Origin of the sequence: Pseudomonas sp. V98_8 (assembly GCF_029967975.1) — a bacterium.
Taxonomy (GTDB): Bacteria; Pseudomonadota; Gammaproteobacteria; order Pseudomonadales; family Pseudomonadaceae; genus Aquipseudomonas; species Aquipseudomonas umsongensis.
The window spans coordinates 1-170,405 of the sequence record NZ_JASCAE010000084.1 but is presented as its reverse complement, the minus strand read 5'-3'; the positions used below and the strand labels follow the sequence as shown (position 1 = coordinate 170,405).

Genomic DNA, 170,405 nt, shown 5'->3' with positions numbered 1-170,405 from the left:
CTTTTGATGTTGCTTTTAAGGTCAAGATCAAAAGATCGCAGCCTGCGGCAGCTCCTACAGTGGAGTTAAGGCCATGCTACTCCATAGGTTTGGAGGATGGCGTCAAAAAGCCTTGTCGAAGGTGATTTTCGGTTCTTTCCACGGCCCCTTGACGGTGTACTTCACACTGGCGAAGCGCGCCACACGGTCACCGATCAACTTGTCGATCAGGAACAGCGCCCCACCGATCGCCGGTGCGCCGACGATCAGCGCGGCGATGGGCAGGTTGTTGGTCACTGGCAGGGTCACCAGCAGTTTCGCATCGATCTGATCGGCCACCATATTCAGGGTGCCGTCGAGCTCGATGGTGCTTGATGGACCGGTCAGGCGGATTGGCTCCCGGGTCACGTACACGCCGTTGGTCGCCACCAGCAGGCCCTTGACCCGGTCATAGCTCAGGCCCTTGCCGAACAGGTCGGAGAAGTCCAGGCGCAAGCGGCGACCAATGGAGTTGAAGTTAAGCAGGCCAAATACACGCAACGCCTGGGCACTGCCTTCGACCTCGACAAACTGGCCTTCCTTGAGCGACGCATCGAGGGTACCAGAGAGACGTTTGGTCCCCATCCACGCTGGCGAGCCCGGCCAGCGGGCGTCGACATCCATGTGAAATTCCTGGCTGGTGACGCTCGGCGCATAGCCCCAGCCCTTGAGGACATCCGCCAGGTTCTTGCCGCTGATCCGCCCCTTGTACCAACTGGTGCTGGCACCAGGCGGACCTTCCCATCCGCCGCTGCCTTGCAACAACATGCCCTTGAGGCCCATGTCCAGCGAGTTGAGCGCAATACCCCTGGCCGTCGGACGCACCTTCATCGACCAGGCGCCCACCAGGTCGTTACCCTGATACAACTGATTGATGGTGATATCCAGCGCCGGGATCTTGGTCGGGTCCACCGAGGCCAGGGGGTCCGGCGAGTTTTCGTCGGCCAGGACCTTTGGGTCCGGGGCGGGCAGGCGCACCGTTTGCAGGTTGATCACCATCGGCGCCGCCTTGGCATCAGGGATGCTGGCGCTGCCCTTGACCTGCTGGCTGTCGAGTTGCAGGGCCCACGAGGACGGTTTGCGCGTCAGCTGCACCACTGCCTGATCCAGGGTGGTACCGAAGGCGCTGAGCTTGCCGACCTTGATGTCCGCTCCGCTGAGCAACTGCTTGGCGTTGCCACCGGGGTCTTGGCCGGCATACTTGCTCACCAGATCCTGCCAGGGGCCGACATCCAGTTCCGAGAGCACGCCACGAATGCGCAAACCCTTGGCCCCGGGCAGCGCGGCCGTGCCATTGCCGAGGAACAATTCACCGCGGCCGCCGGCAAAATTGCCGGTGGGTGCAGCAAACGTGAAGCTCGCCAGCTCCCCGTAATTTGCCCAATAGCGCCGCTCCGCTCCTTGCAGGGTCATGCGAAACGAAGTGTCGCGCCCGACATCCGCCGCCAGGCCAAAGGGCGACGGCAGATCGACCGCCACACCCTTTAGACTGGAATTGACCATCAATTGGCTATCGGCACCATCGAGGGTCAGTTGCAGTTGGTATGGGATAACCCCACTCACTGGCAACGGCTGGGTCACGCCCAGCCAGTCCTTGAGTTTCTTGACTTCGACCTGCCCGGAAGCGGTGACCCGGGTGTTGAGCTTGCCTTCACGACCGTCGGCGAAAATTTGCGCAGTGACCGGTTTATCGAAGGCGCGCGCACTGATGTTCTGCCCACTCAAGCCTTTGGTGCTGTCGAAACGGAAGTCACCCTTGAGCTGGGTCAGCTCGAGGGGGGGCTCGGGCAGTTTCAAACGGGCCTTTGCCGTCTTGAAGTCAACCTGGATTTTCGGCTGTTCGCCCTTGGCCAGCGGAATATCCAGCTTCAGCTTGCCTTGCAGATCGCCCTCGCCTTCCCAACCCGCGAAAGTCTCGGCAGTGCCTATTGGCGCTTCCTTGAGGATTTTCAGGCCATCACCCAATCCACCGGCGAACGCGCCATCGAGAAACAGGTGACTGTTTTGTCCGGCGGGCACGTGGGGAATGTTGACGTAGATATCGCGGACCTGGGTGTCGAGCAATTGCCCCTTGCTGGCCAGAATCCGTACGCCGCTGTCTTCAACGAATACGTCACCCGTGACCTTGCTGACATGCGGCCAGCCAGGCTGGAACGCCAGCTCGGCATCGTGGACCTTGAAAAACAGACTGATGCTGCGTGCCGTTTCCTCCGCGCCGTGGTTCAACGAACCTTGGTACTGGAAGAATCCCTGATCCACCGCACCTTTGAGAATCGCCGTGCGCAGCCATTCGTCCAGCGCCGGGCTGAGGACGGTCGGCAGGTATTTGGCGGTGTAGCGACCGTCGCCATCCACCAGCCCCACCCGCAGGTCCATGTAGTCTTCCCGAGCCTCATCGAAAAACAGGCGGATCAGGAAGTCGCCAGCGATCTTGCCTTCCTCGCCCAGTACCTTCAGGTACGGCGCGATCAGCGTGAAACTTTCCTTGTCGAGCTTCCAGGTCAAGGTCGCGTTGGCCTGGATGTATTGCCATGGCTTGGCGAAAATCGGGTCCAGGTGCAGCATGAAATCCTTGCTGTCCATGCGCAACTCGCCATGGCCAAGGTCGCCGCTGATGCTGCCCGTTACATTTCGCGCCGCTGGGGCACCGTGATACGCATCAAAACCGACACGATCAAGGTTGGCTGCGAAGCTGAACCGGCTGTCATCGGTGGCATTGGGCTTCACGTCGATCAGCACGTTGCGCAACCCACCGGTGACCTTGAGCCGCTCGACCACCGTGGCGACCCCTTCCGGCAATGGCGCCAGGGCGTTGAGCACCGGCGTGAGTGGTGTCAGGTCGAGACGGTCGGCCTGCAGATGCCAGATGTTTTGCGTCTTGTCCGAGGACGTGGCCTGCTTCAATTGCAGTCGTGATTCCCAGCGGGTCTCGCCAAGGTTCATGGCCAGGGAGTCAACCGTTACCAGCATGCCCTCGGCGCTGCGCTGAAAATAACCGTTAAGCGCCAGATTGTTGATCTGGATCGGCTTGCGTTCGGCATAGGCCCCCTTGAATTGCGGCGCATTCAACCGCACGGCGCCGCTTTGCAAGGCGCCTTTGCCCCAGGTTGCCCACAGCTCGCCACCTGCCTTGAGTTCGGAGAAATTCCACTGCTGGGTCAGGGTTTCGGGCAACCATTTCGACCAGTCGCTTTGCGGCAAGCTCACATAGACTTGCGCCTCGCCGTCCTGCCACTGGCTGGCACGAATACGGGTACGCACACTCAAGGCCAATGGCTGGCCATCGGGCAGGGTCAAGCGGGCATCGAGTCGTTGGCGGGATGCGCCGGTTTTCAGCGTCGCGCCGACGTACGTCAGGGTCAGCGGCGATTCTCCCCAAGGCTGCAACGTGACCTGGCTGTCGAGCACCGACAGTTGCTGGATCATTTGCATGCGATTGAGTAACTGCTCCGGCTCGAGAGGCTGATCGTCCTTGACCGGCAAGCCTTCCAGCGCCCAGGCACCGTCATCGCCTTGCTTGAGGCTGATCTTCAGGCCATTGAGCTCCAGATTGGCGATGCGCACCTCGCGGGCCAGCAGACTCTCCCACAGGTCCGGGACAGCCCGCACGTTTTCCAGGTGCAGGGCGTTGGCACCCTCGCCTACGGTCACGTCGTGAGCCGACAGAATGGGCGCGAAGCCACTCCAGTTGCCTTTCAGCTCGCCGATTTGCAGGGGCATGCCCAAGGCTTCGCTGGCCTTGGTTTCGACTTCGCCACGGTACTCGGCCACCAACGGCGCCAGTTCCCGGCCCAGGCTGACGTACAACGCCATCACCACCAAAACCAACGCGCACAGGCCCAGACCCCAGCGGGTCAGTGCGGCCAATATGCGTGTCAGACGCTCCATGTCAGGTGGCTCCCATGGCAAAAGTTCTGCAGACAGCTGAGGCCAGCCATTCAGGAAAATTCAGGACGAAGCAGTTCAGAGCAGCACGACGTCGTATTGTTCCTGGGAATACATGGTTTCGACCTGGAACCGAATGGTGCGCCCGATAAATACTTCAAGTTCGGCGACGTTACCCGACTCCTCATCAAGCAGACGATCGACAACTCGCTGGTTCGCCAATACACGATAGCCTTCCGCCTGATAGGCGCGAGCCTCACGCAGGATTTCGCGGAAGATTTCGTAGCAAATGGTTTCCGGGGTTTTCAGCTTGCCACGCCCCTGGCAACTGGTGCACGGCTCGCACAGCACCTGTTCGAGGCTTTCGCGGGTGCGCTTGCGGGTCATCTGCACCAGGCCCAATTCGGTGATGCCGATGATGTTGGTCTTGGCGTGGTCGCGCTCCAGTTGCTTCTCGAGCGTGCGCAGGACCTGGCGCTGGTGTTCTTCATCCTCCATGTCGATGAAGTCGATGATGATGATCCCGCCCAGGTTGCGCAGCCTCAATTGTCGGGCAATGGCGGTTGCCGCTTCGAGGTTGGTCTTGAAGATGGTTTCTTCAAGATTGCGATGCCCGACGAACGCCCCGGTGTTGACGTCGATGGTGCTCATGGCTTCCGCCGGGTCGACCACCAGATAACCGCCGGACTTCAGCGGGACTTTGCGCTCAAGGGCCTTCTGGATTTCATCTTCGACACCGTACAGGTCGAAAATCGGTCGCTCGCCCGGGTAGTGTTCCAGACGATCTGCGATTTCTGGCATCAATTCGGCAACGAACTGCGTGGTTTTCTGGAAAGTTTCTCGGGAATCGATACGAATCTTCTCGATCTTCGGGCTCACCAGGTCGCGCAGCGTGCGCAGCGCCAAGCCGAGATCCTCGTAGATCACACTCGGCGCGCTGATGGTCTTGATCTGCTCGCTGATCTGGTCCCATAACCTGCGCAGGTAGCGGATGTCCATGAGGATTTCATCGGCACCGGCACCTTCGGCCGCCGTGCGCAGGATGAACCCGCCCGCTTCCTTGATGCCTTCCTTGGCCACGCAATCGGTGACCACTTGCTTGAGGCGCTCGCGCTCGGCTTCGTCTTCGATTTTCAGCGAAATACCGACGTGGGCGGTGCGCGGCATGTACACCAGGTAACGTGAAGGAATCGACAGCTGCGTGGTCAGGCGCGCACCTTTGGAGCCGATGGGATCCTTGGTGACTTGCACCACCAGGCTCTGGCCTTCGTGCACCAACGCGCTGATGCTCTCGACGGCCGGACCTTCACGCAAGGAGATTTCGGATGCATGAATGAACGCGGCGCGGTCCAGGCCGATATCGACGAACGCCGCCTGCATGCCGGGCAATACCCGCACGACCTTGCCTTTGTAGATGTTGCCGACGATCCCGCGCTTTTGCGTGCGCTCGACATGAACTTCTTGCAGGACACCGTTTTCGACCACCGCCACGCGCGATTCCATCGGCGTGATGTTGATCAGGATCTCTTCACTCATGGCAGGGTCTCGTTCAGGCATGTTCACAATAATGGCCGGGTACGACGCTTAGCGTGCGTTATTGGGTTGCCAACAGGGTATGCCGAAATGGCCGAGCAGTTGCGCGGTTTCGCACAACGGCAGTCCAACCACCGCCGAGTAACTCCCAGTGAGCCCGGCGACAAACACTGCGCCCAGCCCTTGAATGCCGTAGCCACCGGCCTTGTCCCGAGGTTCGCCGCTGGCCCAGTAGGCCGCCGCCTCATCAGGGCTGATCTCACGAAAACGTACGTGACTGGTGACCACCAACGACTCGCAACGATCAAAATCGAGCAGCGCAATCGCGGTCAGGACCTGATGCTCGCGCCCCGACAACATCTTCAGCATGGCGCATGCGTCGCCTTCATCAACCGGTTTGCCAAGAATTTTTCCATCAAGCACCACGGCGGTATCTGCACCGAGCACGCAGCAGGATGCATCAGACGCGACTGCGCCGCGTCCGGCCTCGGCCTTGCCACGCGCCAGGCGCTCGACATAGGCCGACGGGGATTCATGGGTCAAAGGGGTTTCATCGATATCCGCGCTGATGGCGGTGAACGGCACGCCGATCTGCGTGAGCAGTTCACGCCGACGCGGTGAGCCAGAGGCGAGGTACAACCGTTTCATCAAGACCTCTCCCTGTCTAATGCCCGAACGAATTAATTGATTTTGTAGCGTCGACGCAATCCGCGCAAACCGAAGCTGACCCAGGGCCAGAGCAACGCGCTGACCAGTGCCGGCAATACCAGGGCCAGGGTTGGCTGGCGATTGCCAGTCAGGGCGCTGAGCCATAGTTGCACCAACTGGGCAAGGCCGAAGATCACCAGGATCACCAGGCTCTGCTGCCACATCGGGAACATTCGCAGGCGTTGTTGCAGTGCCAGCACCAGGTAGGTGATGAGCGTCAGGATCAACGCATTCTGGCCCAGCAGCGTGCCGTACAACACGTCCTCGGCCAAGCCCAGGCACCAGGCAGTGACCATCCCGACTTTCTGCGGCAGCGCCAGCGCCCAGAACGCCAGCAGCAAGGCCAACCACAGGGGACGCAGGATCTCCATGAATTGCGGCAACGGCGATACGCTGAGCAACATGCCGACGGCAAATGTCAGCCAGACGATCCAGCCGTTTCGAGAAGCTGTGACACCGACCATTATTCTCGTCCCCCAGTGGTAGCCGGTGCGGAGACAGGCGGTTTGGCAGCAGGCTTGACAGCAGCGGGCTTGACGGCAGCGGGTTGTGCCGCCGGTGGCTTGGCGGGCGCAGTCGTAGTGGGTTTGGCGGCAGGCTTGGCGACAGGCTTGGCCGGGGTCGTGGCCGCCGGAGTAGCCGCTGGCGTCACCGGAACAGCCGGAGCCGCGACTGCTGCCGGTACAACCGCCGGTCTCGGCACGGTCGCCGGAATGATCGGCCCGCCACCCTGCGCATCCAGGCTTTCCTGGGCTTGGGCAGCGTCGTTGGCGCGCTCTTCGGCAGTGCGAGTGTCGCTGAACACCAGCAGCAAATAACGGCTGCGGTTCAAGGCGGCGGTCGGTACGGCGCGAACAATGGCGAACGGCTGGCCGGAGTCGTGGATCACTTCCTTGACCGTCGCCACCGGGTAACCTGCCGGGAAACGCTGACCCAGGCCGGAGCTGACCAACAGGTCGCCTTCCTTGATATCGGCGGTATCGGCCACGTGGCGCAATTCAAGGCGTTCCGGGTTGCCGGTGCCGCTGGCAATGGCGCGCAGGCCGTTGCGGTTGACCTGCACCGGAATGCTGTGGGTGGAATCGGTCAGCAGCAGGACGCGGGAGGTGTAGGGCATCAACTCGACCACCTGGCCCATCAGGCCACGGGCATCGAGCACGGGCTGCCCGAGCACCACGCCGTCGCGCTCACCCTTGTTGATGATGATGCGATGGGTGAACGGGTTGGGGTCCATGCCGATCAACTCAGCCACTTCGACCTTTTCGTTCACCAGTGCCGAAGAGTTGAGCAACTCGCGCAGCCGAACGTTCTGCTCGGTAAGGGAGGCAAGCTTTTGCATGCGCCCCTGCAACAGCAGGTTTTCGCTCTTGAGCTTTTCGTTTTCGGCGATCAGTTCGGTGCGGCTGCCAAACTGGCTGGCCACACCCTGCCATAGCCGCTGCGGCAGGTCGGTGATCCAGTAAGACTGCATCAACACCAGCGACATCTGGCTACGCACTGGCTTGAGCAGTGTGAAGCGGGCATCGACCACCATCAGCGCGACCGACAGCACGACCAGCACCAACAAGCGCACGCCCAGTGAGGGACCCTTGGTGAAAAGCGGTTTAATAAGCCGCTCCTCCCAGGCAAATGTTCTCTTTATTCATACGGCATCAAACCGGCCTGGATGCAGACGACAGAAGATAAACGCGAACAGGCAGCACTGCAAAGTGCCGCCTGCGCGCTCACAGCATAGAGGCGATCCGGCGACTTATTCGCTGGAGAGCAGGTCCATGGTGTGTTTATCCATCATTTCCAATGCACGGCCACCGCCGCGAGCAACGCAGGTCAACGGGTCTTCGGCAACGATCACCGGCAGGCCGGTTTCCTGTGCGAGCAGCTTGTCGAGGTCACGCAGCAAGGCGCCACCACCGGTCAGCACCAGGCCACGCTCGGCGATGTCGGAAGCCAGCTCCGGCGGCGACTGCTCCAGGGCGCTCTTCACGGCCTGAACGATGGTCGCCAGCGACTCTTGCAGCGCTTCGAGCACTTCGTTGGAGTTCAGGGTGAATGCGCGTGGAACGCCTTCGGCCAGGTTGCGGCCACGAACGTCGACTTCGCGAACTTCGCCACCCGGGTAAGCGGTACCGATTTCCTGCTTGATGCGCTCGGCAGTGGACTCACCGATCAGGCTGCCGTAATTGCGACGCACATACGTGATGATCGCTTCGTCGAAACGGTCGCCACCTACCCGTACGGATTCGGCATAGACCACGCCATTGAGCGAGATCAGCGCGATTTCGGTGGTACCGCCACCGATATCCACGACCATCGAACCGCGGGCTTCTTCAACCGGCAAGCCGGCACCGATCGCAGCAGCCATCGGCTCTTCGATCAGGAACACTTCACGGGCACCGGCACCGAGCGCCGATTCACGGATGGCGCGACGTTCAACCTGGGTGGACTTGCATGGAACGCAGATCAGCACACGAGGGCTAGGCTGCAGGAAGCTGTTTTCATGAACCTTGTTGATAAAATACTGCAGCATCTTTTCGCAGACGCTGAAGTCGGCGATCACGCCGTCTTTCATCGGACGAATGGCAGCAATATTGCCCGGCGTACGGCCCAACATGCGCTTCGCTTCGGTGCCGACAGCAACGACACTTTTCTGGTTACCGTGTGTCCGAATGGCCACAACCGATGGCTCATTCAGGACGATACCGCGCTCACGCACGTAAATAAGGGTGTTGGCAGTGCCCAGGTCAATGGAAAGATCGCTGGAAAACATGCCACGCAGTTTCTTGAACATGGGAAAGGGACCCTAGGCAACGCGTGGGTAAAAAAGTGCGGCAAACTCTAACAACGACAGGGATTTTGGGCAAGGCGCCAATATGTTAAATTGGCCGTTTTTCTGTGCACCAAACCCCACAATCGCGGCCATATGACCGTAGAAGTGCGGTAGTGTTCCGACAATCTAACACACGGACGCCGTCCGTCTTGTTTTCCACTGGAGAATCCCAATGGCGCTTGAACGCTCCGACGTGGAAAAAATCGCTCATCTGGCCTGCCTTGGCCTTAATGATGCCGATCTTCCACACATCACTTCGGCCCTCAACAGCATTCTCGGGTTGGTCGACGAAATGCAGGCGGTGAATACCGATGGTATCGAGCCGCTCGCCCACCCACTGGAAGCCAGCCAGCGCCTGCGTGCAGACGTCGTGACCGAGAGCAACAATCGCGAGGCCTACCAGTCCATCGCACCAGCGGTCGAAAACGGCCTGTACCTGGTTCCGAAAGTCATCGACTAAAGGGAAAGAGCCTGCAATGCATCAATTGACTCTGGCCGAGATCGCCCGCGGACTCGCCGATAAAAAGTTTTCCTCCGAAGAGCTGACCAAAGTCCTGCTGGCGCGCATCGCCCAGCTCGACCCACAGCTCAACAGTTTCATCAGCCTCACCGAAGACCTGGCGCTCACGCAGGCAAAAGCCGCCGACGCACGCCGGGCCAATGGTGAGAGCGGCGCCCTGCTGGGTGCGCCGATCGCCCACAAGGACCTGTTCTGCACCCAGGGCATCCGCACCAGTTGCGGCTCAAAGATGCTCGACAACTTCAAGGCACCGTACGACGCCACCGTCGTCGCCAAGCTGGCCACTGCCGGGGCCGTGACCCTGGGCAAGACCAACATGGACGAATTCGCCATGGGCTCGGCCAACGAGTCGAGCTACTACGGTGCGGTGAAAAACCCGTGGAACCTGGAATACGTGCCGGGCGGTTCCTCCGGCGGCTCCGCTGCTGCAGTGGCTGCTCGCCTGCTACCTGCCGCCACGGGCACCGACACCGGCGGTTCGATCCGCCAGCCAGCGGCGCTGACCAACCTCACTGGCCTGAAGCCGACGTACGGTCGCGTATCGCGTTGGGGCATGATCGCCTACGCCTCCAGCCTTGATCAGGGTGGCCCGTTGGCGCGCACTGCCGAAGACTGCGCAATTTTGTTGCAAGGTATGGCCGGCTTCGATCCGAACGACTCCACCAGCATCGACGAACCCGTGCCGGACTACAGCGCCAGCCTCAACGGCTCGCTGCAAGGCCTGCGCATCGGCGTGCCGAAAGAGTATTTCAGCGCCGGACTCGACCCGCGCATCGCCGATTTGGTGATGGCCAGCGTCGAAGAGCTGAAAAAACTCGGTGCCGTGATCAAGGAAATCAGCCTGCCAAACATGCAGCACGCGATTCCTGCGTACTACGTGATCGCCCCGGCGGAAGCCTCTTCCAACCTGTCGCGTTTCGATGGCGTGCGCTTCGGCTATCGCTGCGAAGACCCGAAAAACCTGGAAGACCTGTACAAGCGCTCCCGTGGCGAAGGTTTCGGCACAGAAGTGCAGCGCCGCATCATGGTCGGTGCCTATGCCCTGTCTGCCGGCTACTACGACGCCTACTACCTGAAGGCGCAGAAGATCCGTCGCCTGATCAAGAACGACTTCATGGCGGCCTTCAACGAGGTCGACATCATTCTCGGCCCAACCACGCCAAACCCGGCCTGGAAACTCGGCGCCAAGAACAGCGACCCGGTCGCTGCCTACCTGGAAGACGTCTACACCATCACCGCCAACCTCGCCGGCCTGCCAGGCCTGTCGATGCCGGCCGGTTTTGTCGATGGCCTGCCAGTGGGCGTGCAACTGCTCGCCCCGTATTTCCAGGAAGGTCGCCTGTTGAACGTTGCCCACCAGTATCAGTTGAACACTGACTGGCACACCCGCACCCCAACCGGCTTCTGAGGAGACACACATGCAATGGGAAGTCGTGATCGGGCTGGAGATTCACACCCAGCTCACCACCCGGTCGAAAATCTTTTCCGGTAGTTCCACCACCTTCGGTTCCGAGCCGAACACCCAGGCCAGCCTTATCGACCTGGGCATGCCTGGCGTACTGCCGGTGCTGAACCAGGAAGCGGTGCGCATGGCGGTGATGTTCGGCCTGGCGATTGACGCCGAGATCGGCCAGCACAACGTGTTCGCCCGCAAGAACTACTTCTACCCGGACCTGCCCAAGGGCTACCAGATCAGCCAGATGGAGTTGCCGATCGTCGGCAAGGGCCACCTGGACATCGCCCTGGAAGACGGCACGGTCAAACGTGTCGGCATCACCCGCGCGCACCTGGAAGAAGACGCCGGCAAGAGCCTGCACGAAGAGTTCAACGGTGCCACCGGCATCGACCTGAACCGCGCGGGCACGCCACTGTTGGAGATCGTCTCCGAGCCAGACATGCGCAGCGCCAAGGAAGCCGTGGCTTACGTCAAGGCGATCCACGCACTGGTGCGTTACCTGGGCATCTGCGACGGCAACATGGCCGAAGGCTCGCTGCGTTGCGACTGCAACGTATCGATCCGTCCAAAGGGCCAGGTCGAGTTCGGTACGCGCTGCGAGATCAAGAACGTCAACTCGTTCCGCTTCATCGAGAAGGCGATCAACAGCGAAATCCAGCGTCAGATCGAGCTGATCGAAGACGGCGGCAAGGTGATCCAGCAGACTCGCCTTTACGATCCGAACAAGGACGAAACCCGTCCGATGCGCAGCAAGGAGGAAGCCAACGACTACCGTTACTTCCCCGATCCGGACCTGCTGCCTGTCGTGATCGAGAACTCGTTCCTCGAAGACGTACGCGCCACCCTGCCCGAATTGCCACCGCAGAAACGCGAGCGCTTCCAGGAGCAATTCGGTCTGTCGGTCTATGACGCCAGCGTGCTGGCCACCAGCCGCGAACAAGCCGACTACTTCGAGAAGGTCGCGAGCATCGGCGGCGACGCCAAGCTGGCGGCCAACTGGGTCATGGTTGAACTGGGCAGCCTGCTCAACAAGCAAGGCCTGGATATCGAGCAGTCGCCGGTTTCGGCCGAGCAACTGGGCGGCATGCTGCTGCGCATCAAGGACAACACCATCTCCGGCAAGATCGCCAAGGTGGTGTTCGAAGCCATGGCCAACGGCGAAGGCAGCGCAGACGAGATCATCGAAAAGCGCGGCCTCAAGCAAGTGACCGACACCGGCGCGATCTCGGCGGTGCTGGACGAAATGCTCGCGGCCAATGCCGAGCAGGTCGAGCAATACCGCGCGGCAGACGAAGCCAAGCGCGGCAAGATGTTCGGCTTCTTCGTCGGCCAGGCCATGAAGGCATCCAAAGGCAAGGCCAACCCGCAACAGGTCAACGAACTGCTGAAAAGCAAGCTCGAAGGCTAACCGGAATGGAGCCAGCTCTAAAATCTGGCTCCATTTTACTGTGGGAGCGAGCCTGCTCGCGAATGGGGTTTGGCACTCAACACAAAGTTGACTGTCAGATTGGCATTCGCGAGCAGGTCGGATCGCCGCACCGTCGCTCCCACTTTTGTTTCGGGAAAACTTCTATGAAGCGCCTACTTGGACTTTGCGCCCTGCTCTCCCTGCTCGCTGGCTGCGCCAGCACCGACACCGTCGACCCGCACGGCTACGACAAAACCGGCGTTGCCTCCTATTACGGCGCCAAACACCAAGGCAAACGCACCGCCAGTGGCGAGCGTTTCGACAAGAATTCCCTGACCGCCGCCCATCGCCAGCTACCCTTCGGTACACGGGTGAAGGTCACCAACCTGAACAACAACAGATCCTGCGTAGTGCGCATCAATGATCGTGGACCGCACACCCGTGGCCGCCTGATTGATTTGTCCCATGAAGCCGCCGAACGACTGGGCATGCTCAAGAACGGCACCGCGCGGGTTCGCGTGCAAGCCCTCGACTGACCGACGGAGCCCCGACCATTTTCGGACTAGCCGATTTACCCCTGATCAGCGTGATTGAATTGCTCAGCGGGCTGGCGTTGCTGATCGCCGGCGCCGAAGTGATGGTGCGCGCTGCCGTGCGCCTGGCAGCACGCCTGCATGTACGCCCACTGATTATCGGCCTGACCATCGTCGCCCTCGGCAGCAGCGCACCGCAGATGGCGGTCAGCCTGCAAGCCACCCTGGCGCACAACGCCGACATTGCCGTGGGCAGTGTGATCGGCAGCAGCATTTTCAACATCCTCGTCACCCTCGGATTGTCGGCGCTGATCATCCCGTTGCGGGTGTCACGTCAACTGGTGCGCCTGGATATTCCCCTGATGATCGGCGCCAGCCTGCTGGTGTTCGTACTCGCCTGGAATGAAGAACTGACCCGTGCCGATGGCGTGATGCTGTTGACGGCCCTGGCGATGTACTTGGGCTTGTTGTTGCGCCAGTCACGGCATTCGGCGCGCCCGGTTTCGAGCCATGAGCACAACGGCCAGGCGCCATGGCTGAGTAGCCTGCTGATGATTATCGCCGGGCTGGCGATGCTGGTGTACGCCGGGCACCTGCTGTTGGGGGCTGCCGTTGCGGTCGCCACCGATCTTGGGCTGTCGGAGCGGATCATTGGCCTGACCATCGTCGCTGTCAGCACATCACTGCCTGAGCTCGCCACTTCGTTGATCGCCGCAATGCGCGGCGAGCGTGATATTGCCGTGGGCAACGTGATTGGCAGCAATTTGTTCAACCTCCTGGGCGTGCTGGGCCTGACCGCGCTAGTCGCGCCAGCGCCGCTGTCGGTATCGCCAAACGCCCTGGATTTCGACCTGCCGGTGATGCTTGGCGTCGCGGCGCTATGCCTGCCGGTGTTCTATTCCGGTTACCGCGTGACCCGCGCCGAAGGCCTGCTGTTCCTGGGCTTGTACCTGGCTTACGGACTGCACGTGGTGTCGTTCACCACCGGTATGCCGCTGGCTGGCAAGCTTGAACACCTGATGCTGTTTTTCGTCCTGCCAGCGCTGGTGGCGTTCTTGTTGTTCACGTCATTGCGCGCCTGGCGTCGCCAACACCATAAGAGGGAATTGCCATGACAGAGAACAAGAAAACCGGCGTTGAAGTACGTCGCCAAGTGATGGGCGACACCTTTGTCGACCGCGCACTGGGCAACGCTACCGAGTTCACCCAGCCGCTGCAGGATTTCGTCAACGAACATGCCTGGGGTGGAGTCTGGAATCGCGAAGGCCTGCCCTTGAAAACCCGCAGCCTGATCACGCTCGCAGCGCTGACGGCGCTGAAGTGCCCGCAGGAATTGAAAGGCCACGTGCGCGGCGCGCTGAACAACGGCTGCACCGTGGAAGAGATACGCGAAGCGCTACTGCATTGCGCGGTGTATGCCGGTGTGCCAGCGGCGATCGATGCGTTTCGGGCGGCGCAGGACGTTATCGATAGCTACCAGAAGCCGGAATAATTCCGCCGCATCTGTAGGAGCTGCCGCAGGCTGCGATCTTTTGATTTTCAGATCCACCCACCCCACTGCAACAAAAAGATCCCGACATTGGTGGTCACCGCCGCCATCAGCGTGGTGATCACGATGATCGCCGCCGCCAGTTCATGATTGCCATTCGCTGCCCGGGCCATGACGAAACTGGCGGCGGCGGTCGGGCTACCGAAGTACAGGAATAGAATCCCCAGCTCCGCACCGCGAAAGCCCCAGAGCCACGCGCCCAGCGTTGCCAGGATTGGCAGGCCAAGCATTTTCACCAGGCTCGAGCTGAGGGCCATCGAGCCACTTTTTCGCATCGCCGCCAGCGACAGCGTGCCGCCGATGCAAATCAACGCCAACGGCAAGGTGGTTTGCGCCAGATACTGGCCGGACGTCTCCAGCCATCCCGGCAAGCTGATCTTGAAGTAGGCAAAGGGCGCGGCCGCAATCACGCTGATGATCAGCGGATTGCTGAAAACGCTTTTGCAAATGCTCCACGGATCAGACTTGATCACCGGGCTGTACACCGCCAGCACAATGGTCGAGAGCGTGTTGTAGAACAGGATCACCAGCGCCGCCAGGATCGCCCCGAGGGAAATGCCGTAGTCGCCGTACATGCTCGCGGCCAGTGCCAGGCCAATCACCCCGTTGTTACCGCGAAAAGCGCCCTGGGTGTAGATCCCCCGGTCTTCGCGCGGGCACCTGAAAATGGCCCAGCCCCAGGCAATGGCAAAGCACACCAGGGTCGCGAGGGAGAAGTAGATCAGCAGCGCCGGTTGCAATGCGGCGTGCAAGTCGGCATGCAGGATGCCCAGAAACAGCAGCGCCGGCATGGTGACGTTGAACACCAGGGACGAGGCGGTGTGAATGAAGTTGTCGTTGATCCAGTCGATGCGCTTGAGCAACACTCCCAGAAACAGCATGGCGAACACCGGTGCGGTGATGTTCAGGGTTTCGAGGAAAATTGCCAGCATGCCGGGGAGGACCTTGAGGTGGGCGTCGTTAGGAGGCTAATGATAAGCCACTGAGGACTCCGGCGCCTGCTAGATCGCCTTCGCGAGCAGGCTCGCTCCCACTGGAATACATTCCACTGTGGGAGCGAGCCTGCTCGCGAAGAACGATAATGCGGTCTCAGGTAATCGGCGCCGGGTTGAACAACGTGATGTCGTTATGCAGCTTGTGTTTTTCAGCCCACGTCTGTTGCTTGCCGCTGGCCACATCCAGGTAGTAGTGGAACAACTCCCAGCCCAGTTCCTCGATGGAGGCACGTCCGGTGGCAATCCGCCCGGCGTCGATGTCGATCAGGTCCGGCCAGCGCTGCGCCAGTTCGGTCCGGGTCGATACCTTCACCACCGGCGCCATGGCCAGCCCGTAAGGCGTACCGCGCCCGGTGGTAAACACGTGCAGGTTCATCCCCGCCGCCAACTGCAACGTGCCGCAGACAAAGTCACTGGCCGGGGTCGCGCAGAAGATCAGGCCTTTTTCCTTGAACCGTTCGCCTGGGCCGAGCACACCGGTGATAGCACTGCTGCCGGACTTGACGATCGAACCCAGGGACTTCTCGACAATGTTCGACAAACCGCCCTTCTTGTTTCCCGGCGTGGTGTTGGCGCTACGGTCCGCTTCGCCCTTGGCCAGGTAACGGTCGTACCAGTCCATTTCCCGTACCAGTTCCTGAGCAACTTCTTTGGTTTGCGCACGGGAGGTCAGCAGGTAGATCGCATCGCGCACTTCGGTGACTTCGGAAAACATCACCGTCGCCCCCGCGCGCAACAACAGGTCCGAGGCATAGCCCAGCGCCGGGTTGGCGGTGATCCCGGAAAACGCATCACTGCCACCGCACTGCATGCCCAGTATCAGATCGGACGCGGGCACGGTTTCCCGGCGGCGTTGATCGAGCTTCTTCAAACGGGTTTCAGCCAGCTCCATGATCTGCTCGATCATCTCGGTAAAACCGTGACTGGAATCCTGCAGGCGATACAACCATGGCTCGCTCAGATCCACCGAGGCATCGCCCTCGTGCATCACCTGCCCGGCCTGCAATTTTTCACAACCCAGGCTGATCACCAGCGCTTCGCCACCCAGGTTCGGGTTGCGCGCCAGGTTACGCACAGTGCGAATCGGGATGTAGGCGTCGGTGGCGGTGATCGCCACGCCACAGCCATAGCTATGGGTCAGCGCCACCACGTCATCGACGTGCGGGTACTTGGGCAGCAGTTCTTCCTTGATGCGCTTGACTGCGTGATCCAGCACGCCGGTGACGCATTGCACCGTCGTGGTGATGCCCAGAATGTTGCGCGTGCCGACGGTGCCGTCGGCGTTGCGGTAACCCTCGAAGGTGAAGCCTTCAAGCGGTGCCTGCGCGGCCGGCACCTCGGTGGACAGCGGCAGGCTGTCCAGCGGCGGCGCGGTCGGCATGCGCAGTTGATCTTCCTTGACCCAACTGCCACGGGGAATCGGCTGCAGGGCGTAGCCGATGACCTGCCCGTAACGAATCACCTGGCCACCCTCGGGAATGTCTTCCAGGGTGACCTTGTGGCTCTGTGGCACGAAGTCGACGGTGACCAGGCCATCGGAAAACTCGGTGCCGGCCGGCACCCCCTGGTCATTGACCACGATCACCACGTTGTCCCGCTCGTGCAGGCGGATGTAGCGCGGCGAATCGGAATGTTCAATCAACTGCATGACGCCGCTCCTCAGGAATGCGCTTGAGACAATTTACCGGATGTTTCAGGACCGTTGACCGGCGGTTCCTTGAGCACCACACGCTTGATCGGACCGACGATCACCAGGTAGCTGAACACCGCGACCAGTGCGTTGCAACCGACAAACACCAGCGCCCATTTGAACGAACCGGTGGAACTGATGATGTAGCCAATGACGATCGGTGTGGTGATCGACGCCAGGTTGCCGAAGGTATTGAACAGGCCACCGCTAAGACCGGCGATCTGCTTCGGTGAAGTATCGGACACCACCGCCCAACCCAAGGCCCCCACGCCTTTGCCGAAGAATGCCAGCGCCATGAAGCCCACGACCATCCACTCAACGTCCACGTAGTTGCACGCGACGATGCTGCTGGAGACCAACAGGCCGGCGATGATCGGCGCCTTGCGGGCGAAGGTCAGGGAATGGCCCTTGCGCAGCAGGTAATCGGAAATCACCCCGCCGAGCACACCGCCGATGAAGCCGCAGATCGCCGGCAACGAGGCGATGAAACCGGCCTTGAGGATGGTCATGCCGCGCTCTTGAACCAGGTACACCGGGAACCAGGTCAGGAAGAAGTAAGTGATGCCGTTGATGCAGTATTGGCCGAGGTATACGCCCAACATCATGCGATTGGTCAGCAACTGGCGGATGTAGTCCCACTTCGGACCGTCGCCCTTCTTGCCCTTGCCTTTGTCCTGGTCCATGTCAACCATGCCGCCGTTGTCGGCGATGTGCTTGAACTCGGCGTCGTTGATCATCGGGTGCTGGCGCGGGCTGTGGATAACCTTCAGCCAGATGCCCGAGAAAATGATGCCGATCACGCCCATGACGATGAACACGTGCTGCCAGCCAAAGCTGTAGACGATCCAGCCCATCAGCGGTGCGAACAACACAGTGGCAAAGTATTGCGCCGAGTTGAAGATCGCTGAAGCGGTGCCACGTTCAGCAGTCGGGAACCAGGCCGCGACGATACGTGCGTTGCCGGGGAAGGACGGCGCTTCGGCCAGACCGACGAGAAAGCGAAGCATGAACAGCGCAACCACCGCCGTGGACATGCCGAACTCGCCGACATAACCCTGCAACACAGTGAACAGCGACCAGGTGAAAATGCTCAGCGCATAGATTTTTTTCGAACCGAAACGATCCAGCAGCCAGCCACCGGGAATTTGCCCGGCCACGTAGGCCCAACCGAATGCGGAGAAGATGTAGCCGAGGGTGACTGCGTCAATGCCCAGGTCTTTTTGCAGGCTGGAGCCGGCGATGGCAATGGTGGCGCGGTCGGCGTAGTTGATCGTGGTCACCAGGAACAGCATGAGCAGGATCAAATAGCGGACGTGAGTCGGCTTCTTGGTCGATTGCATGTAGATGTACTCCCACTGATTATTTTTATGCGGGTAATAACGTTGCTGTCTGCAGGAACGGCCGGTCGACGCTCGATTGCTGGCGATCGCGTCGCCGCGGTGTAAATGACACCCCGCGGTGCCTGCATCGCCAGCAAGCCGGCTCCTACAAGGTATTGCGCTGTATCAGGAGCCGACGTAGGCCGTTTTTACGACCGTGTAGAACTCTTGCGCATAGCGACCTTGCTCACGTGATCCATAGGATGAACCTTTACGCCCACCGAACGGAACGTGGTAATCCACGCCGGCGGTCGGCAGGTTGACCATCACCATCCCGGCCTGGGAGTGGCGCTTGAAGTGGTTGGCGTACTTCAGGGAAGTGGTGGCGATGCCCGCCGACAGACCGAATTCGGTGTCGTTGGCCATGGCCAGTGCGGCTTCGTAATCGGCTACGCGAACGATGTTGGCCACCGGGCCGAAGATCTCTTCGCGGCTGATGCGCATCGAGGCCTGGCTGTCGGCAAACAGCGTTGGCGCGAGAAAGTAGCCTTCGGTGTCGCAGGTCACCAGGCCGCCGCCACTGACCAGGCGCGCACCTTCGGACTGGCCGATGTCGATATATTTCATGTCCTGCTCAAGCTGCGCTTGCGACACCACCGGACCGATGTCGATGCCGGATTTCAATGCGTGCCCCACCTTGATCGATTTCATGCGCTCGGCCATGGCTTCGACGAACTGGTCGTGAATCCCGGCGGTGACGATGAAGCGACTCGATGCCGTGCAACGCTGGCCGGTGGAGTAGAACGCGCTCTGTACCGACAGCTCGACCGCTTGCTTGAGGTCGGCGTCGTCGAGAATGATCTGCGGGTTCTTGCCACCCATTTCCAGCTGTACCTTGGCCTGGCGCGACACGCAATTCACGGCGATCTGACGACCGACCCCCACAGAACCGGTGAAGCTGATGCCGTCGACTTTCGGGCTGTTGACGAGCGCATCGCCAACCACACGACCGCTGCCCATCACCAGGTTGAAAACACCGGACGGGAAGCCTGCGCGGGAGATAATTTCTGCAAGCGCCCAGGCGCAACCCGGTACCAGATCAGCCGGCTTCAACACCACACAGTTGCCGTAGGCCAGGGCCGGAGCGATTTTCCAGGCGGGGATCGCTATCGGGAAGTTCCACGGCGTGATCAGGCCGACCACACCCAGGGCTTCGCGGGTGACTTCAACATTGACGCCCGGACGCACCGACGGCAGGTAGTCGCCGGACAGGCGCAGGCATTCACCGGCGAAGAACTTGAAGATGTTGCCGGCCCGGGTCACTTCGCCGATGGCTTCGGGCAGGGTCTTGCCCTCTTCCCTGGCCAGCAGGGTGCCAAGTTCTTCGCGGCGGGCGAGGATCTCGGTCCCGACTTTATCCAGGGAATCGTGACGAGCCTGAATGCCCGAAACCGACCACGCCGGGAAGGCGGCACGGGCGGCGTCGATGGCGGCGTGGACCTGAGCCAGATCAGCCTTGGCATAATCGCCGATGGCGTCGCTCAGTTCGGACGGGTTGATGTTGACCGAGTAATCGGCACCGGCGACCCATTCACCGTTGATGTAGTTGTCGTAGCGCTTTGTCACGAGTCGTTCTCCTCACGCAAAAAACCGCTGATCGCTCAGCGGCTTCGGTTTGATCGTTGTTATTGCGCACCCTGCTTGTCGATCAGCGCGGCGAGCATTTCGTACTCTTCGCCGGTCAGATCGGTCAGCGGCGCACGCACAGGGCCCGCGTCATAACCGGCAATCTTGGCCCCGGCCTTGACGATGCTCACCGCGTAACCGGCTTTGCGGTTACGGATGTCCAGGTACGGCAGGAAGAAGTCGTCGATGATCTTGCCGACGGTGGCGTGATCTTCACGAGCGATGGCGTGGTAGAAATCCATCGCGGTTTTCGGGATGAAGTTGAATACCGCCGAGGAATACACCGGTACGCCCAGCGCCTTGTAGGCCGCGGCGTAGACTTCGGCGGTCGGCAGACCACCCAGGTAGCTGAAGCGATCACCGAGGCGGCGACGGATCGACACCATCAACTCGATATCACCCAGGCCATCCTTGTAGCCGATCAGGTTCGGGCAACGCTCGGCCAGACGTTCCAGCAGCGGTGCGTTCAGGCGGCAGACGTTACGGTTGTAGACCACCACGCCGATATTGACCGACTTGCACACGGCTTCAACGTGAGCGGCAACGCCGTCCTGGCTGGCTTCGGTCAGGTAATGCGGCAGCAACAACAGGCCTTTGGCGCCCAGGCGTTCGGCTTCCTGGGCATATTCGATGGCCTGGCGGGTCGAACCGCCGACACCGGCGAGGATCGGCACGCTGGTGGCGCAGGTGTCGACGGCCGTCTTGATGATTTCCGAGTATTCGCTGGCCGCCAGGGAGAAAAACTCACCGGTGCCGCCCGCGGCGAACAAAGCCGAGGCGCCGTACGGGGCCAGCCATTCCAGGCGCTTGATATAGCCAGCGCGGTTGAAATCGCCCTGGGCATTGAAATCGGTGACCGGGAAAGACAGCAGACCGGAAGAGAGGATGGACTTCAGTTCTTGTGGATTCATTATTCGAACACCCTGGATTGCGACGTGTGTGAGTTGAGACCGTTCAGCCCGACGCTGAAGTTGTAGGTCATCGTACAACTTAAAATACAACCGTCAACTGCATTTCATCGTCGAGGGGAAAATTTCTGGACAAAAAGAGGCGCAAGCCTAATGTTTAGTGGCCTTTCATAATGCGAGGCAGAGGTGAAGCAACGCGATCAACGGCTTGATAGAGATACGTTGTCGGAAGATTGTTTCTAGAGATAGAAGGTTTTGTGGATGGCTCATGGCCCCTTCGCGAGCAAGCCCGCTCCCACATTTGATCTCTGGCGTTCACAAATTTTGTGCTCACTGGAGATCAAATGTGGGAGCGGGCTTGCTCGCGAAGGCAATCTGAAAGGCAAAAAACTCTTGGATCAGCCCGCTTACCCCCGCTGCGCCTCAGCCTCTTCATGAGCATGTCGCAAGCGCTCGCGGCTGTTGGTCAGGTGCAAGCGCATGGCCGCGCGGGCCGCATCAGAGTCCTGGCGGGCGATCGCGTCGTAGATTTCTTCGTGCTCGCGGCTCAGGCGATTCATGTAGTGCTGCTGGTCGTCATGGGCCAGTCGCGCGGAGTTGAGGCGAGTGCGCGGGATAATGCTGGTGCCCAGGTGAGTCATGATGTCAGTGAAGTAGCGGTTGCCGGTCGCCAAGGCAATCTGCAGGTGGAACTGGAAGTCCGAGGCCACGGCATCACTGGCGTGGGAAACACTTTCGTTGAGGGCATCCAGCGCCGCGCGCATCAGCGCCAACTGCTCGGGGCTGCGACGTTGCGCAGCGAGGCCGGCGGACTCCACTTCGAGGCTGATGCGCAGTTCCAGGATGGCCAGCACATCACGCAGGGTGACCACGGTCGCCGGGTCGATGCGAAAACCACTCGGGCTCGGGGTATCAAGCACGAAGGTGCCGATGCCGTGACGGGTTTCCACCTGCCCGGCGGCCTGCAAACGGGAAATCGCCTCGCGCACCACCGTGCGGCTGACACCATGGGCATCCATGATCGCCGACTCGGTGGGCAACTTGTCGCCACGCTTGAGGTGACCATCGCGGATCTGCTCGGACAGCACCGTCACCAGTTCCTGAGCGAGGCTACGGCGCTTGCGAGGGAGGCGTGGTGAGGCGTTCGGGTTTTCCATAGTGAACATCTGTCTCGAAAAAATTCGGCTGCTGAAACCGCATCATAGCGCAACGCGGTTGTACGATCACCTACAGAGGGCGCGGTGTTTATGCGGTCACGGTCTGATCCACCAGATGGCCGTTCTCGATACGAACATGCCGTGGGTGGAAGCGCTTGAGGCTGCTGCGATGCCCGACGCTGACGATACTCAGCCCTGGCAACTCATCGATCAGCGCCTGATACAGCGACGCTTCGTCTTCTTCATCCATCGCCGAAGTCGCTTCGTCCATGTACAGCCATTGCGGGGCGTAAAGCAGCGCACGGGCAAAGGCCAGGCGTTGCTGCTCACCCGGCGACAACATGCGCTGCCAGTGATTGGCTTCGTCGAGGCGCGCCACCAGGTGCGGCAAGCGGCAGGTTTCCAGGACGTGCACGTAGCGCTCGTTCGGATAGGTATCGCCGGCCTGTGGATAACTCAGCGCCTCACGCAGTGTGCCGATCGGCAAGTAAGGTTTTTGCGGCAGGAACAGATAGCGCGCCGCTGGCAGGCGAATACTGCCGTGCCCCGCAGGCCACAGGTGCCCCATCGCCCGCAGCAAGGTCGACTTGCCGCTGCCTGAACGACCGCTGAGCATTACGCGCTCGCCCTCTTGCACGGTCATGTCGCCATTGGTCAACAGGTGGCGACCGTCAGCCAGGTCGAGGCCGAGGTTGTGCACCTTCAAGGCTGAGCCCGAGTTCTGCACGTCGATGGCCGGGGCGCGTTGCTCGTTATCCGTCATCGCCTGACGGAAGCTGAGCAGACGATCGCAAGTGGCGCGCCATGAGGCGAGGCTCTGGTAGGCGGTGATAAACCAGCTGAAGCTGTCCTGGACATTGCCGAACGCCGAACTGATCTGCATCAGCTCGCCCAGTTCGATCTTGCCCGCCAGATAGCGTGGCGCGGCAACCATGAAGGGAAAGATGATGGCCGCCTGCTCGTAACCGGACGTGAAGAAGGTCAGGCGCTTGGACACCTTCATGATGTCCCAGAAATTGTGCCAGACCATCGAGAAGCGATGGGTCAAGCGGCGGTTCTCGTTGGGCTCGCCGTTGTACAACGCGATGCTTTCAGCGTTCTCGCGAACCCGTACCATGGAAAAACGCAGGTCGGCTTCGAAGCGTTGCTGGCGGTTATTCAAGCCGATCAACCGGCGACCGATCAAATGCGTCAGCCAGCTACCTACCACCGCGTAGACCAGTACGCACCAGAACATGTAGCCGGGGATGGTCACACCGAACACTTCGATGCTCCCCGAAACCCCCCAGAGGATGATCGAGAAGGACACCAGGCTGACGATATTGCGCAGCAGCCCAACGCCCAGGTTCAAGGTGTCGGAGGTGAAATTGTTGAGGTCTTCGGAAATGCGCTGGTCCGGGTTATCGGTGTAACCACCCTGCTCCAGTTGGTAATAGTTCTTGTTGCTCAGCCAGCGAGCGAAATGTTTTTCGGTGAGCCACGCCCGCCAGCGAATCGTCAGCATCTGTGTCAGGTAGAGCCGGTACACCGCACCGACAATCGCCACCGCGGCAATCACGCAGAAATACAGGATCAGCCGCCAGAATGCCGCCTCGTCCTTCTGCTGCAAGGCGTTGTAGAAATCCTTGTACCAGGTGTTGAACCACACCGAGATCCCTACACTGATCAGCGACAGCGCAATCACAGCGATCAGCAACGTCCAGGCCTTGACCTTTTCTTCACTGCGCCAGTAAGGCGTGATCATCGCCCAGACTTTTCGGAAAAACTGCCCGCGCACAGCATCATTGACCGCGGAGTACTCAGCGTTCTGATTCATGGATAAGGCTCGATAAGAAAAAGTACGTGCACGAACCGATCATAGATGATCGGTTCGGTTTGTCGCGAGGAGTGGCCCGCATTCGTTCAGCGCTGGTTCAGCGACGAACCGGGCGCTTCTGCAGTTTGCGCTGCAGCGTGCGGCGGTGCATGCCCAGGGCGCGGGCAGTGGCGGAGATGTTGCCTTCGTGCTCGGTCAACACGCGCTGGATGTGTTCCCACTGCAGGCGGTCCACGGACATCGGGTTTTCCGGCACCAGGCTGTCGAGGTCGGCGTGTTCGGACAACAGCGCGGCCAGCACGTCGTCGGCGTCGGCCGGCTTGCACAGGTAGTTGCAGGCGCCACGCTTGATCGCCTCCACGGCGGTGGCGATGCTCGAATAACCGGTGAGGATCACCACGCGCATTTCCGGGTCCATTTCCAGCAGCTTGGGCAGCAATACCAGGCCGGAATCGCCATCCATTTTCAGGTCCAGGGCGGCATAGTCCGGCAGGTCGGCCTGGGCGATGGTCAGCCCCTCTTCGGCGGAACCGGCGGTGCTGACGCGAAAACCACGGCGGGCCATGGCGCGGGCCATCACCCGGGTAAAGGTCGCGTCGTCGTCGACCAGCAGCAAATGCGGCAGTTCTTCACCTTCGACTTGGATTTCGTCACTCATGTTGGTCTCCTCGGGCGCCGTGGGGCAGGCGCAGCTCGGTGAGCGTGCCGCCTTCCTCATGACTGTAGAGTTTCACTGAGCCGCCGGCGCGTGTCACGCTGGCCTTGCTCAAAAACAGGCCCAGGCCGAAACCTTTGCCCTTTGTGGTAAAAAATGGCTTGCCAATCTGCTCGGCGATGGCCAGCGGCACACCGGCACCGTGGTCGCGGATGCTGATGGTCAAATCCTCTGTATTCCAGTCCAGGGTAACTTGCAGCCCGTCGGGACAGGCATCCGCCGCGTTGTTGAGCAAATTGAGCAACGCCTGCGTCAGGTCCGGCGGCGGCGCCATGCGCGGCACCGTGCCCTGGCCCAGGCGCTGGAAGCGATAACTGGCTTCCGGGCGCATCAGGTGCCAGCGATTGAGCGCTTCGTCGAGCCAGTCGGTGACGTCCTGCATCTCCACCGCCAGCCGGCGATTGGCTTCCGCCGCCCGAACAAGCTGCTGCAACGTCTCCTTGCACAGCTTGACCTGGTCCTGCAGCACCTTCAGGTCATCCTGCAGCATCGGGTCAGGATGGTCCTGCTGCATCTCCTTGAGCAACACGCTCATGGTTGCCAGCGGCGTACCCAGCTCATGGGCGGCGCCCGCCGCCTGGGTGGCGACTGCCAGCAGTTGCTGGTCGCGCAGGCCTTCTTCCCGGCGGATGGCCCGCAACTCTTCCTGGCGACGCAGCTCTTCGGCCATGCGCGCGGCGAAGAACGTGATGACTGCCGCCGCCAGGGCGAAGCTCAACCACATCCCGTACACCTGCAGGTTTTCCCGGGCGATCGGGAAGGTTTGCAGCGGATAGAAGCGTGCGAGCAGCAAGGTATACAGGGTCAAGGCGATGCCCGACAGAATCACCGAGTAACGCCATGGCAAAGTCACTGCCGCGATGGTCAGCGGCACCAGGTAATAAGAGACGAAGGGGTTGGTCGACCCCCCCGAGAAATACAGTAATGCGCTGTGGATAAACAGATCGCAGGCCAGCTGCACCGCGTATTCAAGCTCGGTGACCGGCCAGGTGGTGCGCAGCCGAATGGCCGTGAAAGCACACAGCAGCATCGAACAGCCGAGCGTCGCGGCCAGTTGGAACCAGGGCAGTGGCAGCAGTTCGAGCCAGTAGGCCAGGCCTACGGAACCGGCTTGAGCGGCCAGGACCAAGGTGCGGATAAACGTCAACCGCCAGAGATTCTGGCGCGTGGCGGAAGTGATTTGGACGGGGGCGAGCATGAGCTCTCCTGATGAGCGCTCCAGGCGGATCGACGGGAGTATAACCAAGCGCGGGGGCTGACAGGCGAAAGTGCGGCAAACGGCCACATGTAGGAGCGAGCAGGCTCGCGATGGTCGTCAGCGATAACGCTGGGAACCTGGCACCCCGCGGCGCTCTCGGGTTCATCGCGAGCATGCTCGCTCCTACAGATGTACATCCTGCCCTTGCAGGAGCGAGCACGCTCGCGATGGTCGTCAACGATAACGCGGGGAACCTGGCACCCCGCGGTGCTCTCGGGTTCATCGCGAGCATGCTCGCTCCTACAGGGGGATGCACACCTGTATAGAAGTTGTAACTGTGCGAACCAGATCAGCAACGCTAGAGTCTGATGGGTTCACGCAGGGCCACAACCTGCGCACCCACCAAGGAGCCTTCATGCACACATTCCGCCGCAGCGCCGCCCTCCTCGCCCTGAGTGCCGGCACCCTCGTCGCCCTTCCGGCCCTGGCCGTCGACGAGCTTCATTACAACCAGGTTTCCCTGCGCGCCGAAGTCAGCCAGGAAGTGGCTCGCGACCTGATGATCGTGACCCTCTACACCGAAGAACAGAATACCGACCCGGCCAAACTCGCCGCGGACGTCAGCACCACCATGAACAAGGCCCTGGCTCAGGCCAAGCAGGTCAAGGACATCACCCTGCGTCAGGGCAGCCGTAATAGCTACCCGATCTACGACACCAAGGGTCAGAAAATCACTGGCTGGCGTGAACGCGCTGAACTGCGTCTGGAAAGCTCGGACTTCGCCGCATTGTCGAAGCTGACCGGCGAACTCCTCACCGACCTGAAAATGGGCGGCATGGACTTCGCCATTGCCACGCCAACCCGCAAAGCCAGCGAAGACGCCCTGCTCAAGGACGCCGTTAGCGCGTTCAAGGCCCGTGCCCAATTGGCCACCGACGCCCTGGGCGGCAAGGGCTACAAAATCGTCAACCTGAACCTCAACAGCAACGGTTATCCACAACCGTACATGCGCGGGCCGATGATGATGAAAGCCGCCAGCATGGATGCCGCTCCAGTGACGCCGGAAGTGGAAGCCGGTACCAGCCAGGTCAGCATGACGGCCGATGGCTCGATTGAAGTGCTGATGCCTTGATTCGATAAATCTGAAATACAAAAACGGCGATCACTGAACTGATCGCCGTTTTTTTGTGCCCCTGCAGGAGCTGACGCAGGCTCGGGGCGCCTTCGGGCGATCTTTTGATCTTGTTCTATGCTCTCAAAGACATTTCAGCGGCGACCCAACAGTTCGCAGCCTGCGGCAGCTCCTACGGAGATGTCGTACAAGCCGAAATGAAAAGTTGCACTTTGTATAACTCGCACCTCGCGATCACTACCCGTGCAACGATAACCACTTCGATTAACCGCCACACACCCCTCAAGGACGGGGTATAAATAGGTAACACCCTGCCCCAGCCACGGGCACCCCAAGGCTTCAACGCACCAAAAAAGTGCGCCAGTTGCACTACAAATAGGCCGCGCAAACGATCAAATGCGTCGAGTTTTATACAATTGCGACATTAAGGTACGTTCGTGCCACTGTTTAAGGCTTGTAGTCAGTCTGGATCTTGCATTGGGTATGGCCCCTGCATAAGTATCCGCAGGCACGACTCACGAGGTCGTCCTCAAAATCAAAAAATGACAACAAATCATGAGGCCACCATGCTTAAACACGCGGTCATTCCGTTTTTAGTCGGCGCCAGCCTTTTGGCTAGTGCGCCGTTCGCTCAAGCTGCGACTAACCTGGTGTTCTGCTCCGAAGGGAGCCCGGCCGGTTTCGATCCAGGTCAATACACCACCGGAACCGACTTCGACGCCTCTGCCGAAACCATGTTCAACCGCCTGACCCAGTTCGAGCGCGGCGGCACCGCCGTAATTCCTGGCCTGGCGACCAGCTGGGACGTCTCCGCTGACGGCCTGACGTACACCTTCCACCTGCGTGACGGTGTCAAGTTCCACACCACCCCGTATTTCAAGCCGACTCGTGAGTTCAACGCCGACGACGTGCTGTTCACCTTTAATCGCATGATTAACAAGGATGACCCGTTCCGCAAAGCGTACCCGACCGAATTCCCGTACTTCACCGACATGGGGATGGACACCAACATCACCAAGATCGATAAAGTCGACGACAAGACCGTCAAGTTCACCCTCAAGGACGTCGATGCCGCGTTCATCCAGAACATGGCCATGAGCTTCGCCTCGATCCAGTCCGCCGAATACGCCGCACAGCTACTGAAAGAAGGCAAGGCCGCCGACATCAACCAGAAGCCGGTCGGCACTGGTCCGTTCGTGTTCAAGAGCTACCAGAAAGACTCCAACATCCGCTACACCGGGAACAAGGACTACTGGAAGCCGGAAGACGTCAAGATCGACAACCTGATCTTCGCCATCACCACCGATCCGTCGGTACGTATCCAGAAGCTGAAGAAGAACGAGTGCCAGGTTACCCTGTTCCCTCGTCCGGCCGACCTGAAGGCGCTGCGCGAAGACAAGACTCTGAAGCTGCCTGACCAGGCCGGTTTCAACCTGGGCTACATCGCCTACAACGTGATGGACAAGGTCAAGGGCAGCAATGAGCCAAACCCGTTGGCCCAATTGAAAGTGCGCCAGGCACTGGACATGGCTGTCAACAAGCAACAGATCATCGATTCGGTATACCAGGGCGCTGGCCAACTGGCCGTCAACGCCATGCCTCCGACCCAGTGGTCCTACGACACCACCATCAAGGATGCGCCGTACAATCCTGAGAAAGCCAAAGAGCTGCTCAAGGAAGCCGGCGTCAAGGACGGCACCGAAATCGTTCTCTGGGCCATGCCGGTACAGCGTCCGTATAACCCTAACGCCAAGCTGATGGCAGAAATGCTGCAGTCCGACTGGGCGAAGATCGGTCTCAAGGTCAAGATCCAGAGCTACGAGTGGGGCGAGTACATCAAGCGCTCCAAAGGCGGCGAGAACCAGGCGATGCTGATTGGCTGGAGCGGCGACAATGGTGATCCGGACAACTGGCTGAACGTGCTGTTCGGTTGCGACTCGCTGGAAGGCAACAACTTCTCGAAATGGTGCTACAAGCCGTTTGACGACATCGTCAAGCAAGCCAAGCGCACTTCGGATCAAGGCAAGCGCACCGAACTGTACAAGCAGGCGCAACACATCCTTAAAGATCAGACGCCAATGACACCTATCGCTCACTCGACGGTGTTCCAACCCATGCGCGCCAATGTGCAGGACTTCAAGATCAGCCCGTTTGGCTTGAACTCCTTCTACGGCGTCAGCGTCAGCAAATAAGGTTTGGTAACGGCGACGTTCATGACGTCGCCGTTACTTCGCCTACCGAGAAAGCAGGAAATTACCTACATCCAAATCGCCCACTGACTACAGGCGGGTGCTAGGACGCGTCGTCTTTTCCCACAAGTCTTTCGGACTTTTCGTATTTACTGCCGGACCCACGGTGCCTACCGTCGGGATCTGACCAGCGAATGCGTGGGCCCTCGGTTTTTTTGCTGCACGACATGGCTGGAAACCAGTGACCCTCCCCGTCTGCGCACGGGACGAAGGTTCATTGACTCAACACTGAACAAGAGAGAGCGTCATGCGTCATACCTTGGTTTTATCCGCATTGCTGGGCACTGGCCTGTTGGCCGCCACGTCCATGAGCCAGGCTGCCTCCGACAGCCTGGTGTTCTGTTCCGAAGGCAGCCCCGCCGGTTTCGATACTGCGCAGTACACCACCGCAACCGACAACGACGCTGCCGAACCGCTGTACAACCGCCTGGTAGAGTTTGAAAAAGGCTCAACCAACGTCGTACCCGGCCTGGCCACCAGTTGGGATATTTCCGAAGACGGTCTCACGTACACCTTTCACCTGCGCCCAGGGGTGAAGTTTCATACAACCAAGTACTTCACACCGACCCGCGACTTCAACGCCGATGACGTGCTGTTCACGTTCAATCGCATGCTCGACCCGCAACAACCTTTCCGTAAGGCCTACCCGACAGAGTTTCCCTATTTCAACGGGATGAGCCTGAACAAGAACATCGCCAAGGTCGAAAAGACCGGGCCGCTGACCGTGGTCATGACGCTCAACAGCGTGGACGCCGCGTTCATCCAGAACATCGCCATGAGCTTCGCCGCGATCCTCTCCGCCGAGTACGCCGACAAGCTGCTCGCCGAAGGCAAGCCGAGCGACATCAACCAGAAGCCGATCGGCACCGGGCCGTTCGTATTCAAGAGTTACCAGAAAGACTCGAACATCCGCTACACCGGCAACAAGCATTACTGGGACCCGAGCCGGGTCAAGCTCGATAACCTGATTTTCGCCATCAACACCGACGCGTCGGTGCGCGTGCAGAAACTCAAGGCCAATGAGTGCCAGATCACCCTGCACCCGCGCCCTGCCGACGTCACCGCGCTGAAAAACGATCCCAAGCTGCAACTGATCGAAAAGCCCGGTTTCAACCTCGGCTACATCGCCTACAACGTGCGTCACAAGCCATTCGACCAGCTCGAAGTGCGCCAGGCGCTGGACATGGCGGTGAACAAGCAAGGCATTCTCAATGCCGTTTACCAAGGTGCAGGGCAACTGGCGGTCAACGCCATGCCGCCGACCCAATGGTCCTACGATGAGACGATCAAGGACGCCGCCTATAACCCGGAAAAAGCCAAGGAACTGCTCAAGGCTGCCGGCGTGAAGGAAGGCACCGAAATCACCCTGTGGGCCATGCCCGTACAGCGCCCCTACAACCCCAACGCCAAGCTGATGGCCGAAATGCTCCAGGCTGACTGGGCGAAGATCGGCCTCAAGGTCAAGATCGTCAGCTACGAATGGGGCGAGTACATCAAGCGCACCAAGAATGGCGAGCACGACATCAGCCTGATCGGCTGGACCGGTGACAACGGTGACCCGGACAATTGGCTCGGCACGCTGTACAGCTGCGATGCCATCGGCGGCAACAACTACTCCATGTGGTGTGATCCGGCTTACGACAAGCTGATCAAGCAGGCCAAGGTCGTGACCGACCGCGACCAACGCACCCTGCTCTACAAACAGGCGCAGCAGTACCTCAAGCAGCAGGTACCGATCACGCCGGTCGCCCACTCGACGGTCAATCAGCCGTTGAGCGCCAAAATCGAAGGGTTCAAGGTCAGCCCTTTCGGTCGCAACGTTTTCTCGGGTGTCAGCATCGAAAAATAAAACCGTGTAGCTGAAAACGCTTGGGGGCGCATTGCGCCCTCACGCAAGCGTATTGCCGTAATTCGCCAATTTGGCACCAGGCAAACGTTTGCAACGCGTCAATGAGTTCAAAAGCAAATAGCCGAACCACCAAAAAAGGCCGGCATTAATAATAGAAACCAAGGAGCTTCACCCATGAAACTGAGCAGCACCGCGCTACTGGCCCTGGCCATCAGCAGCATCACCGCCACGGCATACGCTGAAACCCAGAGTCAGGCGTACACCCCGGTAACCGTGAATGAGAAAAGTGCCCAGAGCGAAGCCACCGGCTTTCTCGAAGGCCAGTCGATCACCGGCACCACTCGCAACTGGTACGCTAACGAACAACTGAAGCGGGGCGCCAATTTCGCTTACAAGAAAAATGGTGTTTCAACGCCAACTGACCGCCGTATCAACTGGGTCCAGGGCACGATCCTCAAGTACAACTCGGGCTTCACCGAAGGCACCGTTGGTGTCAGCACTGAAGTGGCGGCCTACAACGCCATTGCCCTGGACCAGGACCGCAAGGACCTGGCGTCCAACAACGGCGGCGCACCGGGCACTCGCCCAGGCGCAGGCAACAACCGTACCCTGACCGAAGAAGGCGGCGACGCCGTTGGCCAGTGGAGCAAGTTGGGCCTGGCGAACGTCAAGGCACGTATTTCCAACACCACCCTGACCGCCGGTCGTCAGAACTTCAGCAGCCCGATGGTCGACGTCATCGGTAACCGTGCGCTGCCTTCGAGCTTCCAGGGTGTGGCGATCCACAGCGAAGAGCTGAACAACCTGGCATTCGACCTGGCCACTTTCGATCGCAATTCACCGCGTACCGAACAAAGCCAGCGCAAATTCCGCACCGAATACGCCAATGGCATCGTTGAAACCGACCACGTCTACACCGGCGGTATCACCTACACCCCGTTCGCCAGCCTGACCACCAGCCTCTGGGCCACCCAAGCTGAAGACATCTGGAACCAGTACTATTTCGGCGCCACCCACGTACTGGGCGACAGCCAGGTACTGAGCCTGACCACCGGCCTGAACTACTACAAGACCCAGGAAGAAGGTAAGGCGCTGATCGGCGACATCGACAACGATACCTATTCCCTGTCGTTCGGCCTGACCCACCAGGCTCACAGCCTGACCTTCTCGTACCAGGAAGTGAACGGTAACGAGTACTTCGACTACCTGCACGAAACCAACGGCATCTACCTGGCCAACTCCCTGCTGTCGGACTTCAACGGCCCGAACGAGAAGTCGTTCCAGGTTGCCTACGGCCTGAACATGGCCGAATACGGCGTACCGGGCCTGAAGTTCAACATCTACCAGGCGCGCGGCTGGGGCATCGACGGCACCCACTACACCGGCAACAAAGGTGTGGCCGACAAAGGCTACGACGGCATCCAGTCGCAAGACGGCGAACACCATTACGAATACGGCATCGGTGCCACCTACGCTGTGCAGAGCGGCCCGTTCAAGGCCACCACTATTCGTGGCACCTACACCGCGCACCGCGCCAGTGAAAACCAGGCTGATGGCAGCATCAACGAGTTCCGTCTGGTGACCACGGTTCCGTTCAACATCCTGTAATGCACCAACCGCACGGCTGGTTCAGTGACGAGTCAGCCGTCCGACCTTTGTCCTTTAACCGATTGCAGAGGGTTCTTGATGAAAATGCTTCCCCTACGTGCGGCCATCGCGGCCGCCTTGCTGAGTGTCGCGGTAGGTGTATCGGCCAAGCCACTGGTGGTCTGTACCGAAGCCAGTCCCGAAGGCTTCGACATGGTCCAGTACACGACTGCAGTCACAGCCGATGCGGTGGCCGAGACCATCTTCAATCGCCTGGCGGACTTCAAGCCCGGGACCACCGATGTGATTCCGGCACTGGCCGAATCCTGGGACATCAGTGAGGACGGCCTGACGTACACGTTCCACCTGCGCAAAGGTGTCAAGTTTCATACCACCGAATACTTCAAACCGACCCGTGACATGAATGCCGACGACGTGGTCTGGAGCTTCCAGCGTCAGCTGGACCCGAATCACCCGTGGCACAAGCTGTCGAGCGTGGGCTTCCCGTATTTTGAAAGCATGGGCTTCAAAGAGCTGCTCAAGAGTGTCGAGAAGGTCGACGACAACACGGTCAAGTTCACATTGACCCGCCGCGAAGCGCCGTTCCTGGCCGACATCGCCATGGCGTTCTCCTCGATCTATCCTGCCGAGTACGCCGACCAACTGCTCAAGGCCAACAAGACCGGCGACCTCAACAACAAGCCAATCGGCACCGGTCCGTTTGTCTTCCAGCGCTACAACAAGGACGCACAGGTCCGCTTCAAGGCCAACCCGGACTATTTCCGTGGCAAGCCGCCGGCCGATTCGCTGATCCTGGCCATCGCCACCGACAACAACGTGCGCCTGCAGAAGCTCAAGGCCAACGAATGCCAGGTCGCGCTGTATCCCAAGCCCGATGACATCCCGAGCATCAAGAAAGACTCGAACCTGAAGGTCGATGAACTCAACGCGATGACGGTTTCCTACGTCGCGATGAACACCCAGCACAAATACATGAGCGATGTGCGAGTGCGCAAAGCCATCGATATCGCCTTCGACAAGGAAGCCTATGTCAACGCGCTGTTCGGCAAGGGCAACGCCACCGTCGGGGTCAACCCGTTCCCGGACACCCTGCTGGGCTACAACCACGATCTGAAGAATCCACCCCGCGATCTGGACAAGGCCCGCGCCCTGCTCAAGGAAGCCGGCGTGCCGGAAGGCACCACCTTCACCCTGTTCACCCGCAACGGCGGCGGTCCGACCAACCCCAACCCGATGCTCGGCGCACAGATGATGCAGGCCGACCTGGCCAAGGTGGGGATCAAGATCGACATCCGCGTGATGGAATGGGGCGAAATGCTCAAACGCGCGAAAAATGGCGAGCACGATATGGTTTCCGCCGGATGGGCGGGCGATAACGGCGACCCGGATAACTTCCTGACGCCTATGCTCAGTTGCGAGGCGGCGAAGAACGGCGAAAACTACGCTCGCTGGTGCAATGAAAAATTCCAGGCCCTGCTCGACCAGGCCCGGGAAAAAACCGACCCGGCCGAGCGTGCAGCACTGTACGAACAGGCACAGGTTATCTTTAACCAGGACCAGCCATGGATCAGCATGGCGCACACAAGAATGTTCACTGCAATGCGCAACAACGTAGAGGGCTACCAAATTAGCCCGCTCACCACCAATAACTTCGCCACCACCCAGGTGAAGTAGATAAGAAACTCCCGGCATTCCTGACCCAGGCATGCCGGGCACGCCTAACCGGCTGATGAGGTACACCTTACGATGTTTAGTTTTATTGCCCGCCGACTGGGGTTACTGATCCCCACGTTCTTCGGCATCACCTTGCTGACTTTCGCGTTGATTCGCATGATCCCTGGCGACCCCGTGGAAGTCATGATGGGCGAACGCAGAGTCGACCCGGAAATGCACGCTCAGGCAATGGAACGCCTAGGTCTGAACAAACCCCTGTATGCCCAGTACCTGGATTACATCGGCAAACTGGCCCACGGCGATCTCGGGGAATCCCTGCGTACCCGTGAAAGCGTCTGGAACGAGTTCACCTCCCTATTTCCCGCGACCCTGGAACTGTCCATGGCCGCCCTGTTGTTCGCCGGTATCCTGGGCCTGCTGGCCGGGGTGATCGCGGCCCTCAAGCGAGGGTCCCTGTTCGACCATGGGGTGATGGGTGTCTCCCTGGCGGGATACTCGATGCCGATCTTCTGGTGGGGCCTGATCCTGATCATGTTCTTCTCGGTCTCCCTGGGCTGGACCCCGGTGTCCGGGCGGATCGACCTGCTCTATGACATCGAGCCGCGAACCGGCTTCATGCTGATCGACACGCTGCTGGCCGATGACGTCGGCGCGTTCTTCGATGCCCTGCACCACCTGATCCTGCCGGCCATCGTGCTCGGCACCATCCCGCTGGCTGTCATCGCGCGGATGACCCGTTCGTCGATGCTCGAAGTGCTGCGTGAAGACTACATCCGAACCGCCAAGGCCAAGGGCCTGTCGCCTTCGCGCGTGGTGTTCGTGCACGGTCTGCGTAACGCGTTGATTCCGGTGCTGACCGTGGTCGGCCTGCAAGTCGGCACCCTGCTGGCCGGCGCGGTCCTGACCGAGACCATCTTCTCCTGGCCGGGCATCGGCAAGTGGCTGATCGAAGCCATAGGCGCCCGGGACTACCCGGTCGTGCAAAACGGCATCCTGTTAATCGCCTGCCTGGTGATCCTGGTCAACTTCGTAGTGGACATCCTCTACGGCTTTGCCAACCCACGCATCCGTCATCAGCGCTGAGGTCAAAACCCATGAGCACTCCAACATCCTCAGTAGCCACCGCCACGTCCGCCGTGGATCAAAGCCTGCTGTATCCATCGCCGTACAAAGAGTTCTGGCAAGCATTTTCCAAGAACAAAGGTGCCGTTGCCGGCCTGATGTTCATGCTGCTGGTGATTTTCTGCGCCATCTTCGCCCCGTGGGTTGCACCCCATGACCCGAGCGAGCAATACCGCGACTTCCTGCTGACCCCGCCAGCCTGGCTGGAAGGTGGGCAGATCCAGTTCTTGCTGGGTACCGATGAACTGGGCCGCGACCTGCTGTCGCGCCTGATCCAGGGTTCGCGCCTGTCGCTGCTGATCGGTTTGTCGTCGGTGGTGATGTCGCTGATCCCGGGGATCCTGCTGGGCCTGTTTGCCGGCTTTTTCCCCAAAGCGGTCGGCCCGACCATCATGCGCCTGATGGACATCATGCTGGCCCTGCCGTCGCTGCTGCTGGCCGTGGCGATCGTCGCCATCCTCGGCCCTGGCCTGATCAACACCGTGATCGCCATCGCCGTGGTGTCCTTGCCGTCTTATGTTCGCCTGACCCGCGCCGCGGTCATGGGCGAGCTGAACCGCGACTACGTGACCGCCGCGCGCCTGGCCGGTGCCGGCCTGCCGCGCCTGATGTTCGTCACCGTGCTGCCCAACTGCATGGCGCCGCTGATCGTTCAGGCGACCTTGAGTTTTTCGTCGGCGATTCTCGATGCCGCCGCCCTGGGCTTCCTCGGCCTTGGCGTACAACCGCCAACCCCTGAGTGGGGCACCATGCTGGCCTCGGCCCGCGACTACATCGAACGCGCCTGGTGGGTCGTCAGCCTGCCAGGCTTGACCATTTTGCTCAGCGTGCTGGCAATCAACTTGATGGGTGACGGCCTGCGCGACGCGCTGGACCCGAAACTCAAGAACGCCGCCTGAGGAGATTCCAATGTCACTGCTAGAAATCAAGAATCTCAACGTTCGCTTCGGCGACAAGAACGCTACGCCCGTGGTCGATGGCCTCGACCTGAAAGTCGACAAGGGCGAAGTGCTGGCCATCGTCGGCGAGTCGGGATCGGGCAAATCCGTGACCATGATGGCGCTGATGGGCCTGATCGAGCATCCAGGTATCGTCACCGCCGACTCGCTCAGCTTTGACGGCAAGGACATGCTCAAGCTCAACAATCGCCAGCGTCGTCAAATCGTCGGCAAAGACCTGTCCATGGTCTTCCAGGACCCGATGACCGCGCTGAACCCGAGCTACACCGTCGGTTTCCAGATCGAAGAAGTGCTGCGCCTGCACCTGAAAATGTCCGGCAAGCAAGCGCGCAAACGCGCCATCGAACTGCTGGAAAAAGTGGAAATCCCGGGCGCCGCCAGCCGTATGGACGCCTACCCGCATCAACTGTCGGGTGGCATGAGCCAGCGCGTTGCAATCGCCATGGCGATTGCCGGCGAACCGAAACTGCTGATCGCCGACGAACCGACCACCGCACTGGACGTGACAATCCAGGCGCAGATCATGGACCTGCTGCTGGCGTTGCAGAAAGAGCAGAACATGGGCCTGGTGCTGATCACCCACGACCTCGCGGTCGTGGCTGAAACCGCCCAGCGCGTGTGCGTGATGTACGCCGGCCAAGCGGTCGAAGTCGGCCAGGTGCCGCAACTGTTCGACATCCCGGCCCACCCATACAGCGAAGCGCTGCTCAAGGCGATTCCGGAACACAGCCTGGGCGCCTCACGCCTGTCGACCCTGCCGGGCATCGTCCCCGGTCGCTACGACCGTCCGCAAGGCTGCCTGCTGTCGCCGCGCTGCCCGTACGTGCAGGACAACTGCCGCGTGCAGCGTCCAGCTCTTGACCCGAAAAGCAACAGCCTCGCCCGCTGCTTCTACCCGCTGAACCAGGAGGTGGCGTAATGGCCGTCGTTCTTACCGCCCGCGACCTGACCCGTCACTACGAAGTGTCCCGTGGCCTGTTCAAGGGTCACGCCACCGTACGCGCCCTCAACGGTGTGTCGTTCGAGCTGGAAGCCGGCAAGACCCTCGCCGTCGTCGGTGAGTCGGGCTGCGGCAAATCCACCCTGGCCCGTGCCCTGACCCTGATCGAGGAACCGTCCTCCGGCTCCCTGAAAATCGCCGGTCAGGAAGTCGCCGGCGCCGACAAGGCCCAGCGCAAGCAACTGCGCAAAGACGTGCAGATGGTGTTCCAGAGCCCCTACGCATCGTTGAACCCACGGCAGAAAATCGGTGATCAACTGGCCGAGCCGTTGCTGATCAACACCAACCTGTCGGCCACCGAACGTCGCGAGAAAGTCCAGGCGATGATGAAGCAGGTGGGCTTGCGTCCCGAGCACTACCAGCGTTATCCGCACATGTTCTCTGGCGGCCAGCGCCAGCGGATCGCCCTGGCTCGCGCGATGATGTTGCAGCCAAAAGTACTGGTGGCGGATGAGCCAACGTCGGCACTGGACGTGTCGATCCAGGCCCAGGTATTGAACCTGTTCATGGATTTGCAGCAAGAGTTCAACACCGCCTATGTGTTCATCTCCCACAACCTGGCGGTGGTGCAACACGTTGCCGATGACGTGATGGTGATGTACCTCGGTCGCCCGGTGGAAATCGGCCCGAAGAACGACATCTACGAGCGCCCGTTGCACCCGTACACCCAGGCGCTGCTGTCGGCCACCCCAACCATTCACCCAGACCCCAACAAGCCGAAAATCAAGATCGTCGGCGAATTGCCCAACCCGCTGAACCCGCCGCCTGGTTGCGCGTTCCACAAGCGCTGCCCGTATGCGACCGAGCGTTGCAAAACCGAAGAGCCAGCGTTGCGTCCTCTGGATAATCGGCAGGTGGCTTGCCATTACGCCGAGCAGTTCGTGCACGGCGCGGCATAAAATTGTGAGAGCGGGCTTGCTCGCGAAAGCGGTCAATCAGTCGACAACGAGAGTGACTGACACGACGACTTCGCGAGCAAGCCCGCTCCCACAGGGATTTTGCTCGTTCATCCAACCCCTTCTATTTCGATTGCACATTAATCGGGAGAGACGGGGTTTTCTTTTGTCTGCGATTTACGTCTGGCTGTCACCTTCTTCATCATCGGAGTCCGGCTCATCGGTGGTCGAGTCATCATCGTTGTCGGCACCACCCTGCCCCTTGTCCCCCGGTTCCGATTCGGACTTGGCGATCATCAGATCACCATGGGTCCCCTGCCCGCTAGACGCCTGGGTTTCGTGATTCTCACACTCGGCCCAGACCGCCGAACTGCCGAGGGCCAGCATCAGCAAAACCTTCAACAGCAACACAACGCGTAGCAACCTGTTCATAGTCGAATCCGTCCTTTTGCAGGTGAAACATCTGTGCCTGGCTGGCGCTCTCTGAAATCTAGTTCCGATCAGCCGGGTTCTCCAGATAGGACGCTAACGGCTGGGCGGAAATACCGTGGACAGGGAGAATGGTTGGCAATAAGCGTTATGCCGAAAAGATCAAACGATCGCAGCCTTCGGCAGCTCTCACACAGAGCGTGGGAACGATCGGGTTCGCCAACAAAAAACCCCGCAGCTTTCGCAACGGGGTTTTCGGTGTTTCAACTCAGCGCTTAGTGGTGCTCACGCGTTGCACGGAATTTCACGTCCGGCCAGCGTTCTTCCATCAGTGCCAGGTTGACCCGGGTCGGCGCGAGGTAGGTCAGGTGACCGCCGCCGTCCAGTGCCAGGTTTTCCACGGCCTTGTTGGAGAATTCCTCAAGTTTCTTCTTGTCGCTGCATTCGATCCAGCGCGCGGAGTACACGGTGATCGGCTCGTAGGAGCATTCGACCTTGTATTCCTCTTTCAAGCGGCTGGCGACCACGTCAAATTGCAGTACACCGACGGCGCCGAGGATGATGTCGTTGCTGCGCTCGGGGAAGAACACCTGGGTCGCACCTTCTTCGGCCAATTGTTGCAGGCCCTGGCGCAGTTGCTTGGACTTCAATGGATCACGCAGGCGTACGCGGCGGAACAGTTCCGGGGCGAAGTGCGGGATGCCAGTGAAACCCAGGACTTCGCCTTCGGTGAAGGTGTCGCCGATCTGGATGGTGCCGTGGTTGTGCAAACCGATGATGTCGCCGGCAAACGCTTCTTCCAGTTGCTCACGCTCGGAGGAGAAGAACGTCAGCGCATCGCCGATCCGCACGTCCTTGCCGGTGCGCACGTGGCGCATCTTCATGCCTTTTTCGTACTTGCCGGAGCAGATACGCATGAAGGCGATACGGTCGCGGTGTTTCGGGTCCATGTTCGCCTGGATCTTGAAGATGAAGCCCGAGAACTTCTCTTCCACCGGCTCCACGGTACGCTCGTTGGCCACCCGTGCCAGCGGACGCGGTGCCCAATCAACAACGGCGTCGAGAACGTGATCGACACCGAAGTTACCCAATGCAGTACCGAAGAACACCGGGGTCAGTTGACCGTCGAGGAACTCCTGCTGGTTGAACTCGTGGCAGGCGCCCTGTACCAGTTCCAGCTGTTCGATGAAGCGCTCGTACTCGTCACCCAGGTGGGCGCGGGCTTCAGCGGAATCGAGCTTCTCGATGATCTTGGTTTCGGTGCGTTCATGACCGTGACCGGCGGTGTAGACAATGATGTAGTCGTCGGCGAGATGGTATACGCCCTTGAAGTCACGGTAGCAGCCGATCGGCCAGGTGATCGGCGCCGCCTTGATCTTGAGGACCGCTTCGATTTCGTCGAGCAGTTCAATCGGGTCGCGAATGTCACGGTCGAGTTTGTTGATGAAGCTGACGATAGGCGTGTCGCGCAGACGACAGACGTCCATCAGGGCGATGGTCCGTGGCTCAACGCCCTTGCCGCCGTCGAGGACCATCAAGGCCGAGTCCACTGCCGTCAGGGTGCGGTAGGTGTCTTCGGAGAAGTCTTCGTGGCCCGGGGTGTCGAGCAGGTTGATCATGTGCTCGCGATACGGGAACTGCATGACCGACGTGGTAATGGAAATACCACGTTGCTTTTCCATTTCCATCCAGTCGGAGGTGGCATGGCGGTCGGACTTACGAGATTTCACCGTACCGGCTACCGCAATCGCCTTGCCCATCAGCAAGAGCTTCTCGGTGATGGTGGTCTTACCGGCATCGGGGTGGGAAATAATGGCGAAAGTGCGGCGTTTCGCGACTTCGGCGGCCTGTTTGGTCATGGGAAATCGCCTGGCAGGTGATTCAAAAAAGGGCGCAGATTATAGCCCAACTTGAGTCAATAACCGAACCGTTGAGCACATTAGGGGTGGCCAAATGCTGCTTCAGATGGGAACCTTTTAATACACGGAGACGTCCACTCCCCCGTAACGACCACTCGTCGGGGGCTTGAAACACCTGCAAAGCGGCCTGACGAGGCTGTGCTCATGGCTCAATAGCCGTACGCCTCCCCCGTAGGAACGAGCAAGCTCGCGATGGACGTTAACGATAACGCCGGGTACCTGAATGTACGCGTTGTCTGAGGGTTTTTCGCGAGCATGCTCCGCTCCTACAGGAGAACGCGCTCGGCGTGAGCTGCTTCTCGCGATCATTTTTTCGGCAGCCAGGAATGGCATTGCCACACGAGAAAGTGTTCGCCGACGGAAAAAAAAGGAGTCCGCCTGTGGCTATTCGCTATGGCAAAGGGCTGATAGGAGGTGCGGTTGTCGTCGCTCTCCTGGCCCTGCTGGTCCACTGGATTGGCATCAACACGATCGAACATTACCGCGACGATTTGTTGTTTTACCTGCAAGCTCATCTGATTCTCGTCCTCGCTTCCATGCTGGCCGCCCTCGTTGTGGGCATTCCTGCCGGCATCTTCCTCAGCCGCCCGACCATGGTTGGACGCGCCGAACGCTTCATGCAGGTGTTCAACATCGGCAACACCGTGCCACCTCTCGCCGTACTGGCCATTGCACTGGGCGTCCTTGGCATCGGCAGCGGCCCCGCGATATTCGCCCTGTTCCTCGCTTCATTGTTGCCGATCGTGCGTAACACCTACGAAGGCCTGAAAAACGTCCAGGGTTCGCTCAAGGAAGCGGCCGTCGGCATCGGCATGACCCCCTCCCAGGTGCTGTGGCGGGTCGAACTGCCCAATGCCGTGCCGATCATCATCGGCGGCGTGCGCGTCGCCTTGGCGATCAACGTCGGGACCGCACCGCTGGCGTTCCTGATCGGCGCCAACAGCCTGGGCAGCCTGATCTTCCCCGGCATCGCCCTGAACAACCAGCCGCAACTGCTGCTGGGAGCGGCCTGCACCGCCCTGCTGGCGTTGCTGCTCGACGGCCTGGTGACACTCGCCAGCCGTCTCTGGCTCGAACGCGGTTTGCGCCCGTCTTAAGCCCCGGCAAAGGAATCATCATGAAAACACCAAGCTTTTTACTAGGCTGCATGCTGCTGCTCGCAGGATTTGCCCAAGCCGCGGAGAAACCCGTGATCCGCATCGGCGCCCGGGTGTTCACCGAGCAAACCCTGCTCGCGGAAATTACCTCTCAATACCTGCGCACCAAGGGTTATGACACCCGGGTGACCGGTGGATTGGGCAGTAACCTGGCCCGCAGCGCCCAGGAAAGTGGCCAACTGGATCTGATGTGGGAATACACCGGCGTGTCGCTGGTGGCCTACAACCATGTCACCGAAAAACTCGACAGCGCCCAGTCCTACGCCAAGGTGAAAGAACTCGACGCGAAAAAAGGCCTCATCTGGCTCACTCCGTCGAAGTTCAGCAACACCTACGCGTTGGCGCTGCCGGAGAAAACCGCAAAGGCCTACCCGCAGATCAACTCCATCAGCGAACTGAACACCGTGATGCAGGCTGAGGCGAAAACCAATCACCTTGTCGCGCTGGACACTGAGTTCGCCAACCGTTCCGACGGTCTGGACGGCATGGTCGACCTCTACGGCATGAACCTGACCCGCAAAAACATCCGCCAGATGGATGCCGGGCTGGTCTACACCGCCCTGCGCAATGGCCAGGTGTTCGCCGGCCTGGTCTACACCACCGACGGTCGCCTGAACGCCTTCAAGCTCAAGTTGCTTGAAGACGACAAGCACTACTTCCCGGACTACACCGCTGCGCCAGTGGTGCGTCAGGATTACCTCGATGCCCATCCGCAACTGGCGCAAGAGATCAAGCCGCTGGCCGAACTGTTCGATGACGAAACCATGCGCCAGCTCAACGCGCGGGTCGATGTCGATCACGAAAGCCCTTCGTCCGTTGCCGCAGATTTCCTGCGCCAGCATCCAATCAAATAAGGAGGAAAAGCCATGGAATTTATCAACGCCTTTTCCCACCTCGACTGGGCACAGGTACTGCACCTGACCGGGCAACACATCACCCTGGTCGGCATCGCCGTGACCCTGGCGATCGTGGTCGGCGTGCCGCTGGGCGTCCTGATGACGCGTTTTCCGACGCTCGCCGGGCCGCTACAGGCCAGCGCCACCGTGCTGCTGACCGTGCCATCGATTGCCCTGTTCGGCCTGCTGCTGCCGTTCTACTCGAAATTCGGCCAGGGCCTGGGCCCGATGCCGGCCATCACCGCGGTGTTCCTGTATTCGCTGCTGCCCATCATGCGCAACACCTACCTGGCCCTGACCAACGTCGAACCGGGCATCCGCGAAGCCGCGCGCGGTATCGGCATGACCTTCGGCCAGCGCCTGCGCATGGTCGAATTGCCGATTGCCGTGCCGGTAATCCTTGCCGGCGTGCGCACCGCCGTGGTCATGAACATCGGCGTAATGACCATCGCCGCGACCATCGGCGCCGGTGGCCTGGGCGTGCTCATCCTCGCTTCCATCAGCCGCAGCGACATGTCGATGCTGATTGTCGGCGCCGTGCTGGTCAGCCTGCTGGCCATCTTCGCCGACCTGCTCCTGCAATGGCTGCAACGCTCGCTGACTCCTAAAGGACTGCTCAAATGATCGAACTTCAAAACCTCAGCAAGACCTTCCAAAGCAACGGCAAAGACGTGAAGGCCGTGGACTCGGTGAGCCTGACCGTCAATGAAGGCGAGATTTGCGTGTTCCTCGGGCCTTCGGGCTGCGGCAAAAGCACCACGCTCAAGATGATCAACCGCCTGATCACACCGACCTCGGGCAAGATCCTGATCAATGGCGAAGACACTACCGGTCTCGACGCAGTGACCCTGCGCCGTAACATCGGCTATGTGATCCAGCAGATCGGTCTGTTCCCGAACATGACCATCGAGGAGAACATCGTGGTGGTGCCGAAACTGCTCGGCTGGGACAAACAGAAATGCCACGACCGCGCCCGCGAGTTGATGAGCATGATCAAGCTCGAACCCAAGCAATATCTGCATCGCTATCCTCGGGAACTGTCTGGCGGCCAGCAACAGAGGATCGGCGTGATTCGCGCGCTGGCCGCTGATGCACCACTGTTGCTGATGGACGAACCGTTCGGCGCGGTCGACCCGATCAACCGCGAGATGATCCAGAACGAATTCTTCGAGATGCAGCGGGCGCTGAACAAGACCGTGATCATGGTCAGCCACGACATCGACGAAGCCATCAAGCTCGGCGACAAGATCGCGATTTTCCGCGCCGGCAAACTGCTGCAGATTGACCACCCCGACACCCTGCTGGCCCACCCGGCTGACGACTTTGTCAGTAACTTCGTCGGCCAGGACAGCACTCTCAAGCGCCTGTTGCTGGTCAAGGCTGAAGACGCGGCGGATAACGCACCTTCAGTCAGCCCGGAAACGCCGGTGGCCGATGCGCTGGAAATGATGGACGAGCATGACCGTCGCTACGTGGTGGTCACCTGCGCCGAGAACAAGGCTCTGGGTTACGTTCGCCGCCGCGATCTGCACCGTCAGAGCGGCACGTGCGGGCAGTACCTGCGCGAATTCAACGCTACCGCGGCCTACGACGAGCACTTGCGCATTCTGTTGTCGCGGATGTACGAGTTCAACCGGTCGTGGTTGCCGGTGATGGATGCCGAGCGGGTGTTCCTTGGGGAAGTGACCCAGGAATCGATTGCGGAGTATTTGAGCTCGGGCAAGTCTCGTGGGGGCAAGACCAGCATCGTTTCGCCAGCCGACGCTGCACTGGCCTGATCCCTCCTCACCGTCATTCAGGGGAACATCACACCGTCACACAGGTCCGTTACATCAGTAGCTGTAAGGGACCGCACGACGGATGCGTGCAAAAACGCGACATTTTTTGTTGATCTCAAGCCCCTCACGCCCTAAAGTTCGCGCCGAACGTCCATGCTGGAAACGATCCATCCGGCTCAAGTACTGACGACGAGACAGCAAGGCCAAGGGAAAGCAGCGCTTCCCATGGCCTTTTTGCTTTCGGCGACATGCCTTGGGAAGTAGGCGAACCAAAGTGGGGATACGGAGGACGTTCATTTGCACCCATTGATAATTTCAGTTTGCCAGTAGGAGTTCCCAGCATGTCGATCCAGGTCGAAGACTATTTCGCGCGTGAAACCTTTCAGAAAATGAAGGCATTCGCCGACAAGCAAGAAACCCCGTTCGTGGTAATCGACACCGCGATGATCAGCCAGGCCTACGATGACCTGCGCGCCGGTTTCGAATTCGCCAAGGTCTACTACGCGGTCAAGGCCAACCCGGCGGTGGAAATCATCGACTTGCTCAAAGAGAAAGGCTCGAGCTTCGACATCGCCTCGATCTACGAGCTGGACAAAGTGCTGAGCCGCGGCGTCAGCGCCGATCAGATCAGCTACGGCAACACCATCAAGAAATCCAAGGACATCCGCTACTTCTTTGAGAAGGGCGTGCGCCTCTATGCCACCGACTCCGAAGCCGACCTGCGCAACATCGCCAAGGCCGCACCGGGCTCGAAAGTCTACGTACGCATCCTGACCGAAGGCTCGACCACTGCCGACTGGCCTCTGTCGCGCAAATTCGGCTGCCAGACCGACATGGCCATGGACTTGCTGATCCTCGCCCGTGACCTGGGCCTGGTGCCATACGGCATCTCCTTCCACGTAGGCTCGCAGCAGCGCGATATCAGCGTCTGGGATGCCGCGATCGCCAAGGTCAAGGTGATCTTCGAACGCCTGAAGGAAGAAGACGGCATCGTACTGAAGCTGATCAACATGGGCGGTGGCTTCCCGGCCAACTACATCACCCGCACCAACAGCCTGGAAACCTACGCCGAAGAAATCATTCGCTTCCTCAAGGAAGACTTCGGCGACGACCTGCCGGAAATCATCCTGGAGCCGGGCCGTTCCCTGATCGCCAACGCCGGCATCCTGGTCAGCGAAGTGGTGTTGGTCGCCCGTAAATCCCGCACCGCCGTCGAGCGTTGGGTGTACACCGACGTGGGCAAGTTCTCCGGCCTGATCGAAACCATGGACGAAGCCATCAAGTTCCCGATCTGGACCGAAAAGAAAGGCGAGATGGAAGAAGTCGTCATCGCCGGCCCAACCTGTGACAGCGCCGACATCATGTACGAAAACTACAAGTACGGCCTGCCTCTGAACCTGGCGATCGGTGATCGCCTGTACTGGCTGTCGACCGGCGCCTACACCACCAGCTACAGCGCGGTTGAGTTCAATGGCTTCCCGCCGTTGAAATCTTTCTACGTGTAAGTACTGCACGCAGAAATCAAAAAGCCTATGACACGTCATGGGCTTTTTTGTGGGTGATCACAAAGAATCGACCCACCACATTCCTGTAGGAGCCGGCTTGCTGGCGATCAAGGCACCGCGGTTACCCAGACAAACGGGGTGACCGTTAATCGCCAGCAAGCCGGCTCCTACAGAGATATGAATACCTGTTCGAGTTCGGCGAAGCGCTTGGCGTACGCAGGTGCCAACGCGCGAATCTGCGGATCGGTTGCGCCCAACAAGGCTTCACTCGCGACCCGCAGGAAGTTCAGATTGCCGCCGCTCAGCGCCCTGCGCAGCCATTGCAATGCCTCGTCGATATTCCCTTGATCCGCCAACACTGCCGCAAAGCTGAACTGGCCACGAAAGTCCCCGCCCTCAGCCGAGCGCCGATACCAGCCGTGCGCCGCTTGCAGATCCTTCGGGCATACCTGCCCTTCTTCCAGGTAACGTCCCAGCAGATTCATCGATTTCGCGTGGCCCAGTTCTGCCGCGCAGCGATAGAGTTCGAGCGCTTGCAGCTGATCCTCAGCCACCCCACGCCCGGTCGCCAGCAGATTGGCGTAGTTGTACATCGCCCAATCCAGCCCCGCTTCTGCGGCGATTCGATAATGCCGAGCAGCCATTGCGGCATCGGCCACACACCCCCAGCCATGTTCATGACATCGCCCCAGCATGTTGCGCGCCATCATGTGCCCTTGTCGGGCGGCGATGTCGAACCAGCGCAACGCCAGCGGTTGATCCTGGGTGATTCCATTTCCATCCAGCAGAATCTGCCCAAGCAGCGCCTGGGCATCGACAAGCCCCTCGCGGGCTGCTGCTACGATCGCCTGGGCCGCACGGGCCGGGCTTTCGTCGAGCATGGCTTTGAGACGGTCTCCATCGAGCACCTCCTGGCGGCGCAATTGAAAACTCATACCTCGACCCAACGGCGCAACAGGTTGTGATAAGTACCGGTCAGGCGGATCAGCGAAGGATGGTCCGGCACGTCCTGGGTCAACTGCCGGATCGCCCCGTCCATCTCGAACAACAGCGCACGCTGGCTGTCTTCGCGCACCAGGCTCTGGGTCCAGAAAAACGAGGCGTAACGCGTTCCACGGGTGACGGCGTTGACCTTGTGCAGGCTGGTGCCGGGGTACAGCACCATGTCACCCGCCGGCAACTTCACCCGCTGGGTGCCGTAGGTGTCCTGGATTTCCAGCTCGCCGCCGTCGTAATCCTCGGGGTCGCTGAAGAACAGCGTGGCCGAGAGGTCGGTGCGCACCCGTTCGATACTGCCCTTGGGCTGACGCACCGCGTTGTCGATGTGGAAATCGAAACTGCCGCCAGCCGTGTAACAGTTCAGTAACGGAGGAAACACCTTGTGCGGTAACGCCGCTGACATGAACTGCGGGTTTTTCCACAGCCGCTCCAGCATGGCCGCGCCGATTTCCTTGGCCAGCGGGTGGCCTTCCGGCAACTGCAGATTGTGCTTGGCCTTGGCCGACTGGTAACCGGCCGTGATCTTGCCATCGGCCCAATCGGCCTGTTGCAGAGCCTCGCGAATGCGCTGCACTTCTTCTTTTTCGAACAAGCCGGGGATGTGCAGCAGCATGGGGCAAGCACCAGAAAGCAAAGGGTCGCCAATGGTATTGATTCTTATTGCCCTTGTAAAACCCGAGAGACGAACGAAACAGTAAAAACCGTAAGGTTAAATTGTAAAGATTGTAAATTCAGTGCGAATAGTAATTTTTCGCAATTGATACAAATACGTGTTTACACTATATTCCGCCGCCTCAAATCCTTGGGGAGGGGAATAAAAATGTCACGCCAACAACCACAACTACCGGTCAGTTCACCGCGTTTTCTCGCTTCTGCAATTGGCGTGGCGATCACTGCCGGCTCTGCGGGCCAAATGCTTTTCGCGGCGGAAAAAACCAACGAGCAGGCACCGAGCAACACGATTTCCCTCGGCGCAACCGCGATCACCGGCGAAGCCCAGGATGAGACCTCCTACAACGTCGAAAAGGCCTCCTCGCCCAAGTACACCGCGCCCCTCGTCGACACTCCGCGCTCGATCACTGTCATTCCGCAACAAGTCCTCAAGGACACTGGCGCCCTGAACATGCAGGACGCACTGCGTACCGTCCCGGGCATCACGTTCGGTGCCGGTGAAGGCGGCAACCCTCAGGGCGACCGTCCGTTCATCCGCGGCTTCGATGCCCAGGGCGATACCTACCTGGACGGCGTGCGCGATACCGGTTCGCAAAGCCGTGAGATCTTTGCCGTTGAGTCGATCGAAGTCAGCAAGGGCCCTAACTCGGCCATTGGCGGTCGCGGCGCTGCCGGTGGCAGCATCAACCTGGTGAGCAAGAAAGCGCATCTGGGCGACTCGTTCGACGGTGGCTTTACCTGGGGTTCAGACCAGACCCAGCGTTACACCATGGACGGCAACTACCAGTTCTCCGACACCGTTGCCGGCCGTTTGAACCTGATGAGCCACGAAAGCAATGTCGCCGGCCGCGAAAGCGTCGACTACGATCGCTGGGGCGTCGCGCCTTCCCTGGCCTTCGGCCTGGGCACCGACACCCGTGTCAACCTTGACTACTACCATCTGGAAAGCAACGACACACCGGATTCGGGTATTCCCTACACCATTCCGGCCGGTGGCTCGACTGCCCGCACCAAGTCCAATCCGGACAAGCCCTACGCTGGCGGCGACAGCAGCAACTTCTACGGCCTGACCGATCGTGACTTCCGCAAGGGTCGTACCGACACCGCGACCATCGCCATCGAGCACGACCTGAACGACGCGTTGACCGTCAAGAACACCCTGCGCCACGGCAGCAGCATGCAGGACTACATCCTGACCCAGCCGGACGACAGCAAGGGCAACGTCAACAACGGTACCGTTTGGCGCCGGGCCAACACCCGCGTCAGCAACACCGATACGACGACCAACCAGACCGACCTGTTTGGTGACGTCTACATCGCAGGCTTCAAGAACAGTTTCGCAACCGGTATCGAATTGAGCCGCGAGGAAAGCAAGAAGTCCTCGTATACCGTCAACACCGACACCACGCCTGGGACCACTCCAGTCACCACCACCTGCAACCCGGCGATCATCGGCGCACCCAGCGGCTACAACTGCACCTCGCTGTCGAACCCTAACCCGAACGATCCATGGAACGGTTCGATCACCCGTAACTACGCCGGCACCGACACCACGGGTAAAACCTACGCGCTCTACGTGTTCGACACCCTGACGTTGTCCGAACAGTGGCTGGTGAACATGGGCCTGCGCTACGACCATTTCGACACCGACTACAAGACCTTCAACGCCGCAGGCACCACGACCTCCAAGGGTGATGACGTCAGCGAGTTCGTAACCGGTCAGTTCGGTGTGGTCTACAAACCAGCGGAAAACGGCAGCATCTATGCGTCCTACGCAACGTCCGCGACACCTCCGGGCTCCACGCTTGGCGAAGGTCAGGACGGCAATCCGCTGGGCGGCACCCCGGATCGCAACGGCAACCTGCTGAAAAGCGACATGGAGCCGGAAACCACCAAGAACTACGAAATCGGTACCAAGTGGGACCTGCTCAACGATCGCTTGTCGCTGACTGCCGATATCTTCCGCACCGAAAAAGACAACGCCCGCGTCCAGGTCGATACCACCACGTACGAAAACGCTGGCAAGACCCGCGTCCAGGGTGTCGAGCTTTCGGCCACTGGCAAGATAACCGACAAATGGCAAGTCTTCGCCGGTTACGCCTACATGGACAGCGAGCAAGTCGACGGTGGTGACCTGCCGGCAAACAAAGCCAACGACGGTAACGAACTGCCTAACACGCCGAAAAACAGCGCCAGCCTGTGGACCACTTACCAGGTCACGCCGAAGCTGACCATCGGTGGCGGTGCGTTCTATGTCGACGACGTGTTCGGCAACGTGGCCAACACCACCATGGTCAATGACTATGTGCGCTACGACGCGATGGCCGCGTACAAGCTGACCAAGAACATCGACCTGCAGCTGAACGTGCAGAACCTGACCGACGTTACCTACTACGACAAGGCGTTCTCCACGCACTTCGCCAACCAGGCGGCGGGCCGGACTGCCTTGTTGAGCACCAACTTCCACTTCTGATAACAGAAGCGTGAACCTGTAGGAGCTGCCGCAGGCTGCGATCTTTTAAACTTCGGCGAATGCACCACCGCCAAAAATCAAGATCAAAAGATCGCAGCCTTCGGCAGCTCCTACAGGGGACAGGCCCCGTTCATCCAGGTGAACGGGGCTTTTGTGTGTCAAGGGAATGTTCCTCGATAACCCACGGCATAATGCGCGCCGTGATGACAATTTTTTAACGAACAAGGCGAGCGACGTGTTGAAGAAAACCCTGTTCCAGTTGCACTGGTTTTTTGGCATCAGCGCAGGGCTCGTCCTGGCCCTGATGGGCATTACCGGGGCGACGGTCTCGTTTCAGGATGAAATCCTGTACGCGCTGAACCCTTCCGTGTTGCAGGTGCAGAAACAAGTCGCCGGCGTGCTGCCCCCGGCTGACCTGGTGGAGAAGATCGAGGCGGCGACGCAGATGAAAGTGGCGATGCTCTCGGTCGGCATCGACAGCGACGTTGCCGCAAAAGTGTTCTTCACCCCGCCAGCGGGCGAGCGTCGCGGCCCCATGCGTTACTTCGACCCGTACACCGGCGAACTCCTGGGCGACGCCGCCGGCCAAGGCTTCTTCGGCCTGATGTTGCAACTGCACCGCTTCCTCGCCATGGGCGACACCGGTCGGCAAATCACTGGCGCCTGCACCCTGATCCTGGTGTTCTTCTGCCTGTCCGGCCTGTACCTGCGCTGGCCTCGCCAGTGGAAAAGCTGGCGCGCCTGGCTGACCCTCGACTGGAAGAAAAAAGGCCGCAGCTTCAATTGGGACTTGCACTCGGTTGCCGGCACCTGGTGCCTGGTGTTTTATCTCCTGGCCGCGCTGACCGGGTTGTCCTGGTCCTACGAGTGGTACAACAAGGGTTTGACTCGCCTGCTTTCCGATTCGCCACAGAATGAACGGGTTCGTGGTGGACGCGGCCCTGGGCCAAGCGGTCCGGCACCGGTGGTCGACTACTCGGCGGTGTGGAGCAGCATCTACAGCACTGCCGGTCCCGACCTGAGTTTCTACAACACCCGCATGCCGTCCGTGGCCGGGCAACCGGCAACTGTTTTCTACCTGTTGAAGAATTCGCCCCACGACCGCGCGCTGAACCAGATCACCCTCGACCCGGTGACAGGCGCGATCAAGCGGCATGACCGCTACAGCGACAAGAGCTTCAAGGCGCAGCTGTTGACCAGCCTCTACGCGCTGCACGTGGGCAGCTATTTCGGCATCGTCGGGCGCATCATCCTGACGCTCACGGCCCTGAGCATGCCGCTGTTCTTCGTCACCGGATGGCTGCTGTACCTGGATCGTCGACGCAAGAAACGCCAGATCAAGGACGCCCGCAAAGGCCTGGCGCAACCCGGCAGCGACGCCACGGCCTGGCTCATCGGTTTCGCCAGCCAGAGCGGCTTTGCCGAGCAACTGGCCTGGCAAACCGCTGGCCAGTTGCAGGCGGCGGGCCTGCCGGTGAAGGTGCAGCCACTGGCGGATGTCAGCGAGCAGGACCTGCATGCTTCGAACAACGCGCTGTTTGTGGTCAGCACCTTCGGTGACGGCGAAGCGCCGGACAGCGCCCGGGGTTTCGAGCGCAAGGTGCTGGGCCGGGCGTTAAGCCTCGATCGCCTGAACTATGCCGTGCTGGGACTCGGCGACCGCCAGTACCAACACTTCTGCGGGTTTGCCCAGCGCCTGCACAAGTGGCTGGGCGAGCACGGCGGCAAGACCTTGTTCGCGCCGGTGGAAGTCGACAGCGGCGATCCCTATGCCTTGCGTCACTGGCAGCAGCAACTGGGCCTGTTGACCGGCCAGGCGCCTGTGGGCACCTGGCAAGCACCGAGCTACGAAAACTGGACGCTGGTCCGCAGGGAATTGCTCAACCCGGACAGCAGCGGCTCACCGGTGTACTTGCTGGGCCTCAAGGCTCCAGGTACCAACAGCTGGCTGGCCGGTGACCTGGTGGAGGTGCTGCCGCGCAATTGCCCTTGGGCCATCGAGCACTTCCTCGAAGGATTGGGGATCGACGGCCGCGCGACGGTTACCCACGAAGGTTTGTCGCAACCGCTGGAACAAGCCCTCGCCAGCCGGCAGCTGCCCGAGAACCGCAGCCATCTGGTCGGCCTGCATGCGCAGTCCCTGGTGGATGCCCTCGTGCCGTTGGCCATGCGCGAATACTCCATCGCCTCGATAGCCGCCGACGGCATCCTGGAATTGATCGTACGCCAGGAGCTGCACCCGGATGGCACCCTTGGCGTCGGCTCCGGCTGGCTGACCGAACACGCCGCCGTGGGCGGCAGCATCAGCCTGCGCGTGCGGCGCAATAGCGGTTTCCACCTGCCCAATGAGCCGGTGCCGATGATCCTGCTGGGCAACGGCACGGGACTCGCTGGCTTGCGTAGCCTGCTCAAGGCGCGCATCGCCGATGGCCAGCAACGCCAGTGGTTGTTGTTCGGCGAGCGCAATCGCGAACACGATTACCTGTGCCGCGACGAGCTCGAGGAATGGTTGATTTCCGGCGACTTGCAGCGCCTGGACCTGGCATTCTCGCGTGATCAAGCCGAGAAGATCTACGTGCAGGATCGCTTGCGCGATTCGGCCGAAGAGCTGAAGAAATGGCTGGCGGAGGGTGCGGTGATCTACATCTGTGGCAGCCTTCAGGGGATGGCCTCGGGCGTCGATCAGGTGCTGAACGATGTGTTGGGCGCTGCCGAAGTCGAGCGCCTGATCGAACAAGGCCGCTACCGCCGCGACGTTTACTGACCCTACAGTGATCATTCCCACGCTTTGTGTGGGAATGCCTCAACGGACGCTCCGCGTTCGGCTCCGCAAGGGACGCGGAGCGTCCCGGGCTGCGTTCCCACGCAGAGCGTGGGAACGATCAATCTGATTTAACGCCCGGAGCCTGATAGCGCCTACAGGGGGCCAGTGTCAGGCGTTGACGGGTTCCACCGCCATCTCCACCACTTCCGGCCGCTTGACCAGCGCATACACCACCGCCGTCAACAAACTCCCCGCCACAATCGCCAGCAAGTACAGCAATGCATGGTTGATCGCATTCGGAATCGCCAACACAAACAACCCACCATGGGGCGCCATCAACTTGCAGCCGAAGTACATCGACAACGCACCGGTCAGCGCACCGCCGGCAATGCTCGCCGGGATCACCCGCAGCGGGTCTTTGGCGGCAAATGGAATCGCGCCTTCGGAGATAAAGCACAACCCCAGTACCAAGGCCGCTTTACCCGCCTCGCGCTCGGTCTGGGCGAACTTGCGCCTGGCAATGAACGTGGCGATGCCCAGGCCGATCGGCGGCACCATGCCGGCGGCCATGGTCGCCGCCATCGGTGCATAACTCTGCGACGCCAGCAGCCCGACCGAAAACGCATACGCGGCCTTGTTGATCGGCCCGCCAAGGTCGACACACATCATGCCGCCCAGCAGCACGCCGAGCAGAATCGCGTTGGTCGTGCCCATGCTGTCGAGGAAATGCGTGAGCCCGGCGAGCATGCCCGCCACCGGCTTGCCGACCACGTAGATCATCACCAGGCCAGTGAACAGGCTTGCCAGCAAGGGGATGATCAGGATCGGTTTCAGCGCCTCGAGACTCTGCGGCAACCGCGCATAACGATTGATCACCTGCGCCGCGTAGCCGGCGAGGAAACCGGCAATGATCCCGCCGATAAATCCGGCACCCAGGGTGCTGGCCAGCAGGCCGCCGATCATCCCCGGCGCCAGGCCCGGACGGTCGGCAATCGAATACGCGATGTAGCCTGCCAGCAGCGGCACCATGAGTTTGAATGCGGTATCGCCGCCGATCTGCATCAGCGCCGCCGCCAACGTCCCCTCTTCCTTGAAGGCGGTGATGCCGAATACGAACGACAAGGCAATCATCAAGCCGCCTGCCACCACCATCGGCAACATGTACGACACGCCGGTCAACAGGTGTTTGTAGACCCCGGTCTTCTCTTGTTTGACCGGCCCCTTGGCACCGGTCGAAGCGCTTTCCTGCTTGCCTTCAGCCAATGCTTTATTGAGTGTCGCTTCAGCCTGCTTGAGGGCAATGCCGGTGCCGCAACGGTAGATCTTCTTGCCGGCAAAACGCTCGGTGGCGACTTCGATGTCCGCCGCCAGCAGCACCACATCGGCATCGGCAATTGCGTCGCTGCTCAGCGGATTGCGTGCGCCGACCGAACCCTGGGTTTCCACCTGCAAGTCATAGCCCAAGCGCTTGGCCGCTTGCTGCAGGGCTTCGGCGGCCATGAAGGTGTGGGCGACACCGGTCGGACAGGCCGTCACGGCAACCAGTCGCGGCGCTTTCTCGACCGCGGCAACCGGCTCGACCACGGCTTTCGGTGCGGCATATACCCTGGCCTCTTCAGCTCCACGGCGCAGCACCGCTTCGACATCCTGCAGCGCTTGGGCAGGGGTGCTCTGGAACAATCGCTTGCCGACGAAACGCGACATATCCACAGGCCCGCTGGTCACCAGCAACACCCACTCGGCGGCCTCGATCGTGGCGGCCGACAGTTGCCGTTCGGGATGCCCCGCATCGCTGATCTCGACGCTGGTGCTCCAGCCTTGACGCTGCGCCGCTGCATCGAGCAACCGGGCGCACAGCACACTGGTGACCATGCCGTTCGGGCAGGCAGTAACAATGGCTAACTTCATGACCAACCCTCTTATTGTTCTGTCAGGGGGCGCACGCGCACACCCTGTTCGAGCTGCGCCAGTTGCGCCGCATCGCTGATGCCGAAGCCGATCTGGGTGACCGCCATCGCGGCAATCGCCGTGGCGGTGCGCAAGGTTTGTTCAGGCGTATCGGCACTGAGCAACCCGTGGAGCATGCCGGCCAACAACGAATCGCCCGCGCCTACCGTACTGGCGACGCTGACTTTCGGCGGCGTGGCATGCAGCGCCGAACCGACGCTGAACCAGTTCACACCCTCGGCACCGTGGGAAATCACCACATGCTCGATGCCTTGGGCGTGCAGGCGACTCGCGGCTTGCGCCTGGGCCAGGACCGACACCGTCTCGCCACCGAGCACTTCAGCCAACTCCTCGGCATTGGGCTTGATCAACCATGGAGCAGCCTTGAGCGCCGCCCGCAATGCTTGCCCACTGGTGTCCAGGGCGACCTTCAAGCCCAGATCATTCAATCGCCCGATCAATGCCTGCAACCACTGCGGGCTGATGCCTTGGGGCAGACTGCCGGCAACCACTACCGCATCATGCCCCGGCGCTATCTGGTCCAGACGCTCGAGCAATGCCTGCTGCGCCGCGGCGCTGACCAGCGGCCCTGGACCATTGAGGTCGGTGATGCGTCCATCGCTTTCCGCCAGCTTGATGTTGCTGCGCGTCTCACCGGGAACACGAATGAACGCATCGACAAAACCGCGTTTGGCGAACAGGCTTTCGAACGCTTGCTGATTGTCTTCACCGAGAAAACCGCTGACGGTCAATTGATGCCCGAGGTCCGCCAACACCTGCGCCACGTTCACCCCTTTGCCCGCGGCGTGGGTGTACATGATGTCGCTGCGGTTGACCTGACCGGGTTCCAGGCGCGCAAGCTGGACGGTGAGGTCCAGCGCCGGGTTGAGGGTCAGGGTTAAAATCCTGGCCATTACAAAGCCTCCACTAATGCGCGCACTTCATTCGCGCTGCCCACGGCAAGCGCCTGTTGGGCAAGGGTTTGAGCCTGGGTCAGGCTGAGTTCGCGAACCCGCGCCTTGACCTCGGCAATGCTGCGCGCGCCGACGCTGAGTTCATCCACGCCCAGGCCAACCAGCACCGGTACCGCCAACGGGTCGGCCGCCAACTCGCCGCACACACCGACCCATTTGCCATGGGCATGAGCCGCGCGCACGGTGATATCGATCAGTTGCAGCACCGCCGGATGCAAGCCATCGGCCTGGGCCGACAAGGTTGGATGACCACGGTCGATGGCCAGGGTGTATTGCGTCAGGTCATTGGTGCCAACGCTGAAAAAGTCGACTTCCCTGGCCAGCACCGGCGCCAGCAAGGCCGCCGATGGCACTTCGATCATGATGCCCAGTTGCAGGTCCGTCACTGGAATTTCCAGGCGCAGGCGTTCGGTCATGTCCCGCGCCTGGCGCCACTCGTCGACGCTGCCGACCATCGGGAACATGATCCGCAGCGGCCGGTTGTCGGCGGCGCGCAACAAGGCGCGCAACTGGGCTTCCATGATCTGCGGCCGTTGCAGGGTCAAGCGAATGCCGCGCACCCCGAGGAACGGGTTTTCTTCCTTGGCGATCGGCCAATACGGCAGCGGTTTATCGCCACCGACATCGAGGGTGCGCACCACCAGCGGACGACCGGCCAGGCCGTCGAGAACACGGCGGTATTCGGTTTCCTGGGTCGCCTCGTCCGGCGCTTGTGGGTGGGCCATGAAAATCAATTCGGTGCGCAACAGACCGATGCCTTCGGCGCCCTGCTCCACCGCACTGGTGACGCCGGCACTTTCACCGATATTGGCGAACACTTCGACAGCATGGCCATCGGTGGTCAACGCCGGTTGATGGCGTTGTTCGGCGGCGGCCTTCAAGCGTTGCTCGCGGGTGTCGCGCTCCTGGGTGGCGCGCTGCAAGGTCGCCGCGTCGGCGTTCACATGCAAACGTCCGCGTTGGCCATCGAGCAACAGGGGCGTGCCCGGTGCCAGCAGCAACACCGCCGCACCGGCACCGACCAGCGCCGGAATTCCCAAGGCCCGCGCAACAATCGCGCTGTGGGCGGTGGCGCCACCGCGGGCGGTTAGAATGCCGGCGACACGGGTCGGATCAAGGCGCGCCACATCGGACGGACCGACTTCGTCCATCACCAGAATGTAGGGCTGCTCAGGTTCATGCGGTGTTTCGACACCACTGAGCTGCGCCAGCACTCGACGGCCGATATCGCGCAGGTCGGCGGCGCGCTCGGCGAGCAAGGCGTCCTGCAACGACTCCTGTTGCCTGGCAGCGGCTTCGATCACCGACATCCACGCCGCTTCCGCGCTTTCGCCCTGCTTGAGACGGGTGTCGACCTCATCGGTCAATTCCGGGTCGTCGAGCATTTCCTGGTGGGTGATGAAAATCTCGCGGATGGCCTTGGCCTTGCTGCGTTCGATCAAGCTGTCGATGTCCTGGCGCACGTGCGCCAGCGCTTGCTTGAGGCGCTCTCGCTCGATGGCGGCGGACTCTGCGCGTAGCGGGTAATCGATGGTTTGCAGTACCTGGATATGCGCGGGGCCGATGGCGATTCCCGGCGCTGCGGCGATGGCCTGCACCAGACTGCCGGACGCCGGGGCGAGCAGTACTTGGGCCACCTCGACGATTTCTTCACGAGGCTGGCTCACCGCTGGCAACGGCTCGACTTCTTCACCGAGGCCCTCTTCAATCGCGGTCAACAGAGCGGGCAAGGCATCGGCAGCGATGCTCGGCTCGGCGATGATTTCCAGCACCTGCCCACGACGGGCGCCCAGGCTGAGCAGTTTGCTCAAGCTTTTCACCGACACCGCACTGTCCTGGCCATCGACGATGCGGATGCGAATTTCGCCTTCAAAGCTTTTCGCCAGTTGCGCGAGGATCTTCGCCGGACGGGCGTGCAGGCCGTGGGCGTTGGCCAGCGCAATGCGTGCGCTCGGCCAGTCTGCCGGCAACTCGCCGCCGAGCACTTCAAGCACCGCGCGACAACTGGTGGCACGGCCCAACTCATGGCCGCGACCTTCAATCAGCAACGCACACAGGCGTTCGAGCAACGCTTGATGGGCCTCGCCCAGGCTGGCCAGACAAAACAGGCCGCTCAGCGGTTGACCGAGGTAGCGCAGCGGTTTGTCAGGGGTAACGAACGCCAGGCCTGGACGCTTGACCGTTTGTTCACTGTGCAGCCACCACAGCCCATCGCCCAGCGGCAGCGCTTCGACTTGCTGCAACACGGCGGAGAAACCATTGCTGACGCAGTCGGCCTGACGCAGTAACCGCGCGCCACGCCAGACCAGCTCTTCGAAATCTTCGGCGGCGACGCCCAAGCCGATCATCTGCGCATCCAGCGCCAGCTCTTGCGGCGCGCCTTGCAGCAGTTTCAGCAAGGCCTCGGCGCTGCTGGCGCGACGCAAGGCTTGGCCAAGGTCGGTCTCGCCGAGCGCGCGGGTCAGCAGTTGCAGCAGGCGCAGGTGTTCGTCGGATTTGGCGGCAATCCCGATCGCCAGGTAGACGATCTGTCCGTCACCCCAGTCCACCCCCTCAGGGAATTGCATCAGGCGCACACCCGTGGAAAACACCTGGTCGCGGGTTTCTGGCGTACCGTGGGGGATGGCAATACCTTGGCCGAGAAAGGTCGAGCCCTGGGCTTCGCGGGCCTGCAAGCCAGCGAGGTAGCCCTCGTCAACCAGGCCATCGGCAACCAGGTGCCGGGCCAGCAGTTGCAGCGCGGCGGACTTATCCACAGCCGACTGGCCCATGGATATCTGCTCTATGGTGAGCTCGAGCATGCTTTCTCCTGTTGGCGCCCTTGGGGCGCCAGGTATTGTTTTTGAATGATTCAGCTTAGGCCTTTGTCTTAAAACAATCTTCGGCGGTTTCGCGGCAGAACCGGCCAAAGCAGCCATTAACGTAGAAAATACGCCTGCTGAATCGTTTAATCTAGAGTGATTGGCACGTTACTCGATAAAGTTGCATCGTTGAAGTCCAACTTGTCGGATGCGTTGTGACCAAGCTCGCCTGCCTGAATCGGGTAGGATTGGTGAAAATGTCGAGGCAAGCTCGAAAAAACAAGGAATAGCGGGTTGAAACTCAGTGATATAGCCCAGCTGGCCGGTGTGTCCGTCACCACCGCCAGCTACGTCATCAATGGCAAGGCCGAACAACAACGTATCAGCAGCGCCACCGTTGAGCGCGTGCGCGCGGTCGTCGAGGAACATGGCTTCACGCCTAATCCCCAGGCGGCCGGCCTGCGCAGTCGCCACACCCGGACCCTGGGGTTCATTCTGCCGGACCTGGAAAACCCCAGTTACGCACGGATCGCCAAGCTTCTCGAACAAGGTGCCCGGGCGCATGGCTACCAGCTGTTGATTGCCAGTTCCGACGATGCGCCCGACAGCGAGCGGCAATTGCTGCAACTGTTCCGCGCCCGTCGTTGTGATGCCCTGATCGTTGCCAGTTGCCTGCCGCGGGGTGACGACAGCTATCGCCAACTGCAAGCCAAAGGCATTCCGATCATCGCCATCGACCGGGTCATGGAACCTGAATATTTCTGCTCGGTGATCAGCGATGACCGCGAGGCCAGCCTGCACCTGACCCAAAGCCTGCTTGAGCCGTTGCCCAAGCAGATCGCCTTGATCGGCGCGCGTCCCGAATTGAGCATCAGCCAGGAACGGGCTGCTGGCTTCAAGCAGGCCCTGGTCGGGTACGACGGTGAGGTGCTCATCGAACACGCTGATTCGTTCAGCCGTGAGTGTGGCAAGCAGTTGATGGAAGAACTGATCCAGCGCGTAGGACATTTGCCCGAGGCCCTGGTGACGACGTCCTATGTACTGCTTCAGGGTGTGTTCGATGCGTTGCACGATTTTCCGTTGAAAACCCGCCCGCTGCGCCTCGGCACATTTGGAGACACCCAGTTGCTGGATTTCCTGCCGCTGCCGGTGAACGCGATGGCACAACAACACCAATTGATTGCCGACAAGGCCCTCGCACTCGCCCTGGCAGCCATCGAGCAGTCCGATTACCAACCCGGTGTGCTGGCCATCGCGCGGACGTTCAAACAACGTATTCGCCAGGACTGAGCCATGGACCTGATCGACACCCACACCCACCTGGACTTCCCCGATTTCGACGCGGATCGTCAGGCACTGATGGCCCGGAGCCGTGCTCTGGGGGTACGTAAAATGGTGGTGCTGGGGGTGTATCAGGCCAATTGGCAGCGCGTCTGGGAACTGGTGCAAAGCGATCCCGACCTGCATGCGGCGTTCGGCTTGCACCCGGTGTACCTGGAGGATCATCGCCCCGAACATCTCGCCGAACTGGCCGACTGGCTGGGGCGATTGGCCGGCCATCGCCAGCTGTGTGCGGTGGGCGAGATCGGCCTGGACTACTTCATCGAAACCCTGGACCGTGAACGACAGCAGGCGTTGTTCGACGCGCAGCTGCAACTGGCGGTGGATTTCCACCTGCCCGCGCTGATTCATGTGCGGCGCAGTCATGCGGCGGTGATTGCCACGCTCAAGCGTTTCAAATTGAAACGCGCCGGAATCATCCACGCCTTCGCGGGCAGTCAGGAAGAAGCGCGCGAATACATCAAGCTCGGTTTCAAGCTCGGCCTCGGCGGCGCTGCGACCTGGCCCCAGGCCCTGCGCATGCACCGCGTACTCGCCCGGTTGCCACTGGAATCGGTGGTGCTGGAAACCGACGCTCCGGACATGGCGCCGGCGATGTTCCCCGGCCAGCGCAACAGCCCGGCGCACTTGCCGGCGATCTGCACGGCGCTGGCGCAAATCATGTCGCTCGCCCCGGAACAACTGGCCGCCGCGAGCAGCGCCAATGCCCGTGAACTGTTCAACTGGTAATCAGTCGACGTGGGCCTTGGCAGCCTCGAGAATCAGCGTCATGTGCTGACGCTGGCGGGCGAATCGAAGCGCAACGAAGTAGACGAAAATCGCCAGCAGCGAAATGTTCAGTTGCTCCACGACGCTGAGTATGCCAATCCATTCCAATACCAACGCCACCAGCAATGTGCTGCAAATCATGATTAGCAGGCTGGCCTTTAACATGGCCAATGAGTCCAGGGACTTGAAGCGCCTGATCTGTTTCGGATCGTACAGTTGCAGGGCTTTCTGACAGTGGGTACAGGTGAATGCTTCGTTGATTGCAATGGCATTGAGTTGCCAGGGTTTGAGCAATAGCGTGCGCTGGCAATGTGCACAGCGCCCCTGGATACCAAGTGTTGCGACAGCCATAACCGTGCCTCCTCCATGCGGTCAGTAACGTTGATAATCCTTTATTGAAGACGAAAAAAGCAGTTCCGAAGAAAATAAGGACCTTTCCTACAAAAGAATAGGTCGAGGTACTACAGAAATTTCAGGCGTTCACCAATCTGTGGGTCTGCACTCCCACAGGTTGGTGAAATGTTTTCAGACCCGGAAGGCGCTGATCAGCTGCTTGAGCTGCACCACCTGCGCCGACAGCGCGCGACTGGCATTCTCCGTCTGGTGGGCACCTTCGGCAGTACGCTCTCCGGCACGATTGATCTCGACAATGTTCTGGTCAATGTCGTGGGCCACGGCGGTCTGCTGTTCCACAGCCGCGGCAATCTGCTGGTTCTGATCGACGATCATGCCGACAGCCCCCAGGATATTGTCCAGGGCTTGCTGGACCTTTTCCGATTGTCCCACCGTTCCATTGGCCATCTCATGGCTGACGCCCATCGCCTTGACCGCGGCCCCAACACCGCCATGCAGCTTGGCGATCATCTGTTCGATCTCTTCGGTCGATTGCTGGGTGCGCTTGGCCAGTGTGCGGACTTCATCCGCCACCACCGCAAATCCGCGCCCCTGCTCACCCGCCCTGGCTGCCTCAATGGCGGCATTGAGTGCCAGCAAGTTGGTCTGTTCGGCAATGCTCTTGATCACTTCCAGCACACGGCTGATGGACTGGCTGTCGCTGGCCAGCTGGTTGATCACCTGCACCGACTGGTCGATTTCGCTGGCCAGCGCAGCGATGCTGCCCTGCTGCGATTCCACCAGCCCACGACCGCTCGCCGTTTCGTCGTTGACACTGTGGGCGCTGCTGACGGCGGCGGCAGCGCTGCGCGCCACCTCAAGGGACGTGGCCGACATTTGATTCATCGCCGTGGCGACCTGCTCGATCTGCGAGCGCTGCCCGGCCACGGCCTGGTTGCTTTGCGCGGAGACACTCTCGACTTGCCCGGCCTGGCGCTCGACCTCGCCGACGGTCTGTCCGACACGCTCGATCAAGTCATGGATCTTTTTCACGGTGCCGTTGAACACCTCGCCCAACTCCCCCAGCTCATCACGACTGTGGGCGTTGAAAGTGACTGTCATGTCGCCGGCCGCCACTTTGTCCATGATCTCGCCAAGACGCTTGAGGGTGGTGCGGGTCGAGGCGTAGAAGGCACCGTAAAGATAAAAGATCAGCACAAACACCACCGACAGCGCCACGGCCTGCAGAATCATGTGCGTGCGGTTCTGGTCCAGGCGCTGTTGCAACTGGGTGCCGAGGAATTTCAAGGTGGCTTCATTGAGTTGATAGGTCTGGCCCATCAGCGCCGAGACCTGATCGTAAAAGGCCTGCCATGGTGCATCGAGCGTGTCGGCCATCACCACCTGCTCTTCGAACAGTTCGCTGGCCTTTTTCAACGACGCCTTGCTGCTGTCAGCCTGGGTCGCCAGGGTTTCGCGTGCGGCGTTGCTCGAGCCCGTTGCGTCCTGCAGCTTCAGACCGTACTCGGCATGGAGCTTGTCGAGCTGTACCAGCAGTTCATCGAAACGCGTGCTCGACGACGAATTGAGAAACCCCTGGCCCAAGGAAGCGGAGCCCAGTGCGCGACCTTCACCCAGCATCTGGGTAACGCGCGGAGTGATGTTGGTGACGAGCTCGCTCAGCTGACGCATGTCACTCTGGCTATCGTGGCTCAGGCCGGCCTGACTGGCGATGATCTGGCCGAAGACCTGCGCATTGCCGAGCAGCTTGCTGATCAGTGCACTTTTGCTTTGCAGGGACTTTTCCGTCTGCTGCGCTTTGAATGCGTTGATCATTTCATCGCGCTTGGCATCGAACAGCACGACCTGCTCCGGATCGGTGGCCATCGCCGTCAACCCCTGCAAACGTGCCAGGACACCTTGTTCAAGCGTACCGATCTGCGTCTCGACATTCCCCGCCTTGCCCGACTGGCCCAAGGCGACGTTGATCTGCACAAGATTGTTCAGGGTTTCCAGATCACGCCTTAACGCGAGACTGCTACCCAACAGATCCAGGCTCTGCAATTCGACCCGGGTGCCCTGGAATTCGCGATAGGAATCACGCACCAGGTAGAAGTTGGTTACCAGCATCGGCACCAGGAACAGTACGCTGATCAGGCTGAACTTCATGCCGAAGCTCAAGCGGTTCATCAGCGCGACGGCGGGATAGAGCAAGCTCTTCACTGGAAGTCTCCCTTCGATTTCTTATTTTTATTGGCGGGCGCAGCGAGACGGCAGATAGCCAGTATTCGGCGCTATCTCTGTATAGCGTAAATCAGGGGAGGTTTTTGTAACTTAAGGTTAACGGAAGACACATTTTATGGGTGACGGCATCCTCGCGAAGAACGATGACGCGGTGCGGCAGATGCACCGCAGCGCCTGGTTCGCCGGCAACCCAGCGCCTACGGCAGAACCGTCCACAACGCAAAACCCGCATACCAGAGCACTGCCGCCCGCAGCAGCAACTCCCAGATGCGATCGAGGCTGTTGACGCCTTCGGGCCCGACCACCGGAGCTGGAATTTCACCAGCTACCAGCCCGGCCTTTTCGATCAATTGGGCAGCGCTGATGTTCCAGTTCAACAGTTCGTGCAACATCACCCGGCTGACCGCGACAAAGTTGCCGACCAGGGCAAAGCTCGCTGCCAACAGACGCACCGGCACCCAGTCGAATGCATGGCGCAGTTGCGCCGCGCGCTCGACCACCGCAGGGTTTTGCCCATGTTCTTCGGCCAGCGCCAGCAATCGATAACTCAGCGCGGCCACCGGCCCGAGCAGGAAGTACCAGAAAATGATCGCGAAAAAGCTCTGGTAGGCCTCCCACAGCAAATGCCCTTCGACCCGCTCCAGCAGTTGCTCGGCATTGTCGGCGCAGATGTCCAGGTCACGCTTGGCCACATGAGCCGCCGCTTGCAGGTCTTCGCGACGCCAGGCATCGCGAAAGGATCCTAGCTCCCCCAGCAGATCACCACGCCCCAGGCTGTAGATCACCACCAGCAAATGCACCGGCAACGCCAACAGACCGTAGGCTACGGGGTCGAGCACCACCAGCAGCAAGCCCAGCACCGCCACTGGAAACAACACCAGCACGGCCAGGACCAGCCACGGCCGCTTTACCAGACGCGGGCTGAGCTCAAGCTTGTTCAGCTCACGAATCCAGCCAGCGTCGTGCTGAACCCGGTGGCGCAGGGCCGAAAACTTCTCGATCCATACCGCCAACAGCAACACCAGAAAACTCATTATCCTTCCTCTTGTGCCAAGGCCGCGCGATAGCGTGCCCAATCGAACGCGGGACCCGGATCGGTCTTGCGCCCAGGGGCGATATCGCTGTGCCCGCAGATACGCTGCGTGGTGATGGCCGCAAATGCCGATTGCAACTGCCGGGTCAGGGTCGTCAACGCTCGATATTGCGCATCGTCGAACGGCAGATCATCCGTACCTTCGAGTTCGATGCCTATGGAAAAATCGTTACAGGTTTCCCGCCCTTCAAAACTCGAAACGCCCGCATGCCAGGCACGCTCAAGGCAAGAGACAAACTGAGTGACGGTCCCGTCGCGCTCGATCAGAAAGTGCGCGGACACCCGCAGGTGTGCAATCCCTTCAAAGTAGGGATGCTCCGTGACATCCAGGCGGTTCTGGAAAAACTCCTGCACCTTTCCAGTCTTGAACTGCGCTGGCGGCAGGCTGATGTTGTGGATCACCAGCAGGGAAATTTCGCCCTCGGGGCGCGCATTGAAGTTGGGCGAGGGGCATAAATGCACGCCTTTGCACCAACCGCTGGCGGGGTCCAACTGCATACAGGTTCCTTCAACGACGACTGTGTTGGCGCCAGTATGCCGCGATAGGCCATCGGGGGCGATCATTTGACGCGATTGAGGCACTGCAATTTGCCCGGCACTGAAGCCAGGTCTGGTTCAAACAATACGTCATCGTCGAACACGCGTGCGGTATCGACCGGGCCTTCCTCAGCCGTAGGCAGGATGATTGGCTCCAATACCTCGACCATCGCTGTCGCATCGGCTCGCGAATGCCCTGGATGCTCGAACACTTGAACGTGCAAGCATTCCAGCTCGCTGAAAAACGCACGGGTCGCAAATGGATCGAACGCCGAGCCGCTCAGCCCTTCGCGCAATGCCTTTAACAGCCCCGGAACCAGCGTCAACAGATGCTCACGAGCATCGGGCTGTTCATGACGTTGGACGCTCCAGATCAATTGCATCATGGTCTGCACGTCAGCCTGCCACTGCGGTGACAGATGGCCACGCTTGAGGCAGGTCAGTAGCAATACCTTGCTCCAAGTGTCGAGCAAGAACGCCAGCACACTTTGCGGCAATGTCTTACCCAGCAGCGCCTGATTCAACGCTTGCTCTACTCGCTGGCGGGCCAAAGCGGTCTGGGCGTGACTTTCTTCGGCGTCACGAATCCGCTGCTCCAGCCGTTCGCTGCGTCGGCGTTCGTCACGGGTGAGCGCGTCAGCTTGCTCACTTTCCGGCATGGCAAGCTCAGAAGCCGTGTTGTTATCCATCGTGTCGCTTGCAGGGGCTGGTGTCAGGCCTGGCAGCACGCCGGTGGCGATCAACAGTTGGTTGGCCTGGGCGTAAAGCTGGCCGGCGCCACTGAGCACATAGCGATCAAACAGGGTGAGGATGATCAGCTTGACCTTGATGTCCACGCCCAGGTGACGCCCGGCCGCCAGGAAGCACTTGCAGAGCACCGTAGGACCCAGGGGATTGTGCTGTTCGATCAGCGTCCTTCGCAACAACGTACTCAGACGGGCGGTGAGTTGGTCAAGGGCGAAACCGTCGCGGTAGAGCACCTTGTTGACCAATGCTTGCACAGCCAGGTTGCGTTCGGGCTCGTCCTCAAGCGGTGCAACATTGGCATTGGGAGACAATGACCGAGGCAGCATCCTGTAGGCGAGGTCGCATTGGCCGAGGTTAATGAATGCCTTGAAGAGGTGCTCGAAAAACAGCCGCTCGATACTTTTGCGCTTCAAACGCAAATCGCGCATCGCCTCAAAGAAAAGATTCTGCTCGACATCGTCAGGTGCCCGGTCGGCCATTTCGAAGAGGGTATCGTCGGCATTATCGAACAGCGCCTGCAAGCCCTGCCGTAGCTGTTGCGTCGCCTTGTCGCGAACCTGCAGCACAATGACAGGCAGGCGGGCGAGTGGCAGTTGCGTCGCCTGGTCACTAGGGACCCTGCGCAATGGCACTACATTCCCGTCGATATGCATCCAGCCTCCTGAAATTCCAGACCGCCAAAGCCATGACGTCAAATCCAAGGCGAATTATCAGGTAAAGGGCGTCCTTGCGCCACCCCGGCGCGTACTTCGCAGGAAAAGGAGGCAACCCCAAGGGGCATCACACACGCAATCGACCAAATGCAGGCTTCAGAACGCCAGCAACCGTTCTGACGCCTTGGGTTGCTCAGTACCATGGCCCTATAATCGGGGCACTTTGTTTGTGGAGCGCCTTATGCCGAATCTACGTCTCGCCGACTTGAACGCCGAAATCGAAGCCAACGTGCGCCGCGCGTTGCTCGAAGACATCGGCAGCGGCGACATCACCGCACAGCTGATTCCCGCCGAACGCCTGGCCAAAGCCACCATCATCACCCGCGACGCTGCCGTCATCAGCGGCACCGCCTGGGTGGATACCGTGTTTCGCCAGCTCGACCCACGGGTTGCGGTGCACTGGCAGGTTGCCGATGGTGAGCGGGTCAAACCCAATCAGGTATTGTTCCACCTCGAAGGGCCAGCTCGCTCGCTGCTGACGGGCGAGCGCAGCGCGTTGAACTTCCTGCAAATGCTCTCTGGCGTTGCCACTCGCGCGCAGCAGTTGGCAGACTTCGTTGCCAATACCCAAGTCAAGCTGCTCGACACCCGCAAAACCCTGCCAGGGCTGCGTTTGGCGCAGAAGTACGCCGTAACCTGTGGCGGTTGCCACAACCATCGCATCGGCCTGTATGACGCCTTCCTGATCAAGGAAAACCATATCGCCGCCAGCGGTGGCATCCCGCAGGCCATTGCCGCCGCCCACAAGATTGCGCCGGGCAAGCCGGTAGAAGTCGAAGTGGAAAGCCTGGATGAACTCAAGGAAGCCTTGGAGGCCGGTGCCGACATCATCATGCTTGATGAGCTGAGCCTGGATGACATGCGCGAAGCCGTGCGCTTGAACAACGGCAAGGCAAAGCTGGAGGCCAGCGGCGGGATCAACGAAAGTACGTTGCTGCCGATTGCCGAAACCGGGGTGGATTACATTTCGATCGGGGCGATGACCAAGGATGTGAAGGCTGTGGACCTGTCGATGCGATTAAGCCTCTGATCGCGCGCCGCTGAATAAAAAACGCCGGCCTCCTGAAGGCCGGCGTTTTTGTCAGACCACCAGATTGTTCATCTCGCAGTACTCTTCCCATTCGACGCCCAAGACTTCGGCCGCTTCCCTGTGCAGTTTCAGGCGTTCGATCTCGTATTCTTCAGGGGTCGAGGTGTACTTGAGCGTCAACTCCCAAGGCTGCAAGCCCTGGGCTTCGGCTTCATCCTCGAACGCCCACTGGATCTGGTCCCTCTGATCATCGGGTGGCAAGTCCTTGATCTCTTCCAGCAAATGGGGCACGTCCAGCACGTATTTCTTGAGGGCTTCTTCGTGTCTGGCTTCTTGAGACAGTTCTTTAACGGTCATGGCGTTCTCTTTGATCGGGGGAATGGAAGATGGATCTGGATCATCAAGGATCTCTCTGACGCAAAAAAACCGCGTAAAGCCCGGCTTTTCTGGCCTTCAGAACCATTCGGGATCATCTGAAAACAACGTGTCGCTGGTGCCCGAGACAGGAATCGAACCTGCGACCTTCGCGTTACGAGTGCGCTGCTCTACCGACTGAGCTACACGGGCAGTGGGCTAAACCTAGCACTGACCATGGGGCCAGGCAACTTCGAACACTGTTAAAAATCAAAAGATCCCGGCCTGCTGCTGCGCCTGCATAAGGCTGCGATCCTTTGATTTTTCTGCACATGGCAAAACGCCCCGAACCAGTCGGGGCGTTTTGTTGTTCAGCGCTCAGATGCGGGAGTGATTAAACGCCCGAAGCCTTCGCCGCTGCTACGTCCTTGATGGACAGCTTGATACGGCCGCGGTTGTCCACGTCCAGTACCAGCACTTCCACTTCCTGACCTTCTTTCAGGATGTCGGTCACTTTCTCAACGCGAGCATCGCTCAGCATGGAAATGTGAACCAGACCGTCCTTGCCAGGCAGGATGTTGACGAATGCGCCGAAGTCGACGATGCGCTCAACCTTACCGACGTAGATCTTGCCGATTTCGGCTTCAGCGGTGATACCCAGGACGCGCTGACGTGCAGCTTCTGCAGCTTCCTTGGTTTCGCCGAAGATCTTGATCGAGCCATCGTCTTCGATGTCGATCGAAGCCTTGGTCTCTTCACAGATCGCACGAATGGTCGCGCCGCCTTTACCGATGACATCACGGATTTTGTCGGTGTCGATTTTCATCGCGATCATGGTCGGTGCGTTCTCCGACAGCTCGGTACGCGACTGGCCAATGATCTGGTTCATCTGGCCGAGGATGTTCAGGCGCGCTTCCAGGGCTTGGCCCAGAGCGATTTCCATGATCTCTTCGGTGATGCCCTTGATCTTGATGTCCATCTGCAGCGCGGTCACGCCTTTGGCGGTACCGGCTACCTTGAAGTCCATGTCGCCCAGGTGGTCTTCGTCACCCAGGATGTCGGTCAGGACGGCGAATTTCTCGCCTTCTTTAACCAGACCCATGGCGATACCGGCAACCGGTGCCTTCATTGGGACGCCAGCGTCCATCAGGGCCAGGGAAGCACCGCAAACGGAAGCCATGGAGCTCGAACCGTTGGATTCGGTGATTTCCGATACAACGCGGATGGTGTACGGGAACACGTCAGCGGCAGGCAGCATGGCCTGAACCGAACGACGGGCCAGGCGGCCGTGACCGATTTCACGACGACCAGCGCCACCCATGCGACCACACTCGCCCACCGAGAACGGAGGGAAGTTGTAGTGCAGCATGAACGGGTCTTTTTTCTCGCCTTCCAGGGTGTCCAGAAGTTGTGCGTCACGGGCAGTACCCAGCGTCGCAACTACCAGGGCCTGGGTTTCGCCACGGGTGAACAGGGCCGAACCGTGAGTCTTCGGCAGCACGCCGACTTCGATGTTCAGCGGACGTACGGTACGGGTGTCGCGACCGTCGATACGTGGCTTGCCGTTCACGATGTTTTCGCGAACGGTGCGGTATTCGATTTCACCGAAAGCCGCTTTGACTTCAGCGGCGGAAGGCTGGCCTTCTTCGCCGGACAGCTTGGCGACGACCTGGTCCTTCAGCTCACCCAGGCGAGCGTAACGGTCAGCCTTGATGGTGATGGTGTAAGCCTGGGAGATCGCCTCGCCGAACTCGGCGCGGATCGCACCCAGCAGTTCAGTCGCTTCGGCTTGCGGAGCCCAGGTCCAGGTTGGCTTGGCAGCTTCGGCAGCCAGCTCCTTGACGGCCTGGATCACGGCCTGGAATTCGTCGTGGGCGAACAATACTGCGCCCAGCATCTGGTCTTCGGTCAGCTCTTTGGCTTCCGATTCAACCATCAGGACGGCTTCCGAAGTACCGGCAACGACCATGTCCAGGCTCGAAGCTTTCAGTTGTTCGTAAGTCGGGTTCAGCAGGTAGCCGGTGCTTTCGTGGAAGGCAACGCGGGCAGCGCCGATCGGGCCATCGAAAGGAATGCCGGAGATGGCCAGGGCAGCCGAGGTACCGATCATCGCAGCGATGTCCGGATCGGTCTTCTTGCTGGTGGAAACCACGGTGCAGACAACCTGCACTTCGTTCATGAAGCCTTCAGGGAACAGCGGACGGATCGGACGGTCGATCAGTCGGGAAGTCAGGGTTTCTTTCTCGGAAGGACGGCCTTCGCGCTTGAAGAAACCGCCAGGGATCTTACCGGCAGCGTAAGTCTTTTCCTGGTAGTGAACAGACAGGGGGAAGAAACCCTTGCCTGGATCGGCTTGCTTGGCACCAACGACGGTCACCAATACGCTGACGTCGTCATCAACGGTGACCAATACTGCGCCGGAGGCCTGACGGGCGATACGGCCAGTCTCGAGGGTAACGGTCGACTGACCGAACTGGAATTTTTTGATTACCGGGTTCACGGTGTCCTACCTTCTTTTGTGGCTCTTGGGGAAACTGGGTTCTTGCGAAATTCTTGGGCAACGCCGGGAATCGGCCCGACAGGTTGTCCTGAGTGCTCTTGCACAGGCAAAACGAGTATCCAGATAAAACTTGAGGCTGGGAGCCTGCCGTGCACCGGCGGAAACCCGCTGACGCACGACAGACAACCAACCTCTAGCGCAATCGCTTATTAGCGACGCAGACCCAGGCGAGCGATCAGAGCGCTGTAACGGCTCACGTCCTTGCCTTTCAGGTAGTCCAGCAGCTTACGACGCTGGTTAACCATGCGGATCAGACCACGACGGGAGTGGTGATCTTTACCGTTGGCCTTGAAGTGACCTTGCAGTTTGTTGATGTTGGCGGTCAGCAGTGCAACTTGCACTTCTGGCGAACCAGTGTCACCAACAGCTTGCTGGTAGTCAGCTACGATTTGAGCTTTTTCTTGAACGTCGAGAGCCATGTGGCAATCCTTTTATCAGGAAACTGTTTCAATAACAGTTTCAACAGGCCAGGGACAAATCCCTGTATCTAAAAATGAGTAGTGACCATGCCTGCTAACAGCCACACTCGCCGACCTGCTGTTACACAGATCGGTTTCCGGTCATTCTGACCGAATCAGTCGACGCGGCGCGATGCGCCCGTCTTCGCTCACTTCACCGATACCGATGAAGCGACCATTGTGATCCTGTACCCGTACCATGCCGAACTTCGGGGCATCCGGGGCGCGTACCGGCTGGCCATTGAGCCAGTAGAACGCGCTCGCTTCCGAGAACTGCAACAGTGGCCAATCCAGCAGGCCGCTGTCCGATGGCATCAGGAAGCGGTCGACCGCCTCGTTGCCGCCTTCGGCATGTACCGCTTCCAGCTCTTCGAGGGTCACGGTCTGCGCCAGGGTGAATGGCCCGGCCTGGGTACGTCGCAGTTCTGCAACGTAAGCGCCACAACCGAGTTGCTCACCGATATCCTCCACCAGGGTGCGAATATAGGTGCCTTTGGTGCAATCCACCGCAAGCCGCGCAGTATCCCCTTCGAAGGCCAGCAATTCCAAGCGCGTAATAGTAACAGAACGCGGTTCGCGCTCCACTACTTCACCTGCACGAGCCAGCTTGTACAACGGTTGCCCATCACGCTTGAGAGCCGAGTACATCGGCGGTATCTGACTGATTTGCCCACGAAATTGCGGCAACACAGCTTCGATATCGGCGCGACCAACGGTCACCGGGCGCTCCTGCAAAACCTCGCCCTCGGCATCGGCCGTGGTGGTGGTCTTGCCCAGTTGCGCGAGGGTTTCGTAACCCTTGTCGGAATCGAGCAGGTACTGCGAGAACTTGGTGGCCTCACCGAAGCACAGCGGCAACACGCCAGTGGCCAGCGGATCGAGACTACCGGTGTGCCCGGCCTTCTCGGCGTTGAGCAACCAGCGGACCTTCTGCAAGGCCGCGTTGGAGGTGAACCCCAGCGGCTTGTCGAGCAGGATGATGCCGCTGACGTTACGACGGATACGTTTGACCTGAGCCACCGATTACTCCTTGGTGTCTTCGGCTTGTGCCGCAACCGAGTGCTGGTTGTCTTCAGCCACTGCGCGCTCGATCAAGGCCGACAGATGCGCACCGCGCACGACGCTTTCATCGTAGTGGAAGTGCAACTGTGGAACGCTGCGCAGCTTCATCTCGCGAGCCAGCTGCATGCGCAGGAAGCCAGCGGCGGAGTTGAGCACCTTGATGCTTTGCGCGATCTCTTCGTGACTGTCCTGGCCCATCACGGTGATGAAAATCTTGGCGTGACCGACGTCACGGCTGACTTCCACAGCGGTAATGGTGACCAGGCCGACGCGCGGGTCTTTGACTTCACGACGGATCAGTTGTGCCAGCTCACGCTGCATCTGATCGCCGATACGTTGGGTACGGCTGTATTCTTTTGCCATGTCTTGTTACCTGTTACTGCCCCACGGTGAAACCCGCAAGGTCTGAAAGCGGCAAACGCCCGGCCTGACAAAAGCCAGACCGGGCGTTGCGTTTAGAGTCCGGGCGATGCGCCGCGCAATTGCATGCGGCTGGCCATCACGGCTCTTGAAGTGCGCGAGTTAGAGGCTGCGAGCAACCTGGACCTTCTCGAAGACTTCGATCTTGTCACCGACCTTGACGTCGTTGTAGCTCTTCACGCCGATACCGCATTCCATGCCGGCACGTACTTCGGAAGCGTCATCCTTGAAGCGACGCAGGGATTCCAGCTCGCCTTCGAAGATAACGATGTCTTCACGCAGTACACGGATTGGACGGTTACGGTGAACAACGCCTTCGATCACCATGCAACCGGCGATCGCGCCAAACTTCGGCGAACGGAACACGTCACGCACTTCGGCGATGCCCAGGATGTTCTCGCGAACGTCGCTGCCGAGCATACCGGTCAAGGCTTTCTTGACGTCTTCGATGATGTCGTAGATCACGTTGTAGTAACGCATATCCAGACCTTCCTGCTCGACGATCTTGCGAGCGCCGGCATCGGCACGCACGTTGAAGCCGAACAGTACAGCGTTGGAAGCCAGTGCCAGGTTGGCGTCGGATTCGGTAATACCACCGACACCGCCACCGACCACGCGCACTTGCACTTCGTCGTTGCCCAGGCCGTTCAGGGCACCGTTCAACGCTTCCAACGAACCACGGACGTCGGATTTGAGGACGATGTTGAGCGTCTTCTTCTCTTCCTGACCCATGTTTTCGAAGATGTTTTCCAGCTTGCCGGCGTGAGCACGGGCCAGCTTGACTTCGCGGAACTTGCCTTGACGGAACAGAGCCACTTCACGGGCTTTCTTCTCGTCGGCAACCACGCTCATCTCGTCGCCAGCGTCCGGGGTACCGTCCAGGCCGAGAATCTCGACAGGGATGGCCGGACCGGCTTCCTTGATTGGCTTGCCGTTCTCGTCGAGCATGGCACGTACGCGGCCATAGTTCGAACCGACCAGCACCATGTCGCCCTGGCGCAGGGTACCGTCTTGAACCAGAACGGTTGCAACCGGGCCACGGCCCTTGTCGAGGCGGGATTCAACCACGACACCACGGCCAGGAGCCGATGGAGTAGCGGTCAGTTCCAGTACTTCGGCTTGCAACAGGACAGCTTCGAGCAGTTCGTCAACGCCGGTACCCATCTTCGCGGAGACCGGTACGAATGGAGTGTCGCCACCCCACTCTTCGGAGGTCACGCCGTGAACCGACAGTTCGCTACGGATGCGATCGAGATCGGCGCCCGGCTTGTCGATTTTGTTCACAGCAACCACCAAAGGAACGCCAGCCGCCTGAGCGTGCTGAACAGCCTCGATGGTCTGTGGCATCACGCCGTCGTCCGCTGCAACTACCAGGATCACGATGTCGGTCGCCTTGGCACCACGGGCACGCATTGCGGTAAACGCGGCGTGACCCGGGGTGTCGAGGAACGTCACCATGCCACGGTCGGTTTCAACGTGGTAGGCACCGATGTGCTGGGTGATACCGCCGGCTTCGCCAGCAGCTACCTTGGCACGACGGATGTAGTCGAGCAGGGAAGTCTTACCGTGGTCAACGTGGCCCATTACGGTCACGACCGGTGCACGGGAAACCGCCTCACCTTCAAACTTCAGGGACTCAGCCAGGGAATCTTCCAGGGCGGTGTCGCTGACCAGGGTCACTTTGTGGCCCAGCTCTTCGGCAACCAACTGGGCAGTTTCCTGGTCCAGTACCTGGTTGATGGTCGCTGGAGTACCCAGTTTGAACATGAACTTGATGATTTCAGCAGCCTTGACCGACATCTGCTGGGCCAGATCGCCCACAGTGATGGTCTCGCCGATCTTCACTTCGCGCACGACAGGGCCGGTTGGGCTCTGGAAACCGTGGGCGTTGCGCTTCTTCAGCTTGGCCTTGCCGCGACCACCACGACGGAAGCCATCGCTTTCTTCGTCGGTAGTACGTGGGGCAACGCGTGGCGCAGGCGCCTTCTCCTTGACCGAAGCACGATGCGGAGCGTTTTTGCGCTCACCATCGCCGCCACCGCGACGATTGTTGTCGTCGGCACGTGGTTTGTCCGGACGACGCTGCTCGTCGCGCTTGCGGGTATCGGCTGCAGGTGCCGGAGCGGCAGCCACGACCGGCGCGCTTTCGCGCACAGGCTCGGCCACCGCAGCTGGCGCTGCAGCAGGTTGGGCTTGGGCGGTCGGCGCAGCAGCTGGCTGGCGACGCGCTTCTTCTTCGGCGCGGCGCTTGGCTTCTTCTTCAGCCTTCTGACGTGCAGCATTTTCTACTGCGCGACGTTCATCCAGTTCACGCTTGCGCTCGGCTTCGATTTCTTCCGGGCTGCGCTGCACGAAGACTTTCTTCTTGCGTACTTCAACGCTGATGCTTTTGCTGCCAGCAACACGCAGGGTGCTGGTGGTTTTACGCTGCAGCGTAATCTTGCGTGGTTCTTCCACTTTCGCCTTGTGGCTGCTTTTCAAGTGAGTCAGCAACGATTGCTTCTCACTGTCAGTCACACTTTCTTCGGCGGCGGTGTGCGGCAGACCTGCCTCACGCATCTGCTGCAACAGGCGCTCTACCGGTGTTTTGACCTCATCGGCCAGTTGTTTCACCGTGACTTGCGTCATGCACTTCTCTCCTCAGGCCGCGCCTAATTACTCGAACCAGTGGGCTCGGGCGGCCATGATCAACTTGCCGGCACGATCATCGTCAATGCCGTCGATGTCGAGCAGGTCGTCAATAGACTGCTCGGCCAGGTCTTCGCGGGTAATTACGCCGCGCACCGCCAGTTCCATCGCCAAATCCTTGTCCATACCCTCAAGCGAGAGCAGGTCTTCGGCCGGATGGGCGTCTGCCAGCTTTTCCTCAGTAGCGATGGCTTTGGTCAACAAACGATCCTTGGCACGAGCGCGAAGCTCGTTGACGATATCTTCGTCAAAGCCGTCGATGTTGAGCATTTCTTCCAACGGTACGTAGGCAATCTCTTCCAGGCTGGTGAAGCCTTCATCAACCAGCACCTGCGCCAGCTCTTCGTCGACTTCCAGCTCGTCGATGAAGTTGCGCAGGATGTCGCCGGTTTCTGCTTGCTGTTTAGCCTGGATGTCCGATTCGGTCATCACGTTCAGGGTCCAGCCAGTCAACTGGCTGGCCAGACGCACGTTCTGACCACCGCGACCGATGGCCTGAGCCAGATTGTCTGCGCCAACGGCGATGTCCATTGCATGGGCATCTTCGTCAACGATAATTGCCGCCACTTCAGCCGGCGACATTGCATTGATTACGAACTGAGCCGGGTTGTCGTCCCACAGGACGATGTCCACACGCTCACCGCCCAACTCACCCGACACTGCCTGGACGCGCGAACCGCGCATACCGATGCAAGCGCCCTGCGGGTCGATGCGTTTGTCCTTGGAGCGGACGGCGATCTTGGCGCGCGAACCCGGATCACGGGACGCAGCCATTACTTCGATCAGCCCTTCAGCAATTTCCGGCACTTCGATGCGGAACAACTCGATCAGCATTTCCGGCGCGGTACGCGACAGGATCAACTGCGGGCCGCGGTTCTCGGTGCGGATTTCCTTGAGCAGCGCACGCAAGCGCACGCCAACCCGGAAAGTTTCGCGAGAAATGATGTCCTCACGGGCCAGCAACGCTTCGGCGTTGTTGCCCAGATCAACGATCACGTTGTCGCGGGTGACTTTTTTCACGGTGCCGGAGATGATTTCACCCAGGCGTTCGCGGTAAGCGTCGACAACCTGGGCGCGCTCAGCTTCGCGAACCTTCTGCACGATGACTTGCTTGGCAGTCTGTGCAGCGATACGGCCGAATTCGATGGACTCGATCTTCTCTTCGACAACGTCACCGACCTTGGCGCCAGGATGCGTCTCGGCAACCTTGCTTGGCCAGGTTTCAATAGCCGGATCGTCCAGGTCTGCTTCTTCGACGACCGTCCAGCGACGGAAAGTCTCATAAGCACCGGTGTGGCGGTTGATTTCCACACGCAGATCGACTTCGTCCTCGAAACGCTTTTTGGTAGCCGTGGCCAGAGCGAGCTCCAGCGCTTCAAAAATTACGTTAGCCGGTACGCCCTTTTCATTGGATACCGACTCAACAACCAGCAGTACTTCTTTGCTCATCGTACGCCTCGCCTTTCGCAAGCCATTGGATCCGCGGGATCCGCAGTATCTGGCACGCCTCAGTCAAAACTGGGAATAATGTTGGCCTTGTCGATCATATCGATCGGCAACAGGAACTCATGGTCTTCTACCTGCACCACGACGTCCTGCTCTTCTACACCGCGCAGAAGGCCCTGAAAGTTGCGTCGTCCTTCAAAAGGCGAGCGCAGCTTGATCTTCACTTGTTCACCGGCAAATTTTGCAAACTGCTCAAGAGTGAACAGCGGGCGTTCCATGCCTGGCGAGGAAACTTCGAGGGTGTATTCAACGGAGATTGGATCTTCAACATCCAGCACACCGCTGATCTGACGGCTGACGATGGCACAATCGTCCACCAGCACACCGCCCTCTTTATCAATATAAACGCGCAACATCGAGTGACGACCCTGAGCCGAAAACTCGATACCCCAGCATTCATAGCCTAGGGCCACGACCACCGGGGCCAGCAAGGCCTGCAACTCTTCTAGCTTGCTCGACACCTGAACCCCCTCGTGCATGTATGTGCATGCTATGCAAAATAAAAAAATGGGCGAAGCGCCCATCCTTGAAACGCCGTCGAACAGCGGCGTTGGAAGTGTCCAGCTAACAAAAAGCCCCTTAAAAGGGGCTCCTTAAACTGGTTGCGGGGGCCGGATTTGAACCGACGACCTTCGGGTTATGAGCCCGACGAGCTACCAGACTGCTCCACCCCGCGACAAAGCTGGGGCGGAAGTATACGACCGAACCCCGACGGGGTCAATGTAACCTTCCACCTGCAAGAAAGCCCGCAACAGCGGGCTCTCCTGACTAATTGGTACCGAGAAGGGGACTCGAACCCCTACACCCTATGGGCACAACCACCTCAAGGTTGCGTGTCTACCAATTCCACCACCTCGGCAATACTACGTTTGAAACCCTTCTTACTTCTGCTCTTGAGCTGGAGGCACGTCAGTCGCTGGAGTAGCCGACTTTTGCTCTTGAAGCACCGGGACATCATCAGAAGCCGGTTGTTGCTTTGGAACTTCCAACACTGCCGGGTTTGGCAAACCTACTTGAGTCAGCTGGTGAGCTTTCTCTTTAGCAAAGTAACCTAACCCTAAGCTGGTTATGAAGAAACCTGCGGCAAGTATAGCAGTAAACTTACTAAGAAAGGTAGAGGAACCTTGGCTTCCGAACACAGTATTTGAAGCACCTGCTCCGAAAGACGCGCCAGCGTCCGCACCTTTACCCTGCTGCAGCAAAACCAGAGCTACTACGCCCAATGCACCCAGCAGATGAAAAACGACTACGACTGTTTCCAGCATTTTTTCAGTTTCCCGCGGCGCGAATAATCGCACCGAACTCATCTGCATTCAGGGAAGCCCCACCAATGAGGCCCCCATCGATATCCGGCATGCCGAACAGTTCGACCGCATTGGCCGCCTTCACGCTGCCGCCGTATAGAAGCCGCACACCTTGTGCAACCTCAGAATTCTCTGCCGCCAACTGCGCGCGAATGGCTGCATGCACATCCTGCGCCTGTTGTGGCGAAGCAGTCAGCCCGGTGCCAATGGCCCAGACCGGCTCGTAAGCGATCACTGCCTTGGCAAACACACCGACACCCAACTCATCGATGATGCTGCCCAGTTGCTGCGAGACCACTTCAAGGGTTTTCCCGGCTTCACGCTGCTCAAGGGTTTCCCCTATGCACAACACCGGAACCAGACCACTTGCCTGTGCCGCTGCAAACTTGCGAATCAGCACTCCGTCCTGCTCACCCATCAACTGGCGGCGCTCGGAATGCCCGACAAGCACCAGGGAACAACCTGCATCCACCAACTGACTAGGCGAGACCTCACCGGTCAGTGCACCTTGTCCGGACTCCACCGCAGAATTCTGCGCGCCGACCGAAATCGACTTTCCTTTCAAGCCCTCAACCACTTGGCTGATATGCAACAAAGGCGGGAATACCGCTACTTCAACACCGCTCGGCAAGGCCAAGTCACGTAGGCCGTTGATCAGCTCAGCGACGCTGGCGCGGGTACCGTGCATCTTCCAGTTACCAGCTACCATAGGGCGACGCATGCTGTACCTCGTCGGTCAAAGTGGGCGCAGATGTTACCCAACACAATCGAGGCTGGCAAGCCGAATTCAGGCAGAAACTTCAGTAACCAGTTTTGCCAGCTCTTCGGCGTAGCCGCGAACCAGGGTTTCGTCTTCGCCTTCGACCATGACACGCACCAGCGGCTCGGTCCCGGACTTGCGCAACAGCACGCGTCCGCGACCCGCCATGGCCTGGGTGACACGCTCGCTGGCTTCCTTGACCGAGGCATGCTCGAGCGGGTTTGCACCACCACCGAAACGCACATTGATCAATACCTGAGGGCACTTGCGTAACGCCTGACGAGCCTCTGCCAACCCTTGCGAACGAGTCTTCAACGCCATCAACACCTGCAACGCGGCAATGATCGCATCACCGGTCGTGGTGTGATGGAAGCAAACGATATGCCCCGAGTTCTCGCCACCGACCAGCCAGTTGCGCTCCAGCAGGTCCGCGATCACATAACGGTCACCGACGTTGGCGCGCACAAAGGGAATCGCCAGGTCCGCGAGGGCGAGCTCCAACCCCAGGTTACTCATCAACGTACCGACTACACCGCCCTGCAGCTTGTCCTGTTCATGCAGATCGCGAGCGATGATAAACAGCAGCTCGTCGCCATCGACGATGGCACCGGTGTGATCAACCATCAACACCCGATCGCCGTCACCATCAAATGCGATACCCAGGTCGGCATGCTCGGCCAATACGGCAGCCTGCAATTGGTCCATGTGGGTTGAACCGCAGTTGTCGTTGATGTTCAGGCCATTGGGGTGCGCGGACAGAACCACGACCTCGGCACCCAGCTCGCGAAATACGCTTGGCGCCACCTTGTACGTCGCACCATGGGCGCAATCGATGACGATTTTCAGACCGGAGAAGCTGGTGCCGGTTGGCACGCTGCTCTTGCAGAATTCTATATAGCGACCAGAGGCATCGTTGATTCGCGAGACTTTGCCGATCTTGCTCGACTCAACCACGGTCATCGGGGTGTCGAGCAACTCTTCGATCATGTGCTCGATCTCATCGGGAAGCTTGGTGCCCTTCCCGGAGAAAAACTTGATGCCATTGTCGTCATGGGGATTGTGCGAAGCACTGATCACGATGCCGGCTTCGGCATGAAAGGTACGCGTCAGGTAGGCGATGGCCGGCGTCGGCATCGGGCCCAGGAGCATCACGTCAGCACCCGCCGACGTCAGCCCGGCCTCGAGCGCCGATTCGAACATGTACCCGGAAATCCGCGTGTCCTTGCCGACCAGCACCTTGCACGCCCCCATCTTGCGGAACGCCATGCCGGCAGCCCAGCCCAGCTTGAGCATGAAGTCAGGAGTGATCGGATAAACGCCGACCCGACCGCGAATGCCGTCGGTGCCAAAATATTTCTTTGTCATGAGTACTCCATAATTCTTATTCGGCTGATTGCACTGCAGTGATCATTTTCACCACATCAACTGTTTCAGCTACGTCATGGACACGCAATATACGCGCGCCCTTGTGCGTTGCCAGCGCCGCCAGGGCAAGACCGCCATACAGGCGCTCACCGACAGGGCGACTCAACGCTTGACCGATCATGCTCTTTCGCGACACCCCAACCAACAACGGGCGCCCCAAGGCATGCAAGGCTTCCATATGCTTGAACAAGCTTAGATTGTGCTGCAGATTTTTTGCGAACCCAAAACCTGGATCAAGAATGATCCGCTCAGCTGGAATCCCCACCGTCGCACATTGAGCCATGCGCTCGCCCAGAAACTCGCCCACCTCTTGGGTGACATCCTGGTAGTGCGGGTTGTCCTGCATGTCACCCGGCTCACCGAGCATATGCATCAGGCAAACGGGCAAGCCGGTCGCCGCCGCCGCATCCAGGGCACCCTCGCGGCGCAAGGAACGCACGTCATTGATCAGGCCGGCACCCAGCCGCGCCGATTCGCGCATGACCGCGGGCGTGGAGGTATCGACCGAGATGATTACATCCAGCTCACGGTTAATCATTTCGACGATTGGCGCCACGCGCTCGAGCTCTTCGAGCGGTGAAACCGCCCTGGCCCCCGGGCGAGTGGATTCGCCGCCGACATCGATCAAGGTGGCGCCCGCCGCGAACATGGCTTGCGCATGGCGCAACGCCGCATCGAGCTGGCTGAATTTGCCACCATCGGAGAACGAATCGGGAGTGACATTGAGAATGCCCATGACATGCGTCTGGGACAAATCAAGAACCCGGTTGCCGCAAGGCAACCGGGTCGAGGACTGAACAAAAGTCATTTCAAACCTTAAACGTCAGCAGCGGGACCGCCGATAGGTGTTTCTGGACGCTCGCCCTGCACCGCCGGAGGCGTACCGGAGGTACCCGTGCCACCCGACCAGTCGCGAGGCTCGCGAGGCGTGCGCCCCGCCATGATGTCGTCGATCTGCTCGGCATCGATGGTTTCATACTTCATCAGGGCATCGGCCATGGCGTCGAGCTTGTCACGGTTGTCCGTGAGGATCTGCTTGGCGGTGCCGTAGCACTGGTCGATGATACTGCGCACTTCCGAGTCGATCAGCTTGGCTGTCTCACCGGAGAAACTTGCATTCTGGCCACCGCCGCCGCGACCGAGGAACACTTCGCCTTCCTCTTCAGCGTACATCAGCGGACCGAGTTTTTCGGAAAGCCCCCACTTGGTCACCATGTTCCGTGCAATCTGGCTGGCACGCATGATGTCGTTGGACGCACCGGTGGTGACGCCATCGAAGCCCAGGGTCATTTCCTCAGCAATACGGCCACCGTACAGCGAGCAGATCTGGCTGATCAGCGCACGCTTGGACAGGCTGTAGCGATCTTCTTCCGGCAGGAACATGGTCACGCCCAGCGCACGACCGCGCGGAATGATCGAGACCTTGTAAACCGGGTCATGCTCAGGCACGACGCGACCCACAATGGCGTGGCCAGCTTCGTGATAAGCGGTGTTCTGCTTTTCTTTCTCGGACATGACCATGGATTTGCGCTCGGCGCCCATCATGATCTTGTCCTTGGCCAGTTCGAACTCTTTCATTTCGACGATGCGCTTGCCGGCACGGGCGGCGAACAACGACGCCTCGTTGACCAGGTTGGCCAGGTCGGCACCGGAGAAACCCGGGGTACCACGCGCGATCACTGCCGGAGCGACGTCATCGCCCATTGGCACCTTGCGCATGTGGACCTTGAGAATCTGTTCGCGACCACGGATATCCGGCAGACCGACCACGACCTGACGGTCGAAACGACCCGGACGCAGCAGCGCAGGGTCCAACACGTCAGGACGGTTGGTCGCGGCAATCACGATGATGCCGTCGTTCATTTCGAAGCCGTCCATCTCCACCAGCAACTGGTTGAGAGTCTGCTCGCGTTCGTCGTGACCACCGCCCATGCCGGCACCACGGTGGCGACCGACGGCGTCGATTTCATCGATGAAGATGATGCACGGAGCATGTTTCTTGGCTTGTTCGAACATGTCGCGAACACGGCTTGCACCGACACCGACGAACATCTCGACGAAATCGGAACCGGAAATGGTGAAGAAAGGTACCTTGGCCTCGCCGGCAATCGCCTTGGCCAGCAAGGTCTTACCGGTACCCGGAGGACCGACCATCAACACGCCGCGAGGAATGCGGCCGCCCAGGCGCTGGAACTTGCCCGGGTCACGCAGGAACTCGACCAGCTCACCGACTTCTTCCTTGGCTTCGTCGCAACCGGCAACGTCTGCCAGGGTGGTTTTCACCTGGTCTTCGGAGAGCAGGCGCGCCTTGCTCTTGCCAAAGCTCATCGGCCCGCCCTTGCCACCGGCGCCGCCCTGCATCTGGCGCATGAAGAACATGAACACGGCGATGATCACCAGGATCGGGAAGCTCGCGACCAGGAGCTGGGTCCAGATGCTTTGCTGTTCAGGCTGCTTGCCTTCGACCACCACGTGGTTATCCACCAGGTCGCCGATCAGGCCGTTGTCCTGGATTGCCGGACGAATGGTCTTGAAGCTGTCGCCATCGTTGCGCTTGCCGGTAATCACGTAGCCATCAACCGCCACGCGCTCGACCTTGCCATCCTTGACCTGCTGGATGAAGTCGGAATAGTTGAGGGTCTGCGGCTCGTTAGGGCTGGAGAAGTTGTTCATCACTGTCACCAGGACTGCCGCGATGATCAACCACAGGATCAGATTCTTTGCCATATCGTTCAATTAACTACCCTCTGAAGCAAGCGCCGCTGTTGGCGCGCGCTTCGCATGATATTCACCGGCCTAACTTACTACATTACCTACAACTCTGGCAGGCGCCGTCTGTAACCCTTTGTGAAACACTTCCTACACAATATTCGTTATTTCCCACAGGGCGAAATACGAAATTCCTATTGCCCTGCAAAAAAACCGCGCTTTATTCACTCCGGCCGCGGTAGCCCCAGGCCAGCATGTATTGCTCACGGGAACTGCCTCGGGAAGAGTCCGGCTTGATCATCTGGACCTTGTCGAATTTCTGACGAGCGTCCTTCACGTAAGCGTCAAACCCTTCACCCTGGAAAACCTTGATCACGAAATTACCACCCGGCTTGAGTATCCGAGCCGCCAGATCAAGCGCCAGCTCGCAAAGAAACATGGCTTTGGGCATATCTACGGCAGGCGTACCACTCATATTGGGGGCCATATCGGAAATCACAAGGTCCACCGGCGAATTACCGACGGCGTCCAGGATCTGAGCTAGCACTTCGTCCTGGGTGAAATCCCCCTGGATGAAAGTCACGTCCGGAATGCTGTCCATTTCCAGGATATCCGAGGCGATCAGGCGCCCCTGACCACCGATCAGCCGGCTGGTGACCTGCGACCAGCCACCAGGCGCCGCGCCCAGGTCAACAACGGTCATGCCCGGACGGATCAGCTTGTATTTCTCCTGGACCTCCAGAAGCTTGTAACTCGCACGCGAGCGGTAGCCATCCTTCTGCGCCTGCTTCACATAGGGGTCATTGACATGTCTTTTCAGCCAACCAAGGCTTGTCTTGGAACGCGCCATTGGGCACCTCGATGATAAGGGTCGTGATTAGTTGGGCGGATCCACGAACCCTCGGGTAAAATGGCCGCCATTTTACAGAATCCAGACGAAAGGGTCAGATTATGCCGCTCACTCAAGAGCAGAAGAAACAGTACAAATCCATTGGCCACCATCTGAAACCAGTTTTGATTGTGGCTGACAACGGTTTGACTGAAGGTGTGTTAGCCGAATTTGAACGCGCATTGGCGGATCACGAGCTGATCAAGATCAAGCTCAATATCCTCGATCGCGAATCGCGCCTGGCATCCATTGCCGAGCTGTGCAAGGTTGGCAAAGCGGATCTAGTACAGGTCATCGGCAAGATGGCACTGATTTACCGCAAGAACTTCAGCGTCAACAAGCAGCTGTCGAACGTCCATCGCTTCAAGTGATGACAAGGGTCAAGGGTGTGCTTCGCGCACCCTGCCACTCCATCCGGGCACCGGCTGCATAATCAGCACCAGCCCCGAGAACCCCAAGACCAGATAGCTGAACACCTGCCAGCGCTGCGCATCCGGCCAGCCGATAGGCACGGCCACAAACATCGCACAGGCGCACAACGCGACCAGCAGCACCTGCCCACGAAAATCCCGCCATAGACTGGCAAGGCCATTAGCCTGTACCAGCACCAAAGCCTGAAAGATCACGCACACGGCGGCAAACCCCACCACCACAGTCTCGAACATGCCGGCGATCTCATCGATCAGCAACGGTGCCAGGCCAATTCGACCCAACACCGGCTGCAAACCGAGATGCACCAGCCACAGACCGCCGACCCACAACATCTGGGCCAGTTGCCAGAGCATGGCGCCCGCATTCAGCGGGCGCCTTGCTTCAGATGTGACGGACTTCGACAATCTCGTACTCGATAACGCCACCAGGCGTTTTGACGACGACCACATCACCCTCTTCCTTGCCGATCAAGGCTCGAGCCAAGGGTGAACCGACCGAAATCTTGCCGAGTTTGAAGTCAGCCTCATCCTCACCCACGATGTGGTAAGTGACGCTTTCATCAGTCTCGACGTTGGCGATTTCGACGGTGGTGCCGAAGATAACCTTGCCAGTGTGAGGAATGGTCGTGACGTCAATGATGACCTGATTCTGAATCCGGCCTTCGATGTCACGAATCCGCGCCTCGACCATACCCTGCTGCTCGCGAGCGGCGTGGTATTCGGCGTTTTCCTTCAAGTCACCCAACTCACGGGCCGTACCGATGTCCTGGCTGAGCTTTGGACGGACGACTTTGGTCAGGTGAGCGTGCTCTTCCTCCAGGGCGCGAGCGCCCTGAACGGTCATCGGGTACTTCGTTATGCTCATGCCTTCAATCCTGCGTGTAGATCCTGCAAGCGGCGTACGGTCTTCTCGGGACCGAACTTCAGCGCTTCGCAGATCGCTTCGCCAGCAGCAATGGTGGTGGTGCAGTAAATCTTGTGCTGCAGGGCATTGCGACGAATGGAATAGGAGTCAGCGATCGACTGACGGCCTTCGGTGGTGTTGATGATCAAGGTGACTTCGTCATTCTTGATCATGTCGACTACGTGCGGACGCCCTTCGGTCACCTTGTTCACGCGGCGCACTTTCAGGCCTGCGGCTTCGATCAGCTTGGCAGTACCGGCAGTGGCAACCACTTCAAAGCCCAAGTTGATCAGATCACGGGCCACGCCTGCAACCAGTGGCTTGTCGTCATCGCGCACGCTGATGAATGCAGTACCGCCGGTCGGCAGCACTTCGCTGGCACCCATCTGGGCCTTGGCGAATGCTTCACCGAAGGTGTCGCCCACGCCCATCACTTCGCCGGTCGACTTCATTTCCGGGCCGAGGATCGGGTCGACGCCAGGGAATTTGGCGAACGGGAACACCGCTTCTTTCACGCTGTAGAAGTTCGGGATAATTTCCTTGGTGAAACCCAGCTCCTGCAGGGTTTTACCGGCCATCACGCGTGCTGCGATCATCGCCAGGGAAACGCCGATGCACTTGGACACGAACGGTACGGTACGCGAAGCGCGCGGGTTGACTTCGATGACGTAGATGTCTTCGCCTTGCAGTGCCAACTGAACGTTCATCAGGCCGACCACGCCCAGTTCCAGGGCCATTTTCTTGACCTGTTCGCGCATTTCGTCCTGGATGTGCGCCGGCAGCGAGTACGGCGGCAGCGAGCATGCGGAGTCACCGGAGTGAACGCCGGCCTGCTCGATGTGCTGCATGATCGCGCCGATCACTACGTCCTTGCCGTCGCAGACCGCGTCCACGTCCATTTCGATGGCGCAGTTGAGGAAGTGGTCCAGCAGCACCGGGCTGTCGTTGGACACTTGAACCGCTTCACGCAGGTAGCGCTTGAGTTCTTCTTCTTCGTAGACGATTTCCATCGCACGACCGCCCAGTACATAGGACGGGCGCACCACCAGCGGATAACCGATCTTGCTGGCTGCACGAATCGCTTCGTCTTCGCTGCGCACGGTGGCGTTTGGCGGCTGACGCAGGTTCAGGCGCTGGACCATTTGCTGGAAGCGCTCGCGGTCTTCGGCACGGTCGATGGCGTCAGGGCTGGTGCCGATGATCGGCACGCCAGCAGCTTCCAGGGCACGGGCCAGTTTCAGCGGGGTCTGGCCGCCGTACTGGACGATCACGCCTTTTGGCTTCTCGACGCGGACGATTTCCAGCACGTCTTCCAGGGTCACTGGCTCGAAGTACAGGCGATCGGAGGTGTCGTAGTCGGTGGAAACGGTTTCCGGGTTGCAGTTGACCATGATGGTCTCGTAACCGTCATCGCGCAGGGCCAGTGCCGCGTGTACGCAGCAGTAGTCGAACTCGATGCCCTGGCCGATACGGTTAGGACCGCCACCCAGGATCATGATCTTGTCGCGGCCCGACGGCGCGGCTTCGCACTCTTCTTCGTACGTGGAGTACAGGTACGCGGTATCGGTGGCGAACTCGGCGGCGCAGGTGTCGACGCGCTTGTAGACCGGGAAGATTTCCAGCTTGTGGCGGTGGGCACGCAGGCTCTTCTCGGTCACACCCAGCAGCTTGGCCAGGCGCATGTCGGAGAAGCCCTTGCGCTTGAGGCGGAACATCAGGTCACGGTCGATGCTGGTCAGACCCAGGGTCTTGACCTTCTCTTCGTCCTTGATCAGGTCTTCCATCTGCACCAGGAACCAAGGATCGATCATGGTCATGCCGAAGATGTCTTCAACGCTCATGCCAGCGCGCATGGCGTCCGCCACGTACCAGATTCGCTCGGCGCCCGGCACGGTCAGTTCGCGCTTGAGGATGCTCATGCTTTCCGGGTTGCGCAGGTCAACCTTCTCGTCCAGACCGCAGACACCGACTTCCAGGCCGCGCAGGGCTTTCTGCAGGGATTCCTGGAAGGTGCGGCCGATGGCCATGACTTCACCCACCGACTTCATCTGAGTGGTCAGGCGCGCATCAGCCTTGGAGAACTTCTCGAAGGCGAAACGTGGCAGCTTGGTCACGACGTAGTCGATGGACGGTTCGAAGGACGCCGGGGTCTTGCCGCCGGTGATGTCGTTCGACAATTCGTCCAGGGTGTAGCCCACAGCCAGCTTGGCCGCGACCTTGGCGATCGGGAAACCGGTGGCCTTCGAGGCAAGTGCCGAGGAACGGGATACACGCGGGTTCATTTCGATCACGACCATGCGGCCGGTGTTCGGGCAGATACCGAACTGAACGTTCGAACCGCCGGTTTCCACGCCGATCTCACGCAGTACCGCCAGGGAGGCGTTACGCAGGATCTGGTATTCCTTGTCGGTCAGGGTCTGTGCCGGCGCCACGGTGATCGAGTCACCGGTGTGCACGCCCATCGGGTCAAAGTTTTCGATAGAGCAGACGATGATGCAGTTGTCCTTTTTGTCGCGGACAACTTCCATTTCATATTCTTTCCAACCGATCAGCGATTCGTCGATCAGCAGCTCTTTGGTTGGAGACAGGTCCAGGCCGCGGGCGCAGATTTCTTCGAACTCTTCACGGTTGTACGCGATACCGCCACCGGTGCCACCCATGGTGAAGGACGGACGGATGATGCACGGGAAGCCCAGCTTCTCGAGGACCGCATTGGCCTCTTCCATGCTGTGGGCGATGCCGGAACGCGGGCACGCCAGGCCGATGGATTTCATCGCCTTGTCGAAACGCGAACGGTCTTCAGCCTTGTCGATGGTGTCGGCGTTGGCACCGATCATTTCTACGCCGAACTTCTCCAGGACGCCTTCGCGCTCCAGGTCCAGGGCGCAGTTCAGGGCGGTCTGGCCGCCCATGGTCGGCAGCAGCGCGTCCGGACGCTCTTTCTCGATGATCTTGGCAACGGTCTGCCACTTGATCGGCTCGATGTAGGTGGCGTCGGCCATGGCCGGGTCGGTCATGATGGTGGCCGGGTTGGAGTTCACCAGGATGACGCGGTAGCCCTCTTCGCGCAGGGCTTTGCAGGCCTGGGCGCCGGAGTAGTCGAATTCGCAGGCCTGGCCGATCACAATCGGGCCAGCGCCGAGAATCAGGATGCTTTTAATGTCTGTACGTTTTGGCATGGGTTTGTCACTCAAATCCGCAGGTCAGTCGGCAAGCCGTCTTGATCAATCTGTGAAGACTTGAAGGGGTCGCCGATATCGGGACCACCCTCAAGCTTTGCAACATCAGGGCGAGCGATCAGCGTCGCTTGGCCATCTCGTTGATGAAGCGATCGAACAGAGGTGCTACGTCGTTCGGGCCAGGGCTGGCTTCAGGGTGACCCTGGAAGCTGAAGGCGCTCTTGTCGGTACGCTCGATACCTTGCAGGGTGCCGTCGAACAGCGATTTGTGAATCGCGCGAACGTTGGCAGGCAGGGTTGCTTCGTCTACCGCAAAACCGTGGTTCTGGCTGGTGATCATCACCACGCCGCTGTCCAGATCCTGGACCGGGTGGTTGGCACCGTGGTGGCCGTGACCCATTTTCAGGGTCTTGGCGCCGGAGGCCAGGGCCAGCAGCTGGTGACCGAGGCAGATACCGAACACCGGGATCTCGGTTTCCAGCACGTCCTTGATCGCTTGGATCGCGTAGTCGCAAGGCTCGGGATCGCCAGGGCCGTTGGACAGGAACACGCCGTCCGGCTTCAGGGCCAGCACTTCGGCGGCTGGAGTTTGTGCAGGCACCACGGTCACGCGGCAACCGCGCTCGACCAGCATGCGCAGGATGTTCACCTTGACGCCGTAGTCGTAGGCCACCACGTGGTACGGCAGTTCGGAGGCTTCGATGGTCGCGTGGCTGTCGGTCTTCAGATCCCAGACAGTCGAACGCCACTCGTACTTCTCTTTGGTACTGACGACTTTCGCCAGGTCCATGCCCTTGAGGCCAGGGAAGCCCTGGGCGGCGGCGATGGCGGCTTCTTCGGAAATGTTGTCACCGGCCATGATGCAGCCGTTCTGCGCACCTTTTTCACGCAGGATGCGCGTCAGGCGGCGGGTGTCGATACCGGCGATGGCCACAACGTTGTTGGCCTTCAGGTAGTCCGACAGGGACATCGTGTTACGCCAGTTGCTCGCCACCAGCGGCAGGTCACGGATGACCAGGCCAGCAGACCAGACGCGGTTGGACTCGGCGTCTTCCGGCGTGGTGCCGGTATTGCCGATGTGCGGGTAAGTCAGGGTAACGATCTGTTGGGCGTAGGAAGGATCGGTAAGGATTTCCTGATAGCCGGTCATTGCGGTGTTGAACACCACCTCACCAACGGTTTGACCGTCGGCTCCAATGGCTTCGCCGCGAAAAATGCTGCCATCAGCAAGGGCGAGTATGGCTGGCTTAGTCAAGAAGACCTCCCGTAAATAAAGCCTGAAAGGGCGATCGCAGGTTGTAAAAAAGCGGAGTGACGTATGGACACGTCACCCCGCTTCTTCACTGAATTATTCTGCGCGCTTTTAGTGGACACACTAAAGCTGTAGCTTACAGAAAAAGGCATTTTTGGTCTACCGCCAATGAGCCTTAAAGGCTGGAGAATGCGACAGGTCGTCGCTTGGCGGGGTAAAACCGGGCTCAAACGCTGTGCGCGAGCCCGATTTCGGGTGCATCTTAACGCAGGTCGAGCACGTCTTGCATGTCATAAAGACCCGCTTCACGCCCGTCGAGCCACAAAGCAGCGCGCACCGCGCCCTTGGCGAAGGTCATGCGACTGGAGGCCTTGTGAGTGATCTCGACACGCTCACCGTCGGCGGCGAACAACACAGTGTGATCACCCACGATGTCGCCAGCGCGCACCGTGGCAAAACCGATGGTCTCGCGCTCGCGAGCACCGGTCTGGCCCTCACGTCCATAAACCGCGACTTTCTTCAGGTCGCGACCCAGGGCATCGGCAATCACCTCACCCATGCGCACGGCCGTACCTGACGGCGCATCGACCTTATGCCGATGGTGAGCTTCGGTGATCTCGATATCGACATCATCACCCAGCACCCGGGCAGCGGTATCGAGCAGCTTCAGGCAAAGGTTTACACCGACGCTGAAATTGGCCGCGAAGACGATCGGAATATCCTTGCCCGCCTCTGCCAGCAACTGCTTCTCTTCAACACTGAAGCCGGTTGTGCCAATGATCATCGCCTTGTTGTGCTTGCGGCAGAAGGCGAGGTTTTTCAGGGTCACCGTCGGATGAGTGAAGTCGATCAGTACGTCGAACTCATCGACCACGCGATCCAGGTCACCCGACAGTGGCACGCCGATGCGACCGATAGCCGCCAGCTCGCCGGCGTCCGCGCCGACCAGCGTACTGTCAGGACGATCCACCGCTGCCGTCAGGCCAGCACCTGGTGCTTGCTGCACGGCTTCGATCAGGGTCTTGCCCATGCGCCCGGCGGCGCCCATCACAGCTATACGTCGCATGCCTGTCTCCTTACAAATCGCCGAAGAAGCGCTTCACGCCTTCGAACCAGCCCGTGGTTTTCGGGGAATGACTGTTGTCGTCCGCCAGGGAGCTGCGGAACTCTTCGAGCAGTTCACGCTGGCGACGGCTCAGGTTGACCGGCGTCTCGACTGCCACACGGCACATCAAGTCACCCGCACCGCCGCCACGCACAGGCGCAACGCCCTTGCCACGCACGCGGAACTGCTTGCCGGTCTGAGTCCCCTCAGGGATTTTCAGCTTGACCCGACCATCGAGGGTAGGAATCTCCAGCTCGCCACCCAGCGCCGCATCGACGAAGCTGATGGGCACTTCACAGAACAGATGCTTGCCGTCACGCTGGAAAATCGAGTGCTCGCGCACGTTGATCACCACGTACAGATCGCCGGTTGGCCCGCCCTGGGCACCCGCCTCGCCCTCGCCCGACAGGCGAATGCGGTCACCGGTATCGACACCGGCCGGCACTTTGACCGACAGGGTCTTGTACTCTTCGACACGACCTTCGCCATGGCAGGAATCGCAAGGATCGGAAATGATCTTGCCCTGCCCGTGGCAACGTGGACAGGTTTGCTGCACCGAGAAGAACCCTTGCTGCATGCGTACCTGGCCGATACCGCCACAAGTCGGGCAGGTCACCGGCGAAGAGCCTTTCTTGGCACCCGAGCCGTCGCACGGCTTGCAGTTGACCAGTGTCGGAACGCGGATATTCACGCTGGTGCCACGCACCGCTTCTTCCAGGTTCAGCTCCAGGGTGTAACGCAGGTCGCTGCCTCGCTGGGCACCACCGCGGGAACCACCGCGACCGCCACCGAAGAAGTCGCTGAAGACATCACCAAAGATGTCCGAGAAGTTCTGGCCACCGAAACCGGCGCCGCCGCCACCCATGCTCGGGTCGACACCGGCATGACCGTACTGGTCATAGGCCGCACGCTTGCTGGAATCGGAGAGCACTTCGTAGGCCTCGTTGGCCTCCTTGAACATCTCTTCCGATGCCTTGTCATCAGGATTACGGTCCGGGTGGTGCTTCATCGCCAGGCGACGGTAGGCCTTCTTCAGGTCCGACTCGCTTGAACCTCGCTCAACACCCAATACTTCGTAATAGTCACGCTTTGCCATAAGTCTCTGCACTCTTGAGGACGTTCGACAAACCTCTCCTGAGCCTCGTCAAACTCGTTGAGCCCCAATACAGGCCCGGACCCAACTCACGTCAATTCAACGATCCTGGTCTTTGTTTCGATGTGGCACTTGCGGCTCGGAAAGCAGGAGCATTCCCGGCCATGCCTGCAACATCCGACCGCAGTCGCATGCTGTAAAAATTCGCGTATTCCAGACACGCCAACGCGGGAGCAAGCTCCCGCGCGGCGACATCCTACCAGTCACCGCCGCAAGGCAGTCAACCGGGCGACCAACAACTTACTTGTGGTCTTTTACTTCTTCGAACTCAGCGTCGACAACGTCGTCAGCCTTTTGCGCCTTGTCGTCGTGCGGTGCCGCGCCTTCAGCAGGCTGAGCCTGTTCGGCGTACATCTTCTGCGCCACTGGAGCGGAGACTTTCGACAGCTCTTCAACCTTGGCTTCGATAGCAGCCTTGTCGTCGCCTTTTACAGCGGCTTCCAGGGCAACCACGGCAGCTTCGATCGCAGTCTTCTCTTCAGCGCTTACCTTGTCGCCAGCGTCAGCGACCATTTTGCGCGTCGAGTGAACCAGTGCGTCACCCTGGTTACGGGCAGCGGCCAGCTCTTCGAACTTGCGGTCTTCCTCGGCATTGGCCTCGGCGTCACGCACCATGCGCTCGATCTCTTCATCGGACAGGCCGGAGTTGGCCTTGATCACGATCGACTGAGTCTTGCCGGTGGCCTTGTCCTTGGCGCCTACGTGCAGGATGCCGTTGGCGTCGATGTCGAAGGTCACTTCGATTTGTGGCACGCCACGTGGTGCTGGTGGAATCTCGGCCAGGTCGAACTTGCCCAGGGACTTGTTCTGTGCAGCCTGCTTACGCTCACCTTGCAGCACGTGAATGGTCACGGCGCCCTGGTTGTCGTCGGCGGTCGAGAACACTTGCGATTTCTTGGTAGGAATCGTGGTGTTTTTCTCGATCAGCGCAGTCATCACGCCACCCATGGTTTCGATACCCAGGGTCAGCGGGCTGACGTCCAGCAGCAGAACGTCTTTAACGTCACCGGCCAGTACCGCACCCTGGATGGCAGCACCCATGGCGACAGCTTCGTCCGGGTTCACGTCTTTACGTGCTTCTTTACCGAAGAACTCGGTCACCAGCTTCTGAACCAGTGGCATACGGGTCTGACCGCCGACCAGGATCACGTCGTTGATCGCGCCAACGTCGATACCGGAGTCTTTCAGCGCAATGCGGCAAGGCTCGATGGTGCGTTGAACCAGGTCTTCAACCAGCGCTTCCAGCTTGGCGCGGGAGATCTTCACGTTCAGGTGCTTAGGACCGGTAGCGTCTGCAGTGATGTACGGCAGGTTGACGTCGGTCGACTGAGCGGAAGACAGCTCGATCTTGGCTTTTTCAGCGGCTTCTTTCAGGCGCTGCATCGCCAGCGGATCACCCTTGAGGTTCATGCCGCTTTCTTTCTTGAATTCGTCGACGAGGTAGTCGATCAGACGAATGTCGAAGTCCTCACCACCCAGGAAGGTGTCGCCGTTGGTGGCCAACACTTCGAACTGGTGCTCGCCATCGACTTCAGCGATCTCGATCACGGAAACGTCGAAAGTACCGCCACCCAGGTCATAAACGATCACGGTGTGATCGCCCTTGGCCTTGTCCATACCGTAAGCCAGAGCAGCCGCGGTTGGTTCGTTGATGATACGTTTTACGTCCAGGCCCGCGATGCGGCCGGCGTCCTTGGTCGCCTGACGCTGGCTGTCGTTGAAGTAGGCCGGAACGGTGATCACCGCTTCGGTCACTGGCTCGCCGAGGTAGTCTTCGGCGGTCTTCTTCATTTTCTTGAGGATTTCAGCCGAGATTTGTGGCGGCGCCATCTTCTGGCCGTTCACTTCAACCCAGGCGTCACCGTTGTCAGCCTTGGCGATCTTGTACGGAACCATCTTGATGTCTTTCTGCACGACTTCTTCGTCGAACTTGCGACCGATCAGACGCTTCACGGCGTACAGGGTGTTATGCGGGTTGGTCACAGCCTGACGCTTGGCGGACTGGCCGACCAGGATTTCGCCATCGTTGGCGTAAGCGATGATCGACGGCGTGGTACGCGCGCCTTCGGCGTTTTCAATAACTTTGGCTACGCCGTTTTCAAGCACGGAGACGCAGGAGTTGGTGGTCCCCAGGTCGATACCGATAATTTTGCCCATGTTCACTCTCCCGAAACTTTTGGATTTGGTTGCCGCAGCAGTGGTGGCTAACTGCGGTAGCACTTAAACGCTTGACTTCTAAATGGGGGCCTTGCGGCTAATTTCAAGCCTGCTCGTCAATAGAAGGCGAAACTGGCGCCGGAGCCTTGCTGACCACGACCATCGCCGGGCGCAGCAGGCGACCGTTAAGCTGGTAGCCCTTCTGGAACACCTTGAGCACGCTGTTTGGCTCGAGGTCAGCGCTTTCCTGCATGGCCATTGCCTGATGAAGAACGGCGTTGAACGGCTCGCCATGCGGATCGATCGCTTCCAGCTGATAACGCTTCAGGGTGTCCTGGAACATTTTCAGGGTCAGCTCGATGCCTTCACGCATCGGACGAATGCTTTCGTCATCCGGGCTGGACAACTCCAGGCCACGCTCCAGGCTGTCGATGATCGGCAGCAGGTCGCCGGCGAATTTTTCCAGCGCGAACTTGTGAGCTTTTTCAACATCCTGCTCGGCGCGACGGCGGACGTTCTGCAGATCGGCGGCCACACGCAAAGCCTGATCCTGCGCACCTGCCAGTTGCTCTTCGAGCACTTGTACACGAGCCGCCAGGTCATCACCCGAAGCCTGGGGAGCCTGATCGGCGTCTAGATTTTGCGTATCCACTGTCTGTTCGTCAGCCATAGAATTCTCCTTTCAATATCGTCCGCGAGCCTGACTCGCGCTTCTGTCCAGCTATATGGGGCCGCAAAATCCAGCTTCAAGGGGCTGATCAAACATTAACCCTACAAAAAACAGCTGCATTGTCATTCCTCTGCGCACTAAGGATTTCGTCGGATCAAGCAAATCGAGCTAACGAGGGGCATTGTCAGTCGCAAATAAAACACTGTATAAATAACCAGACCTAAAGCCTGGGAGCGGCCTTCATGCTGGTGCACCTGTCCGTACATAACTACGCCATCGTTGAACATCTCGATCTTGAACTCGATCGAGGCATGAGCGTGATCACAGGGGAAACCGGCGCCGGCAAGTCGATCATGCTCGACGCCCTGGGCCTGACCCTCGGCGATCGTGCCGACAGCGGCGTGGTCCGCCCCGGCGCAGACAAAGCCGACATCCTGGCAACCTTTGACCTGGCCGACATCCCGGAAGCCAGCGCCTGGCTCGCCGAACGCGACCTCGAGAACGACGGCCCGTGCATCCTGCGCCGAGTCATTACCGCCGAAGGACGCTCGCGCGGCTACATCAACGGCACCCCCTGCCCGCTGGGCGACCTCAAGGCCCTGGGCGAACTGCTGATCGACATCCATAGCCAGCATGAACACCAGTCCCTGCTCAAGACCGATACCCATCGCCGCCTGCTCGACGAATATGCCGGCGCCACGGACCTTGCCCGCCAGGTGCACCTGGCCGCCCAGCGTTGGCGCCAGACTCACCAGGAGCTTGAGCGACTGTCCAACTCCGGCGACGAGCAGCGCGCTCGCCATCAGTTGCTCAGCTACCAGCTTGAAGAGCTTGAAAACCTTGGCCTCGGCGACAACGAGCTGGAGCAACTGGAACAGGAACACAAGAACCTGACCAACGCAGAAACCTTGCTGGGTATCTGCCGGCAAGTGGTCGAACAATGTAGCGAGAGTGATTCGGGCAATGTCCTGAACGCCCTGACTGCAAGCCTTAATCGCCTGTCGAGCGTGAACAACTCGATTGGCGCGCTGGGCGAAGCCAGCAGCTTGCTGACCAGCGCACAGATCCAGGTTGAAGAAGCCGTGGGTGAGCTGAACCGCTTCCTGGATAACTTCGACGCAGACCCGGCGCGCCTTCAATACCTGGAAGAACGCCTCGATGCGATCTACACCATGGCCCGCAAGCACCGCATCCAGCCGAACGAGGTCGCAGAGATGCAGCAGCGGTTACTGGATGAAATCGAAACCCTGAACGCCAACGATGAATCCATCGAACGACTGAGTGATGAGCTGGCGTCTTATGCCCGTCATTATCAAGAGAAAGCTCGAGAGTTGAGCGACCTGCGCCACCAAGCCTCCAGCAGCCTGGCCAGCGCGGTGGAGCAGGAGATCCAGCGCCTGGGCATGCCCGGAGGGCGCTTTGCCATTGAGCTGCGACCGAACAACAGCAATGAATTGCTTCCGAACGGACTCGAACAGGTGGAACTGTTGGTTAGCGCCAACCCGGGGCAGCCCTTAAAAGCCCTGGCGAGGGTGGCATCGGGTGGCGAACTGTCGCGCATCAGCCTGGCGATCCAGGTGATCACCGCGCAAACGTCCCGGGTCCCGACCTTGGTGTTCGACGAAGTGGACGTCGGCATTGGCGGACCAACTGCGGAAATCGTCGGCCAACTGCTGCGCAGGCTCGGTGAACGCGGGCAGGTCCTGACGGTCACGCACCTGCCCCAAGTGGCCGCACAAGGGCATCAGCACCTGTTCGTGCACAAGGTCCGGGGCGAAGATGCCACTCGCACGGCCGTCTCCAAATTAAGCAAGAACGATCGTGTAGAAGAAGTGGCGCGAATGCTGGGTGGGATCGATCTCACCAAGGAATCCCTGGCTCACGCCAAGAAAATGGTCGTCACTGCAAAAATCTAAAACGAACCCTGTAGGAGCTGCCGAAGGCTGCGATCTTTTGACTTTGTCCATACAAACGCAAAGATCAAAGATCGCAGCCTTCGGCAGCTCCTAAAGAACCCTTTGCAAACCGCACAAGCGGCAGAAAGCACGAAGGCGACCCTTAGGTCGCCTCCGTTCGTTTCGCGAACCCTGGGTTCGCGCGACATGCTTACTTTTTCTTGCGCACGTACAACACAAGATTGTGATCAACCATCTCGAAACCGTACTTGTCGACGATGGCTTTCTGCAGGCGCTCGATTTCTTCGTCGAAGAATTCGATCACTTCGCTGGTTTCGACGTTGACCATATGGTCGTGATGCTTGCCGTCGTCCAGTTCGAAGACCGCATGGCCTCCGTCGAAGTTGTGCCGCACCACAAGTCCAGCCGCCTCGAACTGGGTCAGTACACGGTAAACCGTGGCCAGACCGACGTCCTCGCCAGCCTCCATCAATGCCTTATAGACATCCTCGGCACTCATGTGGCGCTGCTCGGCCGAGTCGAGCATTTGCAGAATCTTGACCCGTGGCAGGGTCACTTTGAGGCCGGCTTTGCGTAGTTCGCTATTTTCAACCATGGTCAGCTTTCTCGCGATGCTGCTTCGCAGCTTCTCTTAATGCGGGTATGATCGGCGTTTACGTTGTCCCAGCCAAGATAGTGGAAGTCGCCCACCGATGCAAAACACCAAGCTCTTGCTAACCAGTTTCACCTTTGTGGGACTGCTCGCACTCGCCGGTTGTTCATTCCCCGGGGTTTACAAAATCGACATCCAGCAGGGCAATGTCGTCACGCAGGACATGATAGACCAGTTACGCCCGGGAATGACCCGTAAGCAAGTAAGGTTTATCATGGGCAACCCCCTGCTGACCGATACGTTCCATGCCGATCGCTGGGATTATCTGTATAGCCTGCAACCGGGTGGTGGCGAACGCCAACAGGAACGCATTAGCGTTATCTTCAATTCAAATGACCAGCTTGTCAGCCTCTCTGGCGACTTCATGCCTGGCGTGAGCCGCGACGAAGCCATTCTGGGCAAGGACACTGGCACCACCGTGACTGCGCCGGCAGAGCAGGTCGAGCAGCCGAAACCGGAAAAACCGGTCAAGCCTGGCTCGTTGCTCGATCAGATCCAGAAGGAAGTGGACGGTGTCGAAACCGTGCCAGTCCCGACTCCAGAACCTCTGGAAACCTCGCCGCAATAATTTGCGACATAAAAAAACCCGGCATGTCCGGGTTTTTTTACGCCTGGCATTTACCCGACTTACTGATTCCGGGCCTTGGCCTCGGCAGCCTTCGCCGCACGCAGGCGACGCACTTCCTTTGGGTCCGCCAACAACGGCCGGTAGATCTCGATGCGATCACCTGATTGAACCAGACGACTGTCGGGATCGGCAATCACCTTGCCGAAGATCCCCACCGGACACTGCGACAGGTCCAGATCAGGAAAAGCCTGACGTATGCCGGACTTGAACAACGCGGCGCGAACGGTGGTTCCTGCCGGCACGCTCACCGGCAAGAGCAGCTGACGATCAACGGCGGCATAGACCACCTCGATCTCTATCATCGCCTCAACCATGCATTTGCTTGGCGCGCTGGCAGAACGCGTCCACCAGGGTATTCGCTGCCTGATTGAACAACGGCCCCAGGGTGGCGCGAATGATTGGCCCTGCATAATCAAACGACAGGTCCAGGCTGATCTTGCAGGCCTTCTCACCCAACGGCTTGAACACCCACACGCCATGCAACTGGGTGAACGGCCCCTCCTCGAGGTTCATCTCGATCGACTGGCCGGGCACCAGGGTGTTGCGCGTCACGAAATGCTGGCTGAGCCCGCCCTTGGCCACGCCAACGCTCGCGCGCATATGATCGGCAGAGCTTTCCAGCACTTCAGCTGAAGAGCACCAAGGCAGGAATTCCGGATAACGCGCCACGTCGTTGACCAGGTCATACAGCGCTTGCGCGGGGTACGGCAGCAACGCCGAACGTGAAATGTGTGTCGTCATGTCAGCGTCACTTCCAGAGCTGGGCGGCAAACACTATGAGAATGCCGATTGGCGCCACATAGCGCATCAAGAACAAGGACAGGGCAAACAACATCGGGTTTCGCATCGACAGCTCGTCACGCACTGCTTCACGCCCCATTACCCAGCCTGCAAATACCACGAAACACAATCCACCGAGCGGCAGCATGATCCGTGAGGTGAAGAAATCGATCACGCCAAAGAAGTCCAGGCCACCCGCCGCACCCCATTGATAGAGGTGAAACAGCCCGTCTTCGTTCACGAAAAACTTGGCTTGCTTCCAGATATTGAAGGAAAACACGGTACCCAGGCCGACAAACCAGCAGCTGAAGGCCAGCCAGAAGGTGACCCAGGTTCGACTGATTTTCGAGCGCTCCACCAGGTAAGCCACCATGGGTTCGAGCAAGGATATGGCCGAACTCCAGGCTGCAATCGCGACCAGTACGAAGAACACTACGCCCATCAACTGGCCAAACGCTACGTTGCCAAAGGCAAATGGCAGGCTGACAAACATCAGGCCAGGGCCTTCGCTCGGGTTCAACCCTCCGGCAAATACAATCGGAAACAGCGCCAGGCCAGCCACCAGGGACACAAAGGTATCCAGCAGCGCAACGCCAACGATGGTCCCGGAGATCGACGAATGCTTGGGCATGTAGGCGCCGTAGATCATGATCGAACCGACACCGACGCTCAGGGAAAAGAAAGCGTGCCCCATGGCCGGCAGCAAGCCGTCGAGGACTTTTTCCGGGTGGAAGTCGAACATGAAATGCACACCTTCCATGAAATGCCCGGTGGTCATGCTGTAGCCCAGCAACACAAGGATCATCACGAACAGCAACGGCATCATGATCCGCAGACTGCGTTCAAGCCCCGCGACCACGCCTTTTGCGATCACCACCGCAGACAGCAGCATAAAAATCGTGTGCCAAAGTGTCAGGCGCCAGGGATCGGCAATCACATTGCCAAAGTACGCCCCCACCTGATCAGGAGTCGCGCCCTGGAAGTCGCCACGGCCCATATCGATGATGTAATCCAGCGACCAGCCGCCGACGACACTGTAGAAAGACAGGATCAACAATGCCGTGATCATTCCGGCAAAAGCACCCCACGACCACTTTGTCGAATGCCCCGCTTCCAGCGCCAGCACCTTCAAGGCATTGGCCGGACTCTGCCGGGCACGCCGGCCAATCAGGGTTTCGGCGAGCATGACCGGCACACCGATCAAGGCGATACAGGCCAGGAACATCAGCACGAAGGCGCCGCCGCCGTAGACGCCAACCATGTAGGGGAATTTCCAGATACTACCCAGGCCCACGGCCGAACCGGTCGCGGCGAGTATGAAAACCCAACGGCTAGCCCAACTGCCGTGGACAGAAACCTTGTCTGTCGACATCTATATTACGACCAAGCGTTCAAAAAAGAGGCCGCATTGTCCGGGATTCAATCAACCTGCTCAAGCATGTAGCAATCCCGTAGCCGACTCGCGTGCAACTCCCTATAATGCCGCCCCTATGGCTAAACAGAAGAAACACCCAACAGGGACCATCGCGCAAAATAAAAAGGCGCGACACGATTACTTCATCGAACATCGGTTCGAGGCTGGTCTGGTCCTGGCCGGCTGGGAAGTAAAAAGTCTGCGGGCAAGCAAGTTGCAACTGGTTGACAGTTACGTACTGCTCAAGGATGGCGAAGCCTGGCTGCTCGGCAGTCATATCACGCCCCTGACGACCGCCAGCACCCACGTCATCGCCGATCCGGTGCGCACGCGAAAATTGCTGCTCAACCGGCGGGAGCTGGAAAAGCTCGCCGCTGCCGTGCAGCAAAAAGGCTACGCCTGCGTGTGCCTGTCCTGGTACTGGAGCAAGCACATGGTCAAGTGCGAAATTGCTCTGGGCAAGGGCAAGAAGGAATACGACAAGCGTGATACCGAGCGCGAACGCGACGCCGGACGCGAATTGCAGCGCGCGGTGCGCAACAAGGGCAAGGAAGATTAATTCCTTGCACTGATCGTTCCCACGCTCTGCGTGGGAACGATTACCAGCTGACTACATCCCCTTGCGCCGCTCCGCCCGAGCCACGCGCTGCACTTCCTGACGCACCTCCTCCAGCACCTCCTGTACATACAGAATGTGTCGACTGGAGACTTCCCGAGCCTGTTCCGCCCTGCCCTCGATAATTGCCTGATACAGCTCCCGATGCTGCGTTATCAGCATGTCGCGGGTCTCGGTGCGCTGTTTGTACATGCCGCCAATGTTCGTGACCACATTGCGCTTGAGCAGGTCGAACAACCCGCGAATGGTGTGCAAAAGCACCGCGTTATGACTGGCTTCGGCAATCGCCAGATGAAAATTTGCATCCGCCGCGCCCTCCTCCGCCCGACTGACTTCGTCGTGACGCGAATAGCAGTCCTGCAATTGATTGAACGCGGCAGCCAGTCGCTCGCGGTCAACGTCGGTGGCACGTAACGCTGCGTAATAGGCGCAGGACGCTTCCAGCGTGTGGCGAAACTCCAGCAGATCGCGCTGCGCTTCGGGGTTGCTTTCCAGCAGATGCAACAGCGGATCACTGAACGTCGTGCCCAGGGACTCCACCACATAATTGCCGCCACCTTGACGGCTGACCAGCAGCCCCTTGGCGGTCAATTTCTGAATAGCTTCACGCAACGAAGGACGAGAGACACCAAATTGCTCGGCCAGCGCGCGTTCCGCCGGCAGGCGCTCACCGGCTTTCAGCGTGCCCTCAAGGATCATGCCCTCGAGCTGCTCGACAATATCGTCAGACAAACGGCGCTGCCGAATCTGATCAAACCCCATAACTCGATTTCTCCACCATCCCGACGGCGCGCCGGGGCTCTATTCTGGCCTATCCGGGCTACGCAGGCACCTGCCAAGCGACCATTACCCAAACGGGCCAGACCTTCTGCAAATCCCTGCCTACGACAAAAGTTTTAGGGCGGCAAATTGACACACCGCCTACAACGCTTTTACCCTAGCCAACAGCGATTGTAAATTGGTATTACCAATTAACCAAGAACGCTGATCAGTGCCTGACCAACAACAATTAGGGGCCACCCCATATGCAAACCTGGCAACAGCTCTACAGCCCGCTCGGCAGCCTCGGCCTGTCCGCACTCGCAGCCGTTATTCCCATCGTGTTTTTCTTCCTGGCCCTGGCCGTGTTCCGTCTCAAAGGACACGTGGCTGGCAGCATCACCCTGGCCTTGTCGATCCTGGTGGCAATCATTGCCTTCAAGATGCCAGTCGACATGGCGTTCGCCGCCGCCGGGTATGGTTTCGCCTACGGTCTGTGGCCAATCGCCTGGATCATCGTGGCGGCCGTGTTCCTCTACAAACTGACGGTCAAGAGTGGCCAGTTCGAAGTGATCCGCAGCTCGGTGCTGTCGATTACCGACGACCAGCGCCTGCAAGTCCTGTTGATCGGCTTCTGCTTCGGCGCCTTCCTCGAAGGTGCGGCCGGCTTCGGTGCACCGGTGGCGATTACCGCCGCACTGCTCGTAGGGCTGGGCTTCAACCCGCTGTACGCCGCGGGCCTGTGCCTGATCGCGAACACCGCGCCGGTCGCCTTCGGCGCCCTGGGCATTCCGATCATCGTTGCCGGGCAAGTGACCGGCATCGACGCCTTCAAGATTGGCGCCATGACCGGTCGCCAGTTGCCGCTGCTGTCGTTGTTCGTGCCATTCTGGCTGGTGTTCATGATGGATGGCCTGCGCGGCGTGCGTGAAACCTGGCCGGCAGCGCTGGTCGCGGGCTTAAGCTTCGCCGTGACCCAATACTTCACCTCCAACTTCATCGGCCCGGAACTGCCGGACATCACGTCGGCCCTGGCCGCCCTGGTTTCCCTGACACTTTTCCTGAAGGTCTGGCAGCCCAAACGCGCCGCCGGCCAACACATTGTCGGCGCCGTCTCGGCTTCCGTGGTCAGCGCCAGCGCCGGTGGTTTCGGCCAGAAGCGCACCACCGTGGCTTCGCCTTACAGCCTCGGGGAGATTTTCAAGGCCTGGTCGCCGTTCCTGATCCTGACCGTGCTGGTGACCATCTGGACGCTCAAGCCATTCAAGGCGATGTTTGCCGCGGGCGGCTCGATGTACAGCTTCGTGTTCAATTTCGCCATCCCGCACCTGGACCAGTTGGTCATCAAGGTGGCACCGATCGTGGCCGCGCCGACTGCCCTCCCGGCGGTGTTCAAGCTTGACCCGATCTCCGCCACCGGCACCGCGATTTTCTTCTCGGCGCTGATCTCGATGCTGGTCCTGAAGATCAACTTCAAAACTGGTCTGACCACTTTGAAAGAGACCTTCTACGAACTACGCTGGCCGATCCTGTCCATCGGCATGGTGCTGGCCTTCGCGTTCGTCACCAACTACTCGGGCATGTCGTCGACCATGGCCCTGGTCCTGGCCGGTACAGGTGCAGCCTTCCCGTTCTTCTCGCCGTTCCTCGGCTGGCTGGGCGTATTTCTGACCGGCTCCGATACCTCATCCAACGCGCTGTTCAGTTCGTTGCAGGCGACCACCGCCCACCAGATCGGCGTCAACGACACCTTGCTGGTGGCAGCGAACACCAGCGGTGGCGTGACCGGCAAGATGATCTCGCCACAATCGATCGCCGTGGCCTGCGCGGCAACTGGCCTGGTGGGCAAGGAATCGGACCTGTTCCGCTTCACCCTCAAGCACAGCCTGTTCTTTGCAACGATTGTCGGCCTGATCACCCTGGCCCAGGCCTACTGGTTCACCGGCATGCTGGTGCACTAAGCGCTACAAGCGACATGGAAAAAACGACGCCGGGCCACGACCCCGGCGTCAGCTATTCACTACCCGGTCTGCAAGGCTGCTGAAAGATTTTCTCTCTATATTCAGTGGCCTCGACGGACGGATAACCGGCCGAGAGACACGCCTGATGAGCGAGCTTTTTTACAACGCTGTGCCGAATGCGACCCGTGTCGCCCCGCCACTGCCCGAGCCTCGGCAATACCCCAGCGAGAAACCACAACGGGTGTACCTGTTCGGGACCTGCGTAGTGGACCTGTTCTACCCGCAAGCCGGAATGGACGCGATCCACCTGCTGGAACGCGAGGGCATTCGTGTCGAGTACCCGCAAGGGCAAAGCTGCTGCGGTCAACCGGCCTACACCTCGGGCTACACCGAGCAGGCCAGGACCGTCGCGCGCTCGCAACTGGCGCTGTTCGCCGGGGATTATCCGGTGGTGGTGCCTTCGGGTTCCTGCGCGGGCATGTTGCGCGAACACTATGCCGACTTGTTCAAGGATGAGCCGGACACCTTGCAACAGGTCCAGGCACTGGCTGCCAGGACCTATGAGCTGGCCGAGTTTCTGTTGTTTGTCTGCAAGGTGCAGTTCAAGGACAGCGGCATGCCGGTAAAGGTAGCGTTGCACACGTCGTGTTCGGCACGCCGTGAGATGAACACCCACCTGCACGGCCGCGAGCTGTTGTCGCAACTGGGCAACGTGGAGCGGGTCGAACACAGCCACGAAAGCGAATGCTGTGGCTTTGGTGGGACTTTCAGCGTCCGTATGCCAGATATTTCCGGGGCGATGGTGGCTGACAAGACCCGCTCGTTGAAGGAATCCGGCGCGCACCAGGTACTCAGTGCCGACTGCGGTTGCCTGATGAACATCAACGGCTCGCTGGAGAAACAGAAGGAAGCGCTGCGCGGTCAACACCTGGCCAGCTTCCTCTGGCAGCGTACCGGAGGTGCCCAATGAGTGCCGCCGAGATTATTCCTACGGTCGCCGTAGAAGAAGACTTTCGCACCCGGGCGCACGAGGCCCTGGGCGACGCGCAATTGCGGGGCAACTTCCGCAAGGCGATGGATTCACTGATGACCAAGCGGGCAGCGGCTTTCAGCGATGCCCACGAAAGAGAACATCTGCGAGCGCTGGGCAATGCTGTCCGCGCCCGTGCGTTATCGAAGTTGCCCGATTTGCTCGAGCAACTTGAACAGAACCTGACCCGCAACGGTGTGACAGTGCACTGGGCGGAAACGGTGGACGAAGCCAATGGCATCGTCCTGTCGATCATCCGCGCTCACGAGGGGCGGCAAGTGATCAAGGGTAAATCGATGGTCAGCGAAGAAATGGAGATGAACCACGTCCTCGCTGAACAGGGCATTGAATGCCTGGAATCGGACATGGGCGAGTACATCGTCCAGCTCGACCACGAGAAGCCTTCACACATAATCATGCCGGCGATCCACAAGAACGCCGGTCAGGTCGCGTCCTTGTTCCACGACAAACTTGGCGTGGAATACACCAAGGACGTTGACCAACTCATTCAGATCGGTCGCAGGGTCCTGCGGCAGAAGTTCTTCGAAGCGGACATCGGCGTCTCCGGCGTCAACTTCGCCGTGGCCGAAACCGGTACCCTGTTGCTGGTGGAAAACGAAGGCAACGGCCGCATGACCACCACTGTGCCACCGGTGCACATCGCCGTCACCGGCATCGAGAAAGTCGTGGAGAACCTGCGCGACGTAGTGCCGCTGCTGTCGTTGCTGACCCGCTCGGCCCTGGGCATCCCGATCACCACCTACGTCAACATGATCTCCGGTCCGCGCAAGGAACATGAGCTCGACGGCCCGCAGGAAGTGCACCTGGTCCTGCTCGACAACGGTCGCAGCCAGGCGTTTGCCGACAGCGAACTGCGCCAGACCTTGAACTGCATCCGCTGCGGCGCCTGCATGAATCATTGCCCGGTCTACACTCGAATCGGCGGCCATGCCTACGGCGAGGTCTACCCCGGCCCTATCGGCAAAATCATTACCCCGCACATGGTCGGCCTGGCGAAAGTCCCGGATCACCCGAGCGCCTCTTCGCTGTGCGGTGCCTGCGGCGAAGTGTGCCCGGTCAAAATCCCGATCCCTTCTTTGCTGCGCCGCTTGCGCGAAGAGAACGTGAAAGCGCCGGACAGCCCGGATCAAGTGATGCGTGGCCAGGGCAGCAAGTACTCGCGCAAGGAACGATTCATCTGGAACGCCTGGGCCAGGCTCAACAGTTCGCCGACGCTGTATCGCCTGTTCGCTTTGGCCGCAACTCGCCTGCGTGCCCTTGCGCCGAAAAATGTCGGCCCATGGACGCAAAACCACAGCGCCCCGCAACCCGCCGCCCGCTCACTGCATGACATGGCTCGCGAGCATCTGGCCAAACAGGGAGATCGTTGATGAGCGCCAAGCAAAATATCCTCGCCAAGTTGCGCAAAAGCCTGACAGGCACCACGCCGGTGCCTGACAGCTTCGACGTCGAGCTGGTAACGAAGCCCTACACCTACACGTCAGATCAACGCATCCCGCAACTGCGTAAATTGATGGAAGCGGTGCACACGGAAATCCACCTGACTTCGGGCGAGCACTGGCCGACCTTGTTGACAACACTGCTGCAAGACCGCCAGTTGCCCAGCCTGTTGATCGCCCCGACTACACCGCACGGGCAACGCGTCTCGCAGCACTGGGCGAAAAATCCCGGCCTGCCGACACTCAAGGCCTACGACCGCCCGGTTGAGGAATGGAAAGCAGAACTGTTCAACGACACCCCGGCGAGCCTGACCACCACCCTTGGCGCAATCGCCGCCACGGGCAGCCTGATTCTCTGGCCGACGCGAGAAGAACCGCGCCTCATGAGCCTGGCGCCACCGGTGCATTTCGCCTTGCTCAAGGCCAGCGAAATCCGCGATAACTTCTATCAGGTGCAACAGGAATTCGAATGGGCCCAGGGCATGCCGACCAACGCCTTGCTGGTTTCCGGCCCGTCGAAAACCGCTGATATCGAGCAAGTCCTGGCTTACGGCGCCCACGGCCCGAAAGACCTCGTGGTGTTGATCCTGGAGGACCAATGAGTCTACCGGCCGCTTTCCTGCGCGATGCGCAGCAATTGATTCCCCAGGAACGGCGTTTCGACGATCCACTGTCGACGCTGGCCTTCGGCACCGATGCCAGCTTCTATCGACTGATTCCGCAACTGGTCATTCGCGTCGAGTCTGAAGACGAAGTGGTGGCGCTGCTGCAACTGGCACAGAGCGACCGGGTCCCCGTGACCTTCCGCGCCGCCGGCACCAGCCTGTCCGGACAAGCCATCAGCGATTCGGTGCTGATCGTGCTTGGGGATAACTGGAACGGTCGCGAGATCCGTGGCCAGGGCACACAAATCCGCCTGCAACCGGGGGTGATCGGCGCGCAGGCCAACGCCTGGCTGGCACCGTTCGGGCGCAAGATCGGCCCGGACCCTGCGTCGATCAACGCCTGCAAAATCGGCGGCATCGTTGCCAACAATGCCAGCGGCATGTGCTGCGGCACGGCGCAAAACACCTATCACACCCTGGCGGGCATCCGTCTGGTGCTGGCCGACGGCAGCCGTGTCGATACCGAAGATGTCGCCAGTGTCGCGGCGTTTCGCGCCAGTCACGGCGACCTGCTGGAGCGTCTTGCGACCTTGGGCCGCGAGACCCGCGCCAATGCCGAACTGGCTGCAAAAATTCGCCACAAATATCGTCTGAAAAACACCACGGGCCTGTCACTCAACGCCCTGGTGGACTACGACGAGCCTGTGGATATCTTGAGTCACTTGCTAGTGGGCTCCGAAGGCACTCTGGGCTTCATCAGCGCGGTGACCTACGACACAGTGATCGATCACCCGAACAAAGCCTCGGCGCTGATCGTATTCCCGGACGTGGAAACCTGCTGCAACGCCGTCACCGTACTGAAAAGCCAACCGGTCTCAGCGGTAGAACTGCTGGACCGCCGCAGCCTGCGCTCGGTACAGAACAAGCCCGGCATGCCCGCTTTCGTACAACACCTGTCGAACAATGCCTGCGCCCTGCTGATCGAATCCCGCGCGGCATCGACCTCTTTGTTGCACGAGCAACTGGCGCAGATCATGGCGTCACTGTCCTCGTTCCCGGTAGAGAAACAAGTCGATTTCACCGAAGACCCGCTGGAAAACGCCCGGCTCTGGGCGATCCGCAAGGACACCTTCCCCGCCGTTGGCGCGGTGCGTAAAACCGGGACCACGGTGATCATCGAGGACGTGACCTTCCCGGTGGCACAACTGGCCATCGGCGTGAACCGCCTGATCGAACTGTTCGACAAACATCACTACGACGAAGCGATCCTTTTCGGACATGCACTGGAAGGCAATCTGCACTTCGTCTTCACCCAAGGCTTCAACAATCCCCAGGAAGTCGCCCGCTACCAGGCGTTCATGGACGACGTGGCGCAACTGGTGGCAGTCGAGTTCGGTGGTTCGCTCAAGGCCGAGCACGGTACCGGGCGCAATATGGCACCCTTCGTCGAACTGGAATGGGGCAGCGACGCCTACCAGTTGATGTGGCAGCTCAAGCGCCTGCTCGATCCCAACGGTATTCTCAATCCGGACGTGGTGCTCAGCGAAGACCCACAAATCCACCTCAAGCACCTGAAGCCGCTGCCAGCCGCCGACGAGATTGTGGACAAGTGCATCGAATGCGGCTTCTGCGAACCGGTCTGCCCCTCCAAGGGCCTGACCTTGAGCCCGCGCCAGCGCATCGTGATCTGGCGCGACATCCAGGCGAAGAAACGCGCCGGCGTCGATACCCGCGAACTCGAAGCTGCCTTTGAATACCAGGGCATCGATACCTGCGCCGCCACCGGTCTTTGTGCCCAACGTTGCCCTGTAGGCATCAACACCGGCGAGCTGGTGAAAAAGCTTCGTGGGCAGCACGCTACGCATAGGAAAACTGCCACCTGGCTTGAAGGCAATTTCGCCACGGCGCTGCAAGGGGCGCGCTTCACCCTCCACGTGGCCAACGGTGCACGGATGTTGTTGGGCGCGCCACGCCTGGCAAAGCTGTCAGCAACGCTGACCCGTTTGTCCAAAGGCCAGGTCCCGCAATGGACCAACGCCATGCCGCAGCCGGAAAAAGCCATTCGCTTCAGTCCGTCGGTGACCGACGAACGCCCGCGCGTGGTGTATCTGGCAGCCTGCGTTTCACGCGCCATGGGCCCGGCGGCGGGCGACAAGGAGCAAATGTCGCTGTACGACAAGACTCGTGGCCTGCTGGAAAAAGCCGGCTACCAGGTAGTCTTCCCCGACAACCTGGATAACCTCTGCTGCGGCCAGCCCTTCGCCTCCAAGGGTTATGCCGAACAGGCCGAACACAAACGCCAGGAACTGATCGGCGCCCTGCTCCACGCCAGTCGTGGCGGACTCGATCCGATTTACTGCGACACCAGTCCCTGCACCTTGCGCCTGACCCAGGACCTCGGCGATGTGCGCCTGGACTTGTACGACCCGGTACGTTTCATTCGTACACACTTGATGGATCGACTGCAATTCACACCGCAGGAAGCCCCCATTGCCGTGCATGTCACCTGCAGCACCCAGCACCTGGGCGAAAGCCAGGCGTTGATCGATCTGGCGCGCAAGTGCAGCAACAACGTGGTCATTCCCGAAGGCATTCACTGCTGCGGGTTTGCCGGCGACAAAGGCTTCACCACCCCGGAGCTGAACGCACATTCGCTGCGTACCTTGAAGGATGCGGTGCAGTATTGCAGCGAAGGCATTTCCACCAGCCGCACCTGTGAAATCGGCCTCAGCCAGCACGGCGGAATCGATTATCACGGGCTGGTCTACCTGGTAGACCGCGTAACCCAAGCCCGCCCGCCCCTGTAGGAGCGAGCATGCTCGCGATGGACGTCAACGATAACGCGTGTTTTCTGGCCGAACGCGTCGCCTCAGCGCCATCGCGAGCAAACTCGCCCCTACAATCTTCATATCCCCCACGCAATCGCAAAAGAAAACCGAATTCCTGCGCGCGGCTATAGTCATTTAATTAGGCCCTGCGAACGGGCTTAAAAACCCCTCGGCCAGCAGCCTCATCGACCGGCAGCACCGAGCCCTCATGCGCAAGGAGATACCCATGAAGCACTCTGCAATGGCTGGATTGTTTATCACTGCGGCACTGCTGGCATCGCCCGTATTCGCGGCAGACAAGGATCTTTGTGCGGCAAACATTCAACAGATAAGCGACTTCGTGGACAGCGCGCCGTCTCTACCGGAAAACTCGCTGGACAACGTCAAAGCCGCGTTGGAAAAATCCAAAGCTGCCCAGGCGGCCGGTAACGACAAGGATTGCGTCGAAATCACCTCTGGCATGATCACCAAAATGCAGATTCGAAACCCAACGCGCAACTGATGTCAGGCGAGGCCAACCTTCGGGTTGGCCTTCCGCGCCTCATTGGCGTACACTGTACTGGCTTGTTGCTCAACGAGATTTTCGGGCAATGAGTTCGGGGCCGTTTAGGATTCGACGCCGGTTGCGAAACTTTAGGTGCATGCCGAGTTGGTAACAGAACTCGTAAATCCACTGTTGCAACTACTTATAGTTGCCAATGACGAAAACTACGGCCAGGAATTCGCTCTCGCTGCGTAAGCAGCCTTAGCCCTGAGCTTCTGGTACCTTCGGGTCCAGCAATCACCAGGGGATGTCTGTAAACCCAAAGTGATTGTCATATAGAACAGAATCGCCGTGCAGTACGTTGTGGACGAAGCGGCTAAAACTTACACAACTCGCCCAAAGCACCCTGCCCGTCGGGTCGCTGAGGGTTAACTTAATAGACACGGCTACGCATGTAGTACCGACAGCGGAGTACTGGCGGACGGGGGTTCAAATCCCCCCGGCTCCACCAAATGATCAAAAAAAGACGTCCACGGACGTCTTTTTTTGTGCCTGCGATCCAGTAAATCCGTGGCTTACAGCGCTTTTGCGGTCTTTTGAGATTTTTTGAGTTCCAGCCATTCGGGTATTCCAGACGGTATTCCAGCCCATCCGGTGCTAATCTTTGGAATACCGAATCAGTGCCTGAGGACAATCTCATGCCTGCCCAAAACCTCCGCCTCTCCGATCGACAGCTCAAGGGAGTCAAACCCGCGTCCAAGGATTACGTCCTCACTGACGGTGACGGTTTGCAGCTCCGCGTACGCAGCAACGGCTCGTTGCTGTGGAATTTCAACTACCGCGAACCGGTGACCAAAAAGCGCATCAACATCGGCTTTGGGACCTACCCCGAGCTGTCACTGGCGAATGCACGAAAGATGGCAGTCGAAGCCCGCGAGCTGCTCGCTCAGGGCATCGATCCGAAGGTGCAGCGCAATACGTTGAATGAAGCCAAGCGCGCAGAAACGGAACACACCTTCGAGAATGTGGCTACCGCCTGGTTCGAGCTCAAAAAAGACTCGGTTACCCCGGCCTACGCCGAGGACATCTGGCGGTCGCTCACGCTGCATGTATTCCCCGACCTGAGGACGACACCACTTGTGAAAATCACCGCGCCGATGGTGATTGGATTGCTTCGCCCTATCGAAGCGAAAGGCAGCCTGGAAACGGTGAAGCGTCTTAGCCAACGGCTTAACGAGATCATGACCTACGGCGTGAACTCCGGCCTGATCTTCGCCAACCCGCTCAGCGGTATCAGGGCGGTGTTCAAAAAGCCGAAGAAAGAAAACATGGCAGCGCTTCCGCCCGAAGAACTCCCCGAGCTCATGCTGGAGATCGCGAACGCCAGCATCAAACGCACGACCCGCTGCCTGATCGAATGGCAGTTGCACACGATGACTCGTCCCGCCGAGGCGGCGACTACTCGCTGGGCAGACATCGACTTTGAAAGGCGTGTCTGGACTATCCCACCGGAGCGGATGAAGAAGCGCCGTCCACACAGCATCCCGTTGAGTGATCACGCTGTCGCACTGCTGGAGTCACTGAAGACTCACAGCGGCCATCGAGAATACGTCTTCCCGGCAGACAGAAATCCGCGCACCCACGCCAATAGCCAGACCGCCAACATGGCGTTGAAACGCATGGGGTTCCAGGATCGGTTGGTCAGCCACGGCATGCGCTCGATGGCCAGCACCATCTTGAATGAACATGGCTGGGATCCTGAGCTCATCGAAGTAGCCCTGGCGCACGTCGACAAGGATGAGGTGCGGAGCGCCTACAACCGAGCCGACTACATCGAGCGCCGGCGCCCGATGATGGCGTGGTGGAGTGAGTACATTCAGAAAGCCGCCACCGGCAGCCTGCTCGCCTCTGCATACGGCCAAGTCAGAGACAAGAACGTGGTGCCGATCCGCTAGCGCTGTACAGGCGCAATAACGGCGGCGACAGCAACTGAGCACTCAAGATGCAGGGAAAGCAGCCTCGTTTATCCGCTTGTCAGCGCGGGTCCATCCAAACAGGGCTGCAAAGCCGCCCTGTTTGGATGGACCTCACTTTGAAGAGCTAAAAGCCACGATGTTGTCCGGGATTTACCACGGAATTCCACCAACGGATAACCGCTTTTCACGTCCCCAAGAGCACTGAGTTTCGGCCCTTGACCGGGTTTATCCACAGGCGTAGAACTGGCCGTGCAAGCGCTGTCGATGACAGCACCCCAGGTGACCCGAACCTTCAAGGTCACGCCGCTCCCGCGGTGGTTCTCCCCAAGGGCGATTCGCATCCGGCAGCTCGCCCGGTCACTACCCATGTGATGGATGCTCTTACACATATAGCGCTCGTGCGCCAGATAATCCGTACCTCGCTGCCCTGCAGCAACCTATCCGCTTGGCCGAATATTGCGCCAACCTGTGCCCGTCTCTTTCTTCTGGAAAGAGACGGGCACTTCTACCACTGCTGCAGCCCTGATCGCACATGACTTTGCGGCATTCCCCCTCGTGACAATTGGCGTGACAAACGCCGATGTCACCAGCAACAGCGCTGTAGATGATGGTGCCGCAGTCTAGGGAATGGACTGCACCTGACTGACAGTCAGGCATGCCCCGGTCATCGCATTGCTGCTTGCACCTGGCTCAGGATCTTCAGGCGCTGGTCTCGTCAGCCAATGCAGCCTCCACCCGCCCACCGGTAACGGTGCTCAGGAGGCCAGATCATGAGATGCCCTTGCTCCCGGCCGTAAGGAGCCGCCAGTCCCGCGTTAGAGGACATCCCCACAGGTCGCAGGGGCCTTGATCCCTGATAACACTCAACATTCTTGGTGGGATGACGTGGGGCGCGGATCGGAGAACGGCAGATGAGGTGACCGACATGGCATTGGCGGGTAGACGCGATGGCCGTAATTTCGGCTACGGTAGGCAATTGAGCTACGCGGGGCCGCAAGCGCTGAAAGATATGTTCGGCGGTGGCCACTACGGCACGGTCAAGGCGCACTGTGATCGGTGGCAGGCATTCGTGAAGTGGTGCCGCTCCGAACAGGGGCCCGGTATCAATGATGCGCGGCAGATTGATCGGAAGGTGTTGGCCGACTATGCGGCGTATCTGCGCGACGTGATTGAGCGCGGTGACCTTGCTGTCAGCACCGCAAAAACCGCCTATCCAGCGTTAACAGGACCATGGCGGCGCTTCGCGGTGATCAGTACGTGAAATTGCCCAGCCCGAGCAAGGCGTTGGGTATGCAGCGCACCGGGGTTCGCCAGTCGGTGCCACAGGGCCAGGACCGCAAGCAGGTTAAGCAGACCGTCGATGCACTTTGCCTCCAACATCAGCTACGCGCCGCCGCTATTGTCCTATTGGCGCGAGCCACCGGCATGCGCTTGCGTGAGGCCATCCTGGCTGACCTGCCACGGCTAAGCCGTGAGGCTAACGATCTAGGTAGGATTAACATTCAGGATGGCACCAAAGGCGGTCGCGCCGGCGCCTCGGCGCCGCGTTGGATTGCGGTGGACGACCATGTTCGCGAGGCGCTTGGGTTTGCACGGCAGGTGTCGCCTTCCGGTAGTCGCAACCTGATCGAGCCACACGAAAGTTATCTGAATTTTCTACGAGAAATCATCCGCCCTGCGCGGGACATCCTGCATGCGTACAACCTCAAAGGCTTCCATGAGCTACGAGCGGCGTACGCATGTGAGCGCTATGAGCAAATCGCTCAACACCGAGCGCCTATTAACGGCGGCCAATGCTGCCAGGTAAATAGGCACCTTGATCGTGAGGCCCGGAGGCAGATCAGCTATGAGCTGGGACACGGTCGGATTGACGTAGTTGCCGCGTACATTGGAGGTCGGTCATGAGTAAGCTATTTGATATGGAGGTGCTCTTAGCTGGCGTGCTGACCGGATCGCCCGCGACGCGACGACGTCATTTGCGGCAGGCGAAGATGATCCAGGCTGAAATTGCAGAGCGCTGGCAGCGAGCGACACCCTGGGCCTGGCAGCGAAAGCATTTGGTTTGGTTTCTCGAACATCGCCTAAATCGACGCAGCGATGCAACACGGTATTACTATCTGCTGACCGTGCGGCTGCTCGCTCGTCGATTACAAAAGACATGGATTTTCAATTTCTGAGTGAGACCGGCTGCTATCGCCCCACATAGCAACCTTCGGTCAGGACCGCAAGGCTGAGCGCCTAAGCCGCCAAGCTCGACGCCGCTGTTAACTATTCCTTCCCAAATCCCGCCGTTATCGCTAGAAGCCAAGACAGTCATACGCGCGTCAAGCTGGTGTCCCTCTAACTCCCCGACGGGTCTGTGAAGATGAATAGGGGACTCGCGGCGGCCTACGAGCCAATAGTAGGGCGCCCTATGACAGTAATTCCAGCACTCCAAATATTAGGCATAGGAACGCTAACAGCGTCGCCCATTAAATTTGCCCTCCGACACCCTTGTACTTATCGACAAAAATTGCAATTTTGTGAAAGACACTTTGTTTTTTTGCCATATAAGCAGGATTAAGTGGACTCATCTTAGGTAAAACGGAGCTGAGCTCAGTTCCATTATCGCTAGCATATTCCCGTTTTAGCGAAGTGGCGATGTAGCGCCTAGCTGCACCTTCATTCAGTTCCTCATCGCTGATCAGCTCTTGCGCCTCGCGCCGCTGTTCTGATTGGGCGAAAGTGAAAAAGGCATCGATCACGCTAGCCTTGTCATCAATCCGGTCCAGATCGGTCTGGTTGATGAAGTCCACCACCAGGCTTTCTTTGGCGCGACTGCCCAGGCTGGCGCGAATCACCCGGCGCATCTCCTCGACCAGTGCCACCTTGTCCTTGACCTTCTTGTTCTTCTCGAAGATCAGCTCAAGGATGTAATCCAGGTTGATTTCCTGGGACTTGAGCAGGTCCACCTCGAATACCACATCGTCCCAGTCGATAGTGGACGCGCTTGCTTCGTTACCCGCTTTCTCGCGCCTCAGCCAATCACGGATGTCATTGTAGGTGGAGCGATAGTCCTGGACCTTGCGCTCGGCAGGCAGCCGGATGGTCTGCAACTCGGCTAGCTTCTCGTCATCAAGGTGGTGTTCGAGCTTAAATGCTTCCACGGCCTGCGGGTCGCTGATATCGACCGTTTGCAGCGCCTTCAGCGCCGCAAACTCGTCGTAGTTCTGCAGCACATTTTCCACGCGTAGGTACTCGCCGAATAACTTGGCGAAGTCTTTCTTCTCCGACTCCTTGACGATGTTGGCCGGGTCGGGAAAACGTTGCTCCAGCTCCGTCACCACATCCATGAACCCACGCCGCGCCTCACCGGTCAGCGTGTCGGTGAAGCCCTCCATGTACTCCTTGTAACTTTTTTCCAGAACCACGTTGCGCGTGTTCTTGTCGCCGAACAGCGTGATGGCGTCGACCGTAGCCTGCTCCAGATCGCGGAAGGTGACGATATTGCCGAAAGTCTTGGTGGCATCGAAGATGCGGTTGGTGCGTGAATAGGCTTGGATCAGGCCGTGATAGCGCAGGTTTTTGTCGACGAACAGCGTGTTGAGCGTCGGCGCATCGAAGCCGGTCAGGAACATACCTACCACGATCAGAAGGTCGATTTCCTGATCCTTCACGCGCTTTGCCAGGTCGCGGTAGTAGTTCTGGAAGCCCTTACTGTCCACGCCGAAACTGCTTTTGAACAACGCGTTGTAGTCTGCAATCGCCGCGCTCAGGAACTCTTTAGCGGTGCTATCCATCGCCGACACTTCGAAGCTCTCATCGACGATGTCGCCAATGGCGTCCTGCTCTTCATTGGGGGCGAAGGAGAATATGGTGGCGATGCGCAGCGGCTTGTCGCTGCCTTCCTGCAGCTTCTGCAGCGTCTCGTAGTACGCCTTGGCGGCATCAACGCTGCTCACCGCGAACATGGCATTGAAGCCCTTGTTTGCTCCCTGCAAACGATGGGTCTTCTGGCGAAAATGCGTGAGCAGGTACTGCGAGATTTCGCGGATGCGTGTGGGGTGGAGCAAAGCCTGGCGGTTCTCCGCAGCGCTGAGCTTCTTCTCGTCCTGCTCGGCTTCCAGAGCCTTGAACTGTGGACGTACATCGTTGTAGTCCACCTTGAATTTGAGGACTTTCTCATCACGGATGGCATCAGTGATCACATAGGAATGCAGCTCGCGGCCAAACACGCTGGCGGTTGTATCAGCGCCCAGCGCATTTTTTGGGAAGATCGGCGTGCCGGTGAAGCCGAACTGATAGAAGCACTTGAACTTCTTTTTCAGATTCTTTTGCGCCTCGCCAAACTGGCTACGGTGGCACTCGTCAAAGATGAACACTACCTGCTGGTGGTACACCGGCAGGTCGCCTTCGGTCTTCATCAGGTTGTTGAGCTTCTGGATGGTGGTGACAATGATCTTGTTGTCGTCCTTGTCCAGGTTGCGCTTGAGGCCTGCGGTGCTCTCCGAGCCATTGACGCTGTCGGGTGAAAAACGCTGGTACTCCTTCATGGTCTGGTAATCCAGGTCCTTGCGATCCACCACGAAGAACACCTTGTCGATGAACTCCAACTCGGTGGCCAGGCGCGCAGCCTTGAAGCTGGTCAGCGTCTTGCCCGAGCCGGTAGTGTGCCAGATATAACCGCCGCCCTCCGTGCTGTTCCAGCGCTTCGCCTGCCTGGCACTGCGAATCTTCCACAGGATGCGCTCGGTGGCGGCAATCTGGTACGGGCGCATCACCAGCAGGGTGTCGCTGACGTCGAACACAGAATAGGTGAGCAGTACATCGAGCAGGGTGCGCTTCTGGAAGAAGGTCGCGGTGAAGTCCTTCAGATCCTTGATCGGGCTGTTGTCGGCCTGCGCCCAGTTCATGGTGAAGTCGAAACTGTGCTTGTTGCGCCGCGTGGTGTTGGCGAAGTAGCGCGTATCGGTGCCATTGGAGATCACGAACAGCTGCAGATACCTGAACAGCGAATGCTCGGTGTTGAAGCTCTCCTTGCTGTAGCGGTGCACCTGATTGAAGGCTTCGCGGATCGCCACGCCACGCTTCTTCAACTCTACCTGCACCAGCGGCAGACCATTGACCAGAATCGTCACGTCGTAGCGGTTGGCGTGGCTGCCCGCTTGCTCGAACTGTTTGATGACCTGCATCTTGTTGCGAGCCAGGTTCTTCTTGTCCAACAGGTAGATATTCTGGATGCGCCCGTCATCGAACACGAAGTCATGTACATGGTCGTCGTGAACCTTGCGGGTCTTGTCGAGGATACTGTCGCTGGGCTTGTCCAGCCAACTTTCCACGAAGCGCGCCCACTCGGCGTCGGAAAATCCGACGCCGTTCAGCGTCTGCAACTGCGTGCGCACATTGGCCAGCAGCGCCGGCATCGTCTTAAGACCCATGGAATGCTCATAGCCCTGATTGACCAGATCCTGGATGAACTCGCGTTCCAGATCACCTTCGCTCTGGTAGCTCTCGGCAACTTTCCATTCCTTGGCGTATTTATCCAGGACGATGAAGTTGTTAGATTCGGCGATGACCTTGCTGTACTCAAGCATTTTGTTTTTCCTATTGCCAGTAGCGGTGGCTGCTCTTCAGGTGGTCGAGCAACAGTTTAACCATCGCTTTCTCCGCGGGCGTTGGCTGGGCGATCGCTTCATTCGATAGCGTGCTGTGGCTGGTGAAATTGAGAACTCTGCTCAGATAAAGCTGCTTGTCATCAGGCAAAAGCTCGGACCACTTCGGGTGGCCAAGAAAGCTGGCTGTTTTCTCGTAGAGGTTGCGCAGCAAGGTGAAATGAAACCGTTCAACCTTGTTTTCAGCAATCGCCTGCTCAATGGTTTGCTTTAGGTGCAGGTGATAGGAAAAGCTCTTATTGGCGTCGCCGTGTTTTTCAGTGAGCACAAAGCTGCCGTCTTCAAACCGCTCGAGCATGTAACAGGTCTTGCCATTCAGTTCATTAAAAAGCACGTTGTAGAACAGTGGGCTGTGCGTCGAAACGATGAACTTCAGATTGGACTGGCTTGATTTGATCAGGCTGGCCAGATTGACTGCCAGCTCAATCAAATGGTTTTCATCGAGAGAGCTAACGGGGTCGTCAATGAATATATACTCCAACTGATTAAAGGCGCTGGTCTCGCGTTCGCCCGACTCGGCGACATTGAGAATAGTCACCGCCTGATCCAACAGGGTGTAGAAAACACTCCAAATGAAATTGCTCTCTTCGCCTTTGGAAAGCTTGATATTAGGGGAATGCTCCTCGTTACCGCGCTCCAGGGAGAAGGTGACTTCGTCAAAGTCGGCGCCGAAATGCGGCGTTAGCTTGTCGTTCGCATAACGCTGGAAATAATGAATGATATTTCCATCTTGCCCGAGATCCTTGAGTAGCGTCAGAAGCCAGTTGGTATATGAATTGGGCTGAATCTTCAGTTTGTACTCGGCATCACTCGCTAAGTCGTTATCCCAATAGAACAGGTCTTCAGTGAAGGCGTTGTAATAGAGAATCTTGTTGCGCGATAGCTCGGGCGCGTCGACTTCCTCATCGCCCTCTCCGCCATTGGCTTTGGGTGCAATCAGCTGCTTGAATTCACGCGACAGGCGCGTCTTGCCAGTGCCGTTGAAGGCGTAGATCAGCTGCACCTTCTTGTTGGCATTCTTTAACTGCTCAGCGATCTCGGCCAGGGTCTCGCTCATTTCAGGCCACCGCCTCTTCCCGCTTGGGGAAGCTCAGCAGTTGGTCTCGGTAGTGCTCGTATTGCTTCTGACGCAGCGCGATCTCGCGAGGCAGGACTTCGCTGATGGAGTTGGTGAGGACGTCGAATTTATCGAGTATGGCGACGATGCGGGCTTGTTCTGCCAGTGACTTATCGGGGTCTCTGGGGAATGGGACCGGGATTTCAACCTTTGAAAATCCATTGATCAGCAGAGTATTGACCTTGGTTCTAGCCACATGCTTTGCTTTTTTGGCTATGAAATACTGCGTCTGCATACAGTATGAAACAAACTTTGGATTCATTGAATGTCGAAATGCATAGCAGTGATCATGAATCGCAACCCTCTCATCCCCAAGCCATGCGACTGCTTTGCCAACATCTTCAACAGTTTCCCCAACATCGGTTAGCACCACATCCCCCGGCTCGGCATAACGCAGCGAACCCGCCATGTCATCTCGAACCATTGAAAATGCGTGGTCCGACCACACACCATATCGGGTATAAATTTCACCGTAGTGGATGACGCTAATGCCTTCTTCGACGTAATCAGCCTTGGTAAAACGCTTCCCACGAATGAACTCGCCAATATCCCCCAGCGCCTTCCACTCCACTTCCCCGCCCATCTTTTCAAAACTCAACAATTGCTCGCGATAGTACTTGTATTGTTTTTTCCGAGCAGTGAGCTCAGCAGTGAGCTCAGCAGTGAGCTCAGCAGTAAGCTGGGTAAATGTGTCTAGTATGCGGACGATTTCTCGTTGAACCTCAATAGGGGGAAAGGGAACGGAGTACTCTTCACGTATAACAGATGGGTGAGCCTTTTTTGTGTAATCAAAAACTTTCGTTGCCCAAGCCGCAGAGAGTGCGTGAAATAGGAAGCGCGTGCTCAAAATATTGTTTTCTTTGACCTTCAACCATCCACAAACGTTAGTAACGGAATACCTATGCACATCTCGAAAAAAGAAACGGCCTCCTCCGTCTATTGACCAGCTAATCCTTTCATCTTCAAACATAAATTTTCCGTAACGGCCAAACTCACCATTGCCAGCGGCCGATGAAGAGTAAACAGGGTATTCACCTGGAAAATCGGACAAGTCGATTTTTGATATGACGCTGCCTCGACCCAGTGCAACCACCCCTGCATCTTCTAGTTCTCCAAGGCTTCTAAAGGCAACCCCTGTCGGACAATATTTCTCAATCAGACGCTTTAACTTGCTCACACCTCAATCTCCACGACGATGGCATCAATCTCTTCGCGCAGTTTTTTGATGTTTGCGACCGTGGTTTTCAGCTTAGCATTAAGTTGGGCAATATCCACAACTTCGCGGGTATCTCTTGTTTCCACATAACTGCTGACCGACAGATTGTAATTGTTGGCGGCCACCTTTTCTAAAGGCACTGACTGTGCGAAGTGATCGTCATTCTCCTTGCTATCGAACACCTGCATGATTCTCTCGATATGCTCGTCTGCCAGCAGATTATTGTTTGTACCCTTGTTGAAAAGCGCACTAGCATCAATGAACTGGATGGAGGTATCAGCTTTGTTTTTTGCCAGTACCAAAATGTTCACGGCGATAGTAGTGCCGAAGAACAGATTAGACGCTAGAGAGATCACCGTCTCCACATAATTGTTGTCCACCAGGTATTGACGGATCTTCTGTTCGGCGCCACTGCGGTAAAAAATGCCGGGGAAGCAGACTATGGCCGCGCGGCCCTTCGCCGATAGGTAGCTCAGCGCATGCAGCACAAAGGCGAAGTCGGCCTTGGACTTGGGGGCCAGCACGCCCGCCGGGGCAAAGCGGTCATCGTTGATCAGCGTGGGGTCGTCGCTGCCGATCCACTTTACTGAATAAGGCGGATTGGAGACTATGGCGTCGAAGGGTTTGTCGTCACCGAAGTGCGGAGCGCGCAGCGTGTCGCCGAGCTTGATGTTGAACTTGTCATAGTTGATATTGTGCAGAAACATGTTCATCCGCGCCAGGTTATAGGTGGTGTGATTCACCTCTTGGCCGAAGAACCCATCTTCGATGACATGGGCGTCGAAATGTTTTTTCGCCTGCAGCAGCAGTGAGCCGGAACCGCACGCCGGGTCGTAGATCTTGTTGACGCTTGTCTGCTTGTGCATCGCCAACTGGGCAATCAGCTTGGATACATACTGGGGGGTAAAGAATTCGCCGCCGGATTTGCCCGCATTGGCCGCATAATTGGAAATGAGGAACTCGTAGGCGTCCCCGAACAGGTCGATGTGACTGGTATCGAATCTGCCGAACTCCAGTTTGCTCACACCCTTGAGCACATCCGCCAAGCGCTTGTTCTTGTCGGCGACGGTATTGCCTAGGCGGTTGCTGGTGGTATCGAAATCGGCGAACAGGCCCTTGATGTCCTGCTCGGAGGCGTAGCCGTTGGCCGAGCTCTCAATGGCGGCAAAGATGCGCGCCAGATCGGTATTCAGGCTGTCGTTGCTGCTGGCCTTGGCGACCACGTTGCTGAACAGCTGGCTAGGGGCAATGAAATAGCCTTTGGTCCTGATGGCGTCATCTTTGGCGGAGGCGATCAGCGGGTCATCATCCTCCATCACCGCGTAATCAACCGCGCTGTCGCCTCCGGTAATGTAGTCAACGAAGTTCTCGCTGATGAAGCGGTAGAACAGGGTGCCAAGCACGTACTGCTTGAAGTCCCAGCCATCGACAGCGCCACGCACGTCATTAGCGATGGCCCAGATCTGACGTTGCAGGGCGGAACGTTGTTGGGCACTGGTCATACTGCTTATCCTGTTTCAATGCGGTTTTCATGATCATTCCAAAGCAATCGGACCTGACCTGAATCGTGTTATGTGCGTGTCGAGCCGACGTTGGCACAAGGATGCTCATTCTATGTGCTCCCTTCAATCAGATATACTGCCGTGGGCCTTCTTTGCACCCTACAATCAATAACATACCCCAAAAAAAACGCTGACTTTTGCGGCTTGATGACACAGTGAAACCGCCTGCCGTGTGGATGAATGCCGATACCGCCTCCCTTGCTCTTTCCCCTGCCAGCGTGAGGATCTGCCCTCTGAGGTTGGGCTGAGGGTAGCTCGAGATTTCGTACGCAGCCCCAGTTTGTGCACGTCGCAAACCTGGGCGAGTTAATCCAGATGAGACCGCCGATCTTCGTTTTAACGATATATCCCGAGACGGCACTGACGCCGCACAGCTGAAGGCACCTGGGAATAAGAGGCTCCCCCGTCTATGTTGCCGCTGACCGAAAGCTCACCCGGTGAAGGTGCGTGCTGATCGAGCGTGGGGGAGATCGCAAAGGTGGACATACGTATTGCAACAGTGAATATGCCTGCGAGTGGGGGACATCGTACGCGCAGGGACAACATCAACCGCACGACCTTTTGCTTGATAGATTCGATCCCGACTCCTTTTGGGGGGCGAAGCAAAAAAAGCACCGTCCATCGGAAGCTAGACCACCCAGCGTTCCAACTGGTATTCCAAGAATCTTTACCAATAAACTATTAACTAGTGAAAACAAATAGATACCGACTTGTTTCAAATTACCCCGGCCCACCAAATACGAAGCAAAACAAAACCCGCCCAGTGCGGGTTTTGTTGCATCTGGGGTTCAGTAATCCCTGCACCACACGCCCCTGCGGGGTTGGGCTTGCCCGCGAAGAAGCCAACCAGACTCAGTAGAACTCGTCCAGCAAACAGTAAAACGCTATACGTTGCTGATCTGGCTCGACACCGTACTCACGAAAAAAAGGGGCTACCCATGCCGGTCCCAAATTGCTTTCAATGCTTCGGGCAGCCAGGGCAAGGTCTTGATAGATGTCACTGATGCCTAATCGGCCGCAGTCGATGTAGCCGGTAAAGCGGCTTGCTTCGACCATGAAATTCGGCAGGCAGGCATCGCCGTGGGTGACCGCCAGATCATAGGTTTCGGGAAGCGTCGACAGCAGCTCTGCGAAGACATCCTCAGCGGTCCGCCCCAGCCGTTCATCGTCAAAGTCTGACTCGTCAACGAGCCCGGCTCTCACTCGGCTCCAAGCGGCCTCTATACGCTGCTCCAGGGAGTGGTCAAAAGGGCATGTCTCTGTTGGCACCTGGTGCAGGGTACGCAGCGCTTTCGCCAGGATGCTGATCACTTGGGGTGCAGACAAACTGTTGGCACTGGCCAGATCTTGTCCGGGGACGGCACTCATGAGCAACCAATGGCGATCGTTTTCTGTCGTGGCCTCAAGAACTGTTGGCCCAGGCAGGTCAAGCCGGTTCATCCAACGCAGACGCTCAATCTCTTGCGGCAGTTCGCTGTGCGCGGCGATGGGCTCTGATTTCAGGAACAGGTGCTCGCCATTGGTGTTGCGGATGCGAGAAACCTCGGCGCCTGACTCTCCGACAGATTGTCGTTCAATGGGTGATGCACTGAATGTTTGGGACCATTGGGCAGGAATGTACATACTGTCACTGACGAAAATGATGGCGGATTTACGGCTGAGCGAACTGACCTTGGCATTCAACAGAAGCATTCAGGAATTCAGACATGACCATCCAGACTCTCGCCCTTCTTGCTGCAATGGTTTACCTGCCCGCTCAGGCCGCCAGCGAAGTTGCCCCTCGGGTCGAGCACGTCGTTTTCAAAAACGGTGCTGACAGCGCCACGTTCTCAGACTCCATCAAGGGCCGGCTGACCGCCGAGTACCGCCTGCGCGCTAAGGCGGGCCAGATGCTGACGGTCGACCTCAAGCCTTCCAATGCTTCAGCCTATTTCAATATCACCGCCAAAGGCGAGGAATACGCGCTGTTCAACGGCTCGATCATGGGCAATCACTTTCTCGGACCGTTGCCCGCCGATGGCCAATACGTTGTCCAGGTGTACCTCATGCGCAACGCCGCACGGCGTAACGAAGTGGCGAACTACAGTCTCTCGTTGAACCTTGGTGCCCCCGATGCCAGCAATGGCAGCCGGCCTTTCGACCAGACGCTGGAACTGCAGGGCATTGTTTTTCATGTGACGGATGAGTCGATCGACGGTAGCCGTGCAGTACGCATCGCTCCCCCAAGGGCTGAAAATCGATAATTCGGTTATGACTCACCCCCTGAATGGCGACATTGCCCGGGCGGAGGTCGCGGACCTTGATCGAGACGGCTCACCGGAAATCTATGTCTTCGTCAGGTCACCAGGGCGCGGACTACCCGGCGAACTCGTGGCCTACGCCGCCAACCGTAAAAAGTCGCTGAGTGCGATCTATCTGCCACCGGTCAGCGAAGACCCGACGATTGCCAAGGGGTATCGGGGCGAGGATGAGTTTGCCGTGGTGGAAAACACATTGGTGCAGCGGTTTGCGTTGTATGACAGCGCGGACGCCTCGGCGGGTAGGACCAGGAAGATGCGCGAGATTCAGTACCGGTTGATGCCGGGCGAAGCTGGGTGGATTTTGCGCAGGCAGAAGGTGACGGAGTATTGAGCCACTTTCCGCTTTCGCCCCCGGGCAACACATGAACTTTTCTTCACCCCGCGTTCAGGCAACTCCCTGTAAATTTGCCCTCGCTCATTCAAGAAACTACGGTTTGCCCGCCCTCCCGCGGGCTTTTTTTTGTCTTGCGAAAAGTCCTACTCCGGGGCGAATTGCGGAGAAAAATCCCACAGGTCTTTAAGGTTGTCGCTCGGAAGGGGGCTTATTAATCTTTTGTCATCACTGCCATTCAGTGATCGGGTGTGAGAACCCGGTAAGTAATAGCCATGCTCTGCCAGTATCCGCATAATTGCCGACAGCTTATCCGCTGCCTGTAAATGCGTAATGGCGGCTGTGTGCGGGCAGACTTTTGTCTGACCGGGTGGCTATGACCGGATTCTCACCTCGCACATAGCTGCCACCTCTTTGCTGTGTGAGAACGGCAAGTACTGGCACCCACACAAGAGGCGAATCATCTTGGATAAGCTAACTCCAGATCCCCCCTTCCAAACCACCAAACCCTACCGCCCCAGCCCCTTCTTCACGCTCCACCCCGACATAAAATCCGAAAGCCTACTGGCCCACGCGTGCGAATCATTGGCTTCAGCCAGCGTCATGCTCAATGATTTCGCCACTTACCTCAGCGGCCCCCAGCGCAACACCGCGCTGGGGATTGCGCAGATCGTCATGCTGGCGGAGCTGGCTGTGAACCGGGCGCTGGATACTATTGATCCGCAGGAGTGAGCCCGACGGGTTGAGCCACCAATGCCGGTTTTTCAGCCTTGTGCAGCACCGGCATCTCCAGCCTTGCTCGTCCGTAAAACGCCAGCGCCGTCAGCAAACATGCCAGCCACACGAAGATCCCGGCCCAGAAGGTGTGGGACATGTAGTGCCAACCCTGCACCACCCGCGTCGTGCCATACACGAACCCGAGGGCCAGCGAGCCGTACATGATTGCCTTGGAATAGCGCCAGCGGTAACGGCGTGCAACAAAGTACAAGGCGAGCATGGTGAAGCCACCGGAGGCATGCCCGCCCGGCCAGCAGCGACCGTCACCCGCGACCTTGAGTAGATCGAAATTTTCGTACCACTCCTTATGCTCGATCTTCCCACCGTACTGGGTCGTCTCGATCGGGCAATACACACTGGTGTGGCCCTTGAGGTAGTGAATCACGCCGGTGCTGATGGAGAATGCGAGCACCACGTAGAGGAAATCCCGACGATGCCGGGTGGCGAAACGCAGTACCGGCGCAACCTTGATCTTTTCCAGAAAGGCGATGATTTTCGCGTGTTTTTCCGCCTTCAAACGCGGCCAGAGAAACGACAGCAAGGCACCGATGATGGCGATTTCGCCGGTCCAGTTCGGAATGATCCGCGCCCATTTATGGGTGATTTTTTCGAACAGGTGCACATGGTCCAGCGGGAACGTCTGCGTCACCGGATCATAAAAAAGATTGTTGAAGGCGATGTCGATCTGGGTCAGGTCGAACATCAGGAACACCACGACCGCGCAGGCCAGTGGGATACCAAAGTTCAGCCAGTAAAAACGGGAGCGGGAAGCCGTCTGCATCGTGTGTCCTGGTTCAGAGTGTGAATTCATTCGGTGGTCACCGAGTGCCAGTCCGAGGCCTCGATGAATCCAAGTACGTGTGGTGCTTGCAGTGCTTGGGCAGTGACGAAAAGCGCGGCGCCGTAGCCGAAGGTCGAGGTGGGCACCTCGAGATCCTTTTGCAGTTGCGCCATGCATTCGCTGTGGGTCACCAGGATCAGGTTACGCCCGGCGACCTTGTGCGCCAGGGCGTCGCGCAACATCGTGCCTTTGCAGTTGATCAACCAGTCATCGCCAGCGTCGACCCTGTTGAACATATACCCGCTGGTCTGCGCGGTACGCACCATCGGGCTGTTGTAGATGTCGGCCCGCGCCAGACCCAGTCGCTCGAATTGCGCCCCGACGGCCACCGCAACACTGCGCGAGCGATCGGTGATGCCATCATCGCCACTCAGACAGGGCGCGCTGGAGTGATCGCAACGCTCGACATGGCGAACCAGCACGATCATGTCACCCTTGGCCCAACCCGCCAATAGCGCCCGCGCGCCCTGCACATTGCCATGGGCCAGGTCCGGCACGGCGGCAGGCCGTAACAGCAATACTGTCAAGGTAATCGCCAGCAGCGCCGACGCCAGCACCACTAGCGCATTGCGATACCGGGCTAAACGCCTCAGGTCGATCGAGCGGGTTATTCCGAACAGACTCAGTCTCAGTTCCACATCAAGCCGCCTCGCAGCCCTTCATCAGGTGCCGTGAGGGTAAGGAGGCGGGCGTCGGCTACCAGTGAAACCAATGTGAAAAAAAGCTTAAGCCTGCGGCAAAAAGCTTGTTACAGAATCCGCCCGACAAAATCCTTTCAGCTCTCACGATTGCTGCCGATACAGACCTGCAACCCACCTTGCTGGCGCCTAAGAACAACAATCTTCCAGCCAACCGACGATCAAGAAACACACGTTCCTGGAGGAATTTGATGAATAGCTGGTTCGGCAACATCAGCGTGAACCTGAAACTGGGCCTGGGCTTCGGCCTGGTCCTGGCCCTGACCTGCGTCCTCGCCCTGACCGGCTGGACCAGCTTGGGCAGTCTGATCGACCGCAGCAACTGGATGAGCGACATCACCCAGCTCAACGCCGGCCTGACCAAGCTGCGCGTGGTGCGCCTGCAGTACATGCTGACCAACGGCGACGAAGCCGCCGCGCAGAATGTGCAGACCACGCTGCAGGCCTTTTCCGATCAGCAACAGGCATTGCTGGCGAAGTTCAAGAGCCCGGAAAACCTCAAGCTGCTCAAGGAGCAAGGCACTGTCATCGACGCCTACAAGACGTCCCTGGCCAAGATGCGTGGCGCCTACCGCACCGGCAACAGCGCGCGCGACGTCATGGGCGCCAACGCGGAGACGGCCAGCATGCTGATCGACGATTTGAACAGCCGCGTGCAACAACTGCCACCGAGTGATCAGCGCTTCGAGCAGTTCCAGGCCATCACCGCCGCCCGGCAAGCGTTCTTGCTGGCCCGCTACGAAGTGCGTGGCTACACCGCGACCACCAATGCCGAAACCGAACAAAAAGCCGTCGCTCAACTGGACGCCGCCATTGCCAGCCTGAAACAGCTCAACGTGCATTTCACCGACGCCCAGCCCGAAACCCTGCGTCAACTGGAGACCGCACTGGGCAACTACCGCAGCGCCTTGCAGGCTTACAAAGCCGCGAACAGCGATGCGGTGCAGGCGCGCAAGGAAATGACCGATCAGGGCGCGGCCATCGTGAGCCTGAGCGAACAGCTGTATCAGATCCAGCTCGACCGTCGCGATGCCGAAAGCGCCCAGGCGCGTACCCTGCAATTGATCAGCACGCTGCTGGCTCTGTTGGTCGGCATTATTGCCGCCGTTCTCATTACCCGGCAGATCACCGGCCCGCTGCGCGAAACCCTGGCCGTGGTCGATCGCATCGCCAGTGGCGACCTGTCCCAGGACGTGAGGGTGACCCGCCGCGATGAGCTGGGTGTTTTGCAACAAGGCATCGCGCGCATGGGCGTGACCCTGCGTGACCTGATCAGCGGTATTCGCGACGGCGTCACCCAGATCGCCAGCGCGGCCGAAGAACTGTCGGCCGTGACCGAGCAGACCAGCGCCGGGGTCAACAGCCAGAAAGTCGAGACCGACCAGGTCGCCACCGCCATGCACGAGATGACCGCCACCGTGCAGGAAGTCGCGCGCAATGCCGAACAAGCCTCCCAGGCCGCCGCCGCGGCGGATGGTGAAGCCCGCGAAGGGGACAAGGTTGTCGGCGAAGCCATCACCCAGATCGAACGCCTGGCCAGCGAAGTGGCACGCTCCACCGAAGCCATGGGCCTGCTGCAACAGGAAAGCGACAAGATCGGCAGCGTCATGGACGTGATCAAGGCCGTGGCCGAACAGACCAACCTGCTGGCCCTCAATGCTGCGATTGAAGCGGCACGCGCCGGTGAAGCCGGACGCGGGTTTGCCGTGGTGGCCGACGAAGTGCGGGGCCTGGCGCAACGCACGCAGAAATCCACCGAGGAAATCGAAGGCCTGGTGGCGGCCCTGCAGAACGGCACCCAGCAAGTGGCGACCGTGATGAACAACAGCCGCACCCTGACCGACAGTAGCGTGGCCCTGACCCGCAAGGCCGGCACCTCACTGGAAAACATCACCCGCACGGTGTCCAACATCCAGTCGATGAACCAGCAGATCGCGGCCGCGGCCGAGCAGCAAAGCGCGGTGGCCGAAGAGATCAGCCGCAGCATCATCAACGTGCGCGACGTGTCGGAACAGACCGCTGCGGCCAGCGATGAGACGGCCAAGTCCAGCGTGGAACTGGCGCGACTGGGGAATCAGTTGCAGATGATGGTCAGCCACTTCCGCGTCTGAGATTCACTGCGCGGTGAATGAAAGATCCATTCGCGAGCAAGCCCGCTCCCACAGGTTCAATGAGCATCCTGTGGGAGCGAACCTGCTCGCGAAGGCGATCCAGCTGTCAATGAAGGCACTCAGGCTTGCCACGGGTTGATTACTTCCAGCCCGGGAAACTCGAAATCACGAACATTGCGGGTGGCAATCGGTGCTCCGTGAACTCGGCAGACGGCGGCAATCTGCGCATCAGCCATCGACACAGACCGCCCCTTGGCTTCACAACCCGCCACCAACGTCGCGTACTCAACGGCGGCATGCACATCAAAAGGCAATATCCTCGCGGCGAAGTCCTCTTCAAACATCGCCATCGCATGGGCTTCAAGCTTTTGCTTGCGCTTGCCGGATGGGAGTCGGGCGAGGCCATGGAGAATTTCCGCCACGGTAATGGCAGCAATTGCCAGTTCCATGGCAGGTTGTGCATCTACCCAGGCCAGAACCTGAGCGTCAGGCTCAACCCGCATAAACTCCGAAAGCACATTGGTATCAAGCACTATCATTCGGAGAAATCCACCGCGGTTGCTTTCTCCTGCCGTACGGGCAGATCCAGGTCAACTCCACCGCACACACCAAATCTGTTGCGGATTCTGCTGCCTAGCCCTCCCGCACGATCGACGGTAGCCAATGCCCTACCCAGGATAAGGCGAGCTTCCTCTTCCATCGAATGCCCGTTATGAGCAGCCGCTATTCGCAACTGCTCCTTGACCTGATCGTCGAGGTTTCGAATCGTGATACTGGCCATGACGCCTCCCGCAATCAATGAAATCATTGATTTCAGACTAGCACATCATGTCCCGCTAAAAACCCATTAAGACGCCCAACGGACTCAGGTATTTGGTAAACACCAATGTCACAAGAATCCCCCACGCAAATCCCCTTCCCGCGCCAGGAACCGACCTTCCCTGCGCCCGTTCGCCTGACCGTCCTGGTAACTCAATACCCCGTTGACCCACACGCCATCGATGCCTTCGGCCGCCCGTTGCGGGTCGTTGAAGTCCGCGACATCGCGAATGGTTGCCGGGTCGAACAGCACCAGGTCGGCCCAATGGCCTTCGCGGATCTCGCCCCTTTGCTTGAGGCCGAACCGCGCCGCCGACAAGCCGGTCATCTTGTGCACGGCGGTGTGCAGGGGAAACAGTCCTACGTCACGGCTGAAATGGCCGAGCACCCGAGGGAAGGCGCCCCACAAGCGTGGATGAGGAAACGGATCTTCCGGCAGGCCGTCGGAGCCGACCATCGACAAAGGGTGCGCCAAAATCCGTCGCACATCGGCTTCGTCCATCCCGTAGTACACAGCGCCCGCCGGTTGCAACTGGCGGGCGGCATCGAGCAGGGACAGGTTCCACTCGGCGGCGATATCCATCAGGTCGCGCCCGCCCATCTGCGGGTGCGGCGTTGACCAGGTGATGGTAATGCGGTGTGCATCGGTGACTTGCTTGAGGTCCAGGGTCGAGGAACTGGCGGCATACGGATAGCAATCGCAGCCCACCGGGTGGGTTTTCGCCGCCTGCTCAAGGGACGCCAACAGTTGCGGGCTGCGCCCCCAGTTACCGGCGCCGGCACATTTGAGGTGGGAAATGATCACCGGGGACTGCGCATGCCGGCCGATCTGGAATGCCTCGTCCATGGCGTCCAGCACCGGCTCGAATTCGCTGCGCAAATGGGTGGTATAGACCGCGCCAAACGCTGTCAGCTCTTCGGTCAGTTGCATCACTTCATCGGTCGATGCCGAGAACGCACTGGCGTAGGCAAGACCGGTGGACAAGCCCAAGGCGCCAGCTTCCAGACTTTCGCGCAGTTGCTCGCGCATGGCGGCAATTTCATCGGGAGTAGCGGTGCGAAACAGGTCGTCGAGGTGGTTGCTGCGCAGCGCGGTGTGGCCCACCAGCGCGGCGACGTTCAGCGTGGTGTTTGCCGCCTCCACTGCCGCACGGTAATCGCCGAATGTTGGATAAACAAACGCCGCAGCACTGCCGAGCAGGTTCATCGGGTCCGGTGGATCGCCGCGCAGGCTCACCGGCGAGGCGCTGATCCCGCAATTGCCGACGATCACCGTGGTCACGCCCTGGCTGAGCTTGGGCAGCATCTGCGGCTGACGGATCACCACCGTGTCGTCGTGGGTGTGTACATCGATGAAGCCGGGCGCCAACACGCGGCCAGCAGCGTCGATTTCTTCGGTGGCACGGGCATCCTGCAAGTCACCGATGCGCTCGATGCGGCCATTGCGGATCGCCACGTCGGCCGGATAGCCAGGGCTGTTGCTACCGTCGATGACCAGGGCATTGCGAATCAGCGTGTCGTACATCATGTCAGTCTCCCAGCGGCAAGTGATCGTCGCCGCCGCGGTAATCGTCCAGGGCGAGCTTGATCCGCCGCAGGCGCTCTTGATTGTCTTGAGGATTGGCCAGTGCCAGCTCGGTGGCAAGCACATCGATGGCGAGCAACATGCCGTAGCGTGCTGCTGTCGGTTTATAGATGAAGGAGGTCTCGGCGCTTTGCAGCGGCAGCACGATGTCGGCCAGTTGCGCCAGCGGCGAATCGCCTCGGGTAATGGCCAGAACGGGCGCACCATAGCTGCGGGCCAGTTCCACGGTTTCCAGCAGTTCGGGGGTGATCCCGGTCAGTGAACAGACGATGACTACCTGATCGGCGCTGAGACTGGCCGCGGTGATCCGCATCATTACCGCGTCGTGGCAGACCGCGATCGGGTAGCCAAGGCGCACGAGGCGCACTTGCAACTCATCGCTGCACAAGGTCGAACAGCCGCCCATGCCGAAGGCATGAATCATCCGCGCCTTGCCCAGCAGTTTCACGGCATCGGCGAACCGCGACTCGTCGAAGGCTGACAGGTGCTGGCGCAGGGTCGATTCGATGTCGCCGACTATCTGCCCGTAGAACGCTGACTGCTCCGGTGTGCCCGCCGGATCGAGAAAACGGCTGCCGACGCCGCTGGCCTGGGCCAGTTGCAACCGCAGGTCGCGCAGATCCTTGCAGCCGACCGTACGGGCAAAACGCGACAGCGTGGCAGTGCTGACCTCTGCGCGCAGCGCCAGCTCATCCAGGCTGGCGGAGGCGGCAAACCCCACATCGTCGAGCATCAGGCGCGCGATGCGTCCTTCCCCGGCACTGAAGGAATCCTGGCGGGCGCGGATCTGGTAGAGGATGTCCATGGCGGGCGGCTCCGGTTAAATCAGGTAGGAAAGGCCCACGGTCAGGCCGAAGGCGACGAGCGAGATCAGGGTCTCCAGCACCGTCCAGGTCTTGAAGGTCTGGGTCACCGTCATATTGAAGTATTCCTTGATCAGCCAGAAGCCGCCGTCGTTGACGTGGGAAAAGATCACCGAGCCCGCCCCTGTTGCCAGCACCAGCAGCTCCGGGTGTGGATAACCCATCGCGATGGCCACGGGGGCGACCACGCCCGAGGCGGTGGTCATGGCCACGGTAGCGGAGCCGGTGGCGATGCGCATCAAGGCGGCGAACAACCAGCCCATCAGCAACGGCGACAAGTGAAATTCGTTGGCCAGGCCGACGATCTGGTCGGTGACACCGGCGTCCACCAGAATCCGGTTCAGGCCGCCGCCGGCGCCCACCAGCAAGGTGATGCTCGCAGTCGGCGCCAGGCATTCGTTGGTGAACTTGAGGATCGACTCGCGATTGAAGCCCTGGGCCAGGCCAAGGGTCCAGAAGCTCAGCAAAGTCGCCAGCAGCAATGCGATGACCGAGTTGCCGATGAACAACAGAAACTGGTTGAAACCCGTGCCAGGGGTGGAAATCAGGTTGGCCCAGCCGCCGATCAGCATCAACACCACCGGCAACAGGATGGTTGCCATGGTGAGGCCGAAACTTGGCAGACTGTCGCGCGGTTCACGTTCGAGGAACTGCCGCTCCAGTGGGTTTTCCGCCGGCAACTGGATGCGCGGCACGATGAATTTGGCGTACAAGGGCCCGGCGATGATCGCCGTGGGAATACCGATCGCAATCGCATAGAGCAAGGTCTGCCCCACCGACGCCTGATACACCTGCACCGCCAGCATCGCCGCCGGGTGCGGTGGCACCAGCGCATGCACCACCGACAGGCCGGCGACCATCGGCAGGCCGACCATCAGGATCGACACGCCGACCCGCCGCGCCACGGTGAACGCGATCGGCACCAGCAATACGAAACCGACTTCGAAGAACAACGGCAGCCCGACCAGGAAAGCGATACACACCATCGCCCAATGCGCGTTTTTTTCGCCGAAGCGGTCGATCAAGGTGCGCGCCACCTGCTCGGCGCCGCCCGACTCGGCCATCATCTTGCCGAGCATGGTACCCAGCGCCACCACCAGGGCGATGTGTCCCAGGGTCTTGCCGACGCCCGCCTCATAGGCGCCGACCACACCGGACGGCGGCATGCCCGCCACCAGCGCCAGGCCGATGGAGATCAGGGTGATGACAATGAACGGATTGAGCCGGTAACGGGCGATCAGCACGATCAGCGCGATGATGGCGACAGCGGCATACACCAGCAGCCAATAGCCGAAGGACGGGGTCATGCGGTACTCCTCGAGAGGGTCACGTCGAAAGTTTTGTGAAACTCTTAAAACATTTCGAGACGCGATTTTCAAACGAGGTGAAAGTAATTTTCGTGCAGAGGTAAGGGATGTCGCTCAGAGATATGTCGTGTCGTAATTAATGAAAATCAGGCAGGTATATTTTCATCACCACGGATCGTTCCCTCGCTCTGCGTGGAAATGCATCCCCGGACGCTCCGCGTCCCTTCACAGCCGAACGCAGAGCGTCCGAAGAGGCATTCCCACGCGGAGCGTGGGAACGATCATCCTTTGCTGCGCGTGGGAACGATCAGGCAGGCGGATCTCAGTCGTGTTGTACCCGGGCGCGCTTGAGCAGTTTCTTGCAGCGCTCGGACAGGCCCAGCACACGCAGGTGCTTGCCAGCCTTGCTGTAGCGCTCGCGCAAGGTCTCCAATGCAGCGATGGCGGAGTAATCGACGAAGCTCAGGTGGCGACAATCGAGGGTCACTTGCACGGGGTCGTTGGCCGCGTCGAATTGGTTGAGAAACGGCGTGGTCGAGGCAAAAAACAAGGTGCCGTGCACGCGGTACAGCTTGCTCCCGTCGCTTTCCAGGTGACTGTCGGCGTACAGCTGCCGGGCCTGCTGCCAGGCGAAATTCAGCGCCGCAATGATGATCCCGCACAACACCGCCATGGCCAGGTCGGTGAACACCGTGATCACCGTCACCATGATAATCACCAGTACATCGTTCATCGGGACCTTATTCAGCACCCGCAGCGAAGCCCAGGCGAAGGTCTGCTGCGAAACCACGAACATCACCCCCACCAACGCCGCCAAAGGAATACGTTCGATCAACGGCGACAGGAACAGGATGAACAGCAGGATCGACACCCCGGCCACCACACCGGACAACCGCCCGCGCCCCCCGGAGCTCAAGTTGATGACGGTCTGGCCGATCATCGCGCAACCGCCCATGCCACCAAACAGACCGGACACCACATTGGCCGCACCCAGCGCCACACACTCGCGATCGGGGTAACCGCGGCTCTCGGTGAATTCGTCGGTGAGGTTGAGGGTCAACAGGGTTTCCAGCAGGCCGACCATCGCCATCAAGAACGCGTAGGGCGCAATGATGCTTAGGGTTTCCAGGTTCCAGGGAATGTCTGGCAGGGCAAATGTCGGCAAGCCGCCGGCGATATGTGCCATGTCGCCCAGGGTGCGGGTTGGCAGGCCGAGGAAGTGCACAGCCAACCCCACTCCCAGGATCGCCGCCAACGCCGGCGGTATCGCGCGGGTCAGACGCGGCAGCACGTAGACAACCGCCATCGTTACCGCCACCAACCCGATCATGTAGTACAGCGGCGTACCGCTCAGCCAGGTCTCACCACTCTTGAAATGCTCAAGCTGCGCCAGGGCAATGACGATCGCCAGGCCGTTGACGAACCCCAGCATCACCGGGTGCGGCACCATCCGCACCAACTTGCCCAGGCGCAGCAGCCCGAACGTCGACATGATCAACCCGCCCAGCAGCACCGTCGCCAGCAAGTACTGCACGCCGTGCTGCACCACCAGCGCGACGATCACCACCGCCATCGACCCGGCAGCACCGGACACCATGCCAGGCCGACCACCGAACAGCGCGGTCAGGGTGCAAATGATGAACGCACCGTACAGCCCCATCAGCGGATTGAGATGAGCCACCAGCGCGAAGGCAATGCATTCGGGCAGCAGGGCGAAAGACGTCGTGAGGCCAGCGAGGGCATCGGCGCGTAGATGTTTTGGTTTCATGGGGGACCGCGTGCAGGGAGAAGCAGGAAGGAGTATGCGGATGTTACGGAATCGAGGGAGGCTCGGCCAGTTCATGCGACCTCAGAAACGCCTTCGCGAGCAAGCCCGCTCCCACAGTTGACCCGGTTCCCTCAGAGGAAATGCGGTCGAATGTGGGAGCGGGCTTGCTCGCGAAGGCAGCGACTCGGTGTTGAGCGAACTCAAACCATCTCGTGACGAATCCACTCCAGCACCGACGTACGCTTCGGCGCCCACCCCAGGATTTCCCGCGCACGCGTTCCGCGAACACGGCTGTTGGAGCCCAGGCCATAGTTGGCCATTTCATAACCCCACTCGTCTTCGGCGTCCTTCAGCGGCCAGTCTTGCGGCTTGCCCAGGTTCAGCGCCTCGGCGATCGCCGTGGTCATGTCGATGAAAGACGCTTCACCGCTTTCGACGAAGTAGAACGTGCCTGGGACGTTTTTGCTCAGCGCCAGCAGGTACAGCGATACCACGTCTTCGATGTGCACGTTGGACCAGATGTTCTGCCCGGTCCCGACATGGCGGACCACGCCGCTTTTACGCGCCTGCTTGAGCAAGCGCGGCAGCTGCACGCTGTCGCGCTTGACGCCCAGGCTGTGGCCGTAGATCAGCGTGTTGCAGATGACGGCCGAGTTCACGCCGTCCTTGGCCGCGGCGAGGATCAGGTTGTCGATGGCCACGCGTGCAGCCTTGTCCACGGTGGGTTCCGGCAAATTGTCTTCGTAATAGATAACGTCGCTGGGATGACCGCCCGAGGCATCGCCGACGATGCTCGAACCGCTGGTATGCAGCAATACCTTGTTGGAGCCGCGCAAGGCATCGAGCAAGGCTTCGACAGCGCCGCGATGGTCGCTGCTGGCGGCGTTGATCACGGCGTCGGCTGCCCGGGCTTGTTCGGCCAATAGTGCGCTGTCGTCCAGCGTACCGGTCACGGGGGTGATGCCCAGTGCCTTGAGCTCGTCCGCTTGCTCGGCGTTGCGCACCAGGCCGGTCACCTTGTGGCCGGCCTTGACCAGACCGGTGGCGATGGAGCCGCCGATGAAACCGGCCGCACCGGTAACGAATACGTTCATGGAGAAACTCCCTGCGTTGATAAGTGATGCAACGAGTATCAAGCAGTGATCCCAGACGAAAAATCCCTGCTGACCCAATTCACTCTTGCGCAGGAATCACGAATCAGTCGCTGAAATCCGTGGAAGCGTAAAGCGCCAATTTGCCCTGGATGAAGTCAAGGAAACACTGGATGCGCAAGGCCAGTTGCGAGTTGCGGTAGTACACCGCGTTGATCGGCTGGCGATAACCGCTGTTGAACTCGGCCAGCACGACCTTCAACCGCCCGGCATGAATGTCCTCGATGGTCATGTAATGCGACAGGCTGGCGATGCCCTGGCCTTCCAGCGCCAGATGGCGGATGGTTTCACCGCTGGACGCGCTGAGTGACGCCTGGATCGGCCAGCGATCGCCATGCACATAGCGCAACGGCCATTGGTTGAGGCCTTCGTTCTGGGTGAACCCCAGCAGGGTGTGTTCGGCCAGGTCCGCCACGGCTGTCGGTGTGCCATGTTTTTCCAGGTAGGCGGGACTGGCGACGATGTGCAGCGGACTGCATCCCAGCGAACGGGCGTGCAGGGTCGAGTCGGCGAGTGTGCCGATGCGGATGGCGATGTCGGTGCTTTGCTCGAGCAGGTCGATGATCAGGTCGTTGCTGTTGAGTTCGAGCTGGATATCCGGATAAAGCCGGCGGAACTCATCGATGTACGGCACGATGGCATGCAGCATGAACGGCGACGCGGCGTTGATGCGCAATCGCCCGGACGGCGTTTGCTGGCGCGAAGACAAGCGTTCTTCGAGTTGGTCCATCTGATCGAGAATCAGCTTGGCGTGCTCGAAGAAATATTTGCCCTCCTCGGTCAGGTCCATGCGCCTCGTGGTGCGGTTGATCAACGTGGTATCGAGCTTGGCCTCCAGCCGCGACAGCGTGCGACTGACCGCCGACGGCGTTTGCCCGACCTGCTCGGCGGCCGCGGAAATCGACCCGCACTCAATCACGCAGACGAAGATCTGCAGTTCATCGGATCTGGCTTTCACGTGTGTCCTCTTTCACGAATCGGCATGGCATGAATCGCCAGGATCGCAGCCTTCGGCAGCTCCTACAGGGTATTGCGTATACCTGTAGGAGCTGCCGAAGGCTGCGATCTTTTAAGCCATTGCGACCGATATTAGCTGAGCGTTACACCTTCAGCCCAAACACCTCGGCCAAGTGCTGCTCATAACGCGCCACATCGGCCTCGATGTTCGGGCGCTTCATCACGTCCACGCAGAGGAAAGTCGGCAAAGCGGTCATGCCGAGGAATTCGTTGGCCTTGTGGAACGGGAAGTACACCGCGTCCACGCCTTTGGCCTCGAAGAAGTCGGTCGGGTCGTCGAAGGCTTGCTGCGGCGCGTTCCAGGTCAGCGACAGCATGTATTGCTTGCCCTGGATCAGGCCCCCGCTGCCGTACTTCTGCGAGGCGTCGGAACGGGTGCGGCCATCGCTGGCGTAGAGGCTGCCGTGACCTTCGGTGAAGACTTCGTCGATGTACTTCTTCACGGTCCATGGCGCGCCCATCCACCAACCCGGCATCTGATAGATGATCACGTCGGCCCAGAGGAATTTGGCGACTTCTTCGGCAACGTCGTAACCCTCGTCGATGAAGGTGGCCTTGACATCCACACCGCCGCGATCCAGCACGCTCAGCGCGGCTTCATGCAAGGTGGTGTTGTAGCGGCCATCGGAGTGGGCGAATTGTTTGCCGCCATTGAGTAACAGGACTTTTTTCATGAGAGGTCTCGTAAGGGTCAGAAACTGGATGGCGGCAGCGTAACGATCCGCCTCGCGCGGAGTAAGCGCCGCTGTCGCAAAATACATTTGACCCACGCGCACGAATCACTAGGAGATTGTTGCCTTAGACTGGCGCCGATTCTGACTTGAGGAGTGTTTTCCAATGAGTGAAATGCAAGGTTTCATCCTGCACGCCAAGACCCGCCCGGAAAAATCCGACGCCTTCGAAGCGTTTTTCAGCGGCTACGTAGAAGCAAGTCGCGCCGAACCCGGCTGCATCGAGTACCACATGCTGCGCGACAAGCAGGACCCTACCCTGTTTATCTTCTTCGAGATCTGGCAGTCCCAGGCACATCTCGACGTGCACTCGAACCTGCCGCACATGAAGCAGTTCCTCGACCAACGCGATGAGTACCTGGAACGGGATTTCGAAATCCGCGCCATCGAGAGGCTCAGCCCGTCGTCCGCTAGCCGCTGATCAACAAATGGCCGCCGAGCAACCCGAGGCCAATGAAGAATACGCGCTTGAACAACAAGGCGCTGATCCGCTGGCGCAGCCACTGCCCCAGCCACATGCCGAGCACCGCCGGGATCAGCGCCAACAGCGACGCGCTCAACTCGCCGCCGCCAAGGGCGCCGCGCCATAGCAGCCCACCTGCGAGGGCAAGGGTGGAGACGGTGAACGACAGGCCCAACGCCTGCACCAGTTCGTCCTTGCTCAAGCCCAGCGCCTGCAGGTAAGGCACTGCCGGAATCACGAACACGCCCGTGGCCGACGTGATGACACCGGTCAACACGCCGCACATCGGACCTAGCCAGCACTCATTACCCGCACCGACACGCATGGTCGGCAAGAACAAGCCGCTCAGCGCATAGAGCAACAACGCCGCGCCCAATCCGCGCACCACCCAGTGTCCGCCGACCATGCCGATCCACAGCGTACCGGCGCCGGTGCCGATGAAAATCGCCAGCAGCATCGGCCACAGCCGCAGGACCAACCCGCGCAGATGCCCGCCGAAAGCCAGTTGCCAGACGTTGGTCAGGGTCGCGGGAATGATCAACAGCGCCGAAGCCTGTGAAGGCGCCATAGCCAGACCGAGCAAGCCCATGGCGATGGTCGGCAGGCCCAGGCCGATCACGCCCTTGATCATGCCGGCGAGCAGGAAGGTGGCAATGACCAGTAGTGAAAGGGTCAGGCCGAGATTCTGGTAGAACGAGACGAGGGTATTCATGGGCTAATGGTGAGCCCGGATTGGCGGGTTGAAAATCTGCCATATACTGAGCCTGCCTCTTGATTAGCAAGAGGCTTAAGTATTCGCCGTGGCTGCTGACGCCTTCGCGGGCAAGCCCGCTCCCACAGGGATCTTTGGCGGACACCAGATTATGTTCGATGCATTTCTACTGTGGGAGCGGGCTTGCCCGCGAAGAGGCCCGCCCACACGACACACCACTTGAGGCTGCAATGATGCACTTCGACCTGACCGACCTGCGCCTCTACCTGAACATCTTCGACACCGGCAACATCACCGCCGGCGCGGCGCATAGCCATCTGTCCCTGGCCGCCGCGAGCGCGCGAATCCGTGCAATGGAAGCATCACTCGGCACTGAGTTCCTGCAGCGCGGCCGTCGCGGCGTTACCCCGACGCCTGCCGGCAAGGCCCTCGCGCAACACGCCCGGGTCCTGCTGCAACAGGCCGCACGCATGCAGCAGGACCTGGCCGAATATGCCAAAGGCGTCAAAGGCCAGGTGCGATTGCTGTGCAACACCACGGCGATCACCGAATACCTGCCGGAGTTGCTCGCCGACTTCCTGCGCGAGCACCCCAACCTCGACATCGACTTGCAGGAATTGCCCAGCACGCGCATCACCCACGCGTTGCGCCAGGGTGCCGCCGACCTAGGCATCGTCTCCGATGCGGTGGACACCCAAGCCCTCGAAACCCTGCCCTTTCGCGACGACCCGCTGGTGCTGATCATGCCGCCCGGGCATCCGTTGGCCGACGGCGAACCGCCGACGTTCAGCGATACCTTGCAGCACGACTACGTGGGGTTGGCCGCTAATAGTGCACTCGCGGTGTACCTCGAAGAACAGGCGTTGCACGCGGGTATGCGCATGCAGATCCGCATCCGTGCGGAGGGTTTCGACGGGGTGATGCGCATGGTTGCCCGCGGCGCCGGGCTGGCGATTGTACCGCTGGCGGCGATCCAGCGCCGGGCACTGGATCAACCGCTCAAAAGCTTCTCGTTGAAGGAAGACTGGGCGCAGCGAAAACTGCTGCTGTGCGCGCGATCATTCACTGGCCTGCCCGGTTATGCCAGGGCGCTGCTCGAGGCGTTGCTCACTGAGTGAGGCCGGTTTGGGCTTCCTGAAAAACACGCCGTAGACAACGGTCAGCAACAACAGGAACGGCACACCGAACACCAGGGTCATCTTGAAGGCTTCGGTGAAATAGGTGGTGATCATCACCGCGCCCATCAGTACCAACCCCAACCAGGTGCTGTAGGGGAACAGGCGCATGCGAAACGACAGTTTTCGCTCGCCGTGACGCTGGTGATAACGACGGAAACAGTAGTGCGTCAGGAAGATCATGAACCAGGTGAAGATGGCGCCGAACATGGAGATCGCCATCATCAAGGTGAACGAACTTTCCGGGTACAGGATGTTGAGCAAGGTCGCCAGGGCAATGCCCGAGCTCGACAACAACAGGGCGTTCAGCGGAATCCCGCTCTTGCTCAACTTGCCCATGGACTTGGGGGCGTAGCCGCCACGGGACAGGCTGAACATCATGCGCGTGGTGATGTACAACTGGCTGTTCATCGCCGACAGCGCGGCGATCAGGATCACGAAATTCATCACCCCGGTGGCGCCCGGAATGCCGATGGCTTGCATGACCGTGACGAACGGGCTTTGCGTATGACCGGCCTGGACCCACGGCACAATCGCCAGCATCAGAGCGAGGGTCAGCAGGTAGAACACCACCAGGCGCACGATGGTCGCGCGAAAGGCTTTCTTTACCGCTTGCTCCGGGTCCTGCGCTTCACCGGCGGCCACGGCGATCATCTCCACGCTCAGGTAACTGAAGATCGACACGATGACCGCGACCCACATGCCTTGCAGGCCATTGGGGAAAAAACCGCCGTGGACGGTGTAATTGTGCACGCCGTATTCCGGGTTGCCGGAACCGAACACCACGTACACCGCAAGAATGATGAAGCCGACGATCGCGCCGATCTTGATGGTCGAGAACCAGTACTCGAACGTGCCGAAGGTCTTCACGCTGATCGCGTTGAGCACGATCAGCACACTGGAAAACGAGACGATCCACACCCACTCCGGCACGTTGGCAAACCAGTACTTCATGTACATCGCCACCGCTGTCACTTCCGTACCGACCGCCAGCACGATCGCCGCCCAATAGGCATAGCGCACCAGGAACCCGGCCAGGGGGCTGACGTAGAATTCGGCGTAAGCACCGAATGAGCCGGAGGTCGAATGGGCCACGGTCATTTCCGCCAGGCAGCCCATCAACAACAGCGTGATGATCGCGCCGATGGCGTAGCTGAGCAGCACGCTCGGCCCGGCATAGCCAATCGCGTAGGCGCTGCCCATGAACAGCCCGGTGCCGATCGCGCCACCAATGGCGATCATGCTCATTTGTCCGGACGTCAGCTGACGCCGCAGGCCCTGTTCACGGTTGGATATCGTTTCAAAACCGGCGTTATCGGTCATTTTTATGTCCTCTGAATATTGTCTTTCTTGAAGAGCACGTCTTGGTTTTTACCGGTGGGGATCAGCCACGCACAGCAGGACACGGATCAGAAAATACTCAGTGGATATTCGATGATGACGCGCACTTCGTTGTTGTCCGTGGTATCGGCCCGCGCCACTTGCGCGGTGGAACGCACACTGGCCTGGCGCACCCTCACCGACAGGTCACGCGCCTTGCCCGACTGCACGACGTAGCGCGCCTCGATGTCGCGTTCCCAGCGCTTGCCGTCATCGCCGTAGCGTCCGTAGGCGCCGTTGGGACCACCGTCGTAATGGCTGTCGTCGATATGGTCACCGCTGACGTAACGGGACATGAAGCTCAGCCCCGGCACACCGAACGCCGCCATGTCCAGGTCATAACGCAGTTGCCATGAGCGCTCGTTGGGGGCGTTGAAGTCGAGCACCTGAACCGAGTTGGCGAGGAAAATCGAAGTGCCTGGCTGTTGATCGAACCCCAGGTAATCGAACGGCTCGTTGCCATCGACTTGTTGATACGCCAGGGTCAATCGGTGAGCGCCGAACTTATACCCGGTGGCCAGCGACCAGGTGGTGTTGTCGATTTTTCCGGCCAGGCTCTGACCATCGTCGTTGGTGCGGTAGATGTTGAAATCCAGGTTCAGCGACTGGCCTTCACTCAGGGCAAAGGTGTAGTTGCCGTTGGCGTAGTACTGCCGCCAGATATCGGTGAACTGCGAGCCGTAGAGGCTGATGCTCAGTTGGTCGCTCAGGGCATAACTACCGCCCAGATAATCGACACTGCGGGTTTCCACGCCAGCGTACAGCGCTTTCAGCGCGCCATCGGCATTGGTCGAGTTACTGTCGTTGCCGGCGGTGAAATGACCGATGTCCAGTTGCAAGGCCTTGAGTTCATCGCTGGTCAGCTGGAAGCCCGTGGCAACACTGGTGAACAGTCGCGCATTGCCGGTGCCGAACACCGGGTTTAGCGGGGTCAGGTTGCCGTACTTGAGTTCGGTCTGCGATACCCGCGCCTTCACCGCGCCACCCGCTTCGGAGTACTCATCCTCGGGGCGACCATCGGCATCGACCGGCAGCAAACCGGTGCCGGTGCGTCCCTTGCCACTGTCGAGCTTGATGCCCAGTTGCGCGTAGGCATCGACCCCGAACCCCACCATTCCCTGGGTGTAGCCGGAGCGGTAATCGAGCATGATCCCGTGGGCCCATTCATCCCGATAATTCTGTCCGCCAGGGTTGTTGAGGTTATTGCGGTAGAAATAGAAGTTGCGGTTGGTCAGGGTCAGGCTGCTGCCTTCGACGAATCCATTGTCGGCAGCGGCATAGGCCATTTGCCCGAGGCAACTGCCGATGGCGAGCGACAAGGCGGGCCAGGGGGACAGTCTCATTCTGCGTGCTCCTTATTATTGTGTTTGCACAGAACAGTTGATTGATCGCAGGCGAAGCCCTGCCGCCAGGAAACCTGGCAGCAAGACCTGGACAACGCAGGTATCAGGTGACGCTGTGGCGAACCTGGAATTGCGCTTGCGCCCAGGTTTTCTGATCGAGAATCTCGCCGAGGATCTGCACCGCATCCCAGACCTCGGTGAAGGTCGTGTACAGCGGGGTGAAACCGAAGCGCATGATGCGCGGCTCGCGGTAGTCGCCGATCACGCCCCGCTCGATCAGGGCCTGGATCACCGCATAACCTTCGGGGTGTTCGAAGCTGACGTGGCTGCCACGCTTGGCGTGCTCACGCGGGGTGATCAACTTCAGTTCGTGAGCCGCGCAACGCTGTTCGACCAGTTCGATGAACAAGTCCGTCAGGGCCAGGGATTTACGGCGCAAGCTGGCCATGTCGGTCTGGGCGAACACATCCAGCCCGCACTCGACCATCGCCAACGACGTGATCGGCTGGGTACCGCACAAGTAACGGGCGATGCCGCTGCTCGGCTCGTAGCGCGACTCCATGGCGAACTGCCGCGAGTGGCCGAACCACCCCGCCAGCGGCTGCGGCACCAGATCGCACAACAGCGGCGAGACCCAGACGAACGCCTGCGAACCCGGACCGCCATTGAGGTATTTGTAGGTGCAGCCGATGGCGTAGTCGGCGCCCGCCTGATGCAAGTCGACCGGCACCGCGCCAGCGGAATGCGCCAGATCCCAGATGGCCAGCGCCCCGCACTCATGGGTCAGCGCGGTCAGCGCTTGCATGTCGTGCATGTAGCCGGTCTTGTAGTTGACGTGGGTGAGCATCACCACCGCCGTGTCCTGGTCGATCGCTTGTGGCAGCTCTTCAGGGCTATCAACCAGGCGCAAGGTGTAACCCTGCTGCAGCATGTCGGCCAGGCCTTCGGCGATGTACAGGTCAGTGGGGAAATTGCTGCTTTCGGTGACAATCACCCGCCGCGCTGGCGACCTTGTGGCTTGCACCCGCAGCGCGGCACTGAGCACCTTGAACAGGTTGATCGAGGTCGTGTCGGTCACCACCACTTCACCGTCACGGGCGCCGATCAACCCGGCCAGGCGATTACCCAAACGCTCGGACAGATCGCGCCAACCGGCAGTGTTCCAGCTGCGGATCAGGCCATTGCCCCACTCTTGGGCAATCACCTCCTGAGCACGCGCCAATGCCGCGACCGGGCGTGCGCCCAGGGAATTGCCATCGAGATAAATCACACCGTCGGGTAGCGCAAATTGCTGGCGTAGCGGCGCGAGAGTGTCCTGGGCATCACGCGCCAGGCAATCGTTTCTTGTTGTCATCGGGTGTCCTGTTCTTTGAAGGTCGTAGCGTTTATGCAGGCGTTGCCGGCCCCTTTTTCGTGGAGAAATAATGAACGATGCCTTGGAGAATTTTCGTGCAAACTAAGCGGCTACGAGGTAGTTATTTCGCATAAAATTCGAATCCAACACCCATAAACGCGGATTTACGCCAGCCATGAATCTCGACTCGACAGACCTGCGAATCCTCCATCAACTGCAACAGGATGGCCGCATCAGCAATCAGGAGCTGGCAGAGAAAGTCGCCCTGTCGCCGTCGGCCTGTCTACGAAGGTTGCGGCTGTTGGAAAGCGAGGGAATCATCAGCGGCTATCGCGCGGTGCTCAATGCCGAACGGCTGGGGATCGAACTGGAAGCCATCGTCCATGTGTCGTTGCGACAGGACGTCGAGGATTGGCACGAGACCTTTATCAAGAAGGTCCAGTCGTGGCCGGAAGTGGTCACCGCGTATGTGATTACGGGAGCGAGCAACTATGTGCTGCGCGTCCAGGCGCGTAATCTCAAACACTTCTCCGACTTCATCGTCAACCACTTGAACCGCACGGCGGGGGTGACTGATATCCGCTCGGAAATCGTCCTGCAGAAGATCAAGGAGCGTGAATCGTTATTGGACCTGGTGGTGCGCAAGTAAGAGAGCAATGCCTAATACACTGCTAAACCTGTGGGAGCGGGCTTGCTCGCGAAGAGACAGTGTCAGTTGACATCAATGTTCACTGATCCACCGCATTCGCGAGCAAGCCCGCTCCCACATGTAAGTGTTTTAGCCGCGCAGGCGCCGGGCTTCATTGCGCTGCAAGGTCATGCTCGGGGACTCGTCGAACAGCTTGCGGTACTCGGCGGAAAAACGCCCCAGGTGCGTGAACCCCCAGCCCATGGCGATCGCGGAAATATTGCGCGCCGAGCCGTGTTCAAGCAGCTCCTGACGCACGCCGTTCAGGCGGTACTTCTTCAGGTAGACCATCGGCGACAATGCGAAGTACTTCTTGAACGCCTCAAACAGCTTGAAGCGTGAAACCCCGGCAGCCGCTTCGATGTCCTCCAGGTGCAAAGCCTCGCGAGCATTGTCATGAATGTATTGCCGCGCCCGGATCAGGTAGTGCGGCAACTTCACGCCCAGCACCTCGCGCAACTCTTCTGAATAGTTGTTCGGCTGGGCGAGGATCAAGCCTTTGATCAGCGAACTTTCAATGTCCCGGGTGAAGGCCACTTGCTCGTAGAGGTCGCTACCGTGCTCCAGCTCAGCGATGAAATAGCGCGCCATGCGCCACCACGAAGCCGACGCGCCATCGACCGCATCCATCATCGGTTCGAAGCGCAGCGGCGCATCCAGGGGCCGCTGCAGCAGGCCTTCCAGGGACTCACTCATGGCGACGCGGGTAATCACCACCTGGACTTTGCGGCAGTCGCCGGAAATCGCCAGCAACTGGTTTTCATTGGGGGAAATGATCACCCCCTGGTCGCGGTCGGATCTCACCACCCTGCCGTTCTTGCTCAGCTCCTGTTCGCCCACCAGGGGCAGGCTCAGGCTGTAGCTGCTGAAGCGCTCGGGATCCTCGATATCGATGGTGACATCGGTGCCGTATTCGATGGTGCCCAGCGTCGTGGCCATCGACTTGAACGTGTTGGCACTGTGATGGAAGCGGATCCGCTCGGGCGTCGAGGTCACGAGTCGATGCGGCCCGCAAATACCGGACATCCAGCTTCTTGCGGCCTCGAGGTCGTCGCTGTCGACACGAATGTCGCGACTCTGCGGATCGGTTTTGCTGTTCATCACGGTGCACCCACGGGCTATTTTCCAGCGCGCTCTGACGGCGCGTCTCAGGCGTGGAAAACGCAAGTTCCAGGCCACAAAACGCCAGCGCCAACTGAGTGGATAGCAATCCTCGACTATGTGGATAACGTAGCCGGTGAACGTGTCCCAACAGGCACTCGACGTTGCGCAAAACAGTACCTGATTGCTGCACACAGGTGCAGCCATTCATCGTTTGGTGCGCCTTCTGGGTAGTCGCTGCCCAGTTTGATACCGAGTGGGTGTTACCCCACGAATTTTACGGACTGCCTTCGCCCACAAACCGGATAGACCCCCACCCGCCCCACTCCCTCTAATGAGCACACCGATTAGCCCCAATAAAAAACAGGTGCACACCCATGAGTGGCGAAAAAAACGTCGAGCAGTGGAAAGCGTTTATCCAGGGCTGCCTGGACTTCCGTCCGGCAGAAGGCGTGTTCCGCATCGCCCGGGACATCTTTACCGAGCCGCAGTTGTTCGATCTGGAGATGGAACTGATCTTCGAGAAAAACTGGATCTACGCCTGCCACGAAAGCGAGCTGGCCAATAACCACGACTTCGTCACGATGCGCGCCGGTCGCCAGCCGATGATCATTACCCGCGACGGCGACGGCCAGCTCAACGCATTGATCAACGCCTGCCAGCATCGCGGCACGACCCTGACCCGCGTCGGCAAGGGCAACCAGTCGACCTTTACCTGCCCGTTCCATGCCTGGTGCTACAAAAGCGACGGGCGCCTGGTGAAGGTCAAGGCGCCGGGCGAGTATCCGGAAGGCTTCGACAAGGCCACGCGCGGCCTGAAGAAGGCGCGCATCGAGAGCTACAAGGGTTTCGTATTCATCAGCCTCGATGTACACGCCGACAACAGCCTCGAAGACTTCCTCGGCGATGCCAAGGTGTTCTTCGACATGATGGTCGCCCAGTCGCCAACCGGTGAGCTGGAAGTGTTGCCCGGCAAGTCGGCCTACACCTACGACGGCAACTGGAAACTGCAGAACGAAAACGGCCTCGACGGCTATCACGTCAGCACGGTCCACTATAACTACGTGGCCACGGTGCAGCATCGCCAGCAGGTCAACAGCGAGAACGGCACCGGCAGCGCCAGCACCCTGGACTACAGCAAGCTCGGTGCTGGCGACGCCAACACCGATGACGGCTGGTTCGCGTTCAACAATGGCCACAGCGTGCTCTTCAGCGACATGCCGAACCCGTCCGTGCGCTCCGGCTACGCGACCATCATGCCGCGCCTCGTCGAAGAACACGGCCAGGAAAAGGCCGAATGGATGATGCATCGCCTGCGCAACCTGAACATCTACCCGAGCCTGTTTTTCCTCGACCAGATCAGCTCGCAATTGCGCATCATCCGGCCGGTGGCCTGGAACAAGACCGAGATCATCAGCCAGTGCCTGGGGGTGAAAAACGAGTCGGACGCCGACCGCGAAAACCGCATTCGCCAGTTCGAGGATTTCTTCAACGTGTCGGGCCTGGGTACACCCGACGACCTGGTGGAATTCCGTGAAGCCCAGCGCGGTTTCCAGGCCCGCCTGGAGCGCTGGAGCGACATTTCCCGCGGCAGTCACCGCTGGGCCACCGGCGCCACGCCCAACAGCGAGTCGATCGGCATCGCCCCGGCCATGACCGGCACCGAATTCACCCACGAAGGGCTCTACGTCAACCAGCACAGCAACTGGCAGAAATTCCTGCTCGATGGCCTGGACGCGAAATCCCTGAAACTCCGTGAGGTGCAATGATGAATGCGCAATTGCAGTACCAGATCGAACAGTTTTTCTATCGCAAATCCGAACTGTGCGATGCCCAGGACTGGGACGCCTACATCAAGCTGTTCGACGAGCAGAGCGAATTCCACCTGCCGCAATGGGACTCGGAACACGTCTACACCCGCGACCCCAAGCGCGAGATGTCGCTGATCTACTACCCCAACCGTTCAGGCCTGGAAGACCGTGTGTTCCGCCTGCGCACGGGCAAGTCCGCCTCCTCGACACCGATGCCGCGCACCTTGCACCTGATCAGCAACGTGCGGATCGGCGAACTTGAAAACGGTGAACTGGAGGTGCGCCTGAACTGGCACACGCTGTTCTATCGCCTGGCCACCTCCGAGCAGTTCTACGGACGTGCAACCTACCGGCTCAAGCCCCACGCCGACAGTTGGCTGATCAGCCGCAAGCATGTGCTGCTGCTCAACGACACCATCAACTCGGTACTCGACTTCTACCACCTCTGAATCCAAGGAGATCGAGGCATGAATCATAAAGTGGCGTTCAGCTTTGCCGACGGCAAAACGCTGTTCTTTCCCGTACAACCCAACGAAATCCTGCTCGACGCCGCCCTGCGCAACGGCATCAACATTCCTCTGGATTGCCGCGAAGGCGTCTGCGGTACGTGCCAGGGTCGCTGCGAATCGGGTGACTACAGCCAGGATTATGTGGACGAGGAAGCGCTCTCGAGCCTGGACCTGCAGCAGCGCAAGATGCTCACCTGCCAGACCCGGGTGAAGTCCGATGCGGCGTTTTATTTCGACTTCGCATCCAGCCTGTGCAATGCCTCGGGTCCGGAACAACTGAGCGCAACGGTGACCGGCGTCAGGCAGATTTCGGCCAGCACCGCGATCCTGCACCTGGATCTCGGTACGACGAACCCACTGGATTTTCTGCCGGGGCAGTACGCCCGGCTGTCGATTCCGGGGACTGAAAGCAAGCGCTCCTACTCGTTTGCCAATCGGCCGAGCGAGCACAATCAACTGCAGTTCCTGATTCGCCTGCTACCCGACGGCGTGATGAGCAACTACATCCGGGAACGCTGCCGGGTAGGCGACGAAATCATGCTCGAGGCACCGCTGGGTGCGTTCTATCTGCGGCATGTGGCCAAACCACTGATCCTGGTGGCGGGTGGAACCGGGCTGTCGGCACTGCTGGGCATGCTCGACGACCTCGCCGAGCGCGATTGCACGCAGCCGGTGCACCTGTACTACGGCGTGCGCGACGCTGCCGACCTGTGCGAACGGGCACGTATCGAGGCTTATGCCGAAAGCCTTCCGGGGTTTCGCTACACCGAAGTGGTCAGCGATCCATCGCCACAGTGGACGGGCAAGCGCGGCTACATTGCCGAGCATTTCGACCTCAGTGAACTGCGCGACGCGCCGGTCGACATGTACGTCTGCGGGCCACCGCCGATGGTCGAGTCGATCAAAGACTGGTTGCAGGCCCAGGCGCTGGACAGCGTTCACCTGTATTACGAAAAGTTCACCGAGAGTAATATCTGATCTTTCAAACCAGGCCTGACAACAATAACCAGAAGGGAACGAGATGGCGGATGAAATCTTGCAACAGGGATCGCTCAAGCGAGGGTTGAAAAATCGACATATTCAACTGATCGCCCTGGGCGGGGCGATTGGTACCGGGCTGTTCCTCGGCTCTGCGGGGGTACTCAAGTCGGCCGGCCCGTCGATGATCCTCGGTTATGCGATTGCCGGATTCATCGCCTTCCTGATCATGCGCCAGTTGGGCGAGATGATTGTCGAGGAGCCGGTAGCCGGTTCGTTCAGTCACTTCGCCCACAAGTACTGGAACGGTTTTGCCGGTTTCCTCTCCGGCTGGAATTACTGGGTGCTGTACGTGCTGGTGGGCATGGCCGAGCTGACGGCCGTGGGCAAGTACGTGCAGTTCTGGTGGCCGGAAATCCCGACCTGGGTCAGCGCCGCGGTGTTCTTCGTCCTGGTCAACCTGATCAACACGATGAACGTCAAAGTCTTCGGCGAGATGGAGTTCTGGTTCGCGATCATCAAGGTCGTGGCCATCATCGGCATGATCGTCCTGGGCTGCTACATGCTGTTCAGCGGCACCGGTGGCCCACAGGCGTCGGTCAGTAACCTGTGGAGCCACGGCGGCTTCTTCCCCAACGGCACCACCGGCCTGCTGATGTCGATGGCATTCATCATGTTCTCCTTCGGTGGCCTGGAACTCGTCGGCATCACGGCCGCTGAAGCCAGCGAACCGAGGAAGGTGATTCCCAAGGCGATCAACCAGGTGGTTTATCGCGTGTTGATCTTCTACGTCGGCGCACTCACCGTGCTGCTGTCGTTGTACCCTTGGGATCAACTGCTGCAGACCCTTGGCGCGTCCGGCGATGCCTACAGCGGCAGCCCGTTCGTCCAGATCTTCTCGTTGATTGGCAGCGATACCGCCGCGCACATCCTCAACTTCGTGGTGCTCACCGCGGCGCTCTCGGTCTACAACAGCGGCGTCTATTGCAACAGCCGCATGCTCTACGGCCTGGCCGAACAGGGCGATGCACCGAAATCGCTGATGAAACTGAACAAACAGGGCGTGCCACTGCGGGCGCTGGGCATCTCGGCGCTGATCACCATGCTCTCCGTGTTGGTCAACTACCTGGCGCCCCATGAGGCGCTGGAATTGCTGTTCGCCCTGGTAGTCGCCTCGTTGATGATCAACTGGACGCTGATCAGCCTGACCCACCTGAAGTTTCGCAAAATCATGGGCCAGCAAGGCATCGTGCCGAGCTTCAAGTCGTTCTGGTTTCCTTACAGCAACTACCTGTGCCTGGCGTTCATGGCCATGATCATCTGCGTGATGTGGATGATTCCGGGCATACGCGCGTCTGTCATTGCTATCCCGGTGTGGGGGTTGATCATCTACGGGTTCTACCGGATGCGTGTGGCGCGGGATCGCAGCTTGCCTGTCGCGCAATAATCCTTGGCCCAACAAAAAGCCCCGGCATTCAATGAATGCCGGGGCTTTTTAATGCGCGTCCCCTGTAGGGGCGAGCCTGCTCGCGATGAACCTGAAAGCGCGCCGCGGGGTGTCAGGTTTCCCGCGTTATCGTAGGCCTCCATCGCGAGCAGGCTCGCTCCTACAGGGATAAAAACGTCAGATCACAGGGTCGAACGCACCCGCCACAACTCCGGGAACAGCACGGTATCGAGCATCTTGCGCAGGTAACCCACCCCTTCTGTGCCGCCAGTGCCTGGTTGAAAGCCAATGATCCGCTCGACCGTGGTGACATGGCGGAAGCGCCACTGGCGGAATGAGTCTTCGAGATCGATGAATTTCTCGGCCAGTTGATAGAGGTCCCAATAACGCGACGGATCCTTGTAGACCACACGCCACGCCGCTTCTACCGAGGCGTCATGTTGCGTCGGGCTCGTCGGGTCACGCTCGAAACGCTGAGGGTCAATCGCAAGGCCAGCGCTGGCCATCAAGCGAATAGCTTCGTCATACAGCGAAGGTGTGGCGATGGCTTTTTCGAGTTCCTGCAACAGCTCCGGCCGATGGGCGTGGGGGCGCAATAGCGTCGCGCTCTTGTTGCCCAGGATGAATTCGATTTCACGGTACTGAAACGACTGGAAGCCCGACGATTGTCCCAGGAAAGGCCGGATCGCGTGGTACTCGGTAGGCGTCATGGTGGCCAGTACTGTCCACGCATGCACCAGTTGATCAAAGATCCGCGAAACCCGCGCCAGCATCTTGAAGGCCGGCGGCAACTCTCCCAGCCGCATGTGTTCGCGGGCAGCCTTGAGCTCGTGCAGCATCAGCTTCATCCACAGCTCAGAGGTCTGGTGCTGGATGATGAACAGCATCTCGTTATGATCCGGCGACAAGGGGTGCTGGGCACTGAGGATACGGCCCAGGTCCAGGTAGTCGCCGTAGCTCATGGAGTCGGAAAAATTCAGCTCGGCGTTATGCCATTCCTCTGTCTGATTGGCAGGCGAATACGGACATTGGCTCATTGAGCAGGCTCCTCATGTGGCGTGGAATTCAGTGGACGCAAGATAGCCCTGACCGGGCTGGCGTCGAGGTTGGCAAAGCGCAGTGGCAGCGCGATCAACTCGTAATCCCCTTCCGGTACGTCATCGAGCACGATGCCTTCGAGAATGGCCATGCCGTGACGCGCCACGGCGTTGTGCGAATCCATGGTCTTGGATTGCTGCGAGTCCAGCGATGGCGTATCGATGCCGATCAGACGCACGCCGAGACTGGCGAGCAGGTCGACGGTGTCTTTGGCGACCGCCGTGAATTCGGGGTCCCAAGTGGTCAACGGCGCGCGTTGGTAGGTCCGCAGCAGGACGCGTTCGGGCAAATTGTCCAAACGACCTTGCAGTTGTCCGGGTTGCACCAGTGCGCCGCTGCCAAGGCAATGCACCACCCGGCAAGGCCCGATATACACATCGAGGGACACGTCGCCGATGGCCGCGCCGTCCTTGCTGTAGTGCAGTGGCGCGTCGACATGGGCGCCGGTGTGCGGCGACAGCGTGATGCGCCCGACATTCACCGGGCATTCCGGCCCCAGTGTCCAGACGCGTTCTTCCTGAAACGGCGTATCTCCCGGCCAGGTCGGTGTTGCGGTACTCAAGGGCGGGCTGATGTCCCACCACGACATTGTTTTTTTCATTGCACAGCTCTCGGCCTTTTCCGAAGTGAATGATACGAGCGATACCTGTGCATGTTCTTGCAAAAAGATTCGAAAAAGCCTGGGGCTTTCGCACAAACTGCCAGATATCGGCGGTTTATCGAGTGGAAATTTCAATGGGCTTGCAGGGGCTTTCAGCCGTCAAGCGGGTGAGGGTCGCTGCGTTTCTGGATACCTCGATGTCGAGCACAGACAACTGATCCCCCGGCAGGCCCTATAGGGTGCGTCTTCAGCTCTCCCCCAACGCCGGAGTCATCATGACCGCACCGATTACCGTTCTTCGCGACACCCATCCGCTGCCCGTACTCGACGCCTGCAAATGGGAAAAACTCGAAGGCGACCCGCACACCGTCAACCTCAACGCCTACACCAGCGAAGATGGCAGCAAGATCATGGGCACCTGGATCTGCACGCCAGGCAAGTGGTACGTGGAATATGTGAAGTGGGAATACTGCGACTTCCGCGAGGGTTACTGCATCATCACCCCGGAAGGAAAAGAGCCGATCCATTTGCGCGCCGGTGACATTTTCGTCATTGAGCCGGGGATGAAAGGCACCTGGGAAGTGGTGGAAACCGTGCGCAAGTACTTCGTGTTTGCCTGATGCAAAAAAACCGGGAAATCACCCGACGTGATTTCCCGGTCAATGTCGATGCGCACATGCAATACGAGCATGCTCGCGATGGACTCAAGAGCGCCGCGTGAACCCAGGAAACACGCGTCATCGTTAACGACCATCGCGAGCAGGCTCGCTCCCACAGTTTTTATTGCGGCTTGCGATAACTGTTGATGATCGCCGAGAAGTCACTGCCGCCTTCCCCACGCAAACTCATCGCCTGGTACAACTGCTGCGCCACCGCGCCCAGTACCACCGGCTGGTGCGCCTGACGGGCCGCTTCCGTTGCCAGTCCCAGATCCTTGAGCATCAGCTCGGCACCGAAGCCACCGGTATAGCCGCGCGAGGCGGGTGCCGTTTCGACGATGCCCGGCCATGGGTTGTACATCTCCGAACTCCAGCAACGTCCGGTGGAGCTGTTGATGATGCCCGCCAGCACCTTGGTGTCGATGCCCAAGGCATCGCCCAGGGCCATGGCTTCACTGACGCCAACCATGGAAATGCCCAGCAGCAGGTTATTGCAGATCTTGGCAATTTGTCCGGTGCCGACTTCACCGCAATGGACGATGTTGCGACCCATCTGCGCCAGCACCGGTTGCAGGGTCGCGAAGAGTTCCGGGGTCGCACCGACCATGAACGTCAATGTCCCCGCCGCGGCGCCCCCGGTGCCACCGGAGACCGGCGCATCGGCCATGGCCACGCCCTGCTTGGCAGCGGCGGCGGCCACGTCACGGGCGGTCTGCGGATCGATGGTGCTGCAATCCACGGCGGGCATACCCTTGCCGATACCGGCGAGCACACCGTCTTCGCCCAGCCAGACGCTGCGTACATGCACGGCAGCGGGCAGCATGGTGATGACCAGCTCGGCACCTTGCGCCGCCTCACGGGCCGAAGCGCTGATAGTGCCGCCCAGTTGTTCAAGCTCCGCCAGCACGGTCTTGTTCAGGTCGACCAGGCGCAGTGAATGGCCGGCCTTGATGAGGTTGCGCGCCATCGGCGCGCCCATGTTGCCGAGACCGATAAAAGCAATGTTCATGTCCGGCTCCTTAACGCAGGTTGATGGTGGTGTTCACACCGTCGTTGACGCTGTCGTCATCGAACCAGCGGCTGGTGACGGTCTTGGTCTGAGTGTAGAACTGCACCACTTGCTTGCCATACGGGCCAAGGTCGCCAAGCTTGGAGCCACGGGAACCGGTGAAGCTGAAGAACGGGACCGGTACCGGAATCGGGATGTTGATGCCGACCTGGCCGACGTCGATTTCGCTCTGGAACTTGCGCGCCGCCGCACCGGACTGGGTGAACAGGCCCGTGCCGTTGCCGAACGGGTTGGCGTTGACCAGGGCAATCGCCTCGTCGAGCGTATTGACTTCCAGCACCACCAGCACCGGACCGAAGATTTCCTGGGTGTAGATTTGCATGTCGGGGGTTACACCGGAGAACAGGGTCGGGCCGACGAAGTTGCCTTTCTCGTAACCGGGAACCGTGATGTCGCGACCATCGAGCTCGAGTTTCGCGCCTTCCTTGATGCCGCTTTCGATCAGGTCGAGAATTCGCGCCTTGGCCTTTTTCGAGATGACCGGGCCGACGTCGGTGCCTGGCTCGCTGCCGGCATTGACCTTGAGTTTCTGCGCCAGCGCTTTCAAGTCAGGCAGCCATTGCTTGGCCGCACCGACCAGCACCACCACAGAAGTCGCCATGCAACGCTGGCCGGCCGCGCCGAAACCGGCACCCACCAGCGCATTCAGCGCCTGTTCGCGATTGGCATCGGGCAGCACCACGGCGTGGTTCTTCGCGCCCATCATCGATTGCACGCGTTTGCCGTGCTTGCCGGCCAGGTCATAGACGTGCGTGCCGACCGCCGTCGAGCCGACGAAGGAAACGGCCTTGATGTCTTTGTGGGTGCACAGCGCATCCACCACGTCCTTGCCGCCGTGCACCACGTTGAGCACGCCGGCCGGAATCCCGGCCTCGATGGCCAGTTCCACCAGCAGCATGGTCGACATCGGGTCCTGTTCGGACGGCTTGAGCACAAAGGTGTTGCCGCAGGCGATGGCCATCGGGAACATCCACAGCGGAATCATCGCCGGGAAATTGAACGGTGTGATACCGGCGCAAACGCCGATTGGTTGACGCAAGGTGTAGGTGTCCACGCCGCCCGCCACGTTTTCAGCGAACTCGCCCATTTGCAGGCTGCCGATGGAGCACGCGTGCTCGACCACTTCCAGGCCACGGAAAATATCGCCTTCAGCGTCGGCAATGGTCTTGCCCTGCTCGGCGCTCAGGACCGCCGCGATGCGCTTGGAATGTTCGCGGATCAACGCCTGCAGTTTGAGCATGATGCGCATCCGCGCGCCGATCGGCGTCAGCTTCCAGGTCTGGAAGGCGCGATGGGCGGCACTGATGGCGGCGTCGACTTCTTCAGCGGTGGCAAACGGCACCTTGGCCAGCACTTGCTGGGTTGCCGGGTTGATGATGTCGTGCCACTCGGTGGACTGCGATTCGACCCACTGGCCGTCGATCAACAGTTTGACCTTTTGCACGGTGGTCTCGTCAGGCGTAAGCGAAGCGTTCATGTGGGGTCTCCGAATCTTTGTTTTTATTTCAGGAGCCAGGGCGAAAAGTCACCCTGCGATAAGACGTGTGCCACGAATTGGTTATCGGGCTGTTTTTGGAGTATAGATGTGCAAACTTCTAATAAGAACGCACATAAAAGCCGGTCCATCATGCAAAAAAACATCACGTCTCTGGGTTCACTGAATTGGGATGACCTCAAGTTTTTCCTTGAGGTCTCACGCACCCGCAAGGCCAGCACCGCCGCCAAGCGCCTGGCCGTCGACTACACCACCGTGTCGCGGCGCATCAGTTCACTGGAAGCTTCGCTGGGCACCCTGCTGTTCGAGAAGTCCCGGACCAGCGGCTTTGTCCTGACCGCCGAAGGCCAACGCCTGATGGGCTACGCCGAGTCGATCGAAAGTACGCTGCATATGGCCTGCGAACAGGTCTCGGGCTCCGGGGTGGCCTTGTCCGGCCATGTACGCATGGGCTGCACCGAAGGGTTCGGCAGCTTTTTCATTACCCCGCAACTGAGTCACTTCGTCGACGCCTACCCGGCGATCTCAGTGGACATCCTGCCGCTGCCGCACTTCATCAGCCTGTCCAAGCGCGAGGCCGACATCGTCATCGCCCTGGAGCGCCCGGAACACGGCCCCTATGTCTGCTGCAAGCTGACGGACTACCGCCTGCAGCTGTATGCGACGCAGCAATACCTCGACAAGCACCCGGCAATCCGCCGCCCGGCCGACTTGGGCAAGCATTCGTTCATCAGTTATGTCGACGACCTGGCGTTCAGCTCCGAGCTGCTGTACCTGGCCAACGTGCTCCCCGGCGCCAGCGCCAATCTGCGCAGCACCAGCGTGATCGCGCAGTTCGTGGCCGCGCAACAAGGGCGATCACTGGCTATCCTGCCGTGCTTCCTGGCAGCCCAGGACCCACGGTTGTTGCCGGTGTTGCCGCAGGAAATCAACATCACCCGGCAATTCTGGATGTACTGTCGGGAGGATCTGAGGAAGCTCAAGCGGATTACCCTGTTGTGGGATTACATCCGCGCGGTGACCGAGCAGAACCAGGCGCTGTTGATGGGGGACAGTCGGCAGATGCTGTTCGCCGACTGAGGATGTTCAAGAACGTTCAGGTTGTAACCGGTTGGCGGCCAGCCACTTTCCTGGACAATGTCTTGCCGAACGCTATCCACCATTTTTCGTAATAGAAGGTTGAGATATGCGCGGTGATGAAAATGGCGGCGAACAACAACGGACGCTTCAGATATTTAACGATGGTATCCCCGCTACCCAGCCAGGTATGCGCCAGCAGCGGATGTACAACGTAGAGCGCGTAGGAGATGGTGGCGATATAAAACAGAATGCGGTTGTTCAGAACATGGGCAATGAATGTCCGGCCATTGAGCAGCGTACTCCCGACCATTGCGGCGGCAATGTAAGGGCGCAAGTAGTTCATGAAACCACCGTCGGGATGACTGGACACGATAAACAAGGCGAATAAAGCCATTTGCACGACCAGCATTTGTGCCGGCGCCTTCACAAGATTATTACCCAGTCTTTTGTGATAGATCAGCGCCAATATGCAACCAGAAAGAATTTCATCAATGCGGTAATAGGTATTGATGACGACATGGGCATCATTCATGACTCGATAGGTTGTGACGGCGATGGCGAGAAAAGGGATGAGCACCATCCACCTTTTCCTCATCATGACTACCAGCAAGGCGATGGCCACATAAAACTGGACCTCCATGCACAAACTCCATAAATGGCCGTTTACCTCGCCAAGCCACATGGGCGGCCAGTTGGCAAAGAACAAAAAGTTTGCGATGTAGTAATCCGGAGGGCTGCTCATGATAGGCAAGACAATTGCCATGTACAGCCAGGCAAGAGGCACAATGCGAAAGAACCTGCGAATCAGAAAATCAATGACGCTGTCGTTATTGAGCAGAAAACTTGTGATCAGGAAACCCGACAAGGTAAAAAATATAGCCATGCCCATGACGCCTGCAGCAGAATTCAACTGCAAAAACTTTGGGCCAAGTGGTAGCAGGTGACACGCCAGTACCAGCAAGATACTTATTCCGCGCCATCCATCAAGTACGTTTAATCGAGAGCCTGCTACGGAACTATCACTCATATTGGCATTCGCTCTTTGGATATAAAAACCCAATAGTCGTAGCAGTGAAATTTTCATGAAGCCAGACCATTCAAGCCTGAAGTCTAGGCCACCTTTTGCGCTTTACACTTCACGCCACGATAAAATTTTGTCGCGAGCATTTGGCTAAATAACTGTTTTTTTGACGTTGCTTTCATGGCGTGAAGTGCAACGTCCACTTTTTGGCAGATGCGCTGCGAGCGCTGTCAGGCGCTCGCCTCCTTGAGTTCCAGCATCAGCCCGCTCAAGCGTTTGACCCGACGTCGCACCGCCTCTTCGAAGACGCCAGCCCGAGGCTCGATCAATGTGAACCAATCCTTGGCCCGGGTGATGCCGGTATAGATCAGCTCCTTGGTGAGCACCGGGTTCAGGGCATCGGGCAGGATCAACGCAGTGTGGGCGAATTCCGAGCCCTGGGATTTGTGCACGGTCATCGCGTACACGGTTTCGACATCATTGAGGCGACTGGGCAACACAAAACGCACGCCGCCCTGGCCGTCGTTCCTCGGGAACGCGACTCGCAGCACCGGTTTCCCGGCCTCGGGCCCCTCGCGCTCGGGAAGCTTGAGGGCAATGCCGATGTCGCCATTCATCAAGCCCAGACCGTAATCGTTGCGGGTCATCAGCACCGGGCGGCCTTCGTACCACTGCTGGTCGCTGTCGATCAGCCGTGCCTTCAACAAGGCGTCGGTCACCCGCTGGTTCAAGCCTTCCACGCCCCACGGGCCTTTGCGCACTGCGCACAACAACTGGAAGGCGTCGAACGCTTGCAGGACCTGCCGGGCCCAATCGGTCCAGCGCGCATCTTCCAGGGGACAATCGAGCGCTGGACGCTGGTTGCGCAGCAGGTTCAAGTAATAGCGGTAGCCTTGCGGCCCCTCACCATGACCTTCGAGCAGCAGGCGCTCCAGCGCCCGATCCTGTTCATTGCGCAGGGACAGGCTGAACACATCGTCGTGGCTTCGCGCCGCCAGCAACTTGCGGGCTTGCGCGGGCTGTTGCTGGTTCACCCAACGAGCCAACTGGCCAATGCCGCTGCCTTCGCCGAAACGCCGCGAGTGGCGCAACATCACCACTTGCTGGGCCAGCGGATGGGTGCCCTGGGTGTCTTCCTGCAGCCCACTGTCTGCCAGGCTTTCGCCACTGACGGTTTGCAGCCATTGTCGAGTGTGTGGGCTATACCAGCCCGCTTCGGCGTCGCGACACAGATCGCCCAGCACGGCACCGGCCTCCACCGACGCCAGTTGGTCCTTGTCACCCAACAGCACCAGGCGGGCATGGGCCGGCAGCGCATCGAGCAGGTTGGCCATCATTTCCAGGTCGATCATCGACGCTTCGTCCACCACCAGTACATCCAGCGGCAAGTGATTGCCGGCGTGGTGACGGAAATGTCGCGTCCCCGGGCGGCTGCCGAGCAGGCGGTGCACGGTGGTGACGTCAGAGGGGATTTTCTCGCGGATGGCTTCAGTGACTTTAAGCGTGCGCACTTGTGCGCTGATGGACTCGGTCAGCCGCGCCGCCGCCTTGCCGGTTGGCGCCGCAAGACGAATGCGCAGCGGCTTGCCCGCCTCGACCGCCGGGGCCTGGAGTAATGCGAGCAAGCGCACCACCGTGGTGGTCTTGCCGGTTCCCGGACCGCCGGTGACGATACTGAAAGCGCTGCGAGTCGCCAGCGCGCAGGCGAGCTTTTGCCAGTCGACGATTTCATCGGGCCTGGCCGGACCGAATAGCCCCGTCAGGCGCTGCAACAAGTCCCCCGGTGCGCTCTCGTGCACCGCCAGGCGCTCGCGCAACGCATTGTCGATACGTCGTTCGTAGGTCCAGTAGCGTCGCAGGTACAGGCGCTTGCCGGCCAACACCAGAGGCCGCTGATGCACGCTGTCGCGCTCGTCCGCCGCCAATGCGACCAGGCTGCTGGCGGCCAGCACCTTGCACCAGTGGGCGCCATCCAGCCCTTCCAGCAGTTGCGATGGCAGCAACATCGCGCCACCTTGCAGGTCGCCTTCCGGGGGCAGCGACAGGGCGAAGTCCGGCTCCTTGAGGGTTTCGAACAGGTCCAGGCACACATGCCCATGACCCAACTGGTGACTGGTCAATGCCGCCGCCAGCAGTACCAGCGGATCATCGTTCGGAGCCAGTTCGTGAAGAAAACCGACGAAGGCCTTGTCCAGTGCTCGCAACCAGCCGCGCTCGACCCAACGCGTGAGCAGCAGCAACAAGTCTTCGGCACACGTCAAAGGGCTGAGTTGCGCCAGGCTGTCGGCACTCAATGGCGTCGACAGCACATTGGCGAAGGTGCGGTTCATAGCAATTCTCCCTGTTCCCAGGCGGGTTCGACCCTGGGCTGCGGCTTGCCCTGAAACAGGCGGTCCAGTTGCTCGATCAGCACCTTGGGTGGGCGGGCAAAATACACGCCCTGGCTTGGCGCACGGGTACCGCGCAGGAACAGGTACAGCGCGCCTCCGACATGCCGGTCGTAATCGTAATCGGCAAGCCGGGCCTTGAGCTGGCGGTGCAGGGCCAGCAGGTACAACACGTATTGCAGGTCGTAACGGTTGTCGAGGATCGACTGCTCCATGGCCTGCGCGGTATAGGCCGCGTCGTCGACGCCGAGCCAGTTGGATTTGTAGTCGGCGACGTAATAGCGGCCGTCATGCTCGAACGTCAGGTCGATAAAGCCCTTGAACATGCCGTTGAGCAACACCGATTCAGCGGCCACCCGAGGCACCCCGTTGTGGGTGTATTGGCACACCAGCGCATCGAGCTTGAGCACATCGACCTTGTGGCTGGCGAACCAGAACTCCATTTCGACCCGGTACTGGGTCAACTGCCCGAATACCACCGGTGCCTCGCCGCTGCCCAGCGGCAACGGCGACTTGAGCAGATGCTGCAGCCATTCACTCAGCGTGCTGATCCAGCCTTCCCAGCCACGGCGATTGCAGCGACGGGCAATCGCATCTTCCACGGCTTGCCCGGTGACGGCAAAACCTTCGTTGCCGGCCCATTCGAGCAACCCATGGAGAAAGGTGCCCGGGTTCGGGCCACGGGGGAATCGATGGATATCGGCACCGCCGGCCACCATCTCTCGAGGGGTATGCGGGTCAAGACGTTCGTCGTCGAAGAGTTTCTGTGCCTGTGCACTTTCGGGCGCCTGGTCACTGCCGATGCTCAGGCTGTCGCCGATGCGCAAGGCGCTGTAAGAGGCAATCCACCAGTTTTCACTGGCCTTGCGTTGCACGGTCAACGGTGCCAGCAACGCAGCGGTGTTCTGCGGTGGATGGTAGTGCTCGCGGGAGGCTTCAGGCATTTGTTCAAGACCAATCGCCGGACAGCCCTGTTGCAGGTCTCGCAACCAGGCCTGCAAGCCCGCCGACTCGTTCAAGCAAGCACCGCCGCCCAACAGATACCCCAGCGCCGACAGGTGCAGCACCGAGCTGTTGTTATTGCCGCGCTTGAGATCCGCCACGCCCAGCCAGCAGGCATGTTGCGCGCGGGTCAGGGCCACATACAGCAGGCGCAGGTCTTCGGCCAGGCGCTCGGTATCGGCCAGGGCAATCAGTTCGGCCGTGGGGTTCAAGGTCACCTGGGCCCTGCCCGCGGCATCGTGGTAATGCAACGGCAGACGACTGCCATCCACCGGTTTCGCCGAGCAAATGAACGGCAGGAACACCAAAGGGTACTCCAGCCCCTTGGACTTGTGGATGGTCACGACCTTGACCAGTTGCTCGTCGCTTTCCAGACGCAGGATCTGCTCTTCACCCGCCTGGCCCGACAACGCCAGGTGCTCGGACAAATGCCGGATCAATGCCTGCTCGCCATCAAGTTCGGCGGCCGCCTGTTGCAGCAACTCGGACAGGTGCAGCAGATTGGTCAGGACCCGCTCGCCATCGCTGCGCGCTATCAATGCCTGGGGCAGCTTGAAGTCATGCAGCAAGCGTCGCAGCATTGGCAACACGCCATGCTTGCGCCAAATCTCGCGATAGCGGCGAAACTGCATGACCCGCGCTTCCCAGGCCAGTTCGTCCTGGTTCAATTGCTCCAGCTCGACCAACGACAGATTCAATGTGATGCTGGCCAGTGCCGCGCGCAGTGGCCGCTCGACGTCCGGCTCGGCGCAGGCCTTGAGCCAGGTCAGCACGTCATGGGCTTCCTGCGCGGCGAACACCGAATCCTTGTCCGACAGATAAACGCTACGCACGCCTCGGTTGGCGAGCTCGGTACGCACCGCCTGCGCTTCCTTGCCATCACGCACGAGGATGGCAATGTCCGCAGGCATCAAGCCTCTGAGCGGCTGGTCATCGCGCACGAAGCCCGCAACCCCTTGTTGTCCGCCGTTGAGCAAGGCGGTGATTTCGCTGGCACAGGCGGCGGCCAGTTGTTGGCGATAAACCGCACCGGACAACGGCTGCTCGGCGCACAGGTGCCAGATGTTCAACGCCGGTACTGCCTGATCATCGATGCGCAGGACTTCCTTGCGCCCCTGGGACTCGACAGGCTGGAAGGGCACCGGGTTGTCGCCATTGTTTTCCCGGAACAGGAACGCCCCGCGCCCGGACTCGCGAGACTCGGCATAGTCGAACACGTGATTCACGGCACCGACCATGCCATGGCTCGAACGGAAGTTGGTGCCCAGGGTGTGCAGGCGGCCTGTGGTCGCCTGACGGGCCCGCAAGTAGGTATAGATATCAGCGCCGCGGAAGGCGTAGATCGCCTGCTTCGGGTCGCCGATCAGGAACAGCCCGCTGTCGGGGCTGTTGTCTTCAATGCGGTAGATGCTCTCGAAGATCCGGTACTGCACCGGGTCGGTGTCCTGGAATTCGTCGATCAATGCCACCGGGAACTGTTCGCGTATCAAGCTCGCCAGTCGCTCGCCACCATCGCTTTGCAGCGCCGCGTCCAGGCGCAGCAACATGTCGTCGAAGCCCATTTCCGCACGACGGCGCTTTTCCTCTTCGAAACGCGCCCCCACCCAATGGGCAGCGTGTTGCAGTACGGCCGCATCGGGCGTCGGCAAGCCATCAAGACAGGCCTTGAGCGCGGGCATGGCGTCCAGTCCCGGATGATCCGGCGCGGCGCCTTTCTTCCAGGCTTCTGCCATACCGTCGGGGGTCAGGCGCGTGAAGCCGGTGCCGATGTCCAGTTGCTCGAGGGACTCGTCTTCGGCCCAGGCTTTGATTTTCTCGAACCAGGGCTCGAAATACCGCGCCTGCATCTTGCGCCCGTCGACACTCTTGCTGGCGACACCTTCGTGACACAGGGCCAGCAACTCGTCGGCCCACTGGCGCCACGGCATCTTCAGCTCAAGCAAGGCGGCTCGCCGCTCCTGCAGGCACTCGGTGATCAATTGCGCCGGCTCTTTACCGGCGAGGGTGTCACGCGCGCTGGCGAACAACCCGCGGATCCGCGGCAACAAGGCGGCCGGACCGCCCCAATTGCTGCGCACCCAGTTCAACGCATCGCCCTGCATCGGATAACAGAACAAGCGCCAGTAATCGCGCAGCACTTCCCCCAGCAGATCGCTGTGGTCGGTTTCCAAAGTCTGAGTGAACAGGCTTCCGCTGTCGAAAGCGTGCTCGCGCAACATGCGCTGGCACCAACTGTGGATGGTCGACACTGCCGCCTCATCCATCCATTGCGCGGCGATGTCCAGGCGATTGGCGCAGCCTGGCCACTGCTCCGGCGCGTACTCTTGCCGCAGTTGGTTGATCAGTGCGTCGGGGGCCGGCGTTTCGTCGCGGAAAAACCGTGCAGCTTCTGCCAGTCGCGTACGGATGCGTTCGCGCAGCTCTTTGGTGGCGGCATCGGTGAAGGTCACCACGAGGATCTGTGGCGGCAGCAGTTCACGACCGAAACCCGTGGGCTGTCCATCGCTGGATTCGCCACCGTGCCCCAGAACCAGGCGCAGGTAGAGTGCGGAAATGGTAAAGGTCTTGCCGGTCCCGGCGCTGGCCTCGATCAGTTGACTGCCTCGCAGCGGGAACGCCAGGGCCAAGGGTGTCTGGGTGGTCATGGGCGGGCTTCCTCACTGGACACTGAGCGCCAAGGAGCCTCAAGCAGGGGTCGATACAAGGCATCGCACCAATCGACGAATGTCTCGTCGGCGACCAGGGCGTCGTAATCGGCGAACTGACGGGCCAGCGCCATGCTTTCGCGGCGCTCGCCGTCAGTGGTCAAGCCGTCCCCCTCATAGGCCTTGCGGGCCGCTGCCTGGGCTTTGGCCGGGTCGGTCTGCCCGAGCCATGCAAAGGCGGTCTTGACCGCTATCGGCAGGGGTTGGCGCATGCCGGATTGCCAGGCCAGTAACAGATCGGCCAGGGTTCGCAAGGCACTCTCCTGTGCAATCGGGTCGAGCAGCAGGCTGTCATCACTGGCGACCAAGGCCGTGGTCATCGGCATGCCGCTGGCGCACGCCACCAGATGATTGACCCACGGTCGTGTCAGCCGATGCCACTTGCGGGTCTTGATCGAACCAATGCTGTTGGGGATCGTCGTGACCGCCAGCAAGCCCCCGTCTGCCCGTTGATGCAGGCCACTGAGCCAGCCCTCGATACGCAGGTCGTCCACTTGCAGATTGACTGGCAGGGCACTGCTCAGGGATGTTGGCCATAACGCCAGGAGCTGTTGATAACGCGCAAGCAGATCCGGCAAGGGTTCGATCAACTCGCGTTGCAGGCATTCGCCAAATCCTGCCATGGGCAGCAGCCCACTGTTTTGCAGGCGACTGGCCTGCGCCTCCAGCACCTGCTCGGTGTTTTCCAGGTCTGCCAGCGCCGCGCCGAGCAAACTGTCGCTCAGGCCATAGCGTTGCAAGGCATCGAGGACAAAGGGTTCTTCATCGGCCAAAGGCGCTTCTGCAGCTTCAAAGAACACCTTCAATCGCTGACTGAAGAAGTGTCGCACCGGGTTGCGCAGGAAATCCTGCAACTGCCCCAGACTCAGCGGCTCTTCCTGGACGTGGGCATCGAGCATCTCATGGCCGGGCGCATGCCCGCCGTCTTGGTGAAGCACCTGCCACTCGCTGGCATAGCTGAACAGGGCATCTCCCTGGTGGAAGTAACGGGCACTGAAGGGTTGCAGCGGATGCTCCTGGGTCATGGCCTCAAGCAAGCCTTGCTCGGCATCGGCCAATCGCCAACCGCTGGCCAGGTGGTCACGGAGCTGGCCGATCAGCACCGATGCCGGGCGCTCGCTGTTATCGCGAATGCTGCGACCGACCCAGCTTATGTAGAGTTGATCGCGCGCCGACAACAATGCTTCCAGCAGCAAATAGCGGTCGTCCTCTCGCCGCGAGCGATCGCCAGGCCGGTAGTCGCTGCCCATGAGGTCGAAGTCCAGTGGCGGCTGTGCCCGCGGGTAATCACCATCGTTCATCCCCAGCAGGCACACCAGTTTGAACGGAATCGCGCGCATGGGCATCAAGGTACAGAAGTTGACCGCTCCAGCCAGAAAACGCTGGGACAATCGCCCCTGATCGAGACCGGCCAACCAGGCTTCACGGACGACGGTCAGCGGTAGATCGTCGTGCAAGCCAACTGACTCACAGTTTTCCAGCCAGGTTTCGCGTAACGTTTCCAGCTGCGTCAACAAATACTCGTCGTGCTCGTTACTGGCCTGGAAAAACAGTGCCACCAATGCCTGCAAGCGCAGGCTCCATTGCTGCGGCGATGCCGGTTGAGAGAGCTCGTGGTGGGCAATTTCCAGTGCGTCCAGTAGCGCAACCAGCGGGCCTATGAGCGCGGCATCCAGACCACCGATCTCGTCGTAGGGTTCGATGCCGCCACAGGCACCGGAACTGCCTACGGCATACCCGAGCAACATGCGCCGCAGGCCAAAACGCCAACTGTTTTGCTCCAATGCCTCGGGCAGCCCCAGGCCTGCGCGCTGCTCGGCGTTCATCCCCCAGCGGATACCCGCCCCTTCGATCCAGCGATGCAGGGTCGGCAGGTCACGTTCCTCCACGCCGAAGCGCTCCCGTAGCGCCGGGACGTCCAGCAGGTCGAGAATCTCGCTGACCGGGAAACGGCTGTCTGGCAGCTTGAGCAGATGCTCCACCGCGATCAACAGCGGGTCACGACCGCGCTGTCCTTGGTCCGCGAGGGTGAAGGGTATGAAGCGCGGATCGTGGCGCTCAAGCTGGCCGAACACCGCGCGAATATGCGGGGCATAGGCGTCGATGTCCGGGACCATGACAATCACATCCCGGGGACGTAGAAGCGGATCGGCGCTGAAGCGTGCGAGCAACTGATCGTGCAGGATCTCCACTTCGCGCTGGGCGCTGTGGGCAATGTGGAAGCGGATCGACGAGTCCTTCTGTAGATCCACGGCCGGCCAGTATTCACGGGTTTCGCCCAATGGACGCAACTCAAGGATGTCGTCTTGCAACTGGTTGAGCATGTGCAGGGGTTGGCTTTCACTGAACAGGTCGATGCGCCCGTCACGAAACGCCGAGCGATAGCTGTTGGGATCGTCGTAGCTGTCGAGCAGGTTGATGTAGTCCCGTCCCTGCTTGCCCCATGCAGCCAGTAAGGGATGCGCGTGTTGATGCAGGGTTTGCGGATCGAGAACGCCCGGCATGCCACTTTTGCGTGCCTGCCGTTTGTATTGATGACGTAGCAGGTCTTTGTCGGCGACGATGTCTGCCCAATGGTGTCGACAGGGGTTGTGCACGCACAGCAGCACCTGGCTGAACCGAGCCAGTCCGGCCAGGGCCTCGAGGGCTTGAGCCGGCAGCGAGGAAATGCCGAATACGATGACCCGTGACGGTAATCCACTCGGAGCCACGTCGAGACTGTTGATGCGTTCGATAAACCGCTGATGCACGCCGGCCCGGCTTTGCGCCATCCCTTCTTCACCGACATCCAGCAACAGTGCACGCCACAACTCTGCCTGCCAGGCATTGGCAGCAGTCAACAGCTTGGCTTCGCCCCTGCCGTTACGTAACTGGTGACGACCTTGCGCCCAGTCTTCGAGCCAATCGGCGCGGTACACCTGGTACTGGTCGAACAGATCCGCCAGTCGCTCAGCCAGTTGATAGCGTTTGCGCAAATCGGGGTCATGCGTGAGAAAACGCTGGAGCGGCTCGAAGTGTGGCTGATTGATCAACTGCGGCAGCAGACGCATCAGGCGCCAGGTCAGGGGGGCTTTATCCAGCAGCGACTTGGCCGGGATCTCGTCGCGACCCAGGACCATCCGGTAGAGCTGCCACATGAAACTGCCGGGCAATTGCACATCGATGGCGGCGGCGATCCCGCAGCCGCCCATGTCATCGTCTTCAGGATCTTCGGCGAGTGCCAGCTTAAGCCATTGCGCTATGCCGTTGCTCTGCACCAAGGCGATTTCATTTTCCAGGGGGGCCAGCGGGTAGCGCCGCATCCAGCTCACCACCAGGCTGCGTAACTCGTCCAGGCGATTACCGTGAACCACCATAAAACCAGCACTGAGGGACGTTGCGTCCGGCATAAAGGCTTCCTTGGAAAGCGCAAATCGAGGGACGACTTTAACATTGAAGGCGGTTGGCTTCATTTTTAGGAGCGAGCATGCTCCGGGCGGCGTTTCGATGATGAACTTGAGAACGCCGCGGGGTGCCAGGCTTCCCGCGTCATCGTTGACGTCCATCGCGACGGTGCGACGATTCGACAGGCTCGCTCCTACAGGAGGGTTAGCGATGGCCACAAAGACAAAACCCCTACCTGCATACGCAGATAGGGGTTTTGGAATTTAATCTTGACGATGACCTACTCTCACATGGGGAAACCCCACACTACCATCGGCGATGCATCGTTTCACTTCTGAGTTCGGGATGGGATCAGGTGGTTCCAACGCTCTATGGTCGTCAAGAAATTCGGGTACTGAGTCGTGGCCAGTTGGCCTCGCTTCAGCAAATTGGGTATGTGATAGCTTCGGTGTTTTGTGAACTTCGAACTTTCGGTTCGTTTCGTCTTCACACACCGCAATCTGGTCTCTTTCGTCTTTTCAACTAGGAGCATCAAATTGCTTGGGTGTTATATGGTCAAGCCTCACGGGCAATTAGTATTGGTTAGCTCAACGCCTCACAGCGCTTACACACCCAACCTATCAACGTCGTAGTCTTCGACGGCCCTTCAGGGGACTCAAGGTCCCAGTGAGATCTCATCTTGAGGCTAGTTTCCCGCTTAGATGCTTTCAGCGGTTATCTATTCCGAACATAGCTACCCGGCAATGCCACTGGCGTGACAACCGGAACACCAGAGGTTCGTCCACTCCGGTCCTCTCGTACTAGGAGCAGCCCCTCTCAAATCTCAAACGTCCACGGCAGATAGGGACCGAACTGTCTCACGACGTTCTAAACCCAGCTCGCGTACCACTTTAAATGGCGAACAGCCATACCCTTGGGACCGGCTTCAGCCCCAGGATGTGATGAGCCGACATCGAGGTGCCAAACACCGCCGTCGATATGAACTCTTGGGCGGTATCAGCCTGTTATCCCCGGAGTACCTTTTATCCGTTGAGCGATGGCCCTTCCATACAGAACCACCGGATCACTAAGACCTACTTTCGTACCTGCTCGACGTGTCTGTCTCGCAGTCAAGCGCGCTTTTGCCTTTATACTCTACGACCGATTTCCGACCGGTCTGAGCGCACCTTCGTACTCCTCCGTTACTCTTTAGGAGGAGACCGCCCCAGTCAAACTACCCACCATACACTGTCCTCGATCCGGATAACGGACCTGAGTTAGAACCTCAAAGTTGCCAGGGTGGTATTTCAAGGATGGCTCCACGCGAACTGGCGTCCACGCTTCAAAGCCTCCCACCTATCCTACACAAGCAAATTCAAAGTCCAGTGCAAAGCTATAGTAAAGGTTCACGGGGTCTTTCCGTCTAGCCGCGGATACACTGCATCTTCACAGCGATTTCAATTTCACTGAGTCTCGGGTGGAGACAGCGCCGCCATCGTTACGCCATTCGTGCAGGTCGGAACTTACCCGACAAGGAATTTCGCTACCTTAGGACCGTTATAGTTACGGCCGCCGTTTACCGGGGCTTCGATCAAGAGCTTCGCGTTAGCTAACCCCATCAATTAACCTTCCGGCACCGGGCAGGCGTCACACCCTATACGTCCACTTTCGTGTTTGCAGAGTGCTGTGTTTTTAATAAACAGTCGCAGCGGCCTGGTATCTTCGACCGGCGTGGGCTTACGCAGTAAATGCTTCACCCTCACCGGCGCACCTTCTCCCGAAGTTACGGTGCCATTTTGCCTAGTTCCTTCACCCGAGTTCTCTCAAGCGCCTTGGTATTCTCTACCCAACCACCTGTGTCGGTTTGGGGTACGGTTCCTGGTTATCTGAAGCTTAGAAGCTTTTCTTGGAAGCATGGCATCAACCACTTCGTCACCTGAAAGGTAACTCGTCATCAGCTCTCGGCCTTAGAATCCCGGATTTACCTAAGATTCCAGCCTACCACCTTAAACTTGGACAACCAACGCCAAGCTGGCCTAGCCTTCTCCGTCCCTCCATCGCAATAACCAGAAGTACAGGAATATTAACCTGTTTTCCATCGACTACGCTTTTCAGCCTCGCCTTAGGGACCGACTAACCCTGCGTCGATTAACGTTGCGCAGGAAACCTTGGTCTTTCGGCGTGGGTGTTTTTCACACCCATTGTCGTTACTCATGTCAGCATTCGCACTTCTGATACCTCCAGCAAGCTTCTCAACTCACCTTCACAGGCTTACAGAACGCTCCTCTACCGCATCACCCGAAGGTGATACCCGTAGCTTCGGTGTATGGTTTGAGCCCCGTTACATCTTCCGCGCAGGCCGACTCGACTAGTGAGCTATTACGCTTTCTTTAAAGGGTGGCTGCTTCTAAGCCAACCTCCTAGCTGTCTAAGCCTTCCCACATCGTTTCCCACTTAACCATAACTTTGGGACCTTAGCTGACGGTCTGGGTTGTTTCCCTTTTCACGACGGACGTTAGCACCCGCCGTGTGTCTCCCATGCTCGGCACTTGTAGGTATTCGGAGTTTGCATCGGTTTGGTAAGTCGGGATGACCCCCTAGCCGAAACAGTGCTCTACCCCCTACAGTGATACATGAGGCGCTACCTAAATAGCTTTCGAGGAGAACCAGCTATCTCCGAGCTTGATTAGCCTTTCACTCCGATCCACAGGTCATCCGCTAACTTTTCAACGGTAGTCGGTTCGGTCCTCCAGTCAGTGTTACCTAACCTTCAACCTGCCCATGGATAGATCGCCCGGTTTCGGGTCTATTCCCAGCGACTAGACGCCCTATTAAGACTCGCTTTCGCTACGCCTCCCCTATTCGGTTAAGCTCGCCACTGAAAATAAGTCGCTGACCCATTATACAAAAGGTACGCAGTCACAGAACAAAGTCTGCTCCCACTGCTTGTACGCATACGGTTTCAGGATCTATTTCACTCCCCTCTCCGGGGTTCTTTTCGCCTTTCCCTCACGGTACTAGTTCACTATCGGTCAGTCAGTAGTATTTAGCCTTGGAGGATGGTCCCCCCATATTCAGACAAAGTTTCTCGTGCTCCGTCCTACTCGATTTCATGACTAAGAGATTTTCGCGTACAGGGCTATCACCCACTATGGCCGCACTTTCCAGAGCGTTCCGCTAATCTCAAAGCCACTTAAGGGCTAGTCCCCGTTCGCTCGCCACTACTAAGGGAATCTCGGTTGATTTCTTTTCCTCAGGGTACTTAGATGTTTCAGTTCCCCTGGTTCGCCTCTTGCACCTATGTATTCAGTACAAGATAACCATCTTATGATGGCTGGGTTCCCCCATTCAGACATCTCCGGATCAAAGTCTGTTTGCCGACTCCCCGAAGCTTTTCGCAGGCTACCACGTCTTTCATCGCCTCTGACTGCCAAGGCATCCACCGTATGCGCTTCTTCACTTGACCATATAACCCCAAGCAATCTGGTTATACT

133 protein-coding genes, 3 tRNA genes, 2 rRNA genes, 1 other RNA gene and 2 pseudogenes are annotated in these 170,405 nt (G+C 59.5%); 53 read left to right on the top strand and 88 right to left on the bottom strand.

Features of this window, described 5'->3' with window-relative positions; all coding sequences use genetic code 11:
- Window positions 1–102: 102 nt before the first annotated feature.
- The 6 genes from QLG10_RS26195 to mreB all read right to left on the bottom strand — a co-directional run bounded on the left by QLG10_RS26195 (window position 103) and on the right by mreB (window position 8,932).
- On the bottom strand, window positions 103–3,906 hold the full coding sequence (locus QLG10_RS26195) for a YhdP family protein (protein WP_282488274.1): 3,804 nt from the start codon (window positions 3,904–3,906) through the stop codon (window positions 103–105).
- A 75-nt stretch (window positions 3,907–3,981) separates the two neighbouring features.
- Window positions 3,982–5,439, bottom strand: a complete 1,458-nt coding sequence (gene rng, locus QLG10_RS26190) for a ribonuclease G (RefSeq protein ID WP_110746812.1) — start codon at window positions 5,437–5,439, stop codon at window positions 3,982–3,984.
- A gap of 48 nt (window positions 5,440–5,487) precedes the next feature.
- Window positions 5,488–6,084 (bottom strand): Maf family protein, encoded by a 597-nt coding sequence (locus QLG10_RS26185; RefSeq protein WP_110746810.1) that lies wholly within the window; start codon window positions 6,082–6,084, stop codon window positions 5,488–5,490.
- A gap of 32 nt (window positions 6,085–6,116) precedes the next feature.
- Complete coding sequence (mreD, locus tag QLG10_RS26180) at window positions 6,117–6,608, bottom strand: rod shape-determining protein MreD (RefSeq protein WP_008054347.1); 492 nt, start codon at window positions 6,606–6,608, stop codon at window positions 6,117–6,119.
- Window positions 6,608–7,753: a rod shape-determining protein MreC gene (gene mreC, locus QLG10_RS26175; protein ID WP_110746808.1), complete on the bottom strand. Its 1,146-nt coding sequence runs from the start codon at window positions 7,751–7,753 to the stop codon at window positions 6,608–6,610. The genes mreD and mreC overlap by 1 nt, the downstream gene beginning before the upstream one ends.
- Before the next feature lie 141 nt (window positions 7,754–7,894).
- Window positions 7,895–8,932: a rod shape-determining protein MreB gene (gene mreB, locus QLG10_RS26170; protein WP_002555108.1), complete on the bottom strand. Its 1,038-nt coding sequence runs from the start codon at window positions 8,930–8,932 to the stop codon at window positions 7,895–7,897.
- A 211-nt stretch (window positions 8,933–9,143) separates the two neighbouring features.
- Between mreB and gatC the strand changes: the two genes are divergently transcribed.
- From gatC to QLG10_RS26140, 6 genes are all read left to right on the top strand, one after another.
- Window positions 9,144–9,431 (top strand): Asp-tRNA(Asn)/Glu-tRNA(Gln) amidotransferase subunit GatC, encoded by a 288-nt coding sequence (gene gatC, locus QLG10_RS26165; protein WP_008054345.1) that lies wholly within the window; start codon window positions 9,144–9,146, stop codon window positions 9,429–9,431.
- A 16-nt stretch (window positions 9,432–9,447) separates the two neighbouring features.
- On the top strand, window positions 9,448–10,899 hold the full coding sequence (gene gatA, locus QLG10_RS26160) for an Asp-tRNA(Asn)/Glu-tRNA(Gln) amidotransferase subunit GatA (RefSeq protein ID WP_110746806.1): 1,452 nt from the start codon (window positions 9,448–9,450) through the stop codon (window positions 10,897–10,899).
- A 10-nt stretch (window positions 10,900–10,909) separates the two neighbouring features.
- A complete protein-coding gene (gene gatB / locus QLG10_RS26155) occupies window positions 10,910–12,355 on the top strand; it encodes an Asp-tRNA(Asn)/Glu-tRNA(Gln) amidotransferase subunit GatB (protein WP_110746805.1) in 1,446 nt (481 codons plus the stop codon).
- Window positions 12,356–12,519: 164 nt separating this feature from the next.
- A complete protein-coding gene (locus tag QLG10_RS26150; RefSeq protein WP_110746803.1) occupies window positions 12,520–12,891 on the top strand; it encodes a septal ring lytic transglycosylase RlpA family protein in 372 nt (123 codons plus the stop codon).
- Between the two features lie 50 nt (window positions 12,892–12,941).
- Window positions 12,942–14,003 carry a calcium/sodium antiporter gene (locus tag QLG10_RS26145; protein ID WP_110746801.1) on the top strand — a complete coding sequence of 354 codons (1,062 nt, stop codon included), beginning with the start codon at window positions 12,942–12,944 and terminating at the stop codon, window positions 14,001–14,003.
- Window positions 14,000–14,380, top strand: coding sequence for a carboxymuconolactone decarboxylase family protein (locus QLG10_RS26140; RefSeq protein WP_110746799.1), 381 nt, complete (start codon window positions 14,000–14,002; stop codon window positions 14,378–14,380). Before QLG10_RS26145 ends, QLG10_RS26140 begins: the two co-directional genes overlap by 4 nt.
- Before the next feature lie 47 nt (window positions 14,381–14,427).
- Here QLG10_RS26140 and QLG10_RS26135 read toward each other — a convergent pair whose 3' ends face one another.
- The 9 genes from QLG10_RS26135 to QLG10_RS26095 all read right to left on the bottom strand — a co-directional run bounded on the left by QLG10_RS26135 (window position 14,428) and on the right by QLG10_RS26095 (window position 25,921).
- Complete coding sequence (locus QLG10_RS26135) at window positions 14,428–15,369, bottom strand: AEC family transporter (RefSeq protein WP_110746797.1); 942 nt, start codon at window positions 15,367–15,369, stop codon at window positions 14,428–14,430.
- A gap of 157 nt (window positions 15,370–15,526) precedes the next feature.
- Window positions 15,527–17,080 (bottom strand): galactarate dehydratase, encoded by a 1,554-nt coding sequence (garD, locus tag QLG10_RS26130; RefSeq protein WP_282488273.1) that lies wholly within the window; start codon window positions 17,078–17,080, stop codon window positions 15,527–15,529.
- Between the two features lie 11 nt (window positions 17,081–17,091).
- Entirely contained in the window at window positions 17,092–18,462 is a 1,371-nt protein-coding gene (locus QLG10_RS26125) for an MFS transporter (RefSeq protein WP_282488272.1), read from the bottom strand.
- A gap of 165 nt (window positions 18,463–18,627) precedes the next feature.
- Window positions 18,628–20,067 (bottom strand): aldehyde dehydrogenase family protein, encoded by a 1,440-nt coding sequence (locus QLG10_RS26120; RefSeq protein ID WP_110746791.1) that lies wholly within the window; start codon window positions 20,065–20,067, stop codon window positions 18,628–18,630.
- A 59-nt stretch (window positions 20,068–20,126) separates the two neighbouring features.
- Window positions 20,127–21,038 carry a 5-dehydro-4-deoxyglucarate dehydratase gene (kdgD, locus tag QLG10_RS26115; RefSeq protein ID WP_020796617.1) on the bottom strand — a complete coding sequence of 304 codons (912 nt, stop codon included), beginning with the start codon at window positions 21,036–21,038 and terminating at the stop codon, window positions 20,127–20,129.
- Between the two features lie 404 nt (window positions 21,039–21,442).
- Entirely contained in the window at window positions 21,443–22,192 is a 750-nt protein-coding gene (locus tag QLG10_RS26110; RefSeq protein WP_042955306.1) for a FadR/GntR family transcriptional regulator, read from the bottom strand.
- Between the two features lie 88 nt (window positions 22,193–22,280).
- Window positions 22,281–24,008 carry an ABC transporter ATP-binding protein/permease gene (locus QLG10_RS26105; RefSeq protein WP_110746790.1) on the bottom strand — a complete coding sequence of 576 codons (1,728 nt, stop codon included), beginning with the start codon at window positions 24,006–24,008 and terminating at the stop codon, window positions 22,281–22,283.
- 97 nt (window positions 24,009–24,105) lie between these two features.
- Window positions 24,106–24,666, bottom strand: coding sequence for a response regulator transcription factor (locus QLG10_RS26100; RefSeq protein WP_008057484.1), 561 nt, complete (start codon window positions 24,664–24,666; stop codon window positions 24,106–24,108).
- Window positions 24,659–25,921 carry an ATP-binding protein gene (locus QLG10_RS26095; protein WP_110746788.1) on the bottom strand — a complete coding sequence of 421 codons (1,263 nt, stop codon included), beginning with the start codon at window positions 25,919–25,921 and terminating at the stop codon, window positions 24,659–24,661. The genes QLG10_RS26100 and QLG10_RS26095 overlap by 8 nt, the downstream gene beginning before the upstream one ends.
- 415 nt (window positions 25,922–26,336) lie before the next feature.
- Here QLG10_RS26095 and QLG10_RS26090 point away from each other — a divergent pair, with 415 nt between their 5' ends.
- The 9 genes from QLG10_RS26090 (at window position 26,337) to QLG10_RS26050 (ending at window position 38,413) form a co-directional block, all read left to right on the top strand.
- Window positions 26,337–27,053 carry an SIMPL domain-containing protein gene (locus QLG10_RS26090; protein ID WP_188264270.1) on the top strand — a complete coding sequence of 239 codons (717 nt, stop codon included), beginning with the start codon at window positions 26,337–26,339 and terminating at the stop codon, window positions 27,051–27,053.
- A 566-nt stretch (window positions 27,054–27,619) separates the two neighbouring features.
- A complete protein-coding gene (locus QLG10_RS26085; protein ID WP_110746785.1) occupies window positions 27,620–29,245 on the top strand; it encodes an ABC transporter substrate-binding protein in 1,626 nt (541 codons plus the stop codon).
- A 304-nt stretch (window positions 29,246–29,549) separates the two neighbouring features.
- Complete coding sequence (locus QLG10_RS26080; RefSeq protein ID WP_110746784.1) at window positions 29,550–31,151, top strand: ABC transporter substrate-binding protein; 1,602 nt, start codon at window positions 29,550–29,552, stop codon at window positions 31,149–31,151.
- A gap of 174 nt (window positions 31,152–31,325) precedes the next feature.
- Complete coding sequence (locus QLG10_RS26075) at window positions 31,326–32,759, top strand: OprD family porin (RefSeq protein ID WP_020796609.1); 1,434 nt, start codon at window positions 31,326–31,328, stop codon at window positions 32,757–32,759.
- Between the two features lie 78 nt (window positions 32,760–32,837).
- The gene (locus QLG10_RS26070) at window positions 32,838–34,433 is read left to right on the top strand and encodes an ABC transporter substrate-binding protein (RefSeq protein WP_110746781.1); all 1,596 of its coding nucleotides are present in this window, start codon (window positions 32,838–32,840) and stop codon (window positions 34,431–34,433) included.
- A 72-nt stretch (window positions 34,434–34,505) separates the two neighbouring features.
- A complete protein-coding gene (locus tag QLG10_RS26065; RefSeq protein WP_020796606.1) occupies window positions 34,506–35,516 on the top strand; it encodes an ABC transporter permease subunit in 1,011 nt (336 codons plus the stop codon).
- Between the two features lie 11 nt (window positions 35,517–35,527).
- Complete coding sequence (locus QLG10_RS26060) at window positions 35,528–36,454, top strand: ABC transporter permease subunit (RefSeq protein ID WP_046820587.1); 927 nt, start codon at window positions 35,528–35,530, stop codon at window positions 36,452–36,454.
- Window positions 36,455–36,464: 10 nt separating this feature from the next.
- Window positions 36,465–37,433, top strand: a complete 969-nt coding sequence (locus tag QLG10_RS26055; RefSeq protein WP_020796604.1) for an ABC transporter ATP-binding protein — start codon at window positions 36,465–36,467, stop codon at window positions 37,431–37,433.
- The gene (locus QLG10_RS26050; protein ID WP_110746779.1) at window positions 37,433–38,413 is read left to right on the top strand and encodes a peptide ABC transporter ATP-binding protein; all 981 of its coding nucleotides are present in this window, start codon (window positions 37,433–37,435) and stop codon (window positions 38,411–38,413) included. The genes QLG10_RS26055 and QLG10_RS26050 overlap by 1 nt, the downstream gene beginning before the upstream one ends.
- Window positions 38,414–38,587: 174 nt before the next feature.
- On the opposite strand, the gene QLG10_RS26045 is transcribed toward QLG10_RS26050, so the two are convergent.
- Both QLG10_RS26045 and QLG10_RS26040 read right to left on the bottom strand, forming a co-directional pair.
- Window positions 38,588–38,842: a hypothetical protein gene (locus tag QLG10_RS26045; protein ID WP_110746777.1), complete on the bottom strand. Its 255-nt coding sequence runs from the start codon at window positions 38,840–38,842 to the stop codon at window positions 38,588–38,590.
- A gap of 272 nt (window positions 38,843–39,114) precedes the next feature.
- Window positions 39,115–40,698 carry a peptide chain release factor 3 gene (locus QLG10_RS26040; RefSeq protein ID WP_110746776.1) on the bottom strand — a complete coding sequence of 528 codons (1,584 nt, stop codon included), beginning with the start codon at window positions 40,696–40,698 and terminating at the stop codon, window positions 39,115–39,117.
- Window positions 40,699–41,138: 440 nt separating this feature from the next.
- On the opposite strand from QLG10_RS26040, the gene QLG10_RS26035 reads away from it, so the two are divergent.
- From QLG10_RS26035 to QLG10_RS26015, 5 genes are all read left to right on the top strand, one after another.
- Window positions 41,139–41,855, top strand: coding sequence for an ABC transporter permease (locus QLG10_RS26035; RefSeq protein WP_110746774.1), 717 nt, complete (start codon window positions 41,139–41,141; stop codon window positions 41,853–41,855).
- A 20-nt stretch (window positions 41,856–41,875) separates the two neighbouring features.
- Window positions 41,876–42,769, top strand: a complete 894-nt coding sequence (locus QLG10_RS26030) for a glycine betaine ABC transporter substrate-binding protein (protein ID WP_110746773.1) — start codon at window positions 41,876–41,878, stop codon at window positions 42,767–42,769.
- A 12-nt stretch (window positions 42,770–42,781) separates the two neighbouring features.
- A complete protein-coding gene (locus QLG10_RS26025; RefSeq protein ID WP_020796558.1) occupies window positions 42,782–43,435 on the top strand; it encodes an ABC transporter permease in 654 nt (217 codons plus the stop codon).
- Window positions 43,432–44,589 (top strand): ABC transporter ATP-binding protein, encoded by a 1,158-nt coding sequence (locus QLG10_RS26020; RefSeq protein WP_110746770.1) that lies wholly within the window; start codon window positions 43,432–43,434, stop codon window positions 44,587–44,589. Before QLG10_RS26025 ends, QLG10_RS26020 begins: the two co-directional genes overlap by 4 nt.
- Window positions 44,590–44,930: 341 nt before the next feature.
- Window positions 44,931–46,094 (top strand): type III PLP-dependent enzyme, encoded by a 1,164-nt coding sequence (locus tag QLG10_RS26015; RefSeq protein WP_020796555.1) that lies wholly within the window; start codon window positions 44,931–44,933, stop codon window positions 46,092–46,094.
- Between the two features lie 167 nt (window positions 46,095–46,261).
- Here QLG10_RS26015 and QLG10_RS26010 read toward each other — a convergent pair whose 3' ends face one another.
- Window positions 46,262–47,029 carry a tetratricopeptide repeat protein gene (locus QLG10_RS26010; RefSeq protein WP_110746769.1) on the bottom strand — a complete coding sequence of 256 codons (768 nt, stop codon included), beginning with the start codon at window positions 47,027–47,029 and terminating at the stop codon, window positions 46,262–46,264.
- On the bottom strand, window positions 47,026–47,706 hold the full coding sequence (locus QLG10_RS26005) for a Fe2+-dependent dioxygenase (protein WP_110746767.1): 681 nt from the start codon (window positions 47,704–47,706) through the stop codon (window positions 47,026–47,028). The genes QLG10_RS26010 and QLG10_RS26005 overlap by 4 nt, the downstream gene beginning before the upstream one ends.
- 207 nt (window positions 47,707–47,913) lie before the next feature.
- Between QLG10_RS26005 and QLG10_RS26000 the strand changes: the two genes are divergently transcribed.
- Both QLG10_RS26000 and QLG10_RS25995 read left to right on the top strand, forming a co-directional pair.
- Window positions 47,914–50,238: a TonB-dependent siderophore receptor gene (locus QLG10_RS26000; protein WP_282488271.1), complete on the top strand. Its 2,325-nt coding sequence runs from the start codon at window positions 47,914–47,916 to the stop codon at window positions 50,236–50,238.
- Window positions 50,239–50,473: 235 nt separating this feature from the next.
- A complete protein-coding gene (locus QLG10_RS25995; protein ID WP_282488270.1) occupies window positions 50,474–53,002 on the top strand; it encodes a sulfite reductase flavoprotein subunit alpha in 2,529 nt (842 codons plus the stop codon).
- Between the two features lie 168 nt (window positions 53,003–53,170).
- Here the strand turns inward: QLG10_RS25995 and QLG10_RS25990 are convergent, their stop codons facing one another.
- From QLG10_RS25990 to ptsP, 3 genes are read right to left on the bottom strand one after another with little or no spacing between them, the layout of a single operon-like run.
- Window positions 53,171–54,910: a PTS fructose-like transporter subunit IIB gene (locus QLG10_RS25990; RefSeq protein WP_282488269.1), complete on the bottom strand. Its 1,740-nt coding sequence runs from the start codon at window positions 54,908–54,910 to the stop codon at window positions 53,171–53,173.
- An 11-nt stretch (window positions 54,911–54,921) separates the two neighbouring features.
- Window positions 54,922–55,863: a 1-phosphofructokinase gene (gene pfkB, locus QLG10_RS25985; protein WP_188264265.1), complete on the bottom strand. Its 942-nt coding sequence runs from the start codon at window positions 55,861–55,863 to the stop codon at window positions 54,922–54,924.
- Window positions 55,863–58,724 carry a phosphoenolpyruvate--protein phosphotransferase gene (gene ptsP, locus QLG10_RS25980; protein WP_282488268.1) on the bottom strand — a complete coding sequence of 954 codons (2,862 nt, stop codon included), beginning with the start codon at window positions 58,722–58,724 and terminating at the stop codon, window positions 55,863–55,865. The genes pfkB and ptsP overlap by 1 nt, the downstream gene beginning before the upstream one ends.
- A gap of 294 nt (window positions 58,725–59,018) precedes the next feature.
- Between ptsP and cra the strand changes: the two genes are divergently transcribed.
- Together cra and QLG10_RS25970 are read left to right on the top strand one after the other, a co-directional pair.
- Entirely contained in the window at window positions 59,019–60,014 is a 996-nt protein-coding gene (gene cra / locus QLG10_RS25975; RefSeq protein ID WP_110746758.1) for a catabolite repressor/activator, read from the top strand.
- Between the two features lie 3 nt (window positions 60,015–60,017).
- A complete protein-coding gene (locus QLG10_RS25970) occupies window positions 60,018–60,794 on the top strand; it encodes a TatD family hydrolase (protein ID WP_282488267.1) in 777 nt (258 codons plus the stop codon).
- On the opposite strand, the gene QLG10_RS25965 is transcribed toward QLG10_RS25970, so the two are convergent.
- The 5 genes from QLG10_RS25965 to QLG10_RS25945 form a co-directional block, all read right to left on the bottom strand.
- Window positions 60,795–61,184: a hypothetical protein gene (locus QLG10_RS25965; protein WP_248678148.1), complete on the bottom strand. Its 390-nt coding sequence runs from the start codon at window positions 61,182–61,184 to the stop codon at window positions 60,795–60,797.
- 174 nt (window positions 61,185–61,358) lie between these two features.
- Window positions 61,359–63,389, bottom strand: coding sequence for a methyl-accepting chemotaxis protein (locus tag QLG10_RS25960; RefSeq protein WP_282488266.1), 2,031 nt, complete (start codon window positions 63,387–63,389; stop codon window positions 61,359–61,361).
- Window positions 63,390–63,607: 218 nt separating this feature from the next.
- A complete protein-coding gene (gene ampE / locus QLG10_RS25955; RefSeq protein ID WP_248678145.1) occupies window positions 63,608–64,444 on the bottom strand; it encodes a regulatory signaling modulator protein AmpE in 837 nt (278 codons plus the stop codon).
- On the bottom strand, window positions 64,444–65,001 hold the full coding sequence (ampD, locus tag QLG10_RS25950) for a 1,6-anhydro-N-acetylmuramyl-L-alanine amidase AmpD (RefSeq protein WP_020796543.1): 558 nt from the start codon (window positions 64,999–65,001) through the stop codon (window positions 64,444–64,446). The genes ampE and ampD overlap by 1 nt, the downstream gene beginning before the upstream one ends.
- A 62-nt stretch (window positions 65,002–65,063) precedes the next feature.
- Window positions 65,064–66,440: a DUF1631 family protein gene (locus QLG10_RS25945; RefSeq protein WP_282488265.1), complete on the bottom strand. Its 1,377-nt coding sequence runs from the start codon at window positions 66,438–66,440 to the stop codon at window positions 65,064–65,066.
- A 241-nt stretch (window positions 66,441–66,681) separates the two neighbouring features.
- On the opposite strand from QLG10_RS25945, the gene nadC reads away from it, so the two are divergent.
- Window positions 66,682–67,530, top strand: coding sequence for a carboxylating nicotinate-nucleotide diphosphorylase (gene nadC, locus QLG10_RS25940; RefSeq protein ID WP_110746747.1), 849 nt, complete (start codon window positions 66,682–66,684; stop codon window positions 67,528–67,530).
- A gap of 51 nt (window positions 67,531–67,581) precedes the next feature.
- On the opposite strand, the gene QLG10_RS25935 is transcribed toward nadC, so the two are convergent.
- The 17 genes from QLG10_RS25935 to rlmE all read right to left on the bottom strand — a co-directional run bounded on the left by QLG10_RS25935 (window position 67,582) and on the right by rlmE (window position 83,626).
- Complete coding sequence (locus QLG10_RS25935; protein ID WP_110746745.1) at window positions 67,582–67,887, bottom strand: DUF6388 family protein; 306 nt, start codon at window positions 67,885–67,887, stop codon at window positions 67,582–67,584.
- Between the two features lie 134 nt (window positions 67,888–68,021).
- A tRNA-Thr gene (locus QLG10_RS25930) sits at window positions 68,022–68,097 on the bottom strand.
- Window positions 68,098–68,278: 181 nt separating this feature from the next.
- Window positions 68,279–70,384, bottom strand: a complete 2,106-nt coding sequence (gene pnp, locus QLG10_RS25925; protein ID WP_020796539.1) for a polyribonucleotide nucleotidyltransferase — start codon at window positions 70,382–70,384, stop codon at window positions 68,279–68,281.
- 209 nt (window positions 70,385–70,593) lie between these two features.
- Window positions 70,594–70,863, bottom strand: a complete 270-nt coding sequence (gene rpsO, locus QLG10_RS25920; protein ID WP_011332409.1) for a 30S ribosomal protein S15 — start codon at window positions 70,861–70,863, stop codon at window positions 70,594–70,596.
- Window positions 70,864–71,004: 141 nt separating this feature from the next.
- Window positions 71,005–71,922: a tRNA pseudouridine(55) synthase TruB gene (gene truB, locus QLG10_RS25915; protein ID WP_020796537.1), complete on the bottom strand. Its 918-nt coding sequence runs from the start codon at window positions 71,920–71,922 to the stop codon at window positions 71,005–71,007.
- A gap of 3 nt (window positions 71,923–71,925) precedes the next feature.
- Complete coding sequence (gene rbfA, locus QLG10_RS25910) at window positions 71,926–72,327, bottom strand: 30S ribosome-binding factor RbfA (protein ID WP_033039870.1); 402 nt, start codon at window positions 72,325–72,327, stop codon at window positions 71,926–71,928.
- A 159-nt stretch (window positions 72,328–72,486) separates the two neighbouring features.
- On the bottom strand, window positions 72,487–75,012 hold the full coding sequence (gene infB / locus QLG10_RS25905) for a translation initiation factor IF-2 (protein ID WP_110746743.1): 2,526 nt from the start codon (window positions 75,010–75,012) through the stop codon (window positions 72,487–72,489).
- Between the two features lie 27 nt (window positions 75,013–75,039).
- Window positions 75,040–76,521 (bottom strand): transcription termination factor NusA, encoded by a 1,482-nt coding sequence (gene nusA / locus QLG10_RS25900; protein ID WP_047537517.1) that lies wholly within the window; start codon window positions 76,519–76,521, stop codon window positions 75,040–75,042.
- Window positions 76,522–76,580: 59 nt separating this feature from the next.
- A complete protein-coding gene (gene rimP / locus QLG10_RS25895; protein ID WP_007973115.1) occupies window positions 76,581–77,039 on the bottom strand; it encodes a ribosome maturation factor RimP in 459 nt (152 codons plus the stop codon).
- A 138-nt stretch (window positions 77,040–77,177) separates the two neighbouring features.
- Window positions 77,178–77,254: transfer RNA gene (locus QLG10_RS25890), tRNA-Met, on the bottom strand.
- Between the two features lie 97 nt (window positions 77,255–77,351).
- Window positions 77,352–77,437, bottom strand: a tRNA-Leu gene (locus tag QLG10_RS25885).
- Between the two features lie 22 nt (window positions 77,438–77,459).
- On the bottom strand, window positions 77,460–77,843 hold the full coding sequence (gene secG, locus QLG10_RS25880) for a preprotein translocase subunit SecG (RefSeq protein WP_017336473.1): 384 nt from the start codon (window positions 77,841–77,843) through the stop codon (window positions 77,460–77,462).
- Between the two features lie 4 nt (window positions 77,844–77,847).
- Window positions 77,848–78,603, bottom strand: a complete 756-nt coding sequence (gene tpiA, locus QLG10_RS25875; protein ID WP_110746741.1) for a triose-phosphate isomerase — start codon at window positions 78,601–78,603, stop codon at window positions 77,848–77,850.
- A gap of 66 nt (window positions 78,604–78,669) precedes the next feature.
- The gene (glmM, locus tag QLG10_RS25870) at window positions 78,670–80,007 is read right to left on the bottom strand and encodes a phosphoglucosamine mutase (protein ID WP_282488264.1); all 1,338 of its coding nucleotides are present in this window, start codon (window positions 80,005–80,007) and stop codon (window positions 78,670–78,672) included.
- A 16-nt stretch (window positions 80,008–80,023) separates the two neighbouring features.
- Window positions 80,024–80,875 carry a dihydropteroate synthase gene (folP, locus tag QLG10_RS25865; RefSeq protein ID WP_282488263.1) on the bottom strand — a complete coding sequence of 284 codons (852 nt, stop codon included), beginning with the start codon at window positions 80,873–80,875 and terminating at the stop codon, window positions 80,024–80,026.
- Window positions 80,876–80,883: 8 nt separating this feature from the next.
- Entirely contained in the window at window positions 80,884–82,794 is a 1,911-nt protein-coding gene (ftsH, locus tag QLG10_RS25860) for an ATP-dependent zinc metalloprotease FtsH (RefSeq protein ID WP_046820620.1), read from the bottom strand.
- 202 nt (window positions 82,795–82,996) lie between these two features.
- Window positions 82,997–83,626 carry a 23S rRNA (uridine(2552)-2'-O)-methyltransferase RlmE gene (gene rlmE / locus QLG10_RS25855; protein ID WP_008057410.1) on the bottom strand — a complete coding sequence of 210 codons (630 nt, stop codon included), beginning with the start codon at window positions 83,624–83,626 and terminating at the stop codon, window positions 82,997–82,999.
- A gap of 101 nt (window positions 83,627–83,727) precedes the next feature.
- Here rlmE and QLG10_RS25850 point away from each other — a divergent pair, with 101 nt between their 5' ends.
- Window positions 83,728–84,036, top strand: a complete 309-nt coding sequence (locus QLG10_RS25850) for a YhbY family RNA-binding protein (protein ID WP_020796529.1) — start codon at window positions 83,728–83,730, stop codon at window positions 84,034–84,036.
- A 9-nt stretch (window positions 84,037–84,045) separates the two neighbouring features.
- Here QLG10_RS25850 and QLG10_RS25845 read toward each other — a convergent pair whose 3' ends face one another.
- From QLG10_RS25845 to grpE, 8 genes are all read right to left on the bottom strand, one after another.
- The gene (locus QLG10_RS25845) at window positions 84,046–84,450 is read right to left on the bottom strand and encodes an MFS transporter (RefSeq protein ID WP_110746736.1); all 405 of its coding nucleotides are present in this window, start codon (window positions 84,448–84,450) and stop codon (window positions 84,046–84,048) included.
- A 28-nt stretch (window positions 84,451–84,478) separates the two neighbouring features.
- Window positions 84,479–84,955, bottom strand: a complete 477-nt coding sequence (gene greA, locus QLG10_RS25840) for a transcription elongation factor GreA (RefSeq protein WP_032831479.1) — start codon at window positions 84,953–84,955, stop codon at window positions 84,479–84,481.
- 2 nt (window positions 84,956–84,957) lie between these two features.
- A complete protein-coding gene (gene carB, locus QLG10_RS25835) occupies window positions 84,958–88,179 on the bottom strand; it encodes a carbamoyl-phosphate synthase large subunit (protein WP_020796527.1) in 3,222 nt (1,073 codons plus the stop codon).
- Window positions 88,180–88,297: 118 nt separating this feature from the next.
- Window positions 88,298–89,434: a glutamine-hydrolyzing carbamoyl-phosphate synthase small subunit gene (carA, locus tag QLG10_RS25830; protein ID WP_179056709.1), complete on the bottom strand. Its 1,137-nt coding sequence runs from the start codon at window positions 89,432–89,434 to the stop codon at window positions 88,298–88,300.
- A 259-nt stretch (window positions 89,435–89,693) separates the two neighbouring features.
- Complete coding sequence (gene dapB, locus QLG10_RS25825; protein ID WP_008057399.1) at window positions 89,694–90,497, bottom strand: 4-hydroxy-tetrahydrodipicolinate reductase; 804 nt, start codon at window positions 90,495–90,497, stop codon at window positions 89,694–89,696.
- Window positions 90,498–90,507: 10 nt separating this feature from the next.
- Window positions 90,508–91,632 (bottom strand): molecular chaperone DnaJ, encoded by a 1,125-nt coding sequence (gene dnaJ / locus QLG10_RS25820; RefSeq protein WP_046820627.1) that lies wholly within the window; start codon window positions 91,630–91,632, stop codon window positions 90,508–90,510.
- A gap of 297 nt (window positions 91,633–91,929) precedes the next feature.
- Window positions 91,930–93,846: a molecular chaperone DnaK gene (dnaK, locus tag QLG10_RS25815; protein WP_020796524.1), complete on the bottom strand. Its 1,917-nt coding sequence runs from the start codon at window positions 93,844–93,846 to the stop codon at window positions 91,930–91,932.
- 103 nt (window positions 93,847–93,949) lie between these two features.
- On the bottom strand, window positions 93,950–94,516 hold the full coding sequence (gene grpE / locus QLG10_RS25810; protein WP_046820629.1) for a nucleotide exchange factor GrpE: 567 nt from the start codon (window positions 94,514–94,516) through the stop codon (window positions 93,950–93,952).
- 242 nt (window positions 94,517–94,758) lie between these two features.
- On the opposite strand from grpE, the gene recN reads away from it, so the two are divergent.
- Window positions 94,759–96,432, top strand: coding sequence for a DNA repair protein RecN (gene recN, locus QLG10_RS25805; RefSeq protein ID WP_188264258.1), 1,674 nt, complete (start codon window positions 94,759–94,761; stop codon window positions 96,430–96,432).
- A 190-nt stretch (window positions 96,433–96,622) separates the two neighbouring features.
- Here recN and fur read toward each other — a convergent pair whose 3' ends face one another.
- On the bottom strand, window positions 96,623–97,027 hold the full coding sequence (gene fur, locus QLG10_RS25800) for a ferric iron uptake transcriptional regulator (protein ID WP_003197684.1): 405 nt from the start codon (window positions 97,025–97,027) through the stop codon (window positions 96,623–96,625).
- Between the two features lie 97 nt (window positions 97,028–97,124).
- Here fur and QLG10_RS25795 point away from each other — a divergent pair, with 97 nt between their 5' ends.
- Window positions 97,125–97,652 (top strand): outer membrane protein assembly factor BamE, encoded by a 528-nt coding sequence (locus tag QLG10_RS25795; RefSeq protein ID WP_110746734.1) that lies wholly within the window; start codon window positions 97,125–97,127, stop codon window positions 97,650–97,652.
- A gap of 59 nt (window positions 97,653–97,711) precedes the next feature.
- On the opposite strand, the gene QLG10_RS25790 is transcribed toward QLG10_RS25795, so the two are convergent.
- The 3 genes from QLG10_RS25790 to QLG10_RS25780 are packed head-to-tail and all read right to left on the bottom strand — an operon-like array spanning window position 97,712 to window position 99,864.
- Window positions 97,712–98,026 (bottom strand): RnfH family protein, encoded by a 315-nt coding sequence (locus QLG10_RS25790; protein ID WP_110746732.1) that lies wholly within the window; start codon window positions 98,024–98,026, stop codon window positions 97,712–97,714.
- Window positions 98,019–98,453 carry a type II toxin-antitoxin system RatA family toxin gene (locus QLG10_RS25785; RefSeq protein ID WP_020796518.1) on the bottom strand — a complete coding sequence of 145 codons (435 nt, stop codon included), beginning with the start codon at window positions 98,451–98,453 and terminating at the stop codon, window positions 98,019–98,021. Before QLG10_RS25785 ends, QLG10_RS25790 begins: the two co-directional genes overlap by 8 nt.
- Before the next feature lie 7 nt (window positions 98,454–98,460).
- The gene (locus QLG10_RS25780; protein WP_110746730.1) at window positions 98,461–99,864 is read right to left on the bottom strand and encodes a sodium-dependent transporter; all 1,404 of its coding nucleotides are present in this window, start codon (window positions 99,862–99,864) and stop codon (window positions 98,461–98,463) included.
- 118 nt (window positions 99,865–99,982) lie between these two features.
- On the opposite strand from QLG10_RS25780, the gene smpB reads away from it, so the two are divergent.
- Window positions 99,983–100,465, top strand: coding sequence for an SsrA-binding protein SmpB (gene smpB / locus QLG10_RS25775; protein WP_008057382.1), 483 nt, complete (start codon window positions 99,983–99,985; stop codon window positions 100,463–100,465).
- A gap of 51 nt (window positions 100,466–100,516) precedes the next feature.
- On the opposite strand, the gene QLG10_RS25770 is transcribed toward smpB, so the two are convergent.
- Entirely contained in the window at window positions 100,517–101,284 is a 768-nt protein-coding gene (locus QLG10_RS25770) for an FCD domain-containing protein (protein ID WP_020796516.1), read from the bottom strand.
- Window positions 101,285–101,547: 263 nt separating this feature from the next.
- Between QLG10_RS25770 and QLG10_RS25765 the strand changes: the two genes are divergently transcribed.
- The 10 genes and pseudogenes from QLG10_RS25765 (at window position 101,548) to QLG10_RS25720 (ending at window position 113,802) form a co-directional block, all read left to right on the top strand.
- Entirely contained in the window at window positions 101,548–103,242 is a 1,695-nt protein-coding gene (locus QLG10_RS25765; protein WP_282488262.1) for a lactate permease LctP family transporter, read from the top strand.
- Between the two features lie 145 nt (window positions 103,243–103,387).
- Complete coding sequence (locus QLG10_RS25760; RefSeq protein ID WP_020796514.1) at window positions 103,388–104,212, top strand: (Fe-S)-binding protein; 825 nt, start codon at window positions 103,388–103,390, stop codon at window positions 104,210–104,212.
- Entirely contained in the window at window positions 104,209–105,663 is a 1,455-nt protein-coding gene (locus QLG10_RS25755) for a LutB/LldF family L-lactate oxidation iron-sulfur protein (RefSeq protein ID WP_110746727.1), read from the top strand. The genes QLG10_RS25760 and QLG10_RS25755 overlap by 4 nt, the downstream gene beginning before the upstream one ends.
- Window positions 105,663–106,334 (top strand): lactate utilization protein C, encoded by a 672-nt coding sequence (locus tag QLG10_RS25750; protein WP_282488261.1) that lies wholly within the window; start codon window positions 105,663–105,665, stop codon window positions 106,332–106,334. Before QLG10_RS25755 ends, QLG10_RS25750 begins: the two co-directional genes overlap by 1 nt.
- On the top strand, window positions 106,331–109,144 hold the full coding sequence (locus QLG10_RS25745) for an FAD-binding and (Fe-S)-binding domain-containing protein (RefSeq protein ID WP_282488260.1): 2,814 nt from the start codon (window positions 106,331–106,333) through the stop codon (window positions 109,142–109,144). Before QLG10_RS25750 ends, QLG10_RS25745 begins: the two co-directional genes overlap by 4 nt.
- A 247-nt stretch (window positions 109,145–109,391) precedes the next feature.
- Window positions 109,392–109,667 carry a hypothetical protein gene (locus tag QLG10_RS25740; RefSeq protein WP_083350114.1) on the top strand — a complete coding sequence of 92 codons (276 nt, stop codon included), beginning with the start codon at window positions 109,392–109,394 and terminating at the stop codon, window positions 109,665–109,667.
- A gap of 96 nt (window positions 109,668–109,763) precedes the next feature.
- Window positions 109,764–110,160, top strand: a transfer-messenger RNA (tmRNA) gene (ssrA, locus tag QLG10_RS25735).
- A gap of 187 nt (window positions 110,161–110,347) precedes the next feature.
- On the top strand, window positions 110,348–111,604 hold the full coding sequence (locus QLG10_RS25730; protein WP_282488259.1) for an integrase domain-containing protein: 1,257 nt from the start codon (window positions 110,348–110,350) through the stop codon (window positions 111,602–111,604).
- Window positions 111,605–112,550: 946 nt separating this feature from the next.
- Window positions 112,551–113,530: pseudogene (locus QLG10_RS25725) on the top strand (integrase domain-containing protein).
- Window positions 113,527–113,802: a hypothetical protein gene (locus QLG10_RS25720; protein WP_282488258.1), complete on the top strand. Its 276-nt coding sequence runs from the start codon at window positions 113,527–113,529 to the stop codon at window positions 113,800–113,802. Before QLG10_RS25725 ends, QLG10_RS25720 begins: the two are co-directional and overlap by 4 nt.
- Window positions 113,803–114,096: 294 nt before the next feature.
- On the opposite strand, the gene QLG10_RS25715 is transcribed toward QLG10_RS25720, so the two are convergent.
- From QLG10_RS25715 to QLG10_RS25695, 5 genes are all read right to left on the bottom strand, one after another.
- Complete coding sequence (locus tag QLG10_RS25715) at window positions 114,097–117,198, bottom strand: type I restriction endonuclease subunit R (RefSeq protein ID WP_282488257.1); 3,102 nt, start codon at window positions 117,196–117,198, stop codon at window positions 114,097–114,099.
- A gap of 10 nt (window positions 117,199–117,208) precedes the next feature.
- Window positions 117,209–118,333 carry an AAA family ATPase gene (locus QLG10_RS25710; RefSeq protein ID WP_282488256.1) on the bottom strand — a complete coding sequence of 375 codons (1,125 nt, stop codon included), beginning with the start codon at window positions 118,331–118,333 and terminating at the stop codon, window positions 117,209–117,211.
- A 1-nt stretch (window position 118,334) separates the two neighbouring features.
- Window positions 118,335–119,570, bottom strand: coding sequence for a restriction endonuclease subunit S (locus QLG10_RS25705; protein ID WP_282488255.1), 1,236 nt, complete (start codon window positions 119,568–119,570; stop codon window positions 118,335–118,337).
- Window positions 119,567–121,111 carry a type I restriction-modification system subunit M gene (locus tag QLG10_RS25700; RefSeq protein ID WP_282488254.1) on the bottom strand — a complete coding sequence of 515 codons (1,545 nt, stop codon included), beginning with the start codon at window positions 121,109–121,111 and terminating at the stop codon, window positions 119,567–119,569. Before QLG10_RS25700 ends, QLG10_RS25705 begins: the two co-directional genes overlap by 4 nt.
- Window positions 121,112–122,023: 912 nt before the next feature.
- A complete protein-coding gene (locus QLG10_RS25695) occupies window positions 122,024–122,863 on the bottom strand; it encodes an APH(3')-II family aminoglycoside O-phosphotransferase (RefSeq protein WP_349016961.1) in 840 nt (279 codons plus the stop codon).
- A 14-nt stretch (window positions 122,864–122,877) separates the two neighbouring features.
- Between QLG10_RS25695 and QLG10_RS25690 the strand changes: the two genes are divergently transcribed.
- The 3 genes from QLG10_RS25690 to QLG10_RS25680 all read left to right on the top strand — a co-directional run bounded on the left by QLG10_RS25690 (window position 122,878) and on the right by QLG10_RS25680 (window position 124,534).
- On the top strand, window positions 122,878–123,414 hold the full coding sequence (locus tag QLG10_RS25690; RefSeq protein ID WP_282488253.1) for a hypothetical protein: 537 nt from the start codon (window positions 122,878–122,880) through the stop codon (window positions 123,412–123,414).
- Window positions 123,415–123,421: 7 nt separating this feature from the next.
- A complete protein-coding gene (locus tag QLG10_RS25685; protein WP_282488252.1) occupies window positions 123,422–123,802 on the top strand; it encodes a hypothetical protein in 381 nt (126 codons plus the stop codon).
- A 465-nt stretch (window positions 123,803–124,267) separates the two neighbouring features.
- On the top strand, window positions 124,268–124,534 hold the full coding sequence (locus QLG10_RS25680; protein ID WP_282488251.1) for a DUF6124 family protein: 267 nt from the start codon (window positions 124,268–124,270) through the stop codon (window positions 124,532–124,534).
- Here QLG10_RS25680 and QLG10_RS25675 read toward each other — a convergent pair.
- Window positions 124,515–125,360: a phosphatase PAP2 family protein gene (locus tag QLG10_RS25675; RefSeq protein ID WP_110746707.1), complete on the bottom strand. Its 846-nt coding sequence runs from the start codon at window positions 125,358–125,360 to the stop codon at window positions 124,515–124,517. The two genes, QLG10_RS25680 and QLG10_RS25675, sit on opposite strands and share 20 nt — an antisense overlap.
- A 26-nt stretch (window positions 125,361–125,386) precedes the next feature.
- Complete coding sequence (locus QLG10_RS25670; RefSeq protein ID WP_110746705.1) at window positions 125,387–126,058, bottom strand: histidine phosphatase family protein; 672 nt, start codon at window positions 126,056–126,058, stop codon at window positions 125,387–125,389.
- 251 nt (window positions 126,059–126,309) lie between these two features.
- Between QLG10_RS25670 and QLG10_RS25665 the strand changes: the two genes are divergently transcribed.
- Window positions 126,310–128,229, top strand: a complete 1,920-nt coding sequence (locus QLG10_RS25665; RefSeq protein WP_282488250.1) for a methyl-accepting chemotaxis protein — start codon at window positions 126,310–126,312, stop codon at window positions 128,227–128,229.
- 119 nt (window positions 128,230–128,348) lie between these two features.
- On the opposite strand, the gene QLG10_RS25660 is transcribed toward QLG10_RS25665, so the two are convergent.
- The 9 genes from QLG10_RS25660 to QLG10_RS25620 all read right to left on the bottom strand — a co-directional run bounded on the left by QLG10_RS25660 (window position 128,349) and on the right by QLG10_RS25620 (window position 137,413).
- Complete coding sequence (locus QLG10_RS25660) at window positions 128,349–128,768, bottom strand: type II toxin-antitoxin system VapC family toxin (protein WP_110746702.1); 420 nt, start codon at window positions 128,766–128,768, stop codon at window positions 128,349–128,351.
- Window positions 128,765–129,010 carry a plasmid stabilization protein gene (locus QLG10_RS25655; RefSeq protein WP_110746700.1) on the bottom strand — a complete coding sequence of 82 codons (246 nt, stop codon included), beginning with the start codon at window positions 129,008–129,010 and terminating at the stop codon, window positions 128,765–128,767. Before QLG10_RS25655 ends, QLG10_RS25660 begins: the two co-directional genes overlap by 4 nt.
- A 108-nt stretch (window positions 129,011–129,118) precedes the next feature.
- Complete coding sequence (locus tag QLG10_RS25650) at window positions 129,119–130,576, bottom strand: D-aminoacylase (protein ID WP_110746699.1); 1,458 nt, start codon at window positions 130,574–130,576, stop codon at window positions 129,119–129,121.
- Window position 130,577: 1 nt separating this feature from the next.
- Entirely contained in the window at window positions 130,578–131,438 is an 861-nt protein-coding gene (locus tag QLG10_RS25645) for a MurR/RpiR family transcriptional regulator (RefSeq protein ID WP_110746697.1), read from the bottom strand.
- A 15-nt stretch (window positions 131,439–131,453) separates the two neighbouring features.
- Window positions 131,454–132,803 (bottom strand): gluconate:H+ symporter, encoded by a 1,350-nt coding sequence (locus QLG10_RS25640; protein ID WP_033045481.1) that lies wholly within the window; start codon window positions 132,801–132,803, stop codon window positions 131,454–131,456.
- Between the two features lie 322 nt (window positions 132,804–133,125).
- Window positions 133,126–134,571 carry a SulP family inorganic anion transporter gene (locus QLG10_RS25635; RefSeq protein WP_282488249.1) on the bottom strand — a complete coding sequence of 482 codons (1,446 nt, stop codon included), beginning with the start codon at window positions 134,569–134,571 and terminating at the stop codon, window positions 133,126–133,128.
- 200 nt (window positions 134,572–134,771) lie between these two features.
- A complete protein-coding gene (locus tag QLG10_RS25630) occupies window positions 134,772–135,665 on the bottom strand; it encodes an NAD-dependent epimerase/dehydratase family protein (RefSeq protein ID WP_282488248.1) in 894 nt (297 codons plus the stop codon).
- A 103-nt stretch (window positions 135,666–135,768) separates the two neighbouring features.
- Window positions 135,769–136,680: a LysR family transcriptional regulator gene (locus QLG10_RS25625; RefSeq protein WP_282488247.1), complete on the bottom strand. Its 912-nt coding sequence runs from the start codon at window positions 136,678–136,680 to the stop codon at window positions 135,769–135,771.
- Window positions 136,681–136,822: 142 nt separating this feature from the next.
- Window positions 136,823–137,413 carry an NAD(P)H-dependent oxidoreductase gene (locus QLG10_RS25620; RefSeq protein ID WP_110746692.1) on the bottom strand — a complete coding sequence of 197 codons (591 nt, stop codon included), beginning with the start codon at window positions 137,411–137,413 and terminating at the stop codon, window positions 136,823–136,825.
- 163 nt (window positions 137,414–137,576) lie between these two features.
- Here QLG10_RS25620 and QLG10_RS25615 point away from each other — a divergent pair, with 163 nt between their 5' ends.
- Complete coding sequence (locus QLG10_RS25615) at window positions 137,577–137,891, top strand: putative quinol monooxygenase (protein ID WP_248678962.1); 315 nt, start codon at window positions 137,577–137,579, stop codon at window positions 137,889–137,891.
- Here the strand turns inward: QLG10_RS25615 and QLG10_RS25610 are convergent.
- Window positions 137,881–138,645, bottom strand: coding sequence for a sulfite exporter TauE/SafE family protein (locus QLG10_RS25610; protein ID WP_282488246.1), 765 nt, complete (start codon window positions 138,643–138,645; stop codon window positions 137,881–137,883). The genes QLG10_RS25615 and QLG10_RS25610 overlap by 11 nt on opposite strands.
- 233 nt (window positions 138,646–138,878) lie before the next feature.
- Here QLG10_RS25610 and QLG10_RS25605 point away from each other — a divergent pair, with 233 nt between their 5' ends.
- Window positions 138,879–139,763, top strand: coding sequence for a LysR substrate-binding domain-containing protein (locus QLG10_RS25605; protein ID WP_282488275.1), 885 nt, complete (start codon window positions 138,879–138,881; stop codon window positions 139,761–139,763).
- Here the strand turns inward: QLG10_RS25605 and QLG10_RS25600 are convergent.
- The 3 genes from QLG10_RS25600 to kynU form a co-directional block, all read right to left on the bottom strand.
- Complete coding sequence (locus QLG10_RS25600) at window positions 139,704–141,143, bottom strand: amino acid permease (protein WP_282488245.1); 1,440 nt, start codon at window positions 141,141–141,143, stop codon at window positions 139,704–139,706. The genes QLG10_RS25605 and QLG10_RS25600 overlap by 60 nt on opposite strands.
- An 86-nt stretch (window positions 141,144–141,229) precedes the next feature.
- Window positions 141,230–142,543 carry an OprD family porin gene (locus tag QLG10_RS25595; protein ID WP_282488244.1) on the bottom strand — a complete coding sequence of 438 codons (1,314 nt, stop codon included), beginning with the start codon at window positions 142,541–142,543 and terminating at the stop codon, window positions 141,230–141,232.
- Between the two features lie 103 nt (window positions 142,544–142,646).
- Window positions 142,647–143,897 carry a kynureninase gene (gene kynU / locus QLG10_RS25590; RefSeq protein ID WP_188265375.1) on the bottom strand — a complete coding sequence of 417 codons (1,251 nt, stop codon included), beginning with the start codon at window positions 143,895–143,897 and terminating at the stop codon, window positions 142,647–142,649.
- A 175-nt stretch (window positions 143,898–144,072) separates the two neighbouring features.
- On the opposite strand from kynU, the gene QLG10_RS25585 reads away from it, so the two are divergent.
- Entirely contained in the window at window positions 144,073–144,546 is a 474-nt protein-coding gene (locus QLG10_RS25585) for an Lrp/AsnC family transcriptional regulator (protein ID WP_020796471.1), read from the top strand.
- 30 nt (window positions 144,547–144,576) lie between these two features.
- Window positions 144,577–144,669: pseudogene (locus QLG10_RS25580) on the top strand (metal ABC transporter ATP-binding protein); the annotation flags it as partial.
- 6 nt (window positions 144,670–144,675) lie between these two features.
- Here QLG10_RS25580 and QLG10_RS25575 read toward each other — a convergent pair.
- Window positions 144,676–145,686 carry a helix-turn-helix domain-containing protein gene (locus tag QLG10_RS25575; RefSeq protein ID WP_282488243.1) on the bottom strand — a complete coding sequence of 337 codons (1,011 nt, stop codon included), beginning with the start codon at window positions 145,684–145,686 and terminating at the stop codon, window positions 144,676–144,678.
- Between the two features lie 377 nt (window positions 145,687–146,063).
- On the opposite strand from QLG10_RS25575, the gene antA reads away from it, so the two are divergent.
- From antA to QLG10_RS25555, 4 genes are read left to right on the top strand one after another with little or no spacing between them, the layout of a single operon-like run.
- On the top strand, window positions 146,064–147,455 hold the full coding sequence (antA, locus tag QLG10_RS25570) for an anthranilate 1,2-dioxygenase large subunit (protein WP_110746680.1): 1,392 nt from the start codon (window positions 146,064–146,066) through the stop codon (window positions 147,453–147,455).
- A complete protein-coding gene (gene antB, locus QLG10_RS25565) occupies window positions 147,455–147,946 on the top strand; it encodes an anthranilate 1,2-dioxygenase small subunit (RefSeq protein ID WP_110746678.1) in 492 nt (163 codons plus the stop codon). Before antA ends, antB begins: the two co-directional genes overlap by 1 nt.
- Window positions 147,947–147,964: 18 nt before the next feature.
- Window positions 147,965–148,984: an anthranilate 1,2-dioxygenase electron transfer component AntC gene (antC, locus tag QLG10_RS25560; RefSeq protein ID WP_282488242.1), complete on the top strand. Its 1,020-nt coding sequence runs from the start codon at window positions 147,965–147,967 to the stop codon at window positions 148,982–148,984.
- 43 nt (window positions 148,985–149,027) lie between these two features.
- Window positions 149,028–150,431 carry an amino acid permease gene (locus QLG10_RS25555; RefSeq protein ID WP_282488241.1) on the top strand — a complete coding sequence of 468 codons (1,404 nt, stop codon included), beginning with the start codon at window positions 149,028–149,030 and terminating at the stop codon, window positions 150,429–150,431.
- A 182-nt stretch (window positions 150,432–150,613) separates the two neighbouring features.
- Here the strand turns inward: QLG10_RS25555 and kynA are convergent, their stop codons facing one another.
- The gene (gene kynA, locus QLG10_RS25550; protein ID WP_282488240.1) at window positions 150,614–151,468 is read right to left on the bottom strand and encodes a tryptophan 2,3-dioxygenase; all 855 of its coding nucleotides are present in this window, start codon (window positions 151,466–151,468) and stop codon (window positions 150,614–150,616) included.
- Window positions 151,465–152,130 (bottom strand): arylformamidase, encoded by a 666-nt coding sequence (kynB, locus tag QLG10_RS25545; protein WP_282488239.1) that lies wholly within the window; start codon window positions 152,128–152,130, stop codon window positions 151,465–151,467. The genes kynA and kynB overlap by 4 nt, the downstream gene beginning before the upstream one ends.
- Before the next feature lie 275 nt (window positions 152,131–152,405).
- Here kynB and QLG10_RS25540 point away from each other — a divergent pair, with 275 nt between their 5' ends.
- The gene (locus QLG10_RS25540) at window positions 152,406–152,750 is read left to right on the top strand and encodes a cupin domain-containing protein (protein ID WP_007946320.1); all 345 of its coding nucleotides are present in this window, start codon (window positions 152,406–152,408) and stop codon (window positions 152,748–152,750) included.
- 160 nt (window positions 152,751–152,910) lie between these two features.
- On the opposite strand, the gene mmsB is transcribed toward QLG10_RS25540, so the two are convergent.
- Together mmsB and QLG10_RS25530 are read right to left on the bottom strand one after the other, a co-directional pair.
- Window positions 152,911–153,798, bottom strand: a complete 888-nt coding sequence (gene mmsB / locus QLG10_RS25535; RefSeq protein ID WP_282488238.1) for a 3-hydroxyisobutyrate dehydrogenase — start codon at window positions 153,796–153,798, stop codon at window positions 152,911–152,913.
- Between the two features lie 10 nt (window positions 153,799–153,808).
- Window positions 153,809–155,335 carry a CoA-acylating methylmalonate-semialdehyde dehydrogenase gene (locus tag QLG10_RS25530; RefSeq protein WP_110746667.1) on the bottom strand — a complete coding sequence of 509 codons (1,527 nt, stop codon included), beginning with the start codon at window positions 155,333–155,335 and terminating at the stop codon, window positions 153,809–153,811.
- A gap of 150 nt (window positions 155,336–155,485) precedes the next feature.
- Here QLG10_RS25530 and QLG10_RS25525 point away from each other — a divergent pair, with 150 nt between their 5' ends.
- A complete protein-coding gene (locus tag QLG10_RS25525; RefSeq protein ID WP_110746665.1) occupies window positions 155,486–156,433 on the top strand; it encodes a LysR family transcriptional regulator in 948 nt (315 codons plus the stop codon).
- Window positions 156,434–156,449: 16 nt separating this feature from the next.
- Here the strand turns inward: QLG10_RS25525 and QLG10_RS25520 are convergent, their stop codons facing one another.
- From QLG10_RS25520 to QLG10_RS25495, 6 genes are all read right to left on the bottom strand, one after another.
- Window positions 156,450–157,517 (bottom strand): acyltransferase, encoded by a 1,068-nt coding sequence (locus QLG10_RS25520; RefSeq protein WP_282488237.1) that lies wholly within the window; start codon window positions 157,515–157,517, stop codon window positions 156,450–156,452.
- Between the two features lie 167 nt (window positions 157,518–157,684).
- Window positions 157,685–159,784, bottom strand: coding sequence for an exodeoxyribonuclease V subunit alpha (gene recD, locus QLG10_RS25515; RefSeq protein WP_282488236.1), 2,100 nt, complete (start codon window positions 159,782–159,784; stop codon window positions 157,685–157,687).
- Entirely contained in the window at window positions 159,781–163,488 is a 3,708-nt protein-coding gene (gene recB, locus QLG10_RS25510) for an exodeoxyribonuclease V subunit beta (protein WP_282488235.1), read from the bottom strand. Before recB ends, recD begins: the two co-directional genes overlap by 4 nt.
- On the bottom strand, window positions 163,485–166,937 hold the full coding sequence (recC, locus tag QLG10_RS25505) for an exodeoxyribonuclease V subunit gamma (RefSeq protein WP_282488234.1): 3,453 nt from the start codon (window positions 166,935–166,937) through the stop codon (window positions 163,485–163,487). The genes recB and recC overlap by 4 nt, the downstream gene beginning before the upstream one ends.
- A 262-nt stretch (window positions 166,938–167,199) precedes the next feature.
- Window positions 167,200–167,315, bottom strand: a 5S ribosomal RNA gene (gene rrf, locus QLG10_RS25500).
- Window positions 167,316–167,483: 168 nt separating this feature from the next.
- A 23S ribosomal RNA gene (locus QLG10_RS25495) occupies window positions 167,484–170,377 on the bottom strand.
- Window positions 170,378–170,405 lie beyond the last annotated feature (28 nt).

Excerpts from the sequence above, each read along its gene's own strand:
- QLG10_RS26195 (WP_282488274.1), bottom strand. The coding sequence starts at position 3,906 with ATGGAGCGTCTGACACGCATATTGGCCGCACTGACCCGCTGGGGTCTG.
- rng (WP_110746812.1), bottom strand. The coding sequence starts at position 5,439 with ATGAGTGAAGAGATCCTGATCAACATCACGCCGATGGAATCGCGCGTG.
- QLG10_RS26185 (WP_110746810.1), bottom strand. The coding sequence starts at position 6,084 with ATGAAACGGTTGTACCTCGCCTCTGGCTCACCGCGTCGGCGTGAACTG.
- mreD (WP_008054347.1), bottom strand. The coding sequence starts at position 6,608 with ATGGTCGGTGTCACAGCTTCTCGAAACGGCTGGATCGTCTGGCTGACA.
- mreB (WP_002555108.1), bottom strand. The coding sequence starts at position 8,932 with ATGTTCAAGAAACTGCGTGGCATGTTTTCCAGCGATCTTTCCATTGAC.
- gatC (WP_008054345.1), top strand. The coding sequence starts at position 9,144 with ATGGCGCTTGAACGCTCCGACGTGGAAAAAATCGCTCATCTGGCCTGC.
- gatA (WP_110746806.1), top strand. The coding sequence starts at position 9,448 with ATGCATCAATTGACTCTGGCCGAGATCGCCCGCGGACTCGCCGATAAA.
- gatB (WP_110746805.1), top strand. The coding sequence starts at position 10,910 with ATGCAATGGGAAGTCGTGATCGGGCTGGAGATTCACACCCAGCTCACC.
- QLG10_RS26150 (WP_110746803.1), top strand. The coding sequence starts at position 12,520 with ATGAAGCGCCTACTTGGACTTTGCGCCCTGCTCTCCCTGCTCGCTGGC.
- QLG10_RS26140 (WP_110746799.1), top strand. The coding sequence starts at position 14,000 with ATGACAGAGAACAAGAAAACCGGCGTTGAAGTACGTCGCCAAGTGATG.
- QLG10_RS26135 (WP_110746797.1), bottom strand. The coding sequence starts at position 15,369 with ATGCTGGCAATTTTCCTCGAAACCCTGAACATCACCGCACCGGTGTTC.
- garD (WP_282488273.1), bottom strand. The coding sequence starts at position 17,080 with ATGCAGTTGATTGAACATTCCGATTCGCCGCGCTACATCCGCCTGCAC.
- QLG10_RS26125 (WP_282488272.1), bottom strand. The coding sequence starts at position 18,462 with ATGCAATCGACCAAGAAGCCGACTCACGTCCGCTATTTGATCCTGCTC.
- kdgD (WP_020796617.1), bottom strand. The coding sequence starts at position 21,038 with ATGAATCCACAAGAACTGAAGTCCATCCTCTCTTCCGGTCTGCTGTCT.
- QLG10_RS26110 (WP_042955306.1), bottom strand. The coding sequence starts at position 22,192 with ATGGAAAACCCGAACGCCTCACCACGCCTCCCTCGCAAGCGCCGTAGC.
- QLG10_RS26105 (WP_110746790.1), bottom strand. The coding sequence starts at position 24,008 with ATGAATCAGAACGCTGAGTACTCCGCGGTCAATGATGCTGTGCGCGGG.
- QLG10_RS26100 (WP_008057484.1), bottom strand. The coding sequence starts at position 24,666 with ATGAGTGACGAAATCCAAGTCGAAGGTGAAGAACTGCCGCATTTGCTG.
- QLG10_RS26095 (WP_110746788.1), bottom strand. The coding sequence starts at position 25,921 with ATGCTCGCCCCCGTCCAAATCACTTCCGCCACGCGCCAGAATCTCTGG.
- QLG10_RS26090 (WP_188264270.1), top strand. The coding sequence starts at position 26,337 with ATGCACACATTCCGCCGCAGCGCCGCCCTCCTCGCCCTGAGTGCCGGC.
- QLG10_RS26085 (WP_110746785.1), top strand. The coding sequence starts at position 27,620 with ATGCTTAAACACGCGGTCATTCCGTTTTTAGTCGGCGCCAGCCTTTTG.
- QLG10_RS26080 (WP_110746784.1), top strand. The coding sequence starts at position 29,550 with ATGCGTCATACCTTGGTTTTATCCGCATTGCTGGGCACTGGCCTGTTG.
- QLG10_RS26075 (WP_020796609.1), top strand. The coding sequence starts at position 31,326 with ATGAAACTGAGCAGCACCGCGCTACTGGCCCTGGCCATCAGCAGCATC.
- QLG10_RS26070 (WP_110746781.1), top strand. The coding sequence starts at position 32,838 with ATGAAAATGCTTCCCCTACGTGCGGCCATCGCGGCCGCCTTGCTGAGT.
- QLG10_RS26065 (WP_020796606.1), top strand. The coding sequence starts at position 34,506 with ATGTTTAGTTTTATTGCCCGCCGACTGGGGTTACTGATCCCCACGTTC.
- QLG10_RS26060 (WP_046820587.1), top strand. The coding sequence starts at position 35,528 with ATGAGCACTCCAACATCCTCAGTAGCCACCGCCACGTCCGCCGTGGAT.
- QLG10_RS26055 (WP_020796604.1), top strand. The coding sequence starts at position 36,465 with ATGTCACTGCTAGAAATCAAGAATCTCAACGTTCGCTTCGGCGACAAG.
- QLG10_RS26050 (WP_110746779.1), top strand. The coding sequence starts at position 37,433 with ATGGCCGTCGTTCTTACCGCCCGCGACCTGACCCGTCACTACGAAGTG.
- QLG10_RS26045 (WP_110746777.1), bottom strand. The coding sequence starts at position 38,842 with ATGAACAGGTTGCTACGCGTTGTGTTGCTGTTGAAGGTTTTGCTGATG.
- QLG10_RS26040 (WP_110746776.1), bottom strand. The coding sequence starts at position 40,698 with ATGACCAAACAGGCCGCCGAAGTCGCGAAACGCCGCACTTTCGCCATT.
- QLG10_RS26030 (WP_110746773.1), top strand. The coding sequence starts at position 41,876 with ATGAAAACACCAAGCTTTTTACTAGGCTGCATGCTGCTGCTCGCAGGA.
- QLG10_RS26025 (WP_020796558.1), top strand. The coding sequence starts at position 42,782 with ATGGAATTTATCAACGCCTTTTCCCACCTCGACTGGGCACAGGTACTG.
- QLG10_RS26020 (WP_110746770.1), top strand. The coding sequence starts at position 43,432 with ATGATCGAACTTCAAAACCTCAGCAAGACCTTCCAAAGCAACGGCAAA.
- QLG10_RS26015 (WP_020796555.1), top strand. The coding sequence starts at position 44,931 with ATGTCGATCCAGGTCGAAGACTATTTCGCGCGTGAAACCTTTCAGAAA.
- QLG10_RS26010 (WP_110746769.1), bottom strand. The coding sequence starts at position 47,029 with ATGAGTTTTCAATTGCGCCGCCAGGAGGTGCTCGATGGAGACCGTCTC.
- QLG10_RS26005 (WP_110746767.1), bottom strand. The coding sequence starts at position 47,706 with ATGCTGCTGCACATCCCCGGCTTGTTCGAAAAAGAAGAAGTGCAGCGC.
- QLG10_RS26000 (WP_282488271.1), top strand. The coding sequence starts at position 47,914 with ATGTCACGCCAACAACCACAACTACCGGTCAGTTCACCGCGTTTTCTC.
- QLG10_RS25990 (WP_282488269.1), bottom strand. The coding sequence starts at position 54,910 with ATGAAGTTAGCCATTGTTACTGCCTGCCCGAACGGCATGGTCACCAGT.
- pfkB (WP_188264265.1), bottom strand. The coding sequence starts at position 55,863 with ATGGCCAGGATTTTAACCCTGACCCTCAACCCGGCGCTGGACCTCACC.
- ptsP (WP_282488268.1), bottom strand. The coding sequence starts at position 58,724 with ATGCTCGAGCTCACCATAGAGCAGATATCCATGGGCCAGTCGGCTGTG.
- QLG10_RS25970 (WP_282488267.1), top strand. The coding sequence starts at position 60,018 with ATGGACCTGATCGACACCCACACCCACCTGGACTTCCCCGATTTCGAC.
- QLG10_RS25965 (WP_248678148.1), bottom strand. The coding sequence starts at position 61,184 with ATGGCTGTCGCAACACTTGGTATCCAGGGGCGCTGTGCACATTGCCAG.
- ampE (WP_248678145.1), bottom strand. The coding sequence starts at position 64,444 with ATGAGTTTTCTGGTGTTGCTGTTGGCGGTATGGATCGAGAAGTTTTCG.
- ampD (WP_020796543.1), bottom strand. The coding sequence starts at position 65,001 with ATGCAGTTGGACCCCGCCAGCGGTTGGTGCAAAGGCGTGCATTTATGC.
- QLG10_RS25945 (WP_282488265.1), bottom strand. The coding sequence starts at position 66,440 with ATGCATATCGACGGGAATGTAGTGCCATTGCGCAGGGTCCCTAGTGAC.
- nadC (WP_110746747.1), top strand. The coding sequence starts at position 66,682 with ATGCCGAATCTACGTCTCGCCGACTTGAACGCCGAAATCGAAGCCAAC.
- QLG10_RS25935 (WP_110746745.1), bottom strand. The coding sequence starts at position 67,887 with ATGACCGTTAAAGAACTGTCTCAAGAAGCCAGACACGAAGAAGCCCTC.
- rpsO (WP_011332409.1), bottom strand. The coding sequence starts at position 70,863 with ATGGCTCTCGACGTTCAAGAAAAAGCTCAAATCGTAGCTGACTACCAG.
- rbfA (WP_033039870.1), bottom strand. The coding sequence starts at position 72,327 with ATGGCAAAAGAATACAGCCGTACCCAACGTATCGGCGATCAGATGCAG.
- infB (WP_110746743.1), bottom strand. The coding sequence starts at position 75,012 with ATGACGCAAGTCACGGTGAAACAACTGGCCGATGAGGTCAAAACACCG.
- nusA (WP_047537517.1), bottom strand. The coding sequence starts at position 76,521 with ATGAGCAAAGAAGTACTGCTGGTTGTTGAGTCGGTATCCAATGAAAAG.
- secG (WP_017336473.1), bottom strand. The coding sequence starts at position 77,843 with ATGCTGGAAACAGTCGTAGTCGTTTTTCATCTGCTGGGTGCATTGGGC.
- tpiA (WP_110746741.1), bottom strand. The coding sequence starts at position 78,603 with ATGCGTCGCCCTATGGTAGCTGGTAACTGGAAGATGCACGGTACCCGC.
- glmM (WP_282488264.1), bottom strand. The coding sequence starts at position 80,007 with ATGACAAAGAAATATTTTGGCACCGACGGCATTCGCGGTCGGGTCGGC.
- folP (WP_282488263.1), bottom strand. The coding sequence starts at position 80,875 with ATGACTTTTGTTCAGTCCTCGACCCGGTTGCCTTGCGGCAACCGGGTT.
- ftsH (WP_046820620.1), bottom strand. The coding sequence starts at position 82,794 with ATGGCAAAGAATCTGATCCTGTGGTTGATCATCGCGGCAGTCCTGGTG.
- rlmE (WP_008057410.1), bottom strand. The coding sequence starts at position 83,626 with ATGGCGCGTTCCAAGACAAGCCTTGGTTGGCTGAAAAGACATGTCAAT.
- QLG10_RS25850 (WP_020796529.1), top strand. The coding sequence starts at position 83,728 with ATGCCGCTCACTCAAGAGCAGAAGAAACAGTACAAATCCATTGGCCAC.
- QLG10_RS25845 (WP_110746736.1), bottom strand. The coding sequence starts at position 84,450 with ATGCTCTGGCAACTGGCCCAGATGTTGTGGGTCGGCGGTCTGTGGCTG.
- carB (WP_020796527.1), bottom strand. The coding sequence starts at position 88,179 with ATGCCAAAACGTACAGACATTAAAAGCATCCTGATTCTCGGCGCTGGC.
- dapB (WP_008057399.1), bottom strand. The coding sequence starts at position 90,497 with ATGCGACGTATAGCTGTGATGGGCGCCGCCGGGCGCATGGGCAAGACC.
- dnaJ (WP_046820627.1), bottom strand. The coding sequence starts at position 91,632 with ATGGCAAAGCGTGACTATTACGAAGTATTGGGTGTTGAGCGAGGTTCA.
- dnaK (WP_020796524.1), bottom strand. The coding sequence starts at position 93,846 with ATGGGCAAAATTATCGGTATCGACCTGGGGACCACCAACTCCTGCGTC.
- grpE (WP_046820629.1), bottom strand. The coding sequence starts at position 94,516 with ATGGCTGACGAACAGACAGTGGATACGCAAAATCTAGACGCCGATCAG.
- recN (WP_188264258.1), top strand. The coding sequence starts at position 94,759 with ATGCTGGTGCACCTGTCCGTACATAACTACGCCATCGTTGAACATCTC.
- fur (WP_003197684.1), bottom strand. The coding sequence starts at position 97,027 with ATGGTTGAAAATAGCGAACTACGCAAAGCCGGCCTCAAAGTGACCCTG.
- QLG10_RS25795 (WP_110746734.1), top strand. The coding sequence starts at position 97,125 with ATGCAAAACACCAAGCTCTTGCTAACCAGTTTCACCTTTGTGGGACTG.
- QLG10_RS25790 (WP_110746732.1), bottom strand. The coding sequence starts at position 98,026 with ATGGTTGAGGCGATGATAGAGATCGAGGTGGTCTATGCCGCCGTTGAT.
- QLG10_RS25785 (WP_020796518.1), bottom strand. The coding sequence starts at position 98,453 with ATGACGACACACATTTCACGTTCGGCGTTGCTGCCGTACCCCGCGCAA.
- QLG10_RS25780 (WP_110746730.1), bottom strand. The coding sequence starts at position 99,864 with ATGTCGACAGACAAGGTTTCTGTCCACGGCAGTTGGGCTAGCCGTTGG.
- smpB (WP_008057382.1), top strand. The coding sequence starts at position 99,983 with ATGGCTAAACAGAAGAAACACCCAACAGGGACCATCGCGCAAAATAAA.
- QLG10_RS25770 (WP_020796516.1), bottom strand. The coding sequence starts at position 101,284 with ATGGGGTTTGATCAGATTCGGCAGCGCCGTTTGTCTGACGATATTGTC.
- QLG10_RS25765 (WP_282488262.1), top strand. The coding sequence starts at position 101,548 with ATGCAAACCTGGCAACAGCTCTACAGCCCGCTCGGCAGCCTCGGCCTG.
- QLG10_RS25760 (WP_020796514.1), top strand. The coding sequence starts at position 103,388 with ATGAGCGAGCTTTTTTACAACGCTGTGCCGAATGCGACCCGTGTCGCC.
- QLG10_RS25755 (WP_110746727.1), top strand. The coding sequence starts at position 104,209 with ATGAGTGCCGCCGAGATTATTCCTACGGTCGCCGTAGAAGAAGACTTT.
- QLG10_RS25750 (WP_282488261.1), top strand. The coding sequence starts at position 105,663 with ATGAGCGCCAAGCAAAATATCCTCGCCAAGTTGCGCAAAAGCCTGACA.
- QLG10_RS25745 (WP_282488260.1), top strand. The coding sequence starts at position 106,331 with ATGAGTCTACCGGCCGCTTTCCTGCGCGATGCGCAGCAATTGATTCCC.
- QLG10_RS25740 (WP_083350114.1), top strand. The coding sequence starts at position 109,392 with ATGAAGCACTCTGCAATGGCTGGATTGTTTATCACTGCGGCACTGCTG.
- QLG10_RS25730 (WP_282488259.1), top strand. The coding sequence starts at position 110,348 with ATGCCTGCCCAAAACCTCCGCCTCTCCGATCGACAGCTCAAGGGAGTC.
- QLG10_RS25720 (WP_282488258.1), top strand. The coding sequence starts at position 113,527 with ATGAGTAAGCTATTTGATATGGAGGTGCTCTTAGCTGGCGTGCTGACC.
- QLG10_RS25715 (WP_282488257.1), bottom strand. The coding sequence starts at position 117,198 with ATGCTTGAGTACAGCAAGGTCATCGCCGAATCTAACAACTTCATCGTC.
- QLG10_RS25710 (WP_282488256.1), bottom strand. The coding sequence starts at position 118,333 with ATGAGCGAGACCCTGGCCGAGATCGCTGAGCAGTTAAAGAATGCCAAC.
- QLG10_RS25700 (WP_282488254.1), bottom strand. The coding sequence starts at position 121,111 with ATGACCAGTGCCCAACAACGTTCCGCCCTGCAACGTCAGATCTGGGCC.
- QLG10_RS25695 (WP_349016961.1), bottom strand. The coding sequence starts at position 122,863 with ATGCTTCTGTTGAATGCCAAGGTCAGTTCGCTCAGCCGTAAATCCGCC.
- QLG10_RS25690 (WP_282488253.1), top strand. The coding sequence starts at position 122,878 with ATGACCATCCAGACTCTCGCCCTTCTTGCTGCAATGGTTTACCTGCCC.
- QLG10_RS25685 (WP_282488252.1), top strand. The coding sequence starts at position 123,422 with ATGACTCACCCCCTGAATGGCGACATTGCCCGGGCGGAGGTCGCGGAC.
- QLG10_RS25675 (WP_110746707.1), bottom strand. The coding sequence starts at position 125,360 with ATGCAGACGGCTTCCCGCTCCCGTTTTTACTGGCTGAACTTTGGTATC.
- QLG10_RS25665 (WP_282488250.1), top strand. The coding sequence starts at position 126,310 with ATGAATAGCTGGTTCGGCAACATCAGCGTGAACCTGAAACTGGGCCTG.
- QLG10_RS25660 (WP_110746702.1), bottom strand. The coding sequence starts at position 128,768 with ATGATAGTGCTTGATACCAATGTGCTTTCGGAGTTTATGCGGGTTGAG.
- QLG10_RS25655 (WP_110746700.1), bottom strand. The coding sequence starts at position 129,010 with ATGGCCAGTATCACGATTCGAAACCTCGACGATCAGGTCAAGGAGCAG.
- QLG10_RS25650 (WP_110746699.1), bottom strand. The coding sequence starts at position 130,576 with ATGATGTACGACACGCTGATTCGCAATGCCCTGGTCATCGACGGTAGC.
- QLG10_RS25645 (WP_110746697.1), bottom strand. The coding sequence starts at position 131,438 with ATGGACATCCTCTACCAGATCCGCGCCCGCCAGGATTCCTTCAGTGCC.
- QLG10_RS25640 (WP_033045481.1), bottom strand. The coding sequence starts at position 132,803 with ATGACCCCGTCCTTCGGCTATTGGCTGCTGGTGTATGCCGCTGTCGCC.
- QLG10_RS25635 (WP_282488249.1), bottom strand. The coding sequence starts at position 134,571 with ATGAAACCAAAACATCTACGCGCCGATGCCCTCGCTGGCCTCACGACG.
- QLG10_RS25630 (WP_282488248.1), bottom strand. The coding sequence starts at position 135,665 with ATGAACGTATTCGTTACCGGTGCGGCCGGTTTCATCGGCGGCTCCATC.
- QLG10_RS25620 (WP_110746692.1), bottom strand. The coding sequence starts at position 137,413 with ATGAAAAAAGTCCTGTTACTCAATGGCGGCAAACAATTCGCCCACTCC.
- QLG10_RS25615 (WP_248678962.1), top strand. The coding sequence starts at position 137,577 with ATGAGTGAAATGCAAGGTTTCATCCTGCACGCCAAGACCCGCCCGGAA.
- QLG10_RS25610 (WP_282488246.1), bottom strand. The coding sequence starts at position 138,645 with ATGAATACCCTCGTCTCGTTCTACCAGAATCTCGGCCTGACCCTTTCA.
- QLG10_RS25605 (WP_282488275.1), top strand. The coding sequence starts at position 138,879 with ATGCACTTCGACCTGACCGACCTGCGCCTCTACCTGAACATCTTCGAC.
- QLG10_RS25600 (WP_282488245.1), bottom strand. The coding sequence starts at position 141,143 with ATGACCGATAACGCCGGTTTTGAAACGATATCCAACCGTGAACAGGGC.
- QLG10_RS25595 (WP_282488244.1), bottom strand. The coding sequence starts at position 142,543 with ATGAGACTGTCCCCCTGGCCCGCCTTGTCGCTCGCCATCGGCAGTTGC.
- kynU (WP_188265375.1), bottom strand. The coding sequence starts at position 143,897 with ATGACAACAAGAAACGATTGCCTGGCGCGTGATGCCCAGGACACTCTC.
- QLG10_RS25585 (WP_020796471.1), top strand. The coding sequence starts at position 144,073 with ATGAATCTCGACTCGACAGACCTGCGAATCCTCCATCAACTGCAACAG.
- QLG10_RS25575 (WP_282488243.1), bottom strand. The coding sequence starts at position 145,686 with ATGAACAGCAAAACCGATCCGCAGAGTCGCGACATTCGTGTCGACAGC.
- antA (WP_110746680.1), top strand. The coding sequence starts at position 146,064 with ATGAGTGGCGAAAAAAACGTCGAGCAGTGGAAAGCGTTTATCCAGGGC.
- antB (WP_110746678.1), top strand. The coding sequence starts at position 147,455 with ATGAATGCGCAATTGCAGTACCAGATCGAACAGTTTTTCTATCGCAAA.
- antC (WP_282488242.1), top strand. The coding sequence starts at position 147,965 with ATGAATCATAAAGTGGCGTTCAGCTTTGCCGACGGCAAAACGCTGTTC.
- QLG10_RS25555 (WP_282488241.1), top strand. The coding sequence starts at position 149,028 with ATGGCGGATGAAATCTTGCAACAGGGATCGCTCAAGCGAGGGTTGAAA.
- kynA (WP_282488240.1), bottom strand. The coding sequence starts at position 151,468 with ATGAGCCAATGTCCGTATTCGCCTGCCAATCAGACAGAGGAATGGCAT.
- kynB (WP_282488239.1), bottom strand. The coding sequence starts at position 152,130 with ATGAAAAAAACAATGTCGTGGTGGGACATCAGCCCGCCCTTGAGTACC.
- QLG10_RS25540 (WP_007946320.1), top strand. The coding sequence starts at position 152,406 with ATGACCGCACCGATTACCGTTCTTCGCGACACCCATCCGCTGCCCGTA.
- mmsB (WP_282488238.1), bottom strand. The coding sequence starts at position 153,798 with ATGAACATTGCTTTTATCGGTCTCGGCAACATGGGCGCGCCGATGGCG.
- QLG10_RS25530 (WP_110746667.1), bottom strand. The coding sequence starts at position 155,335 with ATGAACGCTTCGCTTACGCCTGACGAGACCACCGTGCAAAAGGTCAAA.
- QLG10_RS25525 (WP_110746665.1), top strand. The coding sequence starts at position 155,486 with ATGCAAAAAAACATCACGTCTCTGGGTTCACTGAATTGGGATGACCTC.
- QLG10_RS25520 (WP_282488237.1), bottom strand. The coding sequence starts at position 157,517 with ATGAAAATTTCACTGCTACGACTATTGGGTTTTTATATCCAAAGAGCG.
- recD (WP_282488236.1), bottom strand. The coding sequence starts at position 159,784 with ATGAACCGCACCTTCGCCAATGTGCTGTCGACGCCATTGAGTGCCGAC.
- recB (WP_282488235.1), bottom strand. The coding sequence starts at position 163,488 with ATGACCACCCAGACACCCTTGGCCCTGGCGTTCCCGCTGCGAGGCAGT.
- recC (WP_282488234.1), bottom strand. The coding sequence starts at position 166,937 with ATGCCGGACGCAACGTCCCTCAGTGCTGGTTTTATGGTGGTTCACGGT.